Here is a 230,686-nt window from a genome sequence, read left to right on the forward strand (position 1 = left end):
GGTCGCCCAGCGCGAGGCGCTTGGCCCCCTGGGCGATGACCGCGAGCACCGTGCCGGACATGGAGGGCGCCGGCGGATCCGGCCGGTCGACCTTCGAGATGAGGACGCCGTCGATAGCGGTGGTCCAGTCGGGCCGGGCATGCCGGGCCAGCAGTGTGCGGAGCTCTTCGAGGTACATGTGTCCATTGCAGCACTATTCCGCGCTATGACTCTTGCGTACGCGAGGATTGTGCAAGTACGAGCGAGCATCGGTCTAACGTTTCCGCAGGTCAACTCGGTTGAATGGAATCACCTCACTCCATCACCGAGAAAAAGGTAGCCATGATCGCCAGCTACGGCTTCAACGCCACCCTGACCGCCAAGCCCGGAATGGGCGACCAGCTGGTCGACCTGCTACTGACCGGCCTGAACGAGGGCAGCCCCGGCGCCAGCGAACACTGCGTCGTCTACCTCGTCTCCCGGTCCGCGTCCGACCCCGACATCGTCCACGTCACCGAGGGCTGGACCAGCCAGGAGGACCACCACCGGATCTTCGCCGGCGAGGCCGCCCAGGCCATCGTCGCGCAGATCGACGGACTGCTGGCCAAGGAGTCCGAGTACACCGACTACGTCCCGGTCCGCGGCAAGGCCGCCTTCTGACCCGCCGATCGCCTCACACCCCGGCCCTTGCCGAGCCGGCCCTCCCCTCGCCCGACCGTCCGCCACCACCCCACGAAAGGCCGCCACCATGCCCACGGTACGACCCACCTTGGACCCCGAACTGCGTGAGCTGCTCGCCGACATGCGCCTCATGTCCCAGCTCAGCCCGGAAGTACTCGCGCAACTGCGCCAGCTCCCCTCGACGCCCGTCGAGCCCCTCCTCGCCCACCGGCAGGCCGACCGGCGCGAAGTCACCGTGCCCGCCAAGGACGGTGCCCCGATCCCCCTGTCGGTCTTCAGCCCCGCGAACACCGATCGCACCATCGCCGCACCCTGCGTCTACTGGATGCACGGCGGCGGAATGGTCATGGGTGACCGCTTCTCGCAGATCGACATCCCCCTGGAGTGGCTCGACGAGTTCGGCGCGGTCGTGGTCTCCGTCGACTACCGGCTCGCACCCGAGGCCACCGGTACCACCCTGGTCGACGACTGCTATCAGGGACTGCTCTGGGTCGCCGAACACTCCGCCGAACTGGGCATCGATCCCGCCCGGATCGTCGTCGCGGGCGCCAGCGCGGGCGGCGGCCTCGCGGCCGGTGTCACCCTGCTGGCCCGCAACCTCGGCGCCCCGGCGATCGCCGCGCAGATGCTGATCTGCCCCATGCTCGACCACCGCAACACCAGCACCTCCAGCCGCCAGTACTCCGGCGGGCCCGGCGTGTGGACCCGCGAGATGAACGAGTTCGGATGGCGTGCCGTCCTCAGCGACCTCACCGACCACGAGGTCCCCGAGTACGTCTCACCCGCGCTGGCCGACGACCTCTCCGGCCTGCCGACCACCTACATCGACACCGGCTCCGCCGAAGTCTTCCGCGACGAGGACACCGACTACGCCACCCGCATCTGGGCGGACGGCGGCCAGGCCGAACTCCACGTCTGGGCGGGCGGCTTCCACGGCTTCGACGCCCTGTACCCGCAGGCGCGCATCTCGGCCGCAGCCCGCCAGACCCGCACCGCCTGGCTCGCCCGGCTCCTGCTGCCGGACTCCGCCGCATAGCGCCACCGGCGCACTCACACAACACACGCACGACCGCACACCAGGAGGAACACCATGAAGGTCGCCATCGTCACGGGCGCCAGCTCCGGCATCGGACGAAGCGCCGCGATCGAGATCGCGAAATGCGGAAACGGAGTCATCCTCACCTACGGCACCAACTCACAAGGAGGGCTGGAGACGGCCGCCACCATCGAGAAGGAGGGCGGCACGGCCGTCGCACTCCCGCTGGATGTCAGCGAAGCGGGCACCTTTGTGGCCTTCCGCGACAGGGTGGCTGACGTGCTGCGCGGCACCTGGCAGCGCGACACCTTCGACTATCTGGTCAACAACGCCGGTTTCGCGCAGACGTCGTTGATAGAGGACACGACCGAGGAGACGTTCGACAGGCTCATGCGGGTACTGCTCAAGGGCCCGTACTTCCTTACGCAGAAGTTGCTGCCCCTGATGGCGGACGGCGGGGCCATCGTCAATACGAGCAGCAACTCGGCGACGGCGGCGACCGGCCTGGAGCCTGGCTACTCTGCCTACGCCTCGATGAAGGGCGGACTGGACGTGCTGACCCGGTACATGGCGAAGGAATTCAGCGCGCGTGGCATCCGCGTCAACGCCGTCTCGCCGGGGTCGACCCGCACTCGGATCGCCGACGACGCCTTCACCCGGTTCCCCGAGGTCGTCCCGGCCCTCGCTGCGAAGACCGCGCTCGGCCGGGTCGGCGAACCCGACGACATCGGCGCGATGATCGCCACACTGGTCTCCGACGAGAGCCGCTGGGTCACCGCTCAGAACATCGAGGTATCGGGCGGCTACAACCTCTAGCAGAAGATCACTGAAAATCTTGGTGCAGGGCGTCTGGCTGTCGGCTGGGCGGTGATGGAGCGGCCCGTCCGTCAGCCGGATCTGCGGCATCGACGACGATGTGGGCTTGGCGTCGTCGACCTTGCCGGGCTTGCTGCCCGCGGCGGCGATCAGGAACTCGTGGACCCAGTGGATACGACGTCGAACCGGTCCTGGCCGCCTGTAGTTGCCGGCGGCCGTCTCGGCTGTGAGTGCGTCGCGGTCGGACCGACGACGCACGCGGGCGGTCGGCGCGCCTGCGGCTACCGGTCGCGGAGCGCCTGCTCGACCGCGTCCCGTACGCGGGCGTCCTCACGCGCCTTGCGCCGTACGCGGTTTCGGCGCCGGACAACGAGTGCCCCGGCGACTGCTGCGATCAGCACGACGACCAACAGCAACAGCGTCCACGGGACGGCCCAGCCGTGCGCGGTGGCCTGGACCGGCTTGAGCGAACTGGTGGAGCCCGACGCGTCGGTGAGCAGAGGTGTCAGGGTCGCGGTCGCGGCGAGGCTGACTCCGGGCGCCACGCCGTGAACGGGCGCCTTCACCTTCCAGCTCTCACCGGGGAGCAGCTCCGGCGGCGGGGCGATGTCGCCCGCTGCGGACCGCAGCCACCCGAACGGGCCGGAGACCGATACCGCCTGCTTTGCCGACAGGATGGCGTTGCCGGTGTTGTGGATCGTGTACGTGACGGTGGCGTCGCCCTTGGCGAACGGGTTGATCGACCCGGCGTAGCCCACGTGGAGGTCCTCGATCGCGAGCTTCGGTTTGAGCTCGCCGCTGACCCGCAGTTTGACCCGGATGCCGAGGCGCCGGTCCACGTTGATGCCCTCGGCTTCGTCGGACTGCCGCAGAGAGGTGAGGATGCCACCCACGTAATCGCCTGGCGTGGCGTTGTCCGGAACGGCGACCGTGAAGGGAATCTTGGCGGACTTGCCGGGCTTGATCACGACGCTGTCGCGGTCGGCGTGGACCCAGGCTCCGATGCCGACGGACTTCTTGTCCTTGGTGAGCAGATCGAGCTGGCCCGTGCCGGTCGTAAAGCCGTCGGCGGCGTAGACAGCGAGTTCGAGCGTGGACTTGCTGTGGTTGGCGACGACCATGGCGTCCTCGGCGTTGCCGCCGGGGTTGACGCCGTAGCTGAAGCTGGAGCGGTCGTCGCCGTACCCGTTCGCGGCCGTTCTGACCGTCCAGGTGACGTCGCCGTTGTCTGCCAGAGCGGGATCGACCCGCAGGCCGACGATCGCGAGGGCCATGAGCAGGGCCAGGGTGGCGGTACGAACGAGTGCGCTGGCGGTGTTCTTCCGGCGCGGGACGGGCGGGTGCATGTCGGGGTTCTCCTGGAACTTCAGGCGGGACGGGGCACCGGAAGGTGCCCCGTCCCGCCAGGTTGGGACGGGTCGATCAGCTGCTCAGTGCGGTGATCGTCAGAGTGGCGCGGTAGCCACCCTTGGTAACGCTGTCCGGGATCTTCAGACCCAGGTCGGCGCCGAGCTTGGCCCCACCACGGGCGTGACCCTGGTCGGCGTGAGCGAGGCCGCGCGAGACGGAAAGGCCCGTGCCGTTGTCGTCGTAGCCGGAGGCCACCGATTCGCCGCTGGCGGCGCCGGCGCCCTGGTCGAGGACGTACGGGCTCCAGCCGAGGTACGAGCCGGAGAACGTCTTGTCGCCGTCCTTGAAGTCGCCCACGTTGGCCGAGATCGACCACGGGGCGAGCGAACGGCGGCTGTCCGACACGGTGATCGGGTTGATCTTGCCGGAGGCCTCGAAGTGGTCACCGTTGCGCTCCTGCGCGGTGCCGAGGTCCACCAGGCCGTTGTAGCCGTCGATCGTCCAACCGAACTCGCCCGGGGCCGGGTTCGGCACGTTGACCTGGAGGTCCTGGCCGGTGCCGTGGTTCGGGTGCACCTTGAACTTGTCGACGGTCGAGCCGACAGGCTGGCCGGCGTCGGTGTTGGTGCACGACATGCCCTGCTCGACCTCGGAGTTCGGGGCCGCGCAGGTGCCGCTGCGAATGTCCTCGACGACGAGCTTGTCGCTGCGCACCTCGACCTTGACGTAGGTGCGGACGTGCTCCTGGTTCTGGACCGAGTTGTACCAGTAGTTGCTCGGGTTCTGCGGGTCGGCACCGTTGCCGGCACCGCTGGTGCCGCTGCTGTCCGGCTTCGTGATGTCGTAGTACTTCGAGCCCGAAGCGGAGTTCGCGGTCACGTAGATGACGCCACCGGGACCGGGGTACAGGTCAGCGGCGCCGGGCTTCTCGTCCGGGTTCGCCTTCTGGCCGTTCTTGATCTCGTAGCTGCGCGAGTAGCTGTGGTCGTGGCCCTGGAGGACCAGGTCGACACCGAGCTTGGAGAACGCGCCCGAGAAGTCGACGCGGCGGACCTTGTTGTCGTTGTCCTTGGCATGGGAGGCCGGCGAGTAGATCGCGTGGTGGTAGGTGAGCACCTTCCACTTGGCCTCGGCGCCGTGCTGGTTGATGACGTCGGTCACGTACTTGATGTGCGCCGCGTCACCGCCGCCGCCCTGGGAGGTGGCGTAGCTGTTGCTGTTGAGGTTGATGAACAGCACATCCTTGTAGATGTACCAGTAGTCACCGCCGGACGTGTTGGACGCCGGGTTGCCGTTGGAGTACAGCGGGGCCGAGCGGTCCGTGTTCGGGGTGGTGAAGTGCTGCTCGTACGCCTTGCCGCCGACGTCGTGGTTACCGATGGTGGGAGCCCACGGGTACTGGCGGAGCTTGTCGGGGGCCAGGAAGGAGTTCCACTGGGACTCGGTGTTCGCGGACTCGACCTGGTCACCGCCCGACAGCAGCAGTTCGGCGTTGGGGTTGGCCGCCAGCGAGACGTCCACGGTGTCCTGCCAACCGGCCTGGTCCTGCCCCAGGTTGCCGGACGAGCCGATCTGCGGGTCGCCGAAGAACAGGAAGTCGTAGTCGCCCTCGAAGTCCTGCGTCTTGAAGGAGTACGTCGAGGACCAGTTGCCCTCGGTGCCGACGCGGTAGGAGTACGCCGTGTGCTCCTTCAGGCCCGTGATCGTCGCGTGGCGGTTGAAGCCGCCGCTGGTCGCGATGTTCGCCGCGCCGGTGGCGTCGAAGTTGGCAGCGTCCGCCGGGAACTCGCCGTTGACGAGCGCGGTGGTCGGGGCGACCTGGAGCTTCTGCGCGGTGTCGGCCGAGGAGTACCAGGTCACGGTGCGCTGGGTCTCGTTGGCGCCCACGCCGAGTATGACGCCGGTGAGCGTGGCGGATTCGGCGGCGGCGGCGGGGGACGCCGTGCCGCTGCCGAGGGCTACGGCCAAGCCCAGGAATGCCGCTGTGGCCCCAGTGGCCGCGCGGCGCCGTACAGACCCGGGAGCCTGTCTCTTGGTGCTCGATTTCATTGGTTTTTTTGTTCCTTTAACGCACATGGGTGCACGGAATGGAGACCCTTACGATTCCTTCACACGGTTAACCCGCGACCAATGCCGTCTCGGACTTGTCTGAACATCTCGCGGGACCTGAATCGGTCTCAGATTCCGAACGTCCGTTGCACGAACCACACCAACCCCATGGCTGACACGCCGGCGGAGACCACACCGGTCGCCCAGAGGCCGGCCGTCGGCGCCCGGTGGCGCAGCACGATCAGCAGCGGGAAGAGGGCGGCGATGATGGCCAACTGCACGGTCTCGATGCCGACGTTGAACACCAGCAGGGACCACAGCAGGGTCCATGACCACGCCTCGTCGATTCCCAGCGCGCCCGCGAAGCCCAGGCCGTGCACGAGGCCGAAGCAGAACACGACCCCGAGGCGGGTCCAGCCCGCACGGTCCAGGCTGAAGTGGCCGCGTCCTGCTGTCTCGAGGTCGGACGCGTGGCCGCGGCGCCGCCAGAGCCGCCACAGGTGCCAGCCGGCGACCACGGCGATCGACAGCGCGATGACGGGCTCCACGATGCCGGCGGGCGCGTCGACCAGACCGAGCGCGGCGAGCATGAAGGTCACCGAGTGCGCCAGGGTGAAACTCGTTGCCACGAGCACGATCTCGCGCAGGCGCCGTGACCCGGCGATGAGTGCCAGCAGGAACAGGATGTGGTCGATCCCGGTCAGCAGGTGCTCGGCGCCCAGGCGGAAGAACTCCCAGAACCGTTCGTACCAGGCCTGACCGATCGAGAAGGACGGGTGACCGGCGTCGAGTGCGGCACTGCCGGAGCGGCCGTCGAGCTCGTAGGTGACGATCGTCTTGGTGCCCTTGACGTACGTCTCGGCGTCGGGGAACAGCCCGCTGCGCACCTCGAGGTCGTCGCCCCGCTCGGAACACGCCCAGTCGAGCAGCAGACCGGCGTACGGCACCCCTTCATGCCGGCCGATCGTGAAGTCGCCGACCCGTGTCGGTAGGCACGCCCTGCCGTCCGAGGTGACCGAGAAGCGCTCGGTCACGTATCTGACGGCCGACTCCGCATGGGCGTTGAGGGCCGCGGCCTGTTCCTTGCTGTCACCTGTTTCGAACGCGGCGTTTCCCGTCTCGAAGAGGGGGTCGTCGTCCTCGTAGTCGGCGGCGGATACGACGAAGAGGTCGTATTCGAGCCCTAGTTTCGTCCGTATATGACCCTCGTTGCCCTCGGCGACGTCGACATACGCGGTCGACGTGAACCCGTGGGCGGACGCCGGCTGTGCGGCGCTCAGGAAAGCGATCACGGCCGCGGTGATCCCGACGACGGTGCGGCGGACTCGTTGTGACATGTTGCTCCTTCAGTTGCCAGTGCACGGTGCGCGTCACGGGTGAACACGGCCCGGGCGGCCGGCGAACTGTGGAACAACAAACGCGATAACGACACCTGCGGAGGTAGGCGGCACCAACCGCGATAGCAGGATGTAGACGCACCATCTGCCACCACTCGGAGGACGATCGCCTTGCGCTCCCTGCTTCGGGCCGCTGCCGCGCTGGCCGCGGCCGCCGCGCTGGTCACCGGATGCAGTTCCGGCGACGACTGGTCACGGCCGCACTCACGGCCCACTCCCGTGGGCACGCTCGGTCCGGGTTTCGTCGACCCCTCTTCCCCACCCGCCCCGGAGGGGACCGCCACACCGCGGCCCGGCTCCTGGGCCGGGGTCCACCCGCCGAAGGACTACCGGGTGGTCCTTCTCACCTCGGGTGCCGAGCGCCCGACCAAGAAGCTCGTGACGGCGGTCCAGGACTGGGCCGGGGACGAGCACGTCGACCTCAGAACGATGACCGCCGACGGCCCGTCCGACCTCGTTCCCAGCATTACCAGGGCCCTCGAGATGAGCCCGGACCTCATCGTCAGCGCAGGCAACGACCTCGTCGACCCCCTCGCGGTGGTCACCCCGAACCACCTGTCCCAGCAGTTCCTCGTCGTAGGCGCGGAGCTGGCCGAGCCCACCCACAACGTCACGGCGGTCGACTGGTCCGGTGCGTCGTTCCGTGGCGAAGGGCTCGGCATGTCCTCGACGTACGACCCCGGCTCGTTCTCCACCGAGCGCTGCGCGGCCGCCATCAGGGCAGGCGTCGCGTCCGTGCTCAACGACCTGACCGGGATCGTGATCTGGCTCGACGACCCCTCTGCCCCGCGCTGAGGGCCGCGGTCGTCTGCGAGAGTGCCGGTCGAACCCACTCATTGGTTCTGGACGTGCGAGGTCAGCACGGGCGGGGCCAGCAGAGGGCTGCGCCGCAGTTGTGAAGCGGCGCGAGCTCACTGTGGAGGGCGGAGAAGTCAGCCGGGCAGCGTGGCGGGAGCGGGCCAGCAGCATTGGGGTGGAACCGTCCGGCTGTTCGGCGCCACCGATGAGCACGCCGTACACCTCTCTATGGGGCCTTCTCTGGCTGAACGGCTCGGGCACGGGCGTAGCAGGTTCTTCACTGGCCCGGGGCGGGCCATTTCCGCCGAGCCCTTCGACGTCCTGGGTCGGCTCGAAGACTGAAAGCACCCCTCGTAGGTAAGCTGAAACCAGCCCGGCGAGCGCATCCGCGCAAGCGTCTGCGCATCGGGAACGCGCTGCACTGGATGGTCGGCATGGGTGCTCGCAGGAGAACTCGTTCCACAGCAGCAGACCTCCCCTTGGGTCCATCGACCGCCCTGGTTGTGGTCGACGGCGCAGGGGTGGTGCGGGGGTGGAGCGCGGGGGCTGCGAAACTTCTCGGCCACTCGAGCCCGGAGGTGCTGGGCAGGCCGCTGTCAGAGGTCTTCTCCCCGGCGGAAGGGGCGACGTATCAGGCGGGCGCCCCTGACCTCGCCGCGCGGCTCGGGGCGCAGCAGGGCTGGAAAGGCCGGCAGACCGTGCGTCACCGGGACGGCCGCCGTCTCGAGCTGCAGATCGGGATCCTGCCCATCCAGGACTCCGGCGATTGTTCGATGCGACTGATTCTCGCCGCCGACACGACTCGGACCTGGTGGTGGAGCGCCGGCCGCTCCCTGCTGGAAGGGATCACCGTCACCGCTCCGGTGGGCGTGGCCATGGTCGACACCGAGCTGCGGCTCACCTGGGTGAACGATGCCATGGAGCGCCAGTGCGGCATCCCCCGCGAGCGCTTTCTGGGGCGGCGCCTGGGAGAGATCCTGCCCGACCTGGATGTGGAGCACACCGAAGCGGAGATACGCCAGGTGCTGGAGACCGGCCGCCCTTCGACGGGCCGTGAGTACTTCGGACACGTTCTGTCGGAGCCGGGTCAGATCGCCTATTCCACCTCGTGCTTCCGCGTGGAGAACGAGGACGGACGACCGCTGGGCGCGTGCTACATCGTCCTTTCCACCACCGACCACTACCGCGCCCGGCAGAAGCTGACACTGCTGAACGAGGCCCACAAGCGCTTGGGCAGCACGCTGGACGTCCCCCGCACGGCCCAGGAACTGGCCGACGCGGCCGTCCCCGGGCTCGCCGACCACGTCACCGTCGATCTCCTCGACTCGGTACTGCGCGGTGAAGAGCCCCCATCCGGCCCGGCCGACGCCATCACTGCGGCCTCCCTCCGCTGCGTCGGACACCGCTCCGCCCGCGAGGGTGCCCCGCCGCCCATCCCGCCGGGTGAACACTCCGACTACCCTCCGCTGTCGGCCACGGCACGCGCGCTCATCAGCGGCTCCTCCACGCTGATCCCCGAGTTGGACCCCACCGATCCCGACTGGACCGCCGACGACCCGGCCCGTGGCGCGTACCTGCGCGACCTCGGTATCCACTCACTGATGATCGTCCCCATCCGCGCACGCGGCACCACCTTGGGAGCGGCCACCGTCGGCCGCCGGCAGCCCAGAGTGCCGTTCGAGCACGACGACCTGGTCCTCGCAGAGGAGCTGGTCGGACATGCCGCCGTCTGCATAGACAACGCCCGCCGCTACACCCACGAGCACGCCGCCGCACTAACCCTCCAGCGCAGCCTGCTCCCCCAGGACCTGCCCGAACAGAACGCAGTCGATGCCGCCTACCGCTACCTGCCCGCCGACACGGCAGCCGGCGTGGGCGGCGACTGGTTCGACGTCATCCCGCTCTCCGGAGCCCGCGTCGCCCTGGTCGTCGGGGACGTGGTCGGACACGGCATCCACGCCGCCGCCACCATGGGACGGCTCCGCGCCGCCGTACAGACCCTCGCCGACATCGACCTCACCCCCGACGAGGTGCTGGCCCACCTGGACGACATGGTCAGCCGGATCGCCGAGGAAACCGACGACGAATCCGGCGTGACCGGGGCGACCTGCCTGTACGCCGTCTACGACCCGGTCGGCCGCCACTACACCCTTGCCCGCGCAGGCCACCCGGCACCGGCGCTCGTCTCTCCCGACGGTGCCGCCCGGCTGGTGGATCTCCCCAGCGGCCCGCCCCTCGGCCTCGGCGGTCTGCCCTTCGAATCCATTCGGATGGACGTCCCCGAGGGCAGCATCCTGGCTCTCTACACCGACGGCCTGATCCAGAGCCACTCCCTCGACGCCGACCAGGGACTCCGGCAGCTGCTCGACGTCCTGGCCGTCCCGCAGACCCCGCTGGAGGACCTCTGCGACGCCGCCGTCGCAAGCATTTCGGCCAACCGGCCGGGAGACGATGCGGCACTGCTGCTGGCCCGCACCCACACCCTGGGCGAGGATCACGTCGTCTCGTGGGACATCGCCAAGGATCCGGCGGCCGTCGCACCGGCCCGTGCCAAAGCGGCCCGGCAACTCGCGGTGTGGGGGCTCGAGGAGCTCACCTTCACCACCGAGCTGGTAGTCAGCGAACTCGTCACCAACGCCATCCGCTACGCCTCGGGCCCCATCCGGCTACGGCTCATCCGTGACCGTACGCTCATCTGCGAGGTCTCCGACGGCAGCAGCACCTCCCCCCATCTGCGCCACGCCCGGACAACCGACGAGGGCGGCCGCGGTCTTTTTCTGATCGCCCGATTTGCCCAGCGCTGGGGCGCCCGATACGCCGGTGACGGCAAGACCATCTGGTCTGAACAATCCCTCCGACCCGCCGGACTCGAGCACGACTTGCTGAAAGCCTTCGGAGATCTCAGCGACCTCGAGGACAGCGGCCCCCTGAGCCGATTGGGCAGCCGTGGCTGACGCAGCCTCACGCGCGGAGCAACGGGTCGCGTGCGTGCGAGACGATGCGGCCGGGCGCTACGAGCTGGCGCGGGAGTTCTACCGGCTTGCCACGGGCCCCCGCCGCCGGTACGGGCATGCCGAGCTGAGTTTCATGCACTGGTCCCTCGCCCGTGGTGTCCTCGAGCCGGAATCCTCCGAACCGCCGGGAAGTCCCTGGTGGCGCGCCGTCAACGAACGGCTGCTGCGGGACAAGACCGAGGCCCACCTGCTGTCCGCCGGGGCCACAGGCATGCCCAGCGCCCGCAGCGTCGAGTACTGGGTGGACTTCATCCGCACACCGGAGCCCGGCCGCTGGTACCGCGCGCACAACGCCAGCATCGTCGCCGGCTACGTGCAGCACCAGGATCTGGCCGCCGCCGAGATGCAGGTCGAGCGGTTCATGCTGAACGTCGCACTGCTCCGCGTCCTGTTCACCCATGCGATGCTCGCGCGCCCGCGACTCGCGCTCGGCCGACTGGCCGCCCTCGGACCGCTGCTGGCCGATCCGCGTCACCGGGCCGTCCAGATGTTCCTCGACCTCGGCCGGTCCTTCCCGCCCCAATACCCAGTGATCGAGACCGTCGAGGAAACGATCCTCGACGAGCACGCCTTCGCCCGCATGCTCGACTACGGCCTGATCGCCCCACGGCTGACCGCACTCTACGAATTCTCGGCCGCGTCGCTGGACCAGCCGCAGCTGACCTCCCTACTGGACGACGGCGTCCCGGCCTACGCATGGCCGCACAAGGACCGGCCGCTCTGGTACATCGGCAACACCGGCCCCCACCTCCGTGCCATCGCCCGCGCCAGCGGCGTCCGCCTGCTCTGGGAACCGTCACCGCTGGACCGCTCCCACCGCCGACCGCACCGGTGACGGCACCGCACCGCACCGCAGCGGTGTGCGGTGGGCTTGGCGCCCTTTCCCCGCCGGCACCTGTGGAGCCTGAATCACGGAGAGCTCACATGCGGGGCGAGGCCGAGTTCGCGGGCGCCCAGCGGCTCGAAGAAGCCCGCCACGTCCGCCGAGCTGACCTGGGCGAGCCGGGCCGGGCTCCACTGCGGGTTGCGGTCCTTGTCGATGATCTGGGCGCGCACGCCCTCCACCAGATCGGGCCTGGTGAAGGCGGCGCAGGAGACGCGGAATTCCTGGTCGAGCACCGCCTCCAGGCTACCGAGGCGCCGTGCGCGGCGTACCGAGGCGAGGGTCACCTTGAGTGCGGTGGGCGACTTGGTGAGAATCGTTTCGGCGGTCTCCTTCGCGGCGGGTACGCCGCTGTTCTGGAGCCGCTCGACGATTTCTTCGACCGAGACAGCCGCGTAGCAGTCGTCGATCCAGTCGCGGTGGGCGGACAGTTCACCGACGGGCGGAGCCGTGGCGTATCGCCGCACAGTCGCCACGACCTCGGCAGGCGTCGTGCTCCCGGCGAGATCCCGGGTGAGGTCCACCAGGTGCTCGGACGGGACGAAGTGGTCGGCAAGGCCGCACAGCAGCGCATCGCCGGCGCCGACCGCGTCCCCGGTGAGCGCCAGGTGGGTTCCGAGCTCACCGGGTGCGGACGCGAGGAGGTGGGTTCCACCGACGTCGGGTACAAAGCCGATGCCGGTCTCCGGCATGGCGACGCGTGAGCGTTCCGTGACGATACGGACGCTGCCGTGGGCCGATACCCCGACGCCGCCGCCCATCACGATGCCATCCATGAGTGCGACGTACGGCTTGGGGAAGCGGGCGATACGGGCGTTGAGCCGGTACTCGTCGCGCCAGAAGTCCACCGATGTGCTGCCGCCCGCTCGGGCGTCCTCGTAGATGGCGCGGATATCGCCCCCGGCGCACAGACCGCGCTCCCCTGCCCCACTGAGCAGTACCGCGGTGACCGAGTCGTCGCGTTCCGCCGCGGCGAGGGCTTCGTCGATGCGGAGCACCATGGTGTGGGTCAGCGCGTTGATCGCCCGGGGCCGGTTGAGCGTGATGTGCCGGATGCGGCTCTCGGTGTGCAGCAGGACGGGGTCTTCGTTGTTCATGAGTGCGCTCCGGTCAGCCCCTGTGCCGTACCGTCCGCCGGTCACGGACGATCTTCCGCTGTTCATTGTGCGTGGTGGGTGGTGGGGTGGGGCGGCAGGGGGTGCCGAGGACCGGGGGCAGGGGCGGTAAGGGGCGTCCGAGGCGCCGGGGGGTGTCGTCAGCTGTGGCAGTCATCTGGAACCGGTTCGACAATTGAGGCGTATACGAGCACCGCACACAGGCCGCACTGCCCGCCAGTCCCGCCGGACGATCTCCGGAGCAGGAATGACCGACAATGACCGGACGCCAGACGCCGACGATTCCCCCCGCGTGCAGCTCGACCGGTGCCACAACGGCGAGACCGGGACGGCGCAGCGGCTTGCGCTGAATCGCACGGGCAGCTTCGAGTGGGACCTGGACGCGCGGACGCTGGACATCGACATGGCCGGCCTGCTGGTCTTCGGGGTGGACCCGGACACCTTCACCCCCCGCCCGGGGGCCCTGCTCGAGCGGCTCGAACCGGTGGAGCGGACCCGGCTGGAACTCGCGGCCGACGAGGCCATCAACGGCAGTCGCAGCTCGTACAGCATCCACTTTCAAGTCCCGCTCGACGACGGCACGCACCAGTGGACCCATATCCAGGCGCGCGTCCTGCGCAGCGACGACGGACGGGCGCACCGGGTCATCGGAGTCGTACGGGATGCGACGGCGGAGATCACCCATTCGGCCTTCGTGCTTGACCTGGAGAAACGCCGCCAGCGTCAGACCAGCATCGTTGAGCGCACAACAAGTGCAATGGCGCGCGCGGTGACCGTGGACGATGTGACCGCCGCGCTCACCGGCCCGGGCGGGCTCGCCAGGCTGGGCGCCGACGGGCTCGCCCTCGCGCTGGTCGAGAACAACGTGCTCAACGTCATCGCGCTGAGCGGCGACGCTCCGGAGGCGATATCCGAGGTAGCGGCCAGGAATCTCGACCCTCGATTCCCCCTGGCCGACACCATCCTCCGTGGCCGGCCAAGGTTCGCGACCTCGGTCGGCGCACTCACCCGGCGCTACCCGGCGCTGGAGCCGTACGTGGACCAGTTGAAATTCCGCGCCGCAGCGTATCTACCACTGGTCGCACAGGCGCGCACGTTGGGCGGGCTTGCGCTCTTCTACCACGAGCGCACGGCCTTCAACGCCGACGAGCGCAATCTGTGTCTGGGGCTCGCGGCCATCGTGTCCCAGTCGCTGCAACGCGCGACCCTCTTCGACGAGGAGCGCGAATTCGCCACGGGGCTGCAGTCGGCGATGCTCCCCCGGCAGATCCAGGAGATCAAGGGTGGCGAAATCGCCGTGCGCTACCACGCTGCGTGGAGCGGGCGGCAGGTCGGTGGCGACTGGTACGACGTGATCCCCCTGCCGAAGAACCGGTTCGGCATCGTGGTGGGCGATGTCGAGGGCCACGACACCCACGCGGCCGCCATCATGGGTCAGCTGCGGATCGCCCTGCGCGCGTACGCCGCCGAGGGGCACCCGCCGGCCACCGTACTGGCCCGGGCCTCGCGGTTCCTCGACGAACTGGACACGGATCGCTTCGCCACGTGTACGTACGCGCAGGTCGATCTCGCCTCGGGGACCGTGCGCATGGTCCGCGCCGGGCACTTCGGTCCGCTGATCCGGCATACGGACGGCCGGATCGGCCTTCCACAGGTACGGGGCGGGCTGCCGCTGGGGATCTCCACCGCCTTCGAGGACGAGGAGTTCCCGGAGACCCGTCTCGACCTGGTGCCCGGCGAAACGCTCGTCCTGTACACCGATGGCCTCGTGGAGGAGCCGGGAGCCGATATCGACGCGGGTGTCCGTGCACTGGTCCACGAGGTGCGCGCCGGTCCCACGCGCGCGCAGCCGCTGGCCGACCATCTGTCGGACCGGCTCTGGGAGCGCTGGGGCGCGGGGGACGATGTCGCGCTACTGGTGCTGCGGCGCAGTCCGGATCCGGGGTCGCCGCGAGCGCCGCGGTTGCACCAGTACATCCACCAGGCGGATCCCGAGGGGCTGTCCGAAGCCCGGGCGATGGTGCGCCAGGCCCTGGACGACTGGAACCTGGGCGAATTCGCCGACGACGCCGAACTGATCACCGGTGAGCTACTGGTGAATGTGCTGCTGCACACGGACGGCGGAGCGGTGCTCACGCTGGAGGTCCTTCCGAAACCCGTCCGGCGGGTGCGGCTGTCGGTGCAGGACCGTTCCAGTGCCTGGCCGAGGCGGCGAACTCCCGGCGAAACGGCGACATCGGGGCGCGGCCTGTTGCTCCTCGATGCCATCGCCATCCGATGGGGTGTCGAGTCGCGCGGCGAAGGAAAGGCCGTCTGGTGCGAGATCGGACCATCGGCACCATCCGCCGCCGCTGCCCGGATCCGGAAGTCGACCCGGTCTGCGGAACCTGGGGCGCACGTGAAGCCGCCCGACCCTGCGGAGTCCGCGGACCCTTCTGAAGGCCCGAGTTGAGGGGAGTTGAGGGGCGCGCCGCCACGCGCGGCGTGATGCGGCACGCCCCTCGCCCCATGGTCCGTGGCGCGATCCCGCGCTACGGACCAGCGGACCACTGAGCTACGTCAGTGCTGTGCGGTGCGACGCTTGCGCACGGACCACATGATGCCGCCACCGGCCAGCAGCACGGCGACAGCCGCACCACCGATGACAGGGGTGGCCGACGACGAACCCGTCTCGGCCAGGTCGGGCGAGCTGGGGCTCGGCGAAGCCGCGGCGGGCGCGGTCTCCGGGGAGCTCTCGCTCGGGGTGGCGCTCGGGGTGGGCGCCTCCGTGGTCGGCTTCTCGGCCGGCTTCGACTCGGACTCCGTCGGCGTGGGCTTCGGGGTGTTGTCCGCACACACCGGCGCCGTCTTGGTCTCGTCCTTCGAGAACCGGTCGCCGTCACCGGCCTTGACGACCAGGTGGACCGTCAGTTCCTTGTCGTGCTGAGGCAGCGCGAGCTTCTTGTGGAACTCCTTGCCGAACGTCTCGGTGGGCAGGAGGTCCTTTCCGTCGACGGTGACGGTCACCTGGTTGGTGACGCCACCGTTGTAGGCGGTCAGGTCAAGGCTCACATCAGTACAGGTCACGGCCCAGGTGGGGGTGTGAGCTGCGGCCGGTCCGGCGCAGAGGACCGCGCCGGTCAGGCCGGCAACCGCAACGGCCGCGTATGTCCCCGCGGCGCGCCACGATCTCCTGGGTATGGTCATGGATTCTTCCTCCACATATTTCATCGCCCGAATGGCGGTGGAGCGCACAGTACTGCCCTCCATAACCGTCCGCGCAACCGACCCATGCGCCACGCGAGGTTACAACTGTCACCACATCACCTCGGGTTGGTACATGCCGGACACTCCCCTGGGGCCGCGACCCGTCCAGCGGTGGCGTGAAGTGAGCGTATGGCGCCGGACCGCCCGTTCCGCCGACCCGAGAGCAGTCCGAGGAGCAAGTCCTGCCGGCGGCCCGACGAGCGGGCCCCATGAGTCAGAGCGCGCGATGCATGATGTGCAGTCCGACGAACCCGTGCTTCGGGTGGTTGAACCCTTCGGGCAGGGTCCCCAGAATCTCGAACCCGAGTGAGCGGTAGAGCCGCACCGCATAGTGGTTGGTCTCCACGACGGCGTTGAACTGCATCGCCCGGAACCCTGCCGCGCGAGCCCACTCCACCGTGTACACGCACAGCGCCCGGCCCACTCCCTGACCGGAGTGCTCGGGGTCGACCATGTAGCTGGCGCTGGCGATATGCCTGCCGTTGCCCATGTGGTTGTTGTTCATCTTCGCCGTACCGAGGACGGCCCCGTCGTCGTCGACCGCCACGACCGTACGGTTCGGCTCCTTCAGCAGCCACCAGTCGCGGGCGTCGTCCTCGCCCAGCTCGAGCGGGTAGGTGAACGTCTCCCCGGCAGCAACGATTTCGTGGAAGAACGGCCAGATGGCGGGCCAGTCCTCGGTGGTGGCTTCCCTGATCAGCATGAGGACACAATGCCGGTGCGGGGCGCCGTTCGCGAACCGTTATTCGTCGCGCCGGGCGGGTGCTTGCTCCCCTTCTCCCGGGTCGAGAGTACGAATGACTCGGGCGGGGCTGCCGACCGCCAGCACTCCCGACGGCAGGTCCTTGGTCACGACGGATCCTGCGCCGACGACGGTGTCCGCCCCGATGGCCACACCGGGACAGACGATCACCCCGCCACCGAGCCATACGTTGTCCCCGATCGTCACGGGGTCCGCCTTCTCCCAGCCCGCACGGCGGCGCTCGGTGTCCAACTCATGGCTGGGGGTGAGAAGCTGAACGTTCGGGCCGATTTGTACATCGGCACCGATCGTGATGGGCGCCGCATCGAGGAAGACCGCTCCGAAGTTGATGAACGTACGCGGGCCGATGGTGATGCGAGCCCCGTAGTCGCAGTAGAACGGCGCGCGAATGTTGACATCCGCGCCCACCGAGCCGAGCAGCTCCTCCAGGATCTTCCGCCGTTCGGCGGGCGTTGCCCGCGCCGCAGTGTTGTAAGCCTCGCAGAGTTCGATGCGTCGCTCGGTATCCGCGCGCAGTTCGAGATCGTCCGCGATGTACCAGTCGCCGGCCAGCATCCGCCTCTTGTTCTCCCCCACGACTCACCTCTCTCCTTGCGTATCCATCGTGTCCGTCGTGTCCGGTTCATTCAACGGTCTTCGCCGGCAGCCCGTTCCCAACCGTCCTGCGCCCCCGTATCGCGCCTTGGCAGACCGAGTCGGGCAAGCAGCCCGGGTGCGGGATCGGAGTCGGTAACGGGAACGGGACCGGGTCGATGGTCATCTCCCGGACGCGGAGCCTGTCGCGACGCCCGTGCGCCGTCCAGCTCCATGATCAGATCGATCCTCCGCCAGAGGATCTCGTCCGGATCGTCCGCCTGCATCAGCTGTGCCATGGTCTCCCGGGCGACGACGGATCCCGGCGGCCCGAAGACCGGCTCGGGCCGGACCTTGGCGAGGTAGGCGCGCTCGTACGGATCGTCGACCACCTCCGCGAGCTGAACCGCATCCAGCGCGCCGGCGAGCACTGCCGCGCGCCGCCAGGGATCCTCCGTCCGGCTCAGCAGCCGCTCGATCCGTTGTCCGCGCCAGTTGCGCGCCCGCCAGTCGATGCCTGCATCCAGCCGGGCCCTCATCCAGACCGGACTGTTCCCGGCCAGCAGTTGAGGAGCCCGGGCCGCGAACCCGAGGACTTCCTGGGCGAGATAGAGCCACACAACCGCTTGATACCGATTCAAATGGAACGTGACCGGCGTGATGCATCCAGCCCGGGCCAGTCCGGTGAAGCGGACCGGACTGATACCGAGCAGCCGCGCCCCTGCCGCCGTGCCCACCGTACGAACCCGTTCGCGCACCGCGTCCGGGAAGCCGTCCTCGGACCGGAGCCGGTGGATCTCCCCACGCCCCACCCTGGGTCTGCCGCCGGCCTGCTCCGCCGTGGTGCGCACGATGCCCAGGTGCACCGCAAGTTCGAATTCACCGCGCTTCAGACCCAGTTCCTGCGCCGCTCGTCCCGCTGCCACCGTCCCGCCAGTGATGTCGGTGGCAGCGGCCGCCTCGGCGCACAGCACTTCTGTCCGCGCTGCTTCCGTAACAGCCATGACTGTCCTCCCCCGTGAGGATCCGCGAGTTCCGTAACTCTCTGTGATCACGGTATCTCGAGGGGAAGACTTTCGCCCGGCCTGTGGACAACTCTCACGGCCGGGCGAAAAGTGCAGGTCGGATGGGCTCCGTACGGTCAGATCCGGTTGACTCCTCCATGGCCGCCCTGGCGTGCGGTGACGCCGAGATGTTCTCCGACCTTGTTCACGAGCAGCGTCATCTCGTACGCGACCTGACCGACGTCGGCCTCGGCCGCGGTCAGCACGCACAGACAGCTGCCGTCCCCGGCGGCAGTCACGAAGAGGAGCGCCTCGTCGAACTCCACCATCGTCTGCCTGGCCTTTCCTGCCCGGAAGTGCCGTCCCGAGCCACGGGCGAGACTGTGCAGCCCCGACGAGACCGCGGCGAGATGCTCCGCGTCCTCCCGTGCCAGCCCCGTGCTCGCTCCCGTCACCAGGCCGTCGTTCGAGAGCACCAAGGCGTGCCGAATGTGCTCGACGCGGCCGGTGAGATCGTCAAGGAGCCAGTCAAGTCCCCTGTCCAGCGCCATTTCCCCGCTCCTCCCCGCTCATGCGTTCCCCGTACGTGTCCCCGTTCCCACGTTGCGCGCAAGCCTTGCGCACAGCTCACGTACGGGCAAGCGCCCCCTGCATCCGCAACGTCGCGCAGGAACGGTCAGCCCACCGAGTCGAGGAGTCTCGCCGTGTGCATCCGGCCGGCGTACTCGACCATGCGGATGAGGACTTCCTTGCCCGAGTCGCGGTCGCGCGCGTCGCACAGCACGACCGGTGTCCCCAGGTCGAGATCGAGGGCGCGGGACACTTCGCGCTCGCCGTAGGCGCGAGCTCCCGCGAAACAGTTGACGGCCACGACGAACGGGATCCTGCGATGCTCGAAATAGTCGACGGCCGGGAAACAGTCTTCGAGCCGCCGGGTGTCGGCGAGCACAACCGCGCCGAGGGCCCCCTGGGACAGTTCGTCCCAAAGGAACCAGAACCGGTCCTGCCCCGGTGTACCGAAGAGATACAGCGAGAGGCCGGACCGGATGGTGATGCGCCCGAAATCCATGGCCACGGTCGTGGTGGTCTTCTGATCCACCCCGTCGGTGTCGTCGACCGACTGTCCGGCCTCGCTGAGCAGTTCCTCCGTACGCAGCGGCCGGATCTCACTGACCGCACCGACGAGAGTCGTCTTACCGACTCCGAAGCCCCCGGCGACCAATATCTTCAGCGCGAGAGCGTCGGTCTCCGCGGCTTGATCAGCCGCTCCCTCGACCATCTCCCCGCCCGTTCTGTCAGCGTCCTCGGAAGGCATCGATCACTTCTCTCACCCGTGAGCCTCAAGACGGAAAAGCCCAGATCAGAGCCACTTTGCCGGGCTCGGTTCGATATCTGTGGGCTGCGGTACGGGTGACAGCATGGCAAGCAGTGACCCCACCCCGAGCAACGTGATCGGATTTTGACCGGAGTGGCCAGACAGAGACCACTCGGTGTTCGTATGAGATCACTGTTTGCGCCGAATTGGAGCCACGTTCCAGCCAGACCCGAACCCGGCGCGGTTGCGCGATCGGGCCCGGAGCCTTCACGTCCGGCACCTAGACTGGTCGCTTCGGGGCGTGGGGAGACAGTCCGGGCGGACAGGAGAGCAAGAGTGTCGACACGTGCCGGCGGCGGCTTCGACGATCCGCCCGCGGAGGTGCTGGCGGAGGCGGCCGCGGCATTCGGACTGCTGGCGACGCCGGCGCGGCTGCACATCGTCTGGGCGCTGTCACAGGGTGAGAGTGATGTGACCGGTCTTGCGGAGCTGGTGGGCGGCACGCTGCCGTCGGTCAGCCAGCATCTGACGAAACTGAAATTGGCCGGTCTCGTGCGATCGCGACGCGAGGGCCGCCGTCAGGTGTACCTGGTGGACGATCCCGATGTGGTGACGGTCGTACGGCTGATGGTCGGCCAGCTCGCCGCACGGGCCGGGCACGCGCCCGCGCAGCGCGTACGCCTCCGTGACCTCGGTGTCTGAAAGCAGCGCAGCACAGGATCCGGCCGCACCGGCCCCGGGAGAATCCACCTCCCCGGCCGCAGGGGCGCTTCGTCCGCGGTACTCGTGGGCGGTTCGTTCGGTGTCCTGCTGCCGCCGCTGGAATTCCTGTTGCTTGCCATGGTGCTCGCGCTGTACGCGCATGGGCGGAGCGCGGCCCGTAATCGCTGCCCACAGAACGGGAGATGCGCATGAGCCTGCAGCACATCGGTGTGTGCGTGCGTCGCGCGACCCTCGACGACGTACCTGCTCTGGTGCGGATGCGAGCGCTGATGCTGTCGGACATGGGAATGCAGACAGGCGACGCCGACGCACCGTGGCGGGCAGCATCGGCGCTGTGGTTCTCCGAGCGCCTGCGGCTGCCGGACGAGTTCGCCGCGTTCCTGGTCGCCGATCCCGAGCTCGGCGTCGTCGCGAGTGCGGTCGGTGCGTGCGATGTGCACGCGCCCAGCCCGGCCAATCCCAGCGGACTGCACGGGCACATCTCCAATGTCAGCACCGATCCGCGCCGTCGACGCCGCGGGTACGCCCGGGCGTGCCTCGACGCGTTGCTCACCTGGTTCCGTGAGGAGACTCCGGTCACGGTCGTCAATCTCAATGCCACCGGGGACGGCGCCGCTCTGTACGAGTCGTTCGGCTTCGCGGCTCCTCGGCACCCTGCGCTGCAGCTCCGTACGGGGGCATGACCGCCCGCAGTTCCGCAACGGTCGGTGGAACCGGGCCGGTCAGCCGTAGGAGAGGTCGGTGCACAGGTCTTCGTCGGCCGACCGGACTCCGTCGCCGGCGGTGGACGCAGCCGTGCCGGGCGTCGTGGACGCGGCGGGCGACGGATTCTGTGCGTACGAGCTGCCGAGGACCACTCGGATGCCCGGCATGTCCGAGGCCGTGGTCCGCGCCCCGGTGAAGAGTCGCGCGGTGGTCTCCGCCTCGCTCCGGAGGCCCGGCCCGTATTCGATGACGGTCGACGTGTGGTCCTGGGTGCTCGCGGTCGCCGTGACGGTAATGGTGAAGCCGTGGGCGCGCAGCAGTTCGGCGGCGCGGGCGGCGAGTCCATTGACGGTGGTGCCGTTGTAGACGGCCAGGCTGATACCTGTGCCGGAGACCACGGTCGGGGCGGCGGGAGACGGCGACGCATCAGCCGAACCCGTGCCGCCACGGCCGCCCTTGCCTTTGCCGCCGGCATCCTGGTCGTCGATCGCGCGGTCGGCCTTGAGCGCCGCCCACAGCGCGTCGGCATCCGGCTCGACGATCGCGACGCGCGCGCCCTCGTAACGCCAAGGGACGGTCACGAACTTGGTGTTGCGCAGATCGATGTTCTTCATCGACATGGCGAACGACAGCAGCCGGTCGGCCGATCCGAGGCCGGGATCGACGGTCATCGCGTCGGTGGCCGCGTTGGCGAGCGGCAACAGGGTGGTGGGGTTCATGCCCCGGGACTTGACCTTCTTGATGAGGGAGCCGATGAATGCCTGCTGGCGTTTGATCCGTCCGATGTCGGAGCCGTCGCCGATGCCGTGCCGGATCCGGACGTAGTCGAGCGCGCGCTGCCCGGAGACGGTCTGCGGGCCCTTGGCGAAGACCAGGGCGCCTCGCGTGGGCAGGTTCGGACTGAGGTCGCGCTCGTAGATGTCCTGCGGCAGACAGACCGGGACTCCGCCGACGGCCGACGTCAGAGCGGCGAAGCCGGAGAAGTCCACCACGATGGTGTGGTCGACGCGCAGGCCCGTGAGCTGCTCCACGGTGTTCTGGGTGCAGGCCGGGTTTCCCTCAGCGGTGTCCCCCACCGAGAACGCCCCGTTGAACATGACGTGGTGCTGCGGTGCGGTCCAGTCGCCGCCGGGCTTCTTGCACGCCGGGATGTCGACGAGGGAGTCACGGGGAATGGACACGGCAACCGCGTGCCGGCGATCGCCGTACACATGGAGCAGGAAGGCGGTGTCGGAACGGCCCACGGTGTCCTTGCCGCCGCCCAGCTTCCTGTTGGCGCCGGAGCGTGAATCCGATCCGATGACGAGGACATTCTGCCCGTTCGACGAGGAGGGCGGCCGGTCGCCGGAGATCCCGTCCGCGCTGAAGGTGTCGATCTGGCCGGTCAGCTTGAGATAGCCCCAGCCGACGCCCGCGACGAGCAGGACGAGGAACGACAGCCCCATGGTTGCGGTGCGCCGTGCCCGACTGCCCCGTTGTAAGTCCGCCGCCACCTTGTGACTTCCCGTCATTGGTCACCTCGCCCGTCCGGCCCTCCGCCTTCCACGGAGGAAGACGTACGCCCCCGCCCCGAAGTTGCACAGTTGCGCAATCTAGGAAGCGTTGCCGTGCAAGTGGATCAACGGTCCCGCCCACAGCCACCCGGATCCGCCGACGCCGAAACTTCGGAAGGAAGGGCGGAACAGAAGGTGCTGCGCAACGGCCCTGAACCCTGGTACCTCTCGATTGTCGCGGCTGTACCCATCGCGCTGTCCGGATCGGAGAAACTGCCGGACTCGGCCCGCACGCGGGGCGAGTCCATGCGGATCACGAAAGGCGTGAGGCGAAGGCCGTCAACAAGAACGAACCACGGTGATCCGGGCGGCGCGATGCCGCGCCCGGGACGACCGTCGTCACGGTCGGTCCGGACTGGGACGTGTGGACGACGGGTGAGGGCGAGGACTCTCGGGGAAGTGTGCCGACAGGGCGCGGAGTGGACGTTCCGCGCGGTGGGCCAGGGTCTCGCGCGAAGCCCTGCCGGTGTCCCGTCCGGCTACGGCGTCGATGTCAGCTCCCTCGGGCCGCCTGCCGGAGCGGTGGGTCAGAGCGCCCGCAGTCCGTTGATCACCTCGCGAAGGATCCGCTCGTCGGGCAGTTGTGCGGGCGGCACGGGTCGGCTGACCCGCACATAGCCGGCTTCGAGCAGATCTCCGAGGAGTACGCGGACGACACCGACGGGGAGGTCGGCGTCGGCGGAGAGTTCCGCGACGGACTGGGTCTCGGAACGGCACAGGGTGAGCAGGGCGCGGTGTTCGGGTCCCAGTAGGCGCTCCTCGGAGCTGTCCGGTGCGCTGTCGGCGACGGCTACGAGTGCGATCAGATCGAAGTGCGCGCCGTTGGGGCCCGGTTCGGTCCGTCCGCCCGTCATGGCGTACGGGCGGACCAGGGGCCCCGCTTCGGCGTCGTACCACTGGCTGCCCGGCAGTTCGGGCGGGTCCGGGAAGCGCTGGGAGCCTCCCGGACCCTTGCTGGTCATGTCCACTGCTGTCTCGTCCCTTTCAGCCGGCCGGGGACGGGGGTGCGGTGATCCGCGGCGGGGTGCGCAGGTGCTCGCCGACCCGTTTGACGAGGCGGGCCATCTCATAGGCGACCAGGCCGATATCGGCGAAGGCCGTGCTCAGTACGGCGAGGCAGGAGCCGTCCCCCGCGGCCACGACAAAGAGGAAGCCCTCATCCATCTCGACCATGGTCTGACGGACGTCTCCGGCCTGGAAGTGCCGTCCGGCGCCCTTCGCGAGGCTGTGGAAACCGGAGGCCACCGCCGCCAGGTGCTCGGCGTCCTCGCGGCTGAGCGCGTTAGAGGCGCCCACCGCCAGACCGTCGTTGGAGAGCACCACGGCGTGCCGGACTTCGCCGACCCGGGCCACCAGATCGTCCAGCAGCCAGTCGAGTTCGCCCGAGCGCCGGTGCACCTCGGTCCTCTCGTTCGCGATCATGCGTGGTCTCCTTCGCTGCCTGGACGGGGGCGGGGTTCGGTGATGTTCCGGCGGGAGCGGGGGGCGGGCGTGCCGGGAGCGGTGCCGCCGCCGCGTACCCAGCCGTTGCGGTAGGCGGTCATCCGGTCTCTGGCCTGCTCCGGGGTGCGCTCCACCGGGCTGTCCGCGCCGCTCCCGTCGGCGCCTCGGGCCGGTTCGGGACGGGGCTCCTCACGCAGTTGCGGAACGAGGCTGGCCTGCCGGACGCGGCGGGGCAGTGTGCCGTCGTCGTCCGCACTGCTGCTCTCGCTCCGGGGTGTCGGCCTGACCTCGCTCCTGCCCGCTGCCCCGTCCTCGTCCGTTCTGCGGGCACGCGGGCGCAGCGAGGTGACTCCGGCCGGGGGACTCGTCCGGGATTCGAGGGCGTGCACCGGGGCCGGGGCGGGGAACGCCGTGGCCTGGGTGCGCACCGCACGCGGTCCCGGTCCGGGTCCGAACGGCACACGGTCACCATCGCTGTCGCCGTCGCCGTCGCGTTGACGCTCGACCGTTGTCTTCTCCGGTGCGGCCGCTTCCTCGCCCGCCGGAAGCGCGCCCTGCAGCAGTGCGGTCGGCAGCAGGACCACCGCGGTCGTTCCGCCGTACGGGGAGGTGCGGAGCTTGACCTTGATGTGGTGCCGGACCGAGAGCCTGCTGACGACGAAGAGGCCGAGCCGGTCGCTGTCGAAGAGGTCGAGGGCCTCCGCCTGCTCGATGCGCCGGTTGGCCTCGCCGAGGAGTTCGCTGCCCATGCCGAGCCCGCGGTCCTCGATCTCCAGGGCGTAGCCGTTGCCGACAGGTTCGCCGCTGATCCGCACCTTGGTGTGCGGCGGTGAGAACTGCGCTGCGTTCTCCACGAGTTCGGCGAGGAGATGGGTGAGGTCGGCGACCGCGGTGCCCTTGACCGCGGCGTCGGGCAGTTGCCGTACCTCCACCCGGGCGTAGTCCTCGATCTCGGATACGGCCGCTCGTACGACGTTGGTCAGTGGTACGGGCATCCGCCATGCGCGGCCGGGGGCCGCGCCGGACAGGATGATCAGGCTCTCCGCATGCCGCCGCATCCGGGTGGTGAGGTGGTCGAGGCGGAACAGGTTGCTCAGTTCGTCGGGGTCGTCGGCGCGGCGTTCCATGCTGTCGAGGAGGGTGAGCTGGCGGTGGACCAGCACCTGGCTGCGGCGGGCGAGGTTGACGAAGACGCCCGAGATGCCGTCGGCCAGTTCGGCTCGTTCGACGGCGGCGCTGAGAGCGGCCCGGTGCACGGTGCCGAGGGCCTCGCCGACCTGTCCGATCTCGTCGTGGGTGGCCATGCCGGGTGGGGCTTCGGCCTGGATGTCGAGGGTCTCGCCGGCCCGGAGTCGCTGCATGGCGCGGGGCAGTTTGCGGCGGGCGATCTCCAGTGCGCTGTTCCGGAGACTGACGAGTTCGACGACGAGCGCGCGGCCGATGCGTACGGAGATGACCAGCGAGGCGGCCACGGCGACGCAGCCGAAGAGGACGGCCGCTCCGGACGGACTGAACAGGCCGCGGGCCAGCGGGTCGGTGCGGTCCGCGGCCCGTTCCGCGGCGCGGGTGTCGATGGTGCGCAGCTCGCTTCGTACGCTCGCGGCGGCCGTCTCCCAGTCGGCGGTGTTCACCGCCCGCGCGGCTTCCTGTCCGGGCGATGCCGCCAGCACCTGATCCTCGGCCGCCTCGATCCGACGGTATGCGGGTCGGTCCGTGAACTTCTGCCAGGTGATGCGCTCGGCGGCCGGCAGATCGGCGCCCGCGGTCTCGATGAGGTTCCTGCGGGTCTCCATCGCTCCGGTGAACTGCACCAGTTGGTGGCCGTCGAGGCTCTTGGTGAGGCCCGCTGTGGCGAGCAGGGCGTCCTCGCGGGCCAGCATCTCGTCGGCGCGGGCCAGTTCGAGCAGGACCCGTGCATCGGATCCGAGCGCGTCGTCCTGAATTCCGGTCACAGCGCCGGAGACGGCGAATCCCGCGGTGACGGCCCGGGTGTACCGCTCGAACACTGCGTTCTCGTCGCGCTCCTGCTTGCCGTCCCGGTCCCGGTCGCCCGCCGTGCGCAGTTCGTGGGTGCGGTCGAGGAACCGGTCGAGCCGGTCGGCGACGCCCGTCGGAAGGCTGCCCGTGTCGGCGATGGTGTGCTGTTTGTCGAGTCGCAGGGCGGCGAGCGCGGTGTCGGTGCGGCCGGCCTGCTTTTCCAGGACGGCGGCGCGGGCGCTGCTGGGGGCGGCGGTCTGGAGCAGGGCAGCTCTGCGTTCGGCCTGGAGTGCGGCGACAGCGGTCGATATCGGGGCCCGGACCTCTCTGTCGACCTGCTGCAACTGCCGTAGTTGTGCCACGTCCTGGGCGGTGTTGACCGTGGCGAAACCCCACAGGGCGAGCAGCGAGACGACAGGCACCATCAGAAGCGAGATGATCTTCGCGCGTACGGTCCTCGGGCGCAGTGTCCAGCGTCCGCGTGGCCCGGATGTGTCCTGCGTCAGCAGCAGCCGCACGTCGTGTTCGGCGGTCTCGTCGGCCGGCGGTCCCGCGTGCGCGCGTCGTCCGCGCGCCGCGGGCGGGGGCGAGGCGTCGGGCGAGGGCTGGGCGCTGGGCCGTGCGGCGGCCGTCGCGCCGGGGTCCGGGGTCGTGCGGGGTGGGCGCATGGCCTCCTCGTTCCGGGTGTGGAGCTGGGCAGGAGTGAAAGGGGCGCGAACCGGCCGCGGCGTCAGGGCGTGGCGGCGGGCGAGGGGTCCTGGCCGCGTGGGTCACGCCGTGTGTGGGGATCACGTCCGCGTTGCGCGGATCGTGCCGGGGCCATGGCATCCGCTTCGGCGGGTTCCGCACTGCGCCCGGCGGAGACGTACGCGGCACGTTCGCGGGCCGTCGGCGAGAGGGCGACGAACGCCGACGTCAGGAAGAGGTACGAGCCGAGTCCGACGGCCAGGGGGAAGATGAACTGCATCGTCGTTGCCCCGGGGAGTTCCACGTCGGAGGAGGTGACGCGGACGCCGACGGCCATCATGCCCGTGTAGTGCATGCTGCTGACCGCCGCGCCCATGACGAGCGAGGCGAGGGCGACGGCACGCGGCGACTTGATGTTCAGCGCCGCCCACAGGGCCGCCGTCGCGGCGACGACGGCGATGACGACGGAGAGTGCGACCCGCAACGGGTCGTAGTGGATCGTGCCGTGCAGCCGCAGTGCTGCCATGCCCAGGTAGTGCATGCTGGCGACGCCGAGTCCGGTGCCGAATCCTCCGACGAGCAGTGCCCTGGTGCGGTCACGGCTGTAGCCGACAGCGAAAACACCGCAGCCGACCACCACCATGGCGCAGAGCAGGCTGAGCAGGGTCAGCGGCACGTTGTAGCGGATATCGGTTCCGGTCACGCCGAAGCCGAGCATCGCGACGAAGTGCATTGTCCAGATGCCGGTGCCGAGGGCGGATGCGGCTGCGATCAGCCAGTTGCGGCGCGAACGGCCGCTCGTGTCGAGTGCGCGCACGGTGCAGCTCAGGCCGAGCGCCGAGCCGATCACTGCCATCGCGTACGACAGCGCAGGTGTCAGCCAGCCGAAGGTGGCGTGGTCCAGGTGTCCCATGAATCGGGAACGCTAGTCGCGATGGGGGCGCACGCCTGGGGCGCATTTCGAAAGCTGCCGGAATATGACAGAGAGATGTCCCTGAACGATCGCACAGTGCTCGAACATGCACGCCGATTCCCGTGGTTTCGCTCCATTTCGCTCCGGCGGCCGCTGCGCGATCATGTCCGTATGGCCGATCACCACACACATGTCCAGGACTTCTTCACCGCCCGCGCCGCGGACTGGGACACCCGCTTCCCCGACGACGCCCCCGCCTATGCGGCCGCCGTCGAAGCACTCGGGCTGCGCCCCGGCGACGCCGTGCTCGACGCGGGATGCGGTACGGGACGGGCTCTGCCCGCACTGCGCAACGTCGGCCTTCTGGGTGCGGATCTCACCGTTCCTAACCAGAGTGCGTAAGTGAGTCTTGGACCCACTGGTGCATGCTGGGCGCATCCCGAACGGTGTTGGATGCACTGGTCCCCCACTTTCGCTTCCCGCTCGGCGACGGCCCTCCGGGGGGCCGGTCCGTTGTGGGTGGGCGGGTTCCCTCACGCCCCCGGTCACCTGGTCCGGCCTGGGCGGTCCGATGCCCCGCACGATCACTCCGGTCGTGTGGGGGCGGTGCCGTCCGTCGCCGGATCGGGTGCCCGAGGGCGCGTCTCCCGATCGCGATGCCCGCGGCATCGTGACGGGACATCTTTCGGCGGGGAGTGAGCAGCGGCTTCTGCCAGTGCTGGCCACCCCACATGCTGGTGTAGGCCGGGTCGACTGCGACAATCGCAAGACCCTGTTCGGCGGCCATCGAGACAAGCCGGGCCTTGAGCTTCCCGGTGGGCATCCCGGAGATGAGCTGCCTGAACCGCTTGCGGCGGCCGTGCTTCTCGCGGGTCTTCTCAGCGGTGAAGTCCAGATCCTCAATGGCTATGGCCTGCGCGCCGGCCTGCTGGGCCCAGTGCAGCAGGCGGGTCAGGGCGTGGCGGATCTGTGCGTCGCGGTGCGTGGTGGTGCCGGACAGGTCGTAGGGGAAACGGTGCGGGTCACCGATGGGGTTGCCGTGCCGGTCGAGGTGGTAGGCGGCGAAGTGGTCGGCATTGGTGTCGACGCCGATCATGCCCCGGGCACGGGCGGTCTCCAACGGGATGGTCCGGACGACAGGGCGCTGCCAGGATGCGGTCAGGTACCAGCGGCCGCGCTCCACGTCGAGGTGGATGCGATAGGCAACGGCCCGGTTCGCGGTGATGCGGTCGGCCCACTCCGCACCCCGGTGCGCGAACCCGATACGACCGGTCAGGGTGTACCGGCCATGCTTGGCATTGGCCAGGTATGCGAGCGGGGCAGGCAGTTTCACCGACACCTCGCCGTCCGGCGTAACGCGGATCGTCTCGTTCCCGAACCGCTTCCCCGACTCACCGTCAGCGGCGATAAACCAGCGTCCCGCCCCCCACCGTTCCCGCCACTGCTCCTCGGTGAGACCGGCCTGGGTGAGATGGTGGCGGGTGTTCAGGAGACGTTTACCGCCCCGCACCACCCGGACTCGTCCGGCCTGCCACTTGGCAACAGCAGCAGCATGCCGGTCTTCCAGCATCGCAAGGCGGCGGGACTTGCGGAACCACTCGTTCTTCGACCGGTAGCCACCCCCGGCCCGCTTCGTTCCGGGCACCCCGAGCGGGAGGGACAGGCGGTGCCGTAGCGTCCTGATCCCGGCATCCAGCTTCCGGATATGCGCGGCCTGGCAACGGCGGGCCAGCGCCCACTGATCATGGGTGGCCTTCGTGATCGCACCCGCGATCCGCGACGAAGATTCCTTCGTCAGGTCCCGCTTGCGCGCTGCCCAGGTACCCGCACCGTGCTCCAGACCCTCCGCACAGCGGACCTTCAGATCACGGGAAGCAAGCGCACCCTGATGCGCACCGACCGCACGCAACGCCCTCTCGTCCTCGGGAGTGAGGTGCTTGAGACGGTTCCGGACCGCTACCCCACAAGGCCCGGGCACCACGAAGGAGTCCGTCAGTTTCCGCAAACCACCCACCACATCACCCCCCAGGCCGGACACCTGCCACCCAGCCCAACGAGCAACAGCCACCAAGGTCACCCATTCGACCCAAGCCCCCCGTTCCCACCCCGTGAATAATCGACAGGGCTCACTCCCGCACACCACAACTCACTTCAGCTCAGCAATCCGACAGCAGCTCACAACCCCGGCAATGCTCCAGGCGGCGGTACGGGCCGGTCGCGACCGGAGCGGTCGGCTGCTGCTGACCGATGTGGCCCGGCTGCCGCTACGGAACGCCTCGCTCGACGCGGTGTTCGGCGCCGGGCTCATCTCGCACCTGTCACAGCCCGGACCGGACCTGGCCGAGCTGGCGCGCGTCGTCCGGCCCGGCGGGCAGCTGGCACTGTTCCACCCGATCGGTCGGGCCGCACTCGCGGCGCGCCACGGCCGCCGGATCACGGACGACGATCTGCGGGCCGAGCCCAACCTCCGGCCGCTGCTCGCACGTTCGGGCTGGCGACTGGACGCGTACACCGACGAGGATGCCCGATTCCTCGCACTCGCCGTGCGGGCGGATTGACCGGCGAGCGGGCCGAGCGGGCGAGGCCCTCCGGGTCTACTCGACCGGAGCGCCCGGCCGCCGGTTGTGCGGGACCGGGCAGCCACCGGTGCCGGGGGTCGGGAACGTCCCGAGCCCGGCGATCTCGTAGCCGTCCGGGTAGCCCTTGATCTCCGGGTTCTGGCGCGCGTAGTGCGCGGTGGAGCGGGGCGGCAGCAGTCGTACGGCCCGTGCCCGCAGCCGCAGCGCGCCGCGAGTGAGACCACGGGCGACGGGGCCGGGACGTTCGTAGCGGAACGCCCGCAGCAGCGCATCGTCGAGTAGCGCCAGGCTCGCTTTGCGCAGGACGGGTGCGAGCGGGCCCGGATACCAGGAGCCCATCAGCGCCAGCGTGGCGTCGGAGACCTTGCGCGCGCCCTCGTCCCAGCCGAAGTGTTCGTCCTCGTACGTGTCGAGGGTGCGCTCGAACTCCTCGAACGTCTGAGGTACGCCCTTGATGCCCATGTGGGCGCCCAGGGTGCGGTAGTAGACGGCGAACGCCTGCAGCTCGTGGTCGGAGAGCCGGCGCCAGCCGTACCTGTCGATCCAGCGCTTCGGGACGACGACGAACGTACACAGCACGTAGCGCATGTCGTCGTTGCTGATGTCGTAGCTGCGGTGCATCTGGTTGATCCGGCGGATCGCCGTGCGCCCCGGATCACTGTCGAAACCGTGTTCCACCACGGCGTCGAGGAGGAGCGCGGTGTCGTCGTACCGCTTCTGGGAACGGTCTGTCAGCTCTGACGTCTCGGCGAGGAGTCGGCCGATGCTGGGGACGGCATATGTACGATAAAGGGCCAGTTCGAGCGCCCGGGTGATGTCCCAAGGGAACTCGTAGGTGGCTGTGAGCCGGTAGATCTCCAGGAAGTCCCGTTCCGGATCGAGACGCTGGATCTCCTTCAGCCGGTCGTATCGCTTCACCGCGCGGTCCCCGTTCCTCGGTCGGTGGTCCAACTCTACGTCGAGGGGGAAGACCGTAAGTACGTACGAAGACAGCTTGCGTGCACGGCCCCCCGTGCACGACTCCCCGGGAAGGCGGTCTCCATGATCGACATGTTCAGCAGTCTCCGGAAGGTGGTCTCTCCCGGCCGCAAAGGCGGGCTGCCCGCGCCACCGCACGAGGAACACCGGCGCAAGCAGCACAATCTGTTCGAGGCGGCCGCCACCTATGTCTCGGCGTGCGCGGAGGACGACCAGGACCGGATGGACGAGGTGAGTGGATGGGTATCGCCCGGAGCGCTCTCCTTCGGGGTCAATGAGCTGGCCTGCAGAGCCGTCGTCGCGCTGGCGCGCGAGCGCGGTCAGTCCCCGCAGTCCGTGGCCCGTGACCTGCTCGGGCTGCCTGCCGACTGAACGGCGCCGTCCGGTTGACCACTCACGATGGGTCTTCCCTTGTCAGGGCCTCGACGACCGCGTTACCCACTGGTTAAGGTGCGCCGACGGAAACCATGAGGGACGAGGAGAGTGCTGTGGCCGGGACGGACGACGCGGTCGCCGAGGACGACGCACTGTATGTGCTGACCGCGGTGCTGCTCACACCCGCGCAGTTCCCGAGCGTGCTCGGTGACGACTACCCGGCGGCCTGCGGGGCACTCGGCCTCGAGCCGTACGCCGAGGGCTATGGACTCGTCCTCGGCCAGGACGGCGACGGTGCCCGGTGGACCGTCGTCGTCGACGACGTGTCACTGGTTGCCGTCGCCATCGCCTCATGGGACTGCGGCATGGAGTACGACCTCTCCCCCGACGACCGCTCAGTGGTCTGTGCGCTCCCCGGCTGGCCCCTCGCACTCGCGGTCGCCGCACCAGGGGTGCCCGCCCCCCACGACCCGCCGCCGGACCCCGAGGCCGAGGGCACCGATCTGCCGCCGCTGACCCCGCCCGACACAGAGACGTGGGGGCCTGCGCAGCGGCGGCTGGGCGCGGACGAGATCGCGTTGCAGTGGGCGGCGTGGCGCGACCAGATCGACGACGAGACGACGTTCAGCGGGTCGAACGGCACGGATGTCGCGGACGATACGGATGGCGGGGACGCCGGCGCCGGCGAGCCGGGCGGCACGGATGATCCGGATGGTGCCCAGGAGTCGGATGCCGGCGATGCAGCGGACGCGGACCCGGCCGCCGACGCGGCGGAGGAGAGCTCGGCCCGCCCCGCCGCGCTCTCCGGAACTCATCCCGGTGTGCGACGCGCTCTCGCGGATGCCCATGCGTACGTGGACAACCCGCCACCGCCCGGACGCATCCGGTCCTCCTTCGCCCCGGGCGACGCCCGGACGCTGCGCGCCGACGGACCCGGCTGGTCCCTGGTCGCGAGGACCGACGACATTGCGTTCGTCCTGCTGGACGAGGAACCCGGCGAGGTCCTGCCGGTGGGACGCGGGGCGGCACTGCCCGGCCTGTTGAAGGCGCTCGACGCGCTCGCGGTGCGGCCGGCCTGATCCGAAAGGCTCAGGCACCGGCCGGTGTGACGAGGGCCCGCACGGGACGACCGGTGCGGCTCCCCCGCTACACGCGGTCCAGCGGCCGGTGCGGCTCGGCGGGCAGCTCCACCTTGACCGGATCGCCCGGCCGGACCGTTCCACCGGACGTGACGATGCCCATGATCCCGGCCTTGCGCACGATGTTGCCCGCCGCATCCCGACCGACGACCTGCTTCAGCAGGCCGTCCTGGAAATTGTCGATCTGCAGGCACGGGTTGCGCAGGCCGGTGACCTCGACGACGGCTTCGTCACCGAGGTGCAACAGCGTGCCGACGGGGAGGCCGAGGAGATCGATGCCGCGCGTGGTGACGTTCTCCCCGAGATCCCCGGGAGCTACCTCGTAGCCTGCTTGACGCAGCTCCTCGAACAGCTCCTCGTGGATCAGATGGACCTGGCGCAGATTCGGCTGGGTGGGGTCCTGCGCAACGCGTGAACGGTGCTTGACCGTGACCCCCGCATGTACGTCCCCCTCGACACCGAGTCCGGCCAGCAGGGTCACGCTGTCCCTGTTCGGCTTGGTGAAGGTGTAGGTGCCGTTGCTGCTCACCACGGTGACTGTCCCGCTCATGTACGGAGACCCCCCCTCTCGACCCATCTGTCCTCTCAGCGACCTATTTCCTTGCGGGTGATCCTGCGGAGCCTGCGCCGCTGCGAGGGATCCAGCATCAGATAGGCCACCGCAGGCACTCCGATCAGCACCAACAGCGAAAGCCAGAATCCGATGAACGGCATCAGGACGACTGCCGCGACCACTCCCCCGATGGCGATCTTTGCGCTGTTCGACATCGTCCACTCCTCCTTCGCGGCGCAAGCCGCTTCTGCTGTGACAACGCCTGTGCGAGCCTGTCGGTTCCAGCTTGCACCTGCGGTCGTCCCGATGCGTTGCCCGAGCAGGTTGCCCGGGTCGGCTGCCCCCGAGTGGGCTACTTGCTGAGCTGTCTCAGCGAGGCGTCTCAGCGGGCTGCCTCAGCGGTTCGCCGACTTCGTGCATGTGCTGCAGCGCCTGACGGTAGGACTCGACCAGGCCGGTCTCCGCGTACGGCATGCCCAGCGACGCGCAGTGCGCTCGCACCAAGGGCTGCGCCCGGCGAAGGTGGGGGCGGGGCATGCTCGGGAACAGATGGTGTTCGATCTGGTAGTTGAGCCCGCCGAGGAACCAGTCGGTGAGGACGGCGCCGCGTACGTTGCGCGAGGTGAGGACCTGTCGCTGGAGGTGCCCCCAGCGGTCGCCGTCGGGGTCGGGCATCTCCATGCCTTTGTGGTTCGGTGCGAAGGCCATGCCCAGGTGGAGTCCGAACAGCGCGTGATGCACGAGCGCGAAGACGACGGCCTTGCCGGGGGACATGACGGTGAGCAGCAGCGTCGCGTAGAGCCCGAGGTGGGTGACGAGGAGCAGTGCCGACAGGACACGCTCGCGGGCGGGCTGCTGCCGCAGGTACTGGAAGCCGGAGATCTTGAGGGCGATGCCTTCGAGGAGCAGCATCGGGAAGAACAGCCGGGCCTGGTTACGGGTGAGCCGGCGGGCGAAGCCTTCGCGCTGGGCTGCCTGCTTCTGCGTCCAGACGAGGGCGCCGACGCCGACGTCCGGGTCCTTGTCGATGTGGTTGGGGTTGGCGTGGTGGCGTACGTGTTTGTCGTTCCACCAGGCCTCGTTCATGCCGAGGAGCAGGTTGGCGTGGACGAGACCGATGATCCGGCTCGCTCGGCGGTCGCCGGTTATCTGGGCGTGTCCGGCGTCGTGGCCGACGAATGCGGTCCGGGACCAGAGGATCGCCAGCGGCAGGGCGAGCAGCAGGGCCCACCAGGTGTTGCCGAGGAGTACCAGGCCGGTGAGCACGCCGCCCAGGGCGAGGAGGTTGCCGGCGATCACGGCCGCGTACCATCCGGTGCGCCGCTCCAGGAGTCCTTGCGCCTTCACGGCCCGCAGGAGCGGCGCGAAGTCACTGCCGCCGACACCTGCCGCGCGTCCACCGACGCCCGTGCTTGCGTCGGTGCTGTCCGTACTTCCGGCACGGTCGCGGGGGCGGTCCGCGACGGTGACTACGGCCTGGGGCATGGTGTCTCCGGTCTCTGGGCGGCAGGTGAAGCTGCTCTGACCTGTTGAAACGTACGGGCAGGCGTCCTGCGGCAACCATGGCGCCACCACCCGGGGTTTCGGGGGGTAGCCCCCTCCCGGGAGAGGGGTGCTGGCTACACCGGGCAGCCCGCAGGCGTCGTCGAAGTGAGCTGGATCACGGCGATTCCGCTCCCGGACCGCGTCGCCGGTGGAGTACTCTCGGCGACCTTGGACCCCCACTAGTCAAATTTGAGGAATCCGACATCGCTGTGCACAGGCTCCCTGCGGCAACCCTCGCCGAGATCTCCGCACTCTCCCGCTGCTCCGTCGTCTTCCTTCCCTCAGATCCCTCCCGTACCGGCCGGGTCGCCTTCTGGCATCCGGACGGCAGCAGCCCGCCCGATGCACCGGGGACCGTCGGGGATCTGACCGTCGTCGGAGCCGACACCCGCCCGTACGGTGTGCCGGCGCTGCTGCTGCCGGTGCGCGACGCGCTGCCCGTACTGACCCGCGCGCGGGCCGCGGCGCAGGCCTCGCCCTCGGCCGCGTTCTGGGGCGCGGCCGCCCTCCTCGCCCTGCAACTCGCTGCCCGTGGACTGCTGCTGCCGGGGCTGAGTGCCTCCGACCACGACGCGTGGCGGGCCGGTCCGCTGACCATCGCCGACCTCGACCGGATCCGTGACCTCGCGGCTTCCATGCCGCCCACCGCCCATGCCGTACCGCTCGACGACGCTGTGGAGCCCGTGCTGCTGCCGGAGCCGGAGCGGCTGCTGCGCGCGTTCCTGGACGCGGTGGCAGACGGCCTGCCGCGCACGCCCGCCGCGGTGTTCGCCACCGGAAGTCCCGCCTTCGCCGTCGACGCTCCGCAGCGCCTGCCCGAGCGTCGGGCCTGGGCCGCCGATGTCGCGGCCGGGCACGACGCGGGTGTGCGGCTCTCGCTGCGTGTCGAGGTCACCGGTCTGACTCCTGCTCACGAGGACGCCGAGCAAGGTGCCGGGCCATCCTTCCGTGCCGTCCTGCAGATCCACAGCGTCAGCGATCCGGCAGTGGTCGCCGACGCCGCCGACGTCTGGGCAGGCACGGCGCCCGCCGCTGCGAGGTTCGGTCCACGCGCGCGGATGGACGCCCTCCTCGCCCTGCGCCGCGCCGCCCGGGCCTGGCCGCCGCTGGCTCCGCTGCTGTCGGCCGCCGTACCGGACTTCGTCGAGCCGGCCGACGAAGAGATCGCCGAACTGCTCGGCTCCGCCGCACGGTCGCTCGCCGCGACCGGGGTCCAGGTGCACTGGCCCAAGGAGCTCGCCCGCACGCTCACCGCACGCGCGGTGATCGGCCCGCCGGGCGAGGAGGAAGCCGGCCACGCCGGCGACAGCGATGGCGGCCACGGCGACCGCGACGACAAGTCCTCGAACAGACAGTCCACGTCCGACGTCCCGTCGTTCCTGTCGGCCGACGCTCTGCTGGCGTTCAACTGGTGGTTCGCGCTCGGCGACCAGAAGCTCAGCCGCGCCGAACTGGACCGGCTGGCCGAGGCCGGCAGGCCGATTGTCCGGCTGCGCGACCAGTGGGTGCTCATCGACCCGGAGGCGGCGCGCCGCGCCCGTGAGACGCAGGACCGCAAGGTCACGCCGATCGATGCGCTCGGGGCCGCTCTGACCGGTTCCACCGAGATCGACGGCCGCCCGGTCGACGTGCAGGCGACCGGCTGGCTGGAACAACTGCGGGCGCGGGTCGCCGATCCTGAGTCCGGTGCGCAGCAGACGGTCGGTCAGCCCTCCGCGCTCGTCGCGACGCTCCGCGACTATCAGCTGCGCGGACTGAACTGGCTCCACACCATGACCTCGCTCGGCCTCGGCGGCTGTCTCGCCGACGACATGGGCCTCGGTAAGACCATCACCCTCATCGCACTGCATCTGCACCGTCAGAGCGTCGAGGAGGCCGCCGGACCGACCCTGGTGGTCTGCCCGACCTCGCTGATGGGCAACTGGCAGCGGGAGATCGAGAGGTTCGCCCCCGGCACACCGGTACGTCGCTTCCACGGCGCGTCCCGGAACCTGAAGGGGCTGGTGGACGGCGAGTTCGTCCTCACCACGTACGGCACGATGCGGCTCGACGCGGCGAAGCTCGCCGCGGCCGGCTGGTCCATGGTGGTCGCCGACGAGGCACAGCACGTGAAGAACCCGTACTCGGCGACCGCGCAGCAGCTGCGGACAATCGGTGCGCGGGCACGGGTGGCACTCACCGGCACCCCCGTGGAGAACAACCTGTCCGAGCTGTGGGCGATCCTCGACTGGACGACGCCCGGGCTGCTCGGCCGCCTCGGCACGTTCCGTACCCGGTACGCGCGGGCGGTGGAGGGCGGCAACGATCCGGCGGCGGCCGAACGGCTCGCAGCCCTGGTACGGCCGTTCCTGCTGCGGCGGCGCAAGTCCGATCCGGGCATCGCCCCGGAGCTGCCGCCGAAGACGGAGACCGACCGCGCGGTCTCGCTGACGGCGGAGCAGACCGGTCTGTACGAGGCGGTGGTACGGGAGACCCTGGCCGAGATCTCCGGCGCCGACGGGTTCGCCCGGCGCGGCCTCGTGATGAAGCTGCTGACGGCGCTGAAGCAGATCTGCAACCACCCTGCGCAGTACCTCAAGGAGGAACGGCCGCGGATCGCGGACCGTTCGGGGAAGCTGGAGCTCCTCGACGAGCTGCTCGACACCATTCTCGCGGAGGACGCGAGCGTGCTCGTGTTCACCCAGTACGTACAGATGGCGCGGCTGCTCGAACAGCATCTGGCTGCACGCGGGGTACGCACCCAGTTTCTGCACGGCGGCACACCGATCGCCGAGCGCGAGGCCATGGTCGACCGGTTCCAGGCGGGCGAGACCCCGGTCTTCCTGCTGTCACTGAAGGCGGCCGGTACGGGGCTCAACCTCACCAGGGCGGGCCACGTGGTGCACTTCGACCGCTGGTGGAACCCAGCAGTGGAGGCTCAGGCCACCGACCGTGCGTACCGCATCGGGCAGACCCAGCCGGTGCAGGTGCACCGGCTGATCGCAGAGGGGACGATCGAGGACCGGATCGCCGACATGCTGGCCCGCAAGCAGGGCCTCGCGGATGCGGTGCTGGGTTCCGGTGAGACGGCACTGACCGAGCTGACCGATGCGGAACTTGCCGATCTGGTGCAGCTACGAGGGGGCGCGCGATGAGCGACACGTACGGGACCGACGGATACGCGAACCCTGGATACGAGCGCGAGGAGTACGACGGCGACGGATACGAGAGGGAGGGATGCGACCCTGCCGGCGGCGGAGCCGAGGTGGCGGCGCCGGGGCAGGAACGTACCTTCGCCGCGCTGCCGCCCGCGCTGGGCCGCGGCTTCGCCGAAACCTGGTGGGGCCGGGCCTGGCTGAAGGCCCTGGAAGACACCGCGCTCGACGGCGAACAGGTCAAGAAGGGCCGCCGGTTCGCCCGCGAGGGAAGGGTCGGCGCGGTCTCCGTACGCCCAGGACGGATCACCGCAGTCGTCCAGGACCCGGACTCGACCCCGTACCGCAGTGATGTCCTGCTTCAGCAGCTGAGCGAGGAGGAGTGGGACCGCTTCCTGGACATGGCGGTCGATCGGGCCGGGCACATCGCCGCACTCCTCGACCGGGAGATGCCGCCGCATCTGGTGGAGGACGCGGCGGCGGCCGGGGTGGATCTGCTGCCCGGCATCGGCGATCTGGATCCGGAGTGCACCTGCGAGGCCTGGGACCACTGCCCGCACTCCGCCGCACTCTGCTACCAGGTGGCGCGGCTGCTGGACCAGGACCCCTTCGTCCTGCTGCTGATGCGGGGCCGCGGCGAGCGGCAAGTACTCGACGATCTCCAGGCGCGGATCACGGCCCGGGCCGCGGAACGGCAACCGGCGGAGCCCTCCCGCACCGAGGACCGGCGGGCGCGCGGCGTACGCGCGGACGAGGCATTCGCCGCTCAGGACATCCTGCCCCCGTTGCCCGCTCCGCCGCCGCTGCCCCCCGAGCCCGGTCCCCCGCCGTCGCTGGACACGGACACACAACCGGAGCCCGGCCTCGACCCGGCCGCCCTGGAAGTGCTGGCGGCCGACAGCGCCGTCCGGGCCCACCGGATGCTGGCAGAAGCCCTGTCGCCCGACCATGGACAGCAGCCCGTGCATGCGGGGTTGACGCCGGAGCAGGATGCCGTTCGGCTGGTCGCCGACGCCCGTCCCGAGCCCTGGGTCATGACACGGCTGGCCGCCGGGTCGGGGCGGCAGCGGGCCGAGCTCGACGCGGCGGTGCGGGCCTGGGGCTACGGCGGGACCGCCGCGCTCACCGTGTTCGACGAGGAGTGGGCACCGGATCCGGAGGCACATGCCCGGGCCCTTGCCCGGCTCGCCGCGGCGTGGGAGGACGACGAGCGTCCGCAGCTGCGGGCAGTACGCAACCGGTGGACCGTGGCGGACGCCGACGTACAACTGCGGTACGGGCAGGACGGGCGCTGGTGGCCGTACCGCAAGGAGCGCGGGCGATGGATTCCGGCGGGGCCGTCGGACGACGACCCGGCGGCGGCGCTGTCGGAAGCGCTCGGCGTGGAGTAGCCCGCCCGCCGGTGGGCCCCGCCCCACCGGGCACCGCACCCGACTCCCCCAACTCCCTTGCGCCCCACCGATTTTCGGCCGCCTGCCATCTTCCGCCATCCGCGCCGCGGTCGTACGGTGGGGCGCGCGAGACGCTCGGCCGTACATCGGACAACGCATTCCGGTCAACGGACAAGAGGGAGTCACAGAGTGTCGGGGGAATCGGAAACCACACTGCTGCGCGATGCCGTCGGGCTGCGCGAAGTTCTCTTCCAGAGCATCACCGCGATGGCGCCCGCCGCCGCCATCGCCGCGTCCATCCCGTCCGGGGCCGCGTTCGCCGGCGGCAGTCTGCCGCTCTCCGTGCTCGTGGCGCTGGTGGCCTGTCTGTTCACCGCTTCGTGCGTCGCGGAGCTGGCCCGCCACCTGCCGGCGGCCGGTTCGGTCGCCACGTACTCCGCACAGGGCCTGCATCCGACCGTCGGCTTCCTGGTGGGCTGGGGCTATGTCTTCGTCGAGGCGCTGGTACCCGCGCTGCTGCTGCTCCAGCTCGGGTTCACGACGGCGGGCACCCTGCACCAGGAGTGGTCGTCGTACCCGGCGGACCTGTGGTGGCCGTGGTCGCTGCTGGGTGCGGTCGTCATCGCGCTCGCCGGCTACTTCGGGGTTCGGGCGTCCGCCCGCTTCGGGACCGTACTCGGCATCTTCGAGGTGCTTGTCTTCGTCGCCTTCGCGGTGCTGCTGATCGGGCAGGCCGGCTCGGACAACACCCTGTCGGTGTTCGGCACGTCGCACACCGCGGACGGCTTCGACGGCATCAGCGGGATCTTCGCGGGCTCCGTCTACACCGTGCTGGCGTTCGCCGGCTTCGAGGCCGCGGCGCCGCTCGCCGAGGAGACGAAGAACCCACGGCGCACGATGCGCCGGGCGGTGCTCGGCGCCGCCCTGTCGATCGGCCTGGTGTACGTCCTCACCACATACGCCATGTCCGTCTACTTCGGGCCGGACAAATTCTCCGGATTCGGCGCTTCGGGCGCCGCGTCATGGGAAGGCATCGCCCGCGCCTCGTTCGGATTGTTCTGGGTGCTGCTCTTCCTCGCCGTCGTCAACTCGACCGTGGCCAACGCCAACGCGTGCGCGAACGTGTCGACGCGTACGGCCTTCGCACTGGGGCGCATCGGAGTGTTCCCGCAGGCGTTCGCCCGGCTCCATCCCCGTCGGCGCTCACCCGTCACCGGAGTGGCCGCGCAGTTCGTGATCGCGGTCGGAGCGACGCTCGGGCTCGGCTTCGGCTATGACCCGGTGACCGCGTTCGTGCTGCTGGCCACCGTCATCGTGACCGTGATCATCGGTGTGTACATCGTCGTCAACCTGGCCTGCGCCGGGTACTTCCTGCGCCGGCGCCGCGACGCGTTCAACCCCGTACTCCACCTCCTCTTCCCGGTACTGGGCATCGCGGCGTTCGTACCGGCACTGCTGACGGCCGCCGGCATCCCGGCCTTCGACTTCGTCTCGGAGCTCAGCGCCCCCGTCTCGTACGCCGGACCGATCGTCGGTATCTGGATGCTCATCGGAATCGTTGTGCTGCTGGTGCTGGTGCGCAGACATCCGGAGCGGGTGGCACAGACCGGACGAATCCATCTGGACGAGGCCCCGGAGGCCGTCGTCGACATCGAAGCAGGAGCAGAACAGCGATGAGCGACCCACGCATCCTGACGGTTCGCCCCAAGGAGGGCGAGTACGCATGGACCTTCGGCGGTGCGGCGCCGGTGGCCCGGATCGAGCCCGGTACCTTCCTCGATGTGTACACGGAGGACTGCTTCGCGGGCCGGGTGCGCTCCGAGAAGGACCTGGTCTCCGCCGTCTGCGAGTTCCCGTTCCTCAACCCGCAGACCGGTCCGTTCCATGTCGTGGGGGCGGAGCCGGGCGATACCGTCGCGGTGCACTTCGTGTCGATCGAACCGGCCAGGGACTGGGCGGCGTCCACGACCGTGCCGCTGTTCGGCGCCCTCACCTCCACCCATACGACGGCTTCGCTGCAGGCCCCGCTGCCCGAGGTGGTGTGGATGTGGCAGCTCGACCGGGCCCGCCGCACCTGTCTCTTCAGCGCCCGCGACAGCGACATCCAGGTGGAGCTGCCGATGGATCCGATGCACGGCACGGTCGGGGTGGCTCCGGCCAATCTGGAGGTGCGGTCCGCGCTGGTGCCGGACGCACACGGCGGAAACATGGACACGCCCGAGATGCGGGCCGGCGTCACCTGCTATCTGGGGGTCAATGTCGAAGGTGCGCTGTTGAGTCTGGGCGATGGCCATGCCCGGCAGGGTGAGGGCGAGACCTGTGGGGTCGCGGTGGAGTGCGCGATGAACACGGTGGTGCTGGTCGAGCTGCTGAAGGGGGTCGCGACGCCGTGGCCGCGGATCGAGTCGGACACCCATCTGATCTCCACCGGCTCCGCCCGCCCTCTCGAAGACGCTTTCCGTATTTCACAGTTGGACCTGGTGCAGTGGTTGGCGCGCGACTACGGGCTCTCCGAGCTTGACGCGTATCAGCTGATCAGCCAGGCCGGTGAGGCTCCGTTGGCGAATGTCTGCGACACCAACTACACCTGTGTGGCGAAGATCCGCAAGAAATGGCTGCCTGCGGGCGATGCTCATGGTGGGCTGCACCGTCATCTGCGGGAGACCGCCGCACTACTGCCCACCGTCTGATCCCGGAACCCCCCTCCCCCCACCGGAGCGTTCATGCACCGCAGAAGGATCCTTCAGGGCGCCGCGGCGACGGCCGCCGCCGCTCTGCTCCCGGCCTCCACCCGCGCCATGGCCTCGTCCACCGCAGGCTCCACCGACTATCCGCTCGCACACTGGACGCCCGCCTCCACCGCCAACTACACGGCCTCGACGCGACCTTCGGCATATCCGGTGCAGTACGTGATCATCCATGTCACGCAGGAGATTTACTCGGACGCGATCGGGATCTTCCAGAATCCGGCGAAGCAGGTATCCGCCCACTATGTGGTGCGTTCGGCCGACGGGTACATCGCACAGTGCGTCCGGGAAGAGAACATCGCCTGGCACGCGGGCAATTGGGACTACAACACCCGCAGTGTCGGAATCGAGCACGAGGGCTGGGTGGACCAGCCGGCGTACTTCACCAACGCCCTGTACGAGCAGTCGGCGCTGCTGACCGCGTCGGTCTGCGACCGCTACGGCATCCCCAAGGACCGTGCGCACATCCTCGGACACGCCGAGGTACCGGGCACCGATCACACCGATCCCGGACCCAACTGGGACTGGGTGCGCTACATCCGCCTCGTCAACCTCTTCAGCACGGGCTGAACCGCAGCCCCGCGTGACTACTCTCCGCACCGAGGTTGTCGCAGAGCCCGGCTGCGACGACGATGGGGGTGCACGACACCCCTTTGGACGGGAGGGTGATTTGACGGACCCCTGGGTAGCCCTGACCGCCGATACGGACCTCGTCGTACGGCTCGGCGAACTGCGTCATGCACACGAGGTGTTCACCACCGCGGGTCGGCTGGAGCTGCCGGTACGATCCGTGGTCGGCGAGTCGTGGCGGCGCTCCGCCCGGGCCCGGGTCAGTCCGGACGGTGCGGCCCAGGTCGAGCTGGGCGCGGACGAGCTCGGACCGTACCGGGAGGGACATCCGCTGGCCCGCGCCATGCCGGTGATCCGTGAACTGATGAGTGCGTACGCCACGGACGGAGAGCATCTCCTCGCGGTGTGCGACGCGCACGGCAGGCTGCTCTGGGTCGAAGGACACGAGACGACACGGCGACGCGCGGGGCGGATGAACTTCGTGGAAGGCGCCCGCTGGTCCGAGTCCGTGGCGGGGACGAACGCACCGGGGACAGCGATCGCCGTGGACCGGCCGGTGCAGGTGTTCGCCGCCGAGCACTTCCTGCGTCCCGTGCAGCAGTGGACCTGCGCCGCGGCGCCACTCCACGATCCGCGCACAGGGCGGGTGCTGGGCGCCGTCGACATCACGGGCGGAAACCGGCTCGCGCACCCGCACAGTCTGGCGTTCGTCCAGGCGGTGGCGCGCGCGGCCGAGTCCCAGCTCGCTCTGCTCGCACCCTCGCCCACCCCCGAGTCCGTACAGCTCAGCGCGCTCGGCCGGGACGAGGCACTGCTCGTCGCGGGCGGCCGCAAGATCCGGCTCAGCAGGCGGCACAGCGAGATACTGGTGACGCTGGCCCGCCATCCGGAGGGCCTGGGCGGCGACGAACTTCTCATCGAGCTGTACGAGGACGAGTCGGTGACCCCGGTGACGCTGCGGGCCGAACTCTCCCGGCTGCGAAGGCTCCTCGGCCCCGAACTCCTGCTCTCCCGCCCGTACCGGTTCGCCGCCCCGGTAGACGCCGACTTCGACACCGTGGCGCGCAGGCTCGCCTCAGGTGCGGTGGCGGCGGCGCTCAGCGCGTACGCAGGGCCGCTGCTGCCCGGTTCACAGGCTCCGTCCGTCGCCCGGCTGAGGCGTCGGCTCGACGATCAGCTGCGGGCCTCACTGATCGCGCGCGGTGACCCGGGACTGCTGGCGGACTGGGCGTACAGCCCGTGGGGCGAGCAAGACCTCCCGGTGTGGCAGGCGCTGGCCGCGGCAGCGCCGCCCGGGCAGCGGCCGGCGCTGCTGGCCAGGGCGCGCGAGCTCGACGCCGAACAGCGCTAGAGCTGCCCAGCCGATCGGGGCGGGGTCTGCGGCGCCCAGCACGACCGCGCCGCGCGCAACGGGCTTGCAACGTTGCGCTGCCTAGCCTCACGCCGAGGGCCGTCCAACGGCGGGCGGCACCGGATCCGGGAGGCCACAGAGATGACCCGTTACGCTGCGCCGGGCACCGAGGACGCCATCGTCTCGTACGAGTCCCGCTACGACCACTGGATCGGCGGCGCCTACGTCCCGCCGACCCGCGGCCAGTACTTCGAGAACCCGAGCCCCGTCAACGGCCGCCCGTTCACCGAGATCGCCCGCGGCACCGCCGAGGACATCGAACTCGCCCTGGACGCGGCACACGCCGCCGCCCCCGCCTGGGGAGCCACGGCCGCCGGCGAGCGCGCGTCGGTCCTCAACCGGATCGCCGACCGGATGGAGGCGCATCTGGAGGAGCTGGCGGTCGCCGAGAGCTGGGACAACGGCAAGCCGGTGCGGGAGACGCTGGCCGCCGACATCCCGCTCGCCATCGACCACTTCCGGTACTTCGCGGGTGCGCTGCGGGCCCAGGAGGGCTCGCTCAGCGAGATCGACGACGACACCGTGGCGTACCACTTCCACGAACCGCTCGGTGTGGTCGCTCAGATCATTCCGTGGAACTTCCCGATCCTGATGGCGACCTGGAAGCTGGCCCCGGCGCTCGCCGCGGGCAACGCGGTGGTCCTCAAGCCGGCCGAGCAGACCCCGGCCTCCATTCATGTGTGGCTGAGCCTGGTCGCCGATCTGCTGCCGCCGGGTGTCGTCAACATCGTCAACGGGTTCGGCGCGGAGGCCGGCAAGCCGCTCGCCTCCAGCCCGCGGGTCGCGAAGATCGCCTTCACCGGCGAGACCACGACCGGGCGGCTGATCATGCAGTACGCCTCCGAGAACATCAAGCCGGTGACGCTGGAGCTGGGTGGCAAGTCGCCGAACATCTTCTTCGACGACGTCTGGTCGGAGAACGACGACTTCCGCGACAAGGCCCTCGAAGGGTTCACGATGTTCGCCCTCAACCAGGGCGAGGTGTGCACCTGTCCGTCGCGTGCGCTGATCCAGCGCGGGCACTACAGCGAGTTCCTGGAAGCAGGCATCGCCCGCACCGAGAAGATCGTGCCGGGCCACCCGCTGGACACGGACACCATGATCGGCGCGCAGGCCTCCAACGACCAGCTGCAGAAGATCCTTTCCTATCTGGACATCGGCCAGCAGGAGGGTGCAAAGGTGCTGTCGGGCGGTCAGAAGGTCGAGTACGACGGCGAGCTGGCGGGCGGCTACTACGTCCAGCCGACCATTTTCGAGGGCGACAACCGGATGCGGGTCTTCCAGGAGGAGATCTTCGGCCCGGTCGTCGCGGTGACGTCCTTCTCGGACTTCGACGACGCGATCAGCACGGCGAACGACACGCTGTACGGCCTCGGGGCAGGCGTCTGGACCCGGGACATCAACACCGCGTACCGGGCGGGCCGCGCGATCCAGGCAGGCCGGGTCTGGACGAACTGCTACCACGCCTACCCCGCGCATGCGGCCTTCGGCGGCTACAAGCAGTCCGGGATCGGCAGGGAGAACCACAAGATGATGCTGGAGCACTACCAGCAGACGAAGAACCTTCTGGTGTCGTACTCCGCGAAGAAGCTCGGCTTCTTCTAGACACCAAAGAAGGGTGCCTGACCAGGTTTTTTTACCTGCCAGGCACCCTTCGTGGCGCGCATCTACGTCGTGGAATGAAATGCGAGGTTACTCCCGATAACTGCCACAGCTGTCCCGCCTTTGACCAGTTGTTCCGAGGCATTTCCGGGCCAAGGTCCAACTCATGTGTCCCACACGCCGCCCTTCGGCCTCTCCCATCGCCGCATCGACTCCTCAATCAAGTTGTTGGCGTGGTTCCGTGCCTCGGCCAGGAACTTGGCGTAGTAGCGGAAGAGAACCTGGATGCTCTGTCCGGCCCGCCGCGCACACTCTGCGGGGTCGACACCCGAGGCAAGCCAGACCGAGATTGCCTGGGTGCGCCGCCGGACCGGCCCGTCCCCGTCGGCTCGCTGGTCGACTCCGGACTCGGTCCGATCGACGCGCAGGTCGCTGCCATACAGATGGCCGCCGAAGCGCTGCAGGGCGCACTGGGGGTTCAGGTCGAGGCTGTGCGCATTCCGGCACTCAAGCGGGACAACCCCCTCGATCTCCTCTACCGGCAGCACGTCTTGGAGGTGAAGCCGGACTTCCGGGAGGTCACCGCCGGTCACGAGGGCCAGGCTCCAGACCGGCAGAGCTCCGGCGCCCTCGCGCGCGTCCTCGCCCTCCCCGCGCCAACCATGCCGCTATAGCCATAGCGCGACAGCCCCGCCCCTCTGATCAAATCGCGGACGGGCGGCCCCGGCACTGAACCCCGCCCGCACCCTGGCCAGCGCCGGCCCCGGGTACGGGCGGGAGTTCAGCGGTTGCGGGGCGAGTACGTCCACGGGCGCGGCGGTGGCGGCGCGGGGCAGCGGCCCTTGTGGAGGTAGAGCGTGCGGCCTGTGCCGGACGCGCCGGGCATGTCGCGGGTCTCCGTCTCGGCCGGAGTCATCGGGCGGTCGCAGATCATCGGACCTCCCCCGCGCGCCGCTTCGCCGCCCGGTAGACCCGGCGCAGCTCAGTGGCGCCCGCGCAGTCCATGCCTCCCGTGCGGCACTCGGCGCACGCCTGGGTGTGGCGGATGAACCCGCTGTATGCGGTCTGGACGGTGGCGTCTTCGGCCCTGTGCTCGGCCGCCATTGGGCCGGTGTTCTCAGGCACGTCATCAGCTCCCACTGCTGGTCTCCACACTGCCGGGCCGTGTCATCGGCTGCGAAGGTCTTCGCGTAAGTTCAGCATAGCCTGAGCATGCTACGGCGTGCTAGGTATGCCATCTCTCGCGTGATGCGCTATGCCCTGCCTAGCTTGGCCAGGTGATCGAATTTGTTCCTGACCAGCCACGGTGGCGCCAGGTCGCCGAAGTGATTCGGCAAAGGATCGTGGACGGCACCTACGCGCCGCGCACCCGCGTGCCGTCGGTGCTCCAACTCCAAGCCGAGTTCGGGATCGCCGCAGCAACCGGGCAGAAGGTGCACCGGGCGCTGCGCGAGGATGGACTCATCTACACGGAACCCGGGCTCGGGTCGTTCGTCGCACGCCCTCTGCCGTCGGGTGGCGACGCCCCCCACGGGTGACTTCACGTCACGGCGGTCGGCAGCGCGAAGAATGCGGCGACAGTTACACCCAGGCGTAACTGTCACTGCCCGGCATGCCGCACGTTCGTGACGATGCGCAGCTGAACGGTCCGGGCGGCGGGGCCTGACATTGAGGCGTGCCAGATCTGCACCCCGCCGGCTGTCCTGGCTGAGGGCCGCCGGGTGCGGGATTTTCTTGCCTCCCACGCCGTCGAGGAGAAGGCGGCCGGCATGGCGGGGAACCGGGCAGTGCAAGCCCATAGGGGGCGCTGCCCGCAGAACTCGTCTTGGGGGCGCTGTTTGGCGGGACCTCGGGACCTGCCACCGGGCCGCCACGCGATCGGGGACGAGTGCAGGCGCGAGCCGGGCCCGAAGGGCGACACGGGTGCACCAGGGCCGTGCTCGGACATCGATACCTACTCCCGAACCGACGCCCAAGGATTCACCGATCCGGCGTTCCGGAGAGGCGGCCCGCAGCGCGCCCCCTTCCACGAGAGCCAACTCGTCTGAGAACAGCGCCCGGCGTCATTCTCAAACCACCTGGCAACCTCACAGGTCAGCGCCCCACCAGCTGCCAACTCGAATCGGACGGGACAGCAGGTCGCGTCTGTACCTCGTTCGCGTTGAAACGCCGACGCCGGGAAGGCCAAGCGGCCGCGCCGGGAACAGGCGGTCCGGTCGGCACGGTTGCATCGACCGAGGGACCGGCGCCGCACGGGCGGGGAACACGGAGACCACAAGGTCGTCCGCCCCACCAGGATCCGGGCCCCAGGGTCGCGGTACGCCCGCCGCGCACTCGGACCAAGACGTATTTCTGCAGGAGGACTGTTTCATGACTGACCTGCCCTTGACGCTCATGGCAGTACACGCCCATCCCGACGACGAGGCCACCGGAACCGGAGGGGTCCTCGCGCGGTACGCGGCGGAAGGCATCCGCACCGTTCTCGTGACGTGTACCGACGGCGGTTGCGGTGACGGACCGGGGGGTGCCAAGCCGGGCGATCCCGGGCACGATCCGGCGGCGGTCGCCTTGATGCGCCGTCAAGAACTTGAGGCGAGCTGTGACGTCCTGAAGGTCAGCGATCTGGAGATGCTGGACTATGCCGACTCCGGGATGACGGGCTGGCCGAGCAACGACGCCCCCGGATCCTTCTGGCAGACCCCCGTGCAGGAAGGCGCGGCCCGACTCGCGGAACTCATGCGGCACTACCGACCTGATGTGGTCGTCACCTACGACGAGAACGGCTTCTACGGCCACCCCGACCACATCCAGGCCCACCGCATCACGATGGCGGCGCTGGAGATGACCGCGCTGACACCGAAGGTGTACTGGACCACGATGCCCCGCTCGATGATGCAGCGGTTCGGCGAGATCATGCGCGAGTTGCATGAGGACATGCCGGAGCCGGATCCCGCCGAGGCCGCCGCGATGGCCGAGATCGGCCTCCCCGACGATGAGATCACCACGTGGGTGGACACCACCGCGTTCAGCGGTCAGAAGTTCGACGCGCTGGCCGCGCACGCCAGTCAGGGCGAGAACATCTTCTTCCTCAAGATGGGCAACGAGAGGTTCGGCGAGTTGATGGGCATGGAGACCTTCGTACGTGTCCAGGACGCCACCGGCGCGGTCATACCCGAGAACGATCTCTTCGCCGGACTACGCTGATCCAGCCGCCCGGCCGGCCGGGAAAGCGCATCGACCGCACGGCGCGATCGAGCGGGTCACACACCCGGAGGCTTGTCCACGCGAGTTCCGCTCCGGCAGTCCGTCCAGGCCCTCGCCGACGGCGTCGACGCGTGCCCGCACTTCCGACCCGCCACCGCGCTCGTCCCCAAACCACCTGACAACCGCACAGGTGGGAGCCCTGCGCACTGCTGACTCGGAAGTGGCGCGACAGCCCAGGTCACAAGCCCGGCGGTCTGCTCCGGTCAAGACAGACCGCCGAGGAAGCGACACGAAGCTGAGGCTCCGATGTCCGACACGCCGTGAGGCAACGGAAGGAGAAGCAGGTCACGAGAGCGGTCTCCGACACCAACCGCGAGACCCTACAACAATGAAGCCAGTCGCCCTGTCATCCAATCGAGGCGTTTGACACCGAACCTAGGCGTCCACGCCCTTGCGCCGCCCCGACCGGCCGGTACCACCGATGGCCGGTACCGCCGCGATCGGGGCGGTCGTGCATCTACCGGCTACCGCCATCGAGGAGGGCCGGGACCTGTCCTCGATGAGCGGCATCCTGACCGACACCGCCTACCGTCTGCTGCTGGCCTGACGGCGGGGGTGGTCGGCGGCTAGCTCAGATGCCGTGTGAAGAACTGGGCCGCGGCGTCCCCCGCGAACTGCGGGACGCCGGTGTGCCCGCCCAGATTGGCGTGCAGCGTCTTCTCCTTGGAGCCGAAGGCGTCGAACAGGTCCAGGGCTTGCTGCCGGTCGTTTCCTTCGTCGTCCCACTGCAGCAGGACGTGCAGCGGAATGGTGACCTGCCGGGCCTCCTCGAACAGGGCGCGAGGCACGAAACTCCCGGCGAACAGAACGGCGGCCGAGATGCGCGGCTCGACCACTGCCAGCCGGGTCCCGATGGCGATCACTCCCCCCGAGTACCCGACCGGGCCGCCGATCTCGGGCAGCGAAAGGAGGGCGTCCAGGGTGGTCTGCCATTCCGGGACCGCCTTGTCGACCAGCGGGAGGACGAGCCGGTCCACGATCTCGTCGTCGACCGGCTCGCCGGCCTCCAGCGCCCGGCGCAGGTCGGCGCGGGCCTGCTCGGCGGCGGCTGAACGGGGCCGGTCACCGCTTCCGGGGAGCTCGATGGTGGCCGCGGCGAAGCCCTCCGCCGCTGAGTGCCGGGCCCGGGCCGCCAGTCGGGGGTACATCTTGTGCAGTCCGCCGGGGTGGCCGAGCAGGATCAGCGGCGCCGGTGCGGATGCGGATCCGGGCGTCCACAGGATCCCGGGGATCTCGCCGAGGGTGAATTCGCGTTCGAGGACGCCGTCGTCGAGGCGTTGTTCGGAAGTGAATTGCATGGTCGTGCCTTTCGGGAGTGCTCGTAAGCGGCGCTCCCGGACGACCTATCGTCCGACCGTGACCCCGGAGGGGAGCACCCATGTCGATACTGTGTTCACGGGTACCACCTCCTCGTTCTCTCGCACGGCCTCCGGAAAGGTAGCAGTGGTCGCCGTGGTCCGCCAACGGGTTTTTGCGGAGGCTCCGTGGCCGGATGCCACGGAGCCACTCGCCCAAAGGCCAAGGCCGTATGGTTAGGGGCTTCGGGCTTGTGTGGTCACGGTGTGGTGCAGGCCGGGACGTAGGAAGCGGAGCCCTGTCAGGGACGGTTTGGCGCGGGCCTGGTACAGCTGCGACAACACCGCCGCCATGAGCCTCTGTGGTGGGCCGGGCGCGCCCCGGGCTCCCGTTCACCACGTACCTCCGCCACCATCCTTTGACATCGACGTAAGTCCACCCAAGGCTTGTCCCGTAAATGATCTGTGACTGGGTGTGGCGTGGTCGGTGGCCAGTCCGGCTGGTCGCCTATCCGGCGAGGTTGAGGTTGTGCAGGCGGGCGATGCCGAGCATGGCGTGGTGGACGCCATCGCCTTTGAGGCGGCAGTCGCGGAGGATCTTCCAGGTCTTCATGCGGGCGAAGACGTGCTCGACGCGGGCACGGACCTGCTTGTGGGACTTGTTGTGGGCCTGCTTCCAATCGGGGAGTTCTTCGCCCTTGCGGCGGCGGTGGGGCATCACGAGCCCGGTGCCCGGACAGCCGCCGTCGGCGATCGTCATCGTATTACCGACCCCAGCCTTCGCGCCGGACTCCTGCCACGCCTTGCAGTCGTTGCGGTTGCCCGGCAGCGGTCGGCCGACCACCACGACGAGCCGGGTGTCGGCGTCGATGACGACCTGGTGGTTGGTGGAGTACCGGTAGTTCTTGGACTGCGCGGCAATGTGCGGTCGCGAGTAGGTACCAGGGTGCCGTCCACGATGAGCACGGTGTCCTTACGGAACCGCTTGCGTGGCTGGAGCGCGAGTGATGGGCCGAGGTGGTCGATGACGCGGTCGGCCACGGACTTCGAGATACCGAAGAGCGGGGCGAGCTGGCGCATCGTCAAGTTCGTGCGCCAGTACGCCGACACGAGCAGCACCCGGTCCTCCAGCGGAAGAGCCCACGGGCGACCCTCGCTTCCAGCCAACTTCGGTTGGGTCAGCGCCGATCGGTGTGCTCGGCACCGCGCACGGACGGCGTCGACGCCGAAGATTCCGGTCAACCCATTACCAACCGTTTACTGAGCAGATACCTTTCTCCTTGCCGGTGGCGGGGGCGGAGCGATCCGGCCGCCCCTGCCTGCCCCGGAGTACCGCCGCACGTCGTTCGGGCTGTTTTCGACCATTACGCCCATTTCTCATGGACCGTCGGAAGGAAGCGTTTTGAACGCTCGGAACCGCCGCACCACGGTAGCCGCCGTATCCGTCGCAGGGCTCATAGCGCCGCTGCTGCTGATCGGATCGGGCACCGCCTCCGCCCACAGCGACCCTGCCAAGGAGGCTGCCAAGCTCGCAAAGAAGCTCGTCAAGAAGAGCAACGCCGAGGATGCCTACGAGCATCTGAAGCAGTTCCAGCGGATCGCTGACAAGAACGGGAACACCCGGGTGGCCGGGTCAGAGGGGCACCGGAAGTCGGCCGAGTACGTCGAAGGCCTGTTGAGGAAGGCCGGGTACTCGGTGACCCGGAACGAGTTCGACTACCCGTTCACCGAGACGCTGGCGCAGAGCCTGCGGGTGGTGTCGCCGCAGCAGCAGGACGTCCCGTTGATCGCCATGACGTACTCCGCCAGCAGCCCGGTCGGCGGCATCACCGCCCCGGTCGCAGCGGTGCCGGTCGACGCCACCACCGGCTGCGAGCCTGAGGACTACGCCCCCGGGACGTTCACCGGCAAGATCGCGCTGATCAAGCGCGGCGGCTGCACCTTTGCGCAGAAGCAGGAGACCGCCGCCGGTGCGGGCGCGGTCGGCGCGATCATCTACAACAACACCGAGGGCGCGCTCAACGGCACGCTGGGAGACCCATCCGTCGCCAAGATCCCGGCCGGCGGCGTCACTCAGGCGGACGGCGAGGCGCTCGCGGCCAAGGCCGCCGCCGGCGCAGTGACCGTCAACCTGGAAATCCGCACCTTCGCGGAGACCCGGCACACCTACAACGTGATCGCCGAGACCAAGGGTGGCGACGCCGACAACGTGGTGATGTTCGGCGCCCACCTGGACTCGGTGGCGGCCGGCCCGGGCATCAATGACAACGGCTCCGGCTCCGCCGGCATTCTCGACGTGGCCCTGAACCTTGCCCACAAGAACGTCAAGAACAAGGTGCGCTTCGCCTGGTGGTCGGCTGAGGAGTTCGGCCTGCTGGGCTCGGAGGCGTACGTCAACAGCCTCTCGGCGGCGGACCTTGCGAAGGTCAAGCTGTACCTGAACTTCGACATGATCGCCTCGCCGAACTACGCCCAGTTCGTCTACGACGGCGACGACTCCGACCAGGTCGGTGCCGGCCCCGGCCCGGAGGGCTCGGCGCAGCTGGAGAGGCAGATCACCGACTACCTGGACAGCCGGGGCACCCCGCAAGAGGGCACCGATTTCACCGGCCGGTCGGACTACGGGCCGTTCATCGAGGTAGGCATCCCCTCGGGCGGCACCTTCACCGGCGCCGAGGGCATCAAGACGGCCGAGCAGGCAAAGGCGTACGGCGGTAAGGCCGGTGTCGCGTACGACGCCTGCTACCACGCCGCTTGCGACACCCTGAAGAACATCAACATGAAGGCGTTCGACGTCAACGTCGACGTCATCGCCAACGCGGTGGGCCAGTACGCCTGGGACACCAGTCTTCTGAGCAAGCCGGTGGCGCCGCAGAACACCAATGGTTCGGCGGGCAGCGGCGGTGGCCTGCACGAGGGCCACGACCACGAGGTCACCGAGTAACTCCCGGTGCACACGGGGGGGGGAGGGCCGGACTGTCCGGCCCTCCCCTTCGATGCTGCAGCGGGATGCGCGGTCGCTACGGTTCCTTGCGGAGGGAGACCCTGGCAGGTGGGCTCGGCCGGCATCGGGATGACCGCGCGGCTGACATGCCACGGCGCGCCATCAGTCGCGCGCGCCGTCCGGGTCGTGGCGGTGGCCGCGGCACCGCCCACCGCTGCCTCGTGGTGCTGCGCCTCGCTCCACTTCAACGCCAACTCGCGCCGGGTGCTGCGGTCCTCCTCTGTGTGGCCGACCGTACGGGCATGGTCGAGGAACAGGAGGGCCCCGTCACCCCGGTCGTCGAGCCAGTCATCCACATCCTCGCCGCAGATGATTCCGGGCTCGGCAGAGACCCCACGCCCGACCATCACAGACCAGATGACCGACCCCATCAGCGGCGAACCAGCCGACCTGGTCGAGAGCATGATTGGCAGAGGGCGCAACGGACGGCAGATCTGGACAGTGCTCATGGACCACCACGACTACTTGATCACATACGGCTCCATCCGCCACTGCATCAGATACGCACGATCCCGGACGGCACCAGCACGAGCAGAGGCCAACGGATCAGCCACCCCTTGACAGCCCGGGTTCAGGATCCGAGGGTTGGCCGACATCATTCTCGTGAACCGCACTGTGGACTGGGGTGTTGGCGTCGGCTTTTGCCCGGTGGGCTAGGCTGCTCGGTCATGAATACCGGGACGGCATTGCGCCACACACGGATTGGTGACCCGGTGCTCTTCTGAGCGCCGTACGGGCCGGTGTGGGCCCGCTGTTCGATCGAGGATCTTGCGCTGCTGCGCGGGCTCCGCCTCCGTCGTGTTGATCACAGCCTCGGCACATCAACCACGACAGGAGAACTCATGCCCACCAAGACGCTGCAGATTCCCACCACGGATGGCCAGGCCGACGCCTTCGCCACCTTCCCCGACCACGGCGAGCGGCGCCCAGGGGTGCTGATGTACGCGGATGGCTTCGGCATCCGGCCCGTGCTGCGGGAGATGGCCCGCGAACTGGCCGGGCACGGGTACTACGTACTCGTGCCCAACCTCTTCTACCGGCACGGCCCGGCACCGCTGATCGAACTTCCTGACCGCATCGGAGAAGAGGTCCGGCCCGCGCTCATGGCCCAGCTGATGCCGTTGATCGAGGCACACACCGCCGAACGCGTACTGCGTGACGCCGACGCCTACCTCAGGTTCCTCACCACCCAGCCCGAGGTCGCCGCCGGGCCGGTCGCGGTGACCGGCTACTGCATAGGCGGCCTCCTGGCGATGCGCACCGCCGCGGCCCACCCCGGCCAGGTGGCCGCCGTCGCCGCATTCCACGGTCCCGTGGGCGCGGACGGGCCCGACATCCTCGCCGAGATCACCGCCCAGGTCCACTTCGGCCACGCCGAAAGCGACCTGACGCCCGAGGCCCTGAGCGAGCTCAACCGGGCCTTGGACGCCGCGAAGGTCGACTACACCTCCGAGATCTACCCCGGCACCGTCCACGGGTTCACCATGTCCGACACCGACGCCTTCGACCCCACCGGACTGCAGCGCCACTGGGACCGCCTGCTCCCCCTCCTCGACCGCACACTGGCCAACAGCTGAGGCTCCGGCTCGGAAACCAAACCTGAAGTACACGGCTGCGACCAGCAGACGGCTCGGCGGGCCACACCGATGTCGGCATGGCCGGCCCGCCGGCCTCCGAACGCTGGATGGCCGTCGAGCAGGCCGACTCCGTCTGGGAGCTTTCGGCTGGCGCGGCGGAATTGCTCGCCGTCGCCGCCGGGGCTTCCCCAGTGTCCCGTCTCAAATGATCCGGTCCCTGGTGATGCCTGTGACCTGCAGCGACCAGAAGAGCCGAGATGCTGTGACGCTGGAAATCTCAGTGGATCTGGTCCCGGACGCACGGTTACCCAGTGCCGTCTCCGTTGATCCGGGAGGACACGTTCGCGGCCGGCGCACGCATGACCACCGCGCACGGCGTCATCACGAGTTCGCCAGCCCCTGCCGCAGCACTTTGAATCGCTGATCCACCAGATCAACACACGCATGCAGACCCGGTGTCGGCAGACCGACACGCTCACGCATCACGGCAATGGCCTGCACGTTCCGCCCGGCCGAGACGAGGCTGTCCACCTCCGCCTGCACCTCGGCCGAGAGCCGGTCCCACAGAGCATTCCCCATACCCGCATTGAACCCCGCAGGCCGCACTCGAGAGCGACCGCGTCCCCTCGAACCGCTGCCTTACCAAACAACCTCACCGGGACAGGGAACGCGGACCGCCCGGGTGTGCATCTCGGGCGGCGGCCGTAGCCGTCCGGCTCGTCGGCCACTATTCAACCAGTCGGTTGACAATGCCACAGGGTCGGCCGTAGGTTTATTCAACCGATTGGTTGAAGATGCGAGGTGCGAGATGGCCGACGACCGGCTGTCCCGGGTCTTCTCCGCTCTGGCCGACCCGACCCGGCGCGACATCGTGGCCAGGCTGGCCGACGGGGATGCCACGGTCAACGAACTGGCCGAGCCGTACGACGTGACCGTGCAGGCCGTGTCCAAGCACATCAAGGTTCTGGAAGACGCCGGTCTGGTCAGTCGCAGCAGGGACGCTCAGCGGCGGCCCGTCCGCCTTGAGGGAGAGGTCTTCGACCTGATGGCGAAATGGATCGAACGTTACCGGCGCGAGGCGGAGGTCCGTTTCCGTCAGCTCGATGCCGTCCTCGAGCAGATGGAGGAACAGCCGGCGACGGGCACCCCGAGGAAGAAGGCGGCATCATGAGCACCACGAAGGCGAACCGCCGGCACGAGACGCAGATCATGGCCGACCCGGCTCTGCCCACCATCCTCATCATCCGGGAGTTCGATGCTTCGCCGGGGCGCGTGTTCCGGGCGTACACGGATCCTGACCTGGTCGTCCAGTGGCTCGGCCCGCGTCGGCTCACCATGCGGATCGACGAGTACGACGCGCGCAGCGGTGGGTCGTACCGCTATGTGCATCGCGAGGACGACGGGACGGAGTACGGCTTCCGCGGCGTGTTCCACGAGGTACGCCTCAACGAGCGCATCGTGCAGACCTTCGCCCTCGACGGCTTCCGGGACGGCGTCAGCCTGGAGACAACCGTCTTCGAGGACCTCGGCGGTCGCACCCGGGTCACCACCAAATCCGTCATGGACTCCATCGAGGCCCGCGACTCGATGATCAAGAGCGGCATGCAACGCGGCGTCCGAGAAGGCCACGAGCGGCTTGACGAGCTGCTCAGCGGCCGCCAGAACGGCAACGCCGACCGACGTACCGAGATGGAAGGCTTGAGATCATGACGAGGGCAACCGATGAGCACCGCACCGTCGCAGGGGTATTCACGGACCGCGTGCGCGCAGTGCGTCCCGGGGCATGGGACAACCCAGCGCCCTGCGAAGGGTGGGTCGCCCGGGATGTGGTGCGCCACCTTGTCGAGTGGTTCCCGGACTTCCTGAAAGCTGGCGCCGGAGTCGAACTGCCGAAAGGACCGTCGGTGGACGACGACCCGGTGGCGGCCTGGACGGTGCACAGCGACGGGGTGCAGGCCCTCCTCGACGATCCGGCCACGGCGCAGAGGATGCTGTCGAACCAGCACATCGGAGAGGTCCCGCTGGACCAGGCGGTCGACCGGTTCTACACCGCCGACGTCTTCATGCACACCTGGGACCTGGCGCGGGCCACCGGCCAGGACGAGCGCCTCGACCCCGGCAGGTGCGCCCAGTTGCTCGACGGGATGCTGCCGCTCGACGACGTGCTCCGCAACAGCGGGCAGTACGGACCACGGGTCGAGGTACCCGAAAGCGCCGACGTACAGACTCGCTTGGTCGCCTTTATCGGCCGTAAGCCTTGAGTGTGTCTCCCTGCTACCCAAGAGGCGGGTGGTGGAACGGAGTAACTCATGGACGATGCGGGGCAGGCGCAACGTAAGGGACCACGAGCGCAGATCTCCCATGCCGAAGCGCACATCCGGTGGGCGTTCATCACGCTCATCTCCCGCCGTCGGCCGGCCACACCGGTGTCCCCAGCAGTCGTCGGCGTCCCTCGCCGACTGCGGCTCAGCCGCCTCGATGGACTCGGCCTCGTTCACGTTCTCACTGGTCATCGATGCATCTTCCTTGATCAGGAGTTACACCGAACGATTTACAGTCCCGATCAGCCGAAACGGCCGGCGACGTAATCGGCGGTGCGCACGTCCTCTGGGGTGCCGAATATCTTCGCGGTCGGGCCGTACTCGACGATGCCGCCGGGGGTGCCCTGCTCGGCCAGGAAGAAGGCACACCGCTGGGAGACTCGGGCGGCCTGCTGCATGTTGTGGGTGACGATGACGACCGTGACGTCGTCCGCCAGGTCCAGGATCGTCTCCTCGACCCGGCGGGTGGAGGTCGGGTCAAGGGCGGAGCAGGGCTCGTCCATCAGGAGCACGCGGGGCCGTACGGCCAGGGCGCGGGCGATGCACAGGCGCTGCTGCTGACCACCGGACAGCGCGCCGCCCGGCTGGCGGAGCCGGTCGCGTACTTCCTTCCACAGGCCGGCGCGGGTCAGGCACTCCTCGACCAGCTGGTCCTTCTCACGGCGCCCGGCGCGGACCCCGGTAAGGCGGAGTCCGGCGACCACATTGTCGTAGATGGACATGGCCGGGAACGGGTTGGGCTTCTGGAAGACCATGCCGATGTTGCGGCGGGCGTCGGTGAGACGGCGCCCGGGCGCGTAGATGTCCTCGCCCTCGAACAGGACCTCGCCGCCGAACTGCGCGGAGGGGATCAGCTCGTGCATCCGGTTCAGAGTGCGCAGGAAGGTCGACTTGCCGCAGCCGGAAGGGCCGATGAGGGAGGTGACCTCACCGGCGGGCATGTCGAGGGAGACCCGTTCCAGCACCTTGTGGGTGCCGAACCAGGCGGAGATGTTGCGGGCCTCCAGCGAGGCGGGCCCGGGAGACGGCACACCGGCCGGGGACACGGCCGGAACAACGGGAAGTACGGCAGTGCCGGTCGTGGCGGAGTAGGTGGGGAGCGATTCGGTCACGGCAGATACCTCGGAGGTCAGAGAAGGTTGGGGAGCAGCTGGGTGACCTGGCCGGCGACCTGGAGTCCCAGGACGGCCATGACAGGGGCGCACACGATCCAGGTCTGGTGCCGGCCCCACCGGTGCCAGGCCCACACCGAGGCGATCGCGACGACGACGAGGGCCTGAAGCCACATCACCAGTTCCCAGGGGACGCCGTCGGTGCTGGCGAGGGGCTGTTCGGAGTCGGGGAGCGATCCGGGCACGATGGTGGGGGGCGGGGTCTCCGAGACGCCGGACACCAGGTCGGCGTCCACGCGCAGGATGCCGGACGGCTGGTACAGGTGGCCGGTCGCGGTGACCAGGACCAGCCGTCCCTTGCCCGCGGCGGCAGGGGCCGGCGCGGGGTCGCCGGCCCGGCGGACACCGAGGACGCGGTAGGTGGCTTTGCCCTGCCCGGTGGTGAGGGTCAGCGTGTCGCCGGCGACGAGCGTGCGCAGGTTGCCGAAGGGGCCCCCGTACGCGGCCGCACGGCCGAACAGCACGCTGGACCCTGCCTGTCCGGGCATCGGAGTGTCCCGGCGGTGGCCGGGTCCCTCGCTCAGGACGTGCGAGTCGGTGCCCTCCAGGACGGTGACGTGGTGAAGGTGAAGCCGGGGGATGTCGATCAGGGCGACCGGAGTGCCCGGAGCCAGCAGGTGGCCCTGCTGGTCGGTCTGGGCGACTGGCGCGGTGCCCTCGGCGAGGGAGGCTCGCAGCGCGTCGAACGCCGACTGCTGCGCGGCACGGTACTGGAGAGGACTGACCAGCAGGATCTGGACGACCAGGCCCAGCAGGAGGGCGGCGAGCGTGAGCAGCATCCCGCGCGCGAGGTGCCGGGTGGGCGGTAGGCGCAGCGCGGGTGTCGGCGCGCCCGGCACAGGCGTGCGGGGTGGGGTCTGTACGGCGACCATCACGGCGGCCTGCCTCCTTCACGGGCGATTACGGGGATTGCGGGTATTTACGGGATGACGGGATAACGGGCGCTGCTCGGAGGGGTGCGCCGGAGAGGCCGCGGGGACCTCCCCGGCGCGGTGGGTCACTTGGAGGTGATGGTGAAGTTGGCGCCGTTGCGCGCGAGGGTCGTGGAGGTACCGGTGTAGTGCGTGTGCAGCGTGTGCTTGCCCGTGCGGAGCGTCGGCAGGGTCACGACGACCTTGCCGCTCGCGAGGGTGCCGGTCGCGAGGACCTTGGTGCCCTCCATGATCTGCACCTTGCCGGTGGGGACGAAGCCCGTTGCCTTGACCGTGGCGGTCACCTTGGCGTGGGCGGTGTGGCTCACCGTGGTCGGGTGGCTGGTGATGACGGTCGGGGTGGCCTTGGCCACCGTCAGCTTGACGGTCGTCGAGGACGCGCTCAGCGTGCTGCTGCCGGCGTAGGCCACCGACAGGTTGTGTGTGGTGGCCGAGAGGCGGTTGGACAGCGCGACGGAAACCTTGCCGCCGCTCAGGGTGCCGGTGCCGAGGACCTTCGTGCCCTCCAGAACCGTGACCTTGCCGGTCGCGGTGACGGCGTGGGTGTCGGTGACGCTCACGCTGACCTTCGGCGTGGTGCCGTAGGCGACCTTCGCGGCGGTGGCCGCGGTGTGGCTGGCGTACTTGACCGGAGTGGTCACCGTGGCCGGGATACCGCCGCCGACCAGGTTGTTCGCGGTGACCGTGGCGGTGTACTTCGCGGCCTTGAGGCCGGTGAACACGAACGACTTGGTGGTGGCGGGGAAGTCCTTGTTCTGGACGGGCAGGCCGTTGGCGTCGGTCAGCACCACGTGGTAGTCGGTGACCGGCAGGCCGGTCGCCGCGGGGGCGGTCCAGGAGACATTGAGGCTTCCGCTGCCCGTGACGGCCTTGGTCGCCGGGGTGCCCGGGAGGGCGGTGGGAAGGGTGGAGTCCTCCAGGCCGCCGAACTTGGCGTGCTTGGCGGGGTTGATGGACCCGTTGTACGGCTCGTTCACGAAACCGAACTTGGCGATGACACCTTCGGCGGTGTCCGCGGCCAGGGCGGCCTCGTGGGTGCCGTTGGTGACGAAGACGTCGAACAGCGACTTGTCGAAGAAGACGCTGGTGGGGTCGATCGCCCTGCTGGGGACGACGTTGTAGACATCGCGGCCGAAGGTCGCGTCGTTGTAGAAGTCGGTGGCGGGGGTGAGCTTGCCGTCCGTCTTCACGGCGACCGGGGAGCTGAAGGTCTGGTTGCCGGGGAGCCGGAGGCTGGCCAGGAAGGCGCCGCCCGCGATCGCCTTCTTGCTGTGATCGGGAGCGATGCCGTTGTTCTGCGCGATCCAGCTCGCCACGGAGAACGGAACCAGGTCGCCGTCGCTCTTCACGGCGTCGTCGGCCTGGTTCTCCTGGACGACGGTGGCGATCTTGTCGACCGCGGCATCGTCGGGGACACCGATGGCGCCCAGGAAGAACTTCCGCGTGCCGGAGCCGCCCTGTGGGATGAAGGGCCTGACCTGCTGGCCGTTCACTACGGTGAGGACGCCCGAGTAGATGTCGTGCAGCTGGGCGGTCGTCAGGTTCTGCAGGGCGCTGCCCTTGACTGCGACTCCGACGGCGTCCCGAGCGAACGGGATGTATGTCAGGGCCGTGCCGGAGGCGCTCGGGCCGCCGGAGGAGCGCGCGAAGTCGACCTGGTTCTTGATGCTGGCGCCGGTGCCGAACGGGACGCCCGCGAGGGAGTCCGTGAGGGCCGTGCGGCCCTTGCCGGAACCGTTGGGGCGCAGGAAGGACGGGCCGCCCTTCCGGGTGGTGATCTTCGAGTCGACGGCGCCGGTACCGGGCTCGATCGCGTCGTACGAAGCGATGCCGTCGCTGCCGGCCTTCACGGCGGTGTCGGCGTAGCTGGTGCCGTTGACGGTGTCGCCGGCCAGGGCGTTGAGTACGTCCTGCGTGGTGTCGGAACCGACGCCGACCAGCGTGCGGAAGGTGCCCGCGGGTGTGGGGTCGGCGGACGCCGGGCTGGCGAGAGCCAGGCCACCGGCCACGGCAGCGGCGGCTACAGCCGTCGCGGTGAGGCGGATTCTACGCATGGAGTTCTCCTGCTCGGAACAGTGATACGTGTGGTGACGCATGGGTTTCTGGCAAGGTGGAGCGCGCCGTCCGCCCCGACTGCCTTTCGGGGCGGGCGGTGGTCTGTGGGTTCCTCAGGGGCGAGGGCGCAGCCGCCGGGGCAGGGTCAGGCGGGGCAGGACGGTGACGCTGCGGCCGCCCGGGAGGGGCAGCCTCAGTGGCAGCCGAATCCTCGACCCGCCCGCGAAGGGCGCTCCGATCGCGGCGGCGGCGCCGAGGGCGGCGCCGATCGGTATCGCGTAGCGCAGGGAACTGCTGGGGTCCCCCGGGGTGATGCCGTTGGCGGTGGTCTCCACCGCCGCGCCGCCTCCGAAGGACGCCGCCGCGCTGGGGGCCGGGCTGCCGGGCTTCCCGGTGCCGCCGGCACCGGAAGCACTCGCGACGCCGGAGGAACCGGTGCCGGCGGACGTACCGGCGCCGCCGGAGGAACCGGCGCCGCCGCCCGCCGGGTCGTCCGTGGGGTCGCCGGCGGAGGACTGGCCCTTCCAGTTGGCGATCACGGTCGCGGCCTGGCGTGCCTGGGTCCGCAGCGCCGTGGGCAGGGGTGCGTAGCCCGGAGGCAGATCACCCGGGTCGCTGCCGGTGGTCTGGCCCGACCCGGCGGCGTAGTTCAGCAGCCGGGCGTAGTCCTTGCGCGCGCCGGCCGTCAGCGCGGCGGGACGCACCGCGCCGTACACCAGCTGCGCCAGCGGGTAGGCGTCCTTCGCCTTGGCCCCGGCCGGGTCGATGGGGTGCGCGGTGTCGTCGGCCGCACCCGCCGCCGCGGTGGTCAGCGTGGTCACGGTGGGCGCGGTGAACTTCCCTGCGACGTTGCGTAGTTTGGCGCTCTGAAGGCTGTAGCGGGCGGCCGACGCGGCGTCCGTGATGCTGATCACGAAGCGCGAACCGACGATCTGCGGGCCCACGCTCTTGTAGATGGGCGGTACGGCGAGGGCGTCCCAGTAGGACTTCCACAGAGTGTCGGCGCGGCGGGTGCTCAGCGCGCCGGCGTGCATGTCGTCCACGTAGGGGTGGAAGTCCGTCATGCACTGCTTGCCGGCGACACCGGTCTCTGCCGGGATCAGGCACCACGGATCGCTCTTGGGGAAGTCGTCACGGGCCAGCTCGAAGGCGAGGCCGGTGGGGTTCACGTCCGCGCTCGTACTGAAGTAGGGGTTGACGTGCATGCCCCACTCGTCAGGAACGCCGGACAGGAAGTGCCGGGCGTCCTTGTCGGAGGCGATCCACTTCCACACCGTACGAGCGGTGTCCGAATGACCGAGCGTGGTGATCAGATCCGTGTCTGTGGCTGGTGTCTCGGCGACGGAGAGGTGGGCGAACTCCGGGTTGAGCGAGAGGAATTCGGGGTCGGTGACCAGGCCGGCGGGGTTGCTCACGGCCCACTGGTAGCCTTTGGCGGCCTCCGGTGTGGACGTACCGCCCGAGGATCTGGTCACGACCGAGCCCCATACGGAGCCGCGGTACGACTCGGTGAGCAGCTTGGCGACCAGCCGGGGGGTCAGGCTGATGGACTGCACCTTGGTGCCCGAGATTTTCTGCGTGGACTCCGGGGCACCCGCTTTGGCCCTGCGCTCGATGGTGAAGCCGATGACGGCGCCGGACAGCGCGACGGGTGCGTAGGCGGTCAGACCGTCCGGTGCGGTGGTGCCGGGGTCGTCGCCGAGCGCACGGGTGGTGAAGGCGAGTCCGGTTTCGCCGTCCCGGGAGAGCCGGGCTCGGGCGTCGGGTTCACCCATCTCGGTGTAACCGTAGACCGTGCCGGTGGGGCACAGCGCGGCCTGCCAGCTCGTCATGGCGTCGGCGGCCAGCTCGCTGCCGGTGGTGGCCCGTTCGTCCGCGCCCAGGGCGCAGTTCGAGGCGACCGAGTTGAAGCCCAGCTTGATCGCGACCCGGTTCTTCCAGTTGGTGGAGGACACCGGGGAGCCGGCGTTGACCTGTGTCCTGTCCGCGTATGGCTGGCCGTCGAGGTCGAGGTGCCCCTGCGGGACGATCACCAGCCAGCAGGAGCGGGGGGTGGTGACGCCGGCTTTGGCGACCGGGACGCCACAGCCGAGGTGCGGGGCCTCGTTGGCGGTCTGCACCTCGAAGAACTCCTGGCCGGTGCCGTCGGAGCTGGTGCGGGCGAAGTCGACCTCGTTGGTGGTGTTGTAGTTGAACAACGGGTTGTTCTGGGTGTTCTTGGTGATCACCGTGCCGTCGACGGACTTGAACGGCACCTCACCCTGGCCGAAGGCGCCGCCCGCTCCGTAGCTGTCGTCCTGGCCGTAGTTCGACGGGTCGGCGCTATAGGTGACGGACCTGGTGTCGTCGTAGGCGTTGCCGGGCCAGCCGCCGCGGTTGGTGGTGGGCGACGCACCGTACTGGCACTGGGTGCGCGACGGGCCGGGGTTGCCCTTGACGGTCCCGTCGTCATCACCCCAGCACTGCATGATCTGGACGAAGTCGGTGTTGAACAGGGCGCCGGCGAACGCGGTGGACCTCCCGCCGGTCCAGCTCACGGAGACAGCCTGGTTGGTGAGATGCGTGGTCTGGCTGACCGTGAACCTCATGTCCTTGAACTCGCCGCGCCCGGACACGGTCACGGTGGAGTCCGCCACGGCGGCGGCCGGCTGGGCGGCGTGAGCCGCGACGGCACCGAGCAGGGCGCCGATCACCGCCCCCGCACCCAGGCGCAGGGTGATTCGGCGCAGACGGTTCGTGGCTGAGGTCTTCACGAGGCCGAGTCCTTCCGGGAGGCGAGTGCCCGGGACACGGCGGAAGGAAGCAGCACCAGGCCCAGCAGCACGATCGCGGTCAGCAGCATCAAGGTCTGTGCGCCGCCCCAGCCGCCACGGCCGGCCACGGTGACCGGCTCGGCGAGGTTCACGGAGCCGGCCGCGCCGCCCGACGCGACATCGCCTCCGGCACCGCCGGTGGCGCCGCCCGCGGAGGTCAGTGCCTGACCGGTGTCCGGGTCGACGGACGGGCCTCCTCCCGCACTGCCGGCTGCCGCGCCGCCGGTGGCACCGGCCGAGCCCCCGGACGTGCCGGTGCCTCCACTGCCTCCGGTGCCGCCGGTGCCGCCGGTGCCTCCGGTGGCGGACGCGCCACCGCTGCCCGAGCCGCCCTTCGCGCCGCCGCTGCCGGTGGTGCAGGCCGTTGCGCCCTTCTTGTCGCACGCACTGGGGTACGGAGCGGTCTGGGCGAGGTGGTTGCTGCCGTCGGCGCTGAAGGTGGGGTTGTTGCAGCCCTTGATGTTGATGTTCTGGGTCTTGACGCCGGGAACCCTGCGGATCTGCTCGAACCCGGCCTTGACCAGGTTGATGGGCAGCGGTGAGTAACCGAGTTTGTCGGCCTGCTGCTGCCCCTGGCACATGAAGTAGTAGGAGAAGGCACCGAGCGTCTTGCCCTTGGCCTCGGTGAAGGTGCCCTGGGCCTTCAGCGGGAGGACCATGTAGGAGTAGCTGGACAGCGGGTAGTTGCGTCTGTCGCTGTCGTTGTAGACCCCTTCGAGCTTCTGTGTGAGGTAGTCCGGCGAACTCTTGTTGGTGTTGATCCGCGCCTTGAGGAGCGAGACCGCGACATTCTGCGCGGTCGGCTCGGTGTAGTAGCCGGAGTGGTTGAGCACCTTGGCGACCGGGAAGTGCGCGTTCAGCGCGTACGAGTAGTTGACGTAGCCGATCGAGCCCTCGCCGTACCCCTGTGCCACATAGCCCGCGACACCGAGGTCACCGGACTGGGCGATCATGCCGGGCACGGTCGGGAAGTACGACGTCTGGCCGCAGGCCCCGGAGCGGCCCACCTTCCCGCAGTACGTGCTCCACAGCGAGGAGTGCTGGTTGGCCATCCATTGCGTGAACTGCGCGGTGGAACCGGACCCGTCGGACCGTACGACAGGGACGATGATGCGGTGCGGCAGCTTCATGCCGGGGTTGTCCGCGGCGATGACCGGGTCGTCCCAGTAGGAGATGGCCCGGGTATAGATCTTGGTGACCACATCGCCCGACAGCCGCAGGTTGGTGACCTTCTTCCCGCCGATGGTCAGGTGGTACATGAACACCGTGCCGCCGGCCACGATCGGCATGTACGCGTACGTACCGGGGGCCGGGTTCTCGGCCGCGGAGCCGTCGGTGGGATGGGTCTGGAACGGGATGTCGGAGACCGCGAAGTCCACGGTTCCGTTGAGGAACTGACGGCGGCCGTCGGAGGATCCGGTACCGGAGTAACTGATCCGCATGCCGTACTGGTTGACGTCGCGGCGCCACTCGTCGACGGCGTTCTCGGCCCAGGTGGAGCCGGCCCCGGCGATCGGGGTGTAGTTGTCCGGCGCGGCGCCGGCCTGTGTCACCGGGCCGAGCAGGATCGAGGCGAGCACGCCGAACACCATGGTCAGGGTGAGCCAGGCGCGGGGTGCGAAATGGCTGGGCATCAGTCGTTCACTCCGGATACGGACGCGGGGGCGGCGGGGTCCCCGCCGGGAAGGATCGGGGCGGGGCCGTGCAGGTCCTCGAAACGCCGGGTGTCACGGCGTGAGGCACGGGCGGTACGCCGTGCCTGCCGCTTGTTCTGCTGACCGGGGCCGCGGCCACCGAGGACGCGGGCCACCGCGAAGAGCACCAGGACGAGCGCCATCAGCACGGCAGCGGCGCCGAACCCTCGGGCGATCATCGTGGGCTCGGGCGACTTGATGAAGGAGAAGACCGCGAGCGGCAGCGACACCATCGGGCCGGAGGTCGGGTCGGCGTTCAGGGCAGCGGTGAAGCCCGCGGTGAGCAGGACCGGTGAGGTCTCGCCGATGCCGCGCGCGGTGCCCAGGATCACCGCGGTGGCCAGGCCGGAACGTGCGGTCGGCAGGATGACGTGCCATACGGTCCGCATCCGCGGTGCGCCCAGCGCCTCGGCGGCCTCGGTGAGGTTACCGGGGACGAGTCGCAGGACGACGTCCGCCGCCCGGATGACGATCGGCAGCATCATCACACTGATCGCGAACCCGGCCGCGAGACCGGACTTCTGGAGTCCGAGGCCGAGGATCCAGATCGCGTACACCATCAGGCCGGCGACGATGGACGGCAGCGCCGTCATGGCCTCGACGATGGTGCGTACGAAGCGGGCGAAGCGGCCGGTGATCTGGTTGAGGTAGACCGCGCAGGCCAGCCCCAGCGGGACGGTGATGGCGAGCGCGATGCTGATCATGATGAGTGTGCCGAGCATCGCGTGGGCGATTCCGCCCTTGGACAGCGGGTCCAGAGGTCCAGCCGCCTGCATGTCCTCGGTGAAGAAGTTCAGGTGGGGCAGCGCGTCGCGGCCTCGGTAGAGGGTGAAGCCGACCACCAGGACGAGCGCGAGGAACATCAGGCCGGCCGCCGACCACAGGACCACGGTCATCAGCCGGTCGCGGACGGCAGGGCCGTCCTCCTCCAGTCCGGTCAGCACCGCGTAGATGCCGAGGAACACCAGGTAGGCGACGACGGCGAAGCCCAGCGCCCCGGACAGGGGCGCGAGTTCACCGAACAGCAGCACCGCGACGCAGAGGCCCGCGGCCGCGGCACCGCACAGCGCGAGCACGCCGTTGCGGGTGACGCCGCCGATGCGGCGGGGCCGGTCTTCGACGGCCGGCGCAGGCTCGGACGCGGTCGCCTCGACGGCCGTTGGGGTGTTTTCAAGGACGGTCATGTCAGCCCTCGCTCTGCGCGCCGGAACGGGACCGGGCCACGATCGAAGAGGCGGTGAAATTGACCGCCAGGGTGAGCAGGAAGAGCGCCAGGCCCGCCGCCATCAGCGCCGACATACCGAAGTCGGAAGCGTCCCCGTAGTGCAGGGCGATCAGCGAGGAAACCGAGTTGGCTCCGGTCTGCAGGATGTGCGGCTGGATGGTGAAGACCGGGGAGATGATCAGGTAGACCGCGATGGTCTCGCCGAGCGCCCGGCCGAGCCCCAGCATGGTGCCGCCGATGATTCCGCCCTTGCCGTAGGGGATGACGACCGTACGGATCACTCCCCAGCGGGTGGACCCGAGCGCGTACGCCCCTTCCCGCTCCCCCGAAGGGGCCTGCGAGAACACCTCGCGCATCACCGAGCACATGATCGGCGCGACCATCAGCGCGACCACGATGCCCGCGATGAACGAGGAGGCCGTGTAGACGCTCGTGGAGGCCAGCGGCTGGTCCGCCTCCACGCCGTCCACCCGCAGGAAGGGGACCCAGCCGAACCAGGTGGACAGCCAGCGCGCCAGGCCGATCACGTGCTGCTGGAAGAAGAACAGGCCCCAGAGCCCGTAGACCACCGACGGCACCGCGGCCATCAGGTCGACCATCGCGATCAGGGTCCTGCGGACCTTGAGCGGCGCCACGTCGGAGATGAACAGCGCGGTGCCCAGCGCCAGCGGTACCGCCACCACGACCGCCACGGCGGCGATCAGCAGCGTGCCGGTGAGTACGGCGGCGATACCGAACTTATGGACGTCCGGCTGCCATTGAGCCGTCGTCAAGAAAGAGAGGCCGGTGGCGCGCAGCGCCTGCGCCGCCCTCACCAGAAGGAACAGTCCGACCGCCGCCATGATCGCGAGCACCACGACGCCCGCCGCGGTCAACTGCCAGCGGAAGACGCGGTCTCCGAGCCCTCGGGCAGCATCCAGCCGCCGCGGGGCATCGTCGTCCGACGGTCTGCCAGATATGTCCGACCCCGCTTCTGCGGTAGCCATCTTCGACCCCCAACCTGGGTGCCACACACCGCGCGTGGCGAAAAAGGCGCATGGCCGCGACCAAACGGGCATCGCGCTTGAGCCAGATTGAATGGCTTGATCATGTCGCCGCCCGCCCACAAATGTGATCAGAATGCGAACATCAGATGGTCATATGGTGCAGGGGGATCATGTGATGGATAGGTCGAATTGCCCCAAGTCGACCGCAATGCAATGGATGTTGAGCCGTTTCGCCTCCACGAGCTCCACACAGAGTCATGGTGAAGCAAGAGGTTCAACGGCGCTGTTCGCGGGATGCGCTCGGCCAGACAAATGGCTCGACTTCGCTGCTCAGGACCCCACGGGCACTGTGCTGGCCGAGCACCGGAAGCTTGACGCCGGCAGTTCCGACCCGCTGTCCGACTCCGCCGAATCCCTGGCCCCGCCCGGAGGGTTTCATCCCGCAGGCTTCCGCCCGCGGCATACAAGTCGTCGCGCGTTTCCGGCGGGGCGAGCGCGGCCACACAGTTCCTCACGCGTGACCGGGCCGGAAGGCCGGCGAGGAACCGGCAGTCCGATTCGTGTGTTCCCAGTGCGCCGGCCTCGCGTACTTGAGTCAGCCACCTCGTCAACTCGGCTCGGAGTTCCGAGGTTTGGTCCGTTTGATACGCGCTCCGCCTTCCCGTCGACGGTGGAGAGGGTCCGGCACACAGTTCACTGCACCGTGGCGGACCTGGGGGCGTCCGCCGAGCTTGATCGGGCTGTGTCTGCGCGACTGTCCGTCAGCGGTCCTTGACGGCACCGACGGACGAGCAGTTCACGAACACGGCAAGGAGGCGGGGGTTCGACTCGCCCGTGGCGCCGATCGGCTCAGCTGTCTGCTGTCTCCGTGGTGCCGGTCGACTCCGAGGACGGGGGCTTCGGCGTCTGCCGCACTGCGCGCAGCGCGAGGGAGAGTTCGGTGATGCCGCGGGGATCGGCCAGGGAGCGGCCGGTACGCTCGGCGATGCGGCGCAGGCGCATGCGCACTGTGTTGGGGTGAACGTAAAGACGCTTGGCTGCCTCCTCGGCCGATCCGCCGCAGCCGAACCAGACTTCCAACGTGTCCAGCAGCAATTCGCGATCGCCGACCGGCAGGGCCTCGATCGGACCGAGGACGTTGGTGGCGACGCGGGCCATGACGTCGGGTGCGCCGGCTGCCGAGACCGCAACCGGGGAGTCGTCGAAGACGGTCACGGCGCCGCTGTCCGCGTCGCCGCCGCGCATGGCAACCTTGGCGAAGCGCAGGGCGTCCCCCGTGCGGCACAGGTCGTCGTAGGAGGGGCTCACCCAGAGATCGTGGGCCGTAGCCGCGGTCGACGAAGACCATGGTTCCGCAGCTGACTGGGGTTCCGGGGGCGGACCCGAGCGTTCCCACTGGTCAGCGTGTTGTGGCTGGACCTCGCCCTGTCGACCACCCCCAGTTCCGACGGCGACCCGCAGGTCGACGACCTCGGACCGCTGTACGCGGCCGCCGCGTGGGTCAACGCCAGCGCCATGGAGCGCGACATCTACGGCTCCGTGCACCTCAAGCCAGCCGCACTGTTGCAGACCCTGTCAAAACTCCCCTGCCTCGAGCACTCGGGCGAGGCCTTCGCCTGGCACTCGACCGAGGCGTACCTCGCCCTGAACGGACACCGGCTCGACTACCCGCCCAAGGCGGCCGTCGCCCTCGTGCGCGACGCCGCCGCCGGGACACTGGGCGTCGCCCGCATCGCCCGCCAGCTGCGCGACTGGACCAACAACTGACCTGCCCGGTGGGGACCAGTGGAACACCGACGCCGGGGGCGGCAGTAGCCTGCCGTTCCAGGGCTACGGGCCCACTTCGACAGCCCGCCACTCGCCAGGCAGGGCAAGCAGTTCAGCCCCCGTGTCCGAACCCTCGTCCCAAACGGCGACTGCACCTGCAGGCCGGTGCTGCGGCCCGGCCGGGCGCGCCGACAACGGCCCCGCCCGACGGCACGCCCGGGGTTAGGCGCGGGGCTCGGCGGGCGGTGCATGGAGACCTGAGGGCCATGCGGCTGAGTGAGGAGACTCGTAGCGGGCACACGAGGTAAATGCCCGATGTTCCGCAGCTATTGATTGAGACGACGCGCCGCCTCTGTCCGAGGGCGCGGACGCTCACCGGTCGAAGGTACCCCGGCGTCTCCCGCACCACGGTTTCCCTTTCCCTGGGATCCCGGCCGCCTGGCCGCACTGCCCTGCTGGTCGGCGGTCGGGCGGACTCGCCGGTGTCCTGGCTCCGCCACCGCCCTACGCGCCGGGCGGAGCAGTGAACTCCTCCGTCGGCCCGCCAGCTCAGTGAGCGTCGCCGGATACGGATCGCAAGAGGATCAGAAGGGAGTGTGCTCCGTGTTGGTGGCTGGTCGGTACCGGATCGTCGCTAGGCTCGGCCGTGGGGGAATGGGCGAGGTGTGGCGGGGGGTGGACGAAGTACTGGGTCGCCCGGTGGCGGTCAAGCTTCTCCTGAACCACAGAGCCGACGAGGCGGCGATCGCCCGGTTCCATCTGGAGGCCCGGACCGCGGCGCAGCTCAGCCACCCGCACGTGGTCGCTGTGTATGACACCGGCACCGACCTGGAACGCCACTACCTGGTGACGGAGTTTCTGGACGGTCGCAGCCTCGCCGAGGAGCTGGCCGCGCGCGGGCCGTTGTTGCCTGCGCGCGTCGCCGGGATCGGTGGGCAGGTTGCTGACGCCTTGGCCGCGGCACACGGGCACGGCGTGGTGCACCGGGACGTGAAGCCGGGAAATCTCCTGCTGGCTTCCGACGGCACGGTGAAAGTCGGCGACTTCGGGATCGCCCACTTCACAGACGAGTCCACGGCCGGGCTGACGCTGAAGGGCCAGATCATCGGCACCAGCGCCTATCTGGCGCCCGAACGAGCCGTGGGCCAACCCGCCGGCCCTCCGGCGGACATGTACGCACTGGGCTGTGTACTGTACGAACTGCTGCTGGGTCACCCTCCTTTCCGGGCGGAAACCCCCGCGGCGATGCTGTACCAGCACGTCGATGCGGTGCCCGACTCCCCGAATCGGCACCGTTCAGATCTGCCCAAGGCGTTCGCGGCCTTTGTCATGCAGTTGCTGGCGAAGTACCCCGAGGCGCGGCCGACCGCTGCCGAAGCCGTCGAGTTCCTGGCCTCCGCGGAACAGTGGAGCGCCCGGCAGCCGTCATCGGGCGAATTCACCCCTTCTGTCGCGGGTGTCCCCGGTCGTTCCGCGACGGCCGTCAGCCAGGGTGCCATGCGGCAGAAGGAGCCCGGCAGCCTGCGTTCACTGCGGTCGCGGGTCGCCACCGGCTCGCTCGTGGCAGCGGTCGCGGCCGCTGCGGTCGTGAGCCTCTCCGCGGCGCCCCCGATCGCGGAGGAGGGGAGGGGAAAGCCGCACACCTCGACCACGGCCCGGCCCTCACCGACACACGGCACAGTGAGCGCGACGCAGCCTCCCCTGTCCGACGCGGCAGCCGCCACCGCAACGCCGTCGTTGCCCGGACCCGCCCCGAAGGCAGAGAAGGCGTCCGCCCACTACAAGAAGGCGTCGACGGACAAGTCGTCCTCACCGTCGGAGAAGCCGATGCCCACGAAGAAGCCCAAGCCTTCCGAGAAGCCCACGACCACCAGGACGCCCTCGCCCACGAGCACTCCGACCCCGACGACGAGCGGCCCGCTGACGCCGAACCCCACTCAGCCGGAGGAACCGACTGAAACGTCTCCGTCGGCTCAGTGAGTGTGCGCTCGCTCTCCTGCGGCATGTCGGCGAGGGGCGAAGACACCGGTCGATTTCGAAGGGTGATCCTCTGCTGGGGACTGCACCGTCGGCCTTCTCGGCTTGGTCCGTCAGACGGCGCACCGCCTGGGCAAACCGTCGTAACAGCCACCTGGACAAGCTTGGTCTTGTTACTGGTCACCGGCGCATCTTCCATGATCAGGAGTTACGCCGTTCGCTCCACAGTCCCCTCCCCGGGAGTGCGCCCGACGGCGTGCAGGAGGATGTTGGAATACCGATCGATGATGTGTTCCACGGCGAACGTCGGCTGGGAGGAGAGTGCTTGGTCGAGAGTGAGCCAGAGGGGCTCCTCGCCTTCCTCGTTCACGGTCAATTCCCCCTGAGTTCCGGCTGCCCGGTGGTCGTCGACGTCCAGCAGATAGGCGTGCCAACGATGGGCGTCGGAGCCCCTTCTGCACATGTCTCCGTTGAGATGCTCGTCCGCAACGAGCCGGAGGTCCCCGTGCGCGTCGCGGATTCCTACTTCCTCCCAGAGCTCCCGCGCTGCCGCGCGCTTGGGGTCCTCTCCGCGTTCAACATGGCCTGCGGGTACGGTCAGACGGTAGGGAAAGGCAGTTCTCTGGAAGAACAGAAATCTCCCTCGTGGGTCACGTACGAATACGCCGGCGCTCTCATGCCAGTACTCGCCGTCTGAATCGGTCCACCAGCAGATGCGGGGATCAACGACGATGGCTCTTCCCGCCTCGCGGCCGCACGAACCGCAGGCGCACCGTTTCCTTCCGTCCACGACGATCCATTCGACGGTCTCGGCGTGGCAGTACAGGCAGTACTCGCCGCAGGTGTTGTCCCGCAGCGGGAGGAAGTCGATTTTCATCCTGCCCCCTTTCAAGGAGAAGGCCGCCGTCAGCATTCGGGAACCCCCACAGCCGTGGCTCGGTCAGATTCTGTTGCGGTTGGGCTTGCTGACATCCGGCGCCTTCCGCAAGGGCTCCGGTCCCTCCCCCACGTCCACACCGTCCGGTGCGTCGAGCGACCGGGACACGCCGTCTGCAGTGCAGGTCGCGGACGTACGGGGGCCCTTCAGCAGAAGGAGTGCGCCAAGTCCGCCGAAGACGAAAGTCGCGGCAGCGACGGCGCCCCATCCCGCCGCAGCGATGGCCAGGCCGAAGACCGGTGGTCCCATCAGCATTCCCACACTGCCGAGTTGGTTGAGGATGCCATTGGCGACATCGACATGCTCAGCACGGCTCACCGCGGCGGGGACGGCAGCGAAGACTGCGGAGATCAACAGTCCGTCGACGAAGAGAACAAGCGTGGCGGCGCCGCCGCTGACCGCGAGTGGGAATTCGGCCGAGAAGGCGGGGAGGCAGGCCACCGGCATCAGAACGCCCAGCGGGACGAGCGAGGAGAGGGTCAAGCCACGCCGCAGCAGCCAACTGGCGGCAAGCCCCCCGATCGCACTCCCCAGGCAGACGAGTGCCACCACGGTACCGGCTACAGTCGGCGTTACCCCTCGGTGCTCGGTGAGGAAGAGCGGGAGGACCATCACCACAGCGACGCCGACCAGCGACAGGCTTCCGTACGCCGCGCCGAGCCTCAGTGCCCCATTCCAGGTGCCGACTGCGCGATGAGGGTACTGCACGGGTGTCCTCGGCAGCCGAGGCAGGACGACGGTGAGCGCCCCGGCCATGATCAAGGGACCGAGCGCTGTGAGGGCCAACCATCGGTTCCACGTCCACTGGGATGCCAGGACTCCGCCCAGGGCCGCGGCGACGGCCAGGCCCATCGGAACGCACGTGCCCCACAACGCGAGCGCCGCCGATCGGATGCCGCCCTGCGTCATGCGGGTGATTACGACCGGACCCGCCACGAACACCAGCAGGTAGCCGACTCCTTCCGCGACACGCGACCCCAGCAGCAGACCCCAGGATCCGGCGGTCGCGCTGATGGCGGTTGCAACCGCCATGACGAACAGGCCCCAGGACAGAGCCCGGTGGGCGCCGATGCGGAGGATCCACCATCCCGCCGGGATGCCGAGGACGGCGCTCACCGCCGTAATGCTCGATGTGGCCCAGGCGAGCGCACCGGCTGACAATCCCAGTGACGAACGCAGGACGGATCCCGCCGGCGAGACGGCACCCAGGCCGACTGCCGCCAGCACGCCGGCGAGCCATGTCGCCACAACGCACTTCCAGGGCGACATCGACACGCGGCGGTGGCTGCCTCTCTTCCTGTCGCGCACGGGCTCTCCTTGTGGTGGCTGGCGTGTTGTCCCGTACGGCGGTCGTCCAGTGCTGGGTGACCGGTGCCGCGTGGCGGGAGGTCTATCCCTTGAGCACCTCCCGCCACGCGAGTCCGGATCAGTCGTCCAGGCCGAACTTGGCCATCAACTCCTGATGGCCCGCCACATATGAGGTGTCGGTGATCACGGTCTGGTCGGACGGACCGCGGCTGCACATGCAGAGGTGGCGGCTACGGGAGGTGACTCGCACGGCTTTTGCGCCGCCGGAGGACATGATCTCTTCAGCGATCTCCTTGACGAGGTACTCCTGGATCTGGAACCGCCGGCTGAACGCCTGGACCAGGCGAGGGAATTTCCCGAGTCCGAGAATGCGGTCACCGGGGACGTAGGAGATGTTGACCTTCCCGAAGAACGGCAGGAAGTGGTGGGCGCAGATCGAGAAGAAGTTGTTCTCCTGGACACGCACCACGCCGGTGTGCTCACCGTTCACCAGGCAGGTGGTCTTGAGGATCTTTGAGGTGTCGATCTCATAGCCGCTCAGCAGCTCGCGATAGGCCCGGACGATGCGGTCCTCGCACTCCGGGCCGCTGTACCAACCGAGTGCCCTCGTGTCGGTGGTTACATTGGTTTTGAGCCAGTCTTCAATGGTCACCTGCGGCCTCCATTCCCACTTCCACCAAGGGCTCCGAAACCCGGTGGAGTTATTTCACTATCCACCCAGTTGCATTCCTTGAGAATATCGCCCGCTTGGCTGACACCCGATCAGACCAATGCGCGGGTGATATGCTAATACCTACGTATTCAAAGCCGCGGAGAGAATTAACGTTTCCCCGATGCTTAAACCAGGCGGGGGGCGGGAACCCGGCGCCCGAATGACAAATAAAAAAACCACCCGTTGAGCGCCGGAGCACGACCCGCTCATTCTGCCCGTCGCGCCATGTCTCAACCCGGTCCCCCGGCTCAATGCCTGGGGATAGTTCTTCCGGAAACGAGGAAGCGCCTTGTGACCTGCGATGCTGGGAGTTCTTCACGCTTCCAGCACGCACGATCGACAAGGCACTTCCGAGATGCAATCTTCCCATGCTGCAGCGAAGGTCTCCGCACGGTTCGGTGATCCGAATCTGGTCGCGTACGGCGGGCTGGAGCCGGTGACCGAGTGGGATCGAACCGCTCCTGACCCATGCGGGGCGCGATCCAGACGGACTTGTTCTCCTCGCCCATCTGCTTGTGCAGAAAGAAACTTCGGACATCGTAAGGAGCCGTGGCCGCTACACAGACAGGGTGGAGGGGAAGTGGAGACTGCAAGCGACGAGCAGCGGTTCACCGAGCTCTACAGGCGGCACTATTCGGCCGTCGATGCGGACGTGCGTCGGCGAATCCACGGTGACCGCGTGGCCGACGTGGTCGCCGAAGCATTCCTGCTCGCCTGGCGCAGATTTGCTGCGCTTCCCGAAAGCAAGGCGTTGGCCTAAGGCTTGTCCCGTAAATGATCTGTGACTGGGTGTGGCGTGGTCGGTGGCCAGTCCGGCTGGTCGCCTATCCGGCGAGGTTGAGGTTGTGCAGGCGGGCGATGCCGAGCATGGCGTGGTGGACGCCATCGCCTTTGAGGCGGCAGTCGCGGAGGATCTTCCAGGTCTTCACGCGGGCGAAGACGTGCTCGACGCGGGCGCGGACCTGCTTGTGGGACTTGTTGTGGGCCTGTTTCCAGTCGGGGAGTTCTTCGCCCTTGCGGCGACGGTGGGGCATCACGAGCCCGGTGCCCGGACAGCCGCCGTCGGCGATCGTCATCGTCTTACCGACCCCAGTTTTCGCGCCGGACTCCTGCCACGCCTTGCAGTCGTTGCGGTTGCCCGGCAGCGGTCGGCCGACCACCACGACGAGCCGGGTGTCGGCGTCGGTGACGACCTGGTGGTTGGTGGAGTACCGGTAGTTCTTGGACTGCGCGGCGATGGTGCGGTCGCGGGTAGGCACCAGGGTGCCGTCCACGATGAGCACGGTGTCCTTGCCGAAGCGCTTGCGTGGCTGGAGCGCGAGTGATGGGCCGAGGCGGTCGATGACGCGGTCGGCCACGGACTTCGAGACACCGAAGAGCGGAGCGAGCTGGCGCATCGTCAAGTTCGTTCGCCAGTAGGCCGACACGAGCAGCACCCGGTCCTCCAGCGGAAGAGCCCACGGGCGACCCTCGCGGACCGGGTCTGCACCTTCACGGCGCAGTGCGGTCACCAGCTTGCCGAAGGAGCGCGGGCTCAGCCCGGTGAGCGGGGCTATCCAGGAGGGCTCCGACGCCGTGATCACACCAGACACCGCAAGATCATCTCACCTGTGACCAGCAGTTACGTGTGACTCGTCGCGTTAGTTGTCGTTCTACGTGGACCCCGACCTGAGGATTCGGCGACACATCGGCACGAAATCTGTCGTAAAACTGGCATGCTTCTTGTCGCTTGGTGGGCACGGGGCCCTGAGCCGCTGTGGTCGCACGCATGCGGCTGGAAGGACCTCCTCGTCCCGGTCTCGATCGAGCGTGGCCGGGATGCTTTCGTCCTGGGGGGACGGGTGGACGAGGCGGTGGAGTGCGACTTGGCGGTGTGCCGGAGGCGAGGTGACTTGCCCGGTTGCCCATCTGGCGGAGGCGCCGCTGGCCGCCTACTTGCGGCGTCCGGCGTGGATCTCCGCACCGCCGAGGGCTGCCGTCAGTGGCTACGACGCCGTCAGTCGCCCCCGGCATGACGACTAAGCGGCCCCGTTTCGTGAAGCTCCATGGCGGCTCGAAGCGGTCCCATGCTGGCGTGGCCCGGTCTCGTCCGAATCCAGGCCAAAGCCTTCGATGCACTAGTGGGTCCGGCTCGAGCCGCCCCGGTGGGGCCGCCGAACGACATTGCAGCCAATGACGTGTATGGGGGGTGGGCCGGTTTCGCCTGGGCTGAGGGCCTTGTCCCGCCGCGAGCCGGCGGGGATCATGACCGCGTGCAACACCGAGAAGAACTCCACGAACTGCTCGTGCGCGCCGGGCTCACGGTCGTCGAGGACGTGCGCCCGGGAAGCCTGTTTCCGCCGGAGGCCGGCTGGCGCATCGCGCGGGGGCTCGCGGCGCCGGACGGTGCGGCCTGGGAAGCGCTCGACGCCGTGTGGTGGCGCCGTCTTGCGGATGCCGACGGCGGGTTTCTGGTGGCCGTCCTCGGGCACCGGATCGGCGGCAACGACTCCTGGTGGACCCGCGTCCGGTACACCGGCGGCGGTGTGCCGGAGTTGAGCGGCAACCTCGGGTTCGTGGCGCTCTCCCTCGACGGACAGGTGCTGCTGGCGGAGGTGCCCGGCGCGGACGGGCCTCGGGTGACGGCCCTCGACCGACTGCCGGAGCGGCTGGAGGAGACCGCGGCGGCCGCCGGGCGCGAGACGGAGGTCGAGCGCGACGAGGTGTGGGCGGCGGTGCCCGGCCGACCCGCGTGGCCTCTGCACTGGGCGGAGGGGATCGGGTCCAATCCGGCCGCGCCGGACGAGCTGCTCATCCGGCTATTGGATGTGGCGGAGGGCTTCCTGCACGGCTGCGACCGGCCTGCCGTCCTCGACGCCGCCGTGGCGCACCCCGATCCGCGGGTGCGGTCGAGGCCCGCCGACACCTTCCGGCCCAAGCTCACGTCCGATCAATGGGTACGCCTGGTCCGCGCCGAACCGTCGCCGAGCCGGCGCGTGCTCTGTGCCGAGCATGCCTGTGCCTGGGGCGTCGAACTCCCCGAGGACCTGTACGACGACCTCCTCGTCGGCCCGTCCCGCGCCCAGGCCGCCGAACTCCCCGGGCTCCCCGCCCACCACCTCCCCAGCCTCGCGGCCGACGCCGATCCCCGGGTGCGGGCGACTGCGTGCGCCCGGTGGGAGGACCTCGCCGCGCCGCTGCGGGAGCGGCTGCTGGCCGACACCGACGACGCGGTGCGTACGGCGGCGCTGCTTGCCCACCACACCGGCGTCCCGATGCCTCGCGAGGTCTTCACCGCGCTGCCTGCGCCCCGGCGAGCGCTCGAACAGTGCCGTCTCGCACCCGGGTTGGAGGCGGAGCTGGTCCGGGACGGGGACGCGGAGGTACGCCGGGCGCTGGCCGCCAACCCACGGCTCGGCGCGCACAGTGTCGCCGTCTTGGCGCAGGACCCCTACGACGACATCCGCTCGGTAGTGGCCCTGCGACCTGACCTCACCGAGGAGCAGCGTGCCGCGGTGCGCTTCGACTTCGACCCGACGTCGATGTCGCGCACTGTGCCCTGGGTCGAGAGCCTGCACGGCGACGCCGGTGCGATGCGCCGCCTGGCCGTATCGTCCCATCCGCTCATCCGCCGCAGCGTGGCCCGTGCCCGGCATCTTCCATCGGATGTCGTGGAACGTCTGGCCAGGGACGAGGATCGGACGGTCCGTCTGTTCCTCGCCGAGTCGTGCGACGACGCGCCGGCCGAGATGCTGCTGGAGGTCTGGCGCTGGTGGGACGGCAGCTTCAGTTACCCCGGCCGCCCCCGCAGCCACCCCAACTTCCCCCGCACGGGCCTGCTGCGCTACGCCGGCGACCCCGTCGGGCGGATGCGCCGCCTGGCCCTGGACGATCCGGAGTCCACGCCTGCCGACGTCGCGCGTCTCGCCCGCGATCCCGAAGCCGAGGTACGCTGCCGCGCGGCTGAGGACCCCCGGTTGTCACCGGCCGACGCAGTGCGGCTGCTGAACGACCCGGCGGACTACGTCCGCGGGACCGCCATACGCAATCCGCAGCTGCCGGCCCGCGTCCTTGCCGGGCTGCTGCACGACCGCGCCACGGCATGCGCGGCGGTCACCAACCCGGCGATCCCGATCCCCGTCCTGCACCGCATCCTGGCCGCGGCAGCCGGGGCGGCCTGACGCTGAACTCCGGCACACCCCAGGTGCGTGCTGCCGAGGGTCTCGACCAGGCCTACGACAGTTGTCTCGCCGGGACGACAGTTAGCGTGACGAGTCACATTACGGGACAGCCCTTGGAAGGTAGGACACCTCAGGGCCCTAACGCGTCAAGTCCTCGTCGGTGAGTGCACGGTTTCCCCAGCGATTCCAGAGCGTGTGATGCCATTCGCCGGCATCGGTGCCGGAAGGCGTCACCGGCGGCACTGGCGCCGCAGGTCAGGCAGCAGCCCTCTCCGTCGCCAAGGGCGGTGTGGGGAAGGCGGCCAGCTCGTCGAACCGTTCGCCGTGTTGAAGGCAGTGGTAAAGCTGGCCGATCATGCGGCCCGCAGGACCATGGTGCGGGCCAGTTCGTTCTTGGTCGCGAATCGGCAGTGTTGGGGGATGCGGGCAGCGCGGCAGCGTTCGGGGTCGTCGGTCCAGGATTTGGACAGGTAGAGCTCGCAGTCGACCAGAGCGTGACCGCGGGTGACGGGCACCGCCGTCGACGACGACGGCCTTTCACCGCTGTGGCCCACGTCAAGCTTTCGCGTGATCAGGCGGTCGCCACGATCCTGGACAGCGAGGCACTGCGCAGCGTCGACCTTGGGCCAGGCCGGCATACCCACAGATCACGAATCGCGAAAGCGGACTGCCTGACCCACGGTTCGGACGTACGTTCCGCACGCGTGCTGTCGCGAACGGTCCCAGCTCTCCCTGAACAGCGGCCGCAGCAGGCCCGAACACTCCGCAGCTGGACCACGCTCGTCAGCCCAGACCAGTCCGACGAACTGGCCACCTCTCGCGCGGTGTCACAGCCCCTATGACGGGGGGCATGACTGCATGGTTATGACCAGGTGAAACACCTCGCGGGCGGCGTAGCGTTTTGAGGAAGCGGACGATTTCGCGTCGGGTCTTGCCCTGCTTGAGTCGGCCTTTGCAGTACTCCTGGGTGCGTGGATCGCAGCGCAGGCGGGTCTGCACGATCCGGTGCAGGACGGCGTTTGCCTGCCGGTCACCAGCACGGTTGAGGCGACGGTACTGCCGACTTCCCGAGGAAAGCGCGACATCCACCGTTCCGTCCAAGCACTCGCACGCGACATCCGGGCCTGGGTCGCAGACTGGAACGACCACCCACGACCCCTCGCCTGGACCTGGATCGCCGACGAGATCCTCGACAAGGTCGCCACCTATTCAACGAATCTCCGACTCAGGTCACTAGGACGAACGGGTACAGTGCGCGCCGGCAGTCTGGTTACTTGAGGAGGGGAAGCGTGACCGACACCAGCGAAGCCCGATCCGCGGACGATGCAGCTCATGCGAGCCAGCAGAGTCGACTGCGCCGCCTGATGCGCTACATCCCTATGATCGCCCCCGTCCTGCTGTGGACTGTGCCCTGCTGGGTGCTGCTGCACGCCGGCCAGCACTGGCCGCTCCCCGTGTCGTTGGGCGGCACCGCCCTGTTCGTCCTCGGTCTGGTCGCTATGCCGCTCGCGATGGTGCGCGGCCACGGCCGGCGGCAGCAGGACTGGGCGGCGATCGTCGGAGACACCCTCCTTGGGGCCAGCTGGGTACTGTTCACCTGGTCCGTCCTGCTCGGCGTCCTGCTGCGCCTCGCCCTGACCGTGGTCGGCGTAGGCAACGGGCAGAACCGGGCCCGGATCGTCAGTTGGGTGGTCCTCGGCGTAGCCGCCGGGCTGCTCGCCTGGGGGTACGCCGAGGCCCGCCGGGTGCCACGGGTGCGCCAGCTCGACGTACAAATCCCGCGGCTGGGAGCCGGATTGGACGGCACCCGCGTCGTCCTCATCACTGACACCCACTACGGCCCGCTCGACCGCGCCCGCTGGTCGGCGCGGGTCTGCGCGAAGGTCAACACCCTGGAGGCCGACCTGGTCTGCCACACCGGAGACATCGCGGACGGCACGGCCCAACGCCGCCGCGCCCAGGCCGCTCCGCTCGGCACCGTGCGAGCCACCCGGGCCCGGGTCTACGTCACCGGAAACCACGAGTACTACAGCGAGGCCCAGGGCTGGGTCGATCTGATGGACGAGCTGGGTTGGGAGCCGCTGCGCAACCGTCATTTGCTGCTCGAACGCGGCGGCGACACCCTCGTGGTCGCCGGCGTGGATGACGTCACCGCCGAGTCCTCCGGCCTGGCCGGCCACCGCGCCCACCTCGCCGGCGCCCTGAACGGCGCCGACCCCGACCTGCCCGTCCTGCTCTTGGCCCACCAGCCCAAGTTCATCGACCGGGCCGCAGCAGGCGGCATCGACCTCCAACTCTCGGGCCACACCCACGGCGGCCAGATCTGGCCCTTCCACCACCTCGTCCGCATCGACCAGCCCGCCCTCGCCGGCCTCAGCCGCCACGGCACCCGCACCCTCCTCTACACCAGCCGCGGCACCGGTTTCTGGGGCCCGCCGTTCCGCGTCTTCGCCCCCAGCGAGATCACCCTGCTCGTACTCCGCTCCCCGCACCTGCCCACCTCGCCGTAGCACTGGGCGGCCCAACACATTCGCTTGGAACTGTCCACGAGCTAAGCAGTGCGGCATCGACAGATGACCCGGCTCGTCTGGCAGAGGGCAAGATCCGGACCATTCCCGGGCCGACGGCTCCAACGAGCCACACGTGGCCATATTTTACGTAGGTCAGCGACGCGTGACGCCGGTAACGAGCACCATGAGGTGGCCTTCAATCGGCAAAGAGAGCTCTCTTGAACACCACGCCCGCACATCCCGCTACACACATCAGTCGCCGAAGTAGCAGCGGGGCCCAACGCGTTGCGGGAGGCTCCGCGTCTGCGCCTACCGGACGCGACATCGAGTGGCTCACAGAGCTCCACGTCATGCCCCGCCCCTGGGGGGTCCTGAGGATCAGGGGATCGTTCACGGTGCAGGCCCCTGCCTTCCACCGTCACCGCCCGCCGGGCCCTCGGGCCGGGCTGCGTACGACGGCCGGCAAGCCAGACGCCCATCGCCCGGTTGAGTGCATCGGCATCGAGTCGGGCCAGGGTGCGGCGCATGACCGTCTCGCACGGCACCGGCCGGGTGCTGGTCAGCGGGCAGTGGCGTACGCCGCTACCCGGGCGGGCGGGAGCGGGACCACTCGCTTCGGAGTGCCTGATCAGAGGGTGAAGAAGGGCTGGTGTGTGCCCGTCTCGGCGTACTGCTTGAGCCGGTACATCAGCTGGCCCCAGGTTTCGGCCGTGGACGGAAAGTCGGAGTCGTCGACGGCGAAACCAGCGTGCCGCAAGTCCACCCGCGTGCCGGTCCCGTCGGGGGCGTCGGTCAGCTGCCAGGTGATGACGGTCCCGGACCAGTGCGGAGGGAAGGCGCCGATCGACGTCCACAAGATCTCTTCCTTGTCCGCTCGGTCCCGTCGGAGCCGGAAGGGCTCGGGAATCTGCGGGAAGTCGAACAGGAGAATCTCGCCGTCGCGGTCGACTCCGGTGGTCCACCAGCCGGTGAGGCCGTCGTGGGTGTTCAGCGCCTCGTAGACCTTGGTGCGGTCGGCGTCGATTTCGGTCCGGAAGGTGATCTCGGACATTACTGCTCCTGGGGGGTAGGGGGAATGGAGGGATGGGGGGCGGGGGCGGGGCTCAGAAGGTGAAGTACGGGACCGGGATGCCGGTCTCCGCGTACTCCTTCAGGCGGGCGAACATGCCGGCCCAACCCATCGTGACCTCGCGGAACATGTCGTCGATCTCGGCGAACCCGGAGTGGTCGAACCGGACCACCGTGCCGCCCTCGGGATGGGCCTCCAGGGCATAGACGATCTCAGTGCCGATCCACTGCGGCGGCCCGCGACCACAGTCTGCGCCAGGCACTTGCCGGCCGCAGCCTCGTCGATGCGGAAGTCCCAGGTCATCGGGGCGCCGGTGAACGACAGCCGGTGCAGAGCGCCGATGCCCTCACCGATCTCAGCACCGGTGGTGCACCAGCCGGCGACGCCTTCGGTGGTGGAGATCGCGCGAGGTACACGGTCTCCGGGTCGGCGGCGATACGGATCTGCAGTGCGATGTCAGCTATGGGGAGTCCTTCTCGTCGGGGACCCGACTGAGTACCGAACCCTTCGCTTTAGCTCACACTGAAATGACTTTCGGCGACTTGGCAAATTGCAGTGGGCGCTAAAATGATCGACATGGATGCGGTGAGGGCTGTCGCCGAGCCCGGGCGTCGCGAGATTCTGCGGCTGGTCTGGGACTCGGAGCTGTCGGCGGACGAAATCGCCGAGCGTTTCGACGTCACCTTCGGCGCGGTCTCGCAGCACCTCAAGGTGCTCAGGGAGTCCGGCCTGGTTACGCTGCGCCAGGACGGCAGGAGGCGGTTCTACCGGGCCGACCGCGAGGCCATGGGCCCGCTGGCCGACTTCCTGCAGTCCATGTGGGCCACCAAACTCGACACCCTCGCCGTCCTCGCGGAAGCGGCCGAGCGCAGCGAGAAGTCCGAAGGGATCGCACAGTGAGTACAGAAGTAGTGACACTGGAGCGGCACATCGCCGCCCGCCCCGAGACGGTGTTCTCCTTCTTCACCGAACGCGACAAGTGGCTCGCATGGATGGGCAAGGACGGCGAGTTCACTTTCGAGCCCGGCGGCGCCTACCGGACCAACGTCACCGGCGACAACATCGCCCAGGGCCAGTTCGTTGAGATCGACCCACCCAAACGGATCGTCTTCACATGGGGCTGGGCCGAGGGCGACATGCCTGTACCTCCCGGCTCCAGCACTGTGGAGATCACCCTCGAACCGGTCGACGAGGGCACCCTGCTGCGCCTCGCGCACCACGGCCTCCCCTCCCCCGAGGCATGCGCCGCCCACGCGGAGGGCTGGACCCACTACATCCGCCGCCTGGTGATCTGGGCAGAGGGCGGCGATCCCGGCCCCGACGACTGGATGTGACGCACCACTCAACTAGTACTCCAGCCGGACTTCTCCATTACCGCTGGTCAACGGCTTGAGTGTGGGGAGTGTAGCGGGGTGGGTTTGGGTGTGGGGCGGTCTTGGCGGACCGTCCCGCGAACGGGTAGCCGCGCCGCATGTAGTGGCAGTGTCGGGCGCGTGCTTGGTGGCGGCGTCTCCAGTGCGACCAGCTCATTGCGTGATCGCGTGGTGCAGGGCGGCGGGGTTCAACTGCCAGCCGACGACGGATCTCTGCCGGGGTGAGGTCCACGAGGTCGGGTGTGTCGGCCGCGTCACCCCTTTTCGCGTTCCTGAACGGCCATCGCCGCGAGGAAGATGTGCGCGATCATGACGAGTGTGATGTGCCGGTACCAGCCGACGTAGCGGCGGACTACGTACTGGTCCAGGCCGCATTCGTTCTTCGCGCTCTGGAAGCATTCCTCGATCTTCCAGCGGCAGCCCGCGATGCGAGCCAGGTCGGCGACGGTGGCGTCCAGCGGGGCACTGGCCAGGTAGTAGGCCACCTCGTCGGGCCTGGCGATGCTGCGGCGGGCGAGCATCCAGCGTTGCCGAGTGGGCTCGTCGCCGTCGAACTCCCAGACGGCGGGCAGCCGGGCCGCCGCCCAGTCGTAGAGCCGTGGTCCCTTGGCGCCGTTGCCGCAGGACAGGCGTTGCCATGCCTCGGGCGGGGCCTGGCCGATGAGGTAGTCGATGCGGGGGCCGTGCACCTGCTGCGACTTGGGGACCGCGACGACGTAGGACAGACCGGCGTCTTCCAGGAAACGGCGGAAGCGGGAGTCCTGGCCGTAGGCGGAATCTGCGGTGACCCAGGAGAAGGCAAGCGGGGAGTGAAGGGCCCGCAGGATCGGATCATGGCGCGGGCGAGGTCGTTCTTGGTGGTGAAGTCACGCTCGTTGGGGATCCTGGCCGCTCGGCAGCGCTCCCGGTCTTCGGCCCAGGACTTGGGCAGATAGAGCTCGCTGTCGACCAGGGCGTGCACGCGTGTGGTGGCGTAGGCGGCGAAGACACCGATCTGGCAGTTCTCGGTCCGGCCCGCGGTCCCGGAATATTGCCGTTGCACCCCGGCCGAGGTGGTGCCCTTCTTGACTAAGCCGGTGTCGTCGATGATCAACACACCCTCTGATGTGCCAAGTTGCTCGGCTGCATAAGACTGCAGGTCATCGCGGAGACGGTCGGTGTCCCAGCGGCTGTGGGACAGCAAGTGCTGGAGTCCGTCCGGGGTGGCATGGCCGGCGTACTCAGCAAGCTGCCAGCCGTTCTTGCGGCCTACCGGGCCCAGCAGCCCGCGCACGTAATCCCGCATCCAGCGTCGTGGTTCGATCCGGGCGAAGCAGGCTCCGGCCCGCAGGAATAGATTCTCGAGTTCATGGTCCCAGGCACTCGTGGGCACATCATTGATCACGACTATGAACTGCTCGGCCACTGTCACTACATGCGGTGCGGCTACCCGTTCGCGGGACGGTCCGCCAAGACCGCCCCACACCCAAACCCACCCCGCTACAATCCCCACACTCAAGCCGTTGACCAGCGGTAATGGAGAAGTCCGGCTGGAGTACTAGTACTGCAACGGTGTTTTGCGTGACGGTTGGGCAGATCACTCGTTGGTGTTGCTATGGGTGGGGACCTTACTGATGCGCGGGTGTGGGCGGGCGAACTAAGCGCGGTGCACGAGCGGTTCGTGCACCGGTTTGCCCGAACGGAGCCGCGGAAGTCGGCACTGGCCTATATGCGGGGACTGATCGCTCCGCTGGAGCGGAAGAACGGCTGGACACTGGCGGAACAGGCCGGTCATACCGGGCCGGACCGTATCCAACGGCTGTTGAACCGGATCGACTGGGATCCCGACGAGGTACTGGACGATGTGCGTGACTACGTCGTTGAGCACCTCGGAGACCCCGAGGCCGTGCTCATCGTGGATGACACGGGCTTCCTGAAGAAGGGAACCCGGTCGGCCGGTGTCCAGCGCCAGTACTCGGGCACCGCGGGCCGGACGGAGAACTGCCAGGTCGGTGTCTTTCTCGCCTACGCTGCCGAGCGGGGTCGGACGTTGATCAACCGCCGGCTGTATCTGCCCACGTCGTGGACGGACGACCGCGAGCGCTGCCGCCCGGCCGGCATCACCGATGAGACCGCCTTCGCGACCAAGGTGGTCATGGCCAAGGCGATGGTCCGCAAAGCGATCGCAGACCGGATCCCGTTCCGTTGGGTGACCGCGGACGCGGCCTATGGTTTCAGCAAGGGCTGGCGGCACGAGCTGGAGGAGGCGGATGTCTTCCACGTCATGGCCACCACCCGGCATGACACTGTGGTGACCCGCTGGGCCCTCGACCATCCCGTCCACGACCTCTTTCCCGCTCTGCCACGGCAGAAATGGAAACGACCCTCCTGTGGGAGGGGTGCCCATGGGCCGCGGGTTTTTGACTGGACACGAGTCGAGGTGAGGCCCTGGCACCGAGAGGACCGCCGTCACTGGGTGATCGCTCGCCGCAGCGTCAGCCGTCCCGACGAGATCTCCTACTACATCGCCTACTGCCCCGCGGACACCACGCTCGATCAGCTGATCCACTTCGCTGGCAGCCGCTGGGCTGTCGAGGAATGTTTCCAGACAGCGAAACAGGAGTGCGGCCTGGACGACTACCAAGTCCGCCGCTACCCCGGCTGGCACCGCCACATCACTCTGGCCATGGCCGCCCACGCCTGTCTGACCGTCCTGCGAGCCCGCGCACTCGCCACAGACAAAGCAGAAACGGATCCTCCCAGCTCATCCACCTCAGCCTCGCCGAAATCAGACGCCTGATCACCCGCCTCAACGACCGTACTCCCACCCCAATCAACCACATCCTGCACTGGTCACACTGGCGCCGCCGACGGCAACAACAAGCCCGCATCAGTCACTACAAACGACGCGGACACAGCCCATAGAAACTGGCCACCCATCAGCACAAACACCGTTGCAGTACCAGGGCGTGTTTCAGATGTCCGCCAGACGGGTCTGACAGTGGGCTGCGAGGATGCAGGCATGGAGCAAATATTGAGTCGGCAGGAAGCGTCGGAGGCTGTCCACGACTACGGCTGGCGCTTCTTGCTGGGCACTTTGCGAACGGCAGTCCCGGTCGGATCGTTGGCTCAGGCGATCGGCTTGGCGGCGGACGCCATCGCGGTGTGCGGCAGCAACGCCGATCGGCACCTTCGGGTCGATGCCCGCCCCCAGCGGGTCGTGCTCACTCTGCAGTCGCTGGACCATGCAGCGGTTACCACCCGGGACGTCGAACTCGCACGTCGGATCTCCGCCGCCGTCAACGAGACCGGGTTGCTGATGACGGAGCCCGAGATCGGAACGGGGGCACCGCGGTCAGTCCAACTCCTGGAGATCGCGATTGATGCGCTGGGCATCGCCGAGATTCGGCCGTTCTGGAAGGCAGTGCTGGGTTATGCCGACGAGGCGGGCGCCAAAGGACCGGAGGATCCGCTTGTCGACCCTGTTGGGCAGGGCCCGGCGATCTGGTTCCAGCAGATGGATCGGGAGCGCCCACAGCGCAATCGCATCCACTTCGACATCTGCGTTCCCCATGACGAGGCACCCCGGCGGATCGAGGCCGCGCTGGCGGCAGGGGGCCGACTCGTATCCGCGACCCGTGCCCCCGCATTCTGGGTGCTCGCCGACGTGGAGGGGAACGAGGCCTGCGTGACCACATGGCAGGGCCGAGAAGGCTGAGGTGTGCTTCGAACCTAGCGGTCACAGCCACTCGTTGATGGTTGCTACCAGCACGGTGGCCTCGTAGCGAACGGCGAGCTTGTCGTACCTTGTGGCCACCGCGCGGTGGCGTTTGAGACGATTGATCCCGCACTCCACCGCGTGGCGCTCCTTATAGTCGTCCTTGTCGAACTTCGGTGGCCGGCCCCCGTGGGAGCCACGCCTGAGGCGGTTGGCGATCTGGTCACACTTCTCCGGGATCGTGCAGCCGATACCTCGTCTGCGCAGGTAGACCCGGTTCACGCGGGAGCCGTACGCCTTATCCGCGCGAACCTTGTCCGGCCGGGTGCGTGGTCGTCCCGAGCCGGGCCGGGGCACGCGGATGCGGCCCAACACGACCTGGAACTGCGGGGAGTCGCCGCGCTGTCCGGCTGTGATCACCATCGGCATCGGCTTCTGGGCCTGCTCGACCGCCAGATGGATCTTCGTTGTCAGCCCACCCCGGGAGCGTCCAAGCCCATGGTCGGCGGGCTCGTCGAAGACGCCTCCGGGCGGCTCGACCTGCGAATCCCCTTTTTTGCGGGCACCTGCCGCGTGCTGGTGCGCCCGGCAGAGTGTGGAGTCCACCGAGATGTCCCACGTGATCAGGCCCTTCGCGTCCGCCCGGGCCTGGAGTTGCTCGAAGATGCTGTGCCAGGTGCCGTCGCGCTGCCAACGGCGGAACAGCCCGTACACCGTCTCCCACGGTCCGTATCGTGCGGGCGGGTCCCGTCAGGGAACGCCGGTCCGCGTACGGAACCGTATCCCGTTGATCAGTTGCCGCTTGGTGTGAACCGGCGGCCGACCGGGCTTGATGCCCTTCGGCAGCAACGGTTCCAGGACCGCCCACTGGGTGTCCGTCAGATCTCCCCGAGCCACGAGAAGTGATCATCGCACCCCTTGATCCACTTCTGAAACGCGCTCTAGTCTCCTGAGTCAGGAATCCTGTTCAGATAGCTGGCGAGGCGTTCGAGGATCTCGTCTGCGGTCTTCGTCCAGACGTAGGGCTTCGGGTCGGTGTTCCATGCGGCGATCCAGTTGCGGATGTCCTTCTCCAGGGCTTGGACGGACCGGTGAACTCCTCGCCGTATCTGTTTGTTGGTCAGTTCGGCGAACCACCGCTCGACGAGGTTCAGCCAGGACGAGCCAGTCGGTGTGAAGTGCAGGTGGAACCGGGGGTGGGCCAGCAGCCACTTCTTGATGGCGGGAGTCTTGTGGGTGGCGTAGAAGCCCCTATGTTTCGTCAAGCCGCAGAGGGGAGTTGCCTCGCGGCCAGAGGCTGGATGTGCCGGTAGAGCTCGCGGGCAACGTACCGCTTGAGGCATCGGATGATTTCGCGCTTGGACATGCCCTCGGCGGTGCGTCGCTCCAGATACTTCTGGGTGCGTTCGTCCCAGCGTATGCGGGTCATTACGACGCGGTAGAGGGCGGCATTCGCCTGGCGGTTGCCGCCGCGGTTCAAGCGCCGGCGTTGCGTCTTGCCGGAGGACTGCTCGACCGGGCTGACACCGCACAGCGCGGCGAAGGACGCCTCGTCAGTAATGCGATCCGGGTTGTCACCTGCGGCGATGAGGAGGACCGCGGCGCTGTCGGGGCCGACGCCGACCAGGTCCAGCATCCGGGGCCGACACGTGCGAACGGCCCGGGTGGTGCGACGGGTGAGCTCTTTGACCTCGTCGGACAGATGCTGGACGCGGCGGGCGAGCAGGCGCATCGTGAAGACGGCCTCACCCCGTTCGTCGACGTCGAGGGCCGCGCAGGTGGCGACCAGGGCAGGATTGGTCAGCCCTGTGAGCAGTTCTCGCAGATCCGGGTCGATGGACATGAGAACGGCCTTGAGCTGGTTCAGTGCCTGAGTGCGGGCCTTGACGGCCGATTCCTTGGCCAGTCGCAGGACCCGCATGTCCTCCACGGGCCCGTCCGCACTCTTCGGCACGGTGGTAGCCCGTCCGGACAGTACCGACCGGGCAGCCGCGTCCGCATCGATGGAATCGGTCTTGCCGCGCTTGCGCCGGGTGGCACGGTCGGGCTGGTTGATCTCGACGACGTCGATACCCGCCTCGCGCAGGACCCGGGTCAGCGCGGTCCCGAAGGATCCGGTGCACTCGACACCTGCCCGACGCAGAACACCGAACGACCGCCCCCAGCAAAGTAGTTGACCGTAGCCGACGGCGGTGGCCGGGAACTCCTGGTGGGCGAGCGAGGCGCCCAGGATGGTGATGACGGCGGCGACGTGGATGTCCTTGTGGGTGTCCACCCCGAGGATCACCTCCTCCACCGGTCCAGGGACCCGCTGCGCGGTCAGTGTCGGCTGGGGCATGCTGGTGACGGTCACGAGGCTCCTTGGACTGGGTCTGGTGGCTGACACCGGTCCGGTGAGCGGTCAGAACTGTGACGGTGCTTTGTGCAGCAAAGCCCCTATCGAGACACGTTCACCAGGCCGGCGGCAGTACGCACCGCAGGAGGCCGGGGCCGACAGTTCTACTCCAAGGCAGATGCGGCCAGTTGTCGCACGGGTCAGGCTCGGGCCCCCTGCGGCACACCATGATGCTCACAGTTGTCGCAGATGAGGTGGACATCCAGGCCGGCAGGTACCTCTTTGTCGAGCTTGATCAGGAACTTCTTGAACTCCTCGGCCCGATGCCTGCGGTGCAGAGAGCCGATCACTTTGCCGGTCGCGACCTCAAGGGCCGCGAACAAAGTGGTGGTGCCGGCGCGCACATAGTCGTGAGTCGCCCTCTCGGGAACCCCTGGCATCATCGGCAGCACCGGCTGGGACCGGTCCAGGGCCTGGATCTGCGACTTCTCGTCCACACAGAACACCAATGCCCGCTCGGGCGGGTCCAGATAGAGGCCGACAACATCGTGGACCTTGTCGACGAAGTACGGATCGGTCGACAGCTTGAAGGTCTCGGACCGGTGCGGCTGCAAGCCGAACGCCCGCCAGATCCGTGACACCGACGACTGTGAGAGGCCCATCTCTTTCGCCATCGACCGTGTCGACCAGTGCGTTGCGTTCTTGGGAGTGGATTCCAGCGTCTTGGCAACCACCGCGGCGACCTGTTCGTCCGTCACTGTCCTGGGGCCACCGGAACGTGGCATGTCACCCAGACCGGCGATCCGGTACTGCACGAACCTGGCCCGCCAACGGCCCACCGCATGCGGCGTGGAACCGAGTTGAGCCGCCACGTCCTTGTTCGAGGCGCCCTCCGCGCAGGCCAGGATGATCCGACACCGCAAGGCCCACGCCTGCGGCGTGGAACGACCCCGCACCCACCCCTCAAGTGCGGCCCGTTCCTCGTCCGACAGCGTCAACTCGGCCTTCGGCCGCCCCATCCGTGCCATACGGCAAGCCTATACATATGAACAGAATTCATGACTCAGAAGACTAGTTGGCCACGCTGAGCGTCGTAGGTGCGGGTCCGTGCTCGGTGGCGTTGTCCCTGGTGAAGGAATCCGCGACATGCTTCCGGCCTGCGGACGTCACGGCGTCGGCGGACGGGCGATGCAGCACACGCGCCACCCACTCCGTCGACAGGCCGTTCTGTCGGGAGCAGTGGCGTCGATGGTCCGGGGTAGGAAGTCCGCGGCTGTGTCGTTGTCGAAGGGATGCGTTGCGGGAGGCGGCCAGTGCGGTCGTCTCGGCTACTTCGGGTCGCGGTTGAACTGCGCCGTCGACCAGCGGTAGCCGAGCGCGATCAGGCCCACGCACCAGGCGATCGCGATCCAGCCATTGTTACCGATCTCGGTGCCGAGGAGGAGGCCACGGAGGGTCTCGATGGCAGGAGTGAAGGGCTGGTACTCGGCGATCGGCTGGAACCAACCCGGCATCGTGGCGGCCGGGATGAATGCGCTGGAGATGAGCGGCAGGAGGATCAGCGGCATGGCCATATTGCCGGCCGCCTCGGGGTTGGGACTGGCCGCGCCCACGCCGACCGCGATCCAGGTGAGTGCCAGAGCGAACAGCGTGATCAGCCCGAACGCCGCGATCCACTCCAGTGCCGTGGCATCCGTGGACCGGAAGCCCATGGCCACCCCGACGGCGCCGACGAGGACCACGCTCATCACGCACTGCAGCACGCCGCCGACGACATGCCCGACGAGCAGAGAGCCCCGGTAGATCGCCATCGTGCGGAAGCGGGCGGTGAGGCCCTGGGTCATGTCCACGCTGACGGACACTGCGGCGCCGATCACGGTGCTGCCGACGGTCATCAGCAGCAGGCCGGGGACGATATAGGCGATGTAGTCGGAGCGGCCCGCGCCGCCGCCACCGATACCGGCGCTCATCACGTCGCCAAAGATGTAGACGAAGAGCAGCAACATCATGATCGGCGTGAGCAGCAGGTTCAACGTCCCTGACGGGTAGCGCCATGCGTGCAGGAGGTTGCGGCGCAGCATCGTGTTCGAGTCGCGTACAGCGAGCGAGAGGGAGCTCATCGGACGGTCTCCTTGGGCTGGTTGGGGACGTTGCCTGGACCGGTCAGGGCGAAGAACACGTCGTCGAGGTCGGGGGTATGGACGGTCAGTTCGTCCGCCTCGATGCCGGCGGAGTCGAGCCAGTCGAGAATGGAGCGCAGTTCGCGCTGACTGCTGTCGCTGGGGATGGTCAGCGACAGCGCCTCGTCGTCCCGGGTGACCTCGCGCAGGGCGTCAGCGGCGGACTGGTAGGCGACCGGGTCGGTGAAGCGAAGCCGGACGTGCCCGCCCGGGATGAGCCGCTTGAGCTCCTCGGCGGTACCCTCGGCGACGATCTTGCCGTCGTTCAACACAGCGATGCGGTCAGCGAGTTCGTCGGCCTCCTCCAGCTGCTGCGTGGTGAGGAAGACGGTGACGCCGTCGGAGACGAGGCCGCGGATGATGGCCCACATGTTGTGTCGGGAGCGCGGGTCGAGACCGGTGGTCGGCTCGTCGAGGAAGATGATCCGCGGGCTGCCGACCAGCGTCATCGCGAGGTCGAGGCGGCGCTTCATGCCGCCGGAGTAGGTCGAGGCGGGCTTCTTCGCCGCCTCCACCAGGTCGAAGCGCTCCAGGAGTTCGGCGGCGACCCGTCGCCCCTCGCGCTTGGACAGGTGGTGCAGGTCCGCCATGAGGAGCATGTTCTCCTCGCCCGTGATCAGGCCGTCGACGGCGGAGAACTGCCCGGTGACACCGATCGCGGCACGGACCGCCTGTGGGTCGGCGCCTAGATTGTGCCCGCCGACGTGCAGGTCACCGGCGTCGGCGGTGATGAGCGTAGACAGGATCTTGACGGCGGTGGTCTTACCGGCGCCGTTCGGTCCGAGCAGCGCGAACACAGACCCTGCAGGGATGTGCAGATCGATACCGTCGAGGACGAGTTTTTCGCCGTATGACTTGCGTAGCCCGACGACGGAGATGGCGGGCGGCGGCGGATGACCGCCACCCTGCCTGGATGTGGGCATGACAGATGAAGGCATGAAGGCTTCCTTTTGAAGGCTGAAGACGCAGGGGGGAAGCTGTTTCGGAACCCGGATCGAGCGACTGTCCGTGACTACACGTCAGTCGTGTCGTCTTGGGGGGAAGGGTGTGGAACGGCCGGCCGCCGAAGACCTGCTCGCCGGGAGCAGCCGCGCAGCACCGCTGGGTTCGGTCATGGTCTTCAGCGGGCCAATGGCGCCGGCTACTTGACCGTCAGCTGCTTGTACTCCTGGGCCGAAGCGGCCGGGGCCTTCCGAGCCCATCAGCCGCCCGCTCCGAGGGAGAGTCCTGCCGACACGGGAACAGTCACTCGTCTCGAGGTGGCGCTGGGTTCGAGTTTGTGCCCCAGTCTTGCGGCCTGAATCGACCGCGAACGCACCTGCCCGGAACGGACTTCGTCGTCGTACTCCTCGCCCCTGAGGGCCCCCGCCGACCGGGACCGTTACGACCTCATCCAGGCTCAGCCCGTGGCAGAACGGGCGCCGCCGGTGGCCGTGGGCGCGGCGCTCATGCGTGGTCTTCGTTCGCTTCTATGGGCCAGGTCAACCCAGCCGCACTTAATGACTATATGCAAACAATCTGCGTTAAAGGGCGCGCAGCGACTCTCACTGCGCAGGAGCCGCGCTCGCCTCGTCGCCGCCTGCAGCACAACGAGGGGGCCGCATTTCAGTGTGGATACTCGCTGAGCTGCTCGGCCCAGATCGTCTTGCCGCCTGGGCTGTAGCGGCAGCCCCAGCGCATGGCGAGCTGGGCGACGAGGAACAGGCCGCGTCCTCCCTCGTCGGTGGTTGCGGCACGCCGCAGGCGAGGCTGGGTGGGGCTGGAGTCGGTGACCTCGCAGACTAGAACGTCGTGGCGAATCAGACGCAGTTCCGCAGGCGGACGACCATAGCGGATGGTGTTGGTCACCAGTTCGCTGACGATGAGTTCGGTGGTGAACAGGAGGTCGTCCAGCCCCCACCTGGTGAGTTGGCGGGTTGTCCATGCTCGGGCCTCGGAGACGGCGGCAGGATCGACCGGGATCTGCCACTGAGCGGTGTCCTTCGTCGGGACGGCGCGGGTGCGGGCCAGCAGCAGGGCCGCGTCGTCGCGCGGCGCTTGGTCAGCCAGGTTGGCGAGGAGAGCCGCGCCGATTTCGTCCAGAGGGCGCTCCGGCCGGCAGGTCGCGGCGAGAGTGTCCATCAGGTGCCGCAGCCCTTGGCCGATGTCGTCGCCCTCCCGTGCGATCAGCCCGTCGGTATAGAGGGCGAGGACGCTACCCGGCTCGAGGCCGATCGTGGTGGTCTCATACGGCATGCCGCCGATGGCGAGTGGCGGTCCCGGGGAGACCTCGACCACCTCGACGGTCCCGTCGGGCCGGACCAGGACGGGCGGCGGATGCCCGGCACTGGCCAGGGTGCAGCATTGAGTGACTGGGTCGTAGACCGCGTACAGGCACGTGGCGCCGACGGTGTCCTGGTCTGCCGGTGGGGCTTCGGTCGCAAGGCGCTGGACCAAGTCCGCGATCCGGGTGAGCAGCTCGTCGGGCTCGAGTTCGAGGTCCGCGAGCGTCTGGATGGCGGCGCGCAGGCGTCCCATGGTGGCGCTCGCGGGCATGCCGTGGCCGACGACATCCCCGGCGACAAGGGCCAGCCGGAGGGAAGGCAAAGCAATGGCATCGAACCAGTCGCCGCCGATCTCCGCTCCGCCGCCCGCGGGCAGGTAGACACCTGCAGTCTCGCCTGCCGGAGCGTCGGTGGTGGCCGGCGGAAGAAGACGTCGCTGCAATGCAACAGCCGCCCGGTGCTCTCGCGTGTAACGGCGGGCATTGTCGATGGCGAGTGCGCCCCTCGATGCGATCTGAGCCATGAGATCCGCCTCGTCCTCAGTGAACGGAACGGATGAGCCGACGCGCCAGACGGACACATCTCCGAGCGTGAGGCCGCGAGCGTGCAACGGCGCCACCATCACCGAATGACAGCCCTTCGGCAGAAGGAACTCGACCAGCTGCGGATCGCCGATCACGGAGATGTACTCGTCGCGGCTGAGGATGACCGCCTCACCGTGTTGAAAACTGCGCAGGACGGGGTGATCGAGGAACGGTGGAACAGGGTCGCCGCGCTCGATGCCAGCCGGCCACCCCTCGGCGGCCGGTGCCATCGCAGCGTTGCGTAGACAAAGATCTCCACCGCCCAGCCGCTTCGCGGGTTCGTCACCGTCGAATACGGCCTCCGCGAGATCGACCGCCGCGAAGTCTCCGAAGGCCGGCGCCATTACATCCGCCAGGTCCTGCGCCGTGCGCACGACATCGAGGGACCCCCCGACGCGCTCGGCCGTCTTACGAGCGAGGTCCAGGTCCCGACGAGCCCGCCATTGATCAGTGGTATCGATGTACAGCGCTACCACTCCGGTCGGTCGCCCCAGCTCGTCCTCGAGGCGGAAGGCGGACAGTGACATGGCCCGCTGCCGTGCCGGGTCGTGCTGCCACCTCACTGGCTGGTCCCTGCGGACCAACGGTGCGCCTGTGTCGAGGACCTGACGCAGGAGCGCCTCGGTTTCCTCAGCGTCCCCGTCCATCAGCACGTCGCGCAGCCGGCCCCTGGGCGGCACGGAGGGACAGCCAAAGACGCCCGACACGTTGTTGCTGTGCACGATGACCAGGTCCCGATCATGCAGGGCGATTGCGATCCGGTCCTGGGAGCAAAACGCGCGCAGGAGTTCTGCGCCCTGCTGTTGATCGGACACGTTCTGTGTAGGAGCTGCCACGACGAGGAGATCGGAAGACCCTGTAACCCGCGTCGCCCGGAATGTGACGGGGATGATCTCTCCAGAACGGCGGCGCAGCCGTACCTGGCCGAGTGCAGGTATCGCCGTGGCCGCATCCGCGTCGCCCGGGAGGTCGGCCAGCAGTTCCTGCACAGGGCGGCCGCAGACGTCCTCGGCCGTCAGCCCAGTCAGGTCCGCCGCCGTCTCGGTCCACGCCAGCACCGTCCCCCGGCTGTCGAGTACGGCGGTGGCCAGGGCGTCGAAGGCATACGGCCAACCGCCAGGTTTCGGACTGATCATGCTCGATGTCCTCTGGCAATCCAGCGCCGGACAGTCGTTCCTTTCGTGCCCATTTTTTCACTCCACTGTCGGATGCTGGCGAGTGGGGATTTGTGGCCGCTTGCCCAGATTATCGTGATCATGTAGGTCGCGCCTTGGGCGCGGGGCTGGGCGCAGAGGGCTGAACGGCAAGCCTGGCCCGCCGAAGGTGCTGTCAGTCGTGCGCGGTGTGGAGCGTCTACGAGACGGTCACCATCTGTCATCGGTGTTGCCGTGGACTGCAGGAGCGAGTGGAACGACTACGCGGCGGCGCTGTCGACCCGACGCGCCCCATCAACTGCACCACGCCCCAGCGGCCGCAAAAGTACTGGAACTCCTCGGGCGTACCTTCGCTGCCGCGGACTTTGTGGAAGATGACGACGTCGACCTGGTTCGGATGCTGGCGAGGGGAAATCTGTGACCACGCGTAGTCCGAGCTCGCTCGGCCACGGGCCTGCCTCAGGCCGCAATGCCTCAGGACTCAATGGCTGGCACCCTGGCGTCACGATTGGCGGCGAGTCGGCTTTCCAGGCCCGTGATGATCGTGTCCAGCACTAGGCGGAACATGCGGTCGTCGTCAGGGGCTCCGCCCGGGGGCTCGTCTTCGCTGCCTTCGCCGGAAGCGGGGGCGGTGGGCTTGAGGTTCGACCACTGGTGAAGCGCACCGTTGAGTTCGGCGATGAGGACACCGATGACGACGGCGCACATGAGAGCGGCGATCTGCTGGATCTCTGAGGGCGGTACCCCTAGGGCATTCAGTGTCGCGATGAGCGCGGCCCAGAACGGGTCGTCGGGCTGGATGAAGTCCGGGTGGCTGAATGAGTAGGCCATGAGGTTGGGGTGGCGGTACGCCAGCGTCCGGAAATCTGTAGCGAGCAGGCGGATGCGCTCCTGCCAGGGAGCGTCCTCCAGCTTCACGGTGCGGAACTGGGCGCCGACCATCTTCGCCACTCCGCGCAGCAGGGCGTCCTTGTTCGGCACGTGGTGGTACGGCGACATCGGGTTCACATCCAGCGCGGTCGCGAGTTTGCGCATGGTGAGCGCCTCGACCCCGTCCGCGTCGATGAGCCGCAGGGCGGCTGCATAGATCCCGGCCTCGGTCAGAGGCACGTCTCTCTTCCTTGTTCCCCGCTGGGGACGCTTCACCTTTGTCATACGTCGTACGGTATAGGTTCCATACAACGTATGGAAATGGGCTTGGCTGCATCGTGACGGAGGAGACACTCCCGCATGCCGGGTTGTGCTCGACGTTCCGTACGGCGTACGGTTCTGTTCCATACGGCGTATGTTTCCGAGGTGCACCCCGACATCGACCGGCGCCCCTGCCTATCCCTCTCCACCCAAAGGAGCAAGCCATGACCATGTCGAACGACCTTCGCCCCATTCGGTCCCCGCGCGGGATACCCCTGCTCGGCCACACCCCGCAGATTCCCAGCACCAACCCGGTGGCGTACTTCAGCGAGCTGTCCAAGCAATTCCCAGAGGGCATCTACGGCATGGACATCGCCGGCATCGAGCAGGTCTTCGTCTACGACCCGGACCTGGTGGCCGAAGTCTGCGACGAGACGCGGTTCTTCAAGCAGATCGAGAAAACGCCCCTGCACCATGTCCGGGACTTCGCGGGGGCGGGCCTGTTCACGGCCCACCAGCACGAAGAGGAATGGGGAATGGCGCACCGTGTCCTCATGCCGGCCTTCAGCCAGCGGGCCATGAAGGCCTACTACGGGCAGATGCTGGAGATCGCCCAGAACCTGGTGGGCAAATGGGAGCGCAGGGAGGGTCAGTCGGTCAACATCACCGACGACTACACCCGTCTGACGCTGGACACCATCGCCCTGTCGGGTTTCGGCTTCCGGTTCCAGTCCTTCGACAAGGAGGAGCTGCACCCCTTCCTCAACGCGCTGCTGGGCGCGCTGGTGGAGTCGCTGCGGCGCTCGCAGGAACTGCCGATGATGACCAAGTTCCGCAAGGCGGACGACAGGAAGTACCGCGAGAATATTCAGCAGATGCAGGAACTGGTCGAGAGCGTGATCAAGGAGCGCCGCCAGGGGGAGGGCAGCGGCGAGGAGGACCTTCTGGGGCTGATGCTGGAGGCCACCGACCCGGATACCGGCAAGCTGCTGGCCGACGACAACGTCCGCGACCAGGTGCTGACGTTCCTGATCGCCGGTCACGAGACCACCAGCGGTCTGCTGTCGTTCGCCACCTACTCGCTGATGCGCAACCCGCATGTGCTGGCCCAGGCCTACGCGGAGGTGGACCGGTTGCTGCCCGGCGACACCGTGCCTGACTACGACACGATCATGAAGCTGGACGTCATCCCGCGCATTCTGGACGAGACCCTGCGCCTGTGGGCTCCCATCCCGGCATTCGGCAAGGCCCCGTCGGAGGACACCGTCATCGGTGGCTGCTACGAGCTGAAGAAGGGCACGCGGGTCAACATCCTCGAGGGCCCGCTGCACACCCACCCCAAGGCGTGGGAGCGGCCCGAGGAGTTCGACATCGACCGCTGGCTGCCGGAGAACCGTGCCAAGCAGCACCCGCACGCCTACAAGCCGTTCGGCAACGGCGTGCGTGCCTGCATCGGCCGGCAGTTCGCGCTCACCGAGGCCCGCCTGGCCCTCGCGCTGGTGCTGCAGAAGCTCAAGTTCTCCGACACCAGCGACTACAAGATGGACGTCAAGGAGGCGCTGACGCGCAAGCCCAGCGACTTCGAGCTGGTCGTCCGTCGCCGTGAGGAACACCAGCGGACCGTCTTCGGCGCCGTGGACCTGCAGACCGACGACACGCAGGCGCAGGCCGCGGTCAGCGGTGTCGGGGTGAACCTGACCGTCGCCTACGGCTCCAGCCTTGGCTCGTGCGAGGACCTGGCGCGCACTATCGCCGACCGCGGCGAGCGCTCCGGCTTCGGCACCACCCTGACCAGCCTGGATGAGCTGGGCGACAACCTGCCCACCGAGGGCCTGCTCGTGGTGGTCGCCGCCAGCTACAACGGCAAGGCCCCCGACAATGCCCAGCGTTTCGACGACCTGATCGCCGCCGGGCTGCCCAAGGGCTCGCTGTCGAACGTGCGGCTCGCACTGCTGGGCGCCGGCAACACCCAGTGGGTGGCCACCTACCAGGCCTTCCCTACGCGGATCAACGAAGCCTTGCTGGCTGCTGGCGCCACCCCCATCATCGAGCGTGGCATCGCCGACGCCGCCGGTGACTTCGACGGCATGGCCACTCGCTGGATGGACACCTTGTGGACCACCCTGGCCGAGGAGTACGCCGCCGACACATCCGACGCGAGCGGCCCGCGCTACCAGGTCCAGCTGCTCACCGAGGCGGACGTGCGCCCCGCCATCGTCTCCGAGCAGGCCTATCCCCTCACGGTGGTGGCCAACGAGGAACTCGTGGCCGACGCGACCGGCCTGTGGGACTTCAGCCTCGAGCCGCCGCGCCCGTCGGCGAAGTCAATCACTATCGAGCTCCCCGAGGGCGTCACCTACGACACCGGCAACCACCTGGCCGTCTTCGCCAAGAACGAGCCCGTCCTCGTCAACCGCGCCCTCACCCGCCTCGGCGTCGAACGCGACCAGGTCCTGCGCCTGGACCAGCCGGCTGGCGGCCGCACCCACCTGCCGGTAGGCACCGCGGTCACCGCAGGCCTGCTCCTCACCGAGTTCCTGGAGCTGCAGGACGTGGCCACTCGCACCCAGGTGCGCATCCTGGCTGAGCACACCGAGTGCCCGTGGACCCGGCCGCAGCTGCAGGCCTACACCGCCGACACCGAGGAAGCCGAAAAGCGCTACCAGAACGAGATCCTCGGCAAGCGCATCTCCGTGCTGGGCCTCCTGGAACGCTTCCCCGCGGTCGAACTGCCGCTGGCGGTCTTCCTGGAGATGACGGGGCCGATCCGTCCCCGCTTCTACTCCATCTCCTCCGCGCCGCTGGCCAACCCGCGCCACGTGCGCCTGACCGTGGGCCTGCTGGAAGGCCCGGCCCTGTCCGGTGACGGCCAGTACCGCGGCACCTGCTCGTCCTACATCGGCGGCCTCAAGTCCGGAGACGTCTTCTACGGCTACGTGCGGGTGCCCTCCCCGACCTTCGCCCCGCCGGCCGACCCCGCCACGCCGCTGATCCTCATCGGCCCCGGCACCGGTATCGCGCCGCTACGCGGATTCCTGGAGGAGCGCGCCTCGCAGCAGGAGAACGGCACCGAGGTGGGCCTGTCGCAGGTCTTCGTCGGCTGCCGCCACCCGGAGCACGACTACTTCTACCGCCAGGAGATGCAGAACTGGGAGCAGTCCGGGATCGCGCAGGTCCACACCGCGTTCTCCGCGGTGGCCGGTCACCCGGCCCGGTTCGTGCAGAACGCCATCGCCAACGCCGCCGACACGGTGTGGCAGGCCATCGAAGACGGCGCATACATCTACGTCTGCGGTGACGGCCGCCGGATGGCGCCCGCCGTGCGCGAGGCCCTGGCCGCGATCTACCGCCAGCGGACCGGCGCCGACGACGAGACAGCCCAGCAGTGGCTCGCCCAGCTCGAGGCCGACGAGCGCTACCAGCAGGACGTCTTCGCCTGACCCCCAGGCCCCGGGAGGCGTGCGGCGTACCTCTCCCCCCGCACGCCTCCCGGCCACCACAAGCCCACCAGACACCTCACGGCACCCATCGGCCCGAACCGGCCGGAAGCGCCACTCATAGAAGGAAGATCACCATGGACACCATGCTCGCCGGACGCTTCCACCTGGACAGCAAGAAGTTCGTCGTCGAGGCGACGCCCGTCCCCGTGCCCGGACCGGGCGAGGTCCTCATCGAGGTCAAGGCCGCCGGCGTCTGCCTGTCGGACGTTCACCTGATCGACGGCACTCTAGTCCCGCAGTTCGCTACCTCCGACGTGGTCACCGTCGGCCACGAGGTCTCCGGTGTGATCCACACCCTTGGCCCCGACCTCAAGCGCGGCCTGACCGTCGGTACCCGCGTCACCCTGGAGGCCGGCAAGACCTGCGGCCAGTGCGCCGACTGCGCGCGCCGCCGCCCCTGCACCCAGATGCGCACCGCCGGCATCGACTACGACGGCGGCTGGGCGCAGTACACCATCGCCCGCGAGGACACCCTCATCCCCATCCCCGACAACCTCCCCTTCGACCAGGCCGCCATCATCCCCGACGCGGTCTCCACCCCCTACGCCGCCGTCGTCACCACCGCGGGCGTCCGACCCGCCCAATCCGTCGGCATCTGGGGCGTTGGCGGAGTCGGCGCGCACAACGTGCGCCTCGCCCGCCTGGTCGGCGCCGCGCCGATCATCGCCATCGACCCGCTGCACAGCGCCCGCGGGCGCGCCCTGGAATTCGGCGCGGACTTCGCCCTGGACCCGGCCGCCCCCGACTTCGCCGACCAGGTCATGAAGGCCACCGCCGGACGAGGCCTCGACTACGCCTTCGACTGCGCCGGCGTTCCCGTCGTCCGCGAGCAGGCCGCCGCAGTACTCGGCCTGGGCGGCTCCCTCATCCTGGTGGGCATCACGCCCAAGCCGCTCACCATCACCGAGGGGCTGACCTTCAACTACATGTGCAAGCAGGTGCGCGGCCACTACGGCGGCTCCCCCGAGTCCGTCTCCGAGCTGGTGCGGCTCACCTCAGCCGGCCGCCTCGACCTGGCCCCCTCCATCACCGACCACATCCCGCTGGCCGACGCCGCCGACGCCCTCCACCGCCTGGAGAACAAGATCGGCGACCCGATCCGCCTCATCCTCGTCCCCTAACACCTGAACAGAAAGTTCATCAAGACCACCTCGGGCAGGGGTGACTGGGCGCCGGAGCTTGACAGAGCACCGGCGCCCACAGTCTTTCGCTCCCGGCCCCCTGAAACACGGGGAGTTCAGAGCCACCCGCGGCGGACCGCCTGCGCGCCCGCCTGGAATCGGCTCGTCGCCCCAAGACGGGTGGTCAGGTCGGTGATTCGGCGGCGCAGGGTACGTTCGCTGAGGCCGAGTTGGGGGGCTATCCCTGAGCTGTCAGTCGAGGGCGGGCAAGGAACGCCGGGTGACCTCATGGGCGTCGTCCGGCGGAAGGCCGAGCATGCGCAGGACCATTTCGGCCAGGTCGGAGGCGGTCTCGTCGCCGTCGAGGTCCGGGCGGGCCAGCCTCAGCGCCACGAGGGACAGCAGGGTCCCGCCCAGGGCGGACAGGGCGGTGGTCGCGTTGCTGCAGGTGAAGCGGCCCGAGGCGATGCCGATCTCCAGGTCGCGCAGAGCTCGCGGTGACAAGCCACGGTCCGCGTGAATGTGGGCCAGACCGCGATCACGCAGGATCCGCATGAGTTCCGGGTGAGAGTCGGCCATCCGGGCGGTGAGCCGGAAGCCCGCGGCGACTAGTTCGGCCGGATCTTCGATCCCTTCGACACGGTCGTCGATGACTTGGCCGAACTCCTCCAGGGCATCCGTCACCGCGGCGTCGAACAGCTCCGTCTTGGACTCGAAGTGGTTGTAGAAGGAGCCGAAACCCACGTCGGCGCGCTCGGCGATGGCCTGGATGCTGGCGCTGGTGTCCCCGGTCTCCGCGAGGATCTGCCGGGCCGCGCGGACGAACGCTTGCCGGGTCTCGGCGCGGCGCCGCTCGAAGCGGTTCTTGGTCGGGGCTGACGTCGGCATACGGCGAGTGTAACAACCGTTACGATCAGTCTGCCATTACTGATGAGATTATCAATTATTTGGCCCGAACCCATTGACGATGAGCAAGTCAAAGTTGATGATTTTCTCATTACGGCAATGTTGCTTGGAGGACACCATGTCCCACACCCCCGTTAACAGGGCCGCTCCCCCGACGCCCCACCAAGACCTTCACAGTGAGCAGGGCGCCCTGCGCGGAGAGCACCCCGGACGTTCCCGGAATCCCGTGATCAAGGTGGCGGATCTGGCCTGGCTGGAGTTCGAGAAGCCGGACCTGGACCAGGCCGAGGTGTTCGCGCATGACTTCGGGTTCGCGATCGCCGCCCGCACCGAGAAGGAGCTGTGGCTGCGCGGTACGTTCGCGGGCTCACCCTGCATGGTCATCCGGCTGGGGCGTGCGTCCCGGTTCATCGGGCCGACGTTCCGCGTGGCCGAGCGGGCCGACCTGGACCGGCTCGCCCGCGCCACCGGCAGTACCGTGCGGGACATCGACGTACCTGGCGGTGGGCAGTCGGTCGCCCTGCTCGATCCCTCGGGCCTGGCAGTCCGGGTCGTGTACTGCGCCGAGCAGCTACCCGCGCTGCCCGAGCAGCAGCCGCTGCTCCTCAACTTCGGCACCGAGCCCCGTCGTACGAACGCCACCCAGCGTCCGCCCCGTGAGCCGTCCCGTATCCAGCGGCTGGGCCATGTGGTGCTGGAGACTCGGGTGTTTGCCCGCACCTTGAACTGGTACCTGGACACCCTCGGGATGATCGTGTCCGACTTCCTATTCCTGGACGGGCAGCGCGGGCGCGGGCCGACCATGGCGTTCATCCGGTGCGACCAGGGAGGCGTGGCCGTCGATCACCACACGCTGGCCCTGCACCTCGGGCCCGGAAGCGGCTATGTCCACTCCGCCTACCAGGTCACCGACCTCGACGCGATCGCCGTCGGCGGTGAGTACCTTGCCGAGCGCGGTTACCGGCGCAGCTGGGGGATCGGCCGGCACATCCAGGGCAGCCAACTCTTCGACTACTGGCGCGACCCCGACCACTTCATGCTGGAGCACTTCGCCGACGGCGACCTGTTCTCCTGCGACCTCGAACCGGGCTGGGCGCCGATGTCGGGGAGCGGCCTAGCCCAGTGGGGCCCGCCGGTCACCCGCGACTTCCTGGGCACAAACCCGTCTCCCGCCAAGCTCCGCGAGGTCATGACGGCCCTGCGCGACGACAACGAACTCGACCCCGCACGCCTGCTGGGCCTGATGAAAGCGATGAGCTCATGAGCACCAACGTTATGCGCACCACCGACGGCTGGTGGGTCGTCTTGGACGAGCGCGCCGTCCGTATCGAGACCAAAGCAGTCACCACTGCCGATCTGCTCGCCGACCGGGGAGCGGTCCGCGAGGCCGCCACCTCCGCCGAAAGCGGCACGCCCATCGCCGACCTGGTGGCCCTGCCTCCGGTCACGACCCCCTGCCGGGTCGTCGCACAAATGGTCAACTACCACAGCCACGCCAAGGATTCGGGCTTCACCGGCGACATCCCGCCCACCTTCTTCCGCAAGGCATCCGGCTCCGTCAGCGGCCCGCACGAGGAGATCGTCCGCCCCTCACACGTAAAATTCCTCGATTACGAGGTGGAACTCGCCCTCGTCATGGGCGCACCTCTGCCCGTGGGCACTGTCGTGGAGGAGAGCGACCTGCCACGCTACGTCGCCGGTCTCGTCCTGACCAACGACGTCAGCGCCCGCGACGTCCAGCTGACCAAGACCCAGTTCTACGAGAGCAAGTCCTACCCAACTTTCACACCGACAGGTCCGTACCTGGCCCTGCTGGAACCCGAGGACTTCGCCCACCTGCTCAACCTGCGGCTGCGGCTGTCGGTCAACGGCGAACCGCGCCAGGACCGCACGCTCGCCGACATGATCGTACGACCCGCGCAGGCCCTCACCCTGCTCGCCCGCTTCCAGACCCTCGACCCGGGCGACCTGCTGCTGACCGGCACGCCCGGCGGCACGGCCCTCAAAGCCCCGCCCAAGCCTGTCGAGAAGATCGCAGCATTGCTGCCGCCCGCGATGAAGTGGAAGGCGTTCTTCAACAGCCAGGCCCAAAACCCCCGTTACCTGCGCAATGGTGACCTCATCACCGCCACGATCGCCACCCCGGACGGGCGGATCGACCTCGGCGAGCAGCGGACCTCTGTGACGGGCACCCCATGAGCGCCACATCCCGGACACCAGTGGTGATCATCGGTGCGGGACCCGTGGGGGTCACGGCCGCTCTCCTGCTCGCCCGACGCGGAGTACACAGCGTCGTCCTGGAGCGCCACCAGGACGTCTACCCCTTGCCGCGCGCCGTTGTCGTGGACGACGAGGTCCGCCGGATCCTGCAGAGTGTCGGCGTCCACGAGGAATTCGCCGCCCTCGCCCGCCCGGCACGCGGGCTCCGGCTGTTGGACGCCCGGCACCGCGTGATCGCCGAATTCGCGCGGTCCCCGCAGGGACATCACGGCTTCCCGCAGACCAGCATGTTCGACCAGCCCGAGCTGGAACACCTGCTGCGCGACGCCCTGGCGAACCGCCCCGAGTGTGAGCTGCGGGGCGGGGTGGAGGTCGTTTCCGTCAGCCAGAACGCCGATGGAGCAAGGGGTTCGGCTGGTCCGGTCCGGGTCACCTTCCGCCGCGACGGCAGCGACGAGGACGAGCACCTTTGGGCCGATGCCGTCCTCGGCTGCGATGGCTCGGGCAGCGTCACCCGCGACGCCATCAGCGCCACATGGGAGGACCTGCACTTCGAGGAGAGCTGGCGAGTCATCGACGTGCGCACCAGCCGCCGGGTGCGCAGCTGGGAAGGCGCCGAGCAGATCTGCTGCCCCACCCAGCCGGCCACTTTCATGCGCGTCGGCGAAGACCGCTACCGCTGGGAGTTCCGACTGCCCGACGATCAGCACCTGGACGGTCCGGACGGGCTGGAGCGCCTGCGCGAGCTGGTCGCCCCCTGGGTGGACCTGCCGTCTGATGCCTCCCCGGGCGACGACTTCGAGGTGATCCGGCAGGCGCAGTACACCTTCCGCGCCCGCCTCGCCGACCGGTGGCGCCGGGGACGCGTCTTCCTGCTGGGCGACGCCGCCCACCTCACTCCGCCCTTCATCGGGCAGGGGCTGTGCACAGGCCTGCGCGACGCCCACAACCTCACCTGGAAACTCGCCCGGGTCCTCCAACAAGGCGCAGACGAAGGACTGCTGGACACCTACGAGCACGAGCGCAAGCCGCACGCCCGCCACGTGATCCGCGTCGCGGTCGCCGTCGGCTGGGCCATGACCGGCGGCCAGGACCGCGCCGCAGCGCTCCGCCGGGCCGTCGTGGGCGCAGCGTGTCGCATCCCCGGCGTGACCGCGGCGGTAAGCCGCGACCTCAGCCCCGCCCTGGCCGCCGGTCCGCTGATACGCCGCCGCCCCCGGCTGACCGGCCGCGTGCTGGCCGGCACCTTCTGCCCGCAGCCCTGGGTTCAGCGCGACGGCAGGCGAGTGCGCCTCGATGACGTCCTCGGGGACTCCTTCGCCGTCCTGACCGCCGTGCCGCCCACCCCGCAGGTGACGGCTGTGGCCACGGCACTGGGCGCATCCACGATTCACATCGACGACCTGGACGACGACGGCACCCTGGCCACCTGGCTGGCACGCGGCCGAGCCGACGCCGTCCTGCTGCGCCCCGACCGCGCCGTGATGGACACCGTCCCCATCGGCACCGGCGACTTCACGGACACCGCCGTCTGGGCCCCCCTGCTCCACACGGCCCGCCATATCGCCGATGCCCGGCCCGTCCCTCCGCCGAGGAGCCCTACACCATGACCACCCCGCACCCCACGCCGCATCCGGAACCTTTCTTCACCCCCGCCCCGAAGACGGCCGCCCGCAGCCGTATCGCGGACTTCGCTCGATGGGCGGGCCGCCACCAGGGCACCGAAGGGATCCAGGACCCCACCGACTACCAAGCCCTGTACGACTGGTCCGTCACCGACCTGGAAGGGTTCTGGGAGACGGTGTGGGAGTACTTCGCCATCGACGCGACGACCGGGTACGAGCGGGTGCTGGCCGAGGAGACCATGCCCGGCGCCCGCTGGTTCCCCGGCGCTACGCTCAATTACGCTCACCACGCGCTGCGCAATTTGCAGCCGGACGCTCCCGCGATCACCGCGCTGGACGAGACCGGATCCTGCTACGAGATCACGGGCCGTGAGCTGCGCGCCCGGGTCGCCTCCGTCGCCGCCACCCTGCGCGACCTGGGCGTCGGACAGGGCGACCGGGTGGTGGGTTACCTGCCCAACACCCCCCAGGCCGTCATCGCCTTCCTCGCCACCGCCAGTCTCGGCGCGGTGTGGTCGGTGTGCGGTCAGGACTACGCACCCAAGGCCGCCGCCGACCGCTTCGCTCAGCTCGAACCCACGGTGCTGATCACAGCGGACGGCTACCTCTTCAACGGCACGGCACACGACCGCCGGACCGCCTCGCTCGAACTGGCCCGCGCCTTGCCCACGCTGAAGGCCACGGTGCGCGTGGAGCACGTGGGCCTTGCCTGGCCCACGGGCGGGCACCCGGGGCTGACGGTGCCCTGGGAGGAAGCGGCCACCCGCACCGAGGACCTCTCTTTTGCCCAGGTGCCGTTCGACCACCCTCTTTGGGTGGTGTTCTCCTCCGGCACCACCGGCCTGCCCAAGGGCATCGTCCATGGCCATGGCGGGGTCCTGCTCGAGCACTTCAAGATCCTCGGCCTGCACACCGATCTGGGCGTCGGGGACCGCCTGCTCTGGTACACCACGACCCACTGGATGATGTGGAACCTGGTCGTTTCCACCCTGCTGACCGGTGCCACCACGTGCACCTACGACGGCAGCCCGGCACCGCAGGCGCGACCGGACATCCTGTGGGAGCTGGCAGACCGCCACAAGGTCACCGTCTTCGGCACCAGCCCCCAGTACCTGTTGGCCATGGCCAAGCTGGGCATCGAACCCTCCGTGCACGACGTGTCGGCCATCCGCGTCATCGGCTCCACCGGCTCCGCCCTGCCCGCATCCGCCTACCCCTGGGTCCGCGACCACGTGGGCACAGGCATCCAGCTGGCGTCCACCAGCGGCGGCACGGACGTTGTCTCCGCCTTCGCCGGCAGCGCCCCCACGACCCCCGTCTGGGTAGGGGAGCTGTCTGCCCCCAACCTGGGCGTGGCACTGGCCGCCTACGATGGCACGGGCACCCCTGTCCTCGACCAGGTCGGCGAACTGGTCGTCACCCGCCCCATGCCTTCCATGCCGCTGTACTTCTGGAACGACCCCGACGGCAGCCGGTACCGCAACGCCTACTTCGGCGCCTACCCCGGTGTGTGGAGCCACGGCGACTGGATCACGCTCACCTCACACGGCTCGGTGATCGTCCACGGCCGCTCCGACGCCACCCTCAACCGCAACGGCGTGCGCATGGGCAGCGCCGACATCCACGACGCCGTCGAACGCCTCCCGGAGATCACCGAGGCCCTCGTCATAGGCGCGGAGGAACCTGACGGCGGCTACTGGATGCCGCTCTTCGTGGTCCTCGCCGACGGGGTCGGCCTGGACGAATCCCTGCGCGACCGGATCCGCGACGCGATCCGCGACGGCGCCTCACCCCGCCATGTCCCCGACGAGATCCTCGCCGTACCGTCCCTCCCGCACACGAAGACCGGTAAGAAGCTCGAGGTTCCCGTCAAGCGCCTGCTCCAGGGCGTCCCCGCCGAGCAGGTCCTCAACCCCGCGGCGGTCGACAACCCCGACCTGATCGCCTACTTCGCCCGCCTGGGCGCGGAGCGGAACAAGCGGTCAACACGCCTCACATGACATCGGCCAGGGGCCACAGGCCCACATGACAGCACCGAGTCCTTGTGCCCCGCCCGGCTCCGTAAACCCCGTCCCCACCGCGTGGTGCCGGGGCGGTCAACCCGCCCCGGCACCACACCATTCGCATAACCAAGCAAGAGAGAAACCATGAACATGACCGACTACGAACCGCAGGCCCTCGACGTCCTTGACGATGCCGGGCGAAAGGTGCTGTTCACCGAGGCCCGCACCGCGAATACCTTTGCCGCAACGGATGTTGCCGACGACGAACTCGCCAAGATCTGGGAACTCGCCCGCTGGTCGCCGAGCGCCGCCAACGGTCAGCCTCTGCGCGTGCTCTTCGTGCGCACCCGCGAGGGCAAGGAGCGCCTGGGCCGGCATCTCGACGAGGGCAACAGGGCCAAGACGCTCAGTGCGCCGGCCGTGGCGATCCTGGCGTACGACGTCGACTTCCACGAGCAGATGCCGACAGTCTTCCCGGCTCGGGGCGACATGCTGCGAGCGGCCTTCGCCGACCAGGTCGAGAAGCGCGAGAGCATCGCGGCCTACAACTCGGCACTGCAGACCGGGGTCTTCCTGCTCGCGGTGCGCGCGGCGGGGCTCGCGGCGGGTCCCATGGCGGGCTTCGACAGGGCCGGCGTGGACGGGGAGTTCTTCACCGGTACCAACTGGCGTTCGCATCTGGTGGTCAACATCGGTCACCCCGGTGCCGACCCGTGGTTCCCGCGGCTGCCCCGCGTGCCCGTCGAGGACGCCGTCGCCTGGATCTGACGGCCCCTGCCGCCGCCTGGGCGCGCCGGAACGGAAGTCCGAGCAGCCCGAGAGTGGTCGGCGGTAAGAGGTGCCATGCCGTGGGCGCCGGTGCTCTCCTGAGTGCCGGCGCCCAATTTTCTCCCCTGCCCGAGGTAGCTGTGATGGACTTCCTGGAAGCGACCGTCCTCATAGCGGCCCTCAACGAGTGGCTACAGCCGGGTCATTAAAGGGTGCCGCGTGCCATGGGGAGACTGACTGGATGGGCAGTTCGATGCGGGCGTAGGCGAGGATCGCATCCCCCGCATGCCGTCACGCCTGATTTCGGCGTATCCGGAGCACCCGACGGTCAGGCCGACGTCGGCGCCAAGGCCGCCGATCGCGGCCTGCATCAAGGCGCTCTGCTGGTAGAGCAGCACTCCGGTGGCGAACGCGACAGCAGACCAGACGGCACGGGACGATCTCGCTCCACGCTTCACGAAACCGATCCCTGGGCCAGGTCGGTGAGCACACCGAGCAGCAGGCCGCCACTCGTTGCCATCACCGCACGGCCGCCTCAGCCGCGCAGTTGCTCCTCGGTGCGGCCAGTTGGGTGGGAGTAATGGTCGTCATCGCGGCCTCCACGAGCGGGCCCCAAAGACGGCACGCGCGCCTCGACTGCTGCAGAGATACCTCCAGGCTGTGGGCCTTCGCACCAGGCGAGGCCGTCTCGTACCTGGGACCCCGGTACACATCCCTAGCGCGATGAAACTTCACACTCACACTTCCATACATCGCATGGTTTACTCGAAGGGCAGTTCCGTACAGCGTATGAAACCTTGGGGCCTTGCTGCGCAAGCAACTTCTCCCGCGCTCGGTGACGCAGTACAGCCGACCGAGCCCGCACAGGACGGTCAACACCGTTGCACTCGCGCAGCACCCCACAAACTGGACCAGCTACAGGAGCACCGTCACCCTTTGCGCCGGCGGATTGCTCCGAGCCGAAGGAGAAACCCGTGAGTAGCTTCATGAAGCGCACATGTATCGCCATCACCTCCGTGGTGATGGCAGGCGGAGCCATAGTTGGGGCCGGGGCTAGCGCATCGGCCGCGACGTCCGAAAATGTCCAGCGTCCGGCTACCACTGTTGCGGCTGACAACCACCGCTCGGGCGGCGACCACGAGCACAACTTGGACCGGAGCGACGACCGCCGCTCGGGCCGCGACCACGTCCGCGACTACCGCTGGGACCGTAACCACGACTACCCCTCGGACCGCGACCACGACTACTGCTGGGACCGCCGGGACGGCCACCGCCAGAGCCAGGGCACCAGCTCCTCGCGGCGCAGTCGTGGTGGGGACCACGAGGGCAGGAGCCACTACAGCGACAGGCAGGGCAGTGACCCCGTGCACGAACGGACTCTTGCCCGGCATCCGAGGTTGCCTGCATCCCTCTAACGCCCCCAGCCGTCAGCAGTGGCTTCGTCTGCTCCTGCCGACCGGCCCGACACCCTGGCGACGGCACGAGATGTAGCTACTGCGAGCGCTGTCGTGCCTTCCGTCACCGGTCCCGCTGCAGCCATCCCTCTATGGCTCGAGGCACCAGGAGCGAACCCATGAATTCAATGAGAACCGTGATACACGGTCTACCCGTACAGCTTGTCGTCTCGCGCGAGATGCCCCTGTCCATGCACATGAGGCTGCGGCACGAGCCTAGCGATCCTTATGCCGTTCGTGCCGCGTTCACCCTGGACGATAGCGATGAAGCGGTGGAATGGATCATCGGACGCGATCTACTGATCGAGGGTCTGAAAGGGCCCGTCAGCGAGGGTGATGTTCGGCTCTGCCCAGCTGGCGAGCGCGACCGCGGGTCCGTATACATCATCCTCAAGCCACCAGGCGGTGTGGCGCTGCTCGAAGCTCCGGCGCAGGACATCAAGAAGTTCCTGCAGGAAACGGAGGCGCACGTGCCCATAGGGTCCGAGTCCGAGCACATCGACTCGGGCGCGCTGCTGAGGCACCTCCTCGCCAAAGACTGAGGTTTCCCTGCCCGGGCGCCGGGCTTTAGCCGCGATTGCAGCAAATGTGCCGCTGCAGGCCGAGACCGCCCTGACTGGCTGCAGGCCCATGGGTAACGGTTAGCGTGCCCCCCCCTGAGGCTGGCACACTGAATGTGTGTCCCCGCTGATGACCGCTGCTGATCAGCATGCGTTCTCATCGATTTCTGGCGCCGCCGTCGTGTCGGTCTGCGCACTGGTCTTCACCGTCGCCTCATTCTGGTGGCTCAATTCCAGGCAAGGGCGCCTGAAGTCATGGGAGCCTCATTCCTTTGCGGCGACCTTCACTTCCTCTCTGGTTCGCCTGCGGCTACCGCTCGTCCTTCACAACACCGGTGCCAAGCCGATAGTTGTACAGGATCTCAGGCTCACCTTCCCTGATGAGCCCGCCTCTCATCTACCACTCCTGTGGATGTCTTCACCGTCTCGACTTCAACCCGGGCCGGGCGAGGAAGCGAAGTTGCCAGCCGGGTTCGTCGTGGCCGGCAGAGAAGCTCAACAACTCTTCATGGAATTTGAGGCACCGTTTCCTGGGCTCGTTCCGGCGGCCCGCGACTACAAGGTTCAAGTTCAAGTGAGGGTTGGCCACCGAAAGGGGTGGCGCCCGCTTGTGACGTTCACCTTGAGAACCACCAACATCATTGATCCCGCCCGGTACGCCGTCTACAACAACGCACCTCTTGAACTGACGAAGGAGGATCAGCAAAAGGCAGACATCGCGCTCCTCGAGCTCTTGGACAAGCAGGAGAAGGACGCTTCCGCCCAGGGCGAGGCTAAGCAGCGAGACTCCTCGAGCGACGACGGCAACGCCGGTACCGATCTGTAGGCGGAACATGCTCATGAGCTCGGCAAGGACAGACGTGTCGCACTGCACGTACGACACGTCCTGACAGCTTTGCGCCCGTGCACGTTGGCCAGGTTCTCCTCGTCCTCCCAGCTCACAGCCTCCTGGCGGGGGCCGCCATCGAGCAGCTCACTACGGCACCAGGGGAATGCGGCGGTTCTCGTTCCGAGTTTCCATATGTCGTACGTAACCGCTTCAGTGGTACCATACGACGTATGGAAAAGGTGAGGAAGGCCCCCCGGGGGACCAGGAAGAGGGACGTCCCGCTTACCAAGGACGGCATCTACGCCATGGCGCTGCAACTCATCGACGCCGATGGGGTCGAGGCGCTCACCATGCGCAAACTCGCGACCGCGCTGGATGCGAACCCTATGTCGCTGTACCACCACGTACCGAACAAGGAAGCGCTGCTGCACGGCGTGGCCGCGCGCGTCGGATCACAGTTCCGAGAGGGGCAGCGGGAGGACATTCCCTGGCAGGCCCGCATGCGCCAACTGGCCCTGGATTTCCGTGCCTTGGCACACCGTCACCCCAGGTTGATGGAGTACTCCTTCGCACGCGCCGACTACGTCCAGCCGGAGGACCCCTTTTGGCGGGGACTCACCGAGACACTGGCCGCCGCGGGACTGCCAGCCTCGGCGATCCCGCGCGTCGCTGCCTCCCTGTGCGCGGTCTTCACGGGGCTGCTGCTCAGCGAACTGACCGGAGCACTCCAGCGCTGGGCCACCCTGCCGCCGGCACCAGCCAGCACCGACGGGGAAGACGCGCCCCCACCCGCGACGCACGTGGTCGACGCGACGTTCAGCTATGCGCTGGACGCCACGATCGCTGGCTTGGAGAGCCATCTCGCCCGCAGGGAGCCGTGACGGAGCAAGCGGCTACCGTAGGCTCCGCTGGGGCACACTTCTCCGCCGCTTCAGCGCCTGCGCGCTGAGGCGGCAAAGCGGCGGCCGTACGCGGCGACGTACCATCCCTGGTCAGTCACCTGCCCCCATGCGCGACCGCGCCGCGGCCGGAGGGCAGATCACCGCTTGCCCGGTCGCCCTTGGCCTTCTTGCGGCCGCCGCCGAGCGGCTTGCTCCTCACGCCGCGGGCAGCACCTTCCTGCCCGCGTATCCGAGGAGCGCCGGAATAAGGGTGAGCGCGATGAGGACCGCAATGACGACTGCGCCGGCGGCCCAGTCCGCCGCCTCCTCGCGCTCACGGCCCTCGGCGAGCTCGGCGCGGTAGCGGGAGACACGTAGTCGATGCCGACGGCGAGATCAGGGCGAGGATGGAGGTGGTGGAGCCCAGCGCGGACGTGTTCGCCAGCGCGGTGATCGTGGAGATGCCGACGCCGACGCCGGTCAGTGCGGTGAGCAACAGTCCCGCCGCTCTCCGCAAACCGAAGGTGATCACCAGCACGACGGGTGTCATCAGCCGACGACGTGAGCGGCCGAGTCGGATGCTGCGAGAGGGGTGCGGGGCCCCCGGGATGTCAGGCGCCGAGGGCGGGGAGGACCACGGCGTCGATGTACGAGGTGAGGAATGCCTGCGTGGGCGGCTGGTTGTCGATCAGCCCCCGGACGGCAAGGGCGCCGACCAGCATTTGCGGTACGTACTCCAGCGTGGGGTTGTCCGCGCGGATCTCGCCCCGCTCCACGGCCCGCCGCAGCATCCGGTCGAGGCCGATCGTCTCCGGCTCGAACAACAGCTCACGCAGGGCGCGCAGAAGATCGGCGTTCTCGCGCACCGCCATGGCCAGGCCCCGCATCAGCGAGGTGTCCTGCTCCATCCGGCAGTCGTCCGCATGCATGACCATTTCGTGGAAGTCGCCCCGCAAGCTCCCGGTGCCGACCTCGCCTATGCTCACCGGCTTCTGGTGCCTGAGCGCCTTAACGACCAACTCCGGCTTGCTTCCCCACTGGCGGTAGAGGGTGGACTTGCTGGCCCTGGCGCGGACGGCCACAGCGTCCATGGTCAGGGCGTCGTAGCTGACCTCCCGGAGCAGATCGAGCACGGCCGCGTAGAGCTCGACCTCGCGCTCGGGCGTGATCCGGCTGCAGCGCACCGTTGCAGCATCAGCCATGCTCATCCACTCCGTTCCGAACGAAACCGTCTTGTACAGCAGCACTATCGAAACGAAACCGTCTCGTACGTGGGCTATGTCGCATCCGCCCCCGAATAACCGTCCAGAAGTCCGTCGGAACGGCCGGCGCAGAACGCGCCAACGCGGCAACGGTCTGGTCGGTGACCGGCCTCCCGGCGCATTCGGGGCTTCGGCGAGGCCGAGCCATTCGACTGGCACATCGGCGACCACTCAGCCGTCGACATTCCACTGCACTACAAGGCCGGCGACATGCCGGCTTGAGCCGCGTGCTGACACGGACTCAAAGGTCGCCGGAATCGTCATCCTGCCGCCCTATGCCAGGTCCGACCGTCGGCGGCGACCGACTCTTTCAGGGCACCGCCGTCCACGCCGGGGGAACGTGTGCGTCAGGTGATGCAACAACGGGCCACTTGATCACTGACCGGGGCACGCAGATCGATCTTCGACCGTGTGGGTCCCTTCGAGCGGCTCGTTACCTGTCACCGCAAGGGTGAGGCGGCGGTGGGCGTCAGTACGGATTCGGCGACGCCGACGATCTGGCTGATGTCGAAGCCTTCCATGTCCGCGCGGAATTCTGGGCTGGACAGGTACGCCCCCAGTCGCTCCTGCACGTCGTCGGCGTCCCTGTAGGAAACGAGGGCGTACAGCTGGGGCGCCTCACTCTCGAGAGCCGTGGGCACCGCCCAGATGCCGTGTGTGGTGATCCGGTGCTTGGCCATACTGGGAATGTGCTTGGACCAGATGGCCTCGTAGGCGACGAGCGCCTCAGGACTGCACAGTGTGTAGACACGAAGCTGGTACTGGGACATGAACACTCGTTCCCTTTCTATTGAGCATGGTTGTCAGTGGTGGGGGCGTGACGCAGTGGAGGCTGTGTCCGGATCCTCTGTCCGGCGACAGCGGACGAAAGGGCGCGCAACGGATCGATTCGGCAGGCTAGTTGGGAGGCTTCTCTCAGCTTTCTGCACGCAGGTTCGCCAGTTCGATGTCCCAGTCGATGTGTCCGGACTCGGCGCCCCGTGGCACCAAAGCCTCGGTGTTCCCCAGGAAGGTTTTGACGTCCTGCACGGGAACCTCGAGCAAGACGGCGCCCGCGGAAGACCCGAGGGTGATGTACATCCCTTGGCCACCATGGCCAGTGGCCGACCAGATCCGGATGTCCCCATCGCCTGCGGAACGCTCAGGCCATCAGCCAGAAGATCACGCCCCAGGACGCATTCACCCGGATCGTCACTGTGGGTAAAAAGGGTGGCATGGACGACATAGGGATCACTGGGCTCGTACCGCAAGCGCATGCACAGCGGAAGCGAGTAGTCGCGCGTTACGACAAGGTGCGCGGCCACCTCCTGCACCACGATCCTCAAAGATTTCATCGACTTCCACTCCACGGTGCCTCTGCCTCGGCTGCGCCCCGCCGTCGGGCGGCAGGATTCAACGAGGGAGAGGGGTTACAACAGGGCCCGGGTGCCGGACAGTGTCGACGGACCCCAAGATTCGTGACGTCGCCGTCGCTTGGCAGGCGAGCCTGCTATGCATGATTGGTGTCCGCCGGCTGTGTGAGAGGCAGGCCCTCACACAGCCAGTCGCCTGGGCGACGGCCAAAACCGCTGGCCCTCGGACCAGCGATCACGCCCCTGCCTCCGGCAGGCATCACGGCGAGGCGCATGGCTTGGGCCTGCGGGCGCAGGTGGTGTGTGTCTCAGTGGTCCCTACCTTGTTGATCGGGATGAGCGAGCCATTCGTAGGGTTGGCTCACCCAGGGGTGTCGGGTGTGGCTTTCAGTGGTCTGCCGTCCGTGTGGCTTCCTACGATTCGCCGCCCGACACCCCCCGACGACTCGGCTGCTGATTAGGAATTGCGATCCGATCGCTGAGTAGGGACTCGCCAGCGAGGTCGTCTGTGGTGCATGTAGGCAAACGACCCGTGGAGAGCGCGTGACAGCGATCTGGGCCGGCATCGACGCCGGCAGGACCCATCACCACTGCGTGGTGATCGACGACACCGGCAAACGGCTGCTGTCGCGGCGCGTGGCCAACGACGAGCCGGAACTGCTGAAGCTCCTGGCCGATGTCCTCGCCCTGGGCGATGAGGTCACCTGGGGCATCGACCTTGCCGACGGCGGCGCCGCCCTGCTGATCGATCTGCTCCTCAACCACAGCCAGCACACGCTCTACATCCCTGGCCGAGCCGTCAGCCGCGCCTCCGAGGGCTACCGGGGCGAAGGCAAGACCGACGCCAAGGACGCCGCGATCATCGCCGACCAGGCCCGGATCCGCCGGGACCTGCAGCCCTTGCGGCCCGGCGACGAACTCGTCGCCGAGATCAAGGTACTCACCGGCCATCGCCGCGACCTCGCCGACGACCGCACCCGCGTGATCAACCGGCTCCACAACCACCTCACCAGCATCTTTCCCTCTCTGGACCGGGCACTGGACCTCACCAACACCGGCCCGCTGATCCTGCTGACCGGCTACCAGACCCCGGCCGCCATCCGCAGGACCGGCGCCCGGCGACTGCAGACCTGGTTGCGCAACCGCAAGGTCCGCGGTGCTGCCCAGCTCGCAGAGACGGCCCTGGCGGCTGCCGAGAACCAACACACCAGCGTGACCGGGGAGAAGCCGACGGCCCAGCTCGTGCACACGCTCGCCAGGGAGGTAATGCGCCTCAATGAGCAGATCGCCGAGACCGACAAGCTCATCGAGGCCCGGTTTCGCGAGCACAAACACGCTGAGGTGATCGCGAGCATGCCCGGCATCGGACCCCTGCTCGGCGCCGAGTTCCTCGCCGCCACCGGCGGCGACATGACGGCCTTCGATAGCCCGGACCGCCTCGCCGGGTTCGCCGGCGTCGCCCCCGCTCCGCGTGACTCGGGCAAGATCAGCGGCAACCTGCACCGGCCCAGACGTTACAGCCGACGCCTCCAGCGCGTGTTCTATACCTCGGCGTTGATCAGCATCCGCTGCTGCGAGGAGTCCCGCCGCTTCTACGACCGCAAACGCGCCGAAGGCAAACGCCATACCCAGGCCGTCCTCGCCCTCGCCCGCCGCCGGGTCAACGTCTTGTGGGCCCTGTTGCGCGACGGACGGTGCTACGAACCCATACCCCCCATCACGAACGCCGCTTGACAAAAAGATTAGGAATCGTTGTGGTTGCGGCTGTGGTGGTGCCGGCCCCGGCTGTCGTGCTCGTAGCGGTTCCAGTGGTGCCGGTACGACCTGTCGAACTTCCAGCCGCATTCGGTGTCATCCCAGCGGTAGCAGTGACCATCGCGGCCGTACCGGGCCGAGTCGTTGACGCGGTCGTCGTGATGCCGGCCGCGGACTCCGTCCCAGCAGTAGCTCTGCTCGATCAGGTAGCTGACACCGTGGTCCCAGCGGTAGTCGGTGGCCTTGACGCTGACGGCCGGACGCTGAACGTGCGCGAAGTCAGGAGTCGCGGCCGAAGCGGTGCCCCCGGCACCGAGAACGGCAACACCTGCCACCACTACGGAGGTAGCAGTGACAGAGAGGCGCTTCTTGAGCTTCATGGTCGTTCCTTCCGGATTGGTGCGATCTGCACCATCAGTTGCTTGTGCAGGCGACATGATGCGCCTGGCGTCGTCGGAGAACGCCTTTCCATACGCTGTATGGAACTGCCCTTCATTGGTACCATACGACGTATGGAACTGTCGAGGGCGCTTAGTGGCCCGCACTTTCGGCCTCCTCTGGCGGCGTCTGCCGGGCCTGGGCAAGTGGGGCAATAGCTCAATGACAGTCGGCAGGCGATTAATCGCGTCACCTTGGCCGTATCGGCATTGGGTGTTCCGGTCTCCGCGGTGCTCGTCACGGAGAGCTGCAGGCGTAACTAACCGGCGATGAGTCGGGGGTGCCGGTCGCGTTTGCGCATCTGCTGCAGGTCTCCACTGTCTGGCAGCTGGTGCGTGACTCCAGCCAACGCCAGAGACACGCAGCGAGGCGGGCTGACTTCTCGGGGTCCGGCGTTGCCAGGCCCACCAAGTCTGGCGATCATGCGGGCATCGGCCGGGGCGGGACCGGCTCCATCCCCGACGCCCTCAACGCCGTCATGCGCGAAGTCGGCTGCCACCTCACGGCGACAGCCCGTGCTCACTGGCCAACCAAAGGCGCTCAACCACGAGCTCCCGTCCACACCAAATGGCTGACCTGCGGAAAACCACAGTCGTGATAGGCAGTGGCCGCCGGTGGGCCGGCTAGTCGGTGCAGGTGCTTGCGACGGCCCCGTGACTCAAGCGACCGCACCACCAACAGCTGCTTGACACACGGACCAGGGCACGATGGCGGAGCCGACGGTGATCGACGTTCTTGCACCGCCCAACATTCATCTGGGTCCGCTGCTCGTCGCGGCCCCGGCGATCACGGCGTCGTTCGGCGGGGCTTGGGCGGTGGGTCTGGTCGCTGCGCTGCCGGTGATCGCGCAGACGGCCATCGGGCTGCTGCGCGATCCTGACGAGATGCTCTCGTCCAACCACCAGGCGCAGATCGTCGCCCTGATGCTGGTCGGCACGTGCCTCGTGATCTTCTGCGTACTGCGGATGCGTCGCGCAAAAGAGCTGGCGCAAGTACGGTACGTGTCCGAGGCCGCCGAGCGTGTGGTTCTGCCGCCGCTGCCCAGGCAGCTCGGACCGCTGCACGTCGCCTCCCTGTACCTTGCGGCGGAGGCCGAGGCCCAGATCGGCGGGGATCTGTACGCGGCGGCGCGCACCACCTCGGGCACCCGGCTGATGGTCGGCGATGTGCGAGACAAGGGGATGACCGCGGTCAATGACGCCGCTTTGCTGCTCGGAGCGTTCCGCGTCGCGGCCCACCGTCAGGCGAGTCTTGGTGAGCTGGTGGCCTACCTCGACCGAAGCGTGTGCTGGGACCTGCTCGAGCCAGGTGAGACGAGCTGCTACGGAGAAACGTTCATCACCGCCACCATCCTGGACATCCTCGACGGGGACGGCCGAGTCGAGATGGTCTGCTGCGGGCACCCGCCGCCGGTCGTCCTGCTCAACGGCCGACCGACGACGATGGAAGCCCTTCATCCCGCACCTCCGCTGGGCCTGGGCGAACTGGCGCATCCGCGATACCACGTCGACAGCTTCCAGTTCGAGCCGGGAGACCTTCTACTGCTGTACACGGACGGCGTCACCGAGGCCCGCGACTCCACCGGCACCTTCTACCCACTCACCGAGCGCATCACCGGCTGGACCGAGAACGACTCCGACGCCTCCGTCGGCCGCTTCCGGCGCGACCTGCTGCTTCACGTCGGCGGACACCTGAACGACGACGCCGCCATGATCGTCATAGAGCGCCCCGCCACGCCCCGGGCCTGACCATCCGGCCCCTCTTGCATCACTAACGTGCTGGACTAACGGTCGCGGCTACGTCGGCGGCGGACTCGCGACACAGTCCAGATCCCGGCCCCGATGATTGGGACCACGATCAACGACATCCTCACAATGGCGACGATCCCCACGATGAGGAACGTGAACAGCAACTCCCAAATCGAGGGATCCGGTTCCATGCCCTGCCTTCTTGATGTAGGTGCGTGACGTTGTTCTGGCGACGACGCATGTGCCGAACCTGACGGTTCCTCAACGCGCCAGCATCATGCGCCTCTGCACCCACCACTCGCCCCAGCTCCCATCCCGTCCGCCTTCGTCCCACACGGCTGCTCGGCTCTGCCTGGGCCGAAGATGGTTGGGATGGGAGCCCACAACGCTCACCTCGATCCGGGCTGGCACTCGCTAACGGCGCCCTATCCATCCCGGAGTCTGAGCGCCCCCGCCGGAAGGCATGTGAGGGTCCGTGAAGGCGGCACGAACAGCGTCCGATGAGTCAGCGGATCCCGGGAACGGCCAGGTCGATCGGGGTGCGGTTGCGAGCCGCCCGGGTTGGGTCTGCGGAGCGGGTGGCGGCAGCGAGCAAGGCCAGCGCGAGCATGGCGAGGCGTCGGCGCCAGCCTACTGGCCAGCCTGGACAATCCCGGCGTAGACGCGCAGGTCAGAGTGCCTGGTCGGCACCTTCCACCGACGCAAAGCGTCCATTGCACCGAACGGCCAGGCAGCCTCGTCCTGGTCGGCGACGAAGCGCACGACACGCTGCTCAGGTCGCCGAAGGACTGCGGTGGTTCAGCAGGATCGCCCGGGAAGACCAGCGTGAACAGCGTATGCCCTGTGTAGTACCTGTCGTAGAACCCTTCGACGCCCGTAGAGTCAGCCAGGCCGACCAGCATGGCATCGACCGCCCGGAGCGTCGCGGCTTCGGACGTTTCGGCCAGGGCCATCGCGCGAGGCCGCTATAAGGGCGTGCAGATCTTTAACTCGTCTTTTTGACCTTGGTCTGGGTGGAGTCGGGAGCGAGGAACGTCGCGACGTCTGCTGGTGTGCGGAGGCGGACGGTAGAGGTGCTGATGGGGTGGCCGTGTGCTTCGAGGAGTGGGCGGACTTCCTGTTTCGCGCGGCTGATGGTCATGGCGGTGACGCCGAAGAGTTGGCCGAGGAGGTCCATGGTCGCGAGTTTGCGCAGGTGGAGCACGGTGACCAGGCCCCGGTCGGCTGGGGTGAGTTTGGCTTTGGCACCTGTCCCAGGAGCCACCAGGCGCTCGTGACCGCGACGTGTGCGGAGCACTTGCTCGCGTTGAACCTCCAGTGCTGGAGTCAGCGCATCGATGAGCTCGCTGAGCCGTTGGCGGGTCATCCCGGTCAGTTCTGGGTCCTGCAGCGAACGCCGCGTGAGGCGAGGCGGTCTGCTCGCCGGGGCCTGTTCTGACGTGCTGTTGCTGGCCGTCGCGTCTGCCGGATGTTGGGGGTGGAGGGTGTAGTTCCAGTCGCCGTGGAAGCGGTGCCGGGTGATCGGAAGGGCGGCGATCTCGTCGTCGCTGACCTGGATGCCGGTGGGATAGGAGTTGGTGTCGAGTTCGGCGTGCACGGTCAGGCCGGTCTTGATGATGGTCGCCGCGATGCTCTCGACGATGACTTCGTGGCTGGTCAGGGGCCTGCCCCGCCAGTTCATGGTGATGTGGGAGAACAGCCGGTGCTCGATCCGGTTCCACTTCGATGTGCCGGGAGGCAGGTGGCAGACGGTGATGGTCAGGCCGGACTCGGCGGCGAATTGGGCGAGTTCGGTTTTCCAGGTGCGGGTGCGATACCCGTTGCAGCCGCCCGCATCGGCGGTGATGAGCAACCGGCCGGCCGTGGGATAGGCGGCCCGCCCGGCTGCATTCCACCAGCGTCGGATCGATTCGACGGCGAACGCGGCGGTGTCGTGGTCGGTGCCGACGTTGACCCAGCCGGTGTTCGCGGCGACGTCGTAGATGCCGTAGGGCACTGCTCTGCCCAGCTCGCGGTCGGGGAAGTCGTGGGTGTTGACCCGTACCGGCTCGCCTCTCGGCTCCCATTCACGGCCGTTGTTCTTGAACGGGCCGACCAATTCCTTCTTCTTCGTGTCCACACTGATCACCGGCGCCCCGCCGTCCCGGTGGGCGCGGGCTTGTTCGTTGAGGTAGTGGAACTGCGCGTCCCGGTCGGGATGCTGCTTGCCCTCCAGAGTCTTGGCGTTGCTCTGCAGGCTGAAGCCCTCCTCGCGCAGGAGATCGCCCACCGTGTCCGCACAGCTCCTGTGACCCTGCCGGGTCAGTTCCTTGGCGAGCTTGCGGGTGGATTTGGTGGTCCAGCGCAGCGGCGACATGGGATCTCCGCGGACGTCGGGCTCGACCAGCGCGAGAAGCGCCTCCCGTACGGCCGGGCTCCGGTCGGCGACGCGTTTGCGGCCAGCGCCGGGTCGGCGGATGCGTCCCAACGGGGCCTCTCCAGAGGCGAGTTCGCGTATTCCGGCAGACACCCTGGCTTCACGGACGCCGGCGGCGCGGGCGACCGCTCTGATCCCGCCGTGGCCGAGGGACTGGGCCTCCGCTCCTATCAGCGGGCGACGCTGCCGTTCGTCAAGGTGCGGCAGTATCGCCTCGAACTTGGCTGCCAGCATGGCCCGTTGCTCTTCCAACCCGCTCATGCCGGATCGACGAACCACCGAGCAGAAAGCCACGAGTTAAAGATCTGCACGCCCTAAGAGCCGCTCAGGAACGACTTCGTCTCGGTCTTCTCAGGTGGACGGGCGACGACCTGCGTCAGCACGTCCACGACGGCCGGGCCGGCGACGCCGAACCGCGTCAACGCGAAGGCGGAGGCCCAGCGCAGCTCGACGATCGGGCTGTCCAGGTAGCGCCCGATATAGGGGACGGTCGCCGGCTCGCCGAGCAGACCGAGGGCAACTAGTCTCGGCCCGTAGTTCAGGGCTGCCCGAGGTCAGCAGGACGGCGAGTGCGGGAAGTGCTTCCCGGACGGCGTCGTAGGAACGCACCACCGCTTCAGCGTTGATGAGCACTTGCGCGTAGCTCTCCTCGCGCTGTTTGCGCTGCTTTATGACCCTCGGGAAGACCGCGCCAACCTGGCGAATCTACGCGGCGAAGCCCACGACTGGGCCATCGTTGGCGATGACGCGGGCGCCCGTTCCGTTCCTCGTGCGGATGGCACTCGACCCGAGATTGGTCAATAGGCATCGGTTCGTCGGTCTGCTGGTCGCCATCGCGATCGGGCTTGGCAACAACTATCTGCCGAACGGCTCTGTCGAACCCGCCGACGGCTGCCGACGCCTTGACGCCAGCGAGGGGGCTGGGCGGGTCTCGCCGCCGAGCTCAAGGAGGCGTACGGGCGAATGCACGGCCTGGTGAACAACGCCGGCATTACCTGGTGCGCCGCGTCGGCGACGTGCGCACCCAGGACATGTCACGCGTCCACGCGATCAACGTCACCGGCCTGCTGCTCGGCATCCAGCGCCTCGCCCCGTTCATGCCGCCCGGTTCCTCGAGGGCCCGGCACCACGTCCGAACGTCACGACGCCGAACTGGTCATCGTCGCCCTTCACATGGCCGTCGCCACCCGCGGCGGCGATGAAGGGCGTGTCTTCCACTCAGACCGCGGCAGCGAGCCCGGGGTCAAGAGGTCGTTGCAACACTGCTTGTCAATGAGCATAGGTGCTCGGTGAGTGCCTCGGCAGGAGTCTTCCAGCCGAGGTTGTTGCGGACATCAACGTCCGGTATTTCGTGCATGGTTCGACGTTTCGGTTCTGAAAACAAGGTCGTCCTGCAGGACCGTCCACCTCGTTTGATCGGGGCCTTTGCGCCGATAGAGGCACGCCGCCGCGCACCCGTCCCCCTGCTCGTGCCCTCGCACCCTCGCGCCACGTTACGCAAACGTGACGGCTTCCCGCCGCAGCCCTCTTGACCGCCATGAATTGTTAGCGCTCACAATGACGTCCGTATTCAACTAGTCCCGAGTCGGCGGCGCCAGTGACATCCGAGGAGGTGTGACCGTCGTGTCCGCAGGATCCCGCCCCATCGCCTCGGCCGGTGCCGTGAGCGGCCGAACGCCCGGCCGGATTACGGGGCCGCCAGGCGAACCGGCCACCGCGGGGGTGGTCGTGAACCCGGCCACGCGGAGGCAGACGCCCACGACACAGGTCTTATCGGCAGACGACCGCCAAGGAGATGCGGCCGTGGTATCAGCACGGCCCCGGCCGCCCACCATGGCCGACGTCGCCAGCCAGGCGGGCGTGTCGCACCAGACGGTGTCCCGCGTCGTGGGGGAACACCCCAACGTGCGGGACGAGACCCGGGCCAAAGTGCTGCGCGTGATCGAGGAGATGGGCTACCGTCGCAACCCCTCCGCACGGGCCCTGGCCACCCGGCGTACCCGCACCCTGGGTGTCGTCGCCTCCGACACCACCCTCTATGGCCCGGCCAGTACCCTCTTCGCGCTCGAGGAGGCGGCCCGCGCCCGGGGATATCTGGTCTCCACGGTGAGCCTGCGCAAATTGACCGTCCAGACACTCTCCGAGGCCCTGGACCACCTCAGCGAGGGCGGCGTTGAGGGAGTGGTCGCCATCGCCCCACAGCGGTCGGCGGTGGACGCCCTCTCCCGACTGCGTCACCCGTTCCCGGTGGTCACCGTCGGGGGCGGCCCCGGAGTGGACACACCGTGCGTCACCGTGGACAACCACAAGGGCGCGACGCTGGCCACCGGTCATCTGCTGGCGGGCGGCCACCGCAAGGTCTGGCACCTGGCCGGACCCGAGGACTGGCAGGAGTCCGCCGACCGGGCGGCCGGCTGGCGGGCGACCCTCGAAGCAGCGGGCATCGAGCCACCGTTAGTGGTGCACGGTGACTGGAGTCCGCTCTCCGGCTACCGCGCCGGCCAGGAACTGGCCGGCTGGGTGGGTCGGGGACTGACGGCGGTCTTCGTCGCCAACGACCAGATGGCACTGGGGTTGTTGCGTGCCCTGCGGGAGGCGGGCGTGCGAACTCCCCAGGACGTCGCGGTGGTCGGCTTCGATGACATCCCGGAGTCGGAGTTCTTCGCCCCGCCGCTCACCACGGTCCGGCAGGACTTCGCGACCGTCGGCAAGCACAGCATCGCCCTGCTCCTGGATCTCATCGAGGGCCGTGCACCCGCCGGGGCACCCCGGATCTCCATCGAACCCCAATTCGTCGTCCGCGCCAGTACATTTCCGTACACCCCACAATCGGGGGGCGCTCCCGACTGACCCGGCACCAACCGGCTGCATCCCGCGCGTCAGCATGGTCGATATATCGAACAATGATCGACAGACCGTACGCAGTGCGACCGCTCCATCGAGTACCAGCGGGTCCATCCCCGGGCCGGCTCTTCAAAGGAGAAGACATGCTCAACAGACGGAACTTCCTCACCGCCGCGGTCGGCGTGGCGGCCGCGGGCGGCCTGGCGGCCTGCGCCAAGGAGGACAGCGGCTCCAACAGCTCCTCCTCCGGGGGCGACAGCAAGGCGATCAGCCTGGGCTTCTCCCAGGTCGGCTCGGAGAGCGGCTGGCGCACCGCCAACACCGACTCGGTCAAGGAAGCGGCCAAGGAGGCGGGCTACACCCTCAAGTTCTCCGACGCCCAGCAGAAGCAGGAGAACCAGATCTCCGCGATCCGTAGCTTCATCGCCCAGAAGGTGGACGTCATAGCCTTCTCGCCGGTGGTCGTCACCGGCTGGGACGCTGTGCTGAAGGAGGCCAAGGCCAAGAACATCCCGGTCGTCCTCACCGACCGCTCTGTCGAGACCTCCGACGACTCCCTGTACGTCACGCTGGTCGGCTCGGACTTCACGGACGAGGGCAGGCGCGCGGCCAAGATCCTGGAGAAGGTCCTCGAGAAGGCCGGCCACAAGGGCGCCGTGAATATCGCGCAACTGGAGGGCACCACGGGCGCCGCCCCGGCGATCGAGCGCGCCAAGGGCTTCAAGGAGGTCATGGAGGCAAAGCACAAGGACGACTGGAAGATCGTCGTCAGCCAGACCGGTGACTTCACCCGCGCCGGCGGCAAGCAGGTCATGGCGGCCTTCCTGCAGTCCAACCCGAACATCAACGTGCTCTTCGCGCACAACGACGACATGGCCATCGGCGCCATCCAGTCCATCGAGGCCGCCGGCAAGAAGCCCGGCAAGGACATCCTGATCGTCTCGATCGACGGCGTGAAGGACGGCTTCGTTGCCATGTCCGAGGGCAAGATCAACGCCATTGTCGAGTGCAACCCGCTGCTCGGTCCCCAGCTAATGGACGTCGTGAAGAAAGTCAAGGACAGCGAGACGGTCGAGCGCTGGATCAAGACCGAGGAGAGCGACTTCATGCAGGACCAGGCCAAGGCCGCGCTCCCAAACCGCAAGTACTGACCGACCGCACCCACCGGCGGGGAGCCCCCGGCCGACCGAGCCATCGGTCCCGGGGCTCCCTGCGGGCCTGAACCAATCTCACAAGGAGCGCTGCCATGGCAGAGCCGCGACCCGTCCTGGATATGACGGGCATAGTCAAAGATTTTCCGGGGGTACGGGCTCTGTCGGACGTCGACTTCCGGCTCTTCCCCGGCGAGATCCACGCCCTGATAGGCGAGAACGGCGCGGGCAAGTCCACCCTCATCAAGGTGCTGACGGGGGTCTACTCCCTGGACGGCGGCACGATCACGCTGGACGGCAGGTCCGTGCGGTTCGGCAGCCCGCTGCAGGCCCAGCACGCCGGCATCAGCACGGTCTACCAGGAGGTCAACCTCTGCCCGAACCTGTCGGTCGCGGAGAACATCTTTATCGGGCGCGAACCGACCCGCATGGGCCGCATCCAGTGGAAGCGGCTGCGTCAGGATGCGGCAGAGCTGGTGGACCGGCTCGGCCTCGACATCGACGTCACCGCCCCCCTGTCCTCGTACCCGCTAGCCGTGCAGCAACTGGTCGCGATCGTACGGTCGGTGGGCACTTGCGACAGCGACGGAGAGGGATCGGGCACCAAGGTGCTGATCCTCGACGAGCCGACCTCCAGCCTCGACCGAGACGAAGTCCTCGAACTGTTCGCCCTGATGCGGCGGTTGAAGGATGAGGGCGTTGCGATCCTGTTCGTCTCGCACTTCCTCGACCAGATCTACGAGGTCTGCGACCGGATGACCGTACTGCGCAACGGCAACCTCGTCGGCGAGCACATGGTGCGCGACCTCGATCAGGTCGGGCTCGTCCAGCTCATGCTCGGCAAGGCTCTGGACCAACTGGAGGAGCTCCACGACCACCAGTTGCACTCCGACGTCGGCGAGACGCTGCTCCAGGCGGACGGCCTCGGCAGGACCGGCGGCATCGCCCCCTTCGACCTGGAGATCAAGAAGGGCGAGGTGATCGGGCTCGCAGGCCTGCTCGGATCGGGCCGGACCGAACTCGCCCGGCTGCTCTTCGGCGCCGATCAGCCGGACAGCGGCAGGGTGTCCATCGGCGGCAAGCAGGTCTCGATGAGCGCCCCGAACGACGCAATCGGCGCCGGTGTCGCGTTCTGCTCCGAGAACCGCAAGAGCGAGGGCCTGGTGCCCGATCTGACGGTGCGGGAGAACATCATCCTGGCCCTGCAGGCCTCGCGTGGCTGGACCCGGCCCATCCCGGTCTCCCAGCGCGACGAACTCGTCGCCAAGTACATCAAAGCGCTGGACATCCGCCCCGCCAACCCCGAGGCCACGGTCGGCCAGCTCAGCGGCGGCAACCAACAGAAGGTGCTGCTGGCCCGCTGGCTGATCACCCAGCCGAAGCTGCTGATCCTGGACGAGCCGACGCGCGGCATCGACATCGGCGCGAAGGCGGAGATCCAGAAGCTCGTCGTCTCACTCTCCGAGGACGGCATGTCCGTGCTGTACATCGCGGCCGAGCTGGAGGAAGTACTCCGGCTCAGTCACACCATCGGAGTGCTGCGCGACCGTCGGCTGGTGGCGCAGATCGCCAACGGGCCCGAGATCACCACGAGTCGGATCCTGGAGACCATCGCGAGCGGAGAGAACCAGTGACCACCTCTTCCCGATGGCGAGCGCTGACCCACCACCACCTGCTCTGGCCGGTAGCGGTCCTTGTCATCCTGCTGCTCGTCAACGTTCCCTTCACCCCCGACTTCTTCTCCGTGCGGATGACGGACGGCCACCTCTACGGCAGCCTCGTCTCGATCGTGCTGTTCGGCTCACCCCTCATCCTGGTGGCGGTGGGCATGACCCTGGTCATCGCCACCGGCGGCATCGACCTCTCCGTCGGCGCCGTGGCCGCCATCACCGGAGCGCTGGCCTGCTCGTACATCAGCGACCAGGCCGACCAAAGCGCCCTTTCCGGGGTGCTGCTCGCCATGGGCCTGGGCCTGCTGGCCGCGGTCGTCTGCGGCCTGTGGAACGGCTTCCTGGTCGCCAGGATGGGCATCCAGCCGATCATCGCCACGCTGATCATCATGGTCGCCGGACGCGGCGTGGCCCAGTTGATCACCAACGGCCAGATCATCACCATCAACAGCGAGCCGTACAAGCTGATCGGCGGCGGCTACTGGCTGGCACTGCCCTTCTCCATCTTCGTGGTGGCAGTGGTCGTGGCCGTCACCGTGGCGCTGACCCGCCGCACGGCGCTCGGGCTGCTGGTCGAGTCGGTCGGCAGCAACGCCGAGGCCAGCCGCCTGGTGGGCATCAGGTCCCTGCGCATCAAGATCATGGTGTACGCGTTCTGCGCGCTTTGCGCGGGCATCGCAGGCCTGATGATCAGCTCCAACACCTCGGCCGCGGACGGCAACAACGCCGGCCTGTGGATCGAACTCGACGCGATCCTCGCCGTGGTGATCGGCGGCACGTCACTCCTTGGCGGCCGGTTCTCCATCGGTGGCACGGTCGTCGGCGCCCTCGTCATCCAGACCCTGACCACCACGATCTACACCATTGGCGTGCCGACCCAGACCAACCTGGTCTTCAAGGCCGCCGTCGTCATCGTCGTCTGTCTGTTGCAGTCCCCGAAATTTCGCGCCAAGGTCTTCGGTGCCAAATTCGGCGCCAGGTCCGGTGCGAAGGGAAACGCCAAGCCGGCCGCGGCCCCGGCGGACACCGCCGCGGCGACCGAGGCCGCTCCCAAGATGGAGGTGTCGTGATGAGCACGACCACCCAAAGCCCCTCAGCCCCGAACAGCCGTACCACGTCCAAGGCCGTGCGTCTGCTCGGCGACCGGCGCATGCCCGTGCTGGCGACGGCCCTGCTTTTCCTCGTGATGTACATCGCGAGCCTGAGCCGGTACCAGAACTACGGATTCGCTGAACCGCAGGTCTTCATGAACCTGTTCATCGACAACGGCTATCTGCTGGTCGCCGCCGTCGGTGTCACCTTCGTCATCCTGTCCGGCGGCATCGACCTGTCCGTTGGTTCGGTGATCGGGTTTACGACGATGTTCACGGCGTGGTTGGTGGAGCGCCAGGGGCTGCCGCTCCTGGCCGTGATCCCCATGGCGCTGGCCGTGGGCGCCCTCGGCGGTTTCTTGATGGGCTATGTGATCCACAACTTCGAGATCCAGCCCTTCATCGTGACCCTCGCCGGCCTCTTCCTCTTCCGCGGCCTGTGCCTGGTCATCAGCAAAGAGTCGATCTCCATCGGCGACTCCTCGGTGACCGGCATGGCCCAGGCGCAGGTATCGCTGGGGATGGGCTTCCTGTCGATCGGCGCGATCGTCGCGCTGGCCGTCCTCGCCGTGGCGTTCTACGTCCTGCACTACACGCGCTTCGGGCGCCGGGTGTACGCCACCGGAGGCAATGAGCAGTCGGCCATGCTGATGGGTCTCCCGCAGGGCGGCACGAAGATCGCCGTGTACACCACGAGTGGCTTCTGCTCGGCGCTGGCCGGGCTGCTGTTCACCCTGTACATCCAGTCCGGTGACCCGTTGCATGCCACCGGCATGGAACTCGACGCGATCGCCGCCGTCGTGATCGGCGGCACCCTGCTGACGGGTGGCTCCGGCTATGTGCTGGGCACCGTCTTCGGTGTACTCGTCCTGGGCCTGATCAAGACCATCATCCAGTTCGAGGGCACGCTCAGCTCATGGTGGACGAAGATCGCCACCGGTGTGCTGCTGTGCGCGTTCATCCTGATCCAACGCGCGATGACGGCACGCAATAAAACCTGACCGGTCAGGTCGTCCCACGGCTGCCGCTGCCCGCTCCTGTGTATCTGGGCGGGCCGCTGGCAGGAACTTCCGTGCGCAGAGCAGGAGTTGTTCCGGACTGTCGCCTCGCTCGGTACACGTCAACAGTGTGAGACTCCGATCCGGCCGCTGGTCTCCACCACAAGGGAGTGGCGTGTTGCGCGTACCGACTGTCACGTTCCCATGGCCGTGGCAGCGGCCGTCCTCGCCCTCACGCTCGCCGCGTGCGGCGGCGACACCGAACCCGGAGGAGGCGCCTCCGCAGTCCCCGCCTCACTCGACGCCAGGGCGGACGTGGGCAGGCAGCGGTTCACCGTCTCGAACTGGGACGGCGATATGCCCGAGGACCTACCCGCCTGCTTCAAGGCCGCCACCGGCGTCCCGTGACCGTCGCGAAGTACACGACCAACGACGCGGACTTCTGGAACGCCTGCTGATTGGTCTTGCCCGAGCAGTCCCAGATCTACAGGTACGCGCCTCGGTCTGGCTGGCGTTCGGCACATCGAGACACCGGCCGGAGCCAACACCGCGCAAGGCGCCGCTGCTGGCCGTGCGATCGCGACCCTGGTGATCCTGCGATTCCAGCTTCCGCACGCCGCCCTCACTGTCTTCTGCGGCGTGGACCGCTCCACCGTCACACGCGCCGGCCATGAGATCCGTCCACTCCTGGCGGCGCGGGGCTTCGCGGTCCCTGGCGAGGCGGGACTGCGTCTGTACACACTGGCCGAGTGGAACTACGCACGCCGTCAGGGCCGGCCAACGGCCCAGCACAGGGACCTGAGAGAAGCCAGGCCGTGCTCGCCCTGACCCGCTGGCGTCACAGCCCACGAAGATAAAATGGTCGCCACGACCGAGGGACCAAGTATTCCCTCCGGGACACGACAGGGAGATGCTGTGCCGCCCTACAGTCTCGAAAACCGGCTGGTCATTGGAATCGCCTCCAGCGCCCTCTTCGACCTGAAGGAATCCGATGCCGTTTTCCGGGAGAAGGGCGAGGAAAGCTACCGCTGTTATCAGCGGACCAAGTTGGACGAGACGTTGCAGCCGGGAGTCGCCTTCCCCTTCATCCGCAGGCTCTTGTCGCTGAATGATCTCAACCCCGATGGTGACCCACTGGTCGAAGTCATCATTCTCTCCCGCAACGACCCCGACACCGGGCTTCGGGTCATGCGATCCATCAGGTCTCATGGCCTGCCCATAACTCGCGCCATTTTCATGCAGGGACGCTCACCGTACAAGTTCATGCGCGCGCTGCAGATGTCGCTGTTTCTGTCCGCCGACGACGGCGACGTCCGCGAGGCTACGAGCGCTGGGATGCCAGCAGGTCGTGTCCTTGGCTCTGCCGTCGCCGACGATCCTGACGACAGGGATCTGCGGATCGCCTTCGACTTCGACGGGGTCCTCGCCAGCGACGAGTCGGAGCGCGTGTTCCAACAGGACGGCATAGAGAGCTTCCGTAATCATGAGACCCTGAACGTTGCCACGCCTCACGACGCGGGTCCGCTCCGGGAGTTCCTCCGGAAGGTGAACACGCTGCAGCGCCGAGAGGAGGAACGGCGCAAGAAGGACCCGGACTACGCGATCCGCGTCCATGTCTCCATCGTCACGGCCCGCAATGCGCCCGCGCACGAGCGGGCCATCATGAGCCTGAACCAATGGGGCGTCACGGTCAACGACGCCTTCTTCCTCGGCGGAATCGACAAGAGCTCGATCATGGAAGTGCTCAAGCCGCACATCTTCTTCGACGACCAGGAAAGCCATCTCCAAGGCACGTCGCAGACGACGCCGAGCGTCCATATCCCGTTCGGGGTGGTGAACCAGGAAGCCCCGCAGACTGCTGCCGAGTAGCCTCCCCACCCAACTGTCTGCCGATGCGGGGCGCGTCATCCCGGGCGGTAACGAGCGCCCGGGCCCGGGTACCTCCGTGTCTTGCCGCACGGACCGCCTTCCCATATCAAGCGACCGCATTACCCACCGGCCCGACACCCGATACTCCGGTGCCGAAGCGTGTCCTATGTGCTTCTCCACACGCTGTGGCTCGACGGCCGCGCCGCGCCCGCCGGAGGGGAACCCGCCCATGCACGTCGGATCCGGCAAGAGGGGCAGCGACCGGGACTGGTCGTTCAGATGCGCGGATCTGGTAGGACGGATCGCGTGGGGCACCGTTACAGATCCCGCTCCGCCGGTCCGAACGTACCGATGGCGTCGGAGACGACGCGGCACCGGTGGTCAGTGAGGCAGCACGGTGTCCAGCCATTGCAGGACCTCGGGGGTCACCGGGTCGGTGATGTCGGCGAACTCGTCATGCTTCTTGAGGAACTTCGCGACGTAGGGGCAGACCGGCACGATGCGCTTCCCTGACGTGCGTACGTCGCTCAACGCCTGCTGTACGAGTATCGCGGCCAGGCCCTGTCCGGCGAAGGCGTCGTAGATTTTGGTGTGGTAGAAAACGCGCTGGTCGTCGCGGTCGCGATACGCGGTGTGGCCTGCGGTTTTGCCGTCGACCAGGATTTCGTAACGGTGCTTCGGGTCCACTCGCTGGACAGTCGGAGCGGCGGCGGGCTGGGTCATCGCATGCCTTTCAGTGACGCGTCGGGTTTTTGCGAGGTGCGATGGTGGCGTGGGGAAGGGCCGGCGCGGGAAGACGGTCGCCGTCGTAACCGTCGACCTTGCCGAAGCGGTCGGATGCGCTCTGCCACGCTTCCCTGGCTTCGACGATGTCTTCGTGGCTCCGACCGATGAAATTCCACCACATGACGATCTGTTCCTCGAACGGCGTGCCGCCGAGCAGGACTGCCCGCGCGACGGTGTCCGTCTCGTTCGCCAGCGTCAGTGTGTCGCTTCCCGTGCCGACGTATCCCAACTCGGTCGGGTGCATGAGCGTTCCAGCGATACGGACCTCCCCGTGGTCGACGAGAAGGCCGTGCTCGAAGGCGGCGTCGATGGCGAGCGTGGTCGTCGAGTGCGGCTCAAGGATGAGTTCGGCACCGAGCAGGGGCGTGAACGTCCGCACCGGAGCGGTGTCACCTGCCAGCGACCCAAGGAACACGCGGACTTCAGCTCCGTCCACCCGGACCGAGTTCGGGACGTAATGCTGGAAGTCACGGCCGGTGTGCCGGTGTTCTTCGGGAAGCGCCACCCACAACTGGACGCCGTGCAAGATCGTGGTGCGGGCGGTGGAAACTTCCGAGTGGCTGATGCCGTGCCCACCCGTCATGAGGTTCAGCTCACCGGGCCGTACAAGGGCGTGGCTGCCCAGACTGTCCCGGTGCTCGATCTCCCCGCTGAACAGCCAGCTCACCGTCTGCAGACCGGTGTGCGGATGGGGCGCGACGTCCATGCCGCCCGTGCCGGCAACGTCGTCGGGGCCGTAGTGGTCGATGAAACACCAGGCCCCGATCAGCGTCCGGGCCCGCTGCGGCAGCGTGCGCCGTACGGTCATCGACCTCGGACCGCCCAACGGGACGTCCCTCGCGGAGAGGACCTCGACCTGCGGCACATGCTCACCGTGCTCCGAGGCCCCGCAGCGGAGCTCGGCGGGTTCCCTCTCGACATTACTCATCGCACGCCCCTCTCACTCAAGGATGATTTTATATTCAACAATTGTTTCCGATCATACGAGGATGCCCTGCCGTACGCACGACAGGGCCGGCGAGGGCCGGGAGCGGCCTGCGAAGGAGTCCAGGTTGAGTGACACGGCAGCAGGCCCCGTGAGCAAGCGGGTCTTCATCGACAAGCAGAGCCCGAAGGCGTACCAAGCGCTGACCGAGACAGCCGAAGCAGTCCGTGCGGTCGCCGCCGACGCGGGGCTGGACCGCACGCTCGTGGAACTGATCAACCTCCGCGTGTCACAGGTCAACGGCTGCGCGTACTGCCTCAACGTGCACACCCGGGCCGCCCTGCGCGCAGGGGAGACCACCCAGCGCCTGGGTGTACTGGCCGCCTGGCGCGACACCGAACTGTTCACGGCGCGGGAGCGCGCGGCACTCGCCCTGGCGGAAGCGGCCACCGAACCCGCGAACGCCGCCGTCCAGGAGAGTGCCTACGACGCAGCCCGCCAGGCCCTCACCGACGATGAGATCTCCGCAGCGATCTGGGTAGCGATCACCATCAACGCGTTCAACCGCGTCTCCATCATGAGCAAGCATCCCGTGCGCGTGATCCCGCAGCAGTGATTCCGGCTTGACCCCCTACCGGGCGCCGAGACACCGGTCGGGCACGCCACCGGTTCAGTAAAATTGGTTGATTCTTAAACCATATTCATTTATGGTTCAACGATGTCGGGCGTGCTCCACCGGCGCGGCGACGCCGGCGGCCAGCGTCCGCCCACTGCCCCTACGCACTTTTCAACGGAGAACAACGACATGACCACAGCCGTCAAGCTTGCTGTCATCTACTACTCGTCCACCGGTTTCAGCGCCGAGATCGCCAAGGAGATCTCCCAGGCCGCGGAGAAGGCCGGGGCCGAGGTCCGTCTCCTGAAGGCCGCCGAACTCGCCCCCGAGGCCGCCATCAGCTCCAACGAGGCATGGGCCGCACACGCCGCCGCCAGCGCGGGCATCCCGGTTGCCACCCCCGCGGACGTCGAGTGGGCCGACGCCGTGATCTTCGGCTCCCCGACCCGCTTCGGCAACATCTCCTCGCAGCTCAAGCAGTTCATCGACACCCTCGGCGGCCTGTGGGCTCAGGGCAAGCTGGCCAACAAGGTCTACAGCGGCTTCGTCACCACCGCCACCGCCCACGGCGGCCAGGAGTCCACCCTGCTCGCGCTGTACAACTCGATCCACCACTTCGGTGGCCTCGTCGTCTCCCCCGGTTACACCGACCCGGTCAAGTTCGTCGACGGCAACCCCTACGGCACCTCGCACGTCGACGCCCAGGGCAACAACCCCATCGGCGACCAGACCCGCAACGCCGCCCGGCACCAGGCCGAGCGCGTCGTCCAGGTCGCGGGCGCCCTCAAGGCCGGCTTCGCCGCCTGACCCCTCCCGGCCCGGACCCGGCTCATCCGCGTTGCCACACCTCGGCCAGCAGTTCGTAGGACCGCACCCGGTCGGCATCACCGTGGGTGATGGTGGTGATGAGCCTCAGCGGTGCATGGACGGCACGTGATCTGCGACGTGATCCATAAGATCATTCACGCAATTGCGGTCAGAGCCATTTTCAGGGCGCCACAACAACCGTCACTGCCCGATCCGGCTAGGACTCCGGATCAGAAGGTGCACGTGCCCGACAGGGCGGGGAGCCACGGTCAACCGCGGGTGCCAAGGCGGGCTCCAGGAGTCCCCTTGGTACCCGTTCCCGCTTGTCAGCTCACCGATGGGGACCCAAGGCGCTCGGGTGGCTCTCAGCCCGGTTGCGGTTCCGGTTGCCGCGCTGGTGTGGTCCTCGGTTTCCACAGCGCGTTGGTCCTTACGATCGACTTTGTCCGGTGGACGGGGCGGCCGACCCTGACGACTGGCCGGTGCTCGTGCAGCACGACTTCAGTGATTGGGAGCAATTCGACTGCGGTGTTGGCGAGTTCATTCTGCGCATGCTCACGGACCTGCAATTTGGATATCCCACAAGCCACATGGCTGTCCATCACTTCACACCTATCGGCCGCTGACCGTGCGATCACCTACCCCTTGGAATCGATCATCTAGGTTTTCGGACTTACGACCAGTCTCGGTGAACGTTTCGACATGAGTCGCAATGACCTACTCCGCTTGGGTGGTATCCCCCGCATGGTTGAGAACACGGCGCAGCCGAGTGAGGTGACGTGGAGAGCGGGCGGAGAGGGGGCGGTTAGCCTGAGCTGACCAGGAGCCCAGCAACGTCAGGGGTTACACGTGGCAAGGCTGGGAGCGTGGAAGTGGGTGGGGAAGCGGGGCCGCCTGCTGCCGGCCATCCTGCTTCTCATCGCCGTATTGATTGACCTCAGCACGCCTCGCACCGTCAGCGCTGCGGCCCTCTATGCGGCTGCGATCCTGTCGGCCGCTCCACTGCTCTCTCTGCGGGGCACCGTTCTCACTGGAGTGTTTGCGCTCCTCATCGACTGGATGATGTTCCGGCATTTCGGCTATCGCCGGAGTGCGATCGCGATCAGCGAGCTGATCATGGTTGCGACAGTGACCGTGATCGCGGGCTTCCTCAATCGCGTCTTGTACCACCGGAAAAGGCAGCTGGAGTCAGTGCGCAACATTGCCGCGGCTGTTCAGCGTGCTGTCCTGCCACACCCTCCGGACAGAATCGGTCCGCTGCGCTTTGCCGCACGTTACGAGGCTGCTCAGGCGGATGCACAGATCGGCGGGGACCTCTACGTAGTGGTCGACACTCCGTTCGGCGTGCGCTGCGTGATCGGTGATGTGCGTGGCAAGGGGATAGGGGCAGTCAGGGCGGTCGCGCTCGGCATCGGGACTTTTCGGGAGGCAGCCCTGCACGAGCCCACCTTGACCGGTCTCGTGGAACGGCTGGAGCAGGCCCTCGTCCTCGAGGCGCAGCAGTCAGGGATCCTGACCGAGCTCGAAGGGTTCGTCACCGGCGTGGTGGTCGAGTTCCCCCGGCGGGGAAGCAAAGTTCGGTTGGTCAACCGCGGCCACCCGGCGCCCCTGCTGATCCTGGGAGACACGGTGCAGTATGTCGAGCCCGGTAGGCGAAGTTTGCCCCTGGGCTATGGGGCCCTCGACGCCACTCCTGAGTGCGTCGACACGGTGACGTTCCCCGAGGGATCCACTCTGCTGCTCTACACCGATGGACTCATCGAAGCCCGCGACGAGACAGGTACCTTCTACGACCCTATCGGCAAGTGCGCGGGGCATCGCTATGCCGACCCAGACGCTCTTCTTGACGCTCTGATTGCCGACCACTGCCGACACACCGGTGGCCGGAGAACTGATGACATGGCGTTGCTGGCCATTACCCATGCACCCGACAACTCATGACCGACGATCGCCCAGCACGTGGCTCTCCACGATCCCGCCGGCATTCTCCGTGACGTAGAAGCCAAGCGCCGTGTCTTGGCGCGACACGTGCTCAACCCCACAATCGACGACCCGGAGCTGCCCCGGAACAACCGAGACGACTGCCAGTACGACGGCGAGGACTGGCCCTGTCCTGGTCAAGACCCGCCGGTTTTCCCTCAACTGGCCGGCCGGTAGGGCCCGTTTTCGGTGGCCGGGGAAACCCGGTCGGTCAGGCGGCCAAGGCACCGAGTCAGCGGCGCACGGGCGGTGGCCGCCGCCAACGGCGGCCTGGTACAGGCAGTACTGGTACATCCGCCCTCCGTCGGCCGCCGATGCCCGCAGGGCAGCGACCTTGCGGCGCGGGCCGGCGCGATCGCGGACTGCCGCTTCGGCGTGAGCTGCGAGGCGGAGGCCAGGCGTATTGACGGCGCCGCGGCCAGCGCCACCGACCACAAGGGATACGCGCCCTGCTCGATGAAGGCATCCACGTCGAACAGGCGCGGGTCGAGGATGCCGGCGGCAAGCAACGAACGGACCTCGTCCGGGATGACGGTGATGTCCGTGCCGTGCTGTTTGATCTCCGCAGCGCCACTGGGGCCGTCCGCGTCCGGCCTGAACGCGACGATCGGACGACGCCGAAGGTGGCCCCGGCCTGTTCCTGGTCTCCGAGAGGACCCGGACCCGGCGCAGCGGTCCGGGCCAGGCCGTCTCGTTCGGGTCATCTGACAACGCGCAGGGGCACGCAGACTCGGCACCCATTCGATCCGGGGGATCCAGCACCAGGCCCCGTCCTCGACGCGCTCAACCCGCGAACTGGGCCATCCACGCCTCGACATCGGCCGCCGACCGGGGCAGGCCCGCTGACAGGTTCTCGTGACCGTCGTCGGTGACGACCAGGTCGTCCTCGATGCGGACGCCGATGCCGCGCCACTCCTCGGGCACGGTGAGATCGTCCGGCTGGAAGTACAGGCCGGGCTCGACGGTGAGCACCATGCCCGGTTCCAGCACGCCGTCGACGTACTCCTCGTTCCGGGCCTGCGCGCAGTCATGCACGTCCAGACCGAGCATGTGGCCGGTGCCCGCCATGGTGAAGCGGCGCTGGAGGCCGAGCTCGTACGCGCGGTCGGCCGGGCCTTCGATGAAACCCCACTCGACCAGCTGTGCCGCCAGGTATCGCTGGGACGCCTCGTGGAAGTCGCGGTACGCGGCGCCCGGCTTGACGGCGGCCATGCCGGCTTCCTGTGCCGCGTACACCGCGTCATAGACCTTGCGCTGCAGAGGCGTGAAAGTGCCACTGATCGGCAGCGTGCGCGTGACGTCGGCGGTGTAGAGCGTGTGTGTCTCCACGCCGGCGTCGAGCAGGAGCAGGTCCCCCGGGCGCACCGGACCGTCGTTGTCCGTCCAGTGCATGATCGTGGCGTGCTCGCCCGCGGCGCAGATCGATCCGTAGCCGACGGCATTGCCCTCGAGGCGTGCACGGCGGAAGAACGTGCCCTCTATCCAACGCTCGGACGACGCGATCGCCCCGGAGAGCTCACCGATCACATCGGTGAATCCGCGCACCGTGGAGTCCACGGCCTTGCGGAGCTCGGCGATCTCCCAGTCGTCCTTGACGAGGCGGAGATCGCCGAGCGCCTCTTCCAGTTCGGCGTCGCGCTCCTCATCTGTGGTGACGGCGGCCTCCAGGGACGGGTCGAGGCCCCGGACGATCCGGGTCGGCGCACCGGAGGCGGCGGCCAGGTCGCCGGCCGCCGTGCGGACGTCCCGGCAGGGCAGACCGAGCACGAGTTCCGACTCGGCGAGGGAGCGGCGCCGGCCCATCCACAGCTCCGCCGTGGCGCCGGTCCAGAACTCGTCGTTGTCCCTGCTGTCCCGCGGCAGCTGGTAGCAGAAGGCGTCATGGCCGCCGTCCGCTCGGGGTTCGAGGACGAGAGCGCCGTCCCGGGCTTGGTCTCCGGCCATGTGCACGTAGCCCGAGTACGGCCGGAACGGGTAGCTGTCGTCGTTCGAACGGACCTTGAGGTTCCCCGAGGGAATCACGAGGCGTTCGCCCGGGAAGCGCGCGGAGAGCGAGGCGCGGCGACGGGCTGCGTACGGAGCCTGCTCGCCGAGCTGCAGGTCGTGCCGCTCGGTGTCCGCCCACCCCGTCCGCATCAGAGCGGATAGTTCCTCGGAGATCCCTGAGTAGAGACCGTTCTTTCGGCCTTTCGCCACGGCATACACCTTCTTCTGGATGGGTTCCCAAGCGGCGCTGGGCAGAGTGAGCCGTACGGACAGGCGTGCTCCCGGTGCGGCTCGTGCTCCCTCGCCACCGCCGGTCGTCGGCGGCTCCCGGACGGTATCCCGTACCGCGCGCGCTCGGTGCTGAAAAGTGCCACTGGCACAGATCGGCCACAGCCTCCGGCCGGAGCCGTCGATAATGCGACGTATGACGAACGCGAAACTCGGCGAGGCCCTTCGGCTTCTGGGCATCGGTCACGCGGCGGCCCAGGTGTATCTGGCGCTGCTTGAGCTGGCCCCCGCTCCGCTGAGTGCGATCGCGGCCGCGGCCGACCTGGACGGCGCGGAACTGGCCACGGCATACGGCGCACTGGTCGACGCCGGTCTCGCCAGTGCCGCCGAGGAGGGTGGGGACGTGGTGGCCCCGGTGCCGCCGACCGCAGGCCTGGAGATCCTCGCCCGGCACCGTGCGGCCGAGGTCGAGGAGTCGCGCATCACCGTCGGGGGCGCGTTCGAGTCGTTCCGGCGACAGCGGCTCGCCGCGTACAACGACAATCTCGTCGAGGTCGTCACCGGCGACGCCATCGGCCCCAGGATTCGTCACGCGTGGGCAAGCGCCCGCGATCAGATCCGGCAGTTCGAGTCACCGCCGTACTTCCCCTTGGCCGACGCCACGGACGACGCGCTGGCCACGCTCGCCCGCGGTGTGACGCAGCGTGTCGTGTATTCGCGGGAGTCGCTGGAGCACCCGGGCCACCTGAAGGAGGTCATCGAACCGTGCATCAAGGCCGGCGAACAGGCCAGGGTGCTGCCGTCGGTGCCGGTCAAACTCGTGATCATCGACGAGGCGTACGCACTCGTGTCGTTGTCGATCAAAGAGGCGGACGTACACAACACCATGCTGGTCGTGCAGCCATGCGGTCTGCTCTCCGCGCTCATGGCACTGTTCGAGCAGTCCTGGCAGAACGCCCTGCCGTTCCATGGCCGCACCACTCGCCCAGGAGGCCTGCCGGCCGCCGACCGCCGCCTGCTGTGGCTCCTAGCGGGCGGCGCGAGCGACGACATCATCGCCCGCGAGCTGGGAATCAGCCGCCGCACGCTGTTCCGCCGCCTGCAGATTCTGATGGCCCAGCTGGGCGCCGCGAACCGCTTCCAGATGGCCTTGCAGGCACAGCGCAGCGGATGGTTGTGACCGGCACGCTGCCCCTGCTGCTTACCGCGCCCACCGCAACGGCGCGCGTCAGCCCAGGATCCGGGCCATTCTCGAGGACGGCCGCATCCCGTGCCGGCACTGCCGGCACGACACCGAGCTCAGCATGCTGTGGCCGCCGATCCGTTGCAGGCTGAGTCCATGGCAGAGGCGCCGATCGTTGTACACCGGCTGTCCCGGACGGGCAGTCGGCGGGTAACTGCGCGCGGCCGGATCCTCGGCTTGGCCCACTCCGACCTCGATCGGGTTGTCTTCCTTGAGGCGGCCGGACCAGAGCTGGACGCAGCCGTCCGCGCGGATGGTGGGGGCCGTGGAGACTCCGACGGCCCCGGCAGCGGTGAGGAGCGGGCTGTGACCGTTCTGGCCACCGAGACGCGCCGTGCTCACCCCGGACCCGAGAAGGACTGATCGTGATGTCGGACAAGACAGCCGAACGCATCGCGGATCTCATCGGGCCACTTCGGGTGAAACCGGGGTCGAAGGTGCGCCTGGACCGAGACTTCGATCCTCGCTACAAGGCCGGTCTGAAGAAGCGGGACGGGATCGAGCTGCTGCGGGCGGGGGTGTCGTTGCTGGCCGAGTACCAGGAGCGGCTGGCCGCCCAGGACACGTACGGCGTACTGCTCTGTCTCCAGGCACTCGACGCCGGAGGCAAGGACGGGACGATCCGACACGTGATGAGCGGCGTCAATCCCCAGGGCGTACGGGTCAGCAGCTTCAAGGTGCCCTCCACCGAGGAACTCGACCACGACTACCTGTGGCGCTACGCCCAGCGGCTGCCCACGCGCGGCGAGATCGCCATCTTCAATCGCTCGCACTACGAGGAGGTTCTCGTCGTGCGAGTCCACCCCGAGAACCTGGTCCGGCAGAAGCTGCCGGAAAGGGCACGTGGGCCGGGCCTGTGGGCTCGGCGCTACCGGGAGATCAACCACTGGGAGCGCTATCTCACGGACAACGGGTTCAAAGTGGTGAAGATCTTCCTGAACCTGTCGAAGGAGGAGCAGCGCACCCGTTTCCTGAAGCGGATCGACCTGCCGGAGAAGAACTGGAAGTTCTCTGCGGCCGACGTCCGGGAGCGGCGCCGGTGGGACGACTACCAGGACGCGTTCTCCGAAATGCTGTCGGCCACGAGTACGAAGTGGGCGCCGTGGTACGTCGTGCCGGCAGACCGGAAGTGGTTCGCGCGCATCTGCGCAGCGGCAGTCCTCGCGCACGCCCTCATGGACATCGATCCTCAGTACCCCGACGTGGGGGACGAGGCGCGGAAGGACCTGCTCATCACCAAACGGGACCTGGAGCAGGAAGCTCCCGCCGGGGCCCCGGCCGATCCTTACGCCTCCCGGCATCCGTCGGCCGCTCGAGCCACCGGCCGGAGAGACAGGCCGACGGGGAACAGAAGCATGTCCGGCGCCGGGCGGCCGACGAAGAGGAAGCGCGGCTAGGACCTGTTGGACCGGCGCGCGGCCGGCCAGGAGGCATCCGCGGCCACGGATCGGAGGCAGAACGATGACGGTGCGGTCGGATTCCGTGGGAGAGCAGCCTCGGGCTTCGGAGGACGGCTGGTACACGCGTGCTCCCGAGGAGGTCGCAGCTGCGTTCGGCGTCGATCCGGCGGTCGGTCTCTCCGCGGCACGGGCCGCGGAACTCCTGGCCGCGCACGGCCCGAACTCGCTGCCCGAGGAGAAGCGAACACCGGCTTGGCGCCGGTTCCTCAAGCAGTACCGCAGTTACATGCAGATCGTCCTCGTGGCCGCGGCGGTCGTCTCGCTGCTCATCAAGGAGTGGACCACCGCGATCCTGCTGATCGTCCTGACCCTGCTGAACGCGGTCGTGGGCCTGCGCCAGGAGGGCAAGGCAGAGAGCGCGATGAACGCGCTGCAGTCGATGATGAAGGCGACGGCGCGGGTACGCAGGGACGGGAGGGAGGCCGAGATCCCCGCCGACCAGCTTGTCGTTGGCGACATCGTGCTCATCGCCGCCGGGGATCAGGTGGCGGCGGACGGACGCATCATCGAGGCCAGTGCCCTGCAGATCGACGAGTCGGCGCTCACCGGCGAAAGCGTTCCCGCCTCGAAGGACGCCCGCACGCTCCCCGGCCCCGAACCGGCACCCGGCGATCAGACGAATATGGCGTTCATGAACACCCCGGTCACCCACGGCAGCGGCGTACTCGTCGTCACCGCGACCGGCGTCGGAACCGAAGTCGGCAAGATCTCCGGGATGCTGTCGGCCACCGAGAAGGAGGTACCGCCGCTCACCAAGGAGCTCGACACCCTGACGCTGTGGATCACGGGGGCGGCGGCCCTGACCATGATCGTGATGTTCGCCCTGGGGCGGGAACGGGACCAGGCATGGGACGTCCTGTTCGTCAGCGCGGTCTCGCTGGCCATCGCCGCCATCCCCGAGGCCCTGCCGACCGTGACCCAGGCGATCCTGTCCGTCGGCAGCCTCAACCTGGCGAAGCGGAACGCCATCGTCAAGGAACTGCCGTCGGTCGAGACCCTGGCGTTCACGTCGGCGATCAACTCGGACAAGACCGGCACCCTGACGATGAACCAGATGACCGCCGTGGAAGTGGTGAGTCCCACCGACCGGTACACCGTCTCGGGCACGGGCTACGGGCTCGACGGGAAGATCCACCATGCCGCGGGTTCCTCCGCGGGCATCGAGGACGCGATCCTGCCGTACGTGGTGGCCAGCGACGCGAAGCTCGTGGATGGCAAGGTGGTGGGTGATCCCACCGAGGGCGCTCTGCTGGTGCTCGCGCACAAGGCCGGGCTGGACATCGATGCCACGAGGGAGGGCTTTCCCCGGCTCGCCACGCTGCCGTTCGACCCGGACTACAAGCTGATGGCCACGTTCAATTCAGCGGTCGACGCCTCGGGGCGGCAGGTCGTCCGATGCTTCGTCAAAGGAGCGGTCCCGGCGGTGGTGGCGCGGGCCGCCACCGCGCTCGCAGCGGGCGAGACCATCCCGTGGGACGCCGAACTGGTCGCGCGTGCCGAGGCGCAGACCGAGCGGATGGGCGGCGAGGGGCACCGGGTGATGGCCGCGGCCACCCGTGATCTGGACCCGGCCGGCTTCGATCCGGACGGCGACCTGCTCGCGTACGTCACCGAGCTGCGGATGACCAGTATCGTCGGCATGGTCGATCCGCCCCGCGAGGAGGCCAAGGCCGCCGTGGCCGGCGCCCAGGCGGGGCACATCCGGGTCCGCATGGTGACCGGTGACGACGTCACCACCGGTGCGGCGATCGCCCGGCAGCTCGGCATCCCCGGCAAGGCCGTCCTCGGCGCCGATTTCGCCGCCATGAGCGAGGATGAGCAACTCGCACGTATCGACGGCATCGGTGTGGTGGGACGCGTCGCGCCGGAGCACAAGGTGCTGCTCGCCAACACGCTCAAGAAGAAGGGCGACGTCGTGGCGATGACCGGGGACGGCGTCAACGACGCGCCCGCCATCAAGGCCGCCGACATCGGTATCGCCATGGGCAGCGGCACGGACGTGGCAAAGAACGCCGGACGCATGATCCTCTCCGACAACAACTTCGCCACCATCGTCTACGCCGTGGAGCAGGGCCGGAGGATCTACGACAACCTCACCAAGTACATCCGGTTCGTACTGCTCCTGCTGGTCACCTTCGTGCTGACCTTTCTCGGGGCCACCGTTTTCAACATCGCCGCCGGTGAGCCCTTCACCCCGCCTCAGGTGCTGTGGATCCACTTCGTGGTCAACGCCTCCTTCGGCTTCGCGCTCGGTTTCGACCAGGAAAGCCCCGGGCTGATGCACCGCAGGCCGCGTCCGCGTGGGGAGTCGGTGCTCACCCGGCCCGTGCTGGTCACGGTCGGGCTGGGTGGACTGGCGATCACCGTTGTTCTGCTCGGACTGATCAAGCTCGGTCAGGCCCACTTCGACAGCGTCGGGACCGGTCAGTCGATCGCGTTCACTGCCTTCGCCCTCTGTCTGATCGTGGCCGCGTTCGAGTGCCGCAGCGAGACGGATTCGGTGCTGACCACGTCCACCTTCGACAGCAAGCAGATGAACTGGGTGGCACTGGCCCAGTTCGTGCTCGCGGTACTGGTGACCCAGATGGACGGCTTCCGCCGCGTCCTCGGGACGACCCAGATCAACGCGCGGCAGTTCGGCTGGGCGCTGCTGGCCGCCGTCGCGCTTTTGCTCCTGTGGGAATTGGGCAAGCTCGTGGCCCGTCGGTCGAGAGGCGCCCGATAACGACGGTCTGCGAAAAACCGGCACAAGAGCCGCCGGCTTCTCTCCCGGTTGCGGGCTGCGTACTCGATGCCCTCCGCAGGCGACAGTACCGGCAGCCTCTGGCGCAGCGTCCGCACAGCGTGCATTCGCACGGCCCAGTGCCACGTAGAAGGGCCCGACGGCCCCTCTCGCTCGGGAATCCCAGGCCCTCGCCGTCGCGGCCGGCGTCCGGGCCCTGGACAGCCGGCCGCACCCCGGCACCGCCGCGGCCGCGCTTGCCCTGTCCTTCGCCACTCACTACGCCCCGGACCGCAGGGTGCGGGACGGCCTGCTGGAGACACTGCCTCCGACTACCTGGAGGCCCGCGGCGAGACGGAAGAACGGATTCAACTATGCCCGCAGTGCGACGGCTACGCCCTCGTGCGGCGCCAATGCCAACGCCTCAGCCGCACACCATGTCGTCCTTCCCGAGCAGCGTGGCCAAGTAGGGCTGCGCATGGCCACCTAGCACTGAACGTCACACACGAGACCAGGGAGGATGCACCAAACCAGGCTCCAGGGTTCCGGCCGACCGACGTCGGGACGCTCCAGCACCTGCGACAGCAGCTCCGTCGCGGCACGCTGCGGGGTCGCTCAGCGCCTACGGCAACTCCAGCAGGGCCGGCGGGTTGCCCGACGCCGTGCTCAGCACACGGGCCTTCACCCGCGAGACGTACGCGGCAGCGCGCAGCCCAAGCGCCCGTGCCCATTTCGCCCTATGCTTAACTCCAGCCGCGGTAAGTCTGAGCAGGCTCGACTTGCTGGACGGAGCCTTCGGTATACGTCGGGTGCTGCTGAGACGTACGGTCGCACAGTTCTCGAGTCGTGTGTGAGGCCTGGCATCAGGTCACTCGCATCCCCGCACGGAGCGCGGGATCCACTGACTGCGGCGCAGGGAAGGGCGGCCTTCCCTGCCCACGACCTTCATGTTGGCAGGCTGCGGTAAGCGATGTCCAGGGCAACGCCCCGATACAGGTCGCTACTCTCACGGACTCCAGAATTGCTTCCGACAGGGTGATGCGCCGCGGCAGAGCACGCACCCCAGGACCTACAACCTTTCGCCCGACGAGTCCAACTCGTCTTGATTGCAGTGGCCAAGCGGACCGATCCACTTAGTGGAAGACGAACCAACCCCTGCGAATGGCTGCCCGGTAACTCGAGCAGAAACTCAGCATGCCCACAACGGCTCCGCAACAGGACGGCACAGGCACGTACTTACGGCCGCCTCAAAGCGGAGAGTCCAAGAAGGATGAGAGAACCGTCATGACAGGAATACGGTCTGTCTGCAGCCTTCTTGCTGCCGGCGTGGTGGCTACAGCCGCCGCATGCGCCCCCGCAGCAGAGCATGCGGCCGACAAGGTTCCAGCTGCTGTCACGGTTTCGAAGCAACCGTCCGAGACGCTATCGACTCTGTTCGAGCAGGCGCTTCCCAATGTCCAGGGCAAGACGTTCACCTCGGCACTCGTAGACTTCCCGCCCGCTGCACGCGCGGTGCCACATCGGCACGGAAATGCTTTCGTATACGCCTACGTGCTTGAAGGCACTGTGCGCAGCCAGCTCGAGGGCGGGCCGATGCGTACCTACCACCAGGGCGAGAACTGGGTCGAGCCGCCGGGCGCCCACCACACACTCACAGAAAACACCAGCCAGACGGAATCGGCGAAACTGCTGGTCATCTTCATCTCCAACACGGGAGACGAGCTCAGGGTGGCTGATCCGCCACGGTAGGTCTCAACGGACTCTCCGTGCTGGTGGACGGCGTCTGTCCGACAAACGGCTCTGTCGCACTCTTCGGTGGTAACGGCGTGGGAGCTCGTGGACACAGTGTTTTCGGGGTTGTCGCGCTGTACCGGTCGAGGCCGGGGAGCGACGATCAGGTCGGTCGCCGAAGACCTCGGGGTCAACACTGAGACGTGGATGCAGCGCAGTCCGTCGGAGTCGCTGAAGGTGAGCGGATTGTTGTTGCTGTAGGCGCAGCCGTTCAGTGCCTGCGGGTCAACCGGGGTGAGGAGCGGGTCAACGGAGATGAACCGGCCGGTGTACAACGCCCAGCGGGCCGGCTGCCCACTGTCCGCACTCACCGCCCAACTCGACGTCGCCCGCCCGGCCACGCAGGACATCATCACGCGTCTTTACGACCGCTGGCACGCCCATCTCGCCGAAGGCGTACAGGCGTTGAAGGGCTCGAAAGAGGCCGACGCACACACGCACACCTCGATGCCGACGCAGCGGCGACAGCCATCCTGACCGCCGTCACCGGCGGCGCCACCCTCCTCCACGCCACCGACTCCCTGACCTACCTCGAGACCTCCCTCGACCAGGCGCTCAACGCCCTGCGCCCGGACGAGACACCTGTGGCACAGGTCCGTAGCTGATCATCAGGACGAGCCCGGACGGATGCCGTAGTCGGCAAGCCGGGCCAGAACCTCACTCCGAGACGCCCGGACGAGCCTGCCGCCGGTGAAGCGGGCGTCGTCGGTGACCTCGCGAGGCGCTCCGGGGAAGGCACGAAGGCCTCGCCTCCTCATCGCTGGTGACTCGGCCTCCGCCAGGACCAAGCCGTGCAGCGAAGGCTCGTGGCCGACCGGGCGTGCTACGGAACCCTCTGCCCCGGGGATCCGCTGGGACCCCGGCCGGGCCTGGGAGCACTCCGGGTACCCGTCGAGTTTCTCCAGCCTGTCTGAGGCACAAGATGCTGGACAGCCACCCCCGTGATTGCCTGGTGACGATGGGCTGTTTAGGGTCTCTGGCCCCGCAGAGCCGGCATGAACCGCCACGAGGACACGCATCATGAAGCAGTACACACCGGACTACCCGGAAATGATCGTCCCGGTCGGCCATGTCGAGCCTGTTCCGCGCCGCATCCGCGGCTACGCGGCAAACCTTCCCGTCCTCGACACCGTGCGAGCACGATATGTGTGGCTGTGGCCGGGCTACCCGCAGTACTGCATCCCTCGGGAGGACATCCGGGACGGGGTGCTCCTCGACGAAGGCCGAAACGTGGCACTTCGGATCGGCACGGCGCGCCGCCACACCCTCCGGCTGGGCGCCCTCACCCGTTCGGGCGCGGCCTGGGAATGGGCTGACGACGCTCCACCCGCTATCTCCGGCTCCGTCAGCTTCCGCTGGGAGGCCATCGACGCATGGTTCGAGGAGGACGAGCAGGTCTTCGTCCACCCCCGCAGCCCCTACACGCGCGTCGACGCGCTGCGGTCGAGCCGCAGTGTCCGCGTCATGCTCGACGGAGCCGTGCTCGCAGACGCGCCGTCTTCGGTGATGGTCCTGGAGACAGGCCTCCCGACGCGCTATTACCTCGACCGCGTGCGCATCGACTGGACACGCATGCAGCCCACCGACACCGTCACCAGCTGCCCCTATAAGGGCAAAACCAGCGGTTACTGGTCTGTCGCAACCGACACGGCCACCTACCCCGACCTCGCCTGGGCGTACGACTTCCCAACCCGGCAGCTAACGCCCATCGCCGGACTGGTCGCCTTCTACAATGAACACGTGGACCTCTACCTCGACGGGCAACTCCTTCCACGCCCTGCCGCCGTCACCAGAGCCATCTGGGAGCAGGAACACCGCGTGTGACGGACGGTGGTACCGCCACGAATATGGGTAGCCGCTCCCACCATCAGGACAGCCTCATCGGGTGCGAATCTGCACGACAGCCAGGCTCTGGAAAACCCTGGTGCGCGGGATACCGCCGATCCCCTCCCGCCGCTGGCCGCGGCGGCGCCGTCCTGCCTCGTCGCGACGGTTGCTCATCTCCTGCCTTGCCGGGTCCTGAATCGCCCTGGTCGGCGGGGCACGCGGCTGCCACAGGACGTCGTCGTCGTGATGCATCACCAGGCAGGCGGGGCTCGGGTACGCGGCAAGGGTGTCGGCGATCGTGCGAGCCAGACCGCGCGCCTGGTCGAGGCCAACTTCCTCGGCGGCCGTGAAGTGATCAACGGTGGTGCGCATGGGCACCTCCACGGCGAGAGCCGCCTCGGCGGCCTCGACGTGACGGCGCTCGTCGGCTTCCCGAGCTGCGCGTTCCCACTCAAGGCGCCCGGTGCACTGCGCATGAGCGGCGTCCAGAAGAGGTGCGGCAGTTCTACCGCGGGCGCTCACCACACCGGCGCGCCGGTTCTACCTGCAGTCCCCCGGTCAAGCGCACCGCGCCTGATGCGTCACGGTGCGAGCGGAACAACCGTCGGCGACAGGGTGAGCGGCACCCTGGAGGAAGAGAAGGTGTGGAGGCGGCAGAGGAGGCGTGATGCGGACCAGCGACGAGATCTATCACCGGGTCCGCTGGGACCCGCGGTTCGACCCGGCCCGATTCGTGCTGGGGATCAGTCAGCGCGGGGATGCCCTCAAACGCATCCCACTGCCTTCCTTCGTGCCCGGGGGCGACATCCCGTGGCACCGGGTGGTGTTCATCGAGGCAGACGGCGAGGTGGTCTGGGACCGGTCCACGGGTGTGGACCGCATCGACGCGTCGCGCGCCGGCCGGGTGCAGGGCCGGCAAGCGGAGCTGAGCTCCGACACGAGCTCCGGCAGGGGCGAGCCCGCCGGCGTCCTCGACGTGTCCCCGACGGCCCGCACGGCGGTGGCCTGGATCCCGCCTGCGGAGCTGTGGCCGCCGATCCAGGACATCCGCCGGGATTACGATCCGCAGATCCACCGCTGGCCGCCGCACGTGAATGTGCTCTTCGGCTTCGTGCCGGAGTCCGACTTCGAGCGGGCAGCCCCGCTGCTCGCCGCGGCGACGGCCGAGACGCCGGTCTTCATCGCCCGGCTGGACGGGGTGCGCACCTTCCGGCACAGGGCGTACTTCACCGTGTGGCTCGACCCGACGGCGGCCGGCAAGGCGCCGTGGGCGGACCTGTACCGCGTACTGCAGCAGCGGTTCCCGCGTTGTTGTGGACCCGCCAAGAACTTCACCCCTCACATGTCCCTGGGCCGGACCCGGGATCCGCGGCAAGTCACCGCCGCCTGCGCCACCCGGCTCGACGCCATGACGGCGACGGTCTGGGAGCTCGTCCTGCTCTCACGCAGGGGCGACGGGCCGATGCGGCCACGGGCCACGGTCGCCCTACGCACGGGCGAGGTCCGCCGACTGCCCGCGCCCGGCCCCGAAGCGCCGGGCCCGGAGGACACTGTCTGGCTCTCCGCGATCACCGACAGGTGAGGCACATAACCAGGCGAGGCAAAGCACCACCCGGGTTTCAGGTCACACGGGCGGAGCGGTCCGACGCCTTGTCGGAGATGCGTCAGCGCCTGCCCCTCCCAGCAACCAACTGTGCCTTGCTCGGCAGGTCACCGGCGTCTCTTGCCTCCCTTGGGGACGCCGGCGAGCCTGCGGACGATACCCGCAGCCGCACGACACCTCCTGCCCGAGCATGCTGCGCGCCGCAGCGCAGCACCACCGACGGTGAAAGGTGTCCCGCCCGGGGCTGGGCGCGTGGAGAGAGCCCCGAGGTTCGTCGCACTGGCCTTCGCGGTCGCGAAAGGGGGAGGCAGCAACTGGGTCAGCGTCTCGTCTCGGTCATCGACCGCCACCACGTCACCGCCACGATCGGCACACTGGCGTACGCCTCGTTCCTGGCCGCGCGCACGGCCGGCCGCTGGCTTGGGCCGGCGGTCCTCGAACGGTTCGGACGAGTCACCGTCCTGCGAACAGCCGACGCCATCGCCACCGCCGGAGTCGTCGTCTTCGCGCTCGGGCCGTCCACCGGCATGGCGTTCGCCGGAACACTGCTCCGGGGGATGGGTGCTGCGCTCGGCCTTCCGATCAGCATGAGTGCCGGGGCCGACGAGCCCGCTCGCGCCGCCGGCCGAGTCAGCGTACCGCCGCGTACCGAGCACGGCTCCGAGCTCGGTACCCAACACTGGGTCATTGAGCGCGCCTTCGCCCATCTTCACAGATTCCGCCGGCTACGGATCCGCTGGGAGATCCGCGATGACATCCACGAAGCCTTCCTCACCCTCGGATGCGCACTCATCTGCCGGCGCCGCCTGGTCGCAGTTCAGCGACGCCACTCATAGACACCCGGTGAGGGGTTCAGCACCTCGCTCGGCCACTCCCTCAGCACTTGCCCAAGCAGCCTCCGCTGCTCGTCGATCCAGCCCTCGTCAAGACTCATGGGAAGCAACACTGAGACGCACGAACTGCTCGGATCCTCAACACGGACGGCTGGAGTCTCGTGCTCTGCGTTGTACGGCTGGATCCTGATCTCGGGGCTGTGATCGTCGTCCCTCCAGCAGACGTCCTGACCGGCAGCGAGCAAGTCCAAAGCCCGAGACCAGTCCTCAAGATCTGCAGGGAACAGGGACATGGCCAGTCGACCGCTCACGAAGCTGCTCGTGACCACGACCTCTGCGTCGAGAATGTCGTGAAGATGTAGCACGCCCGGCGACTGACGCCCCAGCACACGCACCTGAAAGCTGTTGTCGCCATCCGAGAGGCTGATCAGTTCCACCGTGCACCCTCTGCTCCGCCTGCCCACATCTGTCACGGCTCATGGTGCTGAACCAGATGATCAGGCACAACCAGGTTGTCCCAGCCTCATTCTGTTAGGAGTTCTCAGCGCACACATAGGGGCTCCGCCGCTCAGGCACGCACCGCTGTCATGTGAGAACGAAACTTCGGAGACTCCTGTAACCCGCCGCACGCCCATGATTGCCGTTACCGAGGCCGAACCGAACGAGCTGCGCTCACGACCGCTCCACACACGCTGGCCGGCCCCCTGGCCCGTCGGCGGATGGGAGGCCGGCACCGACCCGGCGAACTGAGACGCCTCGTCACGTACCGGGCGTCCGACTACGACTGGCGTATCCACGAAGCCACCATCAACTCGGCAGGCCAACATGCACCTTTCCAACCTTCCGGTCACAACTGCGTCACCAACGGAACATGCGGCTCCCTTCGCCCATGCAGGCCCGCTACGGTCATCTCTCCATGAACCACCCTTGGGGGGACAACTTGCACACCCGCACACTTACCGCCGCACTTAGCTGTCTGGCAGCTGTGACCCTGGTCGGCTGCGACCCGGCCACCACGAGCCAGCAGCCCGCTGCTCCGACGCCCTCTATCGCCGGCTCGGCCGCGGCTCCGTCGGCGAAGGACGACAAGCCTGTCGAGCGCAAGGCGGTCGCGAACTTCGTTGGTATGGGACTGCAGTCCGCTCAGGACAAGGCGCAGGCTGACGGCTTCTACAGCCTGAAGTCCCATGACAGTGCCGGACGCGATCGGCTGCAGGCGTTCGACCGGAACTGGAAGGTCTGCTCGCAGAACTACCCGCCGGGCAAAACCGTCCCGGTCGACACCGAACTGGACTTCGGCACCGTGAAGCTCGAAGAGGCCTGCCCCGCGAAGGATCAGAAGGAGCCGGAGGTTGAGGGCGGCAAGATGCCGAACCTGGCCGGCAAGTCTGTGAAGGCCGCACGTGGGGCTCTCGACTCGGGGACGTCGATCACGGTGACCGATGCGACTGGTGATCGCATCGTGTTCCTGGAGAGCAACTGGCAGGTCTGCACCCAGTCCCCCAGCCCTGGTGTCGCACTGCGCGGGCAGCCGGTCAAGTTCACCGCGGTCAAGTACGAGGAGTCGTGCCCCTAGTTACCACTGCGGAGCCGTTTGGTCTCAGACTTGAAGCCGCCCCTGTCGCCTCCGAGGAAGGCGTGGCGGCCGAGTGCGGCCAGTTCGACGCGCAGGAGGTCTCCTTCGGTGGGCAGGGCACCGGTTCGTTTCATGTTGGCGCGTGCAAGCGCCTGGCGAACGCGCTCCGAGTGATCCGGCAGGTGGCTGGCGGCCCAGTGCGTGGCCAGGTGAAGGAAGTCGATCGAAGCCGCCAGCTGTCCGGTGGCCCGTCCGCGCACACCGACGATCTGCGTGACGCGGCGTACGTACCGGGCTCTGGGCTGCGGCGGGCCCGGGTGCGGGCGGTCGCTCTGCGCTGCGAGCGACCGGCGCGTGTGGTCGCCTGCCGATCGGCGCCGCAGGGCGCAGCTCGCCGCAGCCGACGCCATCGACCCGCAGCGCTGAAGGTTCGTCGGCACCCGCACCGCTACGTACGTCGCTCTTTGGCTGTGCGCCCGCGCGGAGGGCATGTGCGGCCCCCGGCGGCCGTTGACGGAGGCGCAGCACCGCCCACTCGCCCTCGTCGCGGCTCTGGGCGCTTGAGCACATTGGTCCGTTTGACTTGTCCTTCTGCGACGCGCGGGTTCCAGGGAGTCAGACCGGCGACAGGCATGTGCCGCTGAAGACTGAGGGTCCGAGCTCAGGTCTCCAGCCACGGTCGGCCGCCGATGAGTGTCGTGGCGACGAAGCCCCAGCCACGCTTGTCGCGGAACGGGGCGCAGCGGCGGAAGCCAGTACTCCCGGTCAGGCATAGAGCGCACAACACGATCCCCTGTGAGACAGATGGGGTCTGCGGCAGGCAGCTTCGCTGGTCGGCCGACGGCACATGGTCCATTGCAAGCTCTGGCTGTGGTGCTGCCGTGCTGCCGTGCTGCCCGGGAATTGGCGCTCCGGGATTGAAGTAGTGGTGCTGCTTGGGGCCGTGATGCCCGCGACGCGCTCAGCCGCCGATCCCTCCCGGCAACCGAGCGCTCCGACGGGAGCCACGCGGTCACCCGTGCGTGGTTGCCGGCTCGCCGGAGCCCCCGCGGCGTGCCTACGTTGTGCCCATGGCCTCACAGGACCCCTCCGACCGGCAGAACGACGCACTCGTGACGGAGGATGTTGCGCACTTGATGGTGCGCTGTCTTGAGGCCGAGGGCGTGGAGTACGTCTTCGGGATCCCCGGCGAGGAGAACATCCGCTTCGTCGACGCGCTCAACAACTCCGGCATCCGGTATGTTCTCGTCCGCCATGAGCAAGGAGCGTCCTTCATGGCCGAGATGTACGGTCGGCTGACCGGCCGGGCCGGCGTCTGCTCGGCCACCCTGGGGCCGGGCGCGATCAATCTGCTCCTGGGCACCGCGGACGCGACGACCAACAGCACCCCGCTCGTGGCCTTGGCCGCGCAGGGTTCCTTGGCCCGGCTCCACAAAGAGTCCCACCAGGTCATCGAGCTCGTCTCGATGTTCGCTCCCGTCACCCAGTGGGCGGCTTGTGTACAGACCCCCGATGCAGTGCCGGAGGTGATGCGCAAGGCGTTCAAGACCGCGCAGAGCGAGCGTCCTGGCGCCGTGTTCCTGGCGGTCCCCGAGGACATCGAAGCGGCACGCTCCACCAGGCCGCTCGCCCCGTTGCAGATCGACACGGTACGGGCCGACGCACCATCCCCCTCGCAGATCACGCGTGCGGCAGACACGCTGGCCACGGCCCGTTGTCCCGTCGTGCTGGCCGGTCACGGCGCCGCCAGGGCCGGGGCCTCGGCGGCCCTGGTCCGCTTCGCCGAAAAACTGAACCTACCGGTCGCGACCACCTTCCACGGCAAAGGCGTCTTCCCCGACGACCATCCGAACGCGCTCGGTGCGGTCGGTTTCATGCGTCACGACTACAGCAACTTCGGCTTCGACGCGGCCGACGTCCTGGTCTGCGTCGGGTACGAGGTACAGGAGTTCGACCCCGCGGAAATCAACCCGGACGGCAAGAAGCGCATCCTGCACCTGCACCGATTCCCCGCCGAGGTCGACGCCCACTATCCGGTGACAGTCGGCGTCGAGGGCGATCTGTCCCAGTCGCTCGACGCGCTCGCGGCCGCCGTCCCGGAGACCTTCTCATGCAAGGCAGCCGGTCAGCGCATCCGGGCACTGCTCACCGACGAACTCGAATACGGGAAGCGCAGCGCGGCGTGCCCGCTGGTGCCGCAGCGCGTGGTGGCCGATGTGCGCGCCGCGCTGGACCGGGAGGACATCGTGCTCGTCGACACGGGCGCCGGAAAGATGTGGATGGCCCGCTTGTATCCGGCCTACGAATCGAACACCTGTCTGGTATCCAACGGCCTGTCCACCATGGGATTCGCCCTGCCGGGTGCGATCGCCGCCAAACTCGCCCGCCCCGAACGAAAGGTCCTGGCGATGATGGGCGACGGCTCGTTCTTGATGAACTCCCAGGAACTGGAGACGGCCGTCCGCGAACACGTCCCGTTGACCGTCCTCGTGCTGGTGGACGGGGGGTACGGACTGATCACCTGGAAAATGGAGCTGGAACTCGGCCGCCACAGCCACACCCGCTTCACCAACCCCGACCTGGTCGCCTACGCCGAGAGCTTCGGCGCGCGCGGCCACCTCATCAAGTCGGCCGACGAGTTGCTTCCCGTCCTGCGACGCGCGCTGGAGGAGGACGCCGTGTCCGTGATCGCCTGCCCCATCGACTACTCCGAGAACCTGCGGCTGACCGATCGCCTCGGCACACTCCAGAGCCCCTTCTGACCACGCAACCGAGCGGCGAGACGCCCTGCCAGCGCGAATCAGGGCCAATACCGGTGATTCAGGTAGCTTTCAGGCCGCCTCGGACCACATGGATGGACCGTAGCCGTCCATGCGGTCCGGGGCCCGGCAGATGGCGCACGCCTGCTCGATGCCGCCGCGCTTGAGGTGCGTCTCGGCGCCGGTCACCAGGTCGAGCACGACGATCCCGGCACAGGTGTCAGATGGGCGGACTGTGGCGGCGAGGGCGTAAGACAGCCAACCGTCAGCGCTTCAGGTGGACGGTGAAGTGCCTCTCGGTGTCACCGGCGGGAACGGTGCGAACAAGGCCCCGGGCGTTGCGGTAGTCACCGGATCCGCCGGTGATGCCGACGTCGACGTAGGACGGGGCGGGCAGGTGGAGCAGCGCCTGCGCGGCGAACTCGCCCGGGTGTGCGCAGCCGTGGCGGTGGAAACAAGGGGATCCCGCCCGGCGCGAGGATGGAGAGCGGCAGCGCCCACTCTGCCCGGCGGGGCGACAGTCTCAGTGACCGCCATCCCGTCCCGTCGCGTCGCCAGGCGGCCATGACCAATGGCGGAGATACGGGGCACCGAGCTGGACGGTGACGTCAGGGCGACCGGCGTCAGCCCTCAGTAGCGCCAGAAGCGTCGCGTCCTACTCGGCCCAGGGCTCGAATCCGGTGTGAAGGACGGCTTCGAGGTGCGCGCGCAGATGGGTTGCCTCGTCGGCGCCAAAGTTCTCCTCGAACTGGGCCTGCACGGCATTCCACAGTGGTAGCGCCGCCTTCAGGCGGGTGAGGCCGGCCGGCGTGATGGCGGCGATCCGTGCTCGGCGGTCGGCCGCCGATGGCTCGACGGTCACCAGAGCCTCGCGGGCAAGCGGCTTGAGGTTTGAGGCCATCGTCGTGCGGTCCATGGCGATCACGTCGGCGAGGCCGGTGATCGTCATTTCTCCGTGCACACTCAGCTTCTGCAGGATGCTGAGCTGCGTCGCACGAAGGCCGACCGGGGCCAGGGCCTTGTCGTAGGTCGCGCCGAGGTACCGGGCCGCCTTGCGCAGGGCCAGGTTATTGCACGAGTCGCCGGGATTCGTCGGCGCAGTGGTCATTGTCTCCTCCAGAGCTTCACCCACTCATGATACGAGCAGGTGCTCTCAAATGCGGCAGGGTCGCCCTGTCACCAATGGTCGACGGGTCCACCCCTAGCCACCCACCCTTGCCTTCAAATAAATACGAGCATATGCTCCTAACTGTTTACGGCGTGCATGCCCCCTCCTGATCCCTTCCGCGAGCCTCACACCCCTCCACTCGAAAGCCTTGCCATGGAAACCCCCATCGGATCCGCTCCCGTGCGTGAGCCGACACTCTCCGCAACGGCCGAACTCTCCCCGAAGCTCCACCTCGCCGCCCGCCGCCCGCCGGTGAGGGCATGGCTCCAGCCGACTCTGATCGCCCTGGTCGTCGTGGTGGCCTTCATCAGCTGCTACATCGGCCTGCAGCGCGACCCCCAGCCCCATCAGCTCCCCATCGCCGTCACCGGCCCCGACCTGCCGGGCGAGATACACCGGGCCCTCGGGGACAACGTCGAGGTCCACCCAGCCGCTGACGCCGAGGCAGCGCGCCACGCATTGGAGCGCCACGACGTCGCCGCCGCGCTCAGCACCGACGGCCCGGACCAGCTGCGCCTGGAGATCGCAGGAGCGGTCGGCACGTCTACCACCTCGGCCGTGAACAACCTCGTCGACGCCTACGCCCACGGTGCAGGCAAACACCTCACCACCGAGGACATCGTCCCCCTGACCCACTTCGACACTCGGGGACTTGCCGGCTTCTACATGGCCTTCGGCGTGACACTCGCAGGTTTCGTCCTCGGCTCGAACGCTCTCGGCCTTACCAGCGTCTTGCACCTGCGTCACCGGTTGTGGCTGCTGGTCGGCGCCTCCGTGGCCATCGGCACCGTCGCAGCGATCATCGCCGGACCCGTGATGGGTGCGGTACCGGCCCCGCTCGTCCCGCTGGTCCTCACCCTCATTCTTCTGGCAGCTGCGGCCGCTTTCACCACCAAGCTTCTCGGCACCTACCTCGGCCCCGTCGGAGTCCCGGTCGCCACCCTTTTGCTCCTCACCGTCGGCAACGCCACCAGCGGTGCTGTCATCGGCGCTGATCTACTGCCCTCCGCGGCCCGAACCATCTCCGCACTACTGCCACCCGGCGCGGCCGTCCGCACCATCACGGACCTGAGCTACTTCAATGGCGCGCACGCAGCAGGCCCGGTGATCACGCTCGCCCTGTGGTCCGCCATCGCTGCGGTCCTGCTCGGCGTGCGCCCCCGCCTGATCAGGCGCCGCGCGGCAGCCACCGCCTGACCCGTGTAACCCCACACCCGGTCGGTTCGCCACCGCCACGTCCGAAAGGCACGAGGCCGGTTCCGGCATCGCGATTTCAGCCATACGGAGCTGGCGCCGTGGTGCGGCGGCGCAACGGTAGTTCTACGACGCCAGGGGACCGCCGGACAACACACCACGGGCCGGTTGTTTGCGGTCTACACATCCGGCACCCCACCCGGTATCTCATGACCTCGCCACTTTCACACATCACACACGTGTGATCACTCCACGACTCAACTACTCAGGAGGAGATCAACCGATGGTTGCCAGCAACCTTGTTCTCATCGCCAACGCCGGTGGCGTGGGCCGTACCGCACTCGCCCAACTGCGCGCGCAGGACGTTCCCGTGCGCGCAATGGTCCGCCGCGACGACGCGCGCGCGGCCGAATTGCGTGCGCTCGGCGCGGAGGTCGTCGTCGGCGACCTGACCCGGCCCGAGAGCGTCGCAGCCGCGCTGGAGGGCGTCGGGCGGATGTACTTCGCGATGCCCGTCTCGCCCGACCATCTGCTGGCCGCGACGGTCGTGGCCACCGTGGCGCGCGAGCACGGGAAGCTCGATGCCCTGGTCGGCATGTCCCAGATGACGGTGTCGCAGATGACCGCCACCAGCACCGCAGAGTCCTACCAGCAGCGGCTTCACTGGCTGGCGGAGCAAATACTGAACTGGTCGGGCCTGCCGGTGGTCCATATCCGGCCGACGTCGTTCCTGGACAATCCGCTGTTCACCTCGCTGGCGGCGCAATCGATCCGGCACAACGGCACGATCGCGCTGCCGTTCGGTGCCGGGCGCACCTCGCCGGTCGCCGTGGACGACGTCGCCCGGGTGGTCGCCACCGTGCTGCGCGACCCGGCCCCGCATGTCGGACACGTCTACGAGCTGACCGGGCCACGCGCGGTCGACATGACGGAGATGGCCGAGAAGTTCTCAGCGGCGCTGGGGCGTCCGGTGTCCTATGTCGACGTGCCGCTCGATCTGTGGCGGGCCGAGGTGCTCGCGAAGGCAGGCCTGCCTTCGCACATCGAACAGCACATCGCCACCATGGCCCGACTGCACCAAGAAAACCGCTACGACCGCACATCTGACGACGTCGGACGCGTGACGGGCACACCCGCACAGACGATCGAGGCATTCGTGGCCGCCCGCAGGGACTTCTACCTGGGCTGACCCGCTCCCCCCGGGGCCAGCCCCGCCGCACAAGCACGGCTTGCGCGGCGTACCCCTGCCCGCGCCGGCCGTATCGGCCCTCAACCGGCCGGGAGCCGTCACCGAACTACTGAGGAGACGATGCAATGCAACCTGCACTGGAGAGCCCCGACTCTGCTGAAACGGTGCGCCGCGCCCGGTTTGGCGAGCTGCCGAAGCGAATCCTCCCCGAGGAGATGATCGAAGAACGCGCGGCCACGGTGCCGAACCCGGCGACGAACACATACAACGCCGACGAGTGGCTCGTTCGGTACTGCCTATGAGCCACATCAGCCCAAACAATGAAGGATTTCCATGCACGTACCCAAACCCCTCATGGCAGTCTCGCTGGCAGCGCTCTCGATAGCTGTCACCCCAGGCTGCTTCGCCCAGGCCTTCTGACCGCCGGACAAGACCTGGAAGCCCGCACCGGCACCGGCGTCCCCCGCTCCTCAGGGTCTGCGGGCTCAATGAACGCCGCCTCGCCCCCCTCACAGGCATGGACCATCATCCGGCGAAGGTCCGACATCAAGGAACTCGTCCAGGCCAGGCCGCCCAGGCCGGCGAGGAACCTTGCGGACGACGCCTGACGGCGCCGATCCGGGGAGCGGCGTCACACGTCCGCGGCGGGTTCCGCCGTGGGATCTTCGTCAGTTGCGTCCAGTCAAATAGGAGCATATGCTCGTATGTGTTCTGCCGGAGATGTCGCTTATTGGCGGGACGGAAACGCACGCACCATCCGGCGCTGCGCCGGACCCCGAAGGAGACGAGAAACATGCAGCAGTACTACCCGTGGTGGCTGGACAACCTGGCCGACGATGTCACCCTGGAGGCCCCGGCGATGCAGGGCACCGCTCGGGGCGCGGAAGCCGTTCGAGCCATCGTGATCAAGGCGAAGGCACTTTACGAGTTCCAGGACTTCCACTTCACCGGCGACTACGGCGACAAGGGATTCCTCGAGGAGTACGATGCCGCGGTCGACGGACTGCCCCTCCACGTCGTCGTCACCGTCGCCCGCAACGACGCCGGGCAGGCCCAGCACCTCACGGTCAACCACCGGCCCCGCAACTCCCTGCTGCACTTCTCCCGCCAGATGCGCAAGGAATTCGCTGACACCCCCATCGCTGAGCACTTCCTCGCCGACGAGTCCTGACGCATCCGGATCCACCGAAGTCGCACTCCGGCTCCGATCGATCCGGGCTGGCTGATCGCTACGTTGTTCTGTCCCGCAGAACAACGTAGCGATCAGTTACTGTCATCCTTCTCTCGGCAGAGTCAGGTGACGGTTGCGCGACTGGCTTCGTTCACGTCCAACGACAGCACTCGTGCGAGGGTTTGTGCAGCAATCGCACGTCTCCGCGAACGGTTCAGTGCAGGATGCCGGCCTGCCGGGCGGCCCGCAGCCAGGTTGGGAACTCCGTCAGGAGCCGGTCGTACAGGTCCGGGTCAGAGACCTTCTCGATGTCGTCGACGGCGAAGAAGCCGACGTTGTCGACCCGACGGCCGGGCAGGGTGTCAAAGCGTTCCAGCACACCGTACTGCGACCGGCCGAGTCCGATGAACTGCCAGAACACCGGCTCTTCCACAGCCGCACGCAACTCCCGCTCGATCTCATCGTTGCGGTACACGCCTCCGTCCGAGAAGAACAGGACCAGAGTTGGGTCAGGCACCGGGTGATCGCGTACGAAAGCGCGCACTTCGGCAATGGCCTTCTGCTCCTCGTTCTGGATACCGACTGCACGCATGTCGACCTGACCGGGCAGGAGTCCTTTCGGGGGCCTCTTACGGCCGAAGAGGCTGAGCTGCCCCACGCGCACATGCAGCCGCAGCCACTCGGGCAGGTCACCGACCACAAGGTCGGGCAGTCGGGCCGGGTTGGAGGCGAAAGTCCATGCCTGCATCTCGCCGTCATCATCGAGCTGCGCTGCCACGGCCGCCATCCGCTCGGTAACGCCTGCCACGGTGCCGCGTGTGTAGAGGCCGCTCATCGACCCCGACGCGTCGAGGACGAGGATGACGCGCGCAGTCAGTTTCGTCAGACCGTGCTTGCTCAGGCTGACCGCGACCTGCTGCTTGCGCAGCGACAGGCGCTTGCGCATGTCGACCGGCAGATCCTCCTCGCCCTTGGTGAGTCGGACGGAGGACTCGCCTTGGCCGGCCACGGACCGGACCGTCGAGGGGGGCGAGACATCGGGCGCGCACGGAGCGGAGGGTGGTGATATCCGGGCGTGGGTCGGAGCGGGAGCAGCCGCTGGCGGTTCCTCGTCCACGCTGATTCCGAAGTCCCTCGCCAGTCCCGCAAGTCCGCTCGCATACCCCTGGCCGACGGCCCGGAATTTCCATCCTCCGCCGCGCCGGTAGAGCTCACCACTCACATAGGCGGTCTCTGTGCCGGCCTCCATGTCGAAGCGGGCCAGTTCGACGCCGGACGCGGCGTCAAACAGCCGCAGATGAAGCCCGGGCACCTGCCCGAACGTGCCACCGTCCGCCGAAGCACACAAGGCGACCCGCTCGATGTCCCATCCCAGTGCGTCCAGATGGATGTCCAGCGAGTCGGATCTGGCCTGCTTGCCGAGGTGACGCACGGCACCGGAAGCATGCTGTGGCTGGTTGTAGAAGACGAAATCGCCATCGGAGCCAACCCGCCCGCTGCCGGTCAGCAGCAGCGCGGAAGCGTCCACATCCGGCACACCGGGCCCAGCCGACCAGCCGAGCACTGCTCTGACGGCGGATACCGCCACCGGCATGTTCGCACCCTTACTCAGTGTCGTCACAAAGGACAGTCTGCCTGCCGGTGAACCGCAAGGTCCCCAGACCGCAAGAACAGGCAGCTACTCCCGGCCCCGCAGAGAAGGCCGTGGCGGGCCGGGGTCGAACCAAAAGGTCCCGCACTGCCTCCGCCAGCGCCTCGTCCTCGCCGACCAGGGTCAAAGTGCGGCTTCTGACCCGGTCACACCCGGCGCGGGCGCGTTGGACTGTGCTGTCGCCGCCGACGCGTACCCATAGATGTTCCGTCTCGCTGGTCCTGGTTGCCCCGCACCTCCGCCTGACCTGGCGGCGTTCCCAGTCGGTGCGGGCGGGTTCGGTGGCAGACTCCTCGAGGAAAGAAGGAGTTGCCATGGGGTTTGGCTTCCGGGTCGGTGTGCCGGGAATGAGTGTGCGGGTCTCAACACGAGGTGTACGTACGTCGGTCGGTCCCCGCGCGGCACGCATCAGCGTCGGCAGCGGCGGAGCCCGTATCTCGTCCGGCCTCGGCCCCTTCTATGCCTCCAGCTCGCTGCGCGGCGGAGGCAGCCGTCCGGCCGATGCCGCCGCCGGACACTGCGGCGCGCCTTGCGGGGGCCACGCAGAGACGGACCGGTCCCCCGTATGCATGGGTGATGGAGTGTCCTGCATGCCCGACGCCACCAACATCTCGGGGCGACCTCGAAGGACTCGTCCTGGGACGACAGCACTCGCATGCCCGCACGGACTACAAGCTGGTTCAGTTGCCGGTGACCGGGTATCGGCTTGTGATCGCGACGCGGTTGAAGGCGTTCATCAGCGTTGCCAGCCAGGCGACCGCCGAGACCTGATCTGCGGAGAGCACGACTGCTGCCGCGTTGTAGTCGTCGTCGCTCACGTGCCCCTCGGACACGCGCGCAATCGCCTCAGTCAGACGTAGGGCCGCGCGGTCGGTCTCGGAGAAGTAATCGGTTTCTTCCCACGCGGGCAGCACTGCGATCCGGTCCGGGTTCTCGCCCTTCTTGAGGGCGTCGCGGGTGTGCATTTTGAGACAGAACGCGCAGCCGTTGATCTGGGACGTGCGGATCTTCAAAAGCTCGACCAGAAGCGGGTCAAGACCTGCCGCGGTAGTGGTGTCTTCCACCGTCGAGGACAGGGCGATAAGAGCCTTGTAATTGGCCGGGTGCTGCTTTCCGATGTTGACGCGCTGCTTCTCAGTCTCTGACTCAGTCATGGGTTCCTCCTCTTCGCATGGCCGGACGACCCACAGGGGCATCCTCGGCCTCGCCTAATCTGTGCCATTGTTACGAGCGACGGTGATACGCAATGGGAATTGCGACTTAGAGGGCGGTTTGTGAGTCATTGATGCGTTCTGCCGTCACCTGATGGTGTGGGTGGGGGCGGAATCTGCTGGTCCGTGGCCGTTGGTCTGCTGGGGTGGCGGGGTGAGTGAACGCAAGCCGTACCCGAGCGACTTGTCGGACGGGCAGTGGTCGTTGATCGAGCCGGTGATCACGGCGTGGAAGGACCGGCACCGTTCGGTCAGCGGTCACCAGGGCGCCTACGCGATGCGGGAGATCGTGAACGCGATTCTCTACCAGGGCCGGACCGGCTGCCAGTGGGCCTACCTCCCGCACGACCTGCCGCCGAAGAGTGCGACGTACTACTACTTCGCCGCGTGGCGCGACGACGGGACCGACCAGGTCATCCATGAACTCCTGCGCTGCCAGGTACGTGAGAGAGCCCGCCGATTAGAGGACCCGACCCTGGTAGTGCTGGACACGCAGAGCATCCACGTCGCCGCCGGGGTCCCCGCCACCACGACCGGGCGGGACCCGGCGAAACGGGTGCCGGGCCGCAAGCGGGCACTGGCGGTGGATGTTCTGGGCCTGGTCATCGCCGTCATCGTGCTCGCCGCCAGCACGCATGACAACGCCGCGGGTATCGCCCTGCTGGACCAGGTCGCCGAACGCACCGGCGGCACTGTCAGCAAGGCGCTCGTCGATCAGGGCTTCAAGAAGCAGGTCGTCGTGCACGGCTCCGGCATGGGTATCGATGTCGAGATTGTCGAACGCAACCTGCAGGACAGGGGGTTCGTCCCGCAGCCGATCCGGTGGAGGGTCGAGCAGACCTACGGGATCCTGATACTGCACCGGCGCCTGGTCCGTGACTACGAACACCACCCGGCCTCCTCCGCCTCCCGCGTCTACTGGGCGATGACCCACACCATGACCCGCCGGCTCACCGGCACGATCACCCCCACCTGGCGCGACCCGCAGGCCGTGACCGCATGAACATCCAGCCCCTGCTCGAAGCACTGGATGTCCAGGAAGACGCAGCCCGGACCCTGACCGACGACCTCCGAACCCAAGCCGAAGAGCTACAGGCCCGACTACGGGAGGCCGAGACCCACCTCGAGCACCTCGCGATCACCCGAAAGACCGTCACCGCCCTCGCCGACCGGATCCCTACCCAAACCGCCTCGCCGGACCTGCCCGAGCACCCGGACTACCCCCGCATCCTCGCCGTCTTCAACGAGGCCACCGGCCCCCTCCGCGCCCGCGACATCTGCGATGCCCTCGACCACGAACTACTGCCGAAGAACATCGAAGGCACCCGCGCCAAGCTGAAACGCCTGGTCAAACTGGACATCCTCACCGAGGACGACGCCGGCAGCTTCGCCACGAAGCAGTAACGGACCAAGTACCGCGATCGGCAACGCTGATACTGCCTCACCCGAAAACGACACTCCACGAACAGCCTCATGAAAGGTCGGACAAGGCAGGCGTCGAGCGTTACTGCGCACCGCTTGATGGCGATCGAAAGCGGGCCACGATCTGGTGTGCGTACTGATCCTCCGGGCCGAGGTCCTGGACCGCTAGATAGGCCGTCTGGGCTCGATTTGTCTCGCACAAAAGCCGGACAAAGACGTACAGAGCATCACGGTCACCATCTTTGGCGCGGCTGCGCAGCGCGGCCTCCATCCCCCGCTCGCGAAGCGATCTGTTGAGTCTCCGACGTGCATGGACGTCCGTGCGAGCGAGTTCCATGAGTTCCGGGAGCCGTTCCGAACGGGCGAGCAAATCCATGTGCCACAGATGGTTGTTGTGCATGTAGCGATCGGTGGAGTAGCACTCGGCCTGGGCGCTTACCAACGTGATGGCCGCATCCCAATCCCCGAGTTGTTCCGCTGCCCGGGCCTGCTCGAACCACTCCACAGGACAAGTATCGCGTAGCGCCGCCTCGTACAGCGTGGTGGAAGTGGTCGCCGATGAAGGTCCACCAGGCCCGCGCCCGCCACCCCTCATCAAATACTCTCAAACCGCCCTCTTAAAGCTTCTCGCCGCGCTCTTGTTCCCGTCTGGCGCCGACCAGGTTCCCGGCCCCATCCGGTGCGCGGGGCAGCTTTGGGCCGGCCTCCGACATCCGGTCAAAGTGGAACTCCTCCATAGACCAGCAGCCCTGGTAGTCGGCGAGCTTGAGGATGGCATCGGCGCCGTCGACCGGGGCCATATCCCTTCGGCTTTGATCCGAAACTTGTCGCGCGGCCGTTCAGCCGAGCACTTCCCAGGTGCGGCGGGAAAAACAGGAAGCGGATTCGCGGCACCGCGACGCATTAGGCGCACATGCCTTCAATGGAAAGTCCCAGCGCCTGCGCCGCTCATCCCCCCTTGCTGCAGGTTGACAATGGGCGACATGAGGCCGCGCGCCGAACTTACGAGCACATACTCCTACCGTCCGGTTCGAGCCCCGAGCAGGACCTCCAGGCTCGGCAAACAGCTCACTGGGCCTCGACGGGGCGGCCTTCTTCAGCCGCCCGGGCGGTCTGGACCGGCACGCGAGTGCTGCGCTCACGGACGTGGGGCGCCGGCGTGCGTTCGATCTGCAGGCTGAGCAGTTCCGGACGGCTGTAGTGGCCGCGCGCATCCATCAGGCGCTTGCGCAGGTCGATCTGCGCGAAGTCCAGGTCGGCGATCACTTCGCCCTCGCCGGATGTGAGCGGCTCTCCGATGATGCGGCCCTCGGGATCGACGATGGCGGTGAAGAAGCCACCGGAGATCGCACCAACGGGGCCGCCCGTGTCCTTGGCGATCTGTGCCTGCTGGTCGGCATCGAGCCAGGCGGTGGCGTTGACCACGAAGCAGGCCGATTCCAGCGCATGCTGGCGGATGCTGACCTCGATCTGGTCGGCGAACTGCTGGCCGCCGAAGGAGCCGGGGTACATCGCGGCATGGATCTGCTCGCCGTCGGCGATGAGGGCATAGCGCGCCAGCGGCAGGTAGTGCTCCCAGCATGCGAGCTGTCCGATGCGGCCGACGGCGCTGTCCACCGCGCGCAGGCCCGAACCGTCGCCCTGGCCCCAGATCATCCGCTCGTGATAGGTCGGCGTGATCTTGCGGCGGCGCTGGATCAGCGTGCCGTCCGCATCGAACAACAGCTGCGTGTTGTAGATGGTGCCGCCGTCACGCTCATTGACGCCGATCGAGACGACCATGTGGGCTTCCCGGGCGGCTTCAGCGATCGCGTCGGTCTCGGCGGACGGTACGGTCACCGCCTCCTCCAGCAGGCGCAGGTGCTCCTTGGACATCATGTAGGGCGGCTGCACGAAGGAGAAATAGGGGTAGTAGGGAACGACGGTCTCAGGGAAGACCGCGAACTGGACACCCTGCTCGCCCAGGTCCCGGATCTTCTTCACGACCTTCTCGACGGTGCCGGCGCGGCTGTAGAGCACGGGGCTGATCTGTACCGCAGCAGCTCGTACGACAGTCATGGTGATACTCCTTGCAAATGCACGGTCGGTAAGACCTCGCGATGCTGCGCATGCCCGGACAGGCACGCGATGATGGGGCAGTCGAGGCGGTCCAGGAGCGATGGAGCCCGGCCGAGCGGACAATTCCAGCTCCGCTACGTGACTACCGGTGGCTAACGCGAATCGCAGTGACTCGAGCCAATAGGAGCATATGCTCCTATTGGCTGGTGAGCAAGGAGCAGATCCTCCCGAAGCCTTTCGCGACTCGGCGACGCCGAGTCGCCCGGGCACCCATCGCGGCGTCCCGAAGAGGTGGCCGCGCCCGTTCCTCACATGGCCTTCACCTTTGGCGACATGTCGCATCTGCGACGCCTGGCGCCGGTGACATGCCGATGTCACCGCGACCACCCACGACGCCCCCGTGGCGATCCACAGGTGCACTCCGAGCACCGCAATCGACCGTAGTCGTACAACCTCCGCGAACTGCCGCCGACCCGTGCCGAAGGAGCGCAGCCCCCACTACCGTTTTGGTGGCCCTGCAATGGGACGCCCGGCTTCCGGAGTTGGTGACTTTCTCTCCCTGTCGATCGCATGCCTTGGGGGGTGGTGTCACCGGCTCCGGAGGCATCGACAGACCGCCGACTGGGGGCATGGCCACCGGCCTTTCGCAGGTCGGGAGGCTCTCGGTAATGGCGAACACCGCGCCACCGCCGTCACGCCGGCCGGAAAGAAAGCCTTCGACAAGCGGCTGCCCAACAGCGAGCCGCAGCTCCGCGAGGTGTTCGGCAAGCTGAAGGCGGCCAAGCACGGGACCGTGCTGGTGGTGGTCGACCAGCCGGCCTCGATCGGCGCTTTGCCGCTGGCGGTGGCCCGAGACATTGTCTGTCTGGCGAGGACTGGAAACGAAGCAGCAGCCACCGCACCGGTCCCCCGCTCTGATCAGCACACGCGGATACCGGCGCGGAAGACTGCCTGTACGTCCAGGACGGCTGCAGGGTCATGCTCGACGTCGCCGTTGACGACCAGGATGTCGGCGTCGGCACCGGGGGTGATCCGGCCCTTGCGGCCCTCCACACGGCACAGGCGGGCCGCCAGGCTGGTCATGGAGATCAGCGCGTCCAGCGGCGCGACGCCCAGCCGGGCCAGGTCGGCCACTCCGTGGGGGAGGACGTTGTGAGGCTTGAAGGGCCCGATACCGGCGTCCGATCCGATGACGACGTTGGCGCCGTGCTTGTGCAGGTTGCCGTAGGTGTCCAAGATGGCGCTGGTGTGTGCGGCCATGGCATGTGCGTCCATGCCCTTGGGCGGCAGCACGGCTTCGCTGGGGTCCAGGCCCAGCGTCAGGCTGACGAAGGTCCCCTTCCTCACGATGGTGTCGATCATGTCGGGGACGGAGGCGATGCCGTCACCGGTGAGGAAGGAGACGTGCTCCAGGCTGTCGACGCCCGCTTCGACGGCGTCCCTGATGGCTTGGACGCCATGGGCGTGGGCGGCCACCGGCAGCCCGAGGCGGTGCGCTTCGTCCACGACGACACGCAGGTCCTCCAGGCCGTACTGCGACGCGTGCGCCGGCACGGAATCGGGTGTCATGTGGCCGCCGCTGGCCATGATCTTGATGACGGCACAGCCGCGGGTGTGATGCTCGCGGACAGCGGCACGCAGCGATTCGGCGCCTTCGACCTCGCCGCCGAGGAAGTGACAGTGGCCGCCCGGCGTGGTCAGCGGGGGGCCGGCAGCGAGGATCTCCGGACCCTGCTCCGGGTGCTTGGCCATCTCCTCCACGAGGGCCAGCGAGAGGTAGCCGCGGTCGCCGAGGTCGCGCACGGTGGTGATGCCGGCCAGCAGAGCGGACCGCGCCGCGGCCCGCATGTGCGCCAACAGGTCGCTGTCGGAGGCAGCGGCCAAGGAGGTCACGGGGTCCGGGCCGGCGTCGAAGGCGAGGTGGACGTGGGTGTCGATGAGGCCGGGCAGCAGACAGGCCGAGCGGCCGAGGTCGATGACCTCGCTGCCGTCGGCGGGCAGCGCGCCGGTGCGGTCCACGCGCACGATGCGGCCGCCCGAGACGTGCACGGTGGCGGGACCCGACAGGCTGAATCCGTCGAACATCGAACCGGCGTGTATGGCAAGGGAATTCATCGGTATATCTCCGATCGGAAAGTGTGTGTCACGCGGTGATTCACTCCGGGAGTTGAATCCCCGCGCCTTCGAAAAGATGACCGGCCGGCGTCAGCCCGCCCGGCCGCCAACACCCCGACGTTTTGGGGCGCGACGAGGCCGCGGGGCGACTCATGGCCTTCCGGGTCAGCTGACCTGGCCGCGGGCGGCGAGGTCCTGCAGGCGGGCAGCCGTGCCGTCACGACGGGCACGCCACAGCCCGTACTTGGCCAGCAGGCCATTCGAGACCGTCAGGAGAGTCTTGTACGGTGGCGCGGCCAGCCCCTTGGATGTGTGGGGGGCGTAGCGGGCGCCTTCATCGGTGACGGTCAGCCATCCGGTGAACGTCCGCATGCCCAGCCCGACGCACTGAGGCCGGAAGGCGTGGGCGAGGAACCCGGCTCTGCGCCCGCCCCGCGGCAACAGTCCAGGGGGCACGTCGAGGTGCAGTCCCGCGTCGTCGTGTCCGGTGACCGCCACCGGGACAATCACAGGGAAGCCGTCGGCGCCCCGGAAGGCCAGCAGCCGGTGCGGCAGCCCACCGATCTGCCGCGCGACTGCGGAGAGGTCGACGCGTGGGCCCGTACCGTTCATCGGCGGTTTCTGTTCGGCCGGTTCCTCAGGCCAGGCGGCGCCCGTGACCGTCATCGCTCCGCGGGCCGCCAGATCGGGCCAGACGGCGACGCGCTCGACTTCGACGTCGACGAAGACGCGCTCCTGGTGGTACTCGCGCAGCAACCAGTCCCATATCGGCCCGCGCTTGGTCTCCCCGAGGAAGGGCTCCGAGGCCCGCATCAGCTCCGTCAGACGCTCCGGTGACGGGCGCAGATCAACCGACGCGGTGCCTTGTGCGAGCACGTACGAGCTACTTGCGGCGAAGCCGTGATCACGCGTGTGATAGGCGAGCGAGACGTGCGGGTCCCGCAGAATGCGCTCCAGTTTCTTCGGGAAGCCGAGCGAGGTGGTAAAGCCGACAAGGCCCGCCTCCCGGTCGGCGAGGCCCACCGGCGAGACGCTGGTGACCACGACACCGCCGGCCGGGGTGACATAGGCGGCCGCAACGATGAGGTCGCCCCTGATCACGGGGTCCGCCGCGTCCGGCCACCGGACGGGCGCCGAGGTCATGAGCCGATCCCGCGCAGGATCCGCAGGTCGTCCGTAGCCTGCAGGCGCATGGTGGCAAGGAGCGGGCGCACCGGTTCCGGCAGGGCCGCGAGCACCAGTTCCACCTCCGCGGGTGTGCCCGCCTCGTCGAGGAAACCGACCATCAGGTGTCCGGCCACGGGCGGCGTGGTCGCGATCACCCGCTGCGCGAAGTCCCGCCATTCCGCGGGGCTGATGTGGGCGCGGAGCGCGGGAAAGAGGAGTGGCTCTTCATGGGCCAGGTGGTCGTGAACCGTGTCGCGCACCGCGACGGCCGCGTCCCGCAGTGCGGCCCGGAGGCCGTCCGCCGCGCCGCCGTTGAGGCCTGTGCCGACGGCCTCACCGGGCCCGTCCTCAACCTCGTCGCCGCTCAGATTCACTGCGGCCAGCAGGTCGAGCGCCGCGTCCAGCCGCTCGTGCTCCTCACTCAGCGCACCGAGCCCGTGGTCTGTGGCCGGCGCCGCCGCAACGATCCGAGGCCACAGGTCGTCGTCCTCGGTCTCGTGGTGATGGTGCAGGTTCACGACGAGGAAGTCGCGCAGTTGTTCCAGCGCGCCGAGCGGCACCGAGGGGCGAACGGCTGCCTCGGCCAGCAGGGTGGTGGCAACGCGGTGGACCTGATGGACAAGGCGGGTCTCAATGACCGCAACAGATTCCTTAGAAGTATCCATAGTCATAATATTGAACATATTCATTAGATAGTCATATTGTCAAAAGTTACTCCCCGTACAGAAGCTAAAATGCGCGGGTGACCACCCGGAAGTACCACTCCCCCCGCCGCACCGACTCGGCCGCCGCAACGCGTGCGGCCGTCCTGAGCAGCGCGCACGCACTCTTCCTGGCCTGTGGGTATCCCGGGGTCACCATCGGGGAGATCGCGGAGGCAGCAAAGGTCGCCGTCCCGACCGTTTACACCAGCGTGGGAAACAAGCCGAGCATCCTGACGGCCCTGCTGGAGCCGGCCCTCACCGACCCGGCCATCGCCGACAACCTCGCCGCTATCGAGGCCAGCGACGACCCGCGCACCGTGATCGAACTGACCGCCGAGGGCACCCGGCTCACCCACGAACGCCACTGGGACCTCGTGTACGGGCTCTTCTACCGAAACCCCCCGGGGGAACCCGCCGTCAAAGCGGTCCTGGACAAGGGGGCCGACGACTACGTCCAAGCCCTCACCCGCGTGGCCGACCGCCTCGTGACGCTCGACGCGCTCCGCGCCGACGTCCCTCGCGCGGAGGCCGTCGATGTGCTCTGGTTCCACCTTGGCCCACACGCCTGGATGACACTCGTCGGCGAACGCGCCTGGCCGTTCGACCGCGCCCAGGCCTGGATCGCCCGCTCCGCCTGCCAGGCACTACTGAAGGACTACCACTAGGGCCAATACCCGTGATTTAGGTAGCTTCCTGGCGTCTGCTGGTGGGCTTCGCGGGTGGGACCAGTGTGATTGCCGTGGCGGTTGGTCGAGGTGGGTTGCGGTGGCGGGTGTACCCGCATCGGGTCATCGGAGTCCGAGCAGAAGCCCTCCGAAGGCTCGTAGGTCTGTACAGCCGGGCGTTGGCCCCTCAGGCTGTGAAGGGGTCAACGACTGGCGCGTTGCCAGGCCGGGTCGAGAGCGATCTGCTGGAGTTGCCGTGTGGTGAGGGCAGGTTCCTCGCGGGTGGCGGAGAGGCCGTCGTCGACCAGGACGTACCCAAAGCCCTCCGATCCGCCCTTGTTGCTCGCGGTCGCCCCGACCAGGGCCTTCCTAAAGGTTTGCATTAACGATCTTTCCTCGGTCGTCGACTCCGACGGACGCAGGCGAAACCTTGATCCGGCAGCGCCTCGACGAAGTCATTACCCAGCAGGATATTTATTAGAGCATCCACTATCCAAATGGGCAACAGGGAAGGCGCAGGGGGGTGTGCGTCGAATCCGGCTCCGGCGTCCGCGACGATGAGGGCGTCCGGGTCGTGGCTCATCACTGTCCGACCGTGATGAGCCGTTCACAGCGGCCGGACGGTGACAGTGGCGGCGTCACCCCCCGGCGCCGGACGCAGTGCGTCCCGTGGTGTTGTCCACGAGATGCGGCCGGGCTCGGGCGCGCAACCGAACCAGCGCACTTCAACGCAGAGTCGTCAGTCAACGTTTGGACCGGGCATGCGTGAACGCACGGCGGTGCCGGGGAAGGGACCACTTCAAGGGCCCGTGCCACTTGAGGGCTACCCCGGATCACATGGACGGACGTACGCCGCCCATGTGATCCGGGACCCGATTTCCCGGTGTCGCACGCCTGCTCGATGCCGCCACGCTTGAGGTGCGTCTCGGCGCCGGTCACCAGGTCGAGCGAGACGGCCCGACCTGCACAGGCGTCAGATGAGCGGGCCGTGGCGGCGAGGGCGCACGACAGCCAACCGTCAGCGCTTCAGGTGGACGGTGAAGTGCCTCTCGGTGTCACCGGCGGGAACCGTGCGAACAAAGCCCCGGGCGTTGCGGTAGTCGCCGGATCCGCCGGTGATGCCGACGTCGACGTAGGACGGGGCGGGCAGGTGGAGCAGCGCCTGCGCGGCGAACTGTCCCTCAGGCAGAGAGAAGGTGCCCAGGCACTGAAGCGCGGCCGGATTGACGTGGGTATAGGTGCAGACGACGCTGTGATCGCCGACCTTCTCGCCGTCGCGGTAGAGGTCTTCGTGGATGACGCGCTGGTCACCGGGGCTGATTCCGGCCCGGCCCAGATCGAGGTCTTCGAGCGAGGTCTGTTTGCCGACCAGCTCGAATGTTTTCGCGCGCTGGTCGACGGCATGCGCACTGATGGAAGTCGACGTGTCGGCCGACGCCAGCGGGGCGATGGCGACGCCACCGGCGACGACAGTGGCGATGCCGGCGGCTGCACTCAGGTAACGCAGCTTGTTGATCTTCAATTTAGTCGGCAACTTGCCGCTCCGTTCTGTGACGTGTCGATTCGGTGGCGGCAGAAAGGTCGAGAACCTCGGCCCGGATGCGCGGGGCCGACGCCTGCTCCGATCGACTTGTGAACAACCCCTGTCGGGGTGGCATTTCGGCACTCACACAACCTACGTCACCCGCCAAGATGGTGACGAATGATCAGATGGTGACTGCCCTGGATGCCGAGCCATGCTCTTGCTGGTGCAGACCTTGCGCAGCGCCAGGCTGTTGCACGTGTCGGCGAGATCCGTCTGCATCGGGGCCGTGCCGTCATGACCGGGCTTACCGATAGAGACGATAGGAGCATATGCTCTCATTATCGAAATGGCAAGAGGTAGGTCTTGGGCGACGCCCACCATGCCCCCCAGTTCATCGCCGGGGGCGCGGGCGCGCGACGGCCGAGTCATCCCCCAAACCCAGTCAGGCCGCCGGGAAGACATGACTCCGGTCGACTCCGATCGCCCTGACCGTCCAGGCCGACAACACCCGCCTGCGACGGACCAACCGGGACCTCGCCGAACAGCTCGACCTCGCCATCGCCGGGATCCAGCGCCTCAGCATCGACAAACGACCGCCTACGAGCGGCACTCCACGCCTAACGCGGCATCAGACCCCTGCCGCGGCAGCCCCGCTGAACACCAGACTCAGGGCATCTTCAGTGCGCCGCAGAGCGGTCCCGGGCACGGCCGCGCCCGGGGGCGCGCGGCCGCGGTGGAAACAAATGGTCATCCCGCTTGGACCGGCCCGTCGTCGAACTGCTTGCCGTGCCCCGGAACCGGCGTGTCACTACGAACAACTGCGCCGTGGCGTTCTAGCCGCTCGCACAACAACAGCGGGTTCTGGGCACGACGTACGCGTCTGCGGAAACTCCGTCAATCTGCGGCCCTCCCGAGCTCGCCGCAAGCAACTGCCCTGACCACCGGCGGCGGGCCGCTTCTTGAGAGGGTCGCGTCAGGACCGGCTGACAGAAATGTCGTCGGGGGCGTCGAGGGGGACCGGGGTGAGGTCGATGGGAGATGCCTCGCTGTCCGGGATTCCGCCTGACCCGGTGGTGCCGGCGCGCTGCCGGCGGCGGTCGTTGCACCAGGAGATGGCGCACGCCGCCAGGTACAGCAGGCTGATGGGGGTGGCGAGCAGCAGCATGCTGAGTGGGTCGGTGCTGGGGGTGGCGAGCGCCGCGAAGGCGGCGATGCCCATGAGCATGCCGCGCCACCAGTTGGCCATCCGGCGTGCGCTGATCACGCCGCCGAGGTTCAGCAGCACGAGGAGGACAGGGAGTTCGAAGGAGAGGCCGAAGACGAGGACCATGCGGGTGGCGAGGTCGAGGAAGTCGTCGACGGGCAGGAGGTTGGTGGCGTTGTCCGGGGTGAAGGAGATCAGCACCCGTGTCGTGGTGGGCAGGGTTCCGTACGCCACGGCGGCACCGGTCAGGAACAGGGGGATGCCGGCCCCAAGGAAGATCAGTGTGTACTTCTTCTCGTCGCGGTGCAGTCCTGGTGCCATGAAGGCCCACAGCTGATACAGCCACACCGGGCTCGCGGCGACGACCCCCGCGGTGATCGACACCTTCAGTGCGAGGGTGAAGGGTGACAGCAGGCCGTTGAGGGAGATCACGCCGCAGCGGCCCGCGTCCTCCGCGCCGGCGGGTTGGCCCGGAGCGCAGCCGGGCAGGGGATCGATGAGGAATCCGATCAGTTGCTTGTAGAACAGGGCCGCAACGACGGTGATGAGCAGGATCGCTCCGACGGCCTTGATCAGGCGGTTGCGCAGCTCGCGCAGGTGCTCCCCCAGGGACATACGCGCGGCGTCATGTGCTGGTTGGGTCGGCATGGGCGGTCCCGGTCCTTTCAAGTGCGGCACCGGCCGCGCGGGTGCTGGTCGGTGGCTTCGGCGTTTCAGCGCCGGTGGGAGGCGTTTGCCTCGGTCGCCTCCGGGGCCGTGTGCCGGCTCTCGGACTCGAGCTGGTGGGCTGCAGCGGCGTGCACGGTCGGGGGTTCGTCCGTGTCGTCCTTCTGCATGGCTTTGGTCTCGCTCTTGAGGATTCGCAGCGACTGCCCGAAGGAACGGGCCATATCGGGGAGCCGCTTGGCGCCGAAGAGGAGCACGACGACGACGAGGATGAGAATGATCTCGGGTGCTCCGAGCCTGCCGAACATAGGGGTTTCCTTTCCGAGGATCTGAAGGCGCAGGGGCGGCGCTCCTGCGCGGGTGGCCTGGCTGTGGGCGGATGCAACAGCCAGGCCCTGCGTGCCGGTCGGTGCGTTGACGGGCCGGGCCGACGGCGGGGCGACCGTGAGCCTTCCCGGTTACGGACCGTTCTTGTCGAGGCTGTAGTGCCCCGCGCCGGTAGCTTCCATAGGCCCGTGGCCGGTGGCCGCGGGAGGCGGGCCGGGGGCGGCGGCCTTCGCGAGGCCCTTCGAGGTGTTGGTCCTGGCGCTGTCGAGCGGTTCGTCCCCGAGGCCGAGGTCGGCAGTCAGGTCGCCCAGGCCCAGGCTCTGGTCACCCAGCAGGTTCTTGGCCACAAAGGTCTTCGGGTTGAGGTCCTCAAGCGTCAGATCCTTGAACTCTGCGGGGAGTTCGTCGCGAATGCTTGCCTGAGCGCTCTGCGAGAACTCGCGGAGCTTGCGCAGGGTCCGCACGGTGTCGGACACCATCTTGGGGAGCTTGTCGGGCCCGACAAGAATGACGGCCAGCACGATCAACGTCACAACTTCGAGTGGGCCGATGTCGGAAAACATCCATGCCTCCCGTCGGGGATAGTGAAGGCTCCGCCGCTCCTGGACAGGAGGCGAACCGTGGCGCGCCAGTCGTCCGGAGGAGAGCCTGCCGAAGGCGGGCCGGCCGCACGACGGTGTACGGCTCCCCGGGGGCTGATCTCCCCGAGTACGACTGAGCAAGAGCGTTGGCTGCGGTCCTGCCCGCCGGAACACCCGGCGGGCAGGACCACTTCGGTCGAGGGCCCCTGCGGTGGGATCAGCGCAGGAGCCGGGCGAACATACAGGGCTCTTCGGTGAGGAGCTCCGGCTGTTCGAAGGCGGCGACACTGCCGCCCGGTCGAGCTAGTTCCGTCACGCCCGGGGCGGGCCCGGACGTCTGGCCGTGCGCTAGCGGGACGGGCCGGCGGCGCGCCGGTACGGGGCCAGGAAGCGCGTCAGTTCCGACAGCAGCTCCTTGGGGGCCTGCTCGGCGAGCCAGTGGCCGGCACCGGGGATGACCACGCCTTGCACGTCGTTCGCGAGGGGCTTCATCGCGCCCCCGACCGCTTCACCCCAGCTTTCCGATCCGCCGATCGCCAGGACGGGCATCGTCAGCTTCTTCTCGATGCGCTTCGCGTTCTGCGCAGTGATGGCGTCCCACGCGCGGTAGAGACCGAAGCCGCCACGCAGGGTCTCGGGGTCGGAGAAGAGACGGAAGTAGTACTCGCGCGCGTAGTCGGGCAGCTTCTGTCCGCCCTGGATTTCGAACTCGTAGCCGAAGAAGATCTCTTCCCGGCCCCTGACCAGCTTCTCGGTCAGCTCGTGGTTGACCCGGTTGAACGGGATGTGCCAGAGCCTGTTGTTGTGATCCTCATCGAGGAACAGGGGCGGCGAGGCCTTCACGGTCGGGGGCCCGGGAACCTCCAGGAGTGCCACGCGGGCGACACGCTCTGGATGATCCGCCGCCAGCGCGTAGCCGATGATCAGACCGGTGTCGTGACCGGCCACGGCGAACCGCTGGTGACCGAGGGCGTCCATAAGAGCGACCAGGTCGTTGGCGAGGGTACTGGTGTCGTACCCGCTCTGGGGCTTGTCGGTGAGGCCGATGCCACGCTGGTCGACGGCGATGACCGTGTAGTGGCGGGCCAGCTCCGGCATCACCATGCGCCACGCGTACCAGTTCTGCGGCCAGCCGTGCACCAGCAGCAGCGGCGGGCCCTCACCTCCGATGACCACGTGCTGGCGCAGCCCGCCGGCCTGCACGAATCGGCTCTTGAACGTCTTGGTGAACCCTGCCGGCAGATGCGGCGCCGTGGCGACCGAGCCGAAGCCCTTCGGCCTGCGCATGGCGGGAACGGCAGCAGCGGACGGGGCCAAGCCGCCGACCAGCGAGACGCCGGCAGCGGCAGCGGCGGAAGCAGCCGCGCCGCCGACGAAGGCGCGTCGCGAGAACCCGCGCCGCGCGCGGTGCGACGGCGGCGTAGAGCCGGGGCCCTCCTGGGCCGGCGGCTCCATAGGAGACATGTTCATGAGATTTCCTTTCGCAAATATTGCCCGAGTGCCAAGGTGCAGGGGGGCCGACCTCGAGACATAGGAGCATATGCTCATATATGGGTGGCGACGATCCAGCCGCCGACTTCCCTGGACTGCACGCAAGGGGTGAACGGGTCGGCCGCCATACGGGCCGGCGCGACCCGTCACACCCTTGGGCGACTGACTCGTGTCAGCGGCCGGGGAAGCGCTGCTTGATCTCCTGGAGCACCCAGCCGTTGCCGTCCGGGTCGCTGAAGGTGGCGAAGGAGCCGTAGGAGGCGCGGTCGGGGTGCAGGCCGGCAATCCGCCCCTGCCCCTCGACCTTGTGGGTGACCTCTCCACCCTCGTGGCCATGGAAGAACAGGCCCCCGGCGTCGTGGAACACCTCACTCACCTCGATGCCGCGGCCGACGAGCTCCGCACGGGCCTCCTCGATGTCGAAGACGGCGAGGTACAGGCCCTGAGCCGAGCCAGGTGCGGCGGAGATCAGCCCCCGGCCGAACATGATCGAGCTCTCGGAGCCGGGCGGCGTGAAGTGCACGGCGCGGAAGTCCTCGCCGGCGGCCTTGTCGAGATCCAGACGGAATCCCACCTGCTCGTAGAAGGCCTTGGCCCGATCAACATCGGAAACAGGCAGCATGGTGACTTCGAACTTCATGTACATGTAAGGGTCCTTCTCTCTTGATGTCGGTGAATCTCACACCTGCGACTCACCGGTCCATGGGGACCAAGGGCGGCAGAGCAATTTCTTCTGACCGATCCCGGGTCACGGCGACGGATGCGTTCGCAGTCGTCGGCACGGATGCCGCCGGCTGTGAAGTGCTTGTTCACTCGCCCACTACGTGAGCGAACCGCCGAGTCGTCGAAGCCCTTGAGTCGTGCTTCCCGAGCGACTCGCATACCGTCACAGTTAGGACCGTAAGCCATTAGCTCATAACGCGCAACCCCCTGCAGAGAGGGTCGCGGCGAGCAGCTCGACGACGAACCGGTCCAAGACGCCTCGCCGCCATGCGCGAAACGGGTGCCGTCACCAGGCCGGACGGCAAGGGGTGACGCCGCTCTTCGCCCACATCCCGGCACCAGCACACCGCCCGACGCGGCCGCACGCGGCGTCGGGAAACATCGGACACAGGTGCGGCATCGAGGCACGGGTCACTGGGCGACCGGCCGGCCGAAGCGATCCGCCGACCCGCATCACAGGTACGGCGGCAGCCGCAGGCGGCCGCTTCCACGACATGCCGGCGAGCGCGCTGACGGAACCAGCGCCCCGGCGACCGCAGACGCCGCGCCCACGGCCAGGCGGCGCGTACTCGCAGCCGCGAGCACAGCCCGAAAGGTGAACGGCCCGCCAGTCCGGGGCGACCGTGTTCACCCCCACCGTCCAGCTCGGCGCCCCGTATCACCGCCATTGGTCACGGCCGCCCGGCCACGCGACGGGACGGGATGGCGGTCACCGAGACTGTCGCCCCACCGGACAGAGTGGGCACGTCGTGCCGCTCCCGATCCTCGCGCCGGGCGGGATGCCCCCTTGCTTCCACCACCACGGCTGCGCACACCCGGGCGCGGCCCCACGGTGCCCCGGCCGGGCAGAACACCACCATCGCCCATGCGGCCACACCGCGGCGGCGACCCGGCCGCGACCCTGCGGGCTCCGCTCCGCGCCCGGGGAGAGATGCTCATCTCACAGGAAGAGAATTGCGACCGTAATGGTTTCGGTCATAACCCCAAATGATTTAGCCTGCCTTCGAGGAAGGAGGACGACACGATGCCCCCGCGCACTACCGAGCGCAGCCCGCTGACCCAGCCGCCGGCGGTCGATGCGGTCCTGCAATTCGTCAACACGCACACCTCAGGCCCCCGCCAGCTGACGGAGCGCTTCTACAACGCCCAGACCATGCAGGCATGGCTGCTGGAGAACGGCCTGGCCACGCCGACCACCCACGTCACGGAGGCCGACGCGGCCGGTGCACGCGAGTTGCGCGACGCCTTGATCACCGTGCTGCTAGCTCATTCCGGCGATAGGGACATCACGCCCGAGATCCTCGCCGAGGCCGAGGAAGACCTGCACGGTATCGCCGCCCGGTATCCGCTGGTGACGGTCGTCACCGCCTCGGGGGCGTCCTTGGCGACCACGCAGACCGGCGTCCCCGGGCTGTTCGGCACCGTCCTGGCCAGCATCACCGAACTTGCCCAAGCCGACATGTGGAACAGGTTGCGGGCGTGCCGGCACCAGCCGTGCCACTTCTGCTTCTTCGACCGGACTCGGAACGGCTCTGCCGCCTACTGCGGCACGAAGTGCGGCTCTCGGGCATCCATGCGGGCCTATCGGCAGCGGAAGAAGGAACTGGCTGCCAACGCCGACCTGACCTGACCTGACAGGTACGGTGCGTCCTCTGCCCCTCGGAGCTCGTAACACGATCATGTGAATCGGTCCTGATGACCATGTCGTGGCCAGCATTTGGGGGGCGGGACCGATCACAGGGGGTTGTGTGAACGTGGTCTGGGCGACGACGTCGCCGGAATCGGGGCGGTTCTCAGCGGTTGAGAGGCGTTCGGACGTCAGTGGCCTCTCGGTCCGCTTCAGCCAACTGCGTGCCCGCGAGCACGGATACCTCGAAGTCCGGTTGGCGGACAGTGACTATCCTCTGCTTACCCTCGGCTTCCGAGGTGATCACGCGGTCGTCCATCGGTTCAGTGACGCTGAGACGGTTTCTCTTCTCATGGGAGACGGCGCCACTCCCTCGGACGCAGTGGTTGACATCCTGAACGTGGACGACCTGGCAGAGTTCACGGGTGACTTCGTCCTGAACATCGACCGCGCGTGGGCTCTTGTGCGGAACTTTATCCAGGCAGAGGCGCCCAACGATCTGGGCGAATGGTGTGCGCTGTAGCCGCTGCCTACACGTGACGAGGTCGATGACCGCGCGGCCGCACAACGGGTGTTGGAGCGGGTGCGGCCGGTACACGTGCTACTCGGCACCTCCACACGTACCTGGCAAGAAACACCGTCGCGCAGATGAAGTCCACCGATGCGGAACTACGAGCTCGCAACAAGGTCACGGATGGGCCTTCGTGAGGCGTCGCCAGCAGATCAATCCGCAGACCAACGAGACGAGGGCGTCGTGGAGTTCGAGGCGGCGCTCCCAGCGGACGGCAAGGCGTTTGAACTGGTGGAGCAGAGCGAGGGTCTACTCCACAACGTGGCGGAGCTTGCCCAGGCCGGCCCTGACATCCAAGATCCCGTTACGAGCTCTTGGAAGCCGCCGATGCCGAGGCCGCCCGTGCCACCGGTCGCGGTGCCGCCGGAGGGGTTGCCCCGCCCTTGCGAAGGGCCCGGATGGAACAGACGGCGCTGCCACTGCTCCAGCGTGAGGCCGTGCTTCCGGAGGACCTCCCGGAGCCGCTCCTCCTCGGCGTCGATCGCCTGGCGGATCTCCTCGCGGACGGGCGCGTACGCCTCGCTCGCCTCCCGGACCAGCTCGGCGTACCGCCGCTGCAACTCGTGCCATGCCTCGTTGGCGCGGCGCCGATGGCCGGGTATCCACCACCGGGCGTACGCCGCCCGCTCCCATATGGTCTCCATCTCGGCACTGACGCGGTCCACCGCTGAGGCATAGGCGAGGGCGGCCTCCCGCCAGCGCCGGAACTCCTCCGACGCGCAACGGACGCGCTTGCCCCGAGACAATCCGATCGCCTGTGGTCTCCGCAGGAGGAACAGGGACGGGAGCCGGGCACTGTACTGCCTGTCCTGGAGGAGAGCCCAGGGGAAGAACTCCTCGACATCCACCTGGCCATCGACAGGCTCCGTCGTCCCCTCAGACTCCAGCATCACCACCAGCTGCCGGTGGCTCACCAGTGAGGGAACCTCCGGGCTTTTCATGGCGCCTCCCCCCGCACCCCTTCCCACTAGGGTGCACACCGCACCGTCCCAGGGCAATGGCAGCGGCCCACCGGGCAGATCCTGGTACTCCAGCAGGACTTCTGGCGCTCATCAGCGCCAAGCTCGAGGCGTTGTAGAGCCACCCCGGGCCGACAACGTCGCCTGAGCGAAGCGTGGCGGGAGGGCGTCGGCGAATTTCTGACCTCCACACGAGGAACTCTGACGCCGGACCCTCAGCTCAACCGGAACACCGGGCCGTGCGGTGTGAACGGCAGAGAGGCACCCTGCGGAATCAGGAAGGCGTGCTCGCGCCGGATCCGCAGGGTGTCGCACCAGCCGTCAGTGATGACGAGCATCGGGGCCGTCGGCGGGAAGTCGTCGGCCCTCTGCAACAGGTCGATGCCCGGCTGCAGTTCGGTACCGCCACGGCCGCGCACCCGAACCCGGCCCGCGATCTCGGCCGGTGGCAGATAGCCGGCGTCGTACGGTGCCGCGTCGCAGAACACCACGCGCGCCGCGGGAACGTCGCGTGCCTCCGCGTACGAGGCGATGGCGCCGAGTGCCTTGCCGAGCAGGGTGCTGTTCATCGAGCCGGAGGTGTCGAGAACGACTCCGAAGGTGCAGCGGGCCGTCTCCTGAGGAGGGAAGTACCGGCCCGCGCGCGGGATGTCCGGTGTCGATGCCTGCCGCCGCGCCGGGCGGGCGTAGGACCGTACGGGCTCCGGTCGGGGGACGTACTCGTCGAACCAGCGGGCAAGCTTCGCATCCCACGGCACGGACGGGTGGGCCAGCGCCCGGATCTCCTGGATCAGCCCGGCCGGCAGCAGGCCTCGCTCACCGTACTGATGCAAATCGAAGCCCTGCACCAGGCCTCGCCGGTAGAAGTCGTCCAGGTCGGTGTACGGGCGGGCCTCCGCGTGCGGCAGCGCCTCGCCGAGGATGTCACCGGCACCCTTGCCGCGCAGGGTCGCGAGCCGCCGCTGTCGGCGCAGGTTGACCGCGATACGGTCGTACACCTCCTCTGCGGACAGGTCCCGCAGGTCCGGGTCGTACAGCAGCCCCTGGGGCATGTCGCCGACGCGCATCTGGACGAGCCAGCCGTTGACGACGTAGTCGGCCGCGACGTTGAAGAGGAACGGGTCGCGGCCACCACGGCGTTCGCCGTGGCGCAGCGCGGCGTGCAGCATCTCGTGGGCGAGGATGAAGCGCCATTCCTCGTCGGTGAACGTGCGCAGTGGGTTGATGTAGATCTCACCTGCGGCAGAGCTGACCGCGGCGATCGAAATGCCCTGCGCACGGGCCAGTTCGGCGTCGGCCACGACAGTGAGGCCCGCGGCGAGTCCGCCGAGCAGCGGGTACGAGGAGACGAACCAGTTCATGGCCCGGCCCCAGGGGCGCTGCGGCGCGCGCTCCCCGGTAACCCGGTCGAGGCGTCCGCCCGCCACGTCCATGGCGGTGGAGACGCTCCGAGTGAGGGCGTGCGCGAAGGCGGTCTCCCAGTCCGGGACAGAGGTGTTCCACGCCCTCCAAGTCGTGAGGACCTGGTCCGGGTGCCCGCCCGCAGTGCCGCAGAGCTCATAGGCGGCGGGGATGCCGTCGCGGCGCCAGCGGGCGGCGAGCTCTGCCTCGTCACCGCCGGGATAGGACTCCGGCAGGTGTCCAGGGGGACGGCCTATCGGGAAGGTGAGCAGAAAGCGGTTGACGACCGTGCAGCGGGCCGCGAGGTCGAACCGGTCGGGCTGCTCGCGCGGGTCGTCCGTGGCGGCCGGCACATGCCCGAAGCCCAGATGCAGCAGGCAGTGGGCAAGGGCCCAGGCCCATTCGGCCGGATCCGCCCGCTTGTTGGGGTGGAGGTGGACGGTGCCGTTGGAGGTGACGGCGGCCAGTCCCCCGGCCGGGGTCAAGGCGCACTTGGCCTTTCTGCAGACGGAAGCCTCGACAGCGGCGAAGGCCGGGTTCCGCTTGACCATCGCGAGCCCCGCCGCGAACGCCTCGGCGGCCGGGTCGGACGCGCCGGCCTTGCCGTTTGCCCCGCCTGCCGTGGTCTTCATCGCCGGGCCTCGACCAGCCTGGGCATGTCACGTGCCGCCTCGACGAGGAACCAGGCGGGCAGTACCGGCTGTCCGTCGGCGTCGTCCGCGATGACAGTCTGCGCGACCTCGACCGAGATCTCGGCAAGCTGCACGAGCAGCGACTTGGCCCGGTAGGAGGTCTGCCGCATCGACGCCGAGACGTGCTCCTTCTGCCGTGGCAGCTCCTTCACCAGCCGTCCGCGGAACGCCTCGGCCAGGTAGTAAAGGAGGTCACGGTCCTCGAGCCGGGCTGGCCAGGAAGCGTCGCCCTTGAGGATCGCTTCGATGCCGAAGGTATGGCGCACGATCTTCGCGTAGCCGCAGAAGGAGACGGCATGTGCCGGCGTCAGCGTGCCGTGCACGATCACCTTCAGCGTCTCCTCATCGATGTCCGGTCCGAAGGAGTGCAGGGCGTCGGAGAGCATGTGCCAGGAGCGGGGCGTGGAGAACGGCTCCTCAGTCTTGGGCGGCTGCGACCACAGGTGGTCGGGACGGTCGATGAGGTAGTCCGTCACCCAGGGGTGGATGCCGTTCTCCCCCGCCCAGACCAGCCAGTCCGCTGCCGATGCCCGCAGATGGACATGGGTGAGCCGGTTGACCAGAGCGGACGCGATGGGCCTGGCCAGCGCGTTGTCCGTGGCGCGGTTGCCGGCCCCGATGACGATCGAGCCGGCGGGGAGCTCGTACGAGCCGATCCGCCGGTCCAGGATCAGCGAGTAGAAGGCCTTCTGGACGTCGGGGGTGGCGGCGTTCAGCTCGTCGAGGAAGAGGCAGTACGGTTCGTCGCGGGCGATGCTCTCCGGCGGGCAGAACACGGATCGCCCGTCACGGATCTGCGGCACGCCGATCAGGTCCTCCGGTGCGAGCTGCGTCCCGAGAAGACTGACGCACTCCAGTCCCAGCGACTCGGCGAAGCCGCGTACGAGCGACGACTTGCCGATGCCGGGCGCTCCCCACAGGAACACGGGCCGCACGGTGGCGAGCCCGAGCAGCAGGTCTGGAATCTGGGCGGGAGTGACGGTGACGGCAGCCTGCACGCGGAGGTGTTCCTTCGGGACGTGGGAGTTCGAGCCCGCTCAGTATGGGAGCCCCCACGGACCGCCGCAGCCGAATATCGGGCCGGTCGGTGCAGGGACGGCCGTACGAGGGGCGGCCGGAGTCCATCCCGTCATCCCGAGTAGTAACCCCAGCGGGCCAGGCCGTCCTTGCCCATGTAGCACTTCGCGGGCCGCCCGTCGACGGTCGTCGCGGTGGCGCCCACCGGGGAGCAGGACTGCCCGAACCGGGCGCCCCCCTGGCTGCTGCCGCCGCCCGAACTGCCGGAGGATCCGCCGCCGGTGGTGCCTCCACCGGTCGACGAGCTGCCACCGGTACTGCCTCCGCCGGTGCTGCCTCCCGTGGTGCCGCCGCCCGAAGTGCCGTACGAGGGCTCGGGGTCGGCCTTGGGCTTTGGTTGGGGCTTCGGCTTGGGCTTCGGCTTGGGACTCGAGCTGGGTGCGGTGCACGGGTCACCGGGGCCGATCAGCCACAGGGAGACCCGCGTCCACGTCGAGACTTCGGTGCCGGATTCCGGCTGTTGCCGGCACACCTGCCAGGCGGCCAGGTCAGGTGCCTCGCCGTCCAGTTGCTTGCCGGTATGGGCGTGGAGAGGGACCGTGCGAGCGAGGCCGAGCTCGCCCAGGGCACTCGAGGCATCGTCGAACCGTTCGCCGACCAGGTCCGGCATGCCGATCCGGCGCGTGCCGAGCAGCTGCGTCGGGCACTCCTCCCGCTCCGGGACCGCGTACAGAGTCAGTGTCCTGACGGACGGACGGACCGTCTCGCCGCGGGCGGGCATCTGGAAGCAGACCCGCCAGTCCGCCTCAGTGCCCGTCACCGGCCGGAAGGCGGAGGAGGCATCGGCTGCCGACACGCGCAGCCACGAATGGTCGCCGGCCTCCGCCACGGCTGCCGACAGGGAGAACCCTTCGAATTCGGGGACGGTCAGGCTGCGGTCCGCACGCGCCTCCGCCGCGGCCTCCTTCTCGCCGGACCCCGTGCCCGCTCCCCCACCGGAACCGGCACCGGTGAAGAACAGTACGGCCACCGCCACGGACATCAGGACAGGATGCCGGCGCACCCACGTCAGGATCCGCGTCCCGCGACCGGGACGCAAGGGAGAGCCGGGAGGCAGGAGTTCCCCCGCGGCTTCGAGGAGCTTCCCCTTCGGGTCGAGCTTCGAGCCGTGCAGCTTGCGTTGCTTCCCGTCGACAAGGATCTCGACGGAGTCGAACAGGCCATACGTGCCACGGAAGATCCTCAGCGGCTCCGTCACTCGGATCGCCTTGGGCGACAGGATGTTCCGGAGGAGAATAAGACCCTTCCCGGTCAGCGCTGCGTATCCCCAGCCGTCGTGGTACAGGGCCCGGACGAACTCCCCGGATTCCAGCTCGTCGAGCAGTGCCTTCTTGCCGACGTCGGAAAGCGAGACGGACTCGCCGGCCACGACCGCGCCGATGCGCGAGTCGCCGGTCAGAGGCCCGGGCACGAGCCTCCCGGTGCGCAGGAGCAGATCGCCGGACACGTCGATCCGCGAGCCCCACAGGCTTGCACTCCGGCCGTCCACGGACACGTCCACGCGCCGCGGAGAGCCGTACGCGGGGCGCAGTACCGCCAAGGGCCTCGGAACACGCGTCGCAGCATTCCCGTCCAGGAGAATGAGGGCGTCCTCGGTGAGCGCCGCGTGCCCTGTGTCCCGGCGGTACAGGGCCAGAACCGACTCCCCGTCCCCGAGGACACGGAGCAGAGTCTCCGCTTCACGGGTCGGGAGCCCCACGGCCTCATGGGCCGCCACCTGCACGGTGCGTGAGTCGTTTCGCAGGAGACGCTGCACGGAAGTCTCGGACATGCTGGGATATTAACGACCCCCCGTTCGAGGACCGGACACGGGTACGGGATCCCCGCACCTCCTCCGGCCTGCCCCAATTCCACGGGACCTCGACCGCGCCTGCCGCCCTACTCGAAGAACTTCAGGCTCCAGCCGGTGTCGGCGGTCGGGCCGCGGACGCCGGCGCGGCTGTAAGTGGTGTTGCCTCACCAGGCGAACGTGCCGGTGTACCAGTACCGGTTCTCCCACGCGTACGGCGTTCGCTTCGGAATCGCGTGGAACATCAAGGGAAAATTCGGGCCGACGGGCGGGCTGGTGTCGATGTCGCCGTTGAGCAAAACGAAGCTCTGGTGACCGGAGCCGTTCACGTACAGCACCGCAAACTGGATGAACCGCGGCATCCCCTACAAGCAGGGTGCGTACGCCTCCGACCCGTACGACGACCACACGTACCGCACCGACTGCTCGGGCCTCGTCTCCATGATTTGGCACGCCGACACCAGTTACACCACCACCTACAGTCTGCCGAGCGTCAGCAGCACCATCTCGAAATCCGACCTCCAGCCCGGCGACGCGCTGTACACCCAGGACGGGCATGTGGTGCTCTTCGAGAAGTGGGTCGACAAGGCGGCCGGCAAGTTCTCGTACATCCACGAGGCCAACACCAACGACGACATGATGCGTGGTCAGGACTACCTCATCGGTGGTACCGACGGCCGCATCGCAGGCCACGTCGCCTCCGGCCATGTCGCCCTGCGCTACGACAAGGTCGTCAACGGCTAGGGCGTGTCCGACGGGTCGGAGTTGATCGGTGGGTTCTCCACCGGATACCGGGCACACGCGTCCGATCCGCCATTGAACGTGTTCAGTAATGGGCCTAGGGTGGCGGCGAAATGCCTGCGGATGCTTGTAGCGCGACTTGCGTGGGCAGGGCCGGGTCGGGGGTCGAGATGGCGCAACTGTTGGGCAGACGTGAAGCCAACCGGGTGGGGGCAGCGCCGTCGTCGGTATCGATGGCTGTGCTGTGTGTGGTCATTACCGCGTTGGCACTGGCGTGGACCGGACGGCTCGCCGGTCTCCCGACGGGAGGGGCGCTGCTCCCCCTCACGCTAGTGGTCGGGCTGCCAGTGCTGTTGGGTGCGAGCGCGCTGCTGACCGCCGCATACATCCTGCCGACTGTCGCCCTGGGGCATTGGTTCGCGCGGCTCGCAGGGCACGGGAGAAGGTGGTGGTGGGTGGCGGTCAGCACAGCACTGGGGCTTCTGCCCGCAGTCGGCCTCCCCACGATGGCCCGAATGTCGCAGAGCGGGATCCATGAGTGGCGACAACTCGCCGTGGACGGGTTGCTGTTTGCGGGTGTGCTTTGGGCCGCTACGGCGCCGGCCTCCTTTGCCGTCCACATGACCGTGCTGCGTGAAGACGCAGGACGTCCGGTCCGGCCAGTTGGTGACATCCTCCTCTGGGGGACGCTCGGGTTGTCTATCGAACTCACCGCGTTGTTGGCATGCCTCTGAGCCGTCGCCGAACCGGTGTCCGGGTATCGAGCCCGCTCTGCATCCGAGATCTTGATGGCGCTCTGTGAAACCGGCCAGGTGATGCTCATGTCCTACCCAGACGTGTTCAGTGGATCTCCCCACTCGTGCTTCGGCTGAGGGATGCAGCGCGTTGGACAGCACGGCTACGCTCATGGTGATCAACACGGGGTAGAAGGAGGTGCGCGAGTGGATCTCACTGGACGCACGGTGGTGGTTACCGGGGCCGGGCGTGGATTCGGGCGAGCGTTGGCCTTGAAGGCAGGTCGGTTGGGGGCGCGCGTGTTCGTGTCCGCGCGTTCTCTGGCTGCGGCCCAGGGAGTGGCCGATGAGGTGGCGACCGACAGTGGGGCGAAAATTGACGCGTTCGCCTGCGATCTGGCTGACCCGGCCTCCATACGGGCCTTCGCGGATGGAATCACCGCCCACGCCGACCGGGTGGATGTTCTGATCAACAATGGCGCCCGCTACCTGGAAGGTCCCGATCTGTGGGACGCCACCGACGACGCGATCACCGACACCATCGCCTCCGGAGCCACCGGCACAGTGCTGACGGTCAAACACTTCCTCCCGCTGCTACGCGCCTCTGTTGGTGCGGACGTGGTCAACCTGGTCTCCTCGGCCGCGGAAGCCCGAAACCACCGCTCCCAGGCACACCCCGCGTTCTACGCGGCCAAAGCCGCGCAGTCCGGCTTCGCCGACATCCTCTCCCACCGACTCCGCCCTGAGAGCATCCGTGTCATCTCGCTCTACCCGCCGGACTTCATGGACGGCGACCCACTCCACTCCACCTGGGATCACGCTTCCCGGACTGCAGGCGACCCGCTGACCGCCCAATCCGTGCTCGACTGCGTCCTGTTCGCGATCGGCCAGCCGCGAGACTGCTTCATCCGCTCCTTCCACTTCGAGCAGATGTAGGCGTCCGCCCAGACCCAACGCCACCAGTGCGGACGATCGCCCCTACTTGCTTACCAGGACAACCACCTGAGCAGCGCGAGCGGCCCTGGCCGTTTTCAAGGCTCTGTCCGCAGTTTCGTGAGCCCCGTTCAGAAGGACCGGTAGATCCTCTCGGGATCGTCGTGAGCCCATGCCGCGTACTCCTCAAAGCCCAGGTTGCCGATGCTCAGGTTCGCGTGGACGTCGTGGATCCCTGCGGGGAGGGTGCGGAACTCGCGGCCGAACTCGGTCAGCTGCTCGTAGTCCTCATCGTCCACGCACTCCTCCCGCGTCATCGTGGTGACCGCCAGCAACGCGTGGCTTTCGGCCTGCATAGTTGTCCGGTCGGCGAGAAAGACAACTGCCAGGTCGTGGTCGGCGCTGACCACAGTCAGCACCTCGTCAACGGTCGCCCCTGCCCAGGCCGGATCGTCTATGAAGTGGACGTGTGCCTCGTACTGCCTGTCCCCCGCCGGCTCCATCAGCGCCGCCGCCACGTCCTGCCACGCCTGGTCGTCCTGGTAGTCCGTCCTGACGACCAGGGCATCGAACTCATCACGGCCGGTGACGGCGGGCAACGTTCTCATGGATCCTTCTCCTCGGTGACGATCGGTGAGCCGTGCCCGACTGTCTCATGGACCGTTTTCGAGGATGCGGGTCCGGAGGAGTTCGAACGAGGCTCGGCCATACATTGCTCTCTTGAGGGTTCTCACCCGATTCACGTGGCCTTCGACCACCCCGGAGTTCCATGGCAGGGCAAGTCCGGGGATGACGGCGTCGAGATCCTGGCGGAGGAAGCCGGCGAAGCCCTTCATGGGCTTCGGTGCGTCCCGCTCGGCCGGCCTGATGGCTCCGAGCATGACCCACCGGACGATGGCATAAGGTTCCCGCATGCAACTGGACGAGGGCCGAAGGGCAGCCGAGGCCGGGGACTGGGTAGCTGCGGGGCACGCCTTCGTCCGGGCCGCAATGGAGGGCAGTACGGAGGGCGCCGAGCTGGCGGTCCGGGTGACCGTCGAGCTTGTACCGCTGGCCGATGGTGGGTCGGCGGAGGCCGCCGCGCTGCTCGCCGGGATCTACTTGGAGTACTTCGACGAGTCGGCCCTGCCCATGGCTGTGCGTTATGCCCGTGCGGCGGCCGAGGCCGGCCTTCCGGCGGGGCAGCGCACCTATGGGCACATGTTGGTGATGGGTCTGGGCGTCGCAGAGGACCGCGCGCGTGCCGCCGAGCTATTCCGGGCGGCCTCCGAGGGCGGGGACGCCTACGCCGTGTTCAACCTTGCCCAGCTGGTCGACGACCCTGACGAGTCCCTGCGGCTGTTGGAGGCTGCCGCACGCGAGGGGATCGTCGCCGCCGGTGCCCTCCTCGCCGACCGGCTGTCCGCTCTGGACCGGGACGAGGAGGCGCTGGGGTGGTACGTCTGGGCGGCCGAGCGCGGGCATACGGGGGCGATGAACGCCGCCGCCTGCTGGTACCGCGACGGCTTTGGCACCACGCCGGACCCGGTGCAGGCAGTGCGCTGGTTCTTCGTCATGCTCGCCCACGGCGACGGAAACGGTATCCATGAGGCGATCCAGCTGGCGAAGGCCGGGACACTGGACGAGGAGCAGATCCGCGACGCCGGGCGGCTCGCCGGCGATCCTGGGGCGGCGGAGGCCCTGATCGGCACGGCTCTGGGCGGCGGCCGAACCTGAGGAAGTGTTCAGCCAGCCATGCCTTGATCCGCCGGACAGGTCCTTGGCCCCTCCCGGCATGCTTGGCACCGTCCGGTCCGCACCCTCGCGGCGTTGGCCGGAAAGTCGGGACAGCCTGTGAATGGAACGCCATCCCCTGGCGATCCGCGTGGTCACGGCGCGAGTCTGGTCCACTTACCTCACGCGGTGCGGAAGGCGCCTCGTCAGCAGGTCGGTCGACCAAGTCGGCGATCTTTGAACACTGGGCAGGCGGCTCTGCCAGGTCGTCCTCGTCATCGAGCACACGCCGGGTACTGCCACGGCATGCTTCCCAGGAGCAACGAGGGCGAGCGGCGGGTTTGTCGGAAGCATTGCGGGTAAGGCGGTGGTTGTTCCTGAAGTCGACCACAGCAAGGTGTGAGTAATCATGGCTGCCAATGAGAAGACCCAGGCCAAGACCGAGCAGGCCAAGGGCAAGATCAAGGAAGCCGCCGGCCGCACCGTAGGCAACGAGCGCCTCACCGCCGAAGGCCGTATCGACCAGGCCAAGGGCGACGCCCGCACAGCCAAGGAGAAGGCAAAGGACGCCTTCAAGCACTGACCCGCACCACACCGCGTGGCCTCCCCCGGACCGCGCTGTGCGTATGGCCTGGCATCCCGTGCCGGGCCATACGCATGCCGGCCGCGGAGGCGGAGCAGCCGAACCCGGTGAAGCGTTCGCCATTGCCGGCTTTTCAGCAAGCCCAGACCCGCGCCGGCGCACCGGACAGCTCGGCGAGAACGCGGAGCGTACACGCACGCGTGCATGCCTGACGGGCGGATTGCGGGGCAGACGGTGGAGCACCGGGAGGGCCGAGCCCCCGGCCGACCACCACTGCCGCCACGCGGCGCCGAATACTGGGAGCCCCATGCCTACCGCCCTGCCGGAAAGACCGGTCCAACGGACCACGGAGTGCCATGCCGCCGCTCGGCCCGGCCGGTCACCCGCTCTGACCAGTGGCAGTGCCCGGGCCGTCGCCCGGATCGGTCTGCTGACCGTCTGTCAGGCCGCGCTGATGGTGGGATTCGGGCTCCAGATCACCGGCCCCGCCAGTGAGATACGGCCCCTGAGCAGTGAGGACAAGGTCAACGAGGGCTTCGGCCACCTACGCACTGGGCCGCTCGCCAACGCGTCGTTCATCGCGTCGGACAGCTTCCCGGCCGCCGACAGCGCGGACACCGGCACCCCGGTGGAGTACTTCACCTTCCGCCGCGCCGAACTCCGCTTCGCCTCGGTGCAGCCGCGCGAGACCGACGCCGATCCGGTGCAGCCGGGCCGACTGCTCATCGCTGAGGTCAGGCCAGGGGCCCTGACCGTATTTCGGCCGTCGGGGGGCGAGTAAATGGGCACCGCGACCCGGGTCCCGCAGACCCGTGACATGGCAGGCGACGAACTCTCCGCCGACGAGGCACTGGCATCGCTGCGCCGCTACGGTCGCTGGCCACTGGTGCGGGACTCCTTCGTCCGCTTCCGTTACGCCGACGGCTTCAGCCACGCCCGCGCGCTCGCCCTCCAGACCGTTCTCGCCGTGATTCCGCTCGTCATCGCCTTCGTCGGGCTGTCCGCCTCACTTCACACGGAGAACGTGGGGAGGCTGGCGGAACTGACGATTCACCGCATCGCCGCGGGACCGAGCTCCGAGGTGGTGGACGACGCGCTCAATCGGAGCCGGCAGCGTGCCGGGGAAGGTTCTCAGCTCACTCTCTGGTTCGGCCTGGCTTTCTCGCTTGTGAACGTCACGACGGCGATGTGCCAGATCGAACGCGGTGCCAACCGGATATACGGCGTCGAGCGCGACCGCCCCTTCCATCAGAAGTACTTCCGGGGCCTGGTGATGGCGCTGGCTGCCGGCATACCTCTGGGCATCGGGTTCATCCTCATGGTGGTCGGCGGCGACCTCGCCGCGGCTGCCGTGACGGTCTACGGCCTCGGCGACGGAGCCCGGAACTCCTGGGATCTACTGCGATGGCCGTGCGGGCTGCTGCTCGCGCTCATCTCCGCGAGCGCGATCTTCCGTCGCTCCCCGCGTCGCAGGCAACCCGGCTACACGTGGCTGGCGTTCGGGGCAGCCCTCTACCTGGTGCTGTGGACCGCGCTGACCTGGCTGCTCAGCCTCTATCTCTCGGTCAGCGGGTCCTTCGACACGGTCTACGGCCCCCTGAGTGCCTTCATGTCGCTGCTGCTCTGGGCCTATCTGACCTCCATCGCTCTCTTTCTCGGGCTGTCCTTCGCCGCGCAGTTGGAGGCCGTCCGAGCCCTGCGGCCCGGTCCTGTCCAACCCGATCCGGGAGCATGAATGGTTGTGCGAGTCACTGCCCTGCGGCTTCGTGAGCGCAGCGCCCGGGCAGCCGACCGCAGATGCGGCGTCCACCTGCTCGGCGCCGCCGCCGTCGCCGCGCTCTCCTCGGTGCCCTTCGGTCTTCCGCTGGTCCTCGTCGAGGGCAGATGGGGCCCGTTGCGCACCATGGACGTGCGTGCGGCGCGGCGGCCGCACGGCACCGGGCTCGAACACCCTGCGTGGACGAGTGCCCTCCGCTTCCTGTCCGACTGGGTCTGGGACCCAGCGACGCTGCGGTGCGTGGTCGCGCGGCTGACGGCTTGACTGGTCTACCGCCGTGCCTGGCGGCTGACTGCCTGGTCCGGCGTGACGGCGGTGGCCGGCGGACTGATAGGACTGCTGGTCAAAACGGTGGTCGAGCGGGCCAGGCCCTCTTTGACGGACCCGGTGGCCCAGGCACCGGCCTTCTCCTTCCCCTCGGGCCACGCGATGACCGCCACCACCTCGTTCGCCACCCTGCTGCTCGCGCTGCTGCCGCTGGTGCCCCGTGGCGGACAGCGGGCGTGATACTGGTGAGCTCGCTTATTCAACTGTCGCGAGTTCCTCAGGTCACCGCGTCCATTAGCTGCAGAGAGTGACGTTCGTTCTTGGTTGGCGGGTGCATCGGCGACGGTTGAATTTGCGAGCTCACCAGTGTGTAACCCCGGTAGGAGCCGCAGGAGCGAGGGTGCGGGACTCGGTTGTCACACCCCGAGTCCCGCACCCGCTTCCTGTCTCGCGGGCGCGGGGCTATATCAGGTCGATGCGTTCCTGGGCGATCGGGTAGCCGGCCCTCGCGAAGTGGGCGGCCATCGGGACGTTGGTCTGGTCCGTCCCGGCCACGATACGGTCCATGCCCTCGTCGGCGAGCTTGTGCGTGGCCTCGACGAGCAGGTCATAGGCGTATCCGTGGCCGCGGTGCTCGGGCACCACGCCGATATAGCCGATGAGAGGGTCTCCGTAGTGGCGGCCGGGGACGCTCAGGCCGACGAGTTCCCCGGCGGGGTTGTAGGCCAGGCGCCACCACTCGCGCGGGCTCGGCAACCAGCGCAAATAGTCCAGTTCTTCCTGGGCGGCCGCCTCCAGCCCGGATGCGGCGATGGTGCGGCGCACATGGGCGTCGAGACTGCCCTGGTGGATACGGCGGAATACGTCGAGGACCGCCGCGTCGTCGGGCTCGGGACGGAATTCGAGGCGGCCCGGGCGCACGGGCACGCCGCAGTCCGGCGTCCAGCGGTAGCGGAAGCGTTCGACCAGAGGGGACAGACCCGCGGCGACGGCCGCGTCGATCCGGGCCTGTGCCTGCTCCCGGACTGCGGGAATGTCACGCCAGCCGGGCGGCAGTTTGAGGGAGTACTGGGCGTACAGCGGTGAGGTGCGGAGCAGTTGTACGGCCGCACCGGCGTCCGTGAAGTCGAACCAGTCCAGGGCGACCGGGTTGTCGTCCTTCGGCCCGGCCCACCAGGCGGCGCGCGCGACGACGACGCCGTCGCGCAGGGCCACCCACGTCCACTCGGGGCGGTACTCACCGGCGGCGGCCATCCCACTGTAGGTGTCGCCGAAGGCGGCAAAGCCGACCAGACCGGGATCGGGCAGAGACTCGAAAAGTGCTTCCTCGCCCGCGGCGAGGGGGCGGATGAGCAGATCGGTCATGTGAGAGGTCCTTTCGGGAAGCGACGCGCTCCCGTTCAGATCCTCGGCGCCCTCGGAACGGGGTGGGAGCACATGAGAGTCAGCTGGCTCACGGTTCCCACCTCCTTTTGCAGTCGAGGACGCGAACGCAGCGTAACAGCGTGATCGAATCGCCGACAACAGCAGCCGTCCAGCCGCGCGCACCACATCTCGACCCGCCCGAACGGGACTTGGGGTACTCACTGGTGGGCTCGCGTTCTCAACTGTCGCCAGATCCCCGTGGAACCCAGCCCGTTGGTGACCGTTTGTGATCTCCGGCTGCGTAGCGGCTCCACGTTCCGCCGGTCTCGTTGAGGAGCCGAGTGGTGGTCTTGTGGTGGTAGCCGAGGGCGTCTGCGACGACGGGGGCGGGCATCTCCAGGACTTGCTGGCGGATCGCTGCGGTCCGGACGGCGGTCGTGGAGATGCCGAGGTCATTGAGCTGGCTGGAGAGACTGCCTGGGTGTAGTGGCTGGCCGGCACGTCGGCCGGGGAAGACCCAGCGGGAGTCTCGGTTGGTCGCGGTGTTCATGTTGTCGCGGCTGTCGATCCAGGTCAGGAGGAGTTCGGCGAACGGAGCGGGCACCTGCGAGGCAGGTTCGCCCAGACGTGGCAGGACCTGGTCGTTGTCGTGGACAATGTCGTCGATGGTCAGGTGGACAACTCGGCTGCAAGGTGTCGACATGACCCTGACCTTCGTCCGCACCAAGCAAGCCGACGCCGCTCGACTTGCGCAATGGTCGCCCGTCGCTCTCGGCATCCCGACTACCCGCCCTCAGCCCGAATAACCGGCAACTCCCCGTGAGCGTCAGCAGTGATCACCAATGCGAGATCACGCTTGGGAGAGGACCTCCGCTCGCAGACGCTCGTACTCGGCGCCAGCAGACGGCTCGTCGTCGAAGTAGTCCTCCCAGAAGCATGGGCGCTGCCATTCCTTCGGCGCCAGTGTCACCTGGCCGTCCTCCAACCACGGGCGCCGATGCGTGTTGTTGCCGGCGCGTGCCTCTGTCCGTGGCTGCGGGTGGAGGGTGCACGGGTGTGGTGTCGCGGTCGGCCGGCAGGTGTTGTCCGGCCTTGGTTCCGGGCGCAGAGGCCGGGTAGCAGAAGGCCTCAGACTGCGACGGAGAGCAGGTCCACCACGAAGACGAGTGTCGAGCCCGCCGGGATCAACGGCGAGGGCGACTGGTTGCCGTAGCCGAGGCGCGGGGGAACGATGATCTCGCGCCGGCCGCCAACCTTCATCCCTCTGACCCCGCGGTCCCAGCCCTTGATGACCTTGCCACCGCCCACGGCGAACTTGAACGTCCGGCCCCGGTCCCAGGAGGTGTCGAATTCCTTTCCGGACTCGAAGGTGACCCCGACGTAGTGAACCTGGACAACCCTGCCCGGCTTCGCCTCAAGCCCGTCCCCGACGACGAGGTCACGGATTGTCAGCTCGGTGGGAGCGTCACCCTCCGGAAGGTCGATCTCGGGCTTCGTCAGTTCACTCATTGCAGCCTCATTCGCTCGCCGCCGGAAGCCCTCATACAGACCAGCCGGGCGCATGGTCACTCTATGCAGTAGATCATCATCCTGCCGTGAACGCTCATCTCCTGGAGTGCATCAAGCCCAACGGAGCACGATGCTCAGCGTGACTGGGCGTGCTACGTCATCGCTACGCTGCGCCCGTACTCGATGATGGCGAGGCCATGCTCCCCGCGTCCGCGGGTATGGCCCCTGGGCGTCGCCTGGTGGCGCGTGGCCCGCTGCGCGGAAGGTCCTTCAGCCTGCGCTGACAACGGTCGTGGACTCGGTCCGGGAAGCGCCCGCAGCCCGGACACGCCGCCCGGGCCGCGCGGCCTCTCGTCACCACCTCGACCGTGCCGAACGTAACCGCCTCGACGTCCACATCGTCGATCCCCTCGAACACCAGCGACTCCCAGAACGGTGCGCCGGGCTGCATGACCAGCACCATCACCGCTCACAACCGGCCGCAGCAGAGACCAGAGGGAGCGTCACTTCCGAACGTCAACGGACAAGGCGTACGCCGCCTCACACGAGCCAGTCCCTCGCAATCGAACGTCGGGGTAACGCTCCGCAACGGCTCCCCAAGATCTGTGCCAGAACCGAGATTTGGGAACGCTTGTCTCGTGTGTCGGCGTGAGTCGATGGCCGACGGAGGTTGCCATGCCTGTGATCGCTAGGTGGGCGTCGTCTCTCAGCGTCGGGCCGCCGGTGGGGTGACAGCACCGTTCAGGCAGCGGTCGAGGAGTGCGTGCATGCGGGGTACGGGGAGGGCCGGGTTGGCCGCAGCGCCCTCGGCGGTGCGGGGGCCGGCGAGGAGGGCCTCCAGGGCTTCCGGTGACAGATTCGGGTTGGCGGCCGCTGCTCGGCGCACCGACGCGTCGGGGTCCTCCACCGGAGGGTCGAGCAGGGCGGGATCGGCTGCGGCCAGGGCCCGTACCTCGGGATCCGGGTGGGCGATGAGGTGGGTCCGGCCGGTACGGGGGAGCGCGGGCAGGTTCAGCAGGTGCGGACGGTGGACCGGGCGGTTGACGAAGACGTCCAGGAGGAGGTGCGGCGGAGCCAGCGGATGGTGGCAGGCCAGCCGGATCCTCACCTCCTCGTCGTCGTCCTGCGCGAGCGTCCCGACGAGTTCCGTCGGCAGGCCCGGCCAACTCGCCGCAACCCGGCGGAGCACCGGTTCCTCGGACACCGCACAGGCGACGAACCAGTCGGGCGACGGCCCGGCGGCCGACTCGGTGGTCGGCCCGGTGGCCGGCCCGGTGGCCGGCTCGGTGGCCGGGCAGGTGCAGTCCGGACCGTGCCCGATGACCCCCTGGATCGCTCCGTACTCGGCCCAGGTACGAGTGAAGGGGTGGAGGCGTGCACACATCCGCACCTCCTCGTCCGGGTCCTCCCTCAGCTCCGCCACCAGGTCCGGTCCCAGGTCGGGCCGGACGGCGACCATCGCACGAACCTCCGCCTCAGGGTGGCGGGCGAGCCGGGCGACGGCATCGGCCGGGGTGTGCCGGTTCCTGGTCAAGGGGTACACCCTGCCGTCCTCGAAGCACTGCTCGACGAGCGCGGGGGACAGAGCACACGTGCCGAACACGAAGGACCTGCCGCGCGGGCCGATGGACCGCAGCCTGGCCTCCACCGCTTCCGGGTCCAACTCCCAGCTGCTCTCCCGCGCCGCTTCCCGCACCGCAGCGTCGGGGTCGTCGAGCAGGGCCTCCCGCTGTGCGGCGGTGAGCGACTGCCACCTCCAGGTGGCACGTACGCGGAGCCCGGGGTGTTCGTGCCCGGCCATGACGCTGAGGAAGGACAGCGGGATCTGCCGGGAGGAATCGAGTTCCGCCACGATCTCGTGTTCGGTGACCTTGCCGTCCTCGCCCCCGTCCTGGGCGGTCAGGAGGGTCACGAGGATGTCGTCCGGCAGCGGTCGGACCCGTCGGGGGTAAGAACGGGAGCCGCCGGCGAGCCGTGCGCGGACGATCCCCGACGGGTCCGTCGCCAAGGGGGCGAGGCGTGAGGGGTCGACGTGCTGGTTGACGGCGAGCGCGCGGCGGATCTCCCCGAGCGGATGGCGGAGGGCTGTGTCGATGACGGCGTCAGGCAGGTCACGACCCGCGCACATCAGCAGGCCGGCCTCACCGGCCGCTCGATCCACCAGGCGTATCAGTACGTCGGAGGGCGCCGCCGGATTGAAGGCGATGCCGCGCAGCCACAGTTCATGCAGAGAGTCGGACACCGCGTCATCCTGCCACCTCGCCTCCTGAACCGGGCCGCCCGACGGCTACCTCGTAGGCGCTTACCGGCGACTCCGTCCGCAGGGCTTCGGCCACGTGGCGAGGGCCTTGCTCATCGTGCGCACGCTGACCGTGCACGGCACACCGCCGGGCTCCGCATCCACCCCCGCCGGCGGATGCATGACATCCCTGGCAAGTCAAGCAACCGGGCGTTGCTGAAACTCGGCTACATCGTCTTCGGCGCCCACGGGGTGTTCTCGCTCTTGGGCAACAAACGCTCTCGCCACTGACCGACAAAGCCACACCTTCGTGCCTCGCAGAGGCAGTGCCAGCACCACCGGCCGCCCCAGCCACTCGTTGCGCCCCGCGGGGGGCCTGGCAGCCGACTTGTTGTGACGCCTTCGAGGCAGGCGTCACAACAAGTCGGGTGCACTCTCCTGGGCGGGATCCTTGGATGCCGGGTGATCCGGACCGCCGGCCGGGCCAGCGGCACGCAGCGCCGCTTCGACCCGGCGGTTGCTGGTCATGGATGCCGTGACGGCCGTCATCGCCAGGAGGAGGCCGGCGGCGGCGTAGAGCGGGGTGCGGATGTCATAGGTGGTGGCCAGCCAGCCGCCGAGGAAGGCTCCGATGGGGGCGGCGCACATGGCCAGCATGCGGGAGGTGGAGGCGACCCGGCCCATCAGGTGGGCGGGGACGATCACCTGTCGGAGGGAGGGCGCGAGCACCATCGTGGCGCCCATGCCGGCCCCGCAGACGGCGAGCGCCAGCCCGGCGACGTACGGGTTCGGGGCAGCGGCCAGGCCCAGGATGGCAAGCCCTTCGACGGCGGCTGTGCAGGTCAGTGCGGTGCCGGTGCCGAGTCGTCGGCCAAGGTAGGAGGCGATGCCTGCACCGAGCAGGCCGCCGGTGGCCTCCGCTGTGAGGAGCAGGCCGAAGCCGTAGGTGTCGATGCCCAGGCGGTCGTGCGCGAAGAGGGCGAGGACGGTCTCCACAGCGAGGAAGGCGACGTTCCCGACCGCCGGGCGGAGCGCCAGCCCGAGCAGCACCCGGTCCCGGAAGACGTACGAGGCCCCGGCCCGCGCTTGCTGAAGCAGCGTCTCGCGGACCTCCGGCACGGGCCGGGGCATGGCGGGCAGCGTACGGACGAGCAGCGCGGAGAACAGGAACGACACCGCGTCGGCGAGCAGCGGAACCGCCCGCCCGAGCGCGAGCAGCGCACTGCCCGCAGGCGGCCCCGCGAAACCGGACATGGCGGTCTGGGCGCCGCGCAGGCGGGAGTTGGCACGCTCCAGGAGCGCGGGGTCGCGGCGGAGCAGATCCGGCAGGTAGGCCGTGGCGGCCGTATCGAAGAACAGCCCGCCGAGGCCGAGCAGGAAGGCGACGGCCGCGAGCAGCGGAATGCTCAGCACGTCGAGCGCGGCCGCTGCCGCTGGTATCGCGAGCAGCACCGCACGCGCCGCGTCCGCGACCCACATCGTGCGCCGACGCTCCCAGCGATCCACCAGCGCACCGCCGAGCACCCCGAAGAGCAGCCACGGCAGCGTCCCGGCGGCCGTGACGACGGCGAGCGCCATCGGATCCCGCGTCAACGTCAACGCGAGCAGCGGCAGCGCGGCATGCGACACCCCGTCACCGAGCGAGGACACCGTCTGCGCAGTCCACAGCCGTCCGAACCCGGTCGGCAACTTCCGAACACCTGAGGTCACTTGGCGCCCCCCTCGGCCTGCTCGCGCGGTGCCGGGTGGAACAGTGCGAAGACGAGTGACGCGTCCGGCAGCGACGGATCGGACAGCTCCCGGTACTCGTCCGCCAGTGCCTGCAGCCGCGCCCCCAGCTCCGCGAACTGCTCCTCGGTGAGCCGCAGATGCGCCATCCGCACGTGCCGCTCGCCGTCCGCCGGCGACGCCTCCAGGTCCGCCACCGCATGGCGCATCAGCACATCCGGCCCTCCTTCGCCCGGATCCGGCAGCGCGATCGCCCGCGCGGCCATCGCGTAGTACCGCTCGGTGACCCCCCGCACCTTCCGTGTCCGTACCACCTTCACCAGGCCGGCCCGCTCCAGCAGCCGTACGTGATAGCTGGAACTCCCCTTCGCAAGGCCCACCCGCTCGGCGATCTGCGTAATCGTCGCCGGCTCGAATCGGAGCACGGCCATGATCCGGTGGCGCGTGAGATTGGAGACGGCGCGCAGCTGCTCGTCAGTGGTGACGTGAAACGTCTCGGGAAGATCGTCGGTAGGCATGGGAGCAATGGTCAACGTTTCTTGACCATTGCGCAAGGGGATTTCGCACGGACTTCCAGAATCTGCTGTCCGGCGCGCGAGACCATTCGTCAAAGCCCCCCACCCCGCCGCCGATCCGGGGAACTGTCAAAAAACCTTCGTTCCCTGAAGATCTCTCCCGATGGATCGCCCAGCCCCCTCGGAGCCTTCAAAAAGCCCTTCAAAAACCTCGGGCCATCGAAGCCTGGCGCGCCGACTCCGGCCGTCGTCGCAGCTAGATGACCGAGGCCCTGGAGCCCGAACTGACCAAGGCCGCCCCGGACCGGCCTGTCTGGCGACGACGGCGGGACGTCCCCAGCGGATGCCCCTCTCTCTGCGGATACGGACACGTTCGCGTCGCTGGGCGGGCAGGACGTCGGGGTGCCAGGCCAGTCCGATCTCGTTGAAGCAGTGGATGGCGTCACGCACCGTGTCCTCGTCGGCCTTGACGAGCCGCGCGATGCGCCGATCGGACGTGTCGTCACATCCAACCGACACAGGGTCAAGCAACACCAACCCGTTGATCGTTTTGTGGGTGGGAGGCCCACGGGGTGTGTCCGTTGGGTAGCCGATAGCCTGCCTCTCGTGGGTATGGGTGAGGGTGCAGGGCGCGTCGGTGGAGATGTCGATGGCCGTGGTTGGGCTGCGACACGTGCCTGGGTCGAGAAGGGACTGCTCGAGTCGGAGCGCGTCGAAGATGTCGCGCGGTTGCGTGGTGGGTGGACGTCGGAGATGCGCCGGTTGGACATCTCCGGGCCAGGCGGCCGGCGCTCTGTGGTCCTGCGGTCCTTCGTCAAACCATTCTTCGTGCAGCACGCGGAGGGTCTGCTGACGCGGGAGGCGCGGGTACTGCGTCAGCTCGGCGACACGGATGTTCCCGCCGCCACGCTCATCGACGTGGACACGGCGGCGGAGTACTGCGACTACCCATCCTTGCTGATGTCCCTACTGCCAGGGTCCGTTCGTCTGACCGACCAGGAAACCGATCGGCGTGTCGACCTGTTGGCTCGCCAACTGCTGCGTATCCACCGGGTGCAGGTCACTGCCGAAACCCGGCCGCGCACCTATCAGGCGTGGACTACGCCTGAGCGGGTAAGTCCGCCCGGAGCCACCGAGCGGCCCGAGCTGTGGCAGCGAGCCGTGGACGTCATTCGACGTGAGCCGCCCGACTACCTGCCCTGCTTCCTGCACCGGGACTTCCACCCCGGCAACATCCTCTTCGAAGGCACCGGCGGCGACCTGCGGATCAGCGGCATCGTCGACTGGGTGGAGACCTCCTGGGGTCCGGCCGACCTGGATGTGGCCCACTGCTCGACCGCGCTGGCTCTGCTGCACGGTGTCCCTGCGGGCATGAGCCTGGCCGACCGATACGTCGCAGCGGGAGGGGCCTTGGCCGGAGATCAGGCCGCACATCTGTACTGGCGGTTGCTGGACGCCTTGGCATTCGCTCCGGACGCTGAGAAGGTTGCCGTCCCCTGGCGTGAACTGGGCCGTGCTGATCTCACCCCGACCGTGCTGACGAACAGGCTGGAGAACTACATCCAGGCCCTCTTCGACCGATACGCGTAGTCCAGTTCGGCCCCGGCCGGCCGGAACCGCAGGTCAATGGGCCCATCACGCTGCGAGATGCAGTGGGGGCCGGTCAGGGCGTCCGGACGTCCGGGTGCGCCTCGCGCCAGGCGGCCATCGCGCGATCCCAGTCGTCGCCGGCCAGCGTGGTCAGCGAGGCGGGGAACAGCCCGTCCTCCTCCTTGGCGATGTGATGGTGCAGTTCGTCCACGGCATCGAGGAACCTTTGGCGGTCGTCCCTGTCGCCGAGATCTACCGTGTCCAGAAACCGGTCCAGTTCGCCGTGTTCGCGCTCCAGGTCCTCGATGTACCGCGTGTACTCGTCGTCCTGGCGCATCACCGCGAAGAGTCCATTTCCCTCGCCCCTCCAGTGCGCCCGCAGCACTGTGGCCATGTCTCGCAGCAGCCCCTGGGCGGCGGCGATGTCACCCCGTTTCAGGGCCCGTACGGCGCCCCCCGCCAGATCGGTCGCGCTCTCGTGCTCGGCGATGTAGTCCTCGATGAGGGAAATCTCGCGGCAACCGCAGTAATGGCACACCTCGGAACCTCCAGGATCGGACATCGCCCCCGCCGCCAACCACGGCAAGGCAGCGCAGCATGACGGCCACCCGGAAGGCGTCATGCGACGACGATAGGCGCGCACGTGCCCGACCGCCCGAGGCGAGCGTCCGGACGTGTGGACACACTCCTTGGCGTCCCTCTCCGCTGATGTCCGGCCCCGGCACAGCGTTCATGCGGCACGTCCACAATCCCGCCGTTCCGGGAGGGCCAGGGTGTGACAGGACCTCTGACGCTCGCGCTCACAGCAACACTCCACGGTCTTGCCGGTGGAGATGAGCAGGTCGAGGCGGTCCGCTCGACGGACTCGCCGAGCGTTGTGCAGCGCAGGACGGTATGCAACATGTCGTCGGTGATGGTCGGGGGCCGGCCGCGGTGCTCGCGGCCCAGGAGTCGTCCCGGGCCGGCGCGCGTGCGCCGGCCCGGGGCGGACGGATGTCAGGTCAGCAGGCGCCGAGGTCCTGCCAGACTCCCCATTCGCCCGTGGTGCCGGGCGTCTCGTTCTGCGTCCACCACTTGGCCTTCCACGTGTGGCCCCCGTACGAGACGGTGTTACCGGCCGTGTAGACGGCGCTGCTGCTCCACGCGGCCGCGGTGCAGCTGCCGCTCGGAGGGGGCGTGGTCGGAGGGGTGGTCGTGGGCGGGGTGACGCCGGCGAACTTCACCGAGTACTTCGCGAAGTCCCAGTCCGACTGGGCCACGCTGCTGCATGTGCCGGAGGTCTGGCCGTTGTTGTCGGGCGGGGAGCACTGGCGGTCGCGGTTGAGGGACCAGAAGGTGAAGCGGTCCATGTGGTGACTGGTGGCGTAGTCCAGCACGGTCTGGAAGTCGGCCTGCCTGAAGTACTCCCCGGTGTCGCTGCGGCCGTTCATGCCGGAGAAGCCTTCGTGCGCGTACGCAGTCGCCGCGTCCCAGCCGAAGGTGGACTGCAGGATGGAGTTGAAGTTCGTCAGGGCGCTCGTCTGTGCGGCCGCCCCGTTGAACCCGCCGTCGAAGGGCATGATGGAGAAGTTGTTCGGCGTGAAGCCCTGCGACTTGGCCTCGTTGAGCATTTGCTTGCCGAACCAGCCGGTGCCGTCGGCGGTTCCCGCGGTGGTGACCGAGACGTAGAGGCCCGGGTTGTTCTGTTGGAGGATCTTGGCAGCGCCGATCTCGTGGGCGACGGCGGCCGTGTTCTCGTACTCCGGCTCCTCCAGGTCGAAGTCGATGGCCTTCAGTTGGTACTTGGTGATGACCTGTTGGTAGGCGGCCGCGGTGGACGCCGCGTCGGAGCACGTCTGGCCGAGCTTGGTACCCCCGTACCCGCCGATGGAGACCGACACGTCACCGCCCTTGGCGCGGATCGCGTTGATGACGGATGCCACGGCGGTGTCCGACGAGACCGGCGATGTACCGTCCCAAGTCGGGCTGCAGCCACCCCCGTTGGGGGCGAGGATGAACGCGAGCTGGAACGCCTTGAGACCGGTGGCGTCCATGATGGCGCCCGCGTCCGGCGGGTTGTTGTCGTGCGGCATCAGATAGGGCGCGGCGGCGTACCACCGGTTACTGAGCGCGGTGGCGTCGGCCGACGCACCCGAAGCCTGCTGCGCGGCGAAGGCAGCGAGTCCTGCGGTGGCCAGCGCGGCGGTGGCGGCACCACAGAGCAGAGCGCGAAGACGCTTCATGGGGACTCCTGTTGGGAGAAGGTGCCGCCAGAATCGAGGGTTGACGCAGGCACGTCAATGAGTTGGCCTAGACCATTGCGGTTTCTTGAAGATTGACGCACCGGGGAGGCGGGCGCCAAGAGTGCGGCCGGCAGAGCGGCGGGCGTGGCCATGGTGCTCCAGCCGGTCGAGTTCGCGCAGACTCGCCGACGAGCGGTGAACACACCCCACCTCGCCGCATCGTCCGCGCCGGAGCCCGCTTCGAACGCGGACACCTCGTCAAATGCCCCAAGGCTTGCGCAGCCTGGCCCGAGATGAGTGGGAGACCCGTCCCATCGACACCCGCAGCTTTCCTCGTTGACGTGGGGGGGACGCCCGCTCCGGCGACCACGGCTCACGCCCGGCCCGGACGGCCGGAGTCGGGGAATCCTTGACACTCCGGAGTGGCAGGAGGAGCATCCTCACGTCGCTGACAACGTTGTCGGAGCGGCGCCGTTCCGGAGTGGTCACGGCGCCCCGCTCCCACCGCGTTGACCGTCCGTCACACATGAAGGGCAGGAACGGTGTCAGACACGCGCAAACGTCGGACGCACACCGGGCTCCGAGCTATCAGCTCCGTCGCGGTGACCGCCATGGCCACGCTGGGTATGGCTGCCACAGCCGCCCCCGCCTCGGCGGCTTCCCCGCACGGCACCGCCAAGGATCCGGTGTCGTACGTCAACCCGCTGATCGGCACGTCCAACGCGGGCAACACCTATCCGGGCGCCGTGCAGCCGTTCGGCATGCTGGCCTGGAGTCCACAGAACTCGAAGGGCAAGCAGGTATCGACACCCGCTCCCGGCGGCTACCAGTACGACGCAACGAAGGTACGCGGCTTCAGCCTCACCCATCTCAACGGCGTCGGATGCTCCGGTGCGAACGGTGACATCCCGATCATGCCGTACGTGGGTGACGTCGACTCCTCGCCCACCACGGACGTCTCCGATGCGAAATATGCCAGCGCCTTCTCGCACACCGACGAGACAGCCTCACCCGGCTACTACAAAGTCGGCCTGGCCAGTGGCGCGTCCGCGGCGCTCACCACGACCGCCCGGACCGGCTCAGGGCAGTTCGGCTTCCCGGCGGACAAGCCCGCCAGCATGCTCTTCCGCACCTCCAACTCGGAGACCGGCAGCACGGGCGCCACCGTGAAGATCAACACGGCCGACCGGACCGTGACGGGCTCCGTCACCGCAGGCAACTTCTGCGGTCCGCAGAGCGCGAACAACCGCAAGGACCTGTACACGCTGTACTTCACCGCCCACTTCGACAAGGCGTTCGCGAAGGTCGGCACCTGGACGGACGGTACGGTCGAGCCCGGCTCCACCTCGGCCTCCGGCGGTACGGGGTACAGCTCGTCCGGGAAGGCCGTGGAGGGCAAGGGCTCCGGCGCGTACATCACCTTCGCCGACGGAACCACCAAGGTCCAGGCCAAGGTAGCCATCTCCTATGTCAGCCCACAGAACGCCGAGGCCAACCTCCGCACGGAGAACGGGCCCCACAAGAGCTTCGACTCCGTCAGGACGCAGGCCGCCAAGGTCTGGAACAGCACCCTGAAGTCGGTCGAGGTGGGAGGCGGCACCGACGCCCAGCGCTCCACCTTCTACACCGCGCTCTACCACTCCATGCTGGAACCCACCCTGACCAGCGACGTGGACGGCCGCTATCTCGGCGCCGACCGCAAGCCGCACCGGCTCGCCAAGGGGCAGAAGGCGCAGTACGGCACCTTCTCCGGATGGGACCAGTACCGCGCGCAGGTGCAGCTGATGACGCTGCTCAACCCGAGGGCAGGCAGCGACTACGCGCAGTCCCTCTACAACTATGCGAGTCAGCGCGGCGGCGAGTGGGACCGCTGGCTGCTGGAGAACGGCAAGACGAGCGTGATGTCGGGAGACCCTTCGGACGCGGCTCTCGCCGGCATCTATGCCTTCGGCGGTCATGACTTCGACGTCGAGGGCGCGTTGAAGTCGCTGGTCGAGGCAGCGACCGTGCCGACGGCGAACGACTCGGACAGTTCGGGCTGCAACGTCGAGTGTGTGGGTCAGCGGCCCGCGCTCGACAAGTATCTGGAGCTCGGGTACGTACCGGCGGACAACTGCCACTGCTGGGGAGGCGCAGCGGAGACGCTGGAGGACGCGGCGGCCGACTACGGCCTGTCCGAGCTGTCCCGGCAGACCGGGAAGACCGCCGACGCGAAGAAGTTCCTGGACCGCTCGGGGAACTGGACGAACGTCTTCGACGCCAACGCCACTCCGCAGGGCGGTTACATCCGCGACCGCAAGGCCGACGGCACCTGGGTGGGCACCTTCACGCCGGGCACCGGCAGCGGCTTCGTCGAGGGGTCCAGCGCGCGGTACACCTGGATGGTGTACTCGGACGTGGCGGGCCTCGCCAGTGCGATGGGCGGCAACGACCAGGCGCTGAAGCGGCTCGATGCCTTCTTCCGTACACCGGACGGGAAGTTCGACTTCTCGGCGCAGGACGCCACGCGTTACGACGCGACCAACGAGCCGGACATCAACGCCCCTTATCTGTATAACTACTTGGGAGCGCCGTACAAGACACAGGAGACGGTCCGCGCGGAAATGGACCAGCTGTGGACCGACACCCCGGGCGGCATCCCCGGTAACGACGACGCGGGAACCATGTCGTCCTGGTACGTCTTCTCGGCGCTGGGCATGTACCCGCAGAACCCGAGCCGTGCCGATCTGATCCTCTCCGCTCCGCTGTTCCCGCACGCAGTGGTGCACACCGGGCACGGGAAGACGATCACGATCAACGCACCTGCCGCGTCGGCGGAGAACAAGTACATCCACGGCCTGAAGGTCGATGGCAGGACGTCCGACAAGCCGTGGGTACCCGCCTCGCTCGTCACCCATGGCGGCACGCTCGACTACGCCCTCGGCGCGACCGCGGACACCTCCTGGGGAAGCGCGGCGGCCGACGCCCCGCCGTCCTTCCCCGGCGGCGGCGTGAAGTACTTCACCGGCGCCACGCCTGCGCAACTGAAGGTCGAGCCCGGATCGGGCAGCGCGGAGACGACCGTCAAGGTACAGACCCTGGAGACAAAGGCCACCGACGTCCACTGGACGGCGAAGCCGCCGGCCGGTGTCACCGTCACGCCCACGGAGGGCGACTTCACGGTCCCGGCACACGGTTCGGCGAGCGCGAAGCTCACCGTATCGGCCGCGGCAGACACGGCCGAGGGTCACTACACGGTCCCGGTGACGCTGAGGTCCTCCGCCGGCAACGAGCTCCCGAAGACGTCGGCCGCGGTGACCGTCGCCGAGAAGAACAGCATGCTGTGGAACCGCAACAGCACCGGCGTCTCCACCGACGACGACAATCCGCAGGCCAACTTCGATGGTGAGGGCTGGAGTTACTCGGCCAAGGCACTCGCGGCGGCGGGCGTGACACCCGGCGGGACGGTCTCGTCCGGCGGCTTCGACTTCGGCTGGCCCAAGGTGGGCGCGGGCGACCCCGACAACATCGAGGTCGCGGGAGCCGGCCCGCAGGTACTGAACGTCCCGTCGGAGCCGGAGGACACGAAGCTCAGCCTGCTGGGCAGCGCGGCCGAGGGCTCGGCCAGCGGCCGGGTGACGCTGACGTACACCGACGGCACCACGCAGCAGGCGGAGATCGGGTTCAGCGACTGGACGCTGGGGGGTGGCACGCAGAATCCGTCGTTCGGCAACACGGTCGCGGTCCACACCACGTACCGCGATGTGCAGGGCGGCGGTAAGGACCCGGTGGGTACCGAGATCTTCGCCACCGCCCCGATCACGCTCCAGTCGGGTAAGGAGCTGGCGAGCGTGACCCTGCCGTCCACCACGGACGGCGGCGTGATCCACATCTTCGCGGTGGACACCGCCTGACACGGGTGATCGGAACGGGCCGTCACGGCAGGGACACCGTCCTTGCCGTGACGGCCCGTTCGCCGTTCGGCAACCGGTCTGCCTGTGAAGGTGCAGTCCGTGAAGGGCGCAATGCGGTCGTCTTGCCCCTGAGATCAGACGCCGGTGCTTCCGTCGATTCGCTCGCGGATGAAGTCGGCGTGCCCGTTGTGCCGGGCGTATTCGGCGGTCATGTGCGTGTAGATCCACCGCAGGCTCACCTCGCCCCCCATGAACGGGCTGGTGTCTTCCAGTCGCCGAGTGGCGCAGTTGGCACGGGCGCGGGCGATCTCGTCCTGCCAGGTGGCCCGGGCCGTCTCGAAAGAGATGTTGTCGGAGAGGCCGAATCCGTCGTCGCGGCCGTCAGTGTCGGCCTGCGGACTGTGGATGGCCGGTACGTCCTCGCCCGTCAGCACGCGGCGGAACCAGTTCCGTTCGACTTCGGCCATGTGCTGGACGAGCCCCAGCAGGGTCAGCGGCGAAGGAGGCACGGAGGCGGTCCGTAGCTGGTCCTCGGTGAGGCCGTCGCACTTCATGGCCAAGGTGGTCCGGTAGAAGTCGAGCCAGCTCTCCACATTCGTACGCTCGTCGGCGTTCAGGGGCGGCATCGGCCGTTCAGTGGTCGTCATGATCGCAGATCATGTCAGCGGGGTCTGACACGCCTACCCACCCGCTGCCGCAAGAGCTCGGCGCTGCCAGGTAATGCAACTCATCCGCCGAATCGAGATGCTCAGGAACACCGACGTTCCTCCACGAACCTGCGCGGAGCGGCACTGGTACGCGGACGGCATGGGGCGGCCGAGGTCTGCGAGCGCAGTGTTTCCGCGCGCAGGGCATCAGTGGACGAACCGGACCACGGGACGCAGTCGTGAGGTGAGGTCGGCCAGCATCTGTTCGGCCTGTGGCAGTACGCGGGGACCGAGGGAGGCGGTGCCGACGGCGACGGCCACTCCGGTCCAGGCCAGTGGGCCCAGCGGCGTGCACCCGAAGAAGTGGCTGACGACAGGTGTCTGGACGAGGGCGATGAGCACAGCGGCGGTGCCGAGGACCGTGGCCAGGACCAACGGGCTGTGGCGGCGTCCGACGACGGTCTGCGTGAGTTGGGCGCCGACCACACCGCACAGGGCCATCGTGCTGGTGCGTCGTGCCGTGCCGGGGGTGAGGGTACCGATGAGCCACGCGGTGGCCGCGCCGATACCGGTGATCAGGCCACGTTGGCGGATCTGACGTGTCAGCGGTTGCCCGAGGACGGCGACGCCCACGGGTACGGTATCGGCTGCGGTGGGCTCACCGGCGGGTTCCGGGTCGTGGGGGGTGACCGCGACCGCCATCGCCGGGAACATGTCGGTGAGCAGGTTGACCAGCAACAGCTGACGTGTCGACAGCGGCGACGTGCCGGACAGCAGTGTGCCCAGTACGGAGAAGCCGACCTCGCCGGCGTTCCCGCCGAGCAGGATGCTGATCGCGTCGGCCACGCTGCGCCAAAGGGCTCGTCCTTCGCCGATGGCGTCGATGAGGACCGACAGTTCGTCGTTGGTGATCACGAGGTCTGCGGCGTTGCGTGCGGCTGCCGATCCACGTGCGGCGATACCGACCCCGACATCGGCGGCGCGGATTGCGGCGGCGTCGTTGGCGCCGTCCCCCACCATGCCCACGACGCAACCCGCCTCCCGGAGTGCCTCGACGACCTGGAGCTTCTGCTCGGGTGCGACGCGGGCCACTACGCCGCAGTCCCGGAGCAGGCGGCCCCGTCCCGCCCGGTCCAGTGAAGCCAACTCGTTGCCGGTGACGACCGTGACATCCGCGGGCCAGCCCAGAGCGATGGCCACGGAGCGGGCGGTCTGCGGGTGGTCGCCGGTGAGCATGACGGGGCGCACGCCGACCTCTCCGAGACCGGCCACGAGCGGGGCGGAGCTGGGGCGGGGGGTGTCGGCCAGTGCCACGAACCCGATGAGATCCAGCAGTTCGAGGGGCTTGTCCAGCGCCTCCCTCGCCTCGTCGTCCGTCGCGAGACGGCGCTGGGCGACGGCCAGGAGCCGCAGGCCCTGGCCGGCGAGGGAGAGAGCCTCTTCGACGGCTGCCGTATCCGTATCCGGGCAGCAGGGCAGCACAACTTCCGGCGCGCCCTTGACGACCAGCAAGTTCGAACCGTCCGCGTCTCTTCCGGTGGCGGCGGCATATCCCCGGCTCGCCTCGAAGGGCTGGGCCTTTACGGTGGTCCACCCTGTCTCGGGCGGGGCCGCCACCAGGACCGCCTCGTCGGTGGCATGCGCGTGGGCGCCCGGCTGCTCGGCGACGCGGGGGCAGGCCCGGGCGGCAATGCGGAGGATCTGTTTCGACTCAGGGGTGTCGGCCGGCTGCTCGGCGCCTGTGCCGGTGATCAGGCGGACGACCCGCAACCGGTTCTCGGTGAGGGTCCCGGTCTTGTCGAAGCACATGGTGTCCACGCGTCCGAGTGCCTCCAGGCTGCGTGGTGTGCGTACCAGGACGCCAAGCTTGCTCAGCCGCCGTGCCGCGGCCATCTGCGCCACGGTCGCGACCAGAGGCATTCCCTCGGGCACGGCGGCCACTGCGACTGCCAGTCCACCCTGGAGGGCTGTGCGCACCGGGCGGCCGCGCAGCAGGGACAGGCCGGCCACCGCGGCGCCGCCGGCGAGGGTGAGGGGCAGCACCCGGCGGGTCAGCCGGTGCAGTCGTGCCTGAACCCCCGCCGAGGTGGGGACCCGGGCGGCGAGGGACGCCGCGCGGCCGGCTTCGGTCTGGTCGCCCGTGGCCACCACCACCGCCCGGGCGTGGCCGGCCACCACCGTGGTGCCTTCGAACACCATGCATCTGCGGTCGGCGACGGGCGCCTGTGGTACGGCGGCCACTTGTTTGCGGGTGGGCAGTGACTCGCCCGTCAGCGAGGACTCGTCCACCTCGAAGCCACTGACCTCCAGCAGCCGCGCGTCGGCCGGCACCACATCGTTGGTGCGCAGCTCGATCACGTCGCCGGGCGCCAGCCGCGAGGCCTCGACGACGGATGCTTCCTCTGCTGACGGGTGAGCGAGTCGCCGGGCGTTTTGCCGCTGCCCGGTCACGAGTGCGGACAGTGCACGCTCCGCGCGCAATCGCTGGACCCCGCCGACCAAGGCGTTCACCGCCACGGCGGCGATGACCAGGAACGCGTCCACCGCGGAGCCCAGCAGTGCCTGCGCGGTGGCACCGACCACCAGGACCGGGGTGAACGGGTCGTCCAGTTCGGCCCACACGGCGCCGGCCAGACGTGCGCTCACCCGTGCGGGCGCGAGGGCCGGGTGCGTGGCAGCGGCGCCCGCGAGGTCGCCGGCCCGGGTCCGTACCACCGTCACGGCGGTGGGCGCGGCACGCGAGGCCTTCGCCAGCCGGGCCATGACCTGCTCGGGCTGCAGCGCGTGCCAGGGCACTCGCGGAGTGGGGTGGGGAGTCGTACCGGCGGCTACACCGAGTGCGGCGCACCAACCCATGACCAGGGCCGCGGCAGCGGCGATATTGACGGGGCTGAGCCGCACTTCGAGGGGGAAGGGAACCCGCTGCGACCGAGCCCCCTGCGTGAGTACCAGGAGCTCGGAGAGCGTGGCACCCGCCTCGGCGCAGAACTTGGCACGCCGGCTGACCGCCCGCGCTGCGGGTACGGCTGACAGCAGCCGCCATACACCCTCGAGTCCGCGCAGAGGCAGAAGGTCGGCGCCCCAGACGACAGCGCTGCGCTCGTCGGTGACGGCGACGGCGATGTCACTGCGGAGCAGTCCAGCGAGCACGTCGTGGGCGGCGGAAGTCAGCTCCCGTTCGGCTGCCGCCCGGTCGTGCGGGACGCGCGCCACCGTGAGAACCGTTCGGCCCTCGTTCTGCAGGGCAGCCACCACCTCGGCCAACGGGATCTCGGCAGAGGCGAGTTGGTCGGCCAGGGTCCCGAACTCGCCCAGCGAGCAGTCGTCCACCACCACGACGTGCAGACCGGCTCGGCGCGCTGCGTCCAGCGCGGCTTCGGCCATGGGGTCGACCTCCCAGCCGACCAGAACGGTGCCGACGTCCCTGCCGCGCACCGACGCGACCATCAGTCCCGCGTCCAGCGCCGTCTCATCAGGCACCGGGCGAAGACCGATGCACGGTACCTCGGACGGCGTTGTCGCGTCCTCGGGCGCGCTCACGGCCGCGGTGGCTTCCTGCCACAACCGGTGGTGATCCCAGCCGGCCATGCTGGGGTGGACTTCGAGCACGGTGCGTCGAGTGCTGCGCAGTGCTGCGGGATGCAGGACCACGGTGTCCACGAGCTCCAGTTGGCGCAGCCGCTCGGGGTCGCGGACCAGCACGTCCTCGCGTGCCAGGGCACTGCCGAGAGCCGCGGTGAAGGCCGCCGGTCCGTAACGTGCGGCCTTGGGGGAACCGGCCAGTACGGTCTCGGCCGCCTCGTCGATGCTGCGGGTGAACAGGAGCTTGGTGGCGGCGCCGCCCAGCATCCCGTTGACCGCAGCAGCGGCATATTCCTCACCCGGGCTCGGACGCAGCGGCGGACGTACGACGTCGGTGTCGGCCACAGTCAGCCGATCCGGGGCGCACAGCGTGTCGTGTACGGCGTCGAACGTCGCGAGCTGAGCCAGGGATTCCACCAACTGGGCACTCCGCAGTGCCGCGTCGAGCAGCAGCGGACTCGGCGACTGCCCGATCCCGCAGACGGCCGCATGGGCCGCGGCCAGCACCAGATCGGATGCGTCCGGGCCCAGTGCACGACTCAGCACCGCGCGTACCCGCGAGTCCTCACGCAGCACGACGACCGCGGCCACCATGGCCTCCGGGGCGCGCTTCAGAAAGGCTGCCCGTCCCGCGAGTGCTACGCCGATGCCCGCCGCGTCGCACGCCAGGGCGACCGCGTTGGCGCGCACGCTCCCAGCGGCACCCGGGTGCACGTGTTCCAGCACCTGATCGCCGACGTGCACAAGCCCGTGTTCGGCGGCCAGTTCGGACACCGTGTCCGCCACCTGCTCGCTGACCGCGTCCTCGGTCGTCTGCACGACCAGCCGCCCCAGGCCGCCGTCCCAGTAGGCGATCAGCACGTCAGGGTGCTCGGCCAGCTCGACAGCCACTTTTCTGGCAGCGGCCTCGAGCCGTTCCACGGTTCGAACGGGCGCGTCCGGGTGGTGCTGCAGTGCGAGGTGCATCCGTGAACCGGCGCGCCAGTATCCGACCTGAGGAGTGATCGCGTTGCGGGCGGCCCTGCCGACCCGCAGCGCGGTCGCCGACACCGCCGCCGCCCCGTCCACCGCGCCGCGCGCACCGGCATTCACGAGATCAGCGGCCATCCGCGCCGCATCTGCGGTCGGCGTGGCGATCCGACGGGTGGCCTGGACCGGCACAGCCAAGGCGCTCTGGAGGGCCACGGCGGGCAGCCCGGTCAGCAAGCGGAGCAGCATGTCTCACCTTCGCGGGCTTGCCGCACGGAGCCGGGAGCAGAACGGTCCGTGACAGGCGCCGGGCGCGGAACGGTCGTAACAGCGGATGGGAGGCGGCCTCAGGACTTCTTCCGCCCACCGGCCTTGGCGCGCGAGGTGCCCGAGGCGCTCGTGGCGGCGCGCTTGGACGAGCGGGCCTTCGCCGTCCCGGAGGCGGTCGACGCCTTGGCCGGGCGGGTCTTCGCCGTTCCCGACGCGGTCGATGCTTTGGCCGGGCGGGTCTTGGCCTTTCCGGAAGTGGCCGATGCCTTTTTGGCCGGGCGGGTCTTCGCCGCTCTCGTGGTGGTCTGCGCCTTGGCCGACCGGGCGGCCTGCTTCACCTGCGAACCTTCCGCCCGGGCCTCGCCGGCGGCCTGGGCCCCCGCGGTTTCCGTCGGACGCGGCTGCGTGAGCCACACCACTGCGGCGCCCGTCACGGCCACCGGCCACTCGACCACACCGGCTACACCGAGCAGCCCGGCACCGGTGTATGCCGCGACACGCCGAGCATGCGGCGAGACGATCCCGACGGAGTCCAGAACACCGTCGACGATCCCCTTCACCCGGTCCGCGCCGGGGACCCTGTCCATTGCTGTCATCACCCGCTGCATGGGGTGCGCCAGTGCCTCCTGGACGGGATGCTGCACCTTCGTGTCCCCTGAGCCAGACACATGGGATCTGTCAGTCATGGTCGCTCTCTCTCCGTCGGGCAGGTGAGACGGACGGCCCGCGGCCGTGACGTCTCTCACCTTTCAGCAACCTTGACAAGATCACGCAACTACGGCAAGCCTGGACATATCCACTTACCGCCAAGTGAGGTAACAGGCGGTGGACGCCTCAACACCAAGGGCCCGGCCCTCCCGGCTGCGACAAGTCCGGGAAGACCAGCCGCCCGGTCCCGCCGACGCGTCTCCACGGATCGCCGACCGACACCCCCGCGTGTCCTGGCCGCGAGGAGTTGAGGACATGAGCGCCCGTCCCGGCCCAGGGCCGCCCTGCGCCCGTCGACTGACCCGCGTCACGCTGCGCCCCGCCTGATCGACCGAGCTGTTCGGCATGTGCAGTGGCAGCCCAACGTGTTCCGCAGGTGCCAGAACCCCCTACCTCCAGTGGAGGCCCGTTTCATGCGCATCGAACTGACCTGGCCGCGCTCTGGCGCCCAAGACCGGACCCTGACCCTCGCGCTCCCCCACCTTCCCGCCACCGGTCTGCTCCGCCCAGCTCTGCGGTACACGAGCCGGCTGTGCACTCCTGTTGCTCTCCGGCGCGCCGCCGCCTGCGCGGAGCCCCTCATCGGAGCCGCAGCCCAGGCCGCCGGTGCGGACGCACTGACCCGGGCCGCCCTGCCGTACGCCATCCGATTCACCCGGCAAGCACTCCACAGCGGCACACCCGCCGCCATCCCGAGCCAGACAGCGCGAGCCATCCCCTCCGGATCACACTCGCCGACTCCCCCACCGCCTGCGCGCTGAACGACGGACCAGGAATTCAGCCCCCGGCGCAAGGGCGCAATCGTCAACGCACCGTGACCTCACGTGGAGCCTCTTCGTTCAACTGCAGGTGACGACCGTGGCGAAACCGTCGGACGGACGCGGTCACCGGTATGTGTGGTGAGCAGTCTCCGTATCGGAAACCCCGCTGCCCAAACCGGGCTGACACCCACGACGGAACACCGACCGAACGAATGTTCCATGAATGAGTGACGCGGGTGAACCTGTCACTCGTGCGGAGGGGTCGGACTGCCGCAGCCTCCTCGTCGATGTTCCCTGGTATCAGGCATCACGGGAGGACTCAACATGACGCCCATCAGCGGCGGTGCACGACAGCGGACGGTACGCCGCGCCGTGTGTACAGCCCTGCTGATCGCGTTGATGACGTTGTTGCACGGAGTGTTCACCCCAGCCGCCGCACCTGTCTTCAAGGTCGGCCTCGATCACAGCAGCCGTACGCTTCACGAAAGTCAGACGGTCAGCGCCGCTGTCATCGACTCAGCGTCATCAGAGCTGTCCTGCCCACCGGCTCCCAGCCGTCACAGCGACGACCACAGGTGGCGGTCCGGAACAACCTCGTTCGGCAAGCCACGCCACATCCCATCTGCAGCTACCGCGGTGGCGACCGACCCCACGTTCGGCGCAGAGCCCACAGCACCTGGACGCCGTGCCTGCGCACCGGCGCCTGTGGGCAGAGCCGGCTCGGCTGATTCTCCAACAGGTCTCGTGCTGCGCTGCTGATCGGCTCCGGCCGCACATCTCTCGTACACGTCGTGCTCTGCCGCGAGCGGCACGCGAGGTGCGGCCTGCCGTCGTCAACACCTACGTCACGTGACCTCGCAGGAGAACCCGTCATGCCCGCAGATGTCTTCGCGGCCGTGAGCGCACTGGTGCGCGCCGAAGCGGCTCGCCAGCCCGCCCAGCCCTCCGCGGCGCCGTTGTCGCCGGACAGTTCACATGCACTCACGGCCTCGGAACGAGAACAGAATTCCTGTGCCCCGAGCCCGACCACTCCACAACCGAATCCCGCGTCCGCTCCGCCTCGGGCCGGCCTGCTGTCCGACCTGCAGCGTCGGCTCCTGGCATTGCTCCACTGACGCCAGGTCAGTCAACCCGAGCGCAACCCCGTGGACCCGATCGTCATCCGTACTTCGCATGACCGTGCAGGAGAGACAAGCTGACATGCAGTCATTCAACAACCGTGCCCGCAGCTGCCACCGGAGTGTCGCCGCCCCAAGCCCCATCCCTCACAGATGCGAGGGGATCCACGTCGGCTCCGAGCTCGCCCACGGGCGGGCCACTGGCACCATCCGCGCCCTGTGAAGGGCATCATCCACGACCCCAGCGGCCGACGCCGGCGGGGGAAGGCCCTCTGGCGCGGCGAAGAGGGTGTGTGCGGAGCAAGGGGTAGAGACGACTTCGCCGCATCTCTGGTGGTGTTCCTGGTCGCGCTGCCGCTGTGTGTGGGGGTGGCTGTCGCCTCCGGTGTTCCGGCCGAGCTGGGTCTGGTCACGGGAATCGTGGGAGGGCTGGTGACCGGATTGCTGCCGGGGAGCAGTCTCCAGGTCAGCGGCCCAGCGGCCGGCCTGACGGTGCTGGTCTACGAAGCCGTGACGGCTCACGGCCTCGCCGGCCTCGGTGTTCTCGTCCTCGCCGCCGGCCTGCTTCAGCTCCTCATGGGCGTACTCAGGCTGGGCCGCTGGTTCCGGGCCATCTCTGTGGCCGTCGTCCAAGGCATGCTCGCCGGCATCGGACTGCTGCTTATCGCCGGCCAGTTGTACGTCATGGCCGATCGCGAGGCGCCTGATACCGGGCCTTCCAAGATCGCCGGTATGCCCGGTCTGCTGGCCGATGTGTTCAGTTCCGCCCAGTCCATGGTGGCTCTCGGACTGGGCCTCGGGACGATCGCTGTCCTGGTCGGGTGGAAGCGCCTCCCTCCGTCGATGCGGCTCGTGCCCGCTCCGCTGGTCGCTGTCGCCGTCGCCTCCGCTACCGCCGCGATCTGCGACACGCCTGTCGCGAAGGTCGAGGTACAGGGGCTGCTGGACGCCATCCAGCCACCGAGCGCGGACGCATTCGGGCTGTTGACTCAGCTCGGCGTCCTCGGAACGGTGCTCGCGTTCGCCCTGATCGCATCGGCCGAAAGCCTGTTCAGCGCGGCGGCGGTGGACCGCCTCCACGCGGGACCACGCACGGATTACGACAAGGAACTCATCGCCCAGGGCGCCGGCAACGCGGTATGCGGTGCGCTCGGCTCGCTGCCCCTGACCGCGGTCATTGTCCGCAGCGCGGCCAATGTCCAGGCGGGCGCACGGAGCAAGGCGTCCAGAGTGCTGCACGGGGTATGGCTGTTGTTGTTCGCCGCGCTGCTGCCGTCGGCACTCGGTGTGATTCCGCTGTCCTGCCTCGCGGGCATCCTCGTCTACTCCGGCGCGAAGCTCGTCCCTGTCAAGGAGCTGATTGTGCTGTGGCGTGCGCACCGGGGCGAGGCAGTGATCGTGGTCGCCACGGCTGGGATGATCGTCGTGGCGAACATGTTCGAAGGCGTGCTGATCGGTGTTGCGCTCTCCGTGGCGAAGTCGGCGTGGGACACCTCTCACCTTCAGGTCGATGTCGCCGACGGAGGAGTCGGCGTGATCCGCGCGCGGCTGACGGGCAATGCGACGTTCCTCCGACTGCCGGCGATACTCGACGCCCTGGAGGCGCTGCCGAAGGACCGCCCGATCGAGCTCGACCTGTCGGGCCTGCGGCATCTGGACCATGCGTGCCTCACTGCCCTGACCACCTGGGCGGACAGACACAACACCCCGGGCACCGCCCCGGTCAGATTGGTCCCCGCGGAACCCTGACCGACACGACTCATGACGGCGGTTCGGGCCGTGCGCCGGTGCAGGCCTCTACTGGTCGGTGCCGCAGCCGGCCCCTGCCCCACCGTACGGACGTCGGGGCGCCGCCACCGGACGGTACGCACGCAAGCGACGGGTGTCCCCCCAGACGTCGGGGGGACACCCGTCTTGCACACAACGTGTCAGTGGTCGTCCCAGTGCCCGTCATGACCGACGTGCCGGTGACCGTCGTGCACGTAGTCCACGTGGTCCCCGTGCGGCACCGCGACATGCCCGCACCCGTCGCCATGCTGGTGCGCGTGGTCGCCGTGAGCGGTGTGCCCGCCCGGTTCACACTCGTCCACATGGCCGTCGTGAACACGATGGAGGTGACCGTCGTGCACGTAGTCCACGTGGTCCTCGTGCGGGATGGCCACGTGGCCGCAGCCCTTGCCGTGCTGATGCATGTGGTCGGGATGGGGGGCATGTGCTGTGGTCATGACGTTCTCCGGTCGTTCCTCGGAAGCGGCCTGCGCGCATTCGGCTTGCGCCACTGGCTCGAACTCTCCCTCCAACGAGCACCGGTACAGCTTGTCACCGTGGCGCGTCCGGTCGGGTGCGAAACGCGTCCGATGGGGTGACCGGGGCCTCGCAGAGCACGTCAGGGCTTCACCGGCACCCGTCTTCGTCGGCTCCGCAACGAGGCTCCCGGTCTTTGGGCCCGGCATGGCTTCCCCCCTTTGTCAGCAATGATTCGAGGGGTGGTGTCACCGGACCGGAAGGCACTGCCTCGCGATGGACGCGTTCATCATCGCGGGCGGGCCTGTGAGGGCTCGTGAGGTCGATGATCACGACCCCGATGCGGCCAGTCTCGTCGAGACACGCAACGCTCAGGAAGGCTTCCGCGGGAAGGCGTTGAGGGCCACTGTGAACAATGCAACGATTCCGCAGAACCGGTCGGCACGGAAGGATTAGTCGCGATGCATGATCGTAAGCGTCTTTCGGCCTCAGCGGCTTTCGACGCGCTGGGAGCCGAGTACGAGCGGGCTTTTGCCGAGTCGGCAGCCCACCATGCTTCGCTGCAGCGCCTGTTGGAACTGCTCGCGCCGCACAGCCGGGTATTGGACGTCGGCAGCGGGACAGGACGGCCGACCGCGCACATCCTGGCCGAGGCCGGCCACGAGGTGCTGGGTGTCGATGTCTCGCCCGTCATGGTGGAACTCGCGCGACGACAGGTGCCCGACGCCTCGTTCGAGTGTGCCGACATCCGCCATGTCACCCTGGAGAACAGCAGTTTCGACGCGGCGTGTGTCTACTTCTCCCTCTTGCAGATGTCACGCAACGACCAGTCCGAGCTCGTCCGGCGGCTCGGGCAGGTGGTGACCCGCGGCGGCCTACTGATGATTGCGACCGTACCGCTGGACGTGGAGGGCGTCGACGTCGAGTTCATGGGCCAGGACGTACAGGTGACCAGCTTCGCTGCTGCAGCATTCACCGAGTTGGTGATCGAAGCGGGATTCTCACTCCTGTGGGAGGAGAACACCCTGTTCACCCCGTCGTACCCCGGCGGGGTGCCCGAGCCTCAACTGTTCCTGCTCGGCCGACGGACCTGACAGCCCGTCCCAGCGGCGACTCGCCGCCACAGCCCCTCTCACACCCCTGTGCGGAGCGCCGCGGAGCTGTCTCATGCGCTGCTTTCCGGCCGAAGCGTGAACTTTCGCGTAAGAACCACCTCAGAAAAGCAGCAGGTCAGGCGGTAGTTCGCAGTTGTACCACCGGATTTCGTCCACATGCTGGACACCTCGCACGGGTCCCGCTCACCGCTTCCGAGCTGGCCGAACGACCATTCGGTTGATGCGCCGCCGGCGAGCCGGGCCGGAAAGAGCTGATCGATGTGCACTCACTGTCTGCATGCACGAGACTCCCGAACGCAATCGCACCCCCAAGCGAAGGAGATTCACAAGTGCGCTACAACATTGGCAAATTGAGCATAATCGCTACGGCATCTGCACTGATCATGACGGGCATGGGCGCCGTGGGTGTCGCGCAGGCCCAGCCCGTGCAGTCGACCAGCCTCTACGCCCCGTCAGCCCTCGTGCTGTCGGTCGGCAAGAGCAACGGCGCCGCTGTCACCGTCCAGCGGGCCGTCACCCTCAGCTGCGCCCCGCGCCCCAGCGGCACTCACCCCTCGCCCACTGCGGCGTGTGCGGATCTGCTCGCGGTCGACGGGGAGTTCACCCAGCTGACCACGCCGCCTCAGCGAAGCTGCACGCGTGAGTGGGATCCCGTCGTCATCAACGCGAACGGTGTGTGGCAGGGCCGGAGCGTCTCCTGGTCGGCCACCTTCAGCAACGCCTGCGAGATGCAGGCGAGCCTGACCGAGGGATCGGTCTTCGGCTTCTGATCGACCCTCGGCGCATGCAATCGCACCCGATGCCCCGGCCCGACGGACGTGTGCCGACCGGCGCACGTGATCGGGGCGAGCGCATCCGTAGTTGAGCGACGCGGGGCCCCCGCCGGCGGGAAGCGTCCCTGTCCATTCCGTCGTGACGACGAGTGCGTCGTCACGACGGCAACTGCGGTCGGGGCATGTGCCGGCAGTCGCCGAACCTCACCCGCGTGAGCCGCCCCACGGGCGAAGACCGATCACGGCGGTGCCGCTGCCAGCTCCACCGTCGTCGTGACGCGTACGAGAGCCGGGCGGCGGGGCGCGGAACCGAACCCGAATTCCACGGGTGGGTCGAGCGGTGCCAGCGCCCCGAGTCCGGCTCCGCCGAGCACGGCGTCCGCAGCGAGAATGGGCCACAGGTCATGGGCTCCGTACCACTCCCGACGCCCCGGGGCGGCAGTGCCCAGGGTGCGCACACCAGGCATCAGCCGCGCAGGGATGTTGCACAGTGCCGCCCAGCGCCGGCTCCTGACCAGCGGGGTGGGCACGGCGCGCAGCAGCCACCCCAGCGGGGTCCGGGAGCCGGTACTCAAGTGCAGACTCAGCGGGCCGGCCTGAATGCTCCACTCGGATCCGCCCCGCCGGACCGTGACGGGAACGACCTCGACGCACTCGAAGCGGTAGGTGGTGGCGACGAAGTCAGCGACGGCAGCGGACGGTGCCAGCAGCAACCGCTCGCCGTTTGGGTGCTGGATCATCACATCACTGAACGACCCGAAGGGTGAACGGGTCCAGTGCCCCACCACCAGCCGAGTTCCGGAGGTCGTCCCCACGCCGGCGATCCAGCCGTCGAATCGCAACCGCTCACCTTTCACACCGCACAGCTTCTCCCACCATCGAGGGAATGCGGCCGATGTCCGCGGCGAGGGCGAAACGTGCACCTTCCACCCGGTCTACCGGGTCGCGCGGATCACGGGGAATCGCTCGCCGACGGCACTTCCGTCCCGGGACGACGAAGAACGCTGGTGGTGTAGTCCGCCACGGCCGCTGCCAGACCGATGTCCAGCTGTGCGCGCTCGGACATGTACCACCGGTGTTCCAGCAGCTCGTGATAGAGCTCGGCCGGATCCATGGTGCTCCGGAGTTCCTGCGGAACCGCACGTACCGTGGGCCTGAACACCTCGCGGACCCAGCGGTGGGCAAGCACCTCCGCACGGGCGCCGAGCGGGTCGCCGGGCGCGTAGTCCTCCTGTGTCGCCATCCAGCTCTCAAGGTCGTTGAGGAGTCGCCGGGCCTGGTTCTCCTCGGCGTCGAGCCCGGTGAGGCGCAGCAGCTGGCGTTGGTGATGGCCTGCGTCGACAACCTTGGGGACGAACGTGATGGTTTCGCCGTTCGGGGAGTTGGCGATCTGCATCTCGGCGACGTCGAAGCCGAGGTCGTTGAGCCGACGCATGCGACGTTCGATGTAGTGATACTTGCCGGCCGGATAGACCGAAGTACGAGTCAGCTCACTCCACAGCTCCTCGTACCGCTGGCAGATCTCGGCGCCGAAAGCGATCGGATCCACCGAGGGATGGAGAGCACCCGAGGCCTCCAGGTCCAGCATCTCCCCGCTGATGTTCACCCGGGCCAGATCGATGTCGTATTCACGCTGTCCTGTGCTGAGTTGGTTGTGCACCTCGCCGGTCTCCGCGTCCACAAGGTAGGCGGCATAGGCGCCGGCGTCCCGGCGGAAGAGTGTGTTGGACAGGGAGCAGTCGCCCCAGGCGAACCCCGCCAGGTGCAGCCGGACCAGCAGTACGGCGAGTGCGTCCATGAGCCGGTGCACCGTGGTCGGGCGCATCGTCGTCTCGAACATCGAGCGGTAGGGCAGGGATCCGTTGAGATGACGAGTGATCAGCACCGGCTCCAGCGGTTCCCCGTCGGTGCCGGTGCGCCCGGTAACCACCGCGAGTGGGTCCACCGCGGGTATCCCGAGCCGGGCCAGGGTGCGCAACAGCTCGTATTCGCGTACCGCCGGCCGTTCGGCGAGCTCCTTGACGGCCACCACGTCGGACCCCGCTCGTGCATAGCGCACGACGTGGCGGGAGATGCCGCGCGGCAGCGTCACCAGGTGCTTCTCCGGCCACTCCTCCAGCGGCAGGTGCCAGGGCAGCTCGAGAAGCAACGCGGGGTGTTCGGGATTGGTGGCGCTGAACTGCAAAGCCATCGGTCGCCTCGCTCGTACTTTCGGTGACGGGACCACCAGTGTGACGTAGCGAGTCGCGCACCCCGTGGCGCCGGGGAGGGAAGCCCGTGCTTCCTGGCCGGCAGGTCCCTGCCGGGCGAGCGGCGGAGGAGACGGCCGGCCGCGCCGGCACCGGTCACCTCGGCCCTGATGGGTACCCCGGAGCCGTTGCGTCCAGGGCGATCGTGCGCACCGGCCAGCGGCTGCGCACAAACAGCTCGATGATGCAGTGGATCAGGTGCTGCTGTCGGGAGACGCCGTCCTCGGCAACGACATGCACGGTGGGGCGCTGCCGGCAGCGAGTCACCAACCCGAGCCGGCCTTCGGGCGTCACCGGGGCGTTGCGGGGGGTCACCGGGCTTCCCTCACGTCTGCGTGCACGGCTCGCCTTCGGGAGGCGACGATGACGACGACCGCCGTCGCGGCCAGTACGGCGCTGACCCACGCGACGTCTCGGTAGTCGTGCGTTGCTGCGGTCGCGATGCCGGCGAGCAGCGGTCCCAGGAACGCACCGGCGTTCAGTGCGACCGTGGCGAACGACCCGTTCAGTGACGGGGCGCGGGACGCGACGAACATGACGCGGTTGACGAATGTCGATCCGATGCCGAACGACAGCCCGCCCTGGATGATCGTCACGATGAACAACGGGGCTGGCCGGGTGCTGGTCGCGGCCAGCACCGCCCATCCGGCAGGCAGGGCGCACAGGGCGAGGATCAGTCCGCGCCGCAGCTGTCCATCGCCGATACGGCCGGCTGCGACGACCCCGACGAACGCGCCCGTACCGAACGCCGCGAGCAGCCCGGGAACCGCGCCGTCAGGCAGGTGAGCGACGTCTGTTGCGATGACGGCGAGGTAGGCGAATGTCGCGAAGGTTGCCCCGTTGACCAGAGTTGCGAGAGTCAGTGCCAGCTGCACGGGTCGCAACCTCAGTTCCCGCGCTTCCTGCCTGATCGAGACGTCGTGGTGACGGGCCGGGGAGGCGGGCGCCGACCGGAACACGAGCGCCAGTGCGGGCAGGCACAGGGCGGCGACCGCCCAGAACGCTGATCGCCAGCCGGACCGATCGCCGAGCATCGCGCCTGTGGGCACACCGGCAACGCACGACAGCGTCACCCCGGACAGCAGGATTGCGGTAGCTCTGGTTTGCTTCGCCGGAGCTGCCAGGGTGGTCGCGACGGACATCGCGACCGCGAGGAAACCGGCATTGACGATGGCGGCGACGATGCGTGTTCCGAACAGCACTGGGAAGCTCGCCGTGATCGCGCCGATCACGTGCACCACGATGAACGCAGCCAGGAAGCCCGCCAGCGCTCGACGCCGTGGCCATCGGGCGCTCAGTGCAGCCATGGCCGGCGCACCCACGATCATCCCGATGGCGTACGCGGAGGTCAGGCTCGCGGCGGCCGCCACCGACACGGACATGTCGTGGGCGATGCCCGGTACGAGCCCGGCCAACATGAATTCGGAGGTTCCTTGCGCGAAAACGGCAAGGCTGAGGACATGGACGAACAGAGGCAAGAGGTCGACTCCAGCGTTGAGCTACGCGGGCAGAGGCATCCGCGCGCCGGGCATCGACCTACGTCAACCGCGTACTGAGGGCGAGAGTCGAAACTGGACCAGACACACGGAACGAATGTCCGGTCGCTGGAAGCGAGATCGACCGAGAACCGATCGGTTACCGGTCAGAGAACAACTCGCCGCCGAGCGACCGGCGGCTCCGTTCTGTCTGACTCAGGGCTCATCACCCGGCGCACAGTACCCACGGCCCCTTTGACCTTCAACCGGATTACGACACGTGGGCTGGTTGAGCTGCACGGAGGTTCGTTCAACGGCTTGCCGGAATGAGCCGCGTCAGTCGGTGCCGGTGCACCTGCGGGGACTGATCGCTCCGCGGAGCGGAAGAACGGTCGGGCGCCGGCCGAAGGACGGCTGGGCCTGGGTGCGAGGTTCGTTCCGGCCCACTGTCAGTGGGTGGGTCTACCGTGCGTGGACAGAGGAACCCAGCGTGAGTAAGGGGAGACCATGACCACACTCGAGAATCGGCCGAACACCGCACTCGTCGTCGTCGACGTGCAGAACGGCGTCGTCGAGGGGGCTCACGAGCGCGACGCGGTCGTCGCGAACGTCGGCCACCTCATTGAGAAGGCACGGCGGGAAGGGACACCCGTTGTCTGGGTCCAGCACTCCGACGAGCAGCTTGTGAGGGGGAGCGACGACTGGCGGATCGTCCCCGAGCTGACTCCGGGCGACGCCGAGCCGCTCGTCGAGAAGAACTACGGCGACTCCTTCGAGGACACCACCCTCGAGACCGTCCTGTCGGGCCTCGGGGCCGGGCGCCTCGTCGTCGTCGGCGCGCAGACCGATGCGTGCATTCGCTCGACGCTCCACGGCGCATTCGTCAGGGGGTACGACGTCACCCTGGTCAGCGACGCCCACACGACGGAGAACCAGACGGCATGGGGAGCACCGCCGCCGGACCAGGTCATCGCGCACACGAACCTGTACTGGACCTACCAGGCGGCGCCGGGGCGGACTGCCGGGACGGTCGAGACCAAGAATGTCGACCTCGGCGGCACGTCCTGAGGCGTGTGCACCAAAGGCCGGGACGCCTCGGTCGGCTGTCACTCCCACGGGTACTGGCCCGAGAACTCGGCGAACGGCCCCATCAGCGCGCGAAGTTGTAGACCCGGATCGCCGCCAGGACGGCATCCGCGGTCGGTCGGCTCGGCCGTCGGACCGACGGCCAGTCGGCGCTCCGGCCGGCCGGCCTCGTGCTGAGGCGTCGATGGTGACCGACTGAGCGCGCTGCTGCGGGCGTGGCGGGCCGGGTCATAGGCCCACGATGACCTGGGCGGTGTCGTCGGTGGCGCCGCCGGGCGGAAGGAGGTCGGCGAGCAGGGCGTCGGCGAGGTTTTCGAGGTCGACTGCATGGTGACGCAACGGATCGGGGCGTCAGTCGTTCCGGTCCTGCGGGCCCGGCCCAACTGCCTGGCGGCGACGCCGCACGTGCCACGCGATGAGTCCGCCCATCACAATCACCGCGACAGCAAGCGTGACGACGCGCCCGGCGACCGCCTCGACTCGCTGGTAGGCGGAGCCTGCGAAGTAGCCGAGCAGGGTGAAGCCGACTCCCCAGACCAGGCCGCCGAGGGCGTTGAAGAGGAGGAAGCGGCGGTAGTGCATGCGGGAGATGCCGGCGAGCGCGGGCATCATGGCGCGGAAGAAGGCGATGAAGCGGCCCAGGAAGACTGCTTCTGGGCCCCGGCGACGAATGAAGTCCTGTGCCTTCTCGATGCGTTGCTCGTGGTGACGCGGCGGTCGTGTCGTCAAGATCCTTGGGCCGAAGTGGTGGCCGATCATGTAGCCCACGGTGTCTCCGGCGACGGCGGCAAGTACGACCGTCAGCGCGAGCCAATAGACCGAGACCTGTCCCTGGTTGGCGAGTACGCCACCCAGGACGACGGCTGTCTCACCGGGCAGGACGAAGCCGAAGAACAGCGCGTCTTCCGCGAACACGAGGGCGCCGACAACCGCGTAGACCAGTGGGCCGGACAGACCGCCGAGCCAGTCGGTGATCGCGTTCATGTGCGGTGTCCTCCGGGTCGTGGCCCGCCGTGGTCCAGTTTCAGGAACTGGGGGCGGTACGTGTGTGGGGCGGCGGTGTCCGGCGTGGCGCTCGGGCGCGCGCCCCACACGCTTCAGCCGACGGTCACGCGTGGAGCGCTCCGGTCCCGAGCAGCGCGAGGAGCAGGACGCCGACGATGATGCGGTAGACGACGAAGGCGTTGAAGGAGTGTCGGGCGACGAATTTGAGGAGCCAGGCGATGGAGGCGTAGGCGACGACGAAGGAGACGGCCGTCCCGACGACGAGGGGTGCGGCGCCCACTCCGGCGCCGACTGCGTCCTTGAGTTCGTACAGGCCCGCGCCCGTCAGGGCGGGGATGCCGAGGAAGAAGGAGAGTCGCGTCGCGGCGACCCGGTCCAGGTCGAGGATCAGCGCCGTGGACATGGTTGCCCCCGAGCGGGAGAAGCCGGGGAAGAGCAGCGCCAGGATCTGCGAACTGCCCACCAGCATGGCGTCCTTGAACGTGGTGTCGTCCTCACCGCGCTTGTGGCGTCCCATCTGGTCGGCCGCCCACATCACCCCGCTGCCGACGATCAGCGATCCCGCCACGACCCACAGGGACGCGAGTGGCCCCTCCACCAGCGGTTTCGCCGCGAGTCCGACGATCACGATCGGGATGGTGGCGTAGATGACCCACCACGCGAATTTGTAGTCGTGGTGGTACCGCTCACGCTTGTCGGTCAGCCCTCGGCCCCATGCGCTCACGATGCGCACGATGTCTTTGAAGAAGTAGACGAGTACTGCGGCGATGGCGCCGACCTGGATGACGGCGGTGAAGCCGACGACGGAGGTGTCGTCGACGGGGATACCCATCAGCCCTTCAGTGATCTTGAGGTGGCCGGTGGAGGAGACCGGGAGGAATTCGGTGATTCCTTCCACGACTCCGAGTACGGCGGCCTGGCCGATGCTTATGACGCTCATGGGTTCCGTCTCTGGGTGCGGCGGATGGGGCGGGGGTGTTGCTCAGGGGTGGCGGGGTTGGCGCAGACGGCGCATGGACCGGCCGATGCGTGCGCGCCACCTGCCGCGTCCGCGCTGCCAGGCGCGGGAGCGGCGGGTCGCGCCGAGCTCGGTGAACAGTGCGTCGTAGGTCGCGGCGATGGGGACGGGGTCGAAGCGCTTGGAGGCTCTCCGAGCGGCGTCTCCCATGCGGCGGCGGGCGCCCTCGTCGTCGATGAGGTCGAGCAGCGCCGCGGCGAGCGCCGCGGCGTCGCCGACCGGGACCAGGAGGCCATCGACGCCGTCGTGGATGATTTCGGCAGGGCCGAGCGGGCAGTTGGTGCTGACCACGGGGACTCCGCAGCGCATTGCCTCGACCAGGGTCATGCCGAACGACTCGGCGTCGGAGGCGCTCGCCACGATGGATGCCTGGGCGAACTCGGCCTCGATGTGTGCGGTCGCGCCCATCAGGCTTGCCCGCCCGGCCAGGCCGCGGTCGTCGATGAGGTCCTGAAGCCGGTCCTTGTCGGTGCCGGTGCCGTAGATGCGCAGGGACCAGTCGGAGCGCTCGGCCGCGACCTTGGCAAAGGCCTCGATGAGCAGGTCGAACCGCTTGGCACGGACCAGGCGTCCGGCCGCGGCGATGACCTGGGTGCTGCCGGCGGTGGGCGGCACGTGGGGTTGGGGCACGCTGTTGGCAATGGTCTGGATGTGCACGCCGGGCAGGCGCATCCTGGTCCGGTAGGCGGTGGCGTCCGCTTCGGTGGTGGTGATCACGGCGTCCAGGCCGCGATAGTGCCGGGCTAGTTGGCTGCGCAGGCGTGTGCTGTGCGTGTCGTGGGTGAGGTGTTCCTGGGCGATGCGCAGCGCGTGGCGGGGCGCGAACCGCGCCAGGTAGACATTGATGCCGGGGCGGGTTCCGATGATCACGTCGGCGTCGCAGGTGCGCAGGTACTCCTCAGCCCGCAGGTCGGTGAGACGGCTGTATTGCTTGTGGCGCTTTTCCGCTGAGGGGAAGGACTCTGCTGGCTGGTGCAGCCGCGGGTCGGCCGTGTCGGCGGCGTCCTTGCGCAGGTCGACGAGCGGCACCAGGGTCATCCGCTCATCGATGGTGAACCGGGGGCTGGTCCGGTGGCGCAGCATCGAGACGATCGTCACCTCATGGCGGTCCGCGAGCGCCGAGGCAAGATTGAGCGTGGTGCGGATGGTGCCGCCGATGCCGTAAACGTTGTGGATCAGGAAAGCGATCTTCACTCGCCGGGGCCCCTTTCGTGGCCTGGACCGTTGCGCTTCGCGTGGGGGCGCATGGCACACTCGGAACACAACAACGTCTACACAGCTGTAGACGCTGAAGTTTTACACGACTGTAGAAGACGATTGAGGGAACGCAAAACCCATGACTGCTGACGCCCGGGGACGGCCTCCCAAGCGGGCCAACGGTGAGCGGGTCGCCGAGGTCCTTGCCGTGCTGCAGCAGGCGGGCGAACCGCTGATCCCCGGCGAAGTCGCCGAGCGCCTTGGTGGCCCAAGGAGATCCGCCAGGCCAAATTCACCCTGGCCGAGCTGGAGGAAGAGGAACAGAGCCTGGAGCGGCTACGGCGCCGGCACCGCGACCTCATGACACGGGACGTCTCCGGCGCCCCGGAGGCCGGCGAACGGCTGCGGCAGTGCGCGGCGGCCTGCGAGGACTACGCGGAACGCGTCTTCCGCGTCGTGCACGAGACCCCAAAGGACAGCCGATGACCACCCGGCCCGCACCGCGGCGGCAGATGTGGCCCCTGTACGCGGCAGCCTTCACCACCGCCTTCGGCGCACACGGCGTCGCGGCCAGCCTCGGCGCCCTCTCCGGCGACGCGGTCACCTCACTCATGGTGCTCGGCGGACTGCTCGCGCTCTACGACGGGGCGGAGGTACTCCTCAAGCCGGTCTTCGGCACCCTCGCCGACCGCATCGGAGCCCGCCCCGTCCTCCTCGGTGGACTGGCCGCCTTCGTGGCGGCCTCCGCCGTCTATGCGGTGGCGGACAGCCCCGGCTGGCTATGGGCGGCCCGCCTGGGCCAGGGCTCAGCCGCCTCAGCGTTCTCCCCCTCAGCCTCCGCGCTCGTCGCCCGGCTCAACCCGGCCGCCAAGCACGGCCGCGCGTTCGGCAGTTACGGGTTCTACAAGTCCATCGGCTACACCCTGGGCCCACTGCTCGGCGGCGTACTGGTGTGGGCGGGCGGGATGCGACTCCTGTTCACCGTCCTCGCTCTGCTCGCCGCAGGCGTGGCGGCGTGGGCCGCCCTGGTCGTCCCGCACGTACCACCGCTCCCGCGCGCGAGGCAGACCGTCGCGGACTTGGCCAGGCGCCTCACCGACCCCGGCTTCCTACGGCCGACCGCCGCCCTGGCAGGCGCCACCGCCGCGCTCTCCGTCGGCGTCGGCTTCCTTCCCGTCTCCGGCGCGGCAGCCGGGCTCGGCACTGTGGCCACCGGCGCGGCCGTCTCGGTCCTCGCCGCATGCGCCGCAATCGTCCAGCCCAGGACCGGACGAGCCCTGGACGCCGGCCGCCTCACCGCACGCACCGGCATCGGAATCGGCCTGCTCACCACATCAGCAGGACTGGCCTGCGCAATGCTGCCCGGGCTGACCGGCGTGCTGCTCGCCGCAGGACTGATCGGTATCGGTACCGGCCTCATCACACCCCTCGGCTTCGCCACCCTGGCCACCTGCACACCCCCCGAACGCCTGGGCCAGACCATGGGATCAGCCGAACTCGGACGTGAACTCGGCGACGCCGGCGGCCCCTTGCTCGTCGCCTCAATTGCCACCCTGGCCACGCTCACCTACGGTTACGCCGCACTCGCCCTGCTCCTGGCCGCAGGCCCGATGACCCTGCTGATCTCCCGCCGCCGAATGCCACCCGCACCGATCGGCACGCCACACACGTAACCATGGGAGACGGGCGCCGCAGCACTCTGTCGGAGGTGCGGCGCGGCTCCTGACCGCGTTCGCAGCACAAGATGAGGCGCGCGCCTGAGCTGTGATTCGAAGAGCTGCTGGTGCAGCTCGGGGTGGTGGCGGTGACGGGGCTGCCGAATCTGCGGCTGCCCCGGGTGGTCAGCTGAGACGCGGGTGGTCGGCCGCGCACTGAGCGGGACCGGCCGCGCCCGGTACGGCAGCAGAGCCCCGATACGTCAGCAGGGCCCGGACCGCGCGTCGCGGTCCGGGCCCTGCCCCGTGCGGTGCCGCCCTGCGGCGGCGGTGCGTCAGCTCTGTGCGGTGTCGTCGCCCGCCTGCCCGGCGCCTTCAGCTGCGCGTGCCTTCTCGCGCATCTTGCGCACCAGCTCCGCCTTCCGGTCGGCTGCATCCTGGCGGTCGCGGTTGCGGTGCGGACCGTTGTTCTGCCGTTCGGCGCGGGACAGCTTCTTGCGCTGGCCGCCGCCCTGGCCCACGGGGTTGTTGATGTTCTTGCTGTCGGTCACGGGTTCTCCCGGTAATGATGTGAAGTGATCTACGGATTCATCGGTGGGGGACGGGCGGCGACGTCGAAGGACGTCAGCAGGTGCCCATCACGCCCTCACTCGTAAATCGGCATCTGGAAGAACATGACAAAGACGTTACCCGGTTCCGTCGGCCCCGCACACCAACCTTTTCGGTTCACCGGCGTCGGCCGGGCCTTCGGCGAGCGCCCGGGGTCAGCCGTTTCCTACCGGGAATCTCAGCACCGCCAGCACCCGCCGGTGGTCGCTGCCCGCCCGGGGCAGGTCCGGATGGGCCTTCCTGGGCCGCCGCGGGCGTACTCAGTGGTCGCGAGCACACTGACGGCATGAGAGATCATCTCACTTGCGCCCCGCCGTTACGGAACACCCTTTAACCGGCGGGGCCGCACCAAGTGAGGTGCAATTCACGCCCGACGACGGGAGCTGAGCGCTGTAGTTGACCCGTGAGCGTCCTACTTGGGCCGGCTGAGCGTTCTGAGTGGCCCGTAGACGGACCCCCCTGGGCGTTGATCACTTTGCTGACAGGGGTGGTGGCCTGCGGCAGGATGCGGACGCATGACTCTCTTGTCACGCATCACCATGCCGGGCCAGGTCCGGTCCGTGGCTGCAGCGGGTCCAGGCGATTTCTTGATCGGCTCCCAGGGATACGGGGCATTCACAACGGGCCGCTATCGCCGGGATGGCGGCGAAACGGCCCGGTGGGCCAGTCATGGAGCGATGCTCGTCAACGGACAGGGCACCATCTGCGGACCTGAGCTGGCTTGCGGCCCGGGCGGTCCGCGAGCGGGCGTCTGACCTGTAGCTCATTGCCGTCCATGCGCAGGTCCACACGCTCGGCGTCGGCGTAGGCGGACACATTCGCCAGCCTCCGCTGCCGTACGGCAGCGGGCAGCCGATCGCCGATCGACCGCGTACGTCAGACGCTCTTGTGGAACCCCGCGTCGA

The 230,686-nt window shown here is 68.3% G+C and carries 192 protein-coding genes and 16 pseudogenes (2 of these 208 running past the window's edge); 99 read left to right on the forward strand and 109 right to left on the reverse strand.

Features of this window, described 5'->3' with window-relative positions:
- A protein-coding gene (locus OHA88_RS06110; protein ID WP_328624559.1) for an AraC family transcriptional regulator crosses the window boundary here: on the reverse strand, positions 1-178 show its start. Its footprint begins 728 nt before the window's first position; only the first 178 of its 906 coding nucleotides appear in the window; it begins with the start codon at positions 176-178; the stop codon falls past the left edge of the window.
- Between the two features lie 143 nt (positions 179-321).
- Here OHA88_RS06110 and OHA88_RS06115 point away from each other — a divergent pair, with 143 nt between their 5' ends.
- From OHA88_RS06115 to OHA88_RS06125, 3 genes are all read left to right on the forward strand, one after another.
- A complete protein-coding gene (locus tag OHA88_RS06115; protein WP_328629606.1) occupies positions 322-639 on the forward strand; it encodes a putative quinol monooxygenase in 318 nt (105 codons plus the stop codon).
- 88 nt (positions 640-727) lie between these two features.
- On the forward strand, positions 728-1,696 hold the full coding sequence (locus tag OHA88_RS06120; RefSeq protein WP_328624560.1) for an alpha/beta hydrolase: 969 nt from the start codon (positions 728-730) through the stop codon (positions 1,694-1,696).
- Between the two features lie 54 nt (positions 1,697-1,750).
- Entirely contained in the window at positions 1,751-2,512 is a 762-nt protein-coding gene (locus OHA88_RS06125) for an SDR family NAD(P)-dependent oxidoreductase (protein ID WP_328624561.1), read from the forward strand.
- A 281-nt stretch (positions 2,513-2,793) separates the two neighbouring features.
- On the opposite strand, the gene OHA88_RS06130 is transcribed toward OHA88_RS06125, so the two are convergent.
- The 3 genes from OHA88_RS06130 to OHA88_RS06140 form a co-directional block, all read right to left on the reverse strand.
- Positions 2,794-3,858 carry a WxL protein peptidoglycan domain-containing protein gene (locus OHA88_RS06130; RefSeq protein ID WP_328624562.1) on the reverse strand — a complete coding sequence of 355 codons (1,065 nt, stop codon included), beginning with the start codon at positions 3,856-3,858 and terminating at the stop codon, positions 2,794-2,796.
- 76 nt (positions 3,859-3,934) lie between these two features.
- Complete coding sequence (locus OHA88_RS06135; RefSeq protein ID WP_328624563.1) at positions 3,935-5,911, reverse strand: metallophosphoesterase family protein; 1,977 nt, start codon at positions 5,909-5,911, stop codon at positions 3,935-3,937.
- A 128-nt stretch (positions 5,912-6,039) separates the two neighbouring features.
- Positions 6,040-7,248, reverse strand: a complete 1,209-nt coding sequence (locus tag OHA88_RS06140; RefSeq protein ID WP_328624564.1) for a HupE/UreJ family protein — start codon at positions 7,246-7,248, stop codon at positions 6,040-6,042.
- A 171-nt stretch (positions 7,249-7,419) separates the two neighbouring features.
- Here OHA88_RS06140 and OHA88_RS06145 point away from each other — a divergent pair, with 171 nt between their 5' ends.
- From OHA88_RS06145 to OHA88_RS06155, 3 genes are all read left to right on the forward strand, one after another.
- Positions 7,420-8,103, forward strand: a complete 684-nt coding sequence (locus OHA88_RS06145) for a hypothetical protein (RefSeq protein ID WP_328624565.1) — start codon at positions 7,420-7,422, stop codon at positions 8,101-8,103.
- Positions 8,104-8,585: 482 nt separating this feature from the next.
- Complete coding sequence (locus tag OHA88_RS06150; protein ID WP_328624566.1) at positions 8,586-11,060, forward strand: SpoIIE family protein phosphatase; 2,475 nt, start codon at positions 8,586-8,588, stop codon at positions 11,058-11,060.
- 34 nt (positions 11,061-11,094) lie between these two features.
- Positions 11,095-11,955, forward strand: coding sequence for a hypothetical protein (locus OHA88_RS06155; protein WP_328624567.1), 861 nt, complete (start codon positions 11,095-11,097; stop codon positions 11,953-11,955).
- A 74-nt stretch (positions 11,956-12,029) separates the two neighbouring features.
- Here OHA88_RS06155 and OHA88_RS06160 read toward each other — a convergent pair whose 3' ends face one another.
- The gene (locus tag OHA88_RS06160; protein WP_328624568.1) at positions 12,030-13,100 is read right to left on the reverse strand and encodes an enoyl-CoA hydratase/isomerase family protein; all 1,071 of its coding nucleotides are present in this window, start codon (positions 13,098-13,100) and stop codon (positions 12,030-12,032) included.
- 265 nt (positions 13,101-13,365) lie between these two features.
- Here OHA88_RS06160 and OHA88_RS06165 point away from each other — a divergent pair, with 265 nt between their 5' ends.
- Positions 13,366-15,570, forward strand: coding sequence for a SpoIIE family protein phosphatase (locus OHA88_RS06165; protein ID WP_328624569.1), 2,205 nt, complete (start codon positions 13,366-13,368; stop codon positions 15,568-15,570).
- Positions 15,571-15,677: 107 nt separating this feature from the next.
- Here OHA88_RS06165 and OHA88_RS06170 read toward each other — a convergent pair whose 3' ends face one another.
- The 6 genes from OHA88_RS06170 to OHA88_RS06195 form a co-directional block, all read right to left on the reverse strand.
- Positions 15,678-16,304 (reverse strand): LAETG motif-containing sortase-dependent surface protein, encoded by a 627-nt coding sequence (locus tag OHA88_RS06170; protein ID WP_328624570.1) that lies wholly within the window; start codon positions 16,302-16,304, stop codon positions 15,678-15,680.
- A gap of 274 nt (positions 16,305-16,578) precedes the next feature.
- Positions 16,579-17,067 carry a GNAT family N-acetyltransferase gene (locus OHA88_RS06175; RefSeq protein ID WP_328624571.1) on the reverse strand — a complete coding sequence of 163 codons (489 nt, stop codon included), beginning with the start codon at positions 17,065-17,067 and terminating at the stop codon, positions 16,579-16,581.
- Between the two features lie 39 nt (positions 17,068-17,106).
- Complete coding sequence (locus OHA88_RS06180) at positions 17,107-17,703, reverse strand: sugar O-acetyltransferase (RefSeq protein WP_328624572.1); 597 nt, start codon at positions 17,701-17,703, stop codon at positions 17,107-17,109.
- A gap of 50 nt (positions 17,704-17,753) precedes the next feature.
- Complete coding sequence (locus OHA88_RS06185; RefSeq protein WP_328624573.1) at positions 17,754-18,704, reverse strand: DUF6397 family protein; 951 nt, start codon at positions 18,702-18,704, stop codon at positions 17,754-17,756.
- A gap of 137 nt (positions 18,705-18,841) precedes the next feature.
- Complete coding sequence (locus OHA88_RS06190; protein ID WP_030932976.1) at positions 18,842-19,255, reverse strand: roadblock/LC7 domain-containing protein; 414 nt, start codon at positions 19,253-19,255, stop codon at positions 18,842-18,844.
- Between the two features lie 125 nt (positions 19,256-19,380).
- Entirely contained in the window at positions 19,381-19,983 is a 603-nt protein-coding gene (locus OHA88_RS06195; protein WP_425899895.1) for a GTP-binding protein, read from the reverse strand.
- Between the two features lie 372 nt (positions 19,984-20,355).
- Here OHA88_RS06195 and OHA88_RS06200 point away from each other — a divergent pair, with 372 nt between their 5' ends.
- Together OHA88_RS06200 and OHA88_RS06205 are read left to right on the forward strand one after the other, a co-directional pair.
- Complete coding sequence (locus tag OHA88_RS06200) at positions 20,356-20,721, forward strand: ArsR/SmtB family transcription factor (RefSeq protein ID WP_328624575.1); 366 nt, start codon at positions 20,356-20,358, stop codon at positions 20,719-20,721.
- A 209-nt stretch (positions 20,722-20,930) separates the two neighbouring features.
- Positions 20,931-21,425 carry a GNAT family N-acetyltransferase gene (locus OHA88_RS06205; RefSeq protein WP_328624576.1) on the forward strand — a complete coding sequence of 165 codons (495 nt, stop codon included), beginning with the start codon at positions 20,931-20,933 and terminating at the stop codon, positions 21,423-21,425.
- A 39-nt stretch (positions 21,426-21,464) separates the two neighbouring features.
- Here the strand turns inward: OHA88_RS06205 and OHA88_RS06210 are convergent, their stop codons facing one another.
- The 5 genes from OHA88_RS06210 to OHA88_RS06235 form a co-directional block, all read right to left on the reverse strand.
- A complete protein-coding gene (locus OHA88_RS06210) occupies positions 21,465-22,958 on the reverse strand; it encodes an LCP family protein (protein WP_443044182.1) in 1,494 nt (497 codons plus the stop codon).
- 569 nt (positions 22,959-23,527) lie between these two features.
- A complete protein-coding gene (locus OHA88_RS06220; protein WP_267009120.1) occupies positions 23,528-23,962 on the reverse strand; it encodes a DUF742 domain-containing protein in 435 nt (144 codons plus the stop codon).
- Positions 23,963-23,984: 22 nt separating this feature from the next.
- Complete coding sequence (locus OHA88_RS06225) at positions 23,985-24,422, reverse strand: roadblock/LC7 domain-containing protein (RefSeq protein ID WP_326624717.1); 438 nt, start codon at positions 24,420-24,422, stop codon at positions 23,985-23,987.
- Positions 24,419-27,088: a sensor histidine kinase gene (locus tag OHA88_RS06230; protein ID WP_328624578.1), complete on the reverse strand. Its 2,670-nt coding sequence runs from the start codon at positions 27,086-27,088 to the stop codon at positions 24,419-24,421. Before OHA88_RS06230 ends, OHA88_RS06225 begins: the two co-directional genes overlap by 4 nt.
- A 62-nt stretch (positions 27,089-27,150) precedes the next feature.
- Complete coding sequence (locus OHA88_RS06235; protein WP_267009117.1) at positions 27,151-28,020, reverse strand: MHYT domain-containing protein; 870 nt, start codon at positions 28,018-28,020, stop codon at positions 27,151-27,153.
- A gap of 171 nt (positions 28,021-28,191) precedes the next feature.
- Between OHA88_RS06235 and OHA88_RS06240 the strand changes: the two are divergent.
- A pseudogene (locus OHA88_RS06240) lies at positions 28,192-28,401 on the forward strand (SAM-dependent methyltransferase); the annotation flags it as partial.
- 4 nt (positions 28,402-28,405) lie between these two features.
- On the opposite strand, the gene OHA88_RS06245 reads toward OHA88_RS06240, so the two are convergent.
- Positions 28,406-30,034, reverse strand: coding sequence for an IS200/IS605 family accessory protein TnpB-related protein (locus OHA88_RS06245; protein ID WP_328624579.1), 1,629 nt, complete (start codon positions 30,032-30,034; stop codon positions 28,406-28,408).
- Positions 30,035-30,200: 166 nt separating this feature from the next.
- Between OHA88_RS06245 and OHA88_RS06250 the strand changes: the two are divergent.
- A pseudogene (locus OHA88_RS06250) lies at positions 30,201-30,578 on the forward strand (methyltransferase domain-containing protein); the annotation flags it as partial.
- Between the two features lie 36 nt (positions 30,579-30,614).
- Here OHA88_RS06250 and OHA88_RS06255 read toward each other — a convergent pair.
- Entirely contained in the window at positions 30,615-31,517 is a 903-nt protein-coding gene (locus OHA88_RS06255; RefSeq protein ID WP_328624580.1) for an oxygenase MpaB family protein, read from the reverse strand.
- Positions 31,518-31,649: 132 nt separating this feature from the next.
- Between OHA88_RS06255 and OHA88_RS06260 the strand changes: the two genes are divergently transcribed.
- Together OHA88_RS06260 and OHA88_RS06265 are read left to right on the forward strand one after the other, a co-directional pair.
- On the forward strand, positions 31,650-31,949 hold the full coding sequence (locus OHA88_RS06260) for a hypothetical protein (protein ID WP_389494673.1): 300 nt from the start codon (positions 31,650-31,652) through the stop codon (positions 31,947-31,949).
- A 95-nt stretch (positions 31,950-32,044) separates the two neighbouring features.
- Positions 32,045-33,031, forward strand: a complete 987-nt coding sequence (locus OHA88_RS06265; RefSeq protein WP_443044183.1) for a hypothetical protein — start codon at positions 32,045-32,047, stop codon at positions 33,029-33,031.
- Between the two features lie 67 nt (positions 33,032-33,098).
- Here OHA88_RS06265 and OHA88_RS06270 read toward each other — a convergent pair whose 3' ends face one another.
- From OHA88_RS06270 to OHA88_RS06280, 3 genes are all read right to left on the reverse strand, one after another.
- The gene (locus tag OHA88_RS06270; protein WP_267009113.1) at positions 33,099-33,641 is read right to left on the reverse strand and encodes an MOSC domain-containing protein; all 543 of its coding nucleotides are present in this window, start codon (positions 33,639-33,641) and stop codon (positions 33,099-33,101) included.
- Between the two features lie 35 nt (positions 33,642-33,676).
- Positions 33,677-33,859 carry a hypothetical protein gene (locus OHA88_RS06275; protein ID WP_267009112.1) on the reverse strand — a complete coding sequence of 61 codons (183 nt, stop codon included), beginning with the start codon at positions 33,857-33,859 and terminating at the stop codon, positions 33,677-33,679.
- A gap of 154 nt (positions 33,860-34,013) precedes the next feature.
- On the reverse strand, positions 34,014-35,129 hold the full coding sequence (locus OHA88_RS06280; protein ID WP_328624581.1) for a fatty acid desaturase family protein: 1,116 nt from the start codon (positions 35,127-35,129) through the stop codon (positions 34,014-34,016).
- 269 nt (positions 35,130-35,398) lie between these two features.
- Here OHA88_RS06280 and OHA88_RS06285 point away from each other — a divergent pair, with 269 nt between their 5' ends.
- From OHA88_RS06285 to exaC, 7 genes are all read left to right on the forward strand, one after another.
- Complete coding sequence (locus OHA88_RS06285; RefSeq protein ID WP_328624582.1) at positions 35,399-38,323, forward strand: DEAD/DEAH box helicase; 2,925 nt, start codon at positions 35,399-35,401, stop codon at positions 38,321-38,323.
- The gene (locus OHA88_RS06290; RefSeq protein WP_328624583.1) at positions 38,320-39,714 is read left to right on the forward strand and encodes an SWIM zinc finger family protein; all 1,395 of its coding nucleotides are present in this window, start codon (positions 38,320-38,322) and stop codon (positions 39,712-39,714) included. The genes OHA88_RS06285 and OHA88_RS06290 overlap by 4 nt, the downstream gene beginning before the upstream one ends.
- Before the next feature lie 189 nt (positions 39,715-39,903).
- On the forward strand, positions 39,904-41,391 hold the full coding sequence (locus tag OHA88_RS06295; protein ID WP_328624584.1) for an APC family permease: 1,488 nt from the start codon (positions 39,904-39,906) through the stop codon (positions 41,389-41,391).
- Positions 41,388-42,404 (forward strand): acetamidase/formamidase family protein, encoded by a 1,017-nt coding sequence (locus OHA88_RS06300; RefSeq protein WP_267009107.1) that lies wholly within the window; start codon positions 41,388-41,390, stop codon positions 42,402-42,404. The genes OHA88_RS06295 and OHA88_RS06300 overlap by 4 nt, the downstream gene beginning before the upstream one ends.
- 33 nt (positions 42,405-42,437) lie before the next feature.
- Positions 42,438-43,031: an N-acetylmuramoyl-L-alanine amidase gene (locus OHA88_RS06305; protein WP_328624585.1), complete on the forward strand. Its 594-nt coding sequence runs from the start codon at positions 42,438-42,440 to the stop codon at positions 43,029-43,031.
- A gap of 100 nt (positions 43,032-43,131) precedes the next feature.
- Positions 43,132-44,382: a GAF domain-containing protein gene (locus OHA88_RS06310; RefSeq protein ID WP_328624586.1), complete on the forward strand. Its 1,251-nt coding sequence runs from the start codon at positions 43,132-43,134 to the stop codon at positions 44,380-44,382.
- Between the two features lie 141 nt (positions 44,383-44,523).
- Positions 44,524-46,047 carry an acetaldehyde dehydrogenase ExaC gene (gene exaC, locus OHA88_RS06315; protein WP_328624587.1) on the forward strand — a complete coding sequence of 508 codons (1,524 nt, stop codon included), beginning with the start codon at positions 44,524-44,526 and terminating at the stop codon, positions 46,045-46,047.
- 161 nt (positions 46,048-46,208) lie between these two features.
- Here the strand turns inward: exaC and OHA88_RS06320 are convergent, their stop codons facing one another.
- From OHA88_RS06320 to OHA88_RS06330, 3 genes are all read right to left on the reverse strand, one after another.
- Positions 46,209-46,592 carry a hypothetical protein gene (locus tag OHA88_RS06320; protein ID WP_328624588.1) on the reverse strand — a complete coding sequence of 128 codons (384 nt, stop codon included), beginning with the start codon at positions 46,590-46,592 and terminating at the stop codon, positions 46,209-46,211.
- A gap of 233 nt (positions 46,593-46,825) precedes the next feature.
- Positions 46,826-46,978, reverse strand: a complete 153-nt coding sequence (locus tag OHA88_RS06325; RefSeq protein ID WP_328624589.1) for a hypothetical protein — start codon at positions 46,976-46,978, stop codon at positions 46,826-46,828.
- A complete protein-coding gene (locus OHA88_RS06330; RefSeq protein WP_267008958.1) occupies positions 46,975-47,169 on the reverse strand; it encodes a hypothetical protein in 195 nt (64 codons plus the stop codon). Before OHA88_RS06330 ends, OHA88_RS06325 begins: the two co-directional genes overlap by 4 nt.
- A gap of 152 nt (positions 47,170-47,321) precedes the next feature.
- On the opposite strand from OHA88_RS06330, the gene OHA88_RS06335 reads away from it, so the two are divergent.
- The 3 genes from OHA88_RS06335 to OHA88_RS06345 all read left to right on the forward strand — a co-directional run bounded on the left by OHA88_RS06335 (position 47,322) and on the right by OHA88_RS06345 (position 49,855).
- A complete protein-coding gene (locus OHA88_RS06335; protein WP_267008957.1) occupies positions 47,322-47,582 on the forward strand; it encodes a GntR family transcriptional regulator in 261 nt (86 codons plus the stop codon).
- An 832-nt stretch (positions 47,583-48,414) separates the two neighbouring features.
- Positions 48,415-49,248 (forward strand): PIG-L family deacetylase, encoded by an 834-nt coding sequence (locus tag OHA88_RS06340; protein ID WP_328624590.1) that lies wholly within the window; start codon positions 48,415-48,417, stop codon positions 49,246-49,248.
- Positions 49,249-49,729: 481 nt separating this feature from the next.
- Positions 49,730-49,855, forward strand: coding sequence for a hypothetical protein (locus OHA88_RS06345; protein WP_267008952.1), 126 nt, complete (start codon positions 49,730-49,732; stop codon positions 49,853-49,855).
- A 19-nt stretch (positions 49,856-49,874) separates the two neighbouring features.
- On the opposite strand, the gene OHA88_RS06350 is transcribed toward OHA88_RS06345, so the two are convergent.
- Together OHA88_RS06350 and OHA88_RS06355 are read right to left on the reverse strand one after the other, a co-directional pair.
- Positions 49,875-50,606, reverse strand: a complete 732-nt coding sequence (locus OHA88_RS06350) for a dienelactone hydrolase family protein (protein ID WP_328624591.1) — start codon at positions 50,604-50,606, stop codon at positions 49,875-49,877.
- A 505-nt stretch (positions 50,607-51,111) separates the two neighbouring features.
- A pseudogene (locus OHA88_RS06355) lies at positions 51,112-51,755 on the reverse strand (transposase); the annotation flags it as partial.
- A gap of 250 nt (positions 51,756-52,005) precedes the next feature.
- Here OHA88_RS06355 and OHA88_RS06360 point away from each other — a divergent pair.
- Together OHA88_RS06360 and OHA88_RS06365 are read left to right on the forward strand one after the other, a co-directional pair.
- Positions 52,006-53,547 (forward strand): M28 family metallopeptidase, encoded by a 1,542-nt coding sequence (locus OHA88_RS06360; RefSeq protein ID WP_328624592.1) that lies wholly within the window; start codon positions 52,006-52,008, stop codon positions 53,545-53,547.
- A 902-nt stretch (positions 53,548-54,449) separates the two neighbouring features.
- On the forward strand, positions 54,450-55,184 hold the full coding sequence (locus OHA88_RS06365) for a dienelactone hydrolase family protein (RefSeq protein ID WP_328624593.1): 735 nt from the start codon (positions 54,450-54,452) through the stop codon (positions 55,182-55,184).
- Positions 55,185-55,565: 381 nt separating this feature from the next.
- On the opposite strand, the gene OHA88_RS06370 is transcribed toward OHA88_RS06365, so the two are convergent.
- A complete protein-coding gene (locus tag OHA88_RS06370; RefSeq protein WP_328624594.1) occupies positions 55,566-55,763 on the reverse strand; it encodes a hypothetical protein in 198 nt (65 codons plus the stop codon).
- A 229-nt stretch (positions 55,764-55,992) separates the two neighbouring features.
- Here OHA88_RS06370 and OHA88_RS06375 point away from each other — a divergent pair, with 229 nt between their 5' ends.
- From OHA88_RS06375 to OHA88_RS06385, 3 genes are read left to right on the forward strand one after another with little or no spacing between them, the layout of a single operon-like run.
- Positions 55,993-56,355, forward strand: coding sequence for an ArsR/SmtB family transcription factor (locus OHA88_RS06375; protein ID WP_328624595.1), 363 nt, complete (start codon positions 55,993-55,995; stop codon positions 56,353-56,355).
- Positions 56,352-56,894, forward strand: coding sequence for an SRPBCC family protein (locus OHA88_RS06380; protein ID WP_328624596.1), 543 nt, complete (start codon positions 56,352-56,354; stop codon positions 56,892-56,894). Before OHA88_RS06375 ends, OHA88_RS06380 begins: the two co-directional genes overlap by 4 nt.
- On the forward strand, positions 56,891-57,445 hold the full coding sequence (locus tag OHA88_RS06385) for a TIGR03086 family metal-binding protein (RefSeq protein ID WP_328624597.1): 555 nt from the start codon (positions 56,891-56,893) through the stop codon (positions 57,443-57,445). The genes OHA88_RS06380 and OHA88_RS06385 overlap by 4 nt, the downstream gene beginning before the upstream one ends.
- A gap of 302 nt (positions 57,446-57,747) precedes the next feature.
- Here OHA88_RS06385 and OHA88_RS06390 read toward each other — a convergent pair whose 3' ends face one another.
- The 8 genes from OHA88_RS06390 to OHA88_RS06425 all read right to left on the reverse strand — a co-directional run bounded on the left by OHA88_RS06390 (position 57,748) and on the right by OHA88_RS06425 (position 69,690).
- Positions 57,748-58,536 (reverse strand): phosphate ABC transporter ATP-binding protein, encoded by a 789-nt coding sequence (locus tag OHA88_RS06390; protein ID WP_425900296.1) that lies wholly within the window; start codon positions 58,534-58,536, stop codon positions 57,748-57,750.
- 98 nt (positions 58,537-58,634) lie between these two features.
- The gene (locus OHA88_RS06395) at positions 58,635-59,549 is read right to left on the reverse strand and encodes a sortase (RefSeq protein WP_328629609.1); all 915 of its coding nucleotides are present in this window, start codon (positions 59,547-59,549) and stop codon (positions 58,635-58,637) included.
- 125 nt (positions 59,550-59,674) lie between these two features.
- On the reverse strand, positions 59,675-61,663 hold the full coding sequence (locus OHA88_RS06400; protein WP_328624598.1) for an Ig-like domain repeat protein: 1,989 nt from the start codon (positions 61,661-61,663) through the stop codon (positions 59,675-59,677).
- Positions 61,664-61,777: 114 nt separating this feature from the next.
- Positions 61,778-64,417 carry a hypothetical protein gene (locus OHA88_RS06405; RefSeq protein ID WP_328624599.1) on the reverse strand — a complete coding sequence of 880 codons (2,640 nt, stop codon included), beginning with the start codon at positions 64,415-64,417 and terminating at the stop codon, positions 61,778-61,780.
- Positions 64,414-66,111, reverse strand: a complete 1,698-nt coding sequence (locus tag OHA88_RS06410) for a phosphate ABC transporter substrate-binding protein PstS (protein WP_328624600.1) — start codon at positions 66,109-66,111, stop codon at positions 64,414-64,416. The genes OHA88_RS06405 and OHA88_RS06410 overlap by 4 nt, the downstream gene beginning before the upstream one ends.
- Entirely contained in the window at positions 66,111-67,355 is a 1,245-nt protein-coding gene (gene pstA, locus OHA88_RS06415) for a phosphate ABC transporter permease PstA (protein WP_328624601.1), read from the reverse strand. The genes OHA88_RS06410 and pstA overlap by 1 nt, the downstream gene beginning before the upstream one ends.
- Before the next feature lies 1 nt (position 67,356).
- Positions 67,357-68,382 carry a phosphate ABC transporter permease subunit PstC gene (pstC, locus tag OHA88_RS06420; RefSeq protein ID WP_328624602.1) on the reverse strand — a complete coding sequence of 342 codons (1,026 nt, stop codon included), beginning with the start codon at positions 68,380-68,382 and terminating at the stop codon, positions 67,357-67,359.
- An 849-nt stretch (positions 68,383-69,231) separates the two neighbouring features.
- A complete protein-coding gene (locus tag OHA88_RS06425) occupies positions 69,232-69,690 on the reverse strand; it encodes a PucR family transcriptional regulator (RefSeq protein WP_328624603.1) in 459 nt (152 codons plus the stop codon).
- Positions 69,691-69,786: 96 nt separating this feature from the next.
- Here OHA88_RS06425 and OHA88_RS06430 point away from each other — a divergent pair, with 96 nt between their 5' ends.
- Together OHA88_RS06430 and OHA88_RS06435 are read left to right on the forward strand one after the other, a co-directional pair.
- Positions 69,787-70,149: a fic family toxin-antitoxin system, toxin component gene (locus OHA88_RS06430; protein WP_328624604.1), complete on the forward strand. Its 363-nt coding sequence runs from the start codon at positions 69,787-69,789 to the stop codon at positions 70,147-70,149.
- A 609-nt stretch (positions 70,150-70,758) separates the two neighbouring features.
- Complete coding sequence (locus OHA88_RS06435) at positions 70,759-72,129, forward strand: serine/threonine-protein kinase (RefSeq protein ID WP_328629610.1); 1,371 nt, start codon at positions 70,759-70,761, stop codon at positions 72,127-72,129.
- A gap of 205 nt (positions 72,130-72,334) precedes the next feature.
- Here the strand turns inward: OHA88_RS06435 and OHA88_RS06440 are convergent, their stop codons facing one another.
- From OHA88_RS06440 to folE, 3 genes are all read right to left on the reverse strand, one after another.
- Positions 72,335-73,003 (reverse strand): NUDIX hydrolase, encoded by a 669-nt coding sequence (locus tag OHA88_RS06440; protein ID WP_328624605.1) that lies wholly within the window; start codon positions 73,001-73,003, stop codon positions 72,335-72,337.
- A gap of 63 nt (positions 73,004-73,066) precedes the next feature.
- A complete protein-coding gene (locus OHA88_RS06445) occupies positions 73,067-74,371 on the reverse strand; it encodes an MFS transporter (protein ID WP_328624606.1) in 1,305 nt (434 codons plus the stop codon).
- 118 nt (positions 74,372-74,489) lie between these two features.
- Positions 74,490-75,023, reverse strand: a complete 534-nt coding sequence (gene folE, locus OHA88_RS06450; RefSeq protein WP_030932776.1) for a GTP cyclohydrolase I — start codon at positions 75,021-75,023, stop codon at positions 74,490-74,492.
- A gap of 640 nt (positions 75,024-75,663) precedes the next feature.
- Between folE and OHA88_RS06455 the strand changes: the two genes are divergently transcribed.
- Positions 75,664-75,843, forward strand: coding sequence for a hypothetical protein (locus OHA88_RS06455; RefSeq protein WP_328624607.1), 180 nt, complete (start codon positions 75,664-75,666; stop codon positions 75,841-75,843).
- Between the two features lie 64 nt (positions 75,844-75,907).
- On the opposite strand, the gene OHA88_RS06460 is transcribed toward OHA88_RS06455, so the two are convergent.
- Entirely contained in the window at positions 75,908-76,675 is a 768-nt protein-coding gene (locus tag OHA88_RS06460) for a transposase (protein ID WP_328624608.1), read from the reverse strand.
- A gap of 660 nt (positions 76,676-77,335) precedes the next feature.
- Here OHA88_RS06460 and OHA88_RS06465 point away from each other — a divergent pair.
- Positions 77,336-79,243: a hypothetical protein gene (locus OHA88_RS06465; protein WP_328624609.1), complete on the forward strand. Its 1,908-nt coding sequence runs from the start codon at positions 77,336-77,338 to the stop codon at positions 79,241-79,243.
- A gap of 359 nt (positions 79,244-79,602) precedes the next feature.
- Here the strand turns inward: OHA88_RS06465 and OHA88_RS06470 are convergent.
- Positions 79,603-79,881: pseudogene (locus tag OHA88_RS06470) on the reverse strand (transposase); the annotation flags it as partial.
- A gap of 145 nt (positions 79,882-80,026) precedes the next feature.
- Positions 80,027-80,392, reverse strand: a complete 366-nt coding sequence (locus OHA88_RS06475) for a transposase (protein ID WP_328624610.1) — start codon at positions 80,390-80,392, stop codon at positions 80,027-80,029.
- A 140-nt stretch (positions 80,393-80,532) separates the two neighbouring features.
- Here OHA88_RS06475 and OHA88_RS06480 point away from each other — a divergent pair, with 140 nt between their 5' ends.
- A complete protein-coding gene (locus OHA88_RS06480; protein ID WP_328624611.1) occupies positions 80,533-81,753 on the forward strand; it encodes a metallophosphoesterase in 1,221 nt (406 codons plus the stop codon).
- Between the two features lie 628 nt (positions 81,754-82,381).
- Here the strand turns inward: OHA88_RS06480 and OHA88_RS06485 are convergent.
- Together OHA88_RS06485 and OHA88_RS06490 are read right to left on the reverse strand one after the other, a co-directional pair.
- On the reverse strand, positions 82,382-82,804 hold the full coding sequence (locus OHA88_RS06485) for an SRPBCC family protein (RefSeq protein WP_328624612.1): 423 nt from the start codon (positions 82,802-82,804) through the stop codon (positions 82,382-82,384).
- A gap of 52 nt (positions 82,805-82,856) precedes the next feature.
- Positions 82,857-83,084, reverse strand: coding sequence for a hypothetical protein (locus OHA88_RS06490; protein WP_328624613.1), 228 nt, complete (start codon positions 83,082-83,084; stop codon positions 82,857-82,859).
- 314 nt (positions 83,085-83,398) lie between these two features.
- On the opposite strand from OHA88_RS06490, the gene OHA88_RS06495 reads away from it, so the two are divergent.
- Positions 83,399-83,722, forward strand: a complete 324-nt coding sequence (locus OHA88_RS06495) for an ArsR/SmtB family transcription factor (RefSeq protein WP_328624614.1) — start codon at positions 83,399-83,401, stop codon at positions 83,720-83,722.
- Positions 83,719-84,156: an SRPBCC family protein gene (locus tag OHA88_RS06500; RefSeq protein WP_328624615.1), complete on the forward strand. Its 438-nt coding sequence runs from the start codon at positions 83,719-83,721 to the stop codon at positions 84,154-84,156. Before OHA88_RS06495 ends, OHA88_RS06500 begins: the two co-directional genes overlap by 4 nt.
- 192 nt (positions 84,157-84,348) lie before the next feature.
- Here OHA88_RS06500 and OHA88_RS06505 read toward each other — a convergent pair.
- A pseudogene (locus OHA88_RS06505) lies at positions 84,349-85,567 on the reverse strand (IS701 family transposase).
- A gap of 222 nt (positions 85,568-85,789) precedes the next feature.
- Here OHA88_RS06505 and OHA88_RS06510 point away from each other — a divergent pair.
- Together OHA88_RS06510 and OHA88_RS06515 are read left to right on the forward strand one after the other, a co-directional pair.
- A complete protein-coding gene (locus tag OHA88_RS06510) occupies positions 85,790-86,974 on the forward strand; it encodes an IS701 family transposase (RefSeq protein WP_328624616.1) in 1,185 nt (394 codons plus the stop codon).
- A 201-nt stretch (positions 86,975-87,175) separates the two neighbouring features.
- The gene (locus tag OHA88_RS06515) at positions 87,176-87,892 is read left to right on the forward strand and encodes a VOC family protein (RefSeq protein ID WP_328624617.1); all 717 of its coding nucleotides are present in this window, start codon (positions 87,176-87,178) and stop codon (positions 87,890-87,892) included.
- Positions 87,893-87,913: 21 nt separating this feature from the next.
- Here OHA88_RS06515 and OHA88_RS06520 read toward each other — a convergent pair.
- The 8 genes and pseudogenes from OHA88_RS06520 to OHA88_RS06555 form a co-directional block, all read right to left on the reverse strand.
- Positions 87,914-88,789 (reverse strand): annotated as a pseudogene (locus OHA88_RS06520) (IS5 family transposase).
- A 44-nt stretch (positions 88,790-88,833) separates the two neighbouring features.
- Positions 88,834-89,133, reverse strand: a pseudogene (locus OHA88_RS06525) (transposase); the annotation flags it as partial.
- A gap of 20 nt (positions 89,134-89,153) precedes the next feature.
- The gene (locus tag OHA88_RS06530) at positions 89,154-90,230 is read right to left on the reverse strand and encodes an IS110 family transposase (RefSeq protein WP_443044350.1); all 1,077 of its coding nucleotides are present in this window, start codon (positions 90,228-90,230) and stop codon (positions 89,154-89,156) included.
- A gap of 212 nt (positions 90,231-90,442) precedes the next feature.
- A pseudogene (locus OHA88_RS06535) lies at positions 90,443-91,255 on the reverse strand (IS630 family transposase); the annotation flags it as partial.
- A 300-nt stretch (positions 91,256-91,555) separates the two neighbouring features.
- Positions 91,556-92,347 (reverse strand): ABC transporter permease, encoded by a 792-nt coding sequence (locus tag OHA88_RS06540; RefSeq protein ID WP_328624619.1) that lies wholly within the window; start codon positions 92,345-92,347, stop codon positions 91,556-91,558.
- Positions 92,344-93,345 carry an ATP-binding cassette domain-containing protein gene (locus OHA88_RS06545; protein WP_328624620.1) on the reverse strand — a complete coding sequence of 334 codons (1,002 nt, stop codon included), beginning with the start codon at positions 93,343-93,345 and terminating at the stop codon, positions 92,344-92,346. The genes OHA88_RS06540 and OHA88_RS06545 overlap by 4 nt, the downstream gene beginning before the upstream one ends.
- Before the next feature lie 667 nt (positions 93,346-94,012).
- Positions 94,013-96,391, reverse strand: coding sequence for an ATP-binding SpoIIE family protein phosphatase (locus tag OHA88_RS06550; protein WP_328624621.1), 2,379 nt, complete (start codon positions 96,389-96,391; stop codon positions 94,013-94,015).
- Positions 96,392-96,883: 492 nt separating this feature from the next.
- Entirely contained in the window at positions 96,884-97,519 is a 636-nt protein-coding gene (locus OHA88_RS06555; RefSeq protein WP_328624622.1) for a TetR/AcrR family transcriptional regulator, read from the reverse strand.
- Between the two features lie 245 nt (positions 97,520-97,764).
- Between OHA88_RS06555 and OHA88_RS06560 the strand changes: the two genes are divergently transcribed.
- Positions 97,765-100,980 carry a bifunctional cytochrome P450/NADPH--P450 reductase gene (locus OHA88_RS06560; protein WP_328624623.1) on the forward strand — a complete coding sequence of 1,072 codons (3,216 nt, stop codon included), beginning with the start codon at positions 97,765-97,767 and terminating at the stop codon, positions 100,978-100,980.
- A gap of 134 nt (positions 100,981-101,114) precedes the next feature.
- A complete protein-coding gene (locus OHA88_RS06565; protein ID WP_328624624.1) occupies positions 101,115-102,161 on the forward strand; it encodes a zinc-binding dehydrogenase in 1,047 nt (348 codons plus the stop codon).
- A 252-nt stretch (positions 102,162-102,413) separates the two neighbouring features.
- On the opposite strand, the gene OHA88_RS06570 is transcribed toward OHA88_RS06565, so the two are convergent.
- Positions 102,414-103,049: a TetR/AcrR family transcriptional regulator gene (locus OHA88_RS06570; protein ID WP_328624625.1), complete on the reverse strand. Its 636-nt coding sequence runs from the start codon at positions 103,047-103,049 to the stop codon at positions 102,414-102,416.
- 136 nt (positions 103,050-103,185) lie between these two features.
- On the opposite strand from OHA88_RS06570, the gene OHA88_RS06575 reads away from it, so the two are divergent.
- The 5 genes from OHA88_RS06575 to OHA88_RS06595 all read left to right on the forward strand — a co-directional run bounded on the left by OHA88_RS06575 (position 103,186) and on the right by OHA88_RS06595 (position 109,683).
- A complete protein-coding gene (locus OHA88_RS06575; RefSeq protein WP_328624626.1) occupies positions 103,186-104,331 on the forward strand; it encodes a VOC family protein in 1,146 nt (381 codons plus the stop codon).
- Entirely contained in the window at positions 104,328-105,266 is a 939-nt protein-coding gene (locus OHA88_RS06580) for a fumarylacetoacetate hydrolase family protein (RefSeq protein WP_328624627.1), read from the forward strand. The genes OHA88_RS06575 and OHA88_RS06580 overlap by 4 nt, the downstream gene beginning before the upstream one ends.
- Positions 105,263-106,897 (forward strand): bifunctional 3-(3-hydroxy-phenyl)propionate/3-hydroxycinnamic acid hydroxylase MhpA, encoded by a 1,635-nt coding sequence (mhpA, locus tag OHA88_RS06585; protein WP_328624628.1) that lies wholly within the window; start codon positions 105,263-105,265, stop codon positions 106,895-106,897. The genes OHA88_RS06580 and mhpA overlap by 4 nt, the downstream gene beginning before the upstream one ends.
- Positions 106,894-108,912: an acetoacetate--CoA ligase gene (locus OHA88_RS06590; RefSeq protein ID WP_328624629.1), complete on the forward strand. Its 2,019-nt coding sequence runs from the start codon at positions 106,894-106,896 to the stop codon at positions 108,910-108,912. Before mhpA ends, OHA88_RS06590 begins: the two co-directional genes overlap by 4 nt.
- Before the next feature lie 153 nt (positions 108,913-109,065).
- Positions 109,066-109,683: a malonic semialdehyde reductase gene (locus OHA88_RS06595; protein WP_328624630.1), complete on the forward strand. Its 618-nt coding sequence runs from the start codon at positions 109,066-109,068 to the stop codon at positions 109,681-109,683.
- 191 nt (positions 109,684-109,874) lie between these two features.
- Here OHA88_RS06595 and OHA88_RS44530 read toward each other — a convergent pair whose 3' ends face one another.
- Complete coding sequence (locus OHA88_RS44530; RefSeq protein WP_443044185.1) at positions 109,875-110,141, reverse strand: DUF6518 family protein; 267 nt, start codon at positions 110,139-110,141, stop codon at positions 109,875-109,877.
- A gap of 516 nt (positions 110,142-110,657) precedes the next feature.
- Here OHA88_RS44530 and OHA88_RS06600 point away from each other — a divergent pair.
- The 4 genes from OHA88_RS06600 (at position 110,658) to OHA88_RS06615 (ending at position 113,407) form a co-directional block, all read left to right on the forward strand.
- Complete coding sequence (locus OHA88_RS06600; protein ID WP_328624631.1) at positions 110,658-111,098, forward strand: hypothetical protein; 441 nt, start codon at positions 110,658-110,660, stop codon at positions 111,096-111,098.
- Between the two features lie 158 nt (positions 111,099-111,256).
- Positions 111,257-111,679 carry an SsgA family sporulation/cell division regulator gene (locus tag OHA88_RS06605; protein ID WP_328624632.1) on the forward strand — a complete coding sequence of 141 codons (423 nt, stop codon included), beginning with the start codon at positions 111,257-111,259 and terminating at the stop codon, positions 111,677-111,679.
- Positions 111,680-111,815: 136 nt separating this feature from the next.
- On the forward strand, positions 111,816-112,523 hold the full coding sequence (locus OHA88_RS06610) for a hypothetical protein (RefSeq protein ID WP_328624633.1): 708 nt from the start codon (positions 111,816-111,818) through the stop codon (positions 112,521-112,523).
- Between the two features lie 233 nt (positions 112,524-112,756).
- Positions 112,757-113,407, forward strand: coding sequence for a TetR/AcrR family transcriptional regulator (locus OHA88_RS06615; protein WP_328624634.1), 651 nt, complete (start codon positions 112,757-112,759; stop codon positions 113,405-113,407).
- 228 nt (positions 113,408-113,635) lie between these two features.
- Here OHA88_RS06615 and OHA88_RS06620 read toward each other — a convergent pair.
- The 4 genes and pseudogenes from OHA88_RS06620 to OHA88_RS44535 all read right to left on the reverse strand — a co-directional run.
- Positions 113,636-113,948, reverse strand: a pseudogene (locus OHA88_RS06620) (MMPL family transporter); the annotation flags it as partial.
- A 70-nt stretch (positions 113,949-114,018) separates the two neighbouring features.
- Positions 114,019-114,609 (reverse strand): TetR/AcrR family transcriptional regulator, encoded by a 591-nt coding sequence (locus OHA88_RS06625; protein WP_328624635.1) that lies wholly within the window; start codon positions 114,607-114,609, stop codon positions 114,019-114,021.
- A 500-nt stretch (positions 114,610-115,109) separates the two neighbouring features.
- Positions 115,110-115,439: an NIPSNAP family protein gene (locus tag OHA88_RS06630; RefSeq protein WP_328624636.1), complete on the reverse strand. Its 330-nt coding sequence runs from the start codon at positions 115,437-115,439 to the stop codon at positions 115,110-115,112.
- 145 nt (positions 115,440-115,584) lie between these two features.
- A pseudogene (locus OHA88_RS44535) lies at positions 115,585-116,003 on the reverse strand (SsgA family sporulation/cell division regulator).
- 561 nt (positions 116,004-116,564) lie between these two features.
- On the opposite strand from OHA88_RS44535, the gene OHA88_RS06645 reads away from it, so the two are divergent.
- Positions 116,565-117,755 carry an IS110 family transposase gene (locus OHA88_RS06645; RefSeq protein WP_328623815.1) on the forward strand — a complete coding sequence of 397 codons (1,191 nt, stop codon included), beginning with the start codon at positions 116,565-116,567 and terminating at the stop codon, positions 117,753-117,755.
- A gap of 8 nt (positions 117,756-117,763) precedes the next feature.
- Here the strand turns inward: OHA88_RS06645 and OHA88_RS06650 are convergent, their stop codons facing one another.
- On the reverse strand, positions 117,764-118,156 hold the full coding sequence (locus tag OHA88_RS06650) for a hypothetical protein (RefSeq protein WP_328624638.1): 393 nt from the start codon (positions 118,154-118,156) through the stop codon (positions 117,764-117,766).
- Positions 118,157-118,921: 765 nt separating this feature from the next.
- On the opposite strand from OHA88_RS06650, the gene OHA88_RS06655 reads away from it, so the two are divergent.
- Complete coding sequence (locus OHA88_RS06655) at positions 118,922-119,962, forward strand: PP2C family protein-serine/threonine phosphatase (RefSeq protein ID WP_328624639.1); 1,041 nt, start codon at positions 118,922-118,924, stop codon at positions 119,960-119,962.
- A 985-nt stretch (positions 119,963-120,947) separates the two neighbouring features.
- On the opposite strand, the gene OHA88_RS06660 is transcribed toward OHA88_RS06655, so the two are convergent.
- Entirely contained in the window at positions 120,948-122,639 is a 1,692-nt protein-coding gene (locus OHA88_RS06660; protein ID WP_328624640.1) for an ISAzo13 family transposase, read from the reverse strand.
- A gap of 1,572 nt (positions 122,640-124,211) precedes the next feature.
- On the opposite strand from OHA88_RS06660, the gene OHA88_RS06670 reads away from it, so the two are divergent.
- The 7 genes from OHA88_RS06670 (at position 124,212) to OHA88_RS06700 (ending at position 132,001) form a co-directional block, all read left to right on the forward strand.
- The gene (locus OHA88_RS06670) at positions 124,212-125,228 is read left to right on the forward strand and encodes a LacI family DNA-binding transcriptional regulator (protein WP_443044351.1); all 1,017 of its coding nucleotides are present in this window, start codon (positions 124,212-124,214) and stop codon (positions 125,226-125,228) included.
- A gap of 137 nt (positions 125,229-125,365) precedes the next feature.
- Positions 125,366-126,373 carry an ABC transporter substrate-binding protein gene (locus OHA88_RS06675; protein ID WP_328624642.1) on the forward strand — a complete coding sequence of 336 codons (1,008 nt, stop codon included), beginning with the start codon at positions 125,366-125,368 and terminating at the stop codon, positions 126,371-126,373.
- A gap of 95 nt (positions 126,374-126,468) precedes the next feature.
- Positions 126,469-128,007, forward strand: a complete 1,539-nt coding sequence (locus OHA88_RS06680) for a sugar ABC transporter ATP-binding protein (protein ID WP_328624643.1) — start codon at positions 126,469-126,471, stop codon at positions 128,005-128,007.
- Positions 128,004-129,113 carry an ABC transporter permease gene (locus OHA88_RS06685; protein WP_328624644.1) on the forward strand — a complete coding sequence of 370 codons (1,110 nt, stop codon included), beginning with the start codon at positions 128,004-128,006 and terminating at the stop codon, positions 129,111-129,113. Before OHA88_RS06680 ends, OHA88_RS06685 begins: the two co-directional genes overlap by 4 nt.
- Positions 129,113-130,135 (forward strand): galactofuranose ABC transporter, permease protein YjfF, encoded by a 1,023-nt coding sequence (gene yjfF / locus OHA88_RS06690; protein WP_328624645.1) that lies wholly within the window; start codon positions 129,113-129,115, stop codon positions 130,133-130,135. Before OHA88_RS06685 ends, yjfF begins: the two co-directional genes overlap by 1 nt.
- A gap of 201 nt (positions 130,136-130,336) precedes the next feature.
- Positions 130,337-130,540: a hypothetical protein gene (locus OHA88_RS06695; RefSeq protein ID WP_328624646.1), complete on the forward strand. Its 204-nt coding sequence runs from the start codon at positions 130,337-130,339 to the stop codon at positions 130,538-130,540.
- 507 nt (positions 130,541-131,047) lie between these two features.
- Positions 131,048-132,001 carry a 5'-nucleotidase gene (locus tag OHA88_RS06700; RefSeq protein ID WP_328624647.1) on the forward strand — a complete coding sequence of 318 codons (954 nt, stop codon included), beginning with the start codon at positions 131,048-131,050 and terminating at the stop codon, positions 131,999-132,001.
- A gap of 381 nt (positions 132,002-132,382) precedes the next feature.
- Here OHA88_RS06700 and OHA88_RS06705 read toward each other — a convergent pair whose 3' ends face one another.
- Together OHA88_RS06705 and OHA88_RS06710 are read right to left on the reverse strand one after the other, a co-directional pair.
- Positions 132,383-132,724 (reverse strand): GNAT family N-acetyltransferase, encoded by a 342-nt coding sequence (locus tag OHA88_RS06705; protein WP_326607483.1) that lies wholly within the window; start codon positions 132,722-132,724, stop codon positions 132,383-132,385.
- 10 nt (positions 132,725-132,734) lie between these two features.
- Positions 132,735-133,715, reverse strand: a complete 981-nt coding sequence (locus OHA88_RS06710) for a pirin family protein (protein ID WP_328624648.1) — start codon at positions 133,713-133,715, stop codon at positions 132,735-132,737.
- 124 nt (positions 133,716-133,839) lie between these two features.
- On the opposite strand from OHA88_RS06710, the gene OHA88_RS06715 reads away from it, so the two are divergent.
- The 4 genes from OHA88_RS06715 to OHA88_RS06730 all read left to right on the forward strand — a co-directional run bounded on the left by OHA88_RS06715 (position 133,840) and on the right by OHA88_RS06730 (position 137,292).
- On the forward strand, positions 133,840-134,328 hold the full coding sequence (locus OHA88_RS06715) for a carboxymuconolactone decarboxylase family protein (RefSeq protein WP_328624649.1): 489 nt from the start codon (positions 133,840-133,842) through the stop codon (positions 134,326-134,328).
- Between the two features lie 189 nt (positions 134,329-134,517).
- On the forward strand, positions 134,518-135,135 hold the full coding sequence (gene wrbA / locus OHA88_RS06720; RefSeq protein WP_267008905.1) for an NAD(P)H:quinone oxidoreductase: 618 nt from the start codon (positions 134,518-134,520) through the stop codon (positions 135,133-135,135).
- Positions 135,136-135,984: 849 nt separating this feature from the next.
- Positions 135,985-137,076: a PP2C family protein-serine/threonine phosphatase gene (locus OHA88_RS06725; protein ID WP_328624650.1), complete on the forward strand. Its 1,092-nt coding sequence runs from the start codon at positions 135,985-135,987 to the stop codon at positions 137,074-137,076.
- Between the two features lie 18 nt (positions 137,077-137,094).
- Positions 137,095-137,292: a hypothetical protein gene (locus tag OHA88_RS06730; RefSeq protein WP_328624651.1), complete on the forward strand. Its 198-nt coding sequence runs from the start codon at positions 137,095-137,097 to the stop codon at positions 137,290-137,292.
- Here the strand turns inward: OHA88_RS06730 and OHA88_RS06735 are convergent.
- Together OHA88_RS06735 and OHA88_RS06740 are read right to left on the reverse strand one after the other, a co-directional pair.
- On the reverse strand, positions 137,274-137,624 hold the full coding sequence (locus OHA88_RS06735) for a hypothetical protein (RefSeq protein ID WP_328624652.1): 351 nt from the start codon (positions 137,622-137,624) through the stop codon (positions 137,274-137,276). The genes OHA88_RS06730 and OHA88_RS06735 overlap by 19 nt on opposite strands.
- Positions 137,625-137,898: 274 nt before the next feature.
- Entirely contained in the window at positions 137,899-139,311 is a 1,413-nt protein-coding gene (locus OHA88_RS06740) for an aminopeptidase P family protein (protein WP_328624653.1), read from the reverse strand.
- A gap of 214 nt (positions 139,312-139,525) precedes the next feature.
- Between OHA88_RS06740 and OHA88_RS06745 the strand changes: the two genes are divergently transcribed.
- The 10 genes and pseudogenes from OHA88_RS06745 to OHA88_RS06790 all read left to right on the forward strand — a co-directional run.
- A complete protein-coding gene (locus tag OHA88_RS06745; protein ID WP_328624654.1) occupies positions 139,526-140,509 on the forward strand; it encodes a LuxR family transcriptional regulator in 984 nt (327 codons plus the stop codon).
- Between the two features lie 159 nt (positions 140,510-140,668).
- Positions 140,669-140,935, forward strand: a complete 267-nt coding sequence (locus OHA88_RS06750; protein WP_328624655.1) for a hypothetical protein — start codon at positions 140,669-140,671, stop codon at positions 140,933-140,935.
- Between the two features lie 5 nt (positions 140,936-140,940).
- Entirely contained in the window at positions 140,941-141,969 is a 1,029-nt protein-coding gene (locus OHA88_RS06755) for a polyphosphate kinase 2 family protein (RefSeq protein ID WP_328624656.1), read from the forward strand.
- A gap of 64 nt (positions 141,970-142,033) precedes the next feature.
- Entirely contained in the window at positions 142,034-144,757 is a 2,724-nt protein-coding gene (locus OHA88_RS06760) for a cation-translocating P-type ATPase (RefSeq protein WP_328624657.1), read from the forward strand.
- Positions 144,758-146,038: 1,281 nt separating this feature from the next.
- A complete protein-coding gene (locus OHA88_RS06765) occupies positions 146,039-146,503 on the forward strand; it encodes a cupin domain-containing protein (protein ID WP_328624658.1) in 465 nt (154 codons plus the stop codon).
- Between the two features lie 297 nt (positions 146,504-146,800).
- A complete protein-coding gene (locus tag OHA88_RS06770) occupies positions 146,801-147,022 on the forward strand; it encodes a hypothetical protein (protein WP_328624659.1) in 222 nt (73 codons plus the stop codon).
- 543 nt (positions 147,023-147,565) lie between these two features.
- Positions 147,566-148,369, forward strand: coding sequence for a DUF427 domain-containing protein (locus OHA88_RS06775; protein ID WP_328624660.1), 804 nt, complete (start codon positions 147,566-147,568; stop codon positions 148,367-148,369).
- Positions 148,370-148,426: 57 nt separating this feature from the next.
- Positions 148,427-148,523, forward strand: a pseudogene (locus tag OHA88_RS06780) (IS5/IS1182 family transposase); the annotation flags it as partial.
- Positions 148,524-149,039: 516 nt separating this feature from the next.
- Positions 149,040-149,876: pseudogene (locus OHA88_RS06785) on the forward strand (RNA repair domain-containing protein); the annotation flags it as partial.
- Between the two features lie 743 nt (positions 149,877-150,619).
- Positions 150,620-150,811 (forward strand): annotated as a pseudogene (locus tag OHA88_RS06790) (transposase); the annotation flags it as partial.
- On the opposite strand, the gene OHA88_RS06795 reads toward OHA88_RS06790, so the two are convergent.
- Positions 150,793-151,245 (reverse strand): DUF5959 family protein, encoded by a 453-nt coding sequence (locus tag OHA88_RS06795; RefSeq protein WP_328624661.1) that lies wholly within the window; start codon positions 151,243-151,245, stop codon positions 150,793-150,795. The pseudogene OHA88_RS06790 and the gene OHA88_RS06795 overlap by 19 nt on opposite strands.
- A gap of 434 nt (positions 151,246-151,679) precedes the next feature.
- Here OHA88_RS06795 and OHA88_RS06800 point away from each other — a divergent pair, with 434 nt between their 5' ends.
- Entirely contained in the window at positions 151,680-152,384 is a 705-nt protein-coding gene (locus OHA88_RS06800) for a hypothetical protein (RefSeq protein WP_328624662.1), read from the forward strand.
- Here OHA88_RS06800 and OHA88_RS06805 read toward each other — a convergent pair.
- Positions 152,381-152,875 carry a hypothetical protein gene (locus OHA88_RS06805; protein WP_328624663.1) on the reverse strand — a complete coding sequence of 165 codons (495 nt, stop codon included), beginning with the start codon at positions 152,873-152,875 and terminating at the stop codon, positions 152,381-152,383. The genes OHA88_RS06800 and OHA88_RS06805 overlap by 4 nt on opposite strands.
- A 579-nt stretch (positions 152,876-153,454) precedes the next feature.
- Here OHA88_RS06805 and OHA88_RS06810 point away from each other — a divergent pair.
- On the forward strand, positions 153,455-155,146 hold the full coding sequence (locus OHA88_RS06810) for an acetolactate synthase large subunit (RefSeq protein ID WP_328624664.1): 1,692 nt from the start codon (positions 153,455-153,457) through the stop codon (positions 155,144-155,146).
- A 69-nt stretch (positions 155,147-155,215) separates the two neighbouring features.
- Here OHA88_RS06810 and OHA88_RS06815 read toward each other — a convergent pair whose 3' ends face one another.
- Positions 155,216-155,344: a hypothetical protein gene (locus tag OHA88_RS06815; protein WP_328624665.1), complete on the reverse strand. Its 129-nt coding sequence runs from the start codon at positions 155,342-155,344 to the stop codon at positions 155,216-155,218.
- Between the two features lie 454 nt (positions 155,345-155,798).
- The gene (locus OHA88_RS06820) at positions 155,799-156,251 is read right to left on the reverse strand and encodes a MarR family winged helix-turn-helix transcriptional regulator (protein WP_328624666.1); all 453 of its coding nucleotides are present in this window, start codon (positions 156,249-156,251) and stop codon (positions 155,799-155,801) included.
- Positions 156,252-156,464: 213 nt separating this feature from the next.
- Between OHA88_RS06820 and OHA88_RS06825 the strand changes: the two genes are divergently transcribed.
- From OHA88_RS06825 to OHA88_RS06840, 4 genes are all read left to right on the forward strand, one after another.
- Complete coding sequence (locus OHA88_RS06825) at positions 156,465-157,508, forward strand: hypothetical protein (RefSeq protein ID WP_328624667.1); 1,044 nt, start codon at positions 156,465-156,467, stop codon at positions 157,506-157,508.
- 280 nt (positions 157,509-157,788) lie between these two features.
- Complete coding sequence (locus OHA88_RS06830; protein WP_328624668.1) at positions 157,789-158,694, forward strand: NmrA family NAD(P)-binding protein; 906 nt, start codon at positions 157,789-157,791, stop codon at positions 158,692-158,694.
- Between the two features lie 125 nt (positions 158,695-158,819).
- Complete coding sequence (locus OHA88_RS06835; RefSeq protein WP_328624669.1) at positions 158,820-158,996, forward strand: hypothetical protein; 177 nt, start codon at positions 158,820-158,822, stop codon at positions 158,994-158,996.
- A gap of 491 nt (positions 158,997-159,487) precedes the next feature.
- Positions 159,488-159,865: a hypothetical protein gene (locus OHA88_RS06840; RefSeq protein ID WP_328624670.1), complete on the forward strand. Its 378-nt coding sequence runs from the start codon at positions 159,488-159,490 to the stop codon at positions 159,863-159,865.
- Positions 159,866-160,079: 214 nt separating this feature from the next.
- On the opposite strand, the gene OHA88_RS06845 is transcribed toward OHA88_RS06840, so the two are convergent.
- Both OHA88_RS06845 and OHA88_RS06850 read right to left on the reverse strand, forming a co-directional pair.
- A complete protein-coding gene (locus OHA88_RS06845) occupies positions 160,080-161,459 on the reverse strand; it encodes a VWA domain-containing protein (protein ID WP_443044352.1) in 1,380 nt (459 codons plus the stop codon).
- 737 nt (positions 161,460-162,196) lie between these two features.
- Entirely contained in the window at positions 162,197-162,670 is a 474-nt protein-coding gene (locus OHA88_RS06850; protein ID WP_328624672.1) for a carboxymuconolactone decarboxylase family protein, read from the reverse strand.
- A 211-nt stretch (positions 162,671-162,881) separates the two neighbouring features.
- On the opposite strand from OHA88_RS06850, the gene OHA88_RS06855 reads away from it, so the two are divergent.
- Both OHA88_RS06855 and OHA88_RS06860 read left to right on the forward strand, forming a co-directional pair.
- Entirely contained in the window at positions 162,882-163,730 is an 849-nt protein-coding gene (locus tag OHA88_RS06855; protein ID WP_267007542.1) for an IS5 family transposase, read from the forward strand.
- Positions 163,727-164,131 carry a hypothetical protein gene (locus OHA88_RS06860; RefSeq protein WP_327129827.1) on the forward strand — a complete coding sequence of 135 codons (405 nt, stop codon included), beginning with the start codon at positions 163,727-163,729 and terminating at the stop codon, positions 164,129-164,131. The genes OHA88_RS06855 and OHA88_RS06860 overlap by 4 nt, the downstream gene beginning before the upstream one ends.
- 100 nt (positions 164,132-164,231) lie before the next feature.
- Here OHA88_RS06860 and OHA88_RS06865 read toward each other — a convergent pair whose 3' ends face one another.
- Positions 164,232-164,654 carry a hypothetical protein gene (locus OHA88_RS06865; protein WP_328623705.1) on the reverse strand — a complete coding sequence of 141 codons (423 nt, stop codon included), beginning with the start codon at positions 164,652-164,654 and terminating at the stop codon, positions 164,232-164,234.
- Positions 164,655-165,217: 563 nt separating this feature from the next.
- Positions 165,218-166,207 (reverse strand): nitrilase-related carbon-nitrogen hydrolase, encoded by a 990-nt coding sequence (locus OHA88_RS06870; protein WP_328629611.1) that lies wholly within the window; start codon positions 166,205-166,207, stop codon positions 165,218-165,220.
- A gap of 661 nt (positions 166,208-166,868) precedes the next feature.
- On the opposite strand from OHA88_RS06870, the pseudogene OHA88_RS06875 reads away from it, so the two are divergent.
- A pseudogene (locus tag OHA88_RS06875) lies at positions 166,869-167,072 on the forward strand (IS110 family transposase); the annotation flags it as partial.
- Positions 167,073-167,125: 53 nt separating this feature from the next.
- Here OHA88_RS06875 and OHA88_RS06880 read toward each other — a convergent pair.
- From OHA88_RS06880 to OHA88_RS06890, 3 genes are all read right to left on the reverse strand, one after another.
- Positions 167,126-168,322, reverse strand: a complete 1,197-nt coding sequence (locus OHA88_RS06880) for a metal-dependent hydrolase family protein (RefSeq protein WP_328624673.1) — start codon at positions 168,320-168,322, stop codon at positions 167,126-167,128.
- Positions 168,323-168,487: 165 nt separating this feature from the next.
- Complete coding sequence (locus OHA88_RS06885; protein ID WP_328624674.1) at positions 168,488-169,465, reverse strand: hypothetical protein; 978 nt, start codon at positions 169,463-169,465, stop codon at positions 168,488-168,490.
- Positions 169,462-170,178 (reverse strand): hemerythrin domain-containing protein, encoded by a 717-nt coding sequence (locus OHA88_RS06890; protein WP_328624675.1) that lies wholly within the window; start codon positions 170,176-170,178, stop codon positions 169,462-169,464. Before OHA88_RS06890 ends, OHA88_RS06885 begins: the two co-directional genes overlap by 4 nt.
- A 53-nt stretch (positions 170,179-170,231) precedes the next feature.
- On the opposite strand from OHA88_RS06890, the gene OHA88_RS06895 reads away from it, so the two are divergent.
- Positions 170,232-170,858: a TetR/AcrR family transcriptional regulator gene (locus tag OHA88_RS06895; protein WP_328624676.1), complete on the forward strand. Its 627-nt coding sequence runs from the start codon at positions 170,232-170,234 to the stop codon at positions 170,856-170,858.
- Between the two features lie 203 nt (positions 170,859-171,061).
- Here the strand turns inward: OHA88_RS06895 and OHA88_RS06900 are convergent, their stop codons facing one another.
- From OHA88_RS06900 to OHA88_RS06930, 7 genes are all read right to left on the reverse strand, one after another.
- The gene (locus tag OHA88_RS06900) at positions 171,062-171,241 is read right to left on the reverse strand and encodes a hypothetical protein (RefSeq protein WP_328624677.1); all 180 of its coding nucleotides are present in this window, start codon (positions 171,239-171,241) and stop codon (positions 171,062-171,064) included.
- A gap of 635 nt (positions 171,242-171,876) precedes the next feature.
- Positions 171,877-172,392, reverse strand: a complete 516-nt coding sequence (locus OHA88_RS06905) for an allene oxide cyclase barrel-like domain-containing protein (protein WP_328624678.1) — start codon at positions 172,390-172,392, stop codon at positions 171,877-171,879.
- A 964-nt stretch (positions 172,393-173,356) separates the two neighbouring features.
- Positions 173,357-174,235: a twin-arginine translocase subunit TatC gene (tatC, locus tag OHA88_RS06910; RefSeq protein WP_328624679.1), complete on the reverse strand. Its 879-nt coding sequence runs from the start codon at positions 174,233-174,235 to the stop codon at positions 173,357-173,359.
- 65 nt (positions 174,236-174,300) lie between these two features.
- Positions 174,301-174,561 carry a Sec-independent protein translocase subunit TatA gene (gene tatA / locus OHA88_RS06915; RefSeq protein WP_328624680.1) on the reverse strand — a complete coding sequence of 87 codons (261 nt, stop codon included), beginning with the start codon at positions 174,559-174,561 and terminating at the stop codon, positions 174,301-174,303.
- A gap of 150 nt (positions 174,562-174,711) precedes the next feature.
- Positions 174,712-175,143 (reverse strand): Sec-independent protein translocase subunit TatB, encoded by a 432-nt coding sequence (locus OHA88_RS06920; protein ID WP_328624681.1) that lies wholly within the window; start codon positions 175,141-175,143, stop codon positions 174,712-174,714.
- Between the two features lie 366 nt (positions 175,144-175,509).
- Complete coding sequence (locus tag OHA88_RS06925; protein WP_328624682.1) at positions 175,510-176,631, reverse strand: alpha/beta fold hydrolase; 1,122 nt, start codon at positions 176,629-176,631, stop codon at positions 175,510-175,512.
- 193 nt (positions 176,632-176,824) lie between these two features.
- On the reverse strand, positions 176,825-177,298 hold the full coding sequence (locus tag OHA88_RS06930) for a VOC family protein (RefSeq protein ID WP_328624683.1): 474 nt from the start codon (positions 177,296-177,298) through the stop codon (positions 176,825-176,827).
- 1,101 nt (positions 177,299-178,399) lie between these two features.
- Here OHA88_RS06930 and OHA88_RS06935 point away from each other — a divergent pair.
- Both OHA88_RS06935 and OHA88_RS06940 read left to right on the forward strand, forming a co-directional pair.
- Positions 178,400-179,005: a CGNR zinc finger domain-containing protein gene (locus OHA88_RS06935; protein ID WP_328624684.1), complete on the forward strand. Its 606-nt coding sequence runs from the start codon at positions 178,400-178,402 to the stop codon at positions 179,003-179,005.
- Positions 179,006-179,123: 118 nt separating this feature from the next.
- Complete coding sequence (locus OHA88_RS06940) at positions 179,124-179,525, forward strand: hypothetical protein (protein WP_328624685.1); 402 nt, start codon at positions 179,124-179,126, stop codon at positions 179,523-179,525.
- 200 nt (positions 179,526-179,725) lie between these two features.
- Here OHA88_RS06940 and OHA88_RS44540 read toward each other — a convergent pair whose 3' ends face one another.
- From OHA88_RS44540 to OHA88_RS06965, 5 genes and pseudogenes are all read right to left on the reverse strand, one after another.
- Positions 179,726-180,514 carry a hypothetical protein gene (locus tag OHA88_RS44540; RefSeq protein WP_443044186.1) on the reverse strand — a complete coding sequence of 263 codons (789 nt, stop codon included), beginning with the start codon at positions 180,512-180,514 and terminating at the stop codon, positions 179,726-179,728.
- A 233-nt stretch (positions 180,515-180,747) separates the two neighbouring features.
- A complete protein-coding gene (locus tag OHA88_RS06950) occupies positions 180,748-182,565 on the reverse strand; it encodes a vWA domain-containing protein (protein ID WP_328624686.1) in 1,818 nt (605 codons plus the stop codon).
- Complete coding sequence (locus OHA88_RS06955; protein WP_267008868.1) at positions 182,562-183,623, reverse strand: ATP-binding protein; 1,062 nt, start codon at positions 183,621-183,623, stop codon at positions 182,562-182,564. Before OHA88_RS06955 ends, OHA88_RS06950 begins: the two co-directional genes overlap by 4 nt.
- 131 nt (positions 183,624-183,754) lie before the next feature.
- Positions 183,755-185,473 carry a PASTA domain-containing protein gene (locus OHA88_RS06960; RefSeq protein WP_328624687.1) on the reverse strand — a complete coding sequence of 573 codons (1,719 nt, stop codon included), beginning with the start codon at positions 185,471-185,473 and terminating at the stop codon, positions 183,755-183,757.
- Between the two features lie 107 nt (positions 185,474-185,580).
- Positions 185,581-185,826 (reverse strand): annotated as a pseudogene (locus tag OHA88_RS06965) (hydrolase); the annotation flags it as partial.
- Positions 185,827-185,839: 13 nt separating this feature from the next.
- Here OHA88_RS06965 and OHA88_RS06970 point away from each other — a divergent pair.
- The 3 genes from OHA88_RS06970 to OHA88_RS06980 all read left to right on the forward strand — a co-directional run bounded on the left by OHA88_RS06970 (position 185,840) and on the right by OHA88_RS06980 (position 187,902).
- Positions 185,840-186,235, forward strand: coding sequence for a hypothetical protein (locus OHA88_RS06970; RefSeq protein ID WP_328624688.1), 396 nt, complete (start codon positions 185,840-185,842; stop codon positions 186,233-186,235).
- 167 nt (positions 186,236-186,402) lie between these two features.
- Positions 186,403-186,966, forward strand: coding sequence for a hypothetical protein (locus tag OHA88_RS06975; protein WP_328624689.1), 564 nt, complete (start codon positions 186,403-186,405; stop codon positions 186,964-186,966).
- A 207-nt stretch (positions 186,967-187,173) separates the two neighbouring features.
- Entirely contained in the window at positions 187,174-187,902 is a 729-nt protein-coding gene (locus OHA88_RS06980) for an SDR family oxidoreductase (protein WP_328624690.1), read from the forward strand.
- A 128-nt stretch (positions 187,903-188,030) separates the two neighbouring features.
- Here OHA88_RS06980 and OHA88_RS06985 read toward each other — a convergent pair whose 3' ends face one another.
- On the reverse strand, positions 188,031-188,507 hold the full coding sequence (locus OHA88_RS06985) for a DUF6924 domain-containing protein (protein ID WP_328624691.1): 477 nt from the start codon (positions 188,505-188,507) through the stop codon (positions 188,031-188,033).
- 304 nt (positions 188,508-188,811) lie between these two features.
- Between OHA88_RS06985 and OHA88_RS06990 the strand changes: the two genes are divergently transcribed.
- From OHA88_RS06990 to OHA88_RS07010, 5 genes and pseudogenes are all read left to right on the forward strand, one after another.
- The gene (locus OHA88_RS06990; protein WP_328624692.1) at positions 188,812-189,615 is read left to right on the forward strand and encodes a tetratricopeptide repeat protein; all 804 of its coding nucleotides are present in this window, start codon (positions 188,812-188,814) and stop codon (positions 189,613-189,615) included.
- A gap of 406 nt (positions 189,616-190,021) precedes the next feature.
- Positions 190,022-190,195: a CsbD family protein gene (locus OHA88_RS06995; RefSeq protein ID WP_267008860.1), complete on the forward strand. Its 174-nt coding sequence runs from the start codon at positions 190,022-190,024 to the stop codon at positions 190,193-190,195.
- A 307-nt stretch (positions 190,196-190,502) separates the two neighbouring features.
- Entirely contained in the window at positions 190,503-190,976 is a 474-nt protein-coding gene (locus OHA88_RS07000; protein WP_328624693.1) for a hypothetical protein, read from the forward strand.
- Entirely contained in the window at positions 190,977-191,930 is a 954-nt protein-coding gene (locus OHA88_RS07005) for a YihY/virulence factor BrkB family protein (RefSeq protein ID WP_328624694.1), read from the forward strand.
- A pseudogene (locus OHA88_RS07010) lies at positions 191,931-192,461 on the forward strand (phosphatase PAP2 family protein); the annotation flags it as partial.
- A gap of 240 nt (positions 192,462-192,701) precedes the next feature.
- Here OHA88_RS07010 and OHA88_RS07015 read toward each other — a convergent pair.
- From OHA88_RS07015 to OHA88_RS07040, 6 genes are all read right to left on the reverse strand, one after another.
- Entirely contained in the window at positions 192,702-193,604 is a 903-nt protein-coding gene (locus OHA88_RS07015) for a GNAT family N-acetyltransferase (RefSeq protein WP_328624695.1), read from the reverse strand.
- A gap of 238 nt (positions 193,605-193,842) precedes the next feature.
- Positions 193,843-194,307: a hypothetical protein gene (locus OHA88_RS07020; RefSeq protein ID WP_328624696.1), complete on the reverse strand. Its 465-nt coding sequence runs from the start codon at positions 194,305-194,307 to the stop codon at positions 193,843-193,845.
- A 425-nt stretch (positions 194,308-194,732) separates the two neighbouring features.
- Positions 194,733-195,113 (reverse strand): FKBP-type peptidyl-prolyl cis-trans isomerase, encoded by a 381-nt coding sequence (locus OHA88_RS07025; RefSeq protein ID WP_328624697.1) that lies wholly within the window; start codon positions 195,111-195,113, stop codon positions 194,733-194,735.
- 706 nt (positions 195,114-195,819) lie between these two features.
- Entirely contained in the window at positions 195,820-197,355 is a 1,536-nt protein-coding gene (locus OHA88_RS07030; RefSeq protein WP_328624698.1) for a hypothetical protein, read from the reverse strand.
- Positions 197,356-197,766: 411 nt separating this feature from the next.
- Complete coding sequence (locus OHA88_RS07035) at positions 197,767-199,041, reverse strand: MFS transporter (RefSeq protein ID WP_328624699.1); 1,275 nt, start codon at positions 199,039-199,041, stop codon at positions 197,767-197,769.
- Between the two features lie 17 nt (positions 199,042-199,058).
- A complete protein-coding gene (locus OHA88_RS07040; RefSeq protein WP_328624700.1) occupies positions 199,059-199,598 on the reverse strand; it encodes an ArsR/SmtB family transcription factor in 540 nt (179 codons plus the stop codon).
- 609 nt (positions 199,599-200,207) lie between these two features.
- Here OHA88_RS07040 and OHA88_RS07045 point away from each other — a divergent pair.
- Positions 200,208-201,185 carry a phosphotransferase family protein gene (locus tag OHA88_RS07045; RefSeq protein ID WP_328629612.1) on the forward strand — a complete coding sequence of 326 codons (978 nt, stop codon included), beginning with the start codon at positions 200,208-200,210 and terminating at the stop codon, positions 201,183-201,185.
- Between the two features lie 73 nt (positions 201,186-201,258).
- On the opposite strand, the gene OHA88_RS07050 is transcribed toward OHA88_RS07045, so the two are convergent.
- Both OHA88_RS07050 and OHA88_RS07055 read right to left on the reverse strand, forming a co-directional pair.
- Positions 201,259-201,747 (reverse strand): hemerythrin domain-containing protein, encoded by a 489-nt coding sequence (locus OHA88_RS07050; RefSeq protein WP_328624701.1) that lies wholly within the window; start codon positions 201,745-201,747, stop codon positions 201,259-201,261.
- A gap of 439 nt (positions 201,748-202,186) precedes the next feature.
- Positions 202,187-203,407: a chitinase gene (locus OHA88_RS07055; RefSeq protein ID WP_328624702.1), complete on the reverse strand. Its 1,221-nt coding sequence runs from the start codon at positions 203,405-203,407 to the stop codon at positions 202,187-202,189.
- A 611-nt stretch (positions 203,408-204,018) separates the two neighbouring features.
- Here OHA88_RS07055 and OHA88_RS07060 point away from each other — a divergent pair.
- Complete coding sequence (locus tag OHA88_RS07060; protein WP_443044187.1) at positions 204,019-207,300, forward strand: GH92 family glycosyl hydrolase; 3,282 nt, start codon at positions 204,019-204,021, stop codon at positions 207,298-207,300.
- Between the two features lie 134 nt (positions 207,301-207,434).
- Here the strand turns inward: OHA88_RS07060 and OHA88_RS07065 are convergent, their stop codons facing one another.
- From OHA88_RS07065 to OHA88_RS07075, 3 genes are all read right to left on the reverse strand, one after another.
- Positions 207,435-207,947, reverse strand: coding sequence for a DinB family protein (locus OHA88_RS07065; RefSeq protein ID WP_328624704.1), 513 nt, complete (start codon positions 207,945-207,947; stop codon positions 207,435-207,437).
- 207 nt (positions 207,948-208,154) lie between these two features.
- On the reverse strand, positions 208,155-212,747 hold the full coding sequence (locus tag OHA88_RS07070; RefSeq protein WP_328624705.1) for a cation-translocating P-type ATPase: 4,593 nt from the start codon (positions 212,745-212,747) through the stop codon (positions 208,155-208,157).
- Between the two features lie 98 nt (positions 212,748-212,845).
- Complete coding sequence (locus OHA88_RS07075) at positions 212,846-213,454, reverse strand: hypothetical protein (RefSeq protein ID WP_328624706.1); 609 nt, start codon at positions 213,452-213,454, stop codon at positions 212,846-212,848.
- A gap of 2,192 nt (positions 213,455-215,646) precedes the next feature.
- Between OHA88_RS07075 and OHA88_RS07080 the strand changes: the two genes are divergently transcribed.
- Positions 215,647-217,104 (forward strand): SulP family inorganic anion transporter, encoded by a 1,458-nt coding sequence (locus OHA88_RS07080; RefSeq protein ID WP_443044353.1) that lies wholly within the window; start codon positions 215,647-215,649, stop codon positions 217,102-217,104.
- 179 nt (positions 217,105-217,283) lie between these two features.
- On the opposite strand, the gene OHA88_RS07085 is transcribed toward OHA88_RS07080, so the two are convergent.
- Positions 217,284-217,580 carry a hypothetical protein gene (locus OHA88_RS07085; RefSeq protein ID WP_078878953.1) on the reverse strand — a complete coding sequence of 99 codons (297 nt, stop codon included), beginning with the start codon at positions 217,578-217,580 and terminating at the stop codon, positions 217,284-217,286.
- Positions 217,581-218,060: 480 nt separating this feature from the next.
- On the opposite strand from OHA88_RS07085, the gene OHA88_RS07090 reads away from it, so the two are divergent.
- Both OHA88_RS07090 and OHA88_RS07095 read left to right on the forward strand, forming a co-directional pair.
- Positions 218,061-218,693 carry a class I SAM-dependent methyltransferase gene (locus OHA88_RS07090; protein WP_328624708.1) on the forward strand — a complete coding sequence of 211 codons (633 nt, stop codon included), beginning with the start codon at positions 218,061-218,063 and terminating at the stop codon, positions 218,691-218,693.
- 350 nt (positions 218,694-219,043) lie between these two features.
- Complete coding sequence (locus tag OHA88_RS07095; protein ID WP_383374528.1) at positions 219,044-219,484, forward strand: SSI family serine proteinase inhibitor; 441 nt, start codon at positions 219,044-219,046, stop codon at positions 219,482-219,484.
- A gap of 242 nt (positions 219,485-219,726) precedes the next feature.
- On the opposite strand, the gene OHA88_RS07100 is transcribed toward OHA88_RS07095, so the two are convergent.
- The 4 genes from OHA88_RS07100 to OHA88_RS07115 form a co-directional block, all read right to left on the reverse strand.
- Complete coding sequence (locus OHA88_RS07100; RefSeq protein WP_328624709.1) at positions 219,727-220,344, reverse strand: hypothetical protein; 618 nt, start codon at positions 220,342-220,344, stop codon at positions 219,727-219,729.
- A gap of 95 nt (positions 220,345-220,439) precedes the next feature.
- A complete protein-coding gene (locus OHA88_RS07105; protein ID WP_328624710.1) occupies positions 220,440-221,678 on the reverse strand; it encodes a DUF4032 domain-containing protein in 1,239 nt (412 codons plus the stop codon).
- A 154-nt stretch (positions 221,679-221,832) separates the two neighbouring features.
- Positions 221,833-222,051, reverse strand: a complete 219-nt coding sequence (locus OHA88_RS07110; RefSeq protein WP_328629959.1) for a hypothetical protein — start codon at positions 222,049-222,051, stop codon at positions 221,833-221,835.
- Positions 222,048-223,154 carry a Cmx/CmrA family chloramphenicol efflux MFS transporter gene (locus OHA88_RS07115; protein ID WP_443044188.1) on the reverse strand — a complete coding sequence of 369 codons (1,107 nt, stop codon included), beginning with the start codon at positions 223,152-223,154 and terminating at the stop codon, positions 222,048-222,050. Before OHA88_RS07115 ends, OHA88_RS07110 begins: the two co-directional genes overlap by 4 nt.
- 564 nt (positions 223,155-223,718) lie before the next feature.
- Between OHA88_RS07115 and OHA88_RS07120 the strand changes: the two genes are divergently transcribed.
- Positions 223,719-224,279 (forward strand): isochorismatase family protein, encoded by a 561-nt coding sequence (locus tag OHA88_RS07120; RefSeq protein ID WP_328624712.1) that lies wholly within the window; start codon positions 223,719-223,721, stop codon positions 224,277-224,279.
- A gap of 369 nt (positions 224,280-224,648) precedes the next feature.
- Here OHA88_RS07120 and OHA88_RS07125 read toward each other — a convergent pair whose 3' ends face one another.
- The 3 genes from OHA88_RS07125 to OHA88_RS07135 all read right to left on the reverse strand — a co-directional run bounded on the left by OHA88_RS07125 (position 224,649) and on the right by OHA88_RS07135 (position 227,514).
- Positions 224,649-225,281 carry a DedA family protein gene (locus OHA88_RS07125; RefSeq protein WP_328624713.1) on the reverse strand — a complete coding sequence of 211 codons (633 nt, stop codon included), beginning with the start codon at positions 225,279-225,281 and terminating at the stop codon, positions 224,649-224,651.
- 124 nt (positions 225,282-225,405) lie between these two features.
- Positions 225,406-226,242: an undecaprenyl-diphosphate phosphatase gene (locus OHA88_RS07130; RefSeq protein ID WP_328624714.1), complete on the reverse strand. Its 837-nt coding sequence runs from the start codon at positions 226,240-226,242 to the stop codon at positions 225,406-225,408.
- Between the two features lie 42 nt (positions 226,243-226,284).
- A complete protein-coding gene (locus OHA88_RS07135; protein WP_328624715.1) occupies positions 226,285-227,514 on the reverse strand; it encodes a glycosyltransferase family 4 protein in 1,230 nt (409 codons plus the stop codon).
- A 279-nt stretch (positions 227,515-227,793) separates the two neighbouring features.
- Between OHA88_RS07135 and OHA88_RS07140 the strand changes: the two genes are divergently transcribed.
- Together OHA88_RS07140 and OHA88_RS07145 are read left to right on the forward strand one after the other, a co-directional pair.
- Positions 227,794-228,003 carry a Chromate resistance protein ChrB gene (locus tag OHA88_RS07140; RefSeq protein ID WP_328629613.1) on the forward strand — a complete coding sequence of 70 codons (210 nt, stop codon included), beginning with the start codon at positions 227,794-227,796 and terminating at the stop codon, positions 228,001-228,003.
- Between the two features lie 26 nt (positions 228,004-228,029).
- The gene (locus OHA88_RS07145; protein WP_443044354.1) at positions 228,030-229,190 is read left to right on the forward strand and encodes an MFS transporter; all 1,161 of its coding nucleotides are present in this window, start codon (positions 228,030-228,032) and stop codon (positions 229,188-229,190) included.
- A 317-nt stretch (positions 229,191-229,507) separates the two neighbouring features.
- Here the strand turns inward: OHA88_RS07145 and OHA88_RS07150 are convergent, their stop codons facing one another.
- Together OHA88_RS07150 and OHA88_RS07155 are read right to left on the reverse strand one after the other, a co-directional pair.
- Positions 229,508-229,723, reverse strand: coding sequence for a DUF6243 family protein (locus OHA88_RS07150; RefSeq protein WP_328624717.1), 216 nt, complete (start codon positions 229,721-229,723; stop codon positions 229,508-229,510).
- A gap of 934 nt (positions 229,724-230,657) precedes the next feature.
- Positions 230,658-230,686 carry the 3' end of an SDR family NAD(P)-dependent oxidoreductase gene (locus OHA88_RS07155; RefSeq protein ID WP_328624718.1) on the reverse strand. It continues 778 nt past the right edge of the window, so only the last 29 of its 807 coding nucleotides appear in the window; its start codon lies off the right edge, out of view; it ends in the stop codon at positions 230,658-230,660.

The organism is Streptomyces sp. NBC_00353 (assembly GCF_036108815.1).
Classification (GTDB): Bacteria; Actinomycetota; Actinomycetes; order Streptomycetales; family Streptomycetaceae; genus Streptomyces.

What these genes read in the sequence shown, in the direction of transcription:
- OHA88_RS06115 (WP_328629606.1), top strand. Translation starts at nt 322, where the DNA reads ATGATCGCCAGCTACGGCTTCAACGCCACCCTGACCGCCAAGCCCGGA.
- OHA88_RS06120 (WP_328624560.1), top strand. Translation starts at nt 728, where the DNA reads ATGCCCACGGTACGACCCACCTTGGACCCCGAACTGCGTGAGCTGCTC.
- OHA88_RS06125 (WP_328624561.1), top strand. Translation starts at nt 1,751, where the DNA reads ATGAAGGTCGCCATCGTCACGGGCGCCAGCTCCGGCATCGGACGAAGC.
- OHA88_RS06130 (WP_328624562.1), bottom strand. Translation starts at nt 3,858, where the DNA reads ATGCACCCGCCCGTCCCGCGCCGGAAGAACACCGCCAGCGCACTCGTT.
- OHA88_RS06135 (WP_328624563.1), bottom strand. Translation starts at nt 5,911, where the DNA reads ATGAAATCGAGCACCAAGAGACAGGCTCCCGGGTCTGTACGGCGCCGC.
- OHA88_RS06140 (WP_328624564.1), bottom strand. Translation starts at nt 7,248, where the DNA reads ATGTCACAACGAGTCCGCCGCACCGTCGTCGGGATCACCGCGGCCGTG.
- OHA88_RS06160 (WP_328624568.1), bottom strand. Translation starts at nt 13,100, where the DNA reads ATGAACAACGAAGACCCCGTCCTGCTGCACACCGAGAGCCGCATCCGG.
- OHA88_RS06165 (WP_328624569.1), top strand. Translation starts at nt 13,366, where the DNA reads ATGACCGACAATGACCGGACGCCAGACGCCGACGATTCCCCCCGCGTG.
- OHA88_RS06170 (WP_328624570.1), bottom strand. Translation starts at nt 16,304, where the DNA reads ATGACCATACCCAGGAGATCGTGGCGCGCCGCGGGGACATACGCGGCC.
- OHA88_RS06175 (WP_328624571.1), bottom strand. Translation starts at nt 17,067, where the DNA reads ATGCTGATCAGGGAAGCCACCACCGAGGACTGGCCCGCCATCTGGCCG.
- OHA88_RS06185 (WP_328624573.1), bottom strand. Translation starts at nt 18,704, where the DNA reads ATGGCTGTTACGGAAGCAGCGCGGACAGAAGTGCTGTGCGCCGAGGCG.
- OHA88_RS06190 (WP_030932976.1), bottom strand. Translation starts at nt 19,255, where the DNA reads ATGGCGCTGGACAGGGGACTTGACTGGCTCCTTGACGATCTCACCGGC.
- OHA88_RS06195 (WP_425899895.1), bottom strand. Translation starts at nt 19,983, where the DNA reads ATGGTCGAGGGAGCGGCTGATCAAGCCGCGGAGACCGACGCTCTCGCG.
- OHA88_RS06205 (WP_328624576.1), top strand. Translation starts at nt 20,931, where the DNA reads ATGAGCCTGCAGCACATCGGTGTGTGCGTGCGTCGCGCGACCCTCGAC.
- OHA88_RS06210 (WP_443044182.1), bottom strand. Translation starts at nt 22,958, where the DNA reads ATGACGGGAAGTCACAAGGTGGCGGCGGACTTACAACGGGGCAGTCGG.
- OHA88_RS06220 (WP_267009120.1), bottom strand. Translation starts at nt 23,962, where the DNA reads ATGACCAGCAAGGGTCCGGGAGGCTCCCAGCGCTTCCCGGACCCGCCC.
- OHA88_RS06225 (WP_326624717.1), bottom strand. Translation starts at nt 24,422, where the DNA reads ATGATCGCGAACGAGAGGACCGAGGTGCACCGGCGCTCGGGCGAACTC.
- OHA88_RS06230 (WP_328624578.1), bottom strand. Translation starts at nt 27,088, where the DNA reads ATGCGCCCACCCCGCACGACCCCGGACCCCGGCGCGACGGCCGCCGCA.
- OHA88_RS06235 (WP_267009117.1), bottom strand. Translation starts at nt 28,020, where the DNA reads ATGGGACACCTGGACCACGCCACCTTCGGCTGGCTGACACCTGCGCTG.
- OHA88_RS06260 (WP_389494673.1), top strand. Translation starts at nt 31,650, where the DNA reads ATGTTCAGCAGTCTCCGGAAGGTGGTCTCTCCCGGCCGCAAAGGCGGG.
- OHA88_RS06265 (WP_443044183.1), top strand. Translation starts at nt 32,045, where the DNA reads ATGAGGGACGAGGAGAGTGCTGTGGCCGGGACGGACGACGCGGTCGCC.
- OHA88_RS06270 (WP_267009113.1), bottom strand. Translation starts at nt 33,641, where the DNA reads ATGAGCGGGACAGTCACCGTGGTGAGCAGCAACGGCACCTACACCTTC.
- OHA88_RS06275 (WP_267009112.1), bottom strand. Translation starts at nt 33,859, where the DNA reads ATGTCGAACAGCGCAAAGATCGCCATCGGGGGAGTGGTCGCGGCAGTC.
- OHA88_RS06280 (WP_328624581.1), bottom strand. Translation starts at nt 35,129, where the DNA reads ATGCCCCAGGCCGTAGTCACCGTCGCGGACCGCCCCCGCGACCGTGCC.
- OHA88_RS06290 (WP_328624583.1), top strand. Translation starts at nt 38,320, where the DNA reads ATGAGCGACACGTACGGGACCGACGGATACGCGAACCCTGGATACGAG.
- OHA88_RS06300 (WP_267009107.1), top strand. Translation starts at nt 41,388, where the DNA reads ATGAGCGACCCACGCATCCTGACGGTTCGCCCCAAGGAGGGCGAGTAC.
- OHA88_RS06305 (WP_328624585.1), top strand. Translation starts at nt 42,438, where the DNA reads ATGCACCGCAGAAGGATCCTTCAGGGCGCCGCGGCGACGGCCGCCGCC.
- exaC (WP_328624587.1), top strand. Translation starts at nt 44,524, where the DNA reads ATGACCCGTTACGCTGCGCCGGGCACCGAGGACGCCATCGTCTCGTAC.
- OHA88_RS06325 (WP_328624589.1), bottom strand. Translation starts at nt 46,978, where the DNA reads ATGATCTGCGACCGCCCGATGACTCCGGCCGAGACGGAGACCCGCGAC.
- OHA88_RS06340 (WP_328624590.1), top strand. Translation starts at nt 48,415, where the DNA reads ATGACTGACCTGCCCTTGACGCTCATGGCAGTACACGCCCATCCCGAC.
- OHA88_RS06345 (WP_267008952.1), top strand. Translation starts at nt 49,730, where the DNA reads ATGGCCGGTACCGCCGCGATCGGGGCGGTCGTGCATCTACCGGCTACC.
- OHA88_RS06350 (WP_328624591.1), bottom strand. Translation starts at nt 50,606, where the DNA reads ATGCAATTCACTTCCGAACAACGCCTCGACGACGGCGTCCTCGAACGC.
- OHA88_RS06365 (WP_328624593.1), top strand. Translation starts at nt 54,450, where the DNA reads ATGCCCACCAAGACGCTGCAGATTCCCACCACGGATGGCCAGGCCGAC.
- OHA88_RS06370 (WP_328624594.1), bottom strand. Translation starts at nt 55,763, where the DNA reads ATGGGGAATGCTCTGTGGGACCGGCTCTCGGCCGAGGTGCAGGCGGAG.
- OHA88_RS06375 (WP_328624595.1), top strand. Translation starts at nt 55,993, where the DNA reads ATGGCCGACGACCGGCTGTCCCGGGTCTTCTCCGCTCTGGCCGACCCG.
- OHA88_RS06380 (WP_328624596.1), top strand. Translation starts at nt 56,352, where the DNA reads ATGAGCACCACGAAGGCGAACCGCCGGCACGAGACGCAGATCATGGCC.
- OHA88_RS06385 (WP_328624597.1), top strand. Translation starts at nt 56,891, where the DNA reads ATGACGAGGGCAACCGATGAGCACCGCACCGTCGCAGGGGTATTCACG.
- OHA88_RS06395 (WP_328629609.1), bottom strand. Translation starts at nt 59,549, where the DNA reads ATGGTCGCCGTACAGACCCCACCCCGCACGCCTGTGCCGGGCGCGCCG.
- OHA88_RS06400 (WP_328624598.1), bottom strand. Translation starts at nt 61,663, where the DNA reads ATGCGTAGAATCCGCCTCACCGCGACGGCTGTAGCCGCCGCTGCCGTG.
- OHA88_RS06410 (WP_328624600.1), bottom strand. Translation starts at nt 66,111, where the DNA reads ATGCCCAGCCATTTCGCACCCCGCGCCTGGCTCACCCTGACCATGGTG.
- pstA (WP_328624601.1), bottom strand. Translation starts at nt 67,355, where the DNA reads ATGACCGTCCTTGAAAACACCCCAACGGCCGTCGAGGCGACCGCGTCC.
- pstC (WP_328624602.1), bottom strand. Translation starts at nt 68,382, where the DNA reads ATGGCTACCGCAGAAGCGGGGTCGGACATATCTGGCAGACCGTCGGAC.
- OHA88_RS06440 (WP_328624605.1), bottom strand. Translation starts at nt 73,003, where the DNA reads ATGAAAATCGACTTCCTCCCGCTGCGGGACAACACCTGCGGCGAGTAC.
- OHA88_RS06485 (WP_328624612.1), bottom strand. Translation starts at nt 82,804, where the DNA reads ATGTCCGAGATCACCTTCCGGACCGAAATCGACGCCGACCGCACCAAG.
- OHA88_RS06495 (WP_328624614.1), top strand. Translation starts at nt 83,399, where the DNA reads ATGGATGCGGTGAGGGCTGTCGCCGAGCCCGGGCGTCGCGAGATTCTG.
- OHA88_RS06510 (WP_328624616.1), top strand. Translation starts at nt 85,790, where the DNA reads ATGGGTGGGGACCTTACTGATGCGCGGGTGTGGGCGGGCGAACTAAGC.
- OHA88_RS06530 (WP_443044350.1), bottom strand. Translation starts at nt 90,230, where the DNA reads ATGCCCCAGCCGACACTGACCGCGCAGCGGGTCCCTGGACCGGTGGAG.
- OHA88_RS06540 (WP_328624619.1), bottom strand. Translation starts at nt 92,347, where the DNA reads ATGAGCTCCCTCTCGCTCGCTGTACGCGACTCGAACACGATGCTGCGC.
- OHA88_RS06545 (WP_328624620.1), bottom strand. Translation starts at nt 93,345, where the DNA reads ATGCCTTCATCTGTCATGCCCACATCCAGGCAGGGTGGCGGTCATCCG.
- OHA88_RS06550 (WP_328624621.1), bottom strand. Translation starts at nt 96,391, where the DNA reads ATGATCAGTCCGAAACCTGGCGGTTGGCCGTATGCCTTCGACGCCCTG.
- OHA88_RS06560 (WP_328624623.1), top strand. Translation starts at nt 97,765, where the DNA reads ATGACCATGTCGAACGACCTTCGCCCCATTCGGTCCCCGCGCGGGATA.
- OHA88_RS06565 (WP_328624624.1), top strand. Translation starts at nt 101,115, where the DNA reads ATGGACACCATGCTCGCCGGACGCTTCCACCTGGACAGCAAGAAGTTC.
- OHA88_RS06570 (WP_328624625.1), bottom strand. Translation starts at nt 103,049, where the DNA reads ATGCCGACGTCAGCCCCGACCAAGAACCGCTTCGAGCGGCGCCGCGCC.
- OHA88_RS06575 (WP_328624626.1), top strand. Translation starts at nt 103,186, where the DNA reads ATGTCCCACACCCCCGTTAACAGGGCCGCTCCCCCGACGCCCCACCAA.
- OHA88_RS06580 (WP_328624627.1), top strand. Translation starts at nt 104,328, where the DNA reads ATGAGCACCAACGTTATGCGCACCACCGACGGCTGGTGGGTCGTCTTG.
- mhpA (WP_328624628.1), top strand. Translation starts at nt 105,263, where the DNA reads ATGAGCGCCACATCCCGGACACCAGTGGTGATCATCGGTGCGGGACCC.
- OHA88_RS06590 (WP_328624629.1), top strand. Translation starts at nt 106,894, where the DNA reads ATGACCACCCCGCACCCCACGCCGCATCCGGAACCTTTCTTCACCCCC.
- OHA88_RS06595 (WP_328624630.1), top strand. Translation starts at nt 109,066, where the DNA reads ATGACCGACTACGAACCGCAGGCCCTCGACGTCCTTGACGATGCCGGG.
- OHA88_RS06605 (WP_328624632.1), top strand. Translation starts at nt 111,257, where the DNA reads ATGAATTCAATGAGAACCGTGATACACGGTCTACCCGTACAGCTTGTC.
- OHA88_RS06615 (WP_328624634.1), top strand. Translation starts at nt 112,757, where the DNA reads ATGGAAAAGGTGAGGAAGGCCCCCCGGGGGACCAGGAAGAGGGACGTC.
- OHA88_RS06625 (WP_328624635.1), bottom strand. Translation starts at nt 114,609, where the DNA reads ATGGCTGATGCTGCAACGGTGCGCTGCAGCCGGATCACGCCCGAGCGC.
- OHA88_RS06630 (WP_328624636.1), bottom strand. Translation starts at nt 115,439, where the DNA reads ATGTCCCAGTACCAGCTTCGTGTCTACACACTGTGCAGTCCTGAGGCG.
- OHA88_RS06650 (WP_328624638.1), bottom strand. Translation starts at nt 118,156, where the DNA reads ATGAAGCTCAAGAAGCGCCTCTCTGTCACTGCTACCTCCGTAGTGGTG.
- OHA88_RS06655 (WP_328624639.1), top strand. Translation starts at nt 118,922, where the DNA reads ATGGCGGAGCCGACGGTGATCGACGTTCTTGCACCGCCCAACATTCAT.
- OHA88_RS06660 (WP_328624640.1), bottom strand. Translation starts at nt 122,639, where the DNA reads ATGAGCGGGTTGGAAGAGCAACGGGCCATGCTGGCAGCCAAGTTCGAG.
- OHA88_RS06670 (WP_443044351.1), top strand. Translation starts at nt 124,212, where the DNA reads ATGGCCGACGTCGCCAGCCAGGCGGGCGTGTCGCACCAGACGGTGTCC.
- OHA88_RS06675 (WP_328624642.1), top strand. Translation starts at nt 125,366, where the DNA reads ATGCTCAACAGACGGAACTTCCTCACCGCCGCGGTCGGCGTGGCGGCC.
- OHA88_RS06680 (WP_328624643.1), top strand. Translation starts at nt 126,469, where the DNA reads ATGGCAGAGCCGCGACCCGTCCTGGATATGACGGGCATAGTCAAAGAT.
- yjfF (WP_328624645.1), top strand. Translation starts at nt 129,113, where the DNA reads ATGAGCACGACCACCCAAAGCCCCTCAGCCCCGAACAGCCGTACCACG.
- OHA88_RS06695 (WP_328624646.1), top strand. Translation starts at nt 130,337, where the DNA reads ATGGCCGTGGCAGCGGCCGTCCTCGCCCTCACGCTCGCCGCGTGCGGC.
- OHA88_RS06705 (WP_326607483.1), bottom strand. Translation starts at nt 132,724, where the DNA reads ATGACCCAGCCCGCCGCCGCTCCGACTGTCCAGCGAGTGGACCCGAAG.
- OHA88_RS06710 (WP_328624648.1), bottom strand. Translation starts at nt 133,715, where the DNA reads ATGAGTAATGTCGAGAGGGAACCCGCCGAGCTCCGCTGCGGGGCCTCG.
- wrbA (WP_267008905.1), top strand. Translation starts at nt 134,518, where the DNA reads ATGACCACAGCCGTCAAGCTTGCTGTCATCTACTACTCGTCCACCGGT.
- OHA88_RS06745 (WP_328624654.1), top strand. Translation starts at nt 139,526, where the DNA reads ATGACGAACGCGAAACTCGGCGAGGCCCTTCGGCTTCTGGGCATCGGT.
- OHA88_RS06750 (WP_328624655.1), top strand. Translation starts at nt 140,669, where the DNA reads ATGGCAGAGGCGCCGATCGTTGTACACCGGCTGTCCCGGACGGGCAGT.
- OHA88_RS06755 (WP_328624656.1), top strand. Translation starts at nt 140,941, where the DNA reads ATGTCGGACAAGACAGCCGAACGCATCGCGGATCTCATCGGGCCACTT.
- OHA88_RS06760 (WP_328624657.1), top strand. Translation starts at nt 142,034, where the DNA reads ATGACGGTGCGGTCGGATTCCGTGGGAGAGCAGCCTCGGGCTTCGGAG.
- OHA88_RS06765 (WP_328624658.1), top strand. Translation starts at nt 146,039, where the DNA reads ATGACAGGAATACGGTCTGTCTGCAGCCTTCTTGCTGCCGGCGTGGTG.
- OHA88_RS06770 (WP_328624659.1), top strand. Translation starts at nt 146,801, where the DNA reads ATGAACCGGCCGGTGTACAACGCCCAGCGGGCCGGCTGCCCACTGTCC.
- OHA88_RS06775 (WP_328624660.1), top strand. Translation starts at nt 147,566, where the DNA reads ATGAAGCAGTACACACCGGACTACCCGGAAATGATCGTCCCGGTCGGC.
- OHA88_RS06800 (WP_328624662.1), top strand. Translation starts at nt 151,680, where the DNA reads ATGCGGCTCCCTTCGCCCATGCAGGCCCGCTACGGTCATCTCTCCATG.
- OHA88_RS06805 (WP_328624663.1), bottom strand. Translation starts at nt 152,875, where the DNA reads ATGCCCTCCGCGCGGGCGCACAGCCAAAGAGCGACGTACGTAGCGGTG.
- OHA88_RS06810 (WP_328624664.1), top strand. Translation starts at nt 153,455, where the DNA reads ATGGCCTCACAGGACCCCTCCGACCGGCAGAACGACGCACTCGTGACG.
- OHA88_RS06820 (WP_328624666.1), bottom strand. Translation starts at nt 156,251, where the DNA reads ATGACCACTGCGCCGACGAATCCCGGCGACTCGTGCAATAACCTGGCC.
- OHA88_RS06825 (WP_328624667.1), top strand. Translation starts at nt 156,465, where the DNA reads ATGGAAACCCCCATCGGATCCGCTCCCGTGCGTGAGCCGACACTCTCC.
- OHA88_RS06830 (WP_328624668.1), top strand. Translation starts at nt 157,789, where the DNA reads ATGGTTGCCAGCAACCTTGTTCTCATCGCCAACGCCGGTGGCGTGGGC.
- OHA88_RS06835 (WP_328624669.1), top strand. Translation starts at nt 158,820, where the DNA reads ATGCAACCTGCACTGGAGAGCCCCGACTCTGCTGAAACGGTGCGCCGC.
- OHA88_RS06840 (WP_328624670.1), top strand. Translation starts at nt 159,488, where the DNA reads ATGCAGCAGTACTACCCGTGGTGGCTGGACAACCTGGCCGACGATGTC.
- OHA88_RS06845 (WP_443044352.1), bottom strand. Translation starts at nt 161,459, where the DNA reads ATGCCGGTGGCGGTATCCGCCGTCAGAGCAGTGCTCGGCTGGTCGGCT.
- OHA88_RS06850 (WP_328624672.1), bottom strand. Translation starts at nt 162,670, where the DNA reads ATGACTGAGTCAGAGACTGAGAAGCAGCGCGTCAACATCGGAAAGCAG.
- OHA88_RS06860 (WP_327129827.1), top strand. Translation starts at nt 163,727, where the DNA reads ATGAACATCCAGCCCCTGCTCGAAGCACTGGATGTCCAGGAAGACGCA.
- OHA88_RS06870 (WP_328629611.1), bottom strand. Translation starts at nt 166,207, where the DNA reads ATGACTGTCGTACGAGCTGCTGCGGTACAGATCAGCCCCGTGCTCTAC.
- OHA88_RS06880 (WP_328624673.1), bottom strand. Translation starts at nt 168,322, where the DNA reads ATGAATTCCCTTGCCATACACGCCGGTTCGATGTTCGACGGATTCAGC.
- OHA88_RS06885 (WP_328624674.1), bottom strand. Translation starts at nt 169,465, where the DNA reads ATGACCTCGGCGCCCGTCCGGTGGCCGGACGCGGCGGACCCCGTGATC.
- OHA88_RS06890 (WP_328624675.1), bottom strand. Translation starts at nt 170,178, where the DNA reads ATGAATATGTTCAATATTATGACTATGGATACTTCTAAGGAATCTGTT.
- OHA88_RS06900 (WP_328624677.1), bottom strand. Translation starts at nt 171,241, where the DNA reads ATGCAAACCTTTAGGAAGGCCCTGGTCGGGGCGACCGCGAGCAACAAG.
- tatC (WP_328624679.1), bottom strand. Translation starts at nt 174,235, where the DNA reads ATGCCGACCCAACCAGCACATGACGCCGCGCGTATGTCCCTGGGGGAG.
- tatA (WP_328624680.1), bottom strand. Translation starts at nt 174,561, where the DNA reads ATGTTCGGCAGGCTCGGAGCACCCGAGATCATTCTCATCCTCGTCGTC.
- OHA88_RS06920 (WP_328624681.1), bottom strand. Translation starts at nt 175,143, where the DNA reads ATGTTTTCCGACATCGGCCCACTCGAAGTTGTGACGTTGATCGTGCTG.
- OHA88_RS06925 (WP_328624682.1), bottom strand. Translation starts at nt 176,631, where the DNA reads ATGAACATGTCTCCTATGGAGCCGCCGGCCCAGGAGGGCCCCGGCTCT.
- OHA88_RS06930 (WP_328624683.1), bottom strand. Translation starts at nt 177,298, where the DNA reads ATGTACATGAAGTTCGAAGTCACCATGCTGCCTGTTTCCGATGTTGAT.
- OHA88_RS06935 (WP_328624684.1), top strand. Translation starts at nt 178,400, where the DNA reads ATGCCCCCGCGCACTACCGAGCGCAGCCCGCTGACCCAGCCGCCGGCG.
- OHA88_RS44540 (WP_443044186.1), bottom strand. Translation starts at nt 180,514, where the DNA reads ATGAAAAGCCCGGAGGTTCCCTCACTGGTGAGCCACCGGCAGCTGGTG.
- OHA88_RS06950 (WP_328624686.1), bottom strand. Translation starts at nt 182,565, where the DNA reads ATGAAGACCACGGCAGGCGGGGCAAACGGCAAGGCCGGCGCGTCCGAC.
- OHA88_RS06960 (WP_328624687.1), bottom strand. Translation starts at nt 185,473, where the DNA reads ATGTCCGAGACTTCCGTGCAGCGTCTCCTGCGAAACGACTCACGCACC.
- OHA88_RS06970 (WP_328624688.1), top strand. Translation starts at nt 185,840, where the DNA reads ATGAACCGCGGCATCCCCTACAAGCAGGGTGCGTACGCCTCCGACCCG.
- OHA88_RS06975 (WP_328624689.1), top strand. Translation starts at nt 186,403, where the DNA reads ATGGCGCAACTGTTGGGCAGACGTGAAGCCAACCGGGTGGGGGCAGCG.
- OHA88_RS06985 (WP_328624691.1), bottom strand. Translation starts at nt 188,507, where the DNA reads ATGAGAACGTTGCCCGCCGTCACCGGCCGTGATGAGTTCGATGCCCTG.
- OHA88_RS06990 (WP_328624692.1), top strand. Translation starts at nt 188,812, where the DNA reads ATGCAACTGGACGAGGGCCGAAGGGCAGCCGAGGCCGGGGACTGGGTA.
- OHA88_RS06995 (WP_267008860.1), top strand. Translation starts at nt 190,022, where the DNA reads ATGGCTGCCAATGAGAAGACCCAGGCCAAGACCGAGCAGGCCAAGGGC.
- OHA88_RS07000 (WP_328624693.1), top strand. Translation starts at nt 190,503, where the DNA reads ATGCCTACCGCCCTGCCGGAAAGACCGGTCCAACGGACCACGGAGTGC.
- OHA88_RS07005 (WP_328624694.1), top strand. Translation starts at nt 190,977, where the DNA reads ATGGGCACCGCGACCCGGGTCCCGCAGACCCGTGACATGGCAGGCGAC.
- OHA88_RS07015 (WP_328624695.1), bottom strand. Translation starts at nt 193,604, where the DNA reads ATGACCGATCTGCTCATCCGCCCCCTCGCCGCGGGCGAGGAAGCACTT.
- OHA88_RS07020 (WP_328624696.1), bottom strand. Translation starts at nt 194,307, where the DNA reads ATGTCGACACCTTGCAGCCGAGTTGTCCACCTGACCATCGACGACATT.
- OHA88_RS07025 (WP_328624697.1), bottom strand. Translation starts at nt 195,113, where the DNA reads ATGAGTGAACTGACGAAGCCCGAGATCGACCTTCCGGAGGGTGACGCT.
- OHA88_RS07040 (WP_328624700.1), bottom strand. Translation starts at nt 199,598, where the DNA reads ATGCCTACCGACGATCTTCCCGAGACGTTTCACGTCACCACTGACGAG.
- OHA88_RS07045 (WP_328629612.1), top strand. Translation starts at nt 200,208, where the DNA reads ATGGGTGAGGGTGCAGGGCGCGTCGGTGGAGATGTCGATGGCCGTGGT.
- OHA88_RS07050 (WP_328624701.1), bottom strand. Translation starts at nt 201,747, where the DNA reads ATGTCCGATCCTGGAGGTTCCGAGGTGTGCCATTACTGCGGTTGCCGC.
- OHA88_RS07055 (WP_328624702.1), bottom strand. Translation starts at nt 203,407, where the DNA reads ATGAAGCGTCTTCGCGCTCTGCTCTGTGGTGCCGCCACCGCCGCGCTG.
- OHA88_RS07060 (WP_443044187.1), top strand. Translation starts at nt 204,019, where the DNA reads ATGGCCACGCTGGGTATGGCTGCCACAGCCGCCCCCGCCTCGGCGGCT.
- OHA88_RS07065 (WP_328624704.1), bottom strand. Translation starts at nt 207,947, where the DNA reads ATGACGACCACTGAACGGCCGATGCCGCCCCTGAACGCCGACGAGCGT.
- OHA88_RS07070 (WP_328624705.1), bottom strand. Translation starts at nt 212,747, where the DNA reads ATGCTGCTCCGCTTGCTGACCGGGCTGCCCGCCGTGGCCCTCCAGAGC.
- OHA88_RS07075 (WP_328624706.1), bottom strand. Translation starts at nt 213,454, where the DNA reads ATGACTGACAGATCCCATGTGTCTGGCTCAGGGGACACGAAGGTGCAG.
- OHA88_RS07085 (WP_078878953.1), bottom strand. Translation starts at nt 217,580, where the DNA reads ATGACCACAGCACATGCCCCCCATCCCGACCACATGCATCAGCACGGC.
- OHA88_RS07090 (WP_328624708.1), top strand. Translation starts at nt 218,061, where the DNA reads ATGCATGATCGTAAGCGTCTTTCGGCCTCAGCGGCTTTCGACGCGCTG.
- OHA88_RS07105 (WP_328624710.1), bottom strand. Translation starts at nt 221,678, where the DNA reads ATGGCTTTGCAGTTCAGCGCCACCAATCCCGAACACCCCGCGTTGCTT.
- OHA88_RS07115 (WP_443044188.1), bottom strand. Translation starts at nt 223,154, where the DNA reads ATGTTGGCCGGGCTCGTACCGGGCATCGCCCACGACATGTCCGTGTCG.
- OHA88_RS07120 (WP_328624712.1), top strand. Translation starts at nt 223,719, where the DNA reads ATGACCACACTCGAGAATCGGCCGAACACCGCACTCGTCGTCGTCGAC.
- OHA88_RS07125 (WP_328624713.1), bottom strand. Translation starts at nt 225,281, where the DNA reads ATGAACGCGATCACCGACTGGCTCGGCGGTCTGTCCGGCCCACTGGTC.
- OHA88_RS07130 (WP_328624714.1), bottom strand. Translation starts at nt 226,242, where the DNA reads ATGAGCGTCATAAGCATCGGCCAGGCCGCCGTACTCGGAGTCGTGGAA.
- OHA88_RS07145 (WP_443044354.1), top strand. Translation starts at nt 228,030, where the DNA reads ATGTGGCCCCTGTACGCGGCAGCCTTCACCACCGCCTTCGGCGCACAC.